The following is a 230,686-nucleotide window of genomic DNA, read 5'->3' as shown; positions in this document are numbered from 1 at the left end:
ACATGGGCGCCTATCTTGGCTTGTTCAACTGCACCATCTGTTTGCCTCAGATTGCGGCAGCCCTGTTGGGTGGTGTCATCCTCTCGCTGGTGGGCAGTCATCAGTACAACATGATGTTCATTGCAGGCGCTATGCTGGCAGTGGGTGCACTCTGTGTAACTATTATTAGGGGTAAATCTTCCGACTAATATTTGGTGTTGTGCAAACGTTTACGTGCAACAAAATTCGAAATATATCCATAGAAGCAAAATAGTAATCCATAAAATTGCTATTTTTGTAGCAATTATAACTAAATAAGCGTATGAAATTACTATTCAACCTTGATTATCAGACATCATTTGGCGAACAATTGGTGATGAATATCATTGTAGATAACAACCAGACGGAAGTTCATACCATGTCAACGAGCGACGGATTGCACTGGACGGCAGAGATCTCTTGCTCAGAGAAAGGTTGTTTTGACTACTACTATAGTGTATGTCGCGGAAACAAGGTGATGCGCCATGAGTGGCTTGTTGAGCCTCATAGACTGGAGTTGACGTCCGTGAAAGGCGCTTGCTACAGAGTCTTTGACCACTGGATTGATATCCCAGAGGATAGCTTCCTCTATTCATCAGCCTTTACAGACTGTGTGATGGCTCGTGAGTGCAAACCGAGCACCAACACCGAGTATGCGCATACGATACGCTTAAAGGTGCGTGCACCCCAGTTGCAAACCGGTTCTCAACTGGCCATTGTGGGCAATGCATCCTATCTGGGTTATTGGGATTGTGCCAAGGCACGTCCGATGACAGAGCATGCATACCACGAGTGGGTCATCAGTCTGGATGCCGACAGGCTGCCCGAGATGTTCGAGTTCAAGTTTATCATCATGGGCGAGCCCGTGGTTTGGGAGAATGGTAGCAATCGTGTGCTGTTGAATTCAGAAATGTCACATGGCGAAGTGGTGGTCTATGAGTTGAACCAAGCCTGGTTCTCTATTCCTTCGTGGAAGGGTGCCGGTACGGTTGTGCCCGTCTTCTCTTTGCGCTCAGAAGGCAGTTTTGGCGTGGGCGACTTCGGCGATCTGAAGCTGATGGTTGACTGGTGTGCCAAAACGCAGCAGCGCATCCTGCAGGTGCTGCCCATCAACGATACCACGATTACGCACACTTGGCAGGACTCCTATCCCTATAACTCCATCAGCATCTATGCGCTTCATCCGCAATACACCGATCTGCGACAGTTGCCAGCGCTGAAAGACGAGGCCCAGCGTGCTTCGTTCGAACAACTTCGTCAGGAGTTGAACGCACTGCCACAGATAGACTATGAGCGTGTGAACAAGTCGAAGATGGACTATCTGCAGGCTGTTTTTGCACAAGAGTGGACCGGCATCAAGCGCCGTGCCACCTATAAGACCTTCTTTGAAAACAATAAAGACTGGCTGGAACCCTATGCCCGGTTCTGCTATTTTCGTGATAAATACGCCACGGCCCAGTTCTCAGAGTGGCCTGCAAAGTTGCCTAAGGCCGACCAGAAAACCGTAGAGTTCTGGTATTTCGTTCAGTATAATCTCGACCAACAGATGCGTGCCGCTCACGATCATGCCCGCAAACAGGGCGTTATCCTGAAGGGTGACATCCCCATCGGCATCTCGCGCTATGGCGTTGAGGCTTGGGTAGAGCCACGCTATTTCAATCTGAACGGACAGGCTGGTGCTCCGCCCGATGCCTTCTCTGTCAACGGACAGAACTGGGGCTTCCCCACCTACAACTGGGACGAGATGCTCAGTGATGGTTGTCAGTGGTGGGTGCGCCGCTTCCGCAAGATGCAGGAGTATTTCGATGCTTATCGCATTGACCACGTGCTGGGCTTCTTCCGTATCTGGGAGATACCCATCGATGCCGTTCATGGCTTGTTGGGTCAGTTCTCGCCAGCGCTGGGCATGACTAAAGAAGAGATAGAAGCCTACGGCCTACACTTCCAGGAAGAGTTCTTCACACGCCCCTTCATTGCCGACTGGACACTGCAGCGCACCTTTGGCGAACGAGCTTCCTACGTGAAGGAACACTTCCTGAACCACCTGCACGATGACATCTGGGAGATGAAACCCGAATTTGACACCCAGCGCAAGGTGGAAGCATGGGCAAAGGATAAGAACGAGGATGCCCTGCGCGACGGACTGTATGCCCTCATTAGCGACGTACTCTTTGTGCGCGACCGCAAGGATGCGCATAAGTTCCATCCCCGCATTGGCGTTCAAAACGATTTTATCTACGAGGCCCTGTGGGACAACGACAAGGATGCTTTCAATCGTCTTTACAACGATTACTTCTATCGTCGCAACAACCAGTTCTGGTATACCGAGGCCATGAAGAAGTTGCCCCTGCTGACCCAAGCCACCCGCATGCTGGTTTGTGCCGAGGATCTGGGCATGGTGCCCGACTGCGTGCCCTGGGTGATGGACGAGTTGCGCATACTCTCGCTCGAGATACAGTCCATGCCAAAGAATCCCACCGTGCGTTTCGGTCATCTGCAGCATAATCCCTATCGCTCGGTGGCCACCATTTCCACACACGACATGGCCACACTGCGCCAGTGGTGGGACGAAGACTACGAGCAGACGCAGGCCTATTACAACCAGATGCTGCACCATGATGGTCCGGCACCACATCCCCTGACAGGCTATCTCGCCGAGGAGATTGTGTCCATGCACCTCATGTCGCCATCCATGCTTTGCCTGTTGTCACTTCAAGACTGGCTGAGCATCAACGAGCAGTTGCGCCTGCCCGATGCCGATGCCGAGCGTATCAACATCCCCGCTAATCCACGTCACTACTGGCGCTATCGCATGCATCTCACCATCGAACAGCTGATGCAGGCTGACGCCTTCAACCGCGAGGTGGCTATGTTGATACGCCGTGGAGGAAGATGAAATAACTCTTATAATAATATATCAAAAAGCTAGATTGTAAGTATGAAAATTAAAGCACTCTTCGCAGTGTTGGCTGTGCCCGTGATGGCGATGGCCGCTGAGGTAAAATCGCCTAACGGAAATGTGGTAGTAAACTTCTCTGTAGATGGCAATGGCCGTCCTGTCTATGAGATGAGCTACAAGGGGAAAACCGTTGTAGCCCCCTCGCACTTGGGACTCGAACTGGCCAAGGACAAGCATGCATCCAAAGGTATGGATGAGACCAACCTCTTGGATGGTTTCAAGATCAAGAAAGAGGAAACTTCAGAATTCAGCGAGACCTGGCGCCCTGTATGGGGCGAGACCAGTGCCATTCTGAACCATTATAATGAGTATGCCGCAACGTTGCAGCAGGAAAAGGAACAGCGCGAGATCGTGGTTCGCTTCCGCGTCTATAATGACGGTATCGGTTTCCGTTATGAGTTCCCGCAGCAAAAGAACTTGAACTATTTCCTGATTCAAGAAGAGAAGACCGAGTTTGCCATGACCGGCGACCACACCGCATGGTGGTTGGCTGGCGACTATGACACTCAGGAGACAGAGACTCAGGAGACCAAGCTCTCTGAGATCAGAGGTCGTCTGAAGCAGGCCGTGAACTGGGGCAACTCGTCGGTAGCAGTGTTCTCTGAGACTGGTGTGCAGACATCCCTGCAGATGAAGTCGGCCGATGGCTTGTATATCAACATCCACGAGGCTGCCTGTGTGAACTATGCCACTATGCATCTGGAACTGATTGATGAGCAGACCAAGGCCTTCTCTACCAAGCTCGAAGGCAACAGCAACGCATACACACCCTGGCCAAAGCCCTCTGTTTGTCCGTTGCCAAAGCCCTTCACCTTCGTCAGCCACCTCACACCCGATGCCACTGGCCTGAAGGGTTGCATGCAGACGCCTTGTCAGTCGCCCTGGCGCACGGTGATGGTCAGCGATGATGCCCGCGATATGCTGTCGTCAAACCTCATCCTGAACCTCAACGAGCCTTGCGCGCTTGATGATACCTCTTGGATTCACCCCACGAAATACTGCGGTGTGTGGTGGGAGATGATTGTGGGCAAGAGCTCATGGAACTACACTGACGACTATCCCTCTGTATATATAGATAAGGTGGATTGGAACAGCGTGAAGCCAAACGGTCGTCACGGTGCCAACAACGAGAAGGTGAAGCGCTATATCGACTTCGCTGCCGAGAACGGACTGGACCAGGTGCTGGTAGAAGGTTGGAACATCGGTTGGGAAGATTGGGCCAACATGTGGAAGCGTGATGTCTTCGACTTCGTGACCCCTTATCCCGACTTCGACATCAAGATGCTGAACGACTATGCGCATTCTAAGGGCGTGAAACTGATGATGCACCACGAGACCAGTTCTTCTACGCAGAACTACGAGCGCCACATGGAGAAGGCCTATAGCCTGATGAACAAGTACGGCTACGATGCCGTGAAGAGTGGTTATGTGGGCGACATCATCCCCCGCGGTGACCACCACTATAGCCAGTCTATGAACGACCACTACCTGTTGTGCATCAAGGAGGCCGCCAAGCATCATGTCATGGTCAATGCTCACGAGGCCGTACGTCCTACAGGTTTGTGTCGTACCTATCCCAACCTGGTGGGCAACGAGGCTGCTCGTGGTACCGAGTACGAGGCTTTCGGTGGCTCACGCCCCGACCATACCGTCATTCTGCCCTTCACCCGTCTGCAGGGTGGTCCGATGGACTACACCCCCGGTGTGCTCGAGACCCAGCTGAAGACCTGGAGCGACAACCCCAACTATGTTCACACCACGCTGGTAGGTCAGCTGGCACTCTACGTCACCTTCTACAGTCCGCTGCAGATGGCTGCCGACCTGCCCGAGAACTATGCCAAGTATATGGATGCCTTCCAGTTTATCAAGGACGTGGCCGTGGACTGGGACGAGTCAAAATATCTCGAGGCCGAGCCTGCCGACTATATCACAGTGGCTCGTAAGGCAAAAGGCACCAACAACTGGTTCGTTGGTGGCAAGTGCGATGAAAACGGTCATAAGTCGGTCATCAAGCTCGACTTCCTCGACAAGGGTCGCAAGTACGACTGTACCATCTATGCCGACGCCAAAGATGCTCACTACGAGAAGAATCCTAAAGCCTATGTAATCACAAAGAAAGTTGTTAAACAGGGTGATGTGCTGAAGCTCACCGAAGCTCCTGGAGGTGGCTTTGCCGTATCGCTCATAGCAAGATAAGCCTATGAAAAAAGCAGTATTAGCAGGAATGGCAGCGTTGATTGTTGCGTGTGAACCAGTGAAAGAGTGTTTCACGTTTGATGAGGTGACCTATACCCCCCGTCAGACGGTATTCAAACTTTTTGCACCTTCTAACGCCACCTGTCAGGTGGTGATAGGGGAGGATACCCTTCAGATGGAGCAATTGGCCGACACCATTTGGACTGCTACTGCTGTGGGCGACCAGAAAGGCAAGACCTACGAGTTCCTGGTCAACGGCCAGGCCTCGCCAGGTGTCTTTGCCAAGGCCGTCACTGTCAACGGCCAGAAGGGCGTTGTCGTGGATATGGCCGAAACCAATCCCAAAGACTGGGATGCGGATATTCCCGTGCGTCGTCCTTTCAAGGATATCATCGTTTATGAGATGCACCACCGCGACTTCTCGGTGGCCAACGAGTCGGCTAAATATCCCGGCAAATATCTGGCACTGACAGAGCTGTGGGCCATCGATTATCTCAAGGAGTTGGGCATCAATGCTGTGCATATCCTGCCTTCCTACGACTATGGTTCGGTGGACGAGACCCGTCTCGACGAGCCTCAGTACAACTGGGGCTACGACCCGGTGAACTACAACGTGCCCGAGGGCGGCTATTCCACCGACCCCTACACCCCCACCACACGCATCACCGAGTTTAAGCAGATGGTGCAGGCGCTCCATCAGGCCGGCATCGCCGTGATTCTGGATGTGGTGTATAACCATACGTACAACATCGACAACAGCAATTTCCAGAAGACCTATCCCGACTATTTCTATCGTAAGACCACCGACGGCCAGTATTCCAATGGCTCTGGTTGTGGCAACGAGACGGCCAGCGAGCGCCCCATGATGCGCCGGTTCATGATTGAGAGCGTGAAATACTGGGTCAACGAGTACCACATCGATGGTTTCCGTTTCGACCTGATGGGTGTTCACGACATCGAGACCATGAAGCAGATACGTGCTGCCCTCGACAAGATAGACCCTGCCATCTTCATGTATGGCGAAGGATGGAGTGCCGGTGCATGTGCCATCCCCAACGAGCAGTTGGGCATGAAGGCCAACATCCGTCAGTTGCCTGGCATTGCTGCTTTCTCCGACGACATGCGCGATGCATTGCGCGGCCCCTTCTCCGATGATAGTAAGGGTGCTTTCCTTGCCGGCATCCCTGGCATGGAGGAAAGCTTAAAGGCCGGCATTGCTGGCATGATCGTTCATCCACAGGTGGACTATACCAAGGTGAACTACTCTGACGCTCCTTATGCTCTTGAGCCTACACAGATGATGGCGTATGTGAGCTGTCATGACGACATGTGTCTCACCGACCGCTTGCGTTCCAGCATACCAGGCATCAAGGACGACGAACTGGTGCGTCTCGACCTGCTGGCACAGACTGCCGTGTTTACCTCTCAGGGCATCCCCTTTATGTTGAGCGGCGAAGAATTGTTGCGCGATAAGAAGGGCGTGCACAACTCCTTTGAGTCGCCCGACAGTGTCAACCAGATAGACTGGCACCGTAAGCAGCAATACCCGCAGGTGTTCAACTACTATAAGAACCTCATCGCACTCAGAAAGAATCATCCGGCTTTCCGTCTGGGCGATGCAGCGCTGGTCAACAAGCATCTCATGTTCCTCGATACCAACGACGACTGCGTGGTGGCTTATGCACTGAAAGGCCATGCCGGTGGCGACGAGTGGAACGACATCATCGTTGTCCTCAATGCCAACCGCGAGGCAAAAATGGTGGATATCCCCAAAGGCCGTTATCAGGTGGTGTGCTGCGATGGCCAGATCAGCGAGAAAGGACTGGGCGAGGTGCACAGCAACCGCGTGTTGGTAGATCCTCAATCTGCATTAATCATTCATAACTAAGCAAATGAAACGAATCATATTGATGCTGGCCCTTGTGGCACAGTTCACCGCCTCTCATGCGGCAAAGGTTTCTGTTGACCGTATCGAACCTACCGATTGGTACGTGGGATTAAAGAATCCACAGGTTCAGCTGATGGTCTATGGCAAGGGCATACGCGATGTTGCCTCTGTCACCACCGACTATCCTGGTGTGCGTATCGATAGCTTGGTGCGCCTCGACTCGCCCAACTACCTGTTGGTCTATATGAACGTGGGTGATGCCAAGCCTGGCATGCTGACGCTGAACTTCGACAAGAAGAAAGTACAGTATCAGTTGAAAGCCCGCAAGATGAAAGGTGAAGACCATCGTGGTTTCGATATCAGCGATGTGCTCTATCTGTTGATGCCCGACCGCTTTGCTCAGGGTGCTCACCATCAATCGCAGGTGAAAGGCCTGCGTCAGTATCGTGAAGACCGCCAGGCACCATCACTGCGTCATGGTGGCGACTTGGAAGGCTTGCGTGAACATCTGGACTATTTCAATGACCTGGGTGTCACAGCCCTTTGGTTTACGCCCATTCTGGAGAATGACTCACCCGACATGATGGAGACATGGTCCACCTATCATGGTTATGCCTGTACCAACTACTACCGTGTGGATCCTCGCTTTGGTACCAACGATGACTATTGTCGTCTGATTGCCGATTGCCATCAGCGCGGCTTGAAGGTAGTGATGGACATGATTTTCAATCACTGTGGTTTCGAACATCCGTGGGTCAGCGACATGCCTTCGAAAGATTGGTTCAACCAGTCAGAATGGTTGAAGGAGTCGGGAGGCACCAGCGATTCCCGTGGCACTAGTTTCCAGCAGACCAGTTATAAGCTGACACCCGTGGTCGATCCTTATGCTGCCGAGGTTGATAAGCAGGAGACGCAGAACGCATGGTTCGTCTCCACGATGCCCGACCTGAATCAGCACAACCCCCACCTAATGCGCTATCTCATCCAGAACTCCATCTGGTGGATAGAGACAGCCAACATCGACGGCATCCGCATGGATACCTATCCCTATGCCTTCCGTGAGCCCATGGCGCAGTGGATGAAAGAGCTCGACGAGGAATATCCTAATTTCAACACCGTCGGCGAGACGTGGGTCACTAAGCCAGCCTATACCGCCTCATGGCAAAAAGACTCAAAGTTGTCCGATACCAATAGCTATCTGAAAACCGTGATGGATTTCTCGTTCCAGGAGGCTATGGACTCTGCCAAGCGCGAGGAGACCGATGGCTGGTGGCGCGGCATGAACCGCCTTTACAACTCGTTTGCCTACGACTATCTGTATCCCAACCCTTCGTCGGTGATGGCTTTCCTTGACAACCACGACACCCATCGTTTCTTGGCTAATGGCGAAGACTCGTTGGCCTTGAAGCAAGCCCTGGCACTGTTGCTCACCGTGCGACGCATTCCGCAGTTGTACTATGGCACCGAGATCATGATGACGGGCACCATGGACCGCAGCGATGGGTATGTGCGCAAGGACTTCCCCGGTGGCTTCCCTGGCGACCAGCACAGCGCATTCACCAAGGAAGGGCGCACGGCCAAAGAGAATCAGATGTTCTCATGGTTGAGCAACCTGTTGCATTGGCGCAATGGCAACGAGACGATTATCCGTGGCATGCAGAAGCAGTTCATACCATATAATGGTATCTATGTCATCAGTCGCAGCTGGCATCGCAACACGGTGATGACCATCATGAACGGCACGTCTCGTCCTGCAGTGATGCCAGTGAAGCGCTATGCCGAGGTCATCGGTTCGGCCACCAAAGTGCAAGATGTACTCACAGGACGCACTTATGACTTGTCGCAAGACCTGAAGCTGCAGCCTCGGCAGACCCTCATTCTTGAATTCTTGGGCGATTGATATCCATCCCTATCATATACACAAAGCGCCGCTTCTCCATTCGAGAGGCGGCGCTTTGTGTGTATAAGTTAGTTTTCTATCCCATGGCATGATAATAGGGGCGGTTTTGCAACGTCATAGTTTAGCTTTTGATTTGCAATAGGGTTAGTTTTGACCTGCAAAAGCGTTAGTTTTGGTGTCATTCTAGCCCCTGGATGAGACGTTCCTAGCCCCTAGAACGACCACTTTTAGCCCCTAGAAGCAGCCCATCCAGGGGCTAGAAGTGACCATTCTAGGGGCTAGAACAGAAACTATTGTTTTGATTCTAGACTTTAAAAGTGGCGTTTCTAGACTTTAGAACTAGTGCTTCTAGACTTTAGAACTAGTGCTTCTAGACTTTAGAATGACTGATTCTAGACTCTAGATGGATACCAAAACAGTAACTATTGCAAGCTAAAAGTGGCACTCTTGGCTTGCAATAGTTACTGTATAAGCGTTTAAAAGCGTAACTTTTGCGTGCTAATAGCTGCTGAACGGGTGGGAGAGACGACCTTTATTCGTTCTTAAGAATGGCCGCACGCATGTCTTTCAGCAGGTCGCTGGCAAAGATAAAGTCGGTGAGCTTCTGGTTGGTGCTGTGCATGATGTCGCTGCTGACGCCCTGCCACTCCTTGTGGCCTTCGTAGATAAACACGATGTTTTCGCCAATGCCCATCACAGAGTTCATGTCGTGGGTGTTGATGATGGTGGTCATCTTAAACTCCTGAGTGATGCTGTGCAGCAGGTCGTCGATGACCAATGAAGTCTTAGGGTCAAGACCCGAGTTAGGTTCGTCGCAGAATAGATACTTAGGGTTCATCGAGATGGCACGGGCAATGGCCACGCGTTTCTGCATGCCACCACTGATCTCGCCCGGGTATTTGTTTTCGGCACCAATGAGGTTGACACGATCCAGACAGTCCATGGCGCGCTTCTTGCGCTCGCGCAGCGTCATCGACGAGAACATGTCCAGAGGGAACATCACATTCTCGAGCACGGTGAGCGAGTCGAAGAGGGCCGCACTCTGGAAGATCATGCCCATCTCGCGGCGCATCATCACCTTCTCTTCTTTCGACATGTGTACAAAGTCGCGCCCGTCGTAGAGGATCTGTCCGCTGGTAGGCTCAAGGAGTCCCACCAGATTCTTGATGAGCACGGTCTTACCACTGCCGCTCTGACCGATGATCAGGTTGGTCTTGCCATCCTCAAAGACGGTGCTGATGCCTTTCAATACTTGCTTTTCGTCGAAAGACTTATAGAGATTCTTGACTTCTATCATGACAGCAACTGGGTTAAGAATACATCACTGAACAGAATGAGCATGCTCGAGCTGACAACAGCATCGGTAGATGCCTTGCCCACATTCACCGAACCTCCCTCCACGGTGTAGCCGTAGTAGGCGGGCACACTGGAGATGATGAAGGCAAAGAACTGGCTCTTGATGATAGACATCCACAGGAACCAGGGGATGAAGTCGTGCTGCAGACCCAACGTCAGGTCGTCGGGTGTCATGATATGTCCGATGAAGGCTGTGCCATAAGCACCACCGATGCCCATGGCCGACGAGAAGATGACCAGGAATGGCATGATGGTGAGCATGCCCAGAATCTTTGGGAGAATGAGATAGCTGGCCGAGTTGATGCCCATGATGTCGAGTGCATCAATCTGCTGGGTGACGCGCATGGTGCCCAGCTCCGAGGCAATGTTAGACCCCACCTTGCCTGCCAGAATCAGACACATGATGGATGACGAGAACTCTAGCAGCATGATCTCGCGCGTGGTGAATCCCGCTACCCATCGAGGCATCCAAGGGCTCTCAATGTTCAGCTTCATCTGGATGCAGATCACGGCACCGATGAAGAACGAGATGAGCAGCACGATGCCAATGGAGTTGACACCCAACTGCTCCATTTCCTTGACGTATTGCTTCCAGAACATGCGGAAACGCTCGGGAACGGAGAATGTGCGTCCCATCAGCATCAGATAGCGTCCGAAGGTTGTCAGATATGAATGAATAATCATCGATTCAATATTTGTAGTTGGGTGCAAAGATACAAATTTTATTTAATATTGGAGCAATGTGAATTTAATTTCGTACCTTTGCATCAAAATTTTAGCACTATGGCAGAAGAAAGCATTGTCCTCAGAGCTGAAGGACTGGTGAAGAGATATGGCAAGCGCACCGTGGTGAACGGCGTGAACTTCGACGTGAAGCAAGGCGAGATTGTGGGCCTGCTGGGACCTAACGGTGCCGGAAAGACCACCTCGTTCTACATGACAACCGGTCTGGTGGTGCCCAACGACGGACATATCTTTCTGGGTGACCATGAGGTGACCAAGGACCCTGTCTATAAGCGTGCACAGGCAGGTATCGGCTATCTGGCTCAGGAGGCATCGGTGTTCCGCAAGATGTCGGTAGAGGACAATATCCTGTCGGTGCTGGAGATGACGGGCAAGCCCCGCGAGTACCAGTTGGAGAAGCTGGAGAGTCTGATCAAGGAGTTCCGCCTGCAGAAGGTGCGCAAGAACCTGGGCGACCAGCTCAGTGGCGGCGAGCGCCGCCGTTGCGAGATAGCCCGCTGTCTGGCCATCGAACCCAAGTTCATTATGCTCGACGAGCCTTTTGCCGGTGTGGACCCCATCGCAGTAGAGGATATCCAGTTCATCGTGTGGAAACTGAAAGACCGCAACATCGGCATCCTGATCACCGACCACAACGTGGAAGACACCCTGTGTATCACCGACCGCGCCTATCTGCTCTTCGAGGGACGCATCCTGTTTCACGGCACGCCCGAAGAACTGGCAGCCAACGAGATTGTGCGTAAGAACTACCTCACGGAATCGTTTGTGCTGCGCCAGAAAGACTTCCAGAAGATAGAGGCTGAGCGCATGAAAACAGAAGAAGATTGAGGTGCGTGCATTCGTTAAAAAATCGTAAACGTGATAGTTTTACGCCAAATATGAGTAATTTTGCACGCTCAAAACGATAGTATATAATTAATAAGGTATATAAAACAATGAATATTAAGTTTGAAAGTGCCGATAAAATCAATGGTTTGATGACCATCGCCATTGAGAAGGCAGACTACCAGGAGGCAGTAGACAAGAAGTTGAAGGACTACCGTAAGAAGGCTCAGGTGCCTGGTTTCCGTCCTGGTATGGTTCCTATGGGACTGATTAAGAAGCAGTATGGTACAGCCGTGAAGGTTGACGAGGTGAACCGCATCTTGGGCGAGAAGCTCTATGAGTACATCCGTGAGAATAAGATTCAGATGCTGGGTGAGCCCCTCCCCAACGAGGAGAAGCAGCAGCCCCAGGATCTCGAGGGCGACGGACCTTTCGAGTTTGTTTTTGATATCGCAGTAGCTCCCGAGTTTAAAGTAGCTCTGAACGGTAAGGATAAGATTGATTTCTACACCATCAAGGTTGACGATAAGCTGATCGACGATCAGATTCAGATGTATGCATCACAGGCTGGTGAGTTTGTTGAGGCTCAGGAGTGGAGCGGCAACGACACACTGAAGGGTGACCTGCGCCAGCTGGACGCTGAGGGCAACACACTCGAGGGTGGTATCACCACCGAAGGTGGCATGATTATGCCCAGCTACATCAAGGGTGAGGACGAGAAGAAGAAGTTCGAGGGTTGCAAACCCGGTGATATCATCGTCTTCAATCCTAAGAAGGCTTATCCCGACAACGATGCCGAGGTTGCAGCTCTGCTGAAGACCGACAAGGAGGCTATCAAGGACATGGATGCTGACTTCAGCTTCCAGGTGACCGAGATTCGTCACTTCCAGCCCGCTGCTGTTGACGCTAAGCTCTTCGAGCGCGTATTCGGTGAGGGTGTGAAGGACGAGGCTGACTTCCGTCAGCGCATCGCCGACAGCCTGAAGGGTCAGTTGGTGGCTAACAGCGACTACAAGTTCCTGCTCGACGTACGCAAGCACGCTGAGAAGAAGGTAGGCGACCTGCAGTTCCCCGAGGAGATTCTGAAGCGCGTGATGCTGAACAACAACAAGGACAAGGGCGCAGAGTTCGTAGAGAAGAACTTCAAGGCTTCTATCGACGAGCTGAAGTGGCACCTCATCAAGGAGCAGCTGGTAAGCGCAGCCGGTATCAAGGTTGAGGACGACGACCTGAAGAACGTAGCTAAGGACGCTATCCGTGCTCAGTTCGCTCAGTATGGTATGACCAATGTTCCTGAGGACGTGCTGGAGAACTATGCTGCCGAGCAGCTGAAGAAGCGCGAGAACATCGAGAACTTCGTTGACCGTGCCGTTGACGTGAAGCTGACAGCAGCTCTGAAGGACTCAGTGAAGCTGAACGAGAAGGAGGTAACACTTGACGAGTTCAACAAAATGATGCAGGAAGCATAAGAAAAGAATATTATAATTCTTTAACCAAAAAATAAAGTCGGGATGTATCACATCTCGACTTTTTTTCGTAATTTTGTATCAAGAAAGCACAAAAGATAAGAAAAACTATGAATGATTTTAGAAAATATGCAACCCAGCATTTGGGATTGAACGGACAGGTATTAGATGATGTTGTGAAGGCACAAGCCCAGTATTTGAATCCTTATATTTTGGAAGAGCGTCAGTTGAACGTGACGCAGATGGACGTCTTCTCGCGTCTGATGATGGACCGCATCATCTTCCTCGGCACACAGATTGACGACTATACAGCGAATACCCTGCAGGCACAGCTGCTCTATCTGGACTCAGTAGATCCAGGTAAGGATATCTCTATCTATATCAACTCGCCTGGCGGCAGTGTGTATGCAGGTCTTGGCATCTACGACACAATGCAGTTTATCTCAAGTGATGTGGCTACCATCTGTACTGGTATGGCTGCTTCGATGGCTGCTGTGCTGCTGGTGGCTGGTCAGGAAGGCAAGCGCTCGGCGCTGACCCACAGCCGTGTGATGATCCACCAGCCTCTGGGAGGCGTGCAGGGTCAGGCTTCCGATATCGAGATTGAGGCCCGCGAGATTCAGAAACTGAAGAAGGAACTCTATACCATCATTGCAGACCATTCGCACACTGACTATGACAAGGTGTGGAAAGACTCTGACCGCAACTACTGGATGACGGCAGAGGAAGCTAAGGAGTATGGTATGATTGATCAGGTATTGGTGAAGAAATGAAGAAGAAACAGTGTGATTTCTGTGGCCGTTCAGACAAGGAGGCCAGATTGCTGATATCTGGTATAGGAGGCGTTAATATCTGCGAGCACTGTGTGGAACAGGCCTACCAGATTATTCAGGAGGCAGGCATCATAGGTGGCGCATACGGTAAGAAAAGCGAATATACCCCCAAGGGATCTGTGCCAAAACCTGTAGAGATCAAGGCCTACCTGGACCAGTATATCATTGGTCAGGACGAGGCGAAGCGTTTCCTCTCGGTAGCGGTATATAACCATTATAAGCGTTTGCAGCAGCCCAAGGCTGATGATGACGGCGTAGAGATTGAGAAGTCGAACATCATCATGGTGGGCTCTACGGGTACTGGTAAGACACTGATGGCCCGTACGATTGCCCGTCTGCTGGATGTGCCCTTTACGATTGTGGATGCTACGGTGCTGACTGAAGCCGGTTATGTGGGCGAGGATGTAGAGAGCATCTTGAGCCGACTGCTGCAGGTGGCCAACTATGACGTGAGTGCGGCCGAGCGCGGTATCGTGTTTATCGACGAGATCGACAAGATTGCCCGCAAGAGCGACAATCCCAGCATCACACGCGACGTGAGCGGTGAGGGCGTACAGCAAGGATTGCTGAAGCTGCTGGAGGGTACGATGGTCAACGTGCCACCAAAGGGTGGACGCAAACATCCTGATCAGGACTATATCCACGTGGATACACGCAATATCCTGTTTATCTGCGGTGGCGCCTTCGACGGCATTGAGCGAAAGATTGCGCAGCGCATGAACACACACACCGTGGGATATAACTCGGTGCAGAATGTGAGGAAAATTGATAAGGACGACTTGATGCGCTATGTGCAGCCACAGGATTTGAAATCCTTCGGTCTGATACCAGAGATTATCGGCCGTCTGCCAGTGCTCACCTATCTGAACCCACTGGACCGCGATGCGCTGAGAAAAATCCTGGTAGAACCAAAGAACTCTATCGTCAAACAGTATATTAAACTGTTTAAGATGGATGATATCGAGTTGACTTTTGACGAGGAGGCTCTGGACTTTATCGTGGATAAAGCCGTAGAATTCAAACTGGGTGCCCGTGGCCTGCGTTCTATCGTAGAAGGCGTGATGACGGATGCTATGTTTGAAGTGCCCTCGACAGATGTTAAGAAATTTAATGTGACACGCGAATACGTGGAACAGCAACTTGCCAAATCGCATAGCCTTTGATAAAAGATATGAATAATCTGACAGATGCCTTAAAACGATATTTCGGCTTCGACACGTTCAAGGGTGATCAGGAAGCAATCATTCAGAACTTGTTGAGTGGACGCGATACGTTTGTGTTGATGCCTACAGGCGGAGGAAAATCCTTATGCTATCAGTTGCCGTCGTTGTTGATGGACGGCGTGGCCATTGTAATCTCGCCCCTGATAGCACTGATGAAGAACCAGGTGGATTTTATCTCGCACCTGAGTGAACATGAGGGAACCGCCCATTTTTTGAATTCTTCATTGAATAAGGCCGCTGTTGATCAGGTAAAGAACGATATCCGTGCCGGACGGACTAAGTTGCTCTATGTGGCCCCCGAGTCGCTGACAAAGGAAGACAATGTCGAGTTTCTGAAGACTTGCAAGATTTCGTTTTATGCAGTCGACGAGGCTCACTGTATTTCAGAGTGGGGACACGACTTCCGTCCTGAGTACCGACGCATACGGCCTATCGTCAACGAGATAGGCAAGGCACCAATCATTGCTCTGACGGCTACTGCCACAGACAAGGTGCGTACGGACATCAAGAAAAACCTGGGCATCATGGATGCCGATGAGTTTAAAAGCTCGTTTAACCGACCAAACCTTTACTATGAAGTAAGGCCTAAAACCAAGGATATCGATAAGGATATCGTGCGTTTTATCAAGCAACATCCCGGAAAGAGTGGCATCATCTACTGCCTGTCGCGTAAGAAGGTGGAGGACCTGGCTGAAGTGCTGCGTGCCAATGATATCAAGGCGCAGTGCTATCACGCGGGTCTCGACTCAGCCACGCGCTCGCAGACGCAGGACGACTTCCTGATGGAGAAGATAGATGTCATCGTGGCCACCATCGCCTTTGGAATGGGCATTGACAAGCCCGACGTGCGTTTCGTGATCCACTACGACATACCGAAATCGCTCGAGGGCTATTACCAAGAGACCGGTCGTGCCGGACGCGACGGCGGTGAGGGTATCTGTCTGGCTTTCTATAGCTATAAGGACCTGCAGAAGCTGGATAAGTTTATGGAGGGAAAGCCTGTGGCCGAGCAGGACATTGGCCGACAGCTGTTGCAAGAGACGGCTGCCTATGCCGAGACATCGGTGTGTCGCAGAAAGATGTTGCTTCACTATTTCGGCGAACAGTATGACAAGGACAACTGTCACAACTGTGATAACTGTCTGCACCCAGGCACCAAGATTGAAGCACAGAAGCAGCTCTGTATCGTGCTTGAGGCCGTGATAGCTGTCAAGGAAAACTTCCGTGCCGACTATGTCATCGACTTCATTCGCGGTCGCGGCACCGACGAGATCGTGGCCCATAAGCATCACGAGCTGGAGGCATTTGGCGCTGGCGAGGAGTTCGACTCGAAGATATGGAACCCCGTGATACGTCAGGCTTTGATTGCTGGCTATCTGAAGAAAGAGGTGGAGAACTATGGCCTCTTGAAGGTGACGGCTGCCGGCAAGAAGTTCCTGAAGAATCCTTCTCGCTTTATGGTGGTGGAGGATCATGAGTTCAACGAGGACGAGGAACTGATGAATGCTGAGGGTAATACCAGTGCGCTGGATCCCACGCTGAGCGCCATGCTGCACGATCTGCGCAAGGAGTGGTCGCGCAAGCTGGAGCGTCCGCCATATGTGATCTTCCAGGATGTGTCTTTGGAACAGATGGCTACCGACTATCCTGTGACGCTCGATGAACTGAAGAACATTCAGGGCGTGGGCGATGGAAAGACCCGACAGCCCTATGCCAAGGCTTTCGTGGATCTGATCAAGCGCTATTGTGAAGAGAACGAGATAGAACGACAGTCGGACCTGCGCGTCAGGACGAAACCGAAGGATTCGATGAAGAAGCTCAAGATTCTTCAGAATATCGACCGTCGTATTGCACTGGATGATATTGCGAATGCACTGGGTATTGAGTTTGACGAGTTGCTGGATGAACTCGAGGGCATCGTGCTGTATAGTGGCAACAAGGTGAACATCGACTATTTCCTCAACGACATCATGGATCCAGATGATATCAACGATATCTACGACTATTTCGCAGAACAGGAGAAAGACGATATCGAGGCCGCTTTCGACGAGTTTGGCAGCGATTTCTCCGAGGACGAGATTCGTCTGGTGCGTATCAAGTTCATTTCGGATATGGCCAACTAAGCGTGGCTTGCCCATGAGTGGAATGCGCGTTAAATCGTATTAATAAATAAGAGAAAATGCGTGAAAGATGTCTGCTAAGTGAGGAAAAATGAGTATCTTTGCACGCAATAAATTCAAAAGTACCATATTATGTCATCATTTATTGCAGATAAGATTGTGATGGACGGTCTCACTTTTGACGACGTCCTGTTGATTCCCGCTTATTCAGAAGTACTGCCTAAAACGGTAGAGTTGCAAACACGTTTCTCACGTAACATCGTGTTGAATGTGCCCTTTGTTACTGCAGCTATGGATACCGTTACGGAAAGTCAGATGGCTATCGCTATCGCACGTGAGGGAGGTATCGGTGTGATCCACAAGAACATGTCGATCGAAAACCAAGCACGCGAGGTGGCTATCGTTAAGCGCGCAGAGAATGGTATGATCTATGATCCTGTCACCATTCGTCGTGGTTCAACCGTTGCTCAGGCGCTTGCCATCATGTCGGAATATCGCATTGGTGGTATCCCTGTAGTAGATGAAGATAACCATCTGGTAGGTATCGTCACCAACCGTGACCTGCGCTTCGAGCGTCGTCTGGATCGTCCCGTAGATGATGTGATGTCTAAGGAGAACCTGGTGACCACTCATCAGCAGACCGACCTGGCTGCTGCTGCACAGATTCTGCAGGAGAACAAGATCGAGAAACTGCCCGTTGTGGATAAGGATAACCACTTGGTAGGCCTTATCACTTATAAGGATATCACAAAGGCTAAGGATAAACCCATGGCTTGTAAAGACGAGAAGGGTCGTCTGCGCGTGGCTGCCGGTGTGGGTGTGACAGTTGATACGCTGGACCGTATGCAGGCACTTGTAAATGCCGGCGCCGATGCCATTGTGATCGACACCGCTCATGGTCACTCAAAGGGCGTTGTGGAGAAGCTTCGTGAGGCAAAGAATGCATTTAAGAATATTGATATCGTGGTAGGTAACATCGCTACTGGCGCTGCTGCAAAGATGCTGGTTGACAATGGTGCAGACGCTGTGAAGGTGGGCATCGGTCCTGGTAGTATCTGTACAACACGTGTGGTAGCAGGTGTCGGCGTGCCTCAGTTGAGCGCTGTTTACGATGTATATAGCGCCCTGAAGGGTACTGGTGTGCCCTTGATCGCTGACGGTGGTCTCCGCTACTCTGGTGATATCGTGAAAGCACTGGCCGCTGGTGGTTCAAGTGTGATGATCGGTTCGCTGGTAGCAGGTACCGAGGAGAGCCCTGGTGATACCATTATCTACAACGGACGTAAGTTCAAGAGCTATCGTGGCATGGGTTCGCTGGAGGCTATGGAGCACGGTTCAAAGGACCGCTACTTCCAGGCTGACACCAAGGACGTGAAGAAGCTGGTGCCCGAGGGTATCGCTGGTCGTGTGCCTTACAAAGGAACTGTTCAGGAGGTGATCTATCAGCTGACTGGCGGTCTGCGTTCTGGCATGGGTTACTGCGGTGCTGCTGACATCGACCATCTGCACGATGCTAAGTTCACCCGCATCACCAATGCCGGCGTGATGGAGAGTCATCCTCATGATATCACAATCACGAGTGAGGCTCCCAACTATTCAAGACCTAATGATTAAAAAACTCATATGAAACTAAAAATGCTTTTGGCAGCATGCTTTATGAGCGCTGCTGCACTTGCTCAGACAACCGACGACCCCGTTGTGATGACTATCAATGGTGAGCCTGTGTTGCGTTCGGAGTTTGAGTACTCTTTTAATAAAAACAACTCAGAAGGTGTCATCGACAAGAAGACGGTAGAGGAATATGTGGATCTGTTTGTGAACTACAAACTGCAGATTGCTGCCGCTCTTGATGCAAAGATTGACACGCTGAAGTCTTATAAAGATGAGTTCCGTCAGTACCGTGACCAGCAGATCAGACCTCTGCTGGTGACGGATGCTGATATGGAACGTGAAGCACACAAGATTTATGATGATGCAGCCAAGCGCGTCGGACCTGACGGTCTGATTCGTACTGCTCATATCTTGATTCGTGCTAACCAACAGGCCCCTCAGGCTGAATGGGATGCTGCCAAGGTGCGTATAGACTCTATCTATAAGGCCTTGAAGGCTGGTGCCGACTTTGAAGAACTGGCTAAGAAGGTGTCGCAGGATCCTGGTTCTGCTCGTCAGGGCGGCTTGCTGCCTTTCGTTCAGCGCGGACAGCTGGTGAAGGAGTATGAGGATGCGGCCTTTGCACTGCAGCCTGGTGAGATGTCGGGCATCGTAACATCGCCCTTCGGCTATCACATCATCCTGATGAAGGAACGCAAGCAATTTGAACCTTTCGAGTATCATCGCAACAGCATCCTGCGCTTCATGGAACAGCGTAATATGCGCGATAATATTGCCAGCCAGAAGATTGACTCACTGGTAGCTGCCAATCCAAAGGGCTTGACGAAAGAGGAGATGATGGATCAGAAATCCGACGAGTTTGCTGCGAAGGATATGGAACTGAAATATCTGATTCGCGAATATCACGACGGTCTTCTGCTCTATGAGATCAAGAACATGAATGTGTGGGATAAGGGTGCTAAGGACGAAGAGGGTCTGGCACGCTATTTTAAGAAACATAAGAAGAACTACGCATGGGATGAGCCTCGCTACAAGGGTATGGCTTATCACGTGAAGGATGTGGCCGATATCAAGGCTGTTAAGGACTGCGTGAAAAAGCTCGACTTCGATAAGTGGGCCGATAAGTTGCGCACCACGTTCAATGCTGATTCAGTGATCCGCATCCGTGTGGAAAAAGGTATCTTTAAGAAGGGTGATAACGCCTTGGTAGATAGTCTGGTGTTCAAGAAGGATACCACGGTGGCCAAGGTGAAGGACTATCCTTATGATGCTGTATATGGAAAGATTCTGAAGAAGGGTCCTGAGACCTATCAGGACGTGCGCGGACAGGTGGTTTCTGACTATCAGGAACAGCTGGAGAAAGAGTGGATTGCTCAGCTGCGTCGCAAATATACGTTCAAGGTGAACGAGGAAGTTCTGAAGACCGTAAACAAACACTAATGAAACTGAAACGTCTTTTTTTGTCACTGATGGCCGTAACCCCTATGGCTATGATGGCCTCGACACTCGGTAACGACTCGATCGGTACCGTGGTTGACGAGGTTGTGTGGGTTGTTGGCGATGAGGCCATCCTGAAGAGTGATATCGAGGTGACCCGCATGCAGGCTGCCATGGAAGGTGTGCGCTGGAAGGGAGATCCTGATTGTGCTATTCCTGAACAGATTGCTGTCCAGAAGTTGTTTCTTCACCAGGCTGCAATAGACAGTATCGAGGTGACGGAGGCTGAAGTGGCTTCAGCCATTGAGCAGCGCATCGAATACATGATTCAGCAGATTGGCTCTCGCGAGAAGCTTGAGGAGTATAAGAAGCTGAGTATCTCGCAGATCCGTCAGTCTATGCACGACGACCTTCGTGACCAAATGATGATTCAGCGCATGAAGGAGCATCTGGTGAAAGAGATAGCAGTGACACCTGCAGAGGTGCGACGCTATTTCAAAGACCTGCCTTCTGATAGTCTTCCCTATGTACCTACCGAGGTTGAGGTGCAGATTATCACACAGACACCACGTATCTCTGCAGAGGAGATCAACCGCGTGAAGGATGAGCTTCGTGAATATACCGACCGTGTGAATAAGGGTGAGACCTCTTTCCAAACACTGGCCAGACTGTATTCAGAGGACCCCGGTTCACGTAGAAATGGTGGTGAACTGGACTACACCGGTCGTGGTATGCTCGACCCAGCCTTTGCTGCCGTGGCTTTCAATCTGACAGACCCAAAGAAGGTTTCTAAGATTGTGGAGTCGGAATTCGGTTTTCATATCATCCAATTGGTAGATAAGCGCGGCGAGAAAATCAAAGTGCGCCATATCTTGCGTAAGCCTATCGTCTCTGACTCGGCTATTGTGCAGGCTACCAACCGTTTGGATTCTATTGCAAAGGATATTCGTGCAGGGCTCTTCACCTTTGAAGAGGGTGCTAGCGTGATTTCCGATGATAAAGATACTCGCAACAATAAGGGTCTGATGGCCAACCGCTCGGAGCGCGGACAGACGTCAAAGTTCCAGTTGCAGGATCTGCCTTCAGAGGTGGCTAAGGTCGTTGACACCTTGAAGGTGGGACAGATATCGAAACCCTTTGTGATGATCAATAACAATGGTAAGACGGTTTGTGCCATTGCCAAGTTGAAGAGCAGAACGGAGGGTCACAAGGCTATCATCACTGAGGACTTCCAGGTGATGAAGGACGTGGTGACGGAGAAGCGCCGCGAGAAGAAGCTCCATGACTGGGTGGTCAAGAAGATTAAGGATACGTATGTCCATGTGGGCGATAGGTATCGTGACTGTCAGTTCGAATATCAAGGTTGGATTAAATGAGTGTTAAGACCATAATACAACATTTTATGCACAGAAGTATCATCATGATGCTTCTGTGTGTGCTCTGCATGCCCCTGGTGTTTGCGGCGTCTATGACTGGTGCTGTGAAACCCAAGACCAAGAAGAAAGCGGAGAAAAGGGTCTATCTGGTTCATGCCGACGAACTGCGCTACGACCGTTGGCAGAACAATGATGCTCAGGTGTTGCGCGGCCATGTGGAATTTGAACATGATGGCGCAAAACTCTATTGTGATAGTGCCAACTTCTTTGAGGGTAACAATTCGTTTGAGGCGTGGGGACATGTGAAAATGTTGCAAGGCGACACTCTGTCGTTGGTTAGTGACTTCGGTTACTATAATGGTGATGACCAGATGCTGGAAGCACTTGATAATGTGGTGCTGAAGCATCGCGGAACAACGCTTTATACGGATTCGCTCTATTTTGACAGAATCTGGAATCAGGGTTATTTCCAGAATGGCGGTCAACTGGTGGATAAAGAAACTACGCTGACAAGTGACTGGGGAGAATATCATACGGACACGAAAATGGCGGTGTTCTATTATCATGTCGTTATGGATGATAAGCGTTTTCACCTGACCACCGACTCGCTGTATTACAACACGCGTTCGAAACAAGCGCAAATCGTTGGACCATCCAACATCGTGTCGGGCGATAGTAAGATTTACTCGGAGTTGGGTTTTTATAACACCGATACAGAAGTGGCTGAATTGTTGGACCGCTCGGTGTTGAGAAACGAGGGTCGTGAGCTGACGGCCGATAGTCTGTGGCATAATGGAAAGACGGGCGTTAACGAGGGATTTGGCCATGTGGTCTATACAGACTCGGTGAACAAGAATCGCCTGCTCTGTAACTATGGTCATTATGAGGATAGCATCGGCTATGCCTTGTGTACGGATAGTGCCGTGGTGATAGACTTCTCGCAGCGCGATTCACTGTATATGCATGCCGACACCTTCAAGGTGTTCACATATAATATTAATACTGACTCGGTCTATCGCGTGATACACGCGTATAATAAGGTACGCGCATTTCGTGTTGACGTACAGGCTGTCTGCGATTCGCTGGTATATGAGTCGAAAGACTCTTGCATGACGCTTTATCATGATCCTATTGTCTGGAATCAGAACCAGCAGTTGTTGGGCGAACGTATTCAGGTCTTCATGAAAGACTCTGTGCTGGATCATGCCAATGTGTTGGGACAGGCGCTTTCCATCGAGAAGTTGCCCGAGGATAGGCTCTACAACCAGATATCCTCGAAGGATATGTTTGCTTTCTTTGAGAAAGGAGACATTCGTGAGGGTAGGGCTGTGGATAACGTGGAGGTGGTCTATTACCCCGTTGAGGAGTCGGACAGTTCGTATGTAGGACTTGTGAGTATGCAAACCAGCGAACTGAAGATGTTCATGGAGAAGCGCAAGTTACAGAAGATATGGGCGCCCAAGGCCGATGGTACCATGTACCCGATGTCGCAGATACCACCTAAGAAGCGTTTTCTTGAACGCTTTGCATGGTTCGATTATGTGCGCCCGTTGTCGAAGGATGATATTTTCAATTGGCGTCCTAAGAAGGCTGGCACCGAACTGAAAATACAGAAACGTAAGGAATCGAACCGTAAGGGGACTTCCAGAGCATTTAATGAATAGGAGAGAAAATATACTATGAGTGATGTTATTCAACTGTTGCCTGACTCCGTCGCTAACCAGATTGCTGCTGGCGAGGTGATTCAGCGTCCTGCTTCGGTCATTAAGGAACTGGTAGAGAATGCTGTCGATGCCGGTGCTAAGAATATCCGTGTGCTGGTGGTTGATGCAGGCAGAACATCCATACAGGTCATCGATGACGGATGTGGTATGTCGGAGACGGATGCCCGTTTGGCCTTCGAACGTCATGCTACTTCAAAGATCCGTCAGGCTGATGATCTCTTTGCACTTCACACCATGGGCTTTCGTGGTGAGGCACTGCCTTCTATTGCTGCAGTCTCACAGGTGGAACTGACCACACGTATGGAGGGAGAGGATATTGGCACCCGTCTGACCTTGAATGCTTCACGTGTAGTTGGACATGAGCCAGTGGCTTGTCCGGTGGGCTGCAACTTCAAGGTGGAGAACTTGTTCTTCAACGTGCCAGCTCGCAGAAAGTTTCTGAAGACTAATGCTACCGAACTTAATAACATCCTCACTGCTTTTGAACGCATCGTGCTGGTCTATCCTGACATCAACTTTGTGATGTATAGCAATGGTCAGGAGATTATGAACCTGAAGGCTGGCTCTCTGCGCCAGCGTATCACGGATGTCTTTGGCAAGAAACTGAATCATGATCTACTGCCAGTGTCTGTAGAGACGGCTTTGTGTAATATCACAGGTTTTGTGGGTAAGCCCGAGTCTGCTAAGAAAAAGGGAGGTAACGACTATTTCTTTGTGAATGGCCGCTTCATGAAGCATGCCTATTTCCATAAAGCCATCATCACTGCTTTCGAACGCCTGATTCCTGTTGGTATGCAGGTGCCTTACTTTATCTATTTTGAAGTAAGTCCTGCCGATATTGACGTGAATATCCATCCCACGAAGACTGAGATTAAGTTTGAAAACGAGCAGAGCATCTGGCAGATACTCGTAGCTGCTGTCAAGGACTCGATCGGTAAGTTCTGCGAGGTGCCTTCCATCGATTTTGATACCGAAGGTCGCCCGGAGATTCCTGTGTTCGACGCCCAGCGTGATGCTATCCAGATGCCCAAGGTCTCGTATAACTCTTCCTACAATCCGTTTAGTAGTACACCAGAGAAACCATCGGTGACCCCTGATTGGGAGAAACTGTATCAGGAAGCTATTTCGAAACCAATGCCCGAAGAGACAGACTTGTTTGTTGATAGCAAAGAGCCATTCTACTCGGAAGAGAGTAATGCTTTGCTGGTGGAAGAGAAGTCACCGGCTCACTATCAGTACAAGGGGCGTTACATCATGACTGCTGTGAAGTCGGGTTTGATGATTATTGATCAGCAGCGAGCAGATATACGCATTCGCTACGAGCGCTATATGGAGCAGTTGAAGAATCAGTCGGGCAAGAGCCAGCGCATCTTATTCCCAGAGGCTGTGGAATTCTCGCCTTCAAATGCCGTGGTTCTGCAAACCATGATTCCAGAGTTGGCATCTATGGGCTTTGAGATTAGCGATCTCGGTGGTGGCAGTTTTGCCATCAACGGTGTTCCTGCCGAACTCGATGATGTGGATCCTGTCAACCTGTTTCGTAGTGTTGTGTCTGACGCAATTGAACATGGCGTAAGTTCTACCGAACAGATGCATGCTTCGTTGGCCCTCAGCATGGCTCGCCATTCAGCAGTGTCGCAAGGTCAGGTGCTCTCGAACGACGAGATGGAGGGCATTGTCAATCAACTATTTGCCTGTAGTAATGTAAATTACACGCCCGATGGCCGCGCCATCCTTTGCATTTTGCCGCAACATGATATAGAACAAATGTTAGGGTAAAATGTTAAAATATTAGCGAAAAGGCTCGCATTTGCATCTTTTTTAAAGGAAATTAACATGTAAAATGCATTTTGTTATGCTTTTTTGTTGGAAGTTCTAATTATTTTATCTACTTTTGCAGCGAGTTTTGAATTAAATAATTATCGTTTCTAAAATAAAAATTGTATGAAAAAGATTTTAATGGTACTGGCCTTCGCCAGTGTTTCTGTAGCTGGTATGGCACAGGACGAGCCTACACAGAAGTTCAGTGTAGCAACCAATTCATTCTGGAGCAACTGGTTTGTACAGGCTAACCTCGTTGGAACATCTTTCTATAACGATGGTGAGTCTTATCGTGGTCTGCTGAAGGACTACCGCACAAACCTCGGCGCTTCTGTTGCTATTGGTAAGTGGTTCACTCCTGGTCTCGGTCTTCGTACCAAGGTGAATGGTATTTGGGGTCGCACCGTAATCTCTGAGGATGCTGAAACCAATGCAAATAAGTATTGGACTGCTAACGAGCAGGTTCTGTTCAACCTGAGCAACATGTTCTGCGGTTACAATCCCGATCGTATCTGGAACTTCATTCCTTACTTCGGTGGTAGCGTTTCTCGCAACATGAGCTACGATCAGTATGCTATGGGTCTGAACTTCGGTATCCTGAATACTTTCAAGGTAAGCAGAAAGTTGGCAGTCAACCTCGACCTCGCATTTGGTGGTCATGAGACTGACTTCGACGGTGCTCACTTCACACGTGATGGAAAGCGCTGGAACCTCGAGCAGAAGGACCGTACCGTTAGCGTTGAGGTTGGTTTGACCTACAACCTGGGTAAGGGTACATTTGATAAGGTTCCCGATGTTGACGCTATCAAGGCTCTCATGCAGAGCGAGATCGATGGTCTGAACGATCAGCTCCGTGCTGCTGGCGAGGAGAACGACCGTCTGAACAACATCATCAAGAACCACAAGTGCCCCGAGGCAAAGACTGTTACTGTTAAGGAGGTTGCTGTTGCTCCCGTATCAGTATTCTTCAACATCGGTAAGTCTAAGGTTGCTTCTAAGAAGGACCTCGTAAACGTTAAGAACCTCGCTGAGGCTGCTAAGGCTAACGACAAGACTATCGTCGTAACTGGTTACGCTGATGCTAAGACTGGTAGCGCTGCTTTCAACCAGAAGCTTTCTGAGAAGCGTGCTAACACCGTTAAGGCTGAGCTGGTTAAGATGGGTGTTGACGCATCTAAGATCGAAGTTGTTGCTAAGGGTGGTGTTAAGATCCTGAAGCCCGCTTCTTACGATCGTCGTGCTACTGTTGAGATTAAGTAATCTAATCGTAACATAGTATTCCTGAATCCCGTGTGGTTTTCCGCACGGGATTCTTTTTTTTGTCTTTTATTGAACTGTTTTTTTCTTTTATTGACTGTATTTTTGTCATTGTTTTGTTTCTTTGGTCGTAATTTTGTGGCGTGAAAACCATAACTTAAAACTGATGAAACAATTAATACTTCTTTTGATGGTGTTTGTTTATGGCACCCTAAATGCGCAGGAAACAGAACAGACCAAGTTGTTGTCAACGCTCATAGATGGACCATGGCTTTGCGCTTACTATCTCTTAAATAGTAATGATGAGTTAGCCGACTTGTCTTCCGATAAATGGGCAGGCCGCTGTGTGGATGAAGAAGAGTGGGTGCAAGGGGTAGGTCCGCTCAGTAACAGTCTCGATCAGTTTATGACGACAGAGTGGGGAAGTCAGCTACAACCAATATTGGTAAGGCGCCATTTTACGCTTACTAAGCAACAGGTGGAAGAACTTCAGGACAAAACGATTGTGTTGACTTGTAGTTACGATGAGAATCCCAGTGTCTATTTGAATGGTAGGCTCATCTGGAACGCCTCAGGGTGGAATGATAATGATTATGATAGTTTTGTACTGATACCTCGTCAGAAAAAGTTATTTGTTGAAGGCGATAATGTGTTGGCTGTATCCTTGAAGCAAGGCGGTGGTGGTGGCCATATTGATTATGGCTTGTATTTCAATGGCTCGTTTAGTACTTCTGGCATCTGCGATGTTGTTCCAGAACAGCAGTCGCGCCAATGTTTCAACCTCTCAGGACAACCTGTCGATGTTCCGGGGAAAGGCATCTCTATTGTCCGCGATGGTACTATAGCAAAGAAAATAATCAGATTCTAAAATAAAAACCTTACAAGAAATGAAAAAGAAATTAGCATTGTTCTATGTATTGTTGGCATCATTGCCGTTGGCCGCTCAGCAGAAAGTGTCTGTTGTTGATCGTCCGGCGATGGGAATGATGGTCAACTATTCATCCTATCGTGCACCCTTACATGGCGGCCGGTTGTTGAAGTTGCCTGTGGGAAAGGTGCAGCCACGCGGTTGGTTGCGCGAGATGTTGAACCGTCAGCGTGATGGTCTGAATGGCCAGTTGGGTACGGTGAGCGCCTGGTTGGACAAACGCAACAACCAATGGCTTTCAGACAAAGGCGACCATGGATGGGAGGAGGTGCCCTATTGGCTTCGTGGCTATTCCTCTTTGGCTTATATCCTGGATGATGAGACGTTGAAGGCTGAAGCACAGGTATGGTTCGATGCCGTGCTGTCTCACTTGAAGGCCAACGGTGAACTGGGACCAAGCGGCACCGATGGCGATCCTAACACACCCGACCTTTGGGCTAAGATGCCAATGCTATGGGCATTGCAGACCTATTATGAATATAGCGGTGACGAGCGTGTGCTGACAGCAATGACCAATTATTTCAAATGGGAACTGACCATTCCCGATGAGCATTTCCTGAAAGGTCTGTGGCAGTCAAAACGCGGCAGTGATAACGAATGGAGTGTGGTATGGCTTTATAATCATACCGGCGACAAGTCTATTCTTCCCCTTATTGATAAGTTGCACCGTTGTGGCGTTGACTGGACATTAAAGAACGACCTTCCCAACTGGCATGGCGTGAATGTGGCGCAAGGATTTCGTGAGCCTGCCACCTATTATATATATAATGGTGATGACCAGATGTTGCAGGCTGCTTACGAGAATCATCAAACCATGCGCCAACGCTATGGTCAGGTGCCTGGCGGAATGTTTGGTGCCGATGAGAATGCCCGCTTGGGTTATACTGATCCGCGTCAAGGCGCTGAGACCTGTGCTGTTGTTGAACAGATGGCAAGTGACGAGATGATGATGGGCATCACGGGCGATCCGTTCTGGGCAGACCATTGTGAGGAAGTGGCTTTCAATACCCTGCCCGCAGCCTTGACCAGCGATATGCGTGCACTGCGATATATCACCTCTCCTAATATGGCTATCAGTGATGGAAAGAATCATGCTCCAAGTATCGATAATAGTCTGCGCGGCATGCTGTCGATGAGTCCTTTCAGTAGTCGCTGCTGTCAGCATAATCATGGTATGGGCTGGCCTTATTTCACGGAACATCTGGTGATGGCCACAACCGATGGTGGACTTGCAACGATGTTGTATTCAGAGAGTGAGACCACTGCGCTCGTTTCTAATGGCCAGGAGATTCGACTTACTGAAACGACTAAGTACCCCTTCGAAGAACAAGTGGTACTGAAGATAGCGACTTCGAAAGCTGTAGACTTCCCGCTCTATCTCCGAATCCCTGCATGGTCAGACCAAACGGCAATCAGCGTCAACGGCACCCCGCTGAGCAATCTGACAGCTGCCAATGGACGTTTTGTCTGTATCGAACGCACCTGGAACGATGGCGACGAGGTTGTGCTGAAGATGCCCATGAGCATCACAACACGTACTTGGCAGAAGAACAAGTCGAGTGTCAGCGTGAACTATGGTCCACTCACGCTCTCGTTGAAGATTGCTGAGCGCTACCAACAACGAGACAGTCGTGATAAGGAGATTGTACAAGATGACTCTCATTGGCAGGAGGGCGTGGATGCCGGCTTGTGGCCTGCTTATGAAATCTATGCTGCTTCCGATTGGAACTATGCACTGCAGATGGACGGACAGTTGCCAAAGGATATCCAGGTGGAGCATCGTCCTTGGCCAACTGATAATTATCCTTTCACGCTCGAGAACGTTCCTCTTCAGTTCAGTGCCAAAGGACGCCAGATTCCTTCTTGGGGGATGGATGCTACAGGCATGACCGATTTGCTGCCCACCTGTTTCGCAAAACGCTCGGATGAAGTGAAACCATTGCAGCTGGTACCTATGGGCGCTGCACGTCTTCGTATCACTTCGTTCCCGAAAGCAGATGTGAAGACCCGCATTGAGGGATGCGAATAAAAAAGCGATAATACAAAGAGATTTTGGTCGCTCTCACCCCGAAAAACAGGGTGAGAGCACTTTTTTTAGGCATTTATTGAAAAAACTTTGGAATTTATTTGGTGGAATCAAAAAAACTCCTTACCTTTGCACCCGCTTACAAAAAGAAAGGGCGCTTAGCTCAGTTGGTTCAGAGCATCTGCCTTACAAGCAGAGGGTCGGGGGTTCGAATCCCTCAGCGCCCACTCGAATAAAAAACCTTTTTCTTTAAGTAAGTTAGGGCGCTTAGCTCAGTTGGTTCAGAGCATCTGCCTTACAAGCAGAGGGTCGGGGGTTCGAATCCCTCAGCGCCCACAAAAGAAGTTGCAATCGTGAGGTTGCAACTTTTTTTGTGTCCTCAAAACAAAAAAAATACTAAAACCGATGCATTTCTTAATTCTATCTTCTTCATTTTTAATAATTATGCTTACCTTTGCACGCTGAAAGATAATTATCTATAAGAGTATCATGGAATTTAATTTATTGACGGCCATCTCGCCTATAGATGGTCGCTATCGGGGTAAGACAGAGCCATTGAGCGAGTATTTCTCAGAATATGCGTTGATTCGCTATCGCATTCGTGTGGAAATAGAGTACTTTATTGCACTATGTGAACTGCCTTTACCAGGTCTTCAGGATTTCGATCATTCACTTTTTGAGACGTTGCGCGACATCTATCGCCAGTTTACACCAGCGGAAGCACAGCGTGTGAAAGAGATTGAATCGGTGACAAACCACGATGTGAAGGCCGTGGAGTATTTCATCAAAGAGAAACTAGACGCCATTGGAAATCTTGACCAGTACAAAGAGTTTATTCACTTTGGTCTCACCTCGCAGGACATCAACAACACGAGTGTGCCCCTCTCTATCAAGGAGGCACTCGAGAATGTTTACTGCCCTCTGCTCGAAGAACTGATCGAGCAGTTGAATGACTATGCCGAAGAGTGGAAGACGGTGCCCATGCTTGCAAAGACACACGGCCAGCCCGCATCTCCTACGCGTCTTGGCAAGGAGGTGATGGTTTATGTTTACCGTTTGGAAGAGCAGCTTCGCTCTTTGAAGGAAACGCCAATGACCGCAAAATTCGGTGGCGCTACAGGTAATTATAATGCGCATCATGTAGCCTATCCTCACTATGACTGGCGCGAGTTTGGCAACCGTTTCGTTAGCGAGAAGCTGGGTCTTGAGCGCGAGCAGTACACCACTCAGATTTCTAACTACGACTGGTTGGCAGCCATCTTCGATGCCATGCGCCGCATCAATACCATCATCATCGACCTTGATCGCGACTTCTGGATGTACATCTCTATGGAGTACTTCAAACAGAAGATCAAGGCTGGCGAGGTAGGTTCTAGCGCTATGCCCCATAAGGTCAATCCTATTGACTACGAGAACTCAGAGGGTAACCTCGGTATGGCCAATGCCGTGCTGGGCTTCTTGGCTCAGAAACTGCCAGTAAGCCGTCTGCAGCGCGACCTGACCGACTCTACCGTTCTTCGCAACGTAGGTGTCCCCATGGGTCATGCCCTGATTGCTTTCCAGAGCACACTGAAAGGTCTGCGCAAGCTGATCCTCAACGAAGAGAAGCTGCACGAGGACCTCGAGAACACATGGGCCGTCGTAGCAGAGGGTATTCAGACCATCCTTCGTCGCGAGGGCTATCCCAAACCCTACGAGGCTTTGAAGGCTCTGACGCGCACTAACCAGAAGATGACTGAAGAGACTATCCATGAGTTCATCCAGAACCTGAATGTCAGCGACAGCGTGAAGCAGGAACTGATGGAAATCACACCATGGACCTATACAGGTATTTAATATTCAACACAATAATTTTTATTTAACGGAGCCGTGAGGTTCCAATTATTAACATCATTAAAGATTCATTTATTATGGATTTCGAAAACGAAAAAAATCATGAAGGGCTGTCAGCAGAACAGCAGAACACAAGCCGTGAAGGCTTCCAGAAAGAATTCAGACCAGTAGGTCGCTCGCCACGTCCACGTATTCATGCACGTCCAGTAAGCAATAACTACGAGCGCCCTAGTTACAACAAGCATAGCCAGGATGAAGAAGGCGGTTTCCGTCCTGAAGGCTTCGGTGCTGGTTTGCAGAGTCAAGCTCCACAGCGAAGCTATCGTCCTCGTACCAATAATTATGGTAATAACGATTACCAGCAGCGCCCACAGGGTGGCTACGGTCAGCGTCCACAGGGTGGCTATGGTCAGCGTCCTCAGGGCGGTTATGGTCAGCGTCCTCAGGGTGGTGGTTACCAGCAGCGTGGCGGTTATGGCCAGCGTCCTCAGGGCGGTGGTTACCAGCAGCGTGGCGGTTATGGCCAGCGTCCTCAGGGTGGTGGTTACCAGCAGCGCGGCGGTTATGGTCAGCGTCCTCAGGGTGGTGGTTATCAGCAGCGTGGCGGTTATGGCCAGCGTCCTCAGGGAGGCTATCGTCCTCGCACAGCCGATTACGATCCCAATGCAAAGTATTCAATGAAGAAGCGCATTGAGTACAAGGAGATCAACTTCGACCCCAATGAGCCCGTACGTCTGAACAAGTTCCTGGCCAATGCCGGCGTTTGCAGCCGTCGTGAGGCCGACGACTTCATCCAGGCAGGTGTCGTTACCGTTAATGGCGAGGTAGTTACCGAGCTGGGAACAAAGGTAATGCGCACCGATCTCGTGAAGTTCCACGATAATCCCGTGACACTCGAGAAGAAGGTTTACGTGCTTCTGAACAAACCCAAGGACTACGTGACCACCAGCGATGATCCCCAGCAGCGTAAGACTGTGATGGATCTCGTGAAGGATGCATGTCCCGAGCGTATCTATCCCGTAGGTCGTCTCGACCGCAACACCACTGGTGTTCTTCTGCTCACCAACGATGGTGATATGGCTTCTAAGCTCACTCATCCTAAGTTCCTGAAGAAGAAGATCTACCACGTATATTTGGATCACAACGTAACTGCTCACGACATGCAGCGCATTGCCGAGGGTGTGATGCTCGACGACGGCGAGATCAAGGCCGACGCTATCGAGTATGCAGATCCCGTTGACAAGAAGCAGGTAGGCATCGAGATTCACTCGGGTAAGAACCGCATCGTGCGTCGTATCTTCGAGAGCCTGGGCTACAAGGTTACCAAGCTCGACCGCGTACAGTTCGCTGGTCTTACCAAGAAGAACCTGCGTCGTGGTGACTGGCGTTTCCTCACCGAGGAGGAGGTTGACCGCTTGCGCATGGGTGCTTACGAGTAATACAAGTCCCCTAAGCTAGGAGACAACAGGGGTCTGAACAGGCGCAGATCCCAACAATAAAGGAGCGTAATGGTCTGATTTCGCTTGTTCAGACCCCCAACCCCCTAATTTAGGGGGCTTAAAACAATGAAAAGAACTAAGATAATCGATGTGCTGAAGAGCACAGAATATGGCAAGGAAGTCTGCGTGAAGGGCTGGGTGCGCACGCACCGCAGTTCGAAGGCTGTTGACTTCATTGCCCTCAACGATGGCTCAACAATCAACAACGTTCAGATTGTGGTTGATCCCACCAAGTTCGATGAGCAGTTGCTGAAAGACATCACCACCGGCGCATGTATCTGCGCCGAGGGTACGCTCGTAGAGAGCCAGGGTGCCGGTCAGAGCAGCGAGATTCAGGCCACCAACCTGGTGGTTTATGGTCTCTGCGGCAACGACTATCCCATGCAGAAGAAAGGCCAGAGCTTCGAGGCTATGCGTAAGAATGCCCACATGCGTCTGCGCACCAATACCTTTGGAGCCGTGATGCGCATCCGCCACAACATGGCAATGGCCATCCATACCTATTTCCATGAGCACGGTTTCTTCTATTTCCACACTCCGCTGATCACAGCCAGCGACTGTGAGGGTGCAGGCAACATGTTCCAGGTCACCACCAAGAACCTCTACGACCTGAAGAAGGACGAGAACGGCAAGATTATCTACGACGATGATTTCTTCGGAGAGCAGACCTCTCTTACCGTTTCTGGTCAGTTGGAAGGCGAGCTGGGTGCCACAGCCCTGGGAGCCATCTACACCTTCGGTCCTACCTTCCGTGCAGAGAACTCTAACACGCCTCGTCACTTGGCCGAGTTCTGGATGGTAGAGCCCGAGGTTGCATTCATCGACCAGGAAGAGCTGATGGATCTGGAAGAGGACTTTATCAAGTACTGCGTTCGTTGGGCACTCGACCACTGTAAGGACGACCTGGAGTTCCTCAATAAGATGATCGACAAGACCCTCATCGAGCGTCTGGAAGGCGTTCTGAAAGAGTCCTTCGTTCGTCTGCCTTACACCGAGGGTATCAACATCCTGCAGGAGGCCATCAAGAATGGTAAGAAGTTTGAGTTCCCCTGTAACTGGGGCGATGACCTCGCTTCTGAGCACGAGCGCTACCTTGTAGAGGAGCATTTCAAGAAGCCAGTCATCATGACCGACTATCCACGTGCTTTCAAGTCGTTCTACATGAAGCAGAACGAGGATACTGCCGATGGCGGTTCTGTAGGTTACAAGGGTGCTGTTGCTCCTGGTCCCACCATGCAGGGTACCGATGTTCTGTTCCCACAGATTGGTGAGATCATTGGCGGTTCTGTTCGTGAGGAGAGCTACGATAAGTTGATGAGCGAGGTTAACCGTCGTGAGATGGATCAGACCCATCTCTGGTGGTATCTCGACACCCGCAAGTGGGGCTCTTGTCCTCATGCCGGTTTCGGTCTTGGCTTCGAGCGTCTCATCCTGTTCGTTACAGGCATGCAGAACATTCGCGACGTGATACCTTTCCCACGTACACCAAAATCAGCAGAATTCTAATTCCTAACGATAGGGGGTGTGTCATTATTGGCACGCCCCCTCTTTTTTTACAATTAATCAACCTTAAAGATGATAAATAACTATTTACTAAAGTTGTGGTTGCTTTTGGCATGTTTTCTTTTGGGAAGCCTTAAGGGTTTTGCCTCCTACAAACTTACCAAAGTAACGTCTGTACAGGCTGGTAGAAAATATGTATTTGAGCGAAATAACCGTGTGCTCAAAATATTTAACGACAATCCAGTCCTTAATACAACATCCAAGTATCTTACGAATGGTCTTACAGGTTATGAGCCATATGTATGGATTGTTGAAGGAACTTCAAATGCGTTCTATTTGAGGAGTATGGAGAAAGGTTACTATTTAAATAATCCATCGACTACATTGTTTTCTTATGGTGATAAGGAATCGACGTGGAAGTTCTCCTTTGAAGATGGTGTTGCACTAATTCAAAACGCAGTTAACGATAGATTCATCGGAGAAAGGAAAAATGATACGTATTCGGCCTATTCATATGAAGATGGTTATCTGAACACGTGTCCTCATGACTTTACAGTTTATGTGCTCGAAGACGAGATAGGGCCTGGCGATGTCTTCCATGAGACATTCGATGTTGTCAATTCACATAATACCAGTTCCTTTGATCATGCAGGATGGACATATTCAGGTGATATCTATCCTGTAGACTTTAAAGGTGGGGTACGTTTAGGAAAAGAAAGCGATGCAGGCTCAATAACCACCCCAGTTCTTTCTTCTTTAACCACGGATGCGGTGATGACAATCAGCGTGCATGGGTATGATGAAGATGAGACCACGCTTTCTGTTACAGGTACCAACTGCAGTGTTGAGCCTAACAAGATTACCGATATCCCAACGAAATATAAGACATATACTTTTCAGATAACGAATGTCGGTGCCAATCCCAAGATTACCCTCTCGGCAGCAGTAGGTTGCCGAATCTATATCGATGACGTACGAATCATGACGCATGCGGCCGTTACGCTGGCAGCCAGCGGCTACGCCACTTATTGCAGTCCTTACGCACTCGACCTGACGCCTACCGACGACTATGCTGCCTATGCAGTCTCGTCCGTTTCGGGTACCACGGTCTGCTTCGCAAAGATACAGGGTAGGGTAGCCCCACAAACTCCCATCGTCCTTTATCAACCTGAGAAGGCGGGCCAAACCGTTCTTCTTCCCATCGTCACTGATGGCGAAGCCGTAGCTCCAAACCTGTTGCGTGGCACGCTTGTTCCCACCCCCATCACAACCGTTGAAGGCGACTATACCAACTTCGGTCTCAGTGGTGGTAAGTTCGTTCGCATCAACGACGGCACCATCAAGGCCAACAAAGCCTTTCTGCCCCTTCTCACATCCAGTCTTCCCTCAACCTCAAATGCTCGTCTCAGTGTGACCTTTGTTGACGAGCCCGCCGAGGTCAACAAGACCAATGAGACCACTGGCATCCGTGCATCCGTTGCTTCGCCCAGTTGTGATGAGCTCTACGACCTGCACGGCCGTCGTGTCGTGCGTCCAGGCAAAGACCTCTATATCATGCGCCATGCCTCAGGAAACCAGCAAGGCAAGACCGTTAAAGTAATGATTAAGTAGTACATTTGACAATGAAGAAAACCTATCAGAAACCCACCATAACTGTGGTGTGCCTCCATACAAATACACAGATGCTCTACGCATCCAATCCCCAGACCACGGCCGATCCAGACGATACTCCCGTTGATGCAGAAGAAATAGAATCGCGTCAGTCCTCTTTCAGTATGTGGACCGACGAATAATCCCCCGTGTCTTATTCAACTATTATTTTGTGTATTCCAAAAAAAATGTGTAATTTTGCAGCATGAAACAGGCAATGGTATTTGCAGCAGGTCTTGGTACAAGACTGAAACCCCTCACCGACACAATGCCTAAGGCGTTGGTGAGAGTAGGAGAGCGCCCTCTGCTGTGGCATATCTTGACTAAGTTGACGGCTGCAGGCTATGAACGCGTGGTAGTCAACGTGCATCATTTTGCCGACCAGATTGTTGACTATCTCAAGACCAATGATTTCGGTATGGACATTCGCATCAGCGACGAGCGCAGCCAGTTGTTAGAGACTGGTGGTGGCATCAAGAAGGCCGGTCCGCTGTTCGACGATACCGCCCCCATTCTGATCCACAACGTAGATATTCTGAGCAATGTAGATTTCCAGTGGTTTGCTCAGCAGCACGAAGCCGACGAAGAAGCCGTTCTGCTGGTCAGCCGTCGCAAGACCAAGCGCTATCTGCTTTTCGACAATGCCATGCGTTTGATGGGATGGATTAACAAAGAAACCGGCGAGATCAAGTCGCCCTACGAGTATGTCCGTCGCACTGGCCTCTCGCAATATGGCGAGCCCCTCAACGAATATGCCTTCTCTGGCATCCATAGCTTCTCGCCCCGCCTGTTCACCCTGATGGATCGTTTTCCCGATCGTTTCCCCATTATCGACTTCTATCTCAGTATCTGTCACCGCTCCAAGGTTGTTGGCGTGGTTAAGGACGACCTGCGCCTTATGGATGTAGGCAAGTTGGATACGTTAGACGAAGCAGAGACATTTATCACATCATTATAAATCATATGCAACAGAAGATCATCATCTTAGACTTTGGCTCACAGACCACGCAGCTCATTGGCCGTCGTGTGCGTGAGCTAGACACCTTCTGCGAGATCTTGCCCTACAACAAGTTCCCCGTTGGCGACGAGTCGGTGATTGGTGTTATCCTGAGTGGTTCTCCCTACTCAGTCCACGATCCCGAGGCCTTCAAGGTTGACTTGAGCCAGTTCGTAGGCAAGGTGCCCGTGTTGGGCATCTGCTATGGCGCGCAGTTCATCTCGCACACACTGGGTGGTAAGGTAGAGAAGGCCGACTCTCGCGAGTACGGACGTGCCAACCTGGAGACTGTCGATACCACGAACCCCCTGTTCAAGGGCTTCGAGCAGCACTCTCAGGTATGGATGTCTCATGGCGACACCATCACTGCCATCCCCAGCGACTTCAAGGTTATTGGTTCTACCAAGGACGTCACCAATGCCGCCTTCGCTTCTACCCAGCAACCCATCTGGGCCGTACAGTTCCACCCCGAGGTGTTCCATTCACTTCAGGGCAAGCAGCTGCTCCAGAACTTCGTGGTTGACATCTGTGGCAGTAAGCAGGAGTGGAGTGCCGCTTCGTTTGTCGATTCTACCGTAGCCGAACTCAAGCAGCAGTTGGGCAACGACCGTGTCATCCTGGGTCTCTCAGGTGGCGTTGATTCTTCCGTTGCCGCTGTTCTGCTCAACAAGGCCATCGGTTCTCGCCTCACCTGTATCTTCGTAGATCACGGCATGCTCCGCAAGAACGAGTTCCAGCAGGTTATGGACGACTACAAGGTGCTGGGTCTGAATGTGATTGGCGTCGATGCCAGCGAGAAGTTCTTCTCAGACCTCGCAGGTGTTACTGATCCCGAGCAGAAGCGAAAGATTATCGGTCGCGACTTCGTCGAGGTGTTCAATGCCGAGGCTAAGAAGATCACCGATGCCAAGTGGCTGGCTCAGGGCACCATCTACCCCGACCGCATCGAGTCGCTGAACATCACTGGTAAGGTCATCAAGAGCCATCACAACGTGGGCGGTCTGCCAGAAGAGATGCACCTGCAGCTCTGCGAGCCACTGAAGTGGTTGTTCAAGGACGAGGTGCGCCGTGTAGGTCGCCAGATGGGTATGCCAGAGCATCTCATCACCCGTCATCCCTTCCCAGGTCCCGGCTTGGCCGTACGTATCCTGGGCGACATTACCCGCGAAAAAGTTCAGATTCTGCAGGATGCCGACGACATCTACATCCGTGGTCTGCGCGACTTCAAGGTTAAACTCAGTGGCGAAGAAGCCCGCAAGGTGCTGGCCGCAGGTATTCCTGCCGATATGAAAGACGGCGAGATTGAGGTTTCGCTCTACGACCAGATTTGGCAGGCCGGTGCCATCCTCCTCTCTACCGTTCGTTCGGTAGGTGTGATGGGCGACGAGCGCACCTACGAGCATCCCGTTGCTCTGCGTGCCGTTACCTCTACCGATGCCATGACAGCCGACTGGGCTCATCTGCCCTACGAGTTCATGGCTAAGGTCTCTAACGAGATTATCAACAAGGTGCGTGGTGTCAATCGCGTATGCTACGACATCTCGTCAAAGCCACCTGCAACCATCGAGTGGGAGTAAGATTGCTTTCCCCAGTTGCTAATTCCCGCGCTGTCGGGACAGAGCAATACCTACAATAGAGTATAATGAGACTGAGATAACATTATTTCAGTCTCATTTTTTTGTGCCTCCCTCCTTTTTTAGTACCTTTGACGCATGAATTTACAAAGCTTTTTTTCTTCACTATTGATGGTGGTGGCCGAGATGGCCCCCTACCTGTTGTTGGGCTTCTTCATTGCTGGTGTGCTGCATGTCTATGTGCCCCAGCGCTTCTATGCCCGCTATCTGTCGGCCAACAACCGTTGGTCGGTGCTTTGGGCAGCCCTGTTGGGCGTGCCCCTGCCACTCTGTTCGTGTGGCGTCATCCCTACAGCCATTGGCCTGCGCAATGAGAAAGCCTCCAAGGGCGCCATTGCCTCGTTCCTTATCGCCACGCCACAGACGGGCATCGACTCTATCCTAGCCACCTTCTCGCTCATGGGACTGGGCTTCGCCATTGTGCGTCCGGTAGCCGCCCTCATCACCGGTGTGTGTGGTGGCCTGCTGGTCAACCGTCTGATTCGCCACGATGACTTCTCCGACGATGCCACAGCCACCTGCGCCGTAGAGCAGGGCAGCAAGCCATGGCGCGTGCTGAAGTATGCCTACTACGACATGATTCGCGACATCGGGTTGCGTCTGCTTGTAGGTCTTGTTGTGGCCGCCCTTATCCAGGTGGCCGTGCCCGACGAGTTTTTCCTCAGCTTTGGCAGCGAGCCCTTGCTCCAGATGCTGGTCATCCTGGCCATTGCTGTGCCCATGTATATCTGTTCCACGGGCAGTATCCCCGTGGCTGCGGCTCTTATGATGAAAGGCCTCTCGCCCGGTGCCGCCCTGGTGATGCTGATGGCAGGTCCTGCTGTCAACCTCGCTTCCATACTCGTGGTCCACAAGTCTATGGGCCGTCGCTTCACAGCCATCTATCTGGCCACCATCGTTGGCTTCTCGGTCTTGTTTGGCTTGTTGCTCAACGCCAGTGGTCTGACCCTCTTCCGTCCCGTGGTCAGCGATGCCTGTTGTGCCAGCGATGTCGTGCTGCCCAGCCCCTTCAAGCTCGTCTGTGCAGTCGCCCTGACCCTCATGATTGCCTTTGCCCTCTTCATGAAGTGGCGCGATGGCAGGGGTGAAGCCAAACCTGCAGAGGCCGACGAGGTGATTTATCGTGTAGAAGATATGCACTGCAGTCATTGCGAGGCTGCTGTGGTTCGTGCCGTCGAGTCACTCCCCGGTGTCACATCGGCCAAGGCAAATGCTTCGGCCTGCACCCTCACTGTCAAGGGCGCTGCCACCGAGGCCGACGTCCAGCAGGCTGTCGAAGGCATTGGCTACACCTTCAAGGGTCGTCGTCAGCAGCAAGCCTGAGTCTGGTTACGGCAAGCCCCAGGTTTCCTTACGGCAAGCCATCCCTTTCGTTACGGCATACCCGAGCTTTCCTTACGGCAAAGTCAAGGTGCCCTTACGGCAAAGTAATTGTATGCTCGCAGCGCCTCATTTGTTTAGTGCCTCCAAACGGTCCGTTTGGGGCCTCCAATCCAACCCTTTGGCGCCTCCAAACCAGTCGTTTGGGGGCACCAAACGTTTTGTTTCCCTTAAAAACTCCCTGAAACGTTTGTAGGTGTCGAAAAGAATTACTACCTTTGCTGCAAACTTATAACTACAAGTAATTTACTAACAACATGTACTCATGATAATTCCTACAAACACCTATCGTGCTGTGCCCCATGGGGTGTGGCTGCGACTCGCATGGATGCTCCTGCTGTTTGTCTCTGTTGTCAGCACCATCCAGGCCAATCCCATCACCCGCCAGCAGGCTCTGAAGCGTGCTGCCGCGTTCATGACTCAGCAGAACGACCCGCGCCAGTTGGCCCCCGTTGCCGCCAAGAAGTTGGCCCCACGCCGTGCGGCTGCTGCCACGACGGCCGAGCCCTATTATGTATTCAACCGCGGCATGAATGGCGGCTTCGTCATCGTGTCGGGCGACGATAGTACCATTCCCGTGCTGGGCTATACCGACAGTGGCGAGTTCGACTACACCCAGGCGCCTCCCAACCTGCGCGAACTGCTCGACGACTATGCCCGCCAGATTGCGCAGATACAGATGGGCGCTCCCGTCATCAGCGCCACCATTCCCACGCACCCCAAGGTGGAGCCACTGCTCACCTGCCAGTGGAGCCAGGGTTACCCCTATAACATGACCTGCCCAGAGTACTTCACGCTGGGACGCTCCGTCACTGGCTGTGTGGCCACCGCCATGGCACAGATCATGTATTATCACCGCGACAAGTCTGTCAGCGAGGTGCAGCAGGACATCCCCGGCTACACCACGTGGACCTCGCACCCCACCTACGGCAATCTGAAGGTGGAAGGCATCGCCAAGGGTTCCCCCATTGACTGGGCCAACATGAAGGATACTTATGGCACTGCCAGCGACCTGCAGCGCCGGGCCGTGGCCGACCTGATGCACTATTGTGGCGTCAGCGTGAAGATGGACTATACCAACAGTTCCTCTGGTGCCCAGTCCTACGAGGTCTATAACGCCCTGAAGGCCTACTTCGGCTATGGCAGTTCGGTGCGCTATGTCGATTACACCACTGTCACCACCGATGCCGGTTGGGACGAGGTGGTCTATACCGACATTGCTGCTCGCCGTCCCGTCTATATCAGTGGTTCCAACGCCACGGTGGGCCATGCCTTCGTGGCCGATGGCTACGACGGCAACCTGCGCTACCACATCAACTGGGGTTGGGGCGGACAGAGCGATGGCTACTATTACCTCACCAACCTGACGCCCGGTCAGGGTCAGGGCATTGGCGGTAGTGAGGATGGCTATAACGGCTATCGACAAATCATCGTTGGCATCGAGCCCGAGAACTATGGTGAGAAGGTCATGACCTTCACCGATACCCATGTGAAGGCTATCTGCCTGGAACACTGGGATACCAACCACGATGACCAGCTGACCTACAACGAGGCCGCTGCCGTGACCGATCTGGGCACCGCCTTCCAGGGCCAGACCTCGATCACCAAGTTCCCCGAACTCTATTATTTCACTGGGTTACAGCACCTCGCAGACGATGCTTTCAGCGGATGCACCAAGCTCACCTCCGTTCGTCTGCCTCGCAAGTTGCAGACCATCGGTGCCCGCGCCTTCGCAGGTTGCCAGTCGCTCAGCGAGTTTGTACTGCCCGACTACCTCACCGCCATTGGTGCTGAGGCCTTCAGCGGTTGTGCAGCCCTAGCAGCCCTGTCGCTGCCCGAGACCATCACCGCCATCGAGGCCGGCACATTCCGTGGCTGCACCGCGCTCACCAGTTTCGACCTGCCCGTCAGCATTGTCCGTCTGGGCGATGGCGCCTTTGCCGGTTGCACCAAGTTGCAGACCTTCAAGGTGAACACCTACGACCCCGCCGCCATCACGATGGGGCAGGGCGTCTTTGCTGATAATGACCTCAGTGCTGCCACCCTCCACGTGCTGCAGGGCACCAAGGCCTACTTCGCCGCCACCAGCCAGTGGTCTGACTTCGGCACCATCTTCCAGGCCCGCGAACTCTCAGGTGGTCGTTTCACCACCATCGAGGCCGGTCAGGAATACTATCTCTACAACGTCGGTCTGGGGCGCTACCTCACCCGTGGCGAGGCCTACAACACCCAGGTCATCGTCGGTCGCCAGCCGTTGCGCTTCAAGCTCAACAGCATGTCGTCGGTAGGCACCGATGTCTATACCATCACCTGCGAGAACTCCGGTCTCGGCGGCAAGTACGTTTACCGCACCTCGTCCGATCCGAATGTGGGTAAGGGTGTTAAGGCCGTCTTTATCGACGGCAGTACGCTCGGCAACAGCGCCTACTGGACCATCAGTGCCGCTGGCGATGCCGTCTATACCATTCAGATACCCGCCAGTGTCACCGGCCATCAGGAGGGTCAGTACTTCGGTGTGCAGACCAGTCATGCCAGCAATGCCGCCATGCCTACCTATGGCGTCTATTACGACATCAGCTCTGCCGACTATCCCCAGAACTGCCTGTGGAAGTTTGTGGCCTACGATGCCGCCCAGACCGAAATCTATGACGAGGCAGCCACGCTGCTCAACCTCATTAATATGGCGCGCAAAAATAATCGCAACGTAGAGCAGGAGCAGGCCGTTTACGATGACCTCGACAGTAGTCTCGATGCCATCAAGGCTGCGCAGAGCAGTCTGCGCCAGAAGCTCAACCTCATCGAGTTCAGGGATAACACCATTGGCAGCTACTGCCGTCAGCAGTGGGATATGTCTTACGATGGCGAGCTGAGTTTCAACGAGGCTGCCCAGGTGAAAGATTTTGATGTGTCTTTCAAGGGCTTACCCATCGTCAGCTTCGATGAGTTCCAGTATTTCAAGGCCGTGCCCTATATCTACGACAACACCTTTGCCAACTGTACGAGCCTGACGTCCATCATCCTGCCCGACGGCATCGAGAAGATCTACTACTTCGCCTTCCGCGCTTGCAGCAGTCTGCAGCGCATCAACCTGCCCGCAGGCATCAATACGCTGGGCGCACAGTGCTTTGGCTATTGCACCGCTCTGCGCGAGGTCACCCTCTGGAATCCCGATCCCGATGTGATCAACATCGACCCAAGTGCCTTTATCGGAGTCGATCTGTCTCTCTGCACGCTCTACGTGCCCTATGGTTCGAAGGCCCTCTACGAGCAGTCCGATGTATGGCGCAACTTTGGTACCATTCGCGAGTTCCGTGGTAAGACACAGCCCCGTTTCTCTGACATCACGGCCGATGTGCCCGGCTACCTTTACAATGTGGGCAGTCGTAAGTATGTGGCCATGGGCGAGGCCTACGGCACCCAGTCGGTGGTTACTGGCGGTACGCCTATCAGTTATTGGTTCCAGCGCTCGGCCACCATGCCCGCCAATGTGTACTACATCCAGGAGTCAGGTAGCAGTAAGGTTATCTTCCGTGTGTCCACCGACAAGAAAGTGGGCGACGGCGTGAAGACCTGTTTCGGCGACGGCTCTCTCTCGACCAAGGCCTATTGGCAGATAGAGGAGGTCGGCGACCATTTGTTCCGTCTCAGCGTACCCACCGGCGACAATACCCGTGTGGAGGGCGAATATCTGGGCACCGACGAGAGTCACACCAGCGGTGCGGCCAGTCCTACCTACGGTCTCTACTGGGATCAGTTGCCTGTTGACAAGCGTACGCTCTGGGGCTTCGTCTCTGCTGCCGATATGCAGGAAGCCCGCCGCACCGACCTAATGCTGTCCAATATGCGCGCCATGCTCGACGAGTGTGTGGCACAGTCCATCGACGTCACTGCCGAGCAGGCCGTCTATGACAATCTGAGCAGCACCTACGACGACATCAACCAGGCCGTGCAGTCGCTGCGCCGAAAGTTGCGCTACATCGACTTTGCCGACAAGTATGTGCAGACTGTCTGTCTTGCCAACTGGGACTTCAACGAGGATGGCGAGCTCACCCAGGATGAGGCTGCGCTCGTCACCGACCTCGGCACGCTGTTCCAGAAGAACCTCAACATGCGCAGTTTCGAGGAACTGCAGTACTTTACCTCGCTGAAGCACATTGCCGATGGCGCCTTCACCGGCTGCTCATCCCTACAGATAGTCCATCTGCCCTCTAGCATCGAGTCGCTGGGCGAGAAAGCCTTTGGCAATTGTTTCAACCTGAAGTATCTGGTCATCCCTCATGAGCAGGCAGTCGTGGCCCGCGGTCAGAGCAGTGTGCAGTCTCAGGTCACGCTGTTTGTGCCCGCCGCCCTGTTGGATGCCTATGCCGACTCCGACTGGAAGAACAAATGCAAGTTACTGGCCTATACCGGCATCCCCGTTGTCACTGCCACCGGCTATCGCAGCTATGGTCGTTCTGTTGGATCGATCACCTTCGAACTGAGCGGTGCGCCCATCGATGGTGAGCCAGAGTACCTGTGCGACGTCATGGAGGTGACCACCACACCTGTGGGCGACTATCCGCTGACGGTGCTGCCCGGCACCATCACCACGCCAGGTCTGGTTTGTCAACCGGGCGTGTTCACCGTCAGGAAGTCGCCACTCACCATTACGGCGCTCAATGCCACCCGCGAGGTGGGACAGCCCAACCCCGTGTTTGAGCTGAAGTACAAGTCGTTCCGCAACGGCGAGACCTCCGATGTGTTCATCAAGCAGCCCGTCATCACTTGTGATGCCACACCCGAGAGTCCTGCTGGCGAGTATGAGATTCGTGTGGGTGGTGCTGAGGCCCAAAACTATGAGATGACCTACGTCTCGGGCACCCTCACCGTGGTCCAGGCCACCGGCATCGATGGCGTCCAGGCCGACAATAGCCGACAGCCTGTTTTCGACCTTACAGGTCGCCGTGTCACTGCTCCCCGACGCGGAATTTACATATCTGGAGGTCGCAAGAAGGTGGTTAAGTAGTGTTTTTGTCGTAAAAATTTGGCAGAATCGAAAATTCTATATACCTTTGTCCGCTGACATCAACGTATGTTGGCGGACTTTTTTATGAAAATACTTTTAATTAGGGAATAATAAATGAAGATAGAATTATTAGAGCCACATGCCATCTATGAGTTAGGTTCACGTCCTAACCAGGAGGATTGTATCTATCCTGCAAAGGGACAGGCTACCAGCGAGAACCGCGTGTTCTTGGTGTGCGACGGCATGGGTGGCTGCGACAAGGGCGAGGTGGCCAGCAAGATCGTCTGCGACACGATCAGTGCCTGCGTTGAAGAGGTGCTGCAAGCCGGCGAGCCACTCACAGACGAGGCTTTCAACAATGCTGTGACGCGTGCCTACGAAGCCCTCGATGCTGCCGACGTGAAGAACCAGGGCGAGATGGGCACCACGCTGACCTTCCTCTGTTTCCACCGTGGCGGTTGCTTGGCAGCCCATATCGGCGATAGCCGCATCTATCATCTTCGTCCCTCGTTAGGTCCCGACATGGGCATGCTCTATCGTTCGCGCGACCATTCGTTGGTGCAGCAGCTCTATGATATAGGACAATTGTCTTATCGACAGATGAGCACCGATCCCCGCAAGAATGTCATTCTGAAGGCACTGCAACCCCATCAGCCCGAGCTCACCATGGCCGAGCTCACCCATATCACCGACATCAAGGCTGGCGACTATTTCCTGATGTGCTCAGACGGTATGTTGGAGCACATGGACGATGCGCTGCTGCTCTCTATCATTGGTGCCAACTGCAGCGATGAGGAGAAGGAAGCCCGACTCATCGACGCTTCGCGCGACAGTCAGGACAACCACTCGGCCTATCTCATCAAGGTGAAGAGTGTGGAGCGTGAGCCCGGCGACAAGGATCTGCCCGAGGATGAGTTTGAGGCTCGTGTCAAGAACAAGGCCCTGAACGATCCTGCCCGCAAGGTCATTCTTCCGCCACCAGCATTCCCTGAAGGTCAGAACGCCGCACCGGCTGCGGCTCCTGTGCATGCCAACAGGCCTGCGGCCCCTCATCAGCATATTGCCGCCACCCCTGCCACCGAGCAGGATTTGGCGCAGTCGGGCAGTCCGATGTTGAAGGTGCTGTTGGGCATCGTTGTGGTGGCCCTTCTGGCCGTAGCAGGCTATTTCCTCTATCCTCGTCTTGTGGCTCCTGCGCAGCCAGAGGTGGTAGAACCAGTCGTCGAAGAGAAGCTTTCGATGGCCGATGCCTACCATCAGCTTGGCGCCGTCGATGTGACCTTCGACGTGGTGCGACAGATAGAACAGGACGTCGATCCAGATGGCACTGCCATGGAGGCTGAGAACTACTCCAACCGTCTCATCGCCATGAAACAAATCTTCGTGGATGGCTTCATGGCTAAGCAGCACAGTGTGGACTCGCTGACCAACATCTATCAGTTGCGTGCAGCCTACTTCTCGCCCGAGCAGCGCGAGGTGATGCAGTGGTTCATGGAGTTGCCTAAGCATCAGCAGGAGTTGTGGGAGACCTCGACCGACCGTGTTGTCAGCTTCCAGGACTTCAAGCAGTGTATGACCACTTTGATTTATTATTGAGCTGATTCCTGAGTGTTTAGCTCACAGACTCAATATAACGACAGAAAAAGTAAAAATAACAACGTATGAAAGCAATTAAGATTTTGATGTCGGCTGCTGTAGCAACAGCCCTCACATCGTGTGGCGGCAGTAGCGAAAGCAACTGGCAGCAGGAACGTGACTCTCTCATGGAGGTGAACGAACAACAACAGCAGGTGCTCGACGACCTGACGTCTTCACTGGTCGAGGTGTCGGCCAGCCTCGACTCTATAGCTCAGGGCGAAGGCATGTTGCGCCAGTCTAACGAGTCACCAATGATCACCAAAGAGCAGATGATGCAGAACTTGGAAGCCTTCAAGGCTACCCTGCAGGCAAACAAAGAGCGCATGGCCCAGTTGCAGAAGCAGTTGGCCACACGCAGCGACCAGCTGGGACAGCTGAGCAAGCTGGTGGACCACCTGAATGCAGAGATTGCTGCCAAAGAGGCTCGCATCGCCGAGCTCGAGGAGCAGTTGGCACAGGCCAACGCCGATATGGACTTGCTGCGTCTGGACATCAACTCACTGAGCAAGACGGTGTCTTCACTGCAAGACGAGAATGCTGAGCAGCGCCAGACCATGGAGGCTCAGACGGCCGAGGCCAACAAGGCTTACTATGTCATTGGCACCAGCCGCGACCTGAAAGAGAAGGGCCTCTTGACCGGTGGCTTGCTGAAGAAAAAGAAGGTGAACTACGAGTCGCTGAACCAGGCGCTCTTCACCAAGATTGACATTCGCAACACCACGCAGTTCAACATCCCCAGCAAGAAGGCTAAGGTGCTGACCGATGCGCCCTCCGACTCTTACTCCATCACTCAGAATGGCAACAGCTGTACGCTGCGCATCACCAACGTGCCCCGCTTCTGGAGCATCAGTCGCTATCTCATCATCCAGGCCGACTGAGTTCTTTGACAGAATAACTTTTTTGGGGTGTGTTTATGTTCTTTAGAATGTTCACTAGTGTCCAGCTTTAACTGGACACTAGTGATCGGTTACCAATATTACAAAATCAAGTCCGTTTTATTTTAAAAGCTTGCTTAATGGACTGTATTTCAATTATTTAAAAGAGTAATTAGTCCACTTTAACGGAGCAGTAGTGTTATGTAATATTAGGTTGTTGTTTAATCCAAATTTATCAAGTACCAAGTCTTTCTGCATGTCGTAGAAGTAATGCATGAGCTCGTTGCCCAGATGGTCAGCCTGCTCAATGGAGAGAGCCTCGCTATAGACACGCACCACGGGTTCGGTGTTGGACTTGCGCAGATAAACCCAGCGATCGGGAAAGTCTATCTTCAGTCCGTCGGTCTCACTGATTTGGGCGCTCTTGTCTTTAGAGAAGCGGTCTCTTACTTTCTTGAGAATGGCCTCTACATCAGTATCAGGCATGAGGTCGATGGAACTCTTTGCTATCTGATAGTCGGGGAAAGAGGCCCGCAACTGGCTGACAGTGCACTGCTGCTGAGACAGACTGCTCAGGAAGAGAGCAATGCCTACCAAAGCATCGCGACCATAGTGGCACTCAGGATAGATTACACCACCATTGCCATCGCCACCGATAATAGCACCCACCTCTTTCATCTTGGCGGTAATATTGACCTCGCCAACAGCAGAGGCGAAATACTGACCACCACGCTGCAGGGTGACATCGCGCAGAGCTCGCGTGTTGCTGAGGTCGCTAACAGCATTGCCAGAAGTATGGCTGAGCACATAGTCGGCTACACTGACAAGAGTGTATTCTTCGCCAAACATCGTGCCGTCTTCACAGATAAATGCTAAGCGGTCTACATCGGAGTCAACAACAATGCCGAGGTCGAAATGTTCTTGCTTCATGCGCCCGATAATGCCCAACAAGTTATTCTCTATGGGCTCTGGCTTATGAGCAAAGGCACCTGTGCACTCATCATTGAGTATCTCGAAGTCTACACCGAGAGCCTGAAACAATTGGGGAAGAATGATGCCACCAACGGAATTGATGGTATCAACACAGACACGGAAATGGCGCTTGCGAATGGCATCAACATCAACTAACTTTAGATTTAAGACAGCATCGATGTGGCGCTGGTTGAAGGTTTCGTCGATAGTTAACTGCCCTAAGTGTTGGATATTGGCGTAGCAGAAGTTTTCTGTCTCAGCAAGAGCCAATATCTCTTTACCATCATAGGGCGTCAGGAACTCGCCATTATGATTGAGTAGCTTCAGACCATTCCACTGGCTATGGTTGTGAGAGGCTGTAATGACAATACCGCCATCAGCACCAGCCATGCGCACAGCAAGCTCGGTGGTTGGGGTGCTGGCATAGCCTATATCAATAACATCGTAGCCCAAGCCCATGAGAGTGCCAACAACAATGTTACGCACCATCAGTCCTGACATACGACCATCACGACCTACGACCATCTTCCTGCCATGAATATAGTGGGCAAAGGCTGAGGTGAGCTTGACGATGTCAAGGGGATTCAGCGAATCGCCAGGACGCCCACCGATGGTGCCGTAGATTCCTGATATGGATTTGATGAGTGTCATATAGGTTATAAGTGTGTATTATATATGGTCGATATGGTTGGTTGTGTATTTATTCTTCTTCGTTGTTGTTTTGATACTTGATACGAAACTCCATAGGTGTCATGCCTGAGTGTTCCTTAAAGTATTTGCCAAAGAAAGAGGCATTGGGAAATTGCAGGTCATCGGCAATCTGCTGCATGGTCATATCAGTGAAGCGCAAACGGTTCTCGATAGCTTGGAGTGTGAAGAAATGAACCATCTCGCTGGGGCGCCTATTCATGGTTTCCATCAACAGCTTGGAGAGGTATTTAGGAGTGACGTTCAGCATCTTGGCATACTCATCGACACGACGGATGCGACCATCACTTTGCTCTGCCAACTGCATAAAGCGGTCGGCAAGTTTCTTGCCATGCAGACCAGTATTGCCAAAAGCATTATCACCCTTGGTTCGCTGTTCTCCCCTACGCAGCACAGAGAGTACCTCTAAGAGGAAGGTGCTGACAATAGAGCGCACTATGTCGGGATAGAGCGCCAAAGAACTGTTGCGCATGTGATGGCTAAGTTGCTGGTAGTAAGAATCGAACAGAGCAACATCAGTATCGGATAGTGACGCCTTGGGATGCTGCTTCAATAGCACCACATCGGAAAGACTGCTTTTAGTAAACGTGTTCATGTTCCACATTTCGCCACGAGAGAACCATACTTGGCGACAATTAAAGTCGGGAGTAGACATAAACTTCTCCACAACAGAACGTACCATGTAGAGAAAGAGGTCATTCTTATTCAGTTGAATGGTCTGACCGTCATACTCGAACTGGGCAGCTCCTGCCGTGCAGATAATAATGATACCATGGTCCATCGGTTTTATTCTGCCAGCAGGCATACCGTCAAAGCAATCCACCAGTACCAACTCATCGCTATCACCCATACGAAGAGTACCTGCCCCCTTTCTTGGTTTGAACTCAAAAATATCCATAATGTTCTGTTCTTCTCATTTTCGGATGCAAAAGTAGATATAAAAAACGAAAAGGCAATGTTTGATAAGTAACAATATATGTTCGACATGTATCATCGGTATTTTTATTTCAAAAACATTATGTACCTTTGCAGCCAGAAATAAATAAGTAATCTATTTGTATTATATAATGAAACCATTTATCTACCTATCTCTTGCAGCAATGCTGCTAACTGGAACAGCCTCTATGCAGGCACAAAACAAGACCAAAGCTAAGACACAGGCAAAGGCTAAGAGTCAGAAAACAAGTACAAAAACAAGTACTAAAGCAACCACAAAGTCGACAGCAAAGATACTATATGTGGAGCCAGAAGACCGTAACTATGCACAGAATCTGGGTGGACACATGTTTTGGGACTATACAGCCAGAGAAGGTAATGCCTTGCTAACAGACTGGAAGATAAGCAAAGAGGATTATAAAAAGATGGTAGAAAAGTACACTTATAAGACTTTTGAAGAGGCCTATCAGAATCTGCCTGTGCTGCCCGATCCATCGCAAGTTGATACACGTGAAAAGATGACAGAATACTCAGTAGGCGAATTAAGGGCACGCGTTGAAGCCGTTGCTAACTATGAGCCAGAACCTGAGTTGAAAACGGAAAATGACAGATTTAGTAAAATCATGATGGATAATGCCAAGAAGGCACGCAAAGGACAGCCTTTCGACACCCTCTTTGTAGACAAGAAGTGGCCACAATATAATAAGGTGTTGGATAAAATGAAGGCTGCATGCACAAAGTTTTACGATCAAAATGCAGACATTGTACATTATAACGAGACGCCAGATCATGACAGAGGATGCTGGCTGCTCGAGAAGCAAGGTGGTGCGCCTCGTTTCTACTTTAACATCTATTCGCCACTGGTAAAGCAGATAATTAAGGAGTGGTTTGGCTCTGACGAGTGTAAGCGTGTGCAGGTCATAGAGGACGAATTGCGTGCACGTGTGGCCGCAGAAAATCCCAAGAAGACGCCTGACTGGTTTGTGGAGGGTCGCAAGCGTGAGGCAGAGATTGTGGCCGAATACAACCGTAAGCTTTTACAGCGCTGGATGCAGAAATCGCCAGCATCACTCTTGGCAGAATATAAGGCTGCTATGGTCAAGCTGATAGCATGGAACAAAGAGGTAGAGGCCATCCGTGGTAATGATCCTATAACAAAAGAATACATTTCTGCACGCTGGTCGGTAAGAGAAGGTATAAAATCGCTGTTCCATCAATATCTTTACCTGATGGATCTCTCAGACTTACCACTTGTACGCACACCAAAGACACAGGAGGGCGCCAAGAAGTTTAAGCTGGAAGATTCGCCCTGGAAACTGTCATATCCATATAATATAAGAAGAGAATAATAATCACAACTAATAATACACAATTAACAATTTAAACTTTATGAAAACAGTGTTCAATCACACAAAAATCATGTTCGTTGCCATGGCTGCCATGGTAGTATTCACCGCCTGCACTACAAACGAGGACGACTATATCGCCTCAAGTCTGCGTAGCAGCGACTGGGAAGGTAAGATTACAGAATATTATCAGAATCGCTGGGGCATTAATGGCTCAGAATATTCTACCGTGATGGGCTTTGAGTCAAAAGATTATCACTATACCAGTGGAAGAGGCTATGAGCTGGACTACAAGACTTCTTCACCCAAAGAGAACTATGCCTTCTGTACCTTTAAGTGGTTTATCGTAGATGGCGACATCACCATCATCTATGACGACGACAAGTGGAATCCCACATATATCGTAGACTACCAGTTGAGAGGCGATAGCTTCTATGGCTTTTTCTACAATGGTTCTGACCGTAAAATTCAGTTCGATTTGGGGAAGACCAAATTTACAGAATGGGACTACTACAGAAAGAATGGTTCACGCTATCTAAACACAGACTATCGCGCTGTCAGACTAAAGAATAAGGATGGCGTAAGCGTAGCCAACGGTATCTTCGCAGAAATACTGAATAATAGTGTTCACTAAAAATCGCCCGTTTTTACGGTTGTATTTCGATTATTTCAAAGAGCGATTAGTCCACTTTAACGGGGCAGTAGTGAAGTATGTTCTTAAAAAAAGTATGTTCTTCTGTTCTTTTATTCGGCTGCGCCTCGGTAAAAGCGGCAGAGCCGAGCGATTCTGTCTTTAAACCACTGGTTTGGTGGTCCTATTTCTGCGCTTTGTAGATGCAATACTTTCGGTATTGTTTCTGGTCTAGGGGCTGGCGGACTCAATTCTAGGGGCTAGATTCACTTCATCTAGGGGCTGTATATGAGCTGTCTAGCCCCTGGATTGAACGGATCTAGCCCCTAGATTCAGGTCAAAAGTGCCACTATTGCATGTCAATAGTGGCACTTTAACGTGACAATACCTCCACTCTTGCTATGCAAAACCTACTGAATGACATACTAACTTATTTAGTCCCGAGTACTACTCGGGAGAAACGGGAGAGAAAAGATTAAAAAAATAGTGGGCTGGACGTGAGGGCTGTTCGCTATTTTTTGTATCTTTGCAGCGCAAAAATCTTAACCAATAACAATAATTGATTATATATGATGCGAAAACTATTAGTAACTATTTCAATTTTTATGCTGACTGCTGTTGGCAGTGTCTATGCACAACATTTTAATGAGTGGGATGACCCAGCTGTGTTTCAGTTGAATCGTGAGCGTGCTCACGCCATAGCCTTGCCACAACAGACAGTGGCTTCACGTGGCGAGAGCGACTACTGGGACTCGCCCTATGTTATGTCGCTCAACGGCACGTGGAAGTTTTATTGGGCACCCAATCCCGATAAGGCTCCTACTGGCTTTATTGGTACGCCGCACTTTAGTGATGGCTCCGATTGGGACGATATAGAGGTACCATGCCCTTGGCAGATTTATGCGCTGCGTCATAATAAGTCGTGGGATAAACCACTGTATGTGAATACCCGTTATCCTTTTACCTACGACCGCAATACATGGAGTGTAATGGCCGAACGACCAGCCGATTGGACCTACACGGGGGACATGAAGAATCCCGTTGGAACCTATTACCGCACGTTTAAGTTGCCTGCCAACTGGAAAGGACGCGAGGTGTTTGTGCGTTTCAATGGTGTGGGACATGGCTACTATGTGTGGGTCAATGGTCAGTTTGTGGGCTATGCGGAAGATTCGTTCCTACCCTCAGAGTGGAACATCACCCCGTACTTGCTCGGCAAGGGTGAACAAAGTATCACCGTCAGGGCCTACCGTTTTACCAGTGGTTCGTTTCTGGAGTGTCAGGACTATTGGCGTCTAACGGGTATCGAGCGTGATGTGCTTCTGTGGTCGGTACCGAAAACGCATATCCGTGACTTTTCGTTCAGCACAGACCGCCTGACGGATCATAATACCTGTGCTGCCGCCACACTCGAAGTGGATGTGACAGGTGGGGGCACCATAGAGGCCGAGGTGCGCGATGGAAACCACCTCGTTGGCACCGTTAGTCAGGTGGCTTCTGCCGCTGGTCTTTGTACGCTATCATTTAATGATCTCGCCGTGGAGCCATGGAGTGCTGAGACCCCAAAGCTCTATGACCTCAGTATTAAGTTGATGAAGGGACGTAAGGTACAGGATCTTCGTACTCTGAAAGTGGGCTTCCGCACTGTTTCTGTGCGTAAGGATGGGGCACTGCTCATCAATGGGCAACGTGTGTTGTTCCATGGGGTGGACCGTCACGACCATAGTCAGTGGAATGGACGTACCATCACTCGCGAGGAGACTGAGGCAGACATTCGCAATATGAAGCGACTCAATATCAATGCTGTGCGTACATCGCACTATCCTGATAATCCTTATTTCTACGATTTGTGCGACCAGTATGGTCTCTATGTGTTGGCTGAAGCCGACGTGGAGTGTCATGGCAACACAGGACTCAGTCATGAGCAGACCTTCCGTGCCCCAATGGTGGAACGCAACGTACGCCAGGTGCTGACCCTGCGCAATCATGCCTGTATCTTCGGATGGTCTGCTGGTAACGAGAGTGGCAACGGTGATAACTTCCAGGCTGTGGCCGATAGTATCGTGGCCCTCGACAAAACCCGCATAACTCATTATGAGGGCAACTCACAGTGGAGTCTCACAACTAGCAGAATGTATGCCGGATTGGACGATGTGGAGCGTATCGGTCGTGAGAATTTGGAGCGCTACCAGCGTGGCGAGACGGGCATTCGCCCCTTTATCATGTGCGAAAACACCCATGCCATGGGCAACTCGATGGGCAACCAGCGTGAATATTTCGACCTCTATGAGCGATATCCCTCGCTAACAGGTGAGTTTATTTGGGACTTCAAGGATCAGGGACTCCGCTTAGGAAACGACCAAATGTATGGTGGTGACTTTGCTGATCAACCCAACGATAACAATTTCTGCTGCAACGGAGTGGTGCTGGCTGATGGATCGTGGACCTCAAAGAGCTATAACGTGAAGAAAATATATCAGCCAGTGGACTTCGTGATGACCAATGGCTGCGTATCACTGAAGAATAAACGCCAGTTCCGTACGCCACAGCAGGACTATGATATCTGCTATGCTTATTTTGATAATGGCTTGCAACAAGGCTCATGGCAGCCTTTGAACGGCACCGAATTGCAGGTGGATCAGCACCACGATGCCATTCGTTTCTCAGTAAGACAACGTGAGGCCACACTTTGGGCTGAACAGGGCTACGAGGTGGCCAGCGAGCAGTTCCAGTTGGCGGGTGCCGACTATGTGACACCAACTCCTGACGACGAGTGTGTGGCGTTGAACGTGAAAGAAACCCCCGATGGCTATCAGGTGCGTGTGGGGCTTTTTACGTTCTCTTTTCATAATGGACAGTTGGTCGATGAGAACGGAAAGGTGCTTTTTGAGCTGAATGCTTTCCGTGCTCCCCATGACAACGATAAAGAACAGACAGAACGCTGGGATAAGCAAGGACTGCGTGACTTGACATGTCATAACCAGAAAGCCTCTTATCAGCAGACCTCTGACAGTGTGATGCTGCACTTCACTAACGTTTATAGCAGTACCCATGGCACCATGCATTTTACCACAGAGGAGACCATCACCATATATAATAATGGTGCCATTTGTTTTGACAGCGATATCATGCCAAGCGAACTGGGTTGCGAACTGCCTCGTCTGGGCTATCGAGCAGTGCTTCCAGGCGAGCTTGAGCAGTTGCGCTGGTTGGGTCGTGGCCCTCACGACAGTTATCGCGACCGTAAGGAGAGTGCCTTTATTGGTTTGTGGCAAAGCACTGTCAGCAACCAGTGGGAGAACCATGTGCTGCCTCAGGAAATGGGCAACAAAGAAGATGTGGCTTGGATGGCACTCACAAACACCAATGGCGTGGGCGTACTGTTTGTTGCTCCTGATACAATGGCAGCCTCGGCAGGTCATTGGGACGATCGCGCAATCTATACCGATCGTCACCACCGTCTGCGTCATCCTAGTGAGGTGAAATTTGAAAATAAAACCTATGTCAACCTGGATGTTTACAACCGTGCGCTGGGCAACAGCAGTTGTGGTCGCGACGTGATTGAGAAGTACAGAATTCCTGCCGATAAGACTCACTTTTCCGTTATCGGAAAACTGCTATTTTCACCCATCACCAACGAGGAACTAGCAGTATTAGCTCGTCAAACAGCCATTTGTGGCAGATGATATCTTTTTTAACAACATAAGTGTAATAAACAAAAAGATTGCTTCTTAAAAAAGGAGCAATCTTTTTGTTTGTTGGCTGATTCATGTTGCTGTGACTGCAGGAATATCTTAATTTAAATGAGGTTTTATTTGGAGATGTTTTTTTTGTATTAGAATATTGTATTTTGAAATTTAATTCTTACCTTTGCAGCGTCAGAAAGTCTAATCTGCTGGATAATAATTATAACAACAATATTGTAGTACAAATAAAAACCAAAAAATCTAATGAAACTATTAACTCAGATTAAGATGCTGGCCCTAATGGCTGGCGCAATGATGACCACCGATGCTGGTGCTGTCATCACACCAAACAAGGTTAGTTCAGGAGACCTCTTGATTAGTAAAGTGTTCTATGCTGCTTCTAAGAAAGCAGCTGGCTCTGGCAACTATGTGGCTGGTCAGTACGTAGAGTTATACAACAACCGTGACGAGGCTGTTGAGGTGCAGGGCCTGTATCTGGCACTCTTGGAAAGCGAATCAGCTGCTTCGGCCTATACGCAGGCTGCCATTGAGGAGAATGCAGACCTGAAGGCTGCGTTGGGCGGAAAGATTGTGGTGAAGCAGATCTTCCAGATTCCTGACGATCAGACTTACACCATCGAGGCAGGAAAGTCGATGATTATCTGCAACAGTGCCACAGACCACACTGCAGGTGCCGTGACTGGTCACGACCTCTCTGGCGCCGACTTCGAGGTGAAAACAACCAACACGAACTATCCTCACAATGATGCAGTGCCAGCCATGAAGCTCATCTACACCATGACACCAACGCTCGACTTCATGAACCTTTCTTATACAGGCACGGGTTCGGCAAGTGTGATGCTACTGAAAAACAATGCTGCTGCTGTTGTGACGGCAGAAGAGAGCCTCGTGTATGGTAGGGGAAAGACCACGGGCAACAAGTTTGCACTGGTGAACCCATACTACGCCATTGATGCCGTAGAGATTCTGGGCAACGTGAAGAACAAGGGCGTTGACGCCACCATGAAGCGACTGGGCGACACCTACGACCAGGGTTATGCTTCGACAACGGCAGAAGGTGGCTACAACGGCGAGACGGTGTATCGTAAGACGGCATTCGTGACTCCCGCCGGACGCAGGGTGCTCTATGATACCAACAACTCTACAGTTGACTTTCAGTCATCGACCACCATTCAGCCACGTGCTTACGATGAAGAGCTGGCCGGGGTTACAGAGCAGGAGGTGACTATTCCTGAGAGCGGATTCCTGGTGTTCTGCCCCGAGAAGAGCTGCTTTGGCGAAAGTGCTATCTCCTTTAACTATATCACTACGAACGCCAAGAACACGAACCTCACCTATAATATATATGGTGGAACGGACGAGCTGCTGGCTAAGTCAGTGTTTATCCTGACAGGACAGCCCGGCACTTACAAGGTTTACTACAGCGAGGCACAGCCATCCAAGAAGATTCCAAGCAATGCGCTCACATGGTCAGAGGTTGATGCGCTAGAGTTCAGCGGCGGCCAGAAGTCACGTGTCATCTATAAGTGGGTGTGCACCCCAGAGAAGGTGGGCTTTGAACGTGTAGCTAAGACAACAGAAGGACTGTATAACAAGGCCACATTCAGTGGCGATGACCGTCTGTATCTTTATCTCACAACAGCAATGGTCGACGCTTTCTCAGCAGAAAATGGTGCAGCGTCAGCTGAAGAGTTTACCTTCATCAAGTGGTGCGGACCAATGCCTGAACCAACCGCTGTACAGACGGTGAAGACTGCTGCCAACAGTCAGTCGGCTACTTTCTACACCCTGGACGGCCAGCAGGTACGCATGCTGATGCCTGGCAAGATCTATATCAGTCGTCAGGCTGATGGCACGGCCACAAAGTTCTACAGCAAATAACGAAAAACTACCAACTGTATTCATCGTTCATTGTCTCAGAAATGAGGCAATGAACGATGATTTTTTTATAAAAATGGAGCTTTTTGATAGCGCGAATATAAATTTTTTGTATATTTGCAACTGATAATCTACCTTTACGCTAACGCGTGCTAATGAAATAACGTTTATAGATATGATCATGAAGAGACTTTTTAACACCATGATTGGGCTGCTGCTTTGTGGCAGTCCGATGACCGCATGGGCTCAGATGACAGCCGACGAGGTGAGAGTGATCCACGAGATCGACACGGTGTGGAACTTTGGACTGCAGGGCATCAACCTGTATAGCAGGTCTATGCACCGCATAGACATTGTATATCCTTCTACAGACCCCAAGGGTAATCCCACAGAAATGAGTGGCTATTTGGCAATACCTAACGACATCTATAAGGATCATCAGCCCGTAGATGGCATCTTGTTGTACAGCCACTACACGCAGATGGGCTACGATGGCGCACCTACGAGGGGCTATGCTCAGGGCGAAGATTATGTGATGGCTAGTCCGCTGAAGCCCAACTATATAGTGGTGACCAGCGATCAGTATGGCTATGGTGTGACCGAGGGCAAGGGCTACTACTACTGCTATGGCGACGCCAATGCACAGGCAGGCATAGACTGTCTGCTGGCGGCCAGGCTGCTGCTCGATGCGCGCGGTATCAGTCAGGGAAAACTGCTGGTCAATGCGGGCTATTCGTCGGGTGGCTATGAGGCGATAGCCATCCAGAAGTTGCGCGACATGAAATATCGCGACGTAATCTCGTTTGATAAGACCGTTGTGGGCGGTCTGCCTTTCGATATGGTTGAGGCTTATAATGAGATGATAGACAAGAAGGATGACACCGACTTGAAACTGTTTGGACTGCTGATGATACTGGACAGCTACAACACACATGGCGGCCTGGAACTGGATATTCCCAGCATGCTGAATGAGCCTGCGGCGTCGATGTTTGACGAGTGGTTCCATACTGGAAAATACTCCACCCAGCATGTGAAGGACGCACTCGATGGTCTGCCCATCACAGAGGTGCTGAAGGACACCCTGCTGAAGTCCAGTTCGCCCGTGGTGAAAAAGCTGAAGCAAGCCATGAAGGACGTGGCCTTGGAGAACGACTGGGAGCCCGACACTACACAGAACTATTTCGTGCTGAATGTGCTGCACGATTGCGTGGTGCCTACTGGCAGCTGTAGGTCTCTGATTAACTTCCTGTCCACATATCGTTATGATGGAGAGACGAGCCCGCTGTTCAAGAAGAGCATTGTGCCCGAACAGACGCACCTGCAAACGAACTTTGTGATACCATCGAAAGACCATGTGTATGTGGGTGGTCTCACTTACTATCTGCAACTTGCTATCATGTTGAGCACCCTGCCTGTTTTATACTATGACGGTGAGCTAAACACGCATTATGCCGATCTGATCAAGGATGCAACGCCGATGAACATCATCCATAAACTGGAGGATGCAGGCATCGACCTGAAAAAGATTGTGCAGGAACGAATGGGAGGCGAAGGTTCGGGCAATATCTTCTCGCTGATGGCTGAGTTGGACGAGAAACTGCAACCGCTGGGCTTGACATCTCTGGACGTGCTGCAAATGGCAGACGACAGTGGCCTGTCGCTGTTGGACATCTTTGAGATCTACACCTATCTGACGACGGAGGAAAGTCGTGGTAGTGACTATCGAGAGATACCGGCACTGCGGCAGACCAATCGCGTAGCCGACGTGAAGGAAGAGGACGGCACATTCAGCGTGATGACACTCAACGTGGACGGACTGCCCAACAAGTGGTTGGTGCTGGACGTGAACAAAGACGGCCCCAAGTCAGACGGCAGTATGGCCATCAGTAGCTATCTGGCGCAGAAAAACTGCGACATCATCGCTATGCAAGAGGACTTTAACTACCGCTGGGAGATATGGTCGCAGCTGTTTGCCAACTACCAGCATGATGAGTGGACGGGTGGCATCATCTACGAGGATATGCTGGACTGTGACTTCCTGCATCCGCAGAACATCAAGTTGCCATGCGACGGTCTGAACATGTCGTGGAAGAATGGCAGCCAGTCTGGTGCCTACCAGCGCGTGGCATGGGAGCGCAGCTTTGGAAAGTTCAGTCACGACTTCGACGACATGGTGACAAAGGGCTTCCGCCGCCATGATATGGTGCTGGGCGACGGCACAGAGGTGGTGGTGTATAACATGCATATGGATGCCAGCAGCTATCGTGACGAGACGATGGGCAACGATGCGAAAGATCGCGAGGTCAGACTAGCGCAGTGGATCCAGTTGCGCGAGCATATCATGGCCCACTTGGATGCGCGCCCCGTGATCGTGATGGGCGACATGAACACGCTGTATCACAGGGATGATGTGAAGAAGGTGTTCTTCGACGAGATAGCAGCCACGGGCCTGGCTACTGCTGCCGATGTATGGGTTGAGCTGCAGCAAAATGGCATCTTCCCCCAACTGGGTGGCGAGCCCCAGCAGGGCGAACTGCTCGACAAGGTTATCTATATCAATCCCGCGAATGCGTCAACCACCATCGCTCCGCTGAGCTACGAGGTGGATAAGGCGGGCTATGAGGCGGATGGCCAACCGCTGGGCGACCATTATCCCGTGATTGTGCGCTTTGCGACGCAGACTGCCAGGGATGCCGCAGGCGTGAAGGCTGTGGAGCAGCATGCTGAAAGCCAGGAATGGTTCTCGGTTCAGGGCGTTCGCAAGGATGCGCAGAGAAAGGGCATCGGCATCAACCGTCAAGGACATAAGGTGCTGTTCTAATCAAGCCGAATAGCCAGGCTATTCAGGCCGTTTTGCAGAGCAAGAGTTAAGCTTTTACGTTCCAAAAGCTTAACTTTTGCTCTTGTTCTAGACTCTAGTATGTTCATTTCCAGACTCTAGAACGTGCGCATCTAGACTTTAGATTATCTTGTGCTAGACTCTAGAATGCACATTTCTAGAGTCTGGATTTTGTATGGTACTTATCGTTTTACATCAGTAAAGTGCCAATATCACTTCCTTGAACAAAGACTATTGACCATCTATTGTGCCACTTTTACTCCACTGATCATTTCGTTCTATAGTGGCGTATATACTGATGGCACGATGGTAAAGATCATGAGATAAGTTGCGCTTATACCTAATTCTAAATATAAGGACCACCATACGTCTTTTGGTATTTTTGTTTCATTTGAGAGAAATAATGATATGTTGAACGTTTTTTCTTATTGGATGTATCATTTTTTATTGTGAAGATGCCTTTTTTAATATACATTTGCGCCAGAATTAAGAATTTTACCAAATGTATTATTAATTTAAAACACTAATCTTTATGAAAAAAGTATTTTTACTCACAGCATGGTTTGTAACAACGGTTTGTAGTGCACAGGTCGTGATCTGGAATGGCGATGGCAAGGAACTGGGAAGTGACGGTGGCTTCTGGAATCGGGCAGAACCTGTTGTCGTAGAGGAGCAGGGCAACAACGTGATGAAGTTCACGATGAAAGCTAATCCTGGTGGCTGGGGAGATGAGCATCATAATGGCGCAATTCCTCTGGAAGGTGTTGACTTCAAGGGGCTGCGCCGACTGACCATGCGACTGAAGATGACAGACAGTCACAATGTGATGGTTAGACTCGAGGGCAAGGAAGGTGCCTTCAATACGCCACGCTGGGCATGGCAGGATGGTGGCAACGAATGGAGAATTCTGACTTATGAGTTTGCAGAGGGACCTGATGCTGAAAAGATTACCGAAGACAATAACCTGGTGCTTTCCATCTGGCCTTACGAGGAGACAAGTGAGGGCGATGGAAAGACTTTCTATGTTGACGACATCAAACTGGAAGGCCCGATGGTTAATGATAAGGGAATCCTTGCGTGTGCAGACAATTCACTCGATGGTGAGGTGACGATCACAGGTGTTATAGGCAAGGGCACCTATCAGTGCACATGGGATGGCGACTGGCATTCGATGGATTATGATGACTATGCCCTTATTGCAAAGAAGCTGGCTCCTACGGCAACTAAGCTCATCGTCAAAGATGCCGCCCGTTGGGATGAAGACTGGAGCGCTATCGAGGCAAAGTGTAATGGTATTGAAATCGTTAAAACGGATGACGTCAACCATATTGACACAGCCGTTTTGAAACATAGCGCTGATAAGATGTTTGACCTTCAGGGACGTCAGGTCGTGAAACCTGTTAAAGGTATTTATATCGTAAACGGTAAGAAGTTTGTAAGATAACAAGTGCGTGAGATATTCGCAAAAAAGTCGTTCACTGCCCAAAGGGTAGTGAACGATCTTTTTATGTATAGTCTATGAAGGGAACCACTTTTACTCCACTGACCATTTCGTTCTATAGTGGCGTATATACTGATGTTTTGATGTGTCATTGAAACAATTTTTGTGGTTTTTTGTTTCAATGACTCTTATATGCGGTTGATTTTTTAGGATATGACTGAATAAATGATTTTCTTTGCAATTGTAGATTGCCAATGATGTTTACAATACCTAAATATTAACCCTAAAACAGTGTAATTATGGCTTTAATAACATGCCCTGAATGTGGTAAGCAGGTGTCTGATCGTGCTGCTACGTGTCCACAATGTGGCTGCCCATTGCAATCGGCAGCCCCCACCGGACCTGTTCCTCCCCCAATGCCCGGGGGGTATCAACCTTCTAATGCAATGCCATCAAACGCAATGCCCTCTAATCCGCAACCCTCAAACCCACAGCCTTTCCCACCGAAACCTCAAGCTGCTGGCAATCAAGAGATGAGCGCCTCGAAGATGGCGTGCCCTCATTGTGGTGCTGATCTTGGACCAAAAGACTTGTTGAGCAAGGACTGGGCTAAGTGTCACCAGTGTGGTAAGGCTATTCTGTTGGGTGGCGGTGGTAATGCTTTCGACGATAACCTGATTATTGAGCTGCTTGCGAAGTTTACCATTACAAAAGACGAGTATCACAAATTCTTCATGCAGTTCCTCATGGAAAATGCGCCTGTGGACGTGTTCGACAATATGAAGATTGTGGATATTAAAAGAAAATATTTCTGGGCTCGTGAGTACGGACAGGCCACCGAGCGTGCTATCTTCCCGCTGTGTAAGTATGGTAAAGAGTTCTTCGAGAAACTGTGCGGCACGCCCTATATGCTGATTGCTGACTATGAGGAACACTTCAATACGAAAGAGATGGTGCCATTCGCAAGCGATTATATTCGCGACACGGAAGTAATTCCTAAGGAACAGTCGGCCTCGGAGAACCGTTTTGAGTTCTCGCACACAGACATCGGCTCGTATATCCCAACACCAGCCTACTACTGTCTGCCGGTGGTCGAGGAGGTCGTGGAGTATAACGGACAGCAGTACACCTTCATCGGCACAGCAAGTGGCGATCGCTGGTGGTACGAGTTTGATAATTTCCCGAATGCTGAGTTCTTGAAGCAGAGTCCCGACTATACCAGCATGAAGCCGGTGACGTGGATTGTGACTGCCATCCTCATATTGATACTGTTGCTGATCGTCTTTGCACTGTTTAAGGCCGGCTTCTGGACTGGTGTTATTGGTGTGGCAATCCTGGGCGCGATAGGCTACTTCCTCGGACTGATTGTCTATGGACTGATAGCTCTTGTCACTGGCGGTATTGATGCCATCATCCGTGCCATTGTCAATCGTATTATCCGTAAGAAGTTCCGTGCACGCTGGCAGGAGTTCCAGGAACATAAGCGTCAGTCTGCTCAGCGTAATTTTAAACTGGATTTGAAATACGACGTTCCTGAGTTCCCAATACCTTAATGTATCACTAATAAACAGAATTATACGACTATGGGATTTTTTAAGAGAGATCCAAAAGAGGCCAACTATGTGGGTGGCGAGAAGCACTGGGCTGAGTCTATAGAGAATGTTGGCTTTGGAGGCGATATGATTTCGCTCCATCCTGATCAAGACTTCAACACCAATTCTACGCTGACAGTACACCCCGGAGAACAGGCTATCTTCGAGAAAAACGGACAAATATACCAGATGTTCACTGAGGGACGCTACCAGCTGAAAACGGAGAACTATCCCTTTATCAGCCGTCTGCGCAATGCTTTTACGGGTGGCGTGAGTACCTTCAACTGTAGGGTGTTCTTTATCCGAACGGCAACAAGTATGGAGGTGAACTGGGGAGCTGGCGATATTCAGGTGCGCGATAAGAAACTGCGCGTGGCTTCGAAAGTGTTTGCACGTGGTGCCTATCGCGTGAGTGTGGAGGACGGTGGAAAATTCCTCTTCAAACTGATAGGCAACGGCATCAGTTCGTTTGGTGCTGAGGAGTTGCAAGACTACTTCCGCAATGAGTTTTTGGAACATATCAAGACGGAAATAGCCACCGTCTTGGTGGAACTGGAAGGCGAGATACTGGGCATTCAGGCTCGACAGCGCGAGATTAGTCAGAAGATTTCACCGCTGGTAGCTGAGGTGCTGTCTGACTATGGCGTGAAACTGGAACGCTTTTCGATTTCTGCTCTGGAAGTTGATCTGGACGACGAGGTGCGTAAAGCCTATGAGGCTAAGCTCGGTAATGCTTCTGCCGACTCGGAAGTGATGGATATCCTTGGCGATAAGTGGGCTGCCCAGCAGCAGGTGGACATCATGAAGACTATGGCCGCCAACCAGGGCACGGCATCAATAGGTGCTGGAATCGGTATGGGAATGGCTGCGGCAGGTTCTTTCTTCGGTATGGGACAGCAAATGATGGGACAACCGATGGGACAGCAACAACCTATGCAGCAGGCTGCTCCGCCTCCCATGGCGCAGTTCTGGCTCTTTGTGAACAACCAGCAAGTGGGACCGGTGCCCATGCAACAGCTTGCTCAGTATGTGCAGACTGGACAGCTGACTCCTGATACGATGGTGTGGAAAGAGGGCATGCCTCAGTGGGCTGCCGCTAAAACGGTGCCCGAGCTGCAGCAGTTCTTTGCAGCAGCTGGTGCGACTCCTCCACCCATGCCTCCGACACCTCCAACCCTTTAAACGTAATTAGAAGATTATGAGAATCAATCAAATGACTTTTGTGGCACTGATGGTGTTGGTGCTCATTGTGCTGAATGTGTTGTTCTTTGTCTGGACTGATGTCGAGACACGAGGCATTGTAGAGTGGATGTCGTATGGATTTGCCATGTTTTCTTTTGTGGTGGCGTCTATAGCGGTGTTGCGCGTGAGCAAGGATAGCGATGAGGTGTATCACCTGACCACAACATTCCTGCCTCTCTCTTACTTCTGTGTGCAGACCGTGCTGAGTGCCGTGGCTATTGGCTATGGCATGGTGCTTCGCAGGACACAGGAAACGGTGCAGGGTTTGACAAGCAACATGCAGGATACGGTGAATAAGGTGGTGGAGAGTCTGCCTGACAGCGTGGCTGGCATTGCTACCGACAGCATAGGCTCTGCGATAGGAAATACGGTAAATACGACGACTGAGACGGTTGTCGGAAGGTCGATGTTCCTGGCGGAGAACTATACGGTGATTGTCCTGTCTGTATATCTGCTGGTGCTGCTGTTCTATGCTTTCAATTTGGGCATTCACAAAACTGCTAATGATGCCACAAGGGAATCATTGGCCGAACAGGCTGCTGAACAAGACTCGAAGATGCAGTTGAGTCAACGCTTGCAACTGTTGGAGGTCAAGGTGAAGGATGCTGCTGCGAAGAAAGAAGTGAGCAGGCTCTATGAAACCATTCGCTATGGAGCCAACCATACGACGCCACAGGGAAAACAGATAGAAGGCGCGATCACTGCTGGCCTGGACGAACTTTCTGCGCTTATTGACCGTGCAGACTGGGAGAGAGTGAGGGAATTGGCCCAGGAACTGACCGTCAGGGCAAAGATGCGTTAAATTATTAATATTATTAAGGTAGATAATTATGAAAAGTGGATTTGCAAAATTCTTAACCTCTGGCTTCTATACTGAGGTTACAGCACTAAAGGCGCTGGGATGGACGATATTTATCTTCTTGCTGGGATTCTTTATCGTATATTGGATTATCAAAGGTATTATCCGCCTGTTCTCTAAGAAAGATAAAACGCCTGACGAGTAATAAACCGATATTGGATTAGCTTCTAAAGTCGCCGTTTATGGCGCAAGAAGAGAAAAAAGAAAGTACACAAGCAGACCAGTGCTGTTTGTGTACTTTTCTTATGGCATTTATACGGCCTGATTTAGGTCGTTACTTCGACACAATTTCATTAGCTCTTGACAGAGCCAGGTCGATGTGGTTGCAGATGTTTTCTTCGCCAAGCAACTGAACGAATCCGTTGCGACGCAGCACAGAATCGACTTTTTCGTTGACGCCCGACAGGACGATGGCGATGCCCTCACGCTGACTCATCAAGCACATGTTCTCCAAGTTGTGGAGACCGGTAGAGTCGATGAAGGGAACCTTACGCATGCGGATGATACGTACCATAGGACGGTCGCCGAAATTGCCCATCAACTCCTCGAACTTATTACCTGCACCAAAGAAGTAGGGACCGTTGATCTCGTAAACCTCAACGCCCTGAGGAATGGTGAGGTGCTCAAGATTGCCGCTCTCCATATCGGCATCTTCGTTTAGGTCAATCTCGTCGTTGATAGCCTTGACATCGGTGGTCTCGCTCATGCGGCGCATGAACAGCAGACATGCACAGATGAGACCTACCTCGATAGCTACGGTGAGGTCGAAGATGATGGTGAGGAAGAAGGTGAGCAACAGTACGGTGACGTCGCTCTTAGGATTGCGCATCAGGGCAGAGAACGAGCGCCAACCGCTCATGCCGTAGCTCACAACGACGAGTACGCCGGCCAGGCAGGCCATGGGGATGTACTTGGCCAAAGGCATGAGGAACAGGAAGATGAGCAGCAGCACAACAGCATGGATGATGCCAGCGATAGGTGTGCGACCGCCATTGTTGATGTTGGTCATCGTGCGGGCAATGGCACCTGTGGCAGGGATACCGCCAAAGAGAGGCGATACGATGTTGGCCACACCCTGACCGATAAGCTCGGTGTTGGAATTATGATGATCGCCTATGACACCATCGGCCACGGTGGCTGAGAGCAAGCTCTCGATGGCACCAAGGATGGCAATGGTCATGGCTGGGGCAACCAGGCCTTTGAGGGTGTCCCATGACAGTTCGGGAACCACTGCGTCGGGCAACTGCGAGTTGATGCTGAAACGGTCACCGATGGTCTCGATGCTGGTGATGCCTGCATACTGCTTCAGCAGCAATACGGCCACGGTCATGATGATGATGGCAATGAGCGAACCGGGGATGCGCTTGCTGAAACGTGGAGCGGTGGCAATGATGGCCACGCTGATGAGACCTACGGCAGTGCTCCAGGGATCGATGTCCTTGAGATGCTGGAAATAAGCACCCCAACGAAGCAGGAAATCGCTAGGCACAGGTCCGTCAATCTGCATGCCCAGCAGGTCTTTTACCTGCGTGGTGAAGATGGTGACGGCAATACCGCTGGTGAAGCCCACAATGATGGGGTAGGGAATGTATTTGATGATGGTACCCAGGCGCAACAGGCCGAAGCCGATGAGGAAGACACCAGCCATGAGTGTGGCAATGGTGAGCCCCTGCATGCCATATTGATTGATGATGCCAGCCACGATGACGATGAACGCACCGGTGGGACCGCCAATCTGTACCTTACTTCCGCCCAGGGCAGAGATGATGAGACCTGCAACGATGGCAGTGATAATACCTTTCTCGGGTGAAACACCTGATGCAATACCAAAGGCGATGGCCAGTGGCAGTGCCACAATGCCGACGATGACTCCCGCCATCACATCGGCCATAAAGGTCTGTCGGTTGTACTTTCTAAGAGCCGAAAAAAGCTTCGGCTGGAAATCTAAAGTTTTCATCTTTTGTCTTATTATCCTTGAAAAACGGGTGCAAAGGTACAAAAAATATATAAGGTGGCAAAGAATTGCCACCTTATATTATATCTTTACATAAATATTTCTTGATTTACTTCTGCTTCAACAGGTCGCGAATCTCGGTCAGAAGCTCTTCCTGAGTGGGACCCTTCGGGGGCTCGGGAGCTGCTGCAGCCTCTTCTTTCTTTCGAAGGTTCGTCAGTTTGTTAATGGCCTTGATAAGCAGGAAGATACAGAATGCAACAATAAGGAAGTCGATGATGTTTTGCAGGAACTGTCCGTAGGCAAATACTGAAGCACCTGCCTTTTGAGCTTCTTCTAGAGTATTATACTTGTTGTCATCGCTCAGGTTTATATACAAATTAGTAAAGTCGATACCACCAGTAGCCAGACTGATAACAGGCATTAGCACATCTCCTACCATAGAGGTCACAATCTTGCCAAAAGCACCACCGATGATCACACCGACTGCCATGTCGAGCACGTTGCCACGCATGGCGAACTCTTTGAATTCTTTAATAAATCCCATAGTTTTACTGTTTAATAGTTTAACGATATTGAGAATATTGTTATAGTTTCCTTTTTGTCAAGTGAACGTTGCAATCTCGACTTTTCCGTCTTGATATACCTCACTTTTCACTTTGTGATTTTCACTTTTATCTTAAAAAACTTTTATTTCGTTGCAAATATAGGAAAATAATTCGTAACTTTGCGCTCGAAACATCGAAAAAATGATTTTTGAACGCAAAATTGGTTGAATTTTATTATTAAACCCTTTAAATAATTAAAGCAAAATGACAAAAGTAGCTATTAACGGTTTCGGCCGTATCGGTCGCCTCGCATTCCGTCAGATGTTCGAGGCTGAAGGTTATGAAGTAGTAGCAATCAACGACTTGACAAGCCCCAAGATGCTTGCACACCTGCTGAAGTATGACACCGCTCAGGGTGGTTTCTGCGGCAAGTTCGGTGAGAACAAGCACACTGTAGAGGCTGGTGAGGACTTCATCGTTGTTGATGGTAAGAAGATCACTATCTATGCTATTCCTAACGCTGCTGAGCTCCCCTGGGGTAAGCTGGACGTAGACGTTGTTCTGGAGTGCACAGGTTTCTACACATCTAAGGAGAAGGCTTCTGCTCACCTGACCGCTGGTGCTAAGAAGGTTGTTATCTCAGCTCCTGCTGGTAACGATCTGCCCACCATCGTTTACAACGTAAACCACAAGACTCTGACTCCTGCTGACACTGTTATCTCAGCTGCTTCTTGCACCACCAACTGCTTGGCTCCTATGACCAAGGCTCTGAACGACCTGGCTCCTATCCAGAGCGGTATCATGACAACTGTACACGCTTACACTGGCGACCAGATGATCCTCGACGGTCCTCAGCGCAAGGGTGATGTTCAGCGCGCTCGTGCTGGTGCTCAGAACATCGTTCCTAACTCAACTGGTGCTGCTAAGGCTATCGGTCTCGTTATCCCCGAGCTGAACGGTAAGCTGATCGGTGCTGCTCAGCGCGTTCCAACTCCTACAGGTTCTACCACTATCCTGCACGCTGTTGTTAAGGGTGATGTAACTGTAGAGAGCATCAACGCTGCTATGAAGGCTGCTCAGAACGAGAGCTTCGGTTACACTGAGGAGAAGCTGGTTTCTAGCGACATCATCGGTATGAAGTTCGGTTCACTCTTCGACGCTAACCAGACCATGGTAAGCAAGATGGAGGATGGCAACTCACTCGTACAGGTTGTTTCTTGGTACGACAATGAGAACTCTTACACTTCTCAGATGGTTCGTACTATCAAGTACCTCGCTGAGCTGAAATAAGATTTTTCAAAATCAGTTATAAATTAAGCCGTTCGATTTTGTCGGACGGCTTTTTTTGTGTACCTTTGTCACTGTTTTATTGATAAGAGCTATGGAAAAAGAAGAAAGATATCAGTTGTTAGTTAATCAGGTTCGTGCTCTGGTGGAGGGCGAGAAAGACCAGATCGCGATTATGAGTAATGTGGCAGCCGTGCTTCATCAGGAGATGAAGTTCTGGTGGACGGGCTTCTATCGTGTGAAGAATGATGAGTTGATACTTGGTCCGTTTCAGGGACCAGTGGCCTGCATGCATATCGGTTTTGGAAAAGGTGTCTGCGGCACGGCGTGGAAACAACGTCAAACAATTGTAGTGCCCGACGTAGAGGAGTTTCCTGGACATATTGCTTGTAGCAGTGCTTCGCGTTCGGAGATTGTGGTGCCCATCTTCTCTAAGGATGATTCAGAACGCGTGATCGCTGTGCTCGACATTGATAGCGAACACTTGAACACCTTTGACAGCATCGATCAGAAATACCTGGAGGAGATTTGTCTTCTCTGCCGTGAAGAAGCCTAAGCGATAAGCTATTTGGCTTCTATGTCGTGGCGACTCTTTGACTTGGTTACCAGTGTGACACCGCTGAACACCAGGATGATGGCGAGCGCATGGCTCCACTTCATGATGCCGATGCCAGTCATGACACTGACAGCCACGGCAACGATGGGTTGCACGTAGTTATAGACGGAGACCACTGTGGGACGTAACACCTTCTGGGCCTTGATAATCAAGATGTAGCCGACGAAGGTGCCAAAGAAAACAACATAGGCAGTCTCAAGAAGTGTCTTGGTGGACAGACTGCCGCTGACCATCGTGAATGTGTGTGGCCCAACCAAGGGCATCAGGATGATGGTGGCCCAAAGGAACATCCATTTGTTGACGGTGAAGACGCTATACTGTTTGATGAACTTATTGAAAAGCGACAGATAGAGTGCGTAGGAGAACTGGGCGCCGAGGCAACAAAGGTCGCCGCGAATATCGCCTACCTTGTCGCTGGCGTGAGTAGCCGACGTGAGGATAAGCATCAGAGCGCCACTGCATCCCATGAAGACACCCAGCACCTTTTTGCTGGTGAGTGGCTCTTTCAGGATAAGCGCAGCCAGCAGCATGGCGAAAATAGGCATCGAGGTGGTGACGATACTGGCATTGATGGGCGAGGTGAACGACAAGCCAATGGTGAAGCCACACTGGTTGCACACAATGCCAAAGACAGCAGCGCCAGCAAAGGTGAACACGTGCTTCAAAGGAACATGCTCGTGCTGGGTGAAAAGCGAAGCTATCCAGAACAGAATGGCACCGCCCATCACGCGAATCATCACCATCGACGGACCGTCAAGTCCGTTGTTCATGGCATCTTTTCCCAATGGTGCCATCAGTCCCCAGATGGCACAAGCAGCAAACATCGACAGATGTGCATAAAGTGGTTGCTTGTTATCCATAACGCGTACAAAGGTACAAACTTTTTTTCGTTTAAAGTGCTCAGATTAGATAATATTTCGTACTTTTGCAATGGATATGAAACAGATGATAACCATACTTGGTCCTACAGCCAGCGGAAAGACGCCTTTGGCCGTGGCCGTGGCAAAGCGGGTGGACGGCGAGATTATCTCGGCCGACTCGCGTCAGGTGTATCGCAGAATGGACATCGGTACCGGTAAGGACCTGGTGGAATATGATGGCGTGCCTTTTCATCTGATTGATATCTGCGAACCAGGTACGAAATATAACCTCTTTCAATATCAACAGGATTTTCATCGGGCTTATCAGGATATCCTAGAGCGAGGACGAACACCAATTCTATGTGGTGGCACGGGCCTCTATATCGAGGCGGTGCTGAAAAACTATCAGTTGTCGCCTGTGCCTCAGAATCCTGAGTTGCGTGCAAGTCTTGAAGGGAAAAGTCTTGAAGAACTGACACAGATGCTCAAGGAACTGAAAGCCAAGAATGGTTCTGTGATGCATAACACCACCGATGTCGATACGGCTCAACGAGCCATCCGAGCCATCGAGATAGAATACGGCAGTCAGCAGCTGCAGTCTTCACAGGAGGCTGAAGCCATGAAAGCATCTGATGGAATAGGAGAGGGCGCACTGCTTATTGGCGTCAACATTGACCGTGAACTGCGTCGTGAGAAGATCACCAGGCGACTGAAGGCCCGACTGGACGAGGGTATGGTTGACGAGGTGCGTGGGCTGATGGCAGAAGGTATTTCCGCAGAAGACCTTATTTATTACGGGCTGGAGTATAAGTACCTGACGGAGTATGTCATTGGTAAACTGACCTACGAGGAGATGTTCCGACAGTTGGAGATTGCTATCCATCAGTTTGCCAAGCGTCAGATGACCTGGTTCCGTGGCATGGAAAGACGTGGTATGCATATCCATTGGATTGATGCAACGCTACCGATGGAAGAGAAAGTTAATAAGATAATCGAGATATGGCAGAAGTAGAGAGATGGGGTATTCTTTATTGTCCTAAAAAGGGTCTAGGACGTCACCGTAAGCATTGGATGCGCATTCAGCAGGAGCTGGACAGTCGTGGTGTGCTTTATGATATGGTTCAAAGCGAATCTGTTGACAGTGTCGAGCGCCTGATGACGATGTTGATTCGCAATGGCTATAAGACCATCATCATCGTGGGTGGCGACTCGGCCTTGAACGATGCTGTGAACTGCCTGATGCGCGAAGAGGAAGAAGTGCGAAACCGCATCTCTCTGGGTGTGATTCCCAATGGCTTGTTGAACGACTTTGCCCGCTTTTGGGGCTTCACCGAGCGTGAAGATGCTCAGTCTATCGAGTGGTTGCTGAAGCAACGCGTGAGAAAGGTGGACCTGGGTTGCATCACTTATAAGGATGACGAGGGGCATGACGTGAAGCGCTATTTCCTGAATTGCATCAACATGGGACTGATAGCCGATATCATGAACTTGCGTCGTCAGGCCCGTCAGAAGTTAGGCTCCGTCAAGTTGGCCTTCCTGTCTTCCCTGGTGGTGATGATATTCCATCGCCACGATTACAAGATGCGTATTGATATCAACTATGAGGTTATCGATCGTAAGGTGATGACCGTTTGTGTCGGAAATGCTCTTGGTTATGGACAAACGCCTAATGCTGTGCCTTATAGTGGCATGCTGGATGTGTCGGTGGTGTATAATTCCAGCATCAAACAATTGTTGAACGGCCTTTGGCTGCTAGTCACAGGACGATTGCTGAACCATCGCAGCGTGCATCCTTATCGTACCAGGAAGTTGAATATCGAAGAGGCTAAAAAGATCCGAATAGGCATAGATGGCCGACTGTGGGAATCGCCTGCCGATTCTTTTTCTATTCATGTACTTCCTGAGCAGATTAATTTCCTGATACCCGATTAATAAGAGGGATTTTGCAGCATGAAATCATAGGAAGATTATTCCTTCTGCGAAATCCACAAGAGTTTCTTTTCGTCGAGGATGGTGTAGCGCCTTCCGTCTAAAGCAATGACACCCTCGTTGGCAAATGCTGACAGAGTGCGGATGGCATTGCTGATGTCCATATAGGCCGCATTGGCAATCTCTTTGCGGCTTGGGTGGGCATTGAGGGTCTTGCCATCGGCCTCGTATCCGCATTTGTCCCTAAGAAACAGTAGCATGTCTGCCATCTTGCCGCGTATGTGTTTTCTCTGAAGATTTTGGATTCTGCGTATCAGCGTGTCGATACGTTCTGAGAAGGTGCGAATATACATCAAGGCTATCTGGGAGTTGGTCTCCACCAGGTGATAAACGATGTCGTTGGGCAGTTTAGCAACAATAGAGTTTTCGGTTGCAATAGCAGTAAACTTATACACACCTTTATCGAAGGGTGGCTGACTGGCAAAGATATGTCCCGCAGGCACCATGTTGATGATGTGCTGCTTGTTGTCAAGACCTACTATTTCGTTCTTTACGCGACCTTTATAAACAAAGTAGGTATGTGTGGCTGTATCGCCTTCGTTGAATATGACTTCAGCCTCTGTGTGATGTTCTATTTCCAAATGTTCCAAGAACGTGTTGCGTTGCTCTTCTGTCATGACATGCCAAATGTTTGATATTGATTTGGCAATTTCAATCTTGTCGTTTATCATTCGTTTCCTAAATAGAATCCTAGTTGTACATAATGGTTTACCGTGGACAAAGTTACGTATTTTTTATATAAATGTCAAGAAAAAGATGATGAAAAAGGCATTTTTTCCATAAAAAGCAAAATAATCAGGCTTTTTTTTTGTTGTGACACAAAAAATGTGTACTTTTGGGAAATCAAAATCTAAAACTGAAGATACGAAAAGAAGAAACCTTTAAATAAATAGGAACTATGAGTTATTTACGATTTGAGAAGGCCGTGATGACAAACTTGGAGGAGAGTCTTCGTCGCGAATTACTCCGTACAAACCGTTCTGGTGCCTATAGCAGTTCTACACTGGTGGACTGTAATACGCGAAAATACCATGGACTGCTGGTTGTTCCAGTACCCGAGCTTGATGATGAAAACCATGTACTTTTGTCATCGCTCGATTGTACGGTGATACAACATGGCGCGGAGTTTAACTTGGGACTCCACAAGTATCAGGGCAACAACTACAGTCCTAAAGGACACAAGTACATACGTGAGTTCGATGCTAGCGTAATTCCTACGACGACCTACCGTGTGGGTGGTGTGATCTTGAAGCGCGAAAGCATTTTTCAGGCTTACGAGGACCGCATCCTGATTCGATATACGCTCGAAGATGCTCACTCGGCTACCACGTTGCGCTTCCGCCCCTTCTTGGCATTCCGTTCCGTTCGACAGTTCACCCACGAGAATTCTGTGGCCAGTCGCGAGTATCACGACGTGGAGAATGGTATCAGGACATGTATGTATGCAGGTTATCCTGACCTGTATATGCAGTTCAACAAGAAGTGCGAGTTTGTGTTCCAGCCCGACTGGTATCGTGGCATTGAGTATCCAAAAGAGCAGGAGCGTGGCTATGCGTCTAACGAAGACCTCTACGTACCTGGCTATTTTGAGTTGCCCATCAAGAAGGGCGAGAGCATTATCTTTGCCGCTTCTACCTCAAGTAGTAAAACCGGTAGTTTGAAAAAACTGTTCCAGGACGAGTTGAATTTGCGTACACCGCGCGACAACTTCTATCACTGTCTGGTAACAGCTGCTCATCAGTTCCATAACCGCAAACCCAACGACGACCGCTATCTGCTTGCAGGCTATCCTTGGTTCAAGGCACGTGGCCGCGACACGTTTATTGCTCTGCCAGGTCTGACGCTTTCTATTGGCGAGAACGACTATTTTGAATTGGTGATGAAGACGGCTGAACGCGGACTGTACGAGTTTATGGAGGGTAAGCCTCTCTCCGTACAGATTTACGAGATTGATCAGCCTGATGTCATGCTGTGGGCCGTGTGGGCCATTCAGCAATATGCCAAATACGAGGGCCGAGACCGTTGTTTCGAACTCTATGGCAAATTGCTGAACGATATTGTGAAGTATATTAAGAACGACAAGCATCCCAACCTGCGTTTGGATGACAATGGGCTTGTTTATTCTAATGGTCGCGATAAGGCTGTGACTTGGATGAACTCTACGGCCAACGGCCGTCCTGTAGTGCCTCGTTCTGGCTATATTGTGGAGTTCAATGCATTGTGGTATAACGCCTTGAAATTCTGCGCATCGATGGCTGGTGAACATAACGACCCCAATGGCGCCGCTATGCTTGAGGATATTGCAGCAAAGTGTAAGCAGTCGTTCGTAGATACTTTTGTCAATGAGTATGGTTATCTGCTCGACTATGTAGACGGCACCAACATGGACTGGAGTGTTCGTCCTAATCAGATCTTTGCCGTGGCGCTCGACTATTCGCCCCTTTCTCAGCAGCAGATGAAGAGCGTTGTCGATATCTGTACCCGCGAGTTGCTCACCCCCAAGGGACTGCGTTCGCTGTCGCCAAAGAGTGGAGGCTATAATCCTATGTATGTAGGACCGCAGACACAGCGCGACTATGCCTACCACCAGGGAACGGCATGGCCATGGCTCGGCGGTTTCTATATGGAGGCCAGCCTGAAGCTCTACAAGCGCACCCGTCTGTCGTTTATCGAGCGCATGATGGTGGGCTATGAGGATGAAATGGACTATCATGCCATAGGCACTATCTCAGAACTCTTCGATGGTAATCCTCCATTCCATGGGCGTGGCGCCATGTCGTTTGCCATTAATGTGGCAGAGATTCTGCGCACCATGAAATTGTTGGAGAAATACACATATCAAAAATAAATAAGGAGGAACGACAATGAAAGTATTAATGTTTGGATGGGAGTATCCTCCTCATGTGTTTGGCGGACTCGCCACTGCAAATTATGGTATATCTGAAGGTCTGAAGGCTCAGGGCGATATCGAGACCGTGCTCTGTCTGCCACATCCCTTTGGAGATGAGAGTCAACATGCTTGTCGCATCGTGGCGATGAATGCGGTGCCCATAGCTTATCGCGACGTGAACTACGACTATGTGAAGAGTCGCGTGGGCAACATTATGGATCCTGACTATTATTTCCGTCTTCGTGAGCATATCTATGCTGACTTCAACTATATGCATGTCAACGACCTCGGAGCAATGGAGTTTGCCGGTGGCTATCCAGGCAATCTGCACGAGGAAATCAATAACTATTCTATCATTGCTGGCGTGGTGGCCCGAACAGAGGAGTTCGATATCATCCACGCTCACGACTGGCTGACGTTTCCTGCTGGCATTCATGCCAAGCAGGTCAGTGGCAAACCGCTCTGTATCCATGTGCATGCCACCGACTTTGACCGCAGCCGAGGCAAGGTGAACCCCACGGTCTATTCTATCGAAAAGAACGGTATGGACAATGCCGACTGCATCATGTGTGTGTCGGAACTGACCCGTCAGACTGTCATTAACCAGTATCATCAGGACCCGCGCAAGTGCTTCACCGTGCATAATGCTGTTTATCCTTTGCCACAGGAGTATCAGGATATTCCTCGCGAGGATCATACGGGCAAGGAGAAGGTGGTTACGTTCCTTGGACGTATCACCATGCAGAAGGGTCCAGAGTATTTTGTTGAGGCTGCCAACATGGTGCTGCATCGCACCCGCAACGTGCGTTTCTGTATGGCGGGCTCAGGAGATATGATGGATGCCATGATTTATCTGGCTGCCGAACGTGGTATAGCAGACCGTTTCCACTTCCCCGGCTTTATGCGTGGCAAACAGGTTTACGAATGCTTGAAAGCTTCAGATGTCTATGTGATGCCTTCGGTCAGCGAGCCTTTTGGTATCTCACCGCTTGAAGCGATGCAGTGCGGTACGCCTTCTATCATTTCGAAGCAGTCTGGCTGTGCTGAGATTCTGGACAACTGTATCAAGGTGGACTACTGGGACGTGCACGCATTGGCCGATGCCATCTACTCTATCTGTGTCAACGAGTCGCTGTTCAACTACCTGAAGGAAGAGGGCAAGCGCGAGGTCGATCAGATTACGTGGGAGAAGGTAGGCCGCTGGATACGCACCCTCTATCTGCGCACCCTTGGCTGGGAATAGTAATAAAATTGATAATAAATAAATGTAATTGATAATTATGAAGACGATTTGTTTATATTTCGAGATACATCAGATTATTCATCTAAAGCGTTATCGTTTCTTCGATATCGGTACCGATCATTACTATTACGATGACTACGAGAATGAGCGTAGCATCAGTGATATTGCGGAGCGTAGCTATATGCCGGCTCTCAATGCGTTGTTGCAGATGATCAAGGACAACGGCAAGTACTTCAAGGTGGCTTTCTCACTCTCTGGAACGGGTATCGAGCAGTTGGAGTTCCATGCTCCCCAGGTTATTGAGAAGTTGCAGGAACTGAACGACACTGGTTGTGTGGAGTTCCTGGCCGAGCCTTATAGCCACGGTCTGTCGTCGTTGGCCAATACCGAAGCCTTTATCCGCGACGTGCAGAAGCAGTGCAAGAAGATTGAGGAACTCTTTGGCAAGAAGCCTACCGTGTTCCGCAACTCTTCACTCATCTATAGCGACGAGATTGGTGCTCAGGTAGCAAGCATGGGCTTCAAGGGTATGTTGACCGAGGGCGCTAAGCATGTGTTGGGATGGAAGTCACCACACTACATCTATAATTGTAATATGGCTCCATCGCTGAAGTTGCTGTTGCGCGATGTGGAGTTCAGTGATGATATCTCTTTGCGTTTCAACAATGCCGAGTGGGAGGGGTATCCACTTTTTGCCGATGCCTATATCGATCGCATTGCTCGTCTGTCTGAAGATGAACAGTTCATCAATATCTTCATGGAATTATCGGCTCTGGGCATTGCTCAGCCGCTGAGTTCAAACATCCTGGAGTTTATGAAGGCACTGCCTGCATGTGCTAAGACCAAGGGCATCACCTTCTCTACACCTACAGAGATTTGCTTAAAGACCAAGAGCGTAGGCGCCCTTGATGTGCCTGATACGTTGTCATGGGTTGACGAAGAGCGTGATGTCAGCTGTTGGTTGGGTAATGCTATGCAGCATGAGGCCTTCAACAAACTGTATAGTGTGGCTGATCGTCTGCTCATTGCGAATGATCCACGACTCAACCAGGACTGGGACTATCTGCAGGCAAGCAATAACTTCCGCTTCATGACCACCAAACCTTCTAATGTAGGACTGGATCGTGGTATCTATAGCGGCCCATTTGATGCGTTTACCAATTATATGAATATCCTGGGCGACTTTATCAATCGTGTGAATGCACTCTATCCCGAGGAGATTGACAATGAGCAACTCAACTCTCTGCTCACCACCATCAAGAACCAGGGTGATGAGATTGAGATGAAGGATATTGAGATTGAACGCCTGAAGGCTAAGTTGGCTAAGCTGCAACCCAGTGAGACAGAAAAGCCCGCAGCCAAGAAGTCTGCTCCAGCTAAAAAGGCACCTGCTGCCAAGAAACCTGCTCCAGCTAAGAAGGCTGCACCGAAGAAGGCTGCTAAGAAAGCGACTTCTGAAGCAAAGGCTGAAGAAAAGAAATAGAAACTATCATTTTAACCATAGAAAAAGAGGGCGTTTCTTTATTTGAAACGCCCTCTTTTATTGTGTAATAGTGGCACTTTCGCATCGTGAAAGTGCCACTATTGATTTTATCTTACCACGTACTTACGTCCACGAATGACGTAGATGCCGGGTTTCAGTCCTTCCAGTGTGGTAGCCTGCTGACGTACCATACGACCGAAGCTGTCGTAGATGTCCTGAGGATTCTGCACAGAGATCTTTGGTCTGATGGCAGTGTCCACGTCTTTCACGATGAGGATACCCTCGCTGATGCGGCTGGTGTCCCATGTGATACCATTGGTGTTCTGCACTTTTGGAGTACCGCTGAAACTGTTGGCCTTCCACAGGCGGATAGAGTCGCCAGGGGCCAGTGTGTTCGTCTTCGAAGGTGTCACGATGATCGTACCGTTCATGGTCAGCGTGTTAATGCCACCAATGAACGAACATCCATTGTAAGTGCTAGTAGCACAAGCTGCTGCGTTGATAACGAGTGTGCTGGTAGCGCTCATGTTGACGTTCTTCGAACCAAAGTAGAGTGTGCCAGTGGTAGAACCATTAAACGCACCAGGCTTCACCATTCCGTGGATGGTGTATGAAGAGTTCTTCAACGATTTGTCTGCAGAGTTGTTGCCAGAGAGTGTGCCTGCCTCCTTCACGGTGAGGGCACCCGTTCCCAGACTTGTACCATCCTTGATACACATCTCGCCTTCGTTGACATAGGTAGCACCCGTGTGATTGCAGGCTGCACTCCATGTCACCTTACCAGTACCCACCTTGATCAGTTGTGCGTTGGCGGTCACCACTACGTTGGTGGTCCAGTTCTCATCGTTACCAACCTCCCAGGTGTTTGTACCGCTGACACCGCTGCCGAAGTCACTGTTACCACCCAGTGATCCGTTGCCGACCACCTTACCGATGCGTAATGTTCTTCCAGAGTTCAGCACCACAACACCGCTGGGGATATTCAGCGTGCCGTTAGGCATACCGTTGCTGGTGTCCAGTGTGAATCGTCCGCCTGGGTCGCCATTGCTGGTAACCGTCAGTATGCCAGCAAAATTATTCAGTCTCAATGCCATGTGAGTACGTGTGGCATACCAGTAGTTTGGATTAGTACCACCCTTGCGCACAGGACATGATACCGTCAGTGTACCTTCACCTGAAATGGTATTGGAATAGGTAGCATCATTCACTGTGTTCCAAGTGCCCGACTTGCCTTTAGGAATATAGATGTTATAGCTGGTACCGGTGTTTTCGTCCAGTCGTCCACCTTGGAATTCTACTGTTTTGGCAGGTGTGGGGGCATTGATACACTGCACCGCACCGCCAGCGATAACCAGACGTTCCAGTGATGAGTTGCTGGTGTTCAGCTTCATCCAGCCGTTGCCCTTCTTAGTCAGTTTCGTACCGGTCATGTAAGACGCAGCGATGAAGTCATTGGCGTTGTTGATCACACCACCTTCTTCTCCCATGAACTTGATTGGAGAACCATTGTTCACAGCTGCTGTGGTGTTCAGTTCTGCGCCATTCTCAATGATGAACAGGTCGCTGTTGCTCGTGACGGCACCCAGGTTACCCTTAGCCTGATTAGCGTTGGCCAGCGAAGAGACGACGACCACACCTTCCGAGATGCGATTGCCGCCCTTATAGCTATTCTCGGTGTTGATGGTCAGCTTACCAGAGCCCTGCTTCACCAGTCGGCTGTTGCCCACGATACTTCCTGTTCCCATCAAGGTTATGTCCTTCGTTCTGTTGACCACGATGTCGCTGGTCTCCACATCGTCACTAATGTTGATAGAGCTAAACTTACCCTCGTCGTTGAATGTCACCTGGTCGCCCGTTACGAAGATCATGCTTTCGCCTTCGCCATCGGCAAAGTTCTCGCTGATGCCGAGGTCCCAAGTGCTTGATTGAGCACCTGTCCAAATTACCTGGCTGGCATCGCGTTGATTCTCGATGATGAGGTAGAGCTTGTCTTCCTCTAATGCCAGGTAGCTCTTCTGCTTGTTGCTCAGTCCTTCAAGTTTGATGTTCTCCAATTTGCCCTTCAGGGTCTTTACCTGTCCCAGCAAGTATTTGCCCTCGGCCAGTTCCTCGTTCGTGTTCAGTTTGTTAAACTGGAACACAGGCATCTGGTACTTTGGTCCATACTGCCAGATTTTCTTCTCTATCGTCAGCAGTTCGGCGTTGATCTGGTCAGCCTTAAATTCACTGTTCAAGTCGAAGACCATGCGTGAGCCAAAGCCCATCAATAGTGAATCGGTAGTAATTGAACCAATGTTGTCCTTGCGGCCAGGATACAGCTTAGAGTCATAGTCCATCTTGATGCTGCGGAACTTACCACCATCGCTGTAGAGCTCGGCAAAGCGGTTCATCCACACCGAAGTGTTGAGCATCGAACCGTCGAAGTTCACCTTACCTGCCCAGATGTTGGTTTCGCCCGTATAGGTCATATCCACCTTAGGCAGGTTCAGCGTACCGTCACCCTGCTTCACGAGTCGCATATCGCCCGTGAAGGCAGCACCCTTCACGTCGCAGGTGTAATACGTATAGTTGATGCGTCCAGTGCCATTTGTTGAAGTAGAACCGGTGCCTTGAACCCAAGAGGGCGTGTTGAAGGTCACCATATAGGGCTTAGCACCCTCGGCCACATTGACCGTCATGTCGTTGGTCTCACATACGATGACATGCTTGTCGTTCAAAGCAGCAGAGATCGTTCCGTTGTTGGCCACCTCCGTGCGATCGGTCATCGTGAGTGGGGGAGGTGCCATGGTGATGCCTTCCATCTCGCCGAGATAGTAGCTGGCGTGAGGAGGCTGGTTGTAGCCGATAGACTCCCACACCATGCCCTGGCGATACTGGTGGTCGTGCCACAAGCTGTAGTTGCGCCAAGCTGTAGCGATGTTAGTAGTGTATACGCGTACATATTTATTATCTGCTGTACGTGCAATGATCTCTTCGCGCCAGTCGCCCAGCACATCGCCTGTTGCCGAAGGCGTATTCTTCGTCCAGTTACAGTTGGCTGTGCCGTCGGCTGTGAAGATACGTGTGCCGTCGGCCTTTACCACCATGGCAGCACCCTCGCGCGATGAGGCACCGTCGAGTCCCTCTTCCAGCAAGTCACCATCCCAGTAGATGCGGAAGTTCAGTGTAAATCCGGCAGGACCATTGGGCAGCACCTTGTCTGAAACGCATGATACAACGCCCGACTGACTCGATTTACCGATAGCGCCAGGGAAGTCGTTAGAGAAGTTACCACACAGTGCACGGCCGTCATCGCTGGTCGATTGCAGACGATAGTAGATCTTACCAGTCGTACCATCTCGATAGTTCATAGCAGGCTGATCTTCATTACAGGTGAAGATCTCCTGACCATGACGATAGGGGTCAAAGTCTGAGCAGTGCTGAGCATCACCATGTCCAAAGCCAGTGGTGTGGAGTCCCTGACCATTATCGTCGATCACCATAGAACCGAAGCAGATCTCATCACGTCCGTCCCAGTCCACGTCGGCAATACCGAAGTTGTGGAAGCCCTGACCATGGTAGGGCCACGATTCGCCGCGAAATTCCCAATACTGTGTCAGCTTGTGGGTTGCGGGGTCCACTTGGAATGCTTTCATGTGGTGCTTCGTGTAGCAGCCACGTCCTAAGAAGATGAATGGATGGCGTCCGTCCAGGAAGGGTGCACCGAAGTAGTGCTTCGTAGAGCGGTGACCATAGCCGTCGCCCCAGTCATTGACGCTGCCACGGGGTAGGGGATAGTCCATCCATAGCGCACCGTCATTGCCGATGGCATAAGGCTTGCCGCTTGCACCCTCCAGATAGAGCAGGTATTCAGCACCCGTATTGGTGTAGGTCATGTTGGCCGTTTGGTTCACGGTGTTACGTGTGTTCACGTTCATATTGCCGATTTCGGTGGTTGTACCGTCGTTATGATGGATAATCATGTTGTCGGCACCGCGCAACAGGATTTCAGCCTTGCCGTCGCCGTCCCAGTCGTAGCCCACAGCATCATACTGCTCGTCGGGGCCCGACACCATGTTTGGACCCAGGTCGATGTACCACAGACGATCGCCCTTGATGTTGTAGCACTCCAGCAGGTTGTAGGCGGGTGCGTTCACCGAGCTGCCATCTATGTAGTTGCGCTTCATGATGAATTCGCTCACGCCGTCGCCGTCAACGTCGGCCAGCGCGATGTCGTTGATACTGTAGTCTGACGTGATGTCGTTGCCTTGGCGGTCTGTCACATTCTTCACAGCAAACTGAATGTACTGCTGTTTCAGGCGGGTCACAGCTTCGCATTTAGTCTGTTCCTTGCCGCGAACCACAGCAGCCACCTGGTATGTGGCACCGTCCTTGCCGTCCTTGTCCACATAGTTAGAAACCTTCAGCGGTCCTGCAATCTTGGTACCGTCGCGATAGAGGTTGTACTCCGTATCGTAGTACTCCTCGGCAAAGATGCGCCAGCTAACAAACGAGCCAGCCCCCGATGGAACGGCCACAAGACCACGATCTAGCTTGTCTGTGGTTCTTTGAGCCCATACGTTGCCCATCATCGTGAAAACCGTCATGAAAAGTAGTAGTAATACCTTCTTCATAGAGTTTTAATTGATTAATGTTAGTAATTTATTTTTGGTTTGGGTGCAAAGTTACGAAGAATGTATCTAACTACCAAACAATTTGTTAGAAAAGTGTATTTTTTACCCTTAATTGGCATTTTGAAGTACAATTAGTTACTAAAACGCTCAAATTGATAACTATTTGAAAATATTTTAGGCACTACCGTTTGCAGTTTAATATTTTATTATTAACTTTGCGCCCGAATTTTTAAACCATGAGAATATGAGTCAAGTCATCAAGCCCATCGCCTATCAGCCGTTGCTCGACATGAGACAGACTGAACAAGGTATCAAGTTGATAAAAGAGTTTTTTCAGGCTAACCTCTCTACCGAGTTGCGTTTGCGTCGTGTCACCGCCCCTTTGTTTGTATTGAAGGGACTGGGTATTAATGATGACCTGAACGGCGTGGAGCGTGCTGTGACGTTCCCCATCAAAGACTTAGGCGATGCCAAGGCCGAGGTGGTACATTCTTTGGCTAAGTGGAAGCGCCTTACGCTGGCAGAATACAACATCGAACCTGGCTATGGCATCTATACCGACATGAATGCCATCCGTGCCGACGAGGAGCTCGACAACCTGCATTCTCTCTATGTTGACCAGTGGGACTGGGAGGCTTCTATCCGTCGCGAGGACCGCACTTTGGCCTTCCTGAAAAATATCGTGGAGCGTATCTATGCAGCCATTCGTCGCACCGAGTATTTGACCTGCGAGACTTATCCCCAGCTGAAGCCTTTCCTTCCCGAAAAGATCCACTTTATCCATGCCGAAGAGCTGCTGCAGATGTATCCCGACAAGACGCCAAAGGAGCGCGAGGATGCCATCTGTCAGAAATATGGTGCCGTGTTTATCATCGGTATCGGCAGCAAGTTGAGTAATGGCGAGAAGCACGACGGACGTGCCCCCGACTACGACGACTGGAGCACCATCGCCGAGGACGGTCGTGAGGGCCTCAATGGCGACATCCTCATCTGGTATCCCGTGCTGGGTCGTTCGTTCGAACTGTCGTCAATGGGTATCCGCGTGGACAAGGAGTCGTTGCTGCGCCAGCTAAAGATTGAAAACAAAGAAGAGCGCATGCAGCTCTATTTCCACCAGCAGTTGCTCAACGATAAGTTGCCACTCTCCATCGGCGGTGGTATCGGTCAGAGTCGTCTCTGCATGGTGCTACTGCACAAAGGCCACATCGGCGAGATTCAGGCCAGCATCTGGCCCGACGACATGCGCCAGCAGTGCAAGGAGATGGGTATGACACTTATTTAATAACAGACAAGCATAAGAATCAGTGGAGGCAGGAAGCATCATTTTCCTGCCTCCTTTTTTTGTTAATTAATGTTTGCAACGAGACCTTTTTTCGTGAAATAATTGTGCTACTGACAATTATTTCTTATTTTTGCACCACCTAACCATAACTACTTTTTTACTAACTATAAACTATTTTAAAACTATCTAACTCATTAAAAACAATGAAACACTTATCAAAGTACCTATGCAGGTATGGAAGCATAGCTCTGTTGGCTATCCTTTCGTTTCTTTTCGTGACTAATGTTTCAGCACAGCGCAAGACCGATCAGCTGGATCGTGGCCTGGTGGCCGTCAAGGTGTCGCAGGGCGTGTTTGTCAGTTGGCGCGTACAGGCAGACGAGTACTATGGCGTGACGTACAAGCTCTATCGCAACGGTGCGCTGATAGCTCAGAACCTCTATGCTTCCAACTATGCCGATACCAGCGGCAGCACATCCAGTCAATATACCGTGGCTGCTGTGCGCAATGGGGTAGAGGAGGCACAGTGTGCCGCCGTCACTCCCTGGCAGAATCAGTATTTCGAATTTCCCGTTTCCAACGTGCAGGCTCGTAGTGGCGTGACCGTGTGGAAACAGAATAATCCCTCTACGGCGATGGCCAACTATGTGATCAACGACATTTCGCTGGGCGACGTTGATGGCGATGGAAAGATAGACTTCATCGTGAAGCGCAAGAACCAGACCGATCAGGATAATCTCTTCCCCGCCAACAACTACCAGATGTTCTGTCAGATCGAAGTTTATGCTTCCAGCATCAACTATGGACGTCTGTGGTGGATTGATTGCGGACCCAATATATGCTACGGTGCTGATGAGCAGTGGGATGCCGTAGCTTTCGACTGGAATGAGGATGGTGCCTGCGAGGTGCTCTATCGTGGTGGCGCCAACACCGTTATCCACCATGCTGACGGCACCACCGAGACCATTGGCAATGTCAACGAGAACATCCGCAATGGCATCACGCACACCGCCAATATGACCTTCTCTAATGCTGGTGAAGAGTGGCTCATGTATATCAATGGCCGCACAGGTCGCACCTACGACGTTATCTCTTATCCACTGCCTCGCGGCAACGCTTCCGACTGGGGTGATTCCTATGGTCACCGCTCCAGCAAGTATTTCATGGGCGCCCCCTACATGGATGGTGTCAATCCCTATATCTTCCTGGGTCGTGGCATCTATACCAAGATAGATGCCTGTACTTATCGCGTGAACAAGAGCACTAATAAATTATATAAGGTGGGCAACACCTGGCACAGCTACAACAACAGCGGTTGGAACGGTCAGGGCAACCACAACTTCTCTATTGCCGATGTCGATGAGGATGGCAGCGACGAGATTATCTATGGCTCCATGGTGCTCGACTTCCACACGGCCGACAACTCGCTGCATGGCTGTTCTTCTACAGGTCTCGGTCATGGCGATGCTGCCCATACTGGCGACCTGGATCCCTACCGTCGTGGTCTGGAGACCTTTGCATGCAACGAAGACCGTCCTTGCAACAACTTCCGCAATGCCACCACCTGCGAGATCTATGCCCGCACACCCGGCAGTGGCGACGACGGACGTGCCATGGCTGGCAATTTCACCAACCAGTATCCTGGTGGTATCGGTGCTTCGACAGGCTCGGGCATCATTCCTCTGAGCTATGTGCAGCCCAACCCCACATCGCCTGTTTACATCAGTGGCATGGCCAACAACTGGAATGCGCAGACGCCTTACCCCATGGCGCTGAACTTCCGTATCTATTGGGACGGCGACCTGCTGTCTGAGACCATCAATGGCCCTGGCTCTAACGAGAGCTATCTCTATATCGACAAGTTGGGACAACGCATCTTTGACACGGGCCACGGCTCGTATGCCACCTCGTGCATCAACGGCACCAAGAAGAACCCTTGTGCCACAGGCGATATCCTGGGCGACTGGCGCGAAGAACTGGTGGTACGCTCTTCAGATAACCGTTTCATCCGTGTCTATACCACCGTCACACCTACCGAGCATCGCATGCAGTCGCTGTGGTACGACCATCAGTATCGTCAGGCCATGGTATGGCAGACCGAGGGCTACAACCAACCTCCTCATCCCAGCTTCTTCGTGGGCGAGCTAGAAGGACTCACGCAGGCTCCCCCCGCACTGACATGGACAGGTCGCACGGGCATTGGCAACAACGGTTCCATTACTACCGCCCTCAATGGTCGCGACGTGTTTGTATGGCCCGACGGCAATGGCTCTCAGTACACGGTCAATATCAATGCTGGTGCCAAGCCCTCGACGCTCTTCCTGAACTCACGTACCACCATCGAGGGTGGTGATCGCGTGCAGTATCTCGAGACGAAGCATACCTGGGACCGCATCCGTCTCACTGGCAATGGCCTTTCTGGCACCACCAACCTCTGTAAGCAGGGCTCTTCTGCCGCTCATCTGCCCTTTACCACACATACCCACACGGGTAAGACCGATGTTTGGCAGGGCGCGCTGATCTGTAATGGTAGCATCACCAACAGCGACGTATGGGCCAACCGCTTCACCGAACTGTTCTTTGGTTCTGACTTGGCTGCAGTCGAAAGTCAGTACAAGTCTGTTAGCATGGAGTATGGCTCTGCGCTCTATATCACCAGCCACCAGAAGACCACTCCTTATGTCAACGATAACGGCTATGCCCACCTCACCATTGGCAACCTCATCATCAAGGAGGGCTCACGTCTGGTGTTCGATATCAAGGGCAGCGGCAATGCCAATGGCGACCGCCTGAACATTGGCACCCTTTTCGTACGCACGCAGAACTGGCAGTATGGTCCTCAGTACTTGATGCCTGTCATCGACATCCGCTCTGCCGGTGCTTTGGCCGATGGCGACTACCTGTTGGGCACGCTCCAGGGCATGGCTACTGGTTCGGCCAGTCTGCTCGACGTGAAGGTGGAGTGTAGCGCGCAGGTTAATGGACACTTCGGCACGGTGTTCTTCAACCAGGCCAACAAGAGCTATTACCTGCACGTGGGTACGGCCATCGATGCCACTTATCAGATTGATGGTGCTACCTATCTCGACGTGCTGGTACAGAACTTTGAAGGTTCCAACTGGCAGGACAACTGGACCATCGCCCTGCCCGGACGCCTCACCGCTGTTCAACAGTCGAATGGCGCCAGCGGTTCTAAGTGCATTTGGCTGAAGAGTGTGCTCGATGCCAACAACGGCACCTCGGCTACCTATACCATTCCCGCCATCAGCGAGTATGCCACCACCACCTCATACGAGTTCAACTTCGACTTCGCCCAGACATCCATCATCGGCAGCAATGCCGACCGTGCTGGCGAAATCATCCTGCGCGACCAGAGCAATGGCGCCATCGTTACCTTCCGTGCGTTCACCGGTGCTACCACAGGCGACATCGTGGTCAATGGTACCGTCTTGGGTCACTATGGTGTCACCAAGGGCACTTACTTCAAGTCCGAAACAGCTCCCACCATCAATCACCACGTATCACTGCGCTCTTCGCAGGCCGGCACCTTCCTCTATGTCGATGGTACCAAGTACACCGTTGGCGCATCGTTCGTCAAGGTGGGCAGCATCCTCTACAACACCAACCGCTATGCCGGTCAGGCACAGTTCGACAATATCCTGTTGAACTGTCGTGTGGAGAACAACTACGCTTCGCGTATGTCGCCAGAAGAAACCACCAGCGTTGCACCTGCAACCCGTCAGGCAGTGCCCGTGGCTTATTACACCCTCGATGGCCGTCGCATCCAGCATCTTGAGAGTGGCAAGGTTTACATCGTAAAACTGTCGGATGGCACTGCAAAAAAGGTAAGATTATAAGTCAATAATGCCACTTTGCGTATGGCAAAGTGACGGTATCAGAATCATTCTAGACTCTAGAAAAGCTATTTCTAAAGTCTAGAATGATTGTTTCTAGACTCTAGATGTTACATTTCTAAAGTCTAGAAATGTGCTTTCTAGACTCTAGAATGATATCAATAGTTACCCTTTTGCATGGCAAAAGTGGCACTATAACAACAGAAAAGTGGCACTTTACGATGTGTAAAGTGCCACTTTTCTGTTGTTAAAATACGCATGCCCAGCCGAATCTCTTAACAATTTCCTGTAGTAGGTTTCGATCACTACTTGGAATGGTGACTGTGACTGTCTCTTGTTGCGGATTGCTTCTCGGAATATCAGCGCTTGCCGTTTCTAGCTCATACTGTGCCTGTGCGGAGAGAAGAATTTTGGCTGGGAGACCGATAGTGGACTCTATCTTCATGGCCAGTTCTGCCGTGAGTGCTCGTTTGCCATTGAGTACTTCGCTCAAATGTGAGGGCTGTGTGCCAAGCATCTGTGCAAAAGCTTTCTGACTGATGCCCCTCTCTTCGAGCTCGGGCTTAATCATCATTCCTGGGTGTACCGCCATAAATGGCGTCGGATTATCATTTCTTGTTGCCATAATGAGTGTTGTCTAAATCTAAAATCGTAATTCTAATTCCGCCTTCGAATTCACGGAAGATGATTCGCTCCACCATTCCGTTGACAACTCGGATGGAACTTTTGCCATTAGTCCCAGAGAGCTGTTCGTAGTGGAGAAAAGAGATGGAACGGAGATCGCTAGCACGTTCAGAAAGTCGCAGATAGTTATATGCAGTAGCGAGGGCATGCATAAATTTCTTATTGCGCATGTACTTCTTATACTTGCTATTACGCCCCGTCGTGATGAGTTCTTCCAAATCCTTGTCGTCAAAGATTATTTGCATCTTAATATATAATTTTGTGGCAAAGATATTAATTAATTCCCAATAATGGGAATTTTTCTACGCTTTTCTATGTCATTTTAACATTTGTCCTGTTTTAAACTGGTCAGTTAAGTCATTTCTTGAGATAAATAACAAGAGTGTTCCAATGCAGCACAATCATTAAAAAATGTGTTTTTTGTGTCACTTCGTTTTTAATCTCAGAAAATAATTGTAACAAATAACGTGACCTCCATCGCCTTTACTTAAACTATCCGATAAGTTTCATGTATTCTTCGTAGGAGATGTGCCGTCCGCCCATGGAACGGAGATGAGTCGTTTCAAACTGACAGTCGATGAGGCTCCCGCCGTTTTCTCGCAACACCTGAGCCAGGTGGATCAGTGCCAGTTTCGAGGCACTCGGCACCAACGAGAACATGCTCTCGCCAAAGAAGGCCGCACCGATGGTGATGCCATACAGTCCACCCACCAGCTGACCATTGTCCCACACCTCGACGCTGGCTGCAAAGCCCTGGTGGTGCATCTCGGTGTAAGCACGAATCATATCGGGTCCCAGCCATGCTCCCTCGGTGGTGTCGCGGTCTTGTGCCATGGCACAACCATGAATCACGCCGTCGAAGTCCTTGTTGATGGTCACCTGATAGCGCTGACTGCGTATGAGCTGGCGCATGGAGTGGCTGATGTGTATCTCGTCGGGGAAGATGACGAAGCGCTGCTGCGGACAGTACCACATCGGCTCCGGGCTGTCGCGATACGAGAACCAGGGGAAGAACCCGTTGGAGTAGGCCAGCAGCAGACGGTCGATGCTGAGGTCGCCACCCACGGCTATCAGCCCGTCGTCTTCTGCCAGACTCGGATGTGGAAACCACAATCGTTTATCTAATTGAAAGATGGCCATGGTCTGTTGTTATATTGATGTTGCCGCCCTGTTTCATGCTGCCAAACAGAATCTCGTGCGTCAGCAGGGGTTTCAGACGACGGGCGATGACGCGATCCATCTCGCGTGCACCATAGTCTTTGGTGTATCCTTCCTTCAGCAGCAGGTCGAAGGCTTCGTCGCTGAGCGTCATCGTGACGTGCTTCTGACTGAGCTTCTCGCGCAGTTCGTCGAGCTTCTTGTTGAGGATGAGGCGTGCCATCTTCTCGTCCATGTCGTTGAACACCACGGTGCCCGACAGGCGGTTGATGAACTCAGGCTTGAAGGTCTTCTTGACCTGTCGCAGCATCGCCTCGCCGCGCGAGGCACCACCTGTGAAACCGATGGACGCCTGGGCCGCATATTGTGCGCCGGCGTTCGACGTCATGATTAGAATCACGTTGCGGAAGTCGGCCTTGCGCCCTTTGTTGTCGGTCAGGCGTGCATAGTCCATCACCTGCAATAAGATGTTATAGATGTCCTGATGCGCCTTCTCTATCTCGTCGAGCAGCAATACGCAGTTGGGCGTCTTGCGGATGGCATCGGTCAGCAGACCACCATCCTCATAGCCCACGTAGCCTGCTGGCGAGCCAATCAGTTTGGCCACCGTGTGCTTCTCGGTATATTCACTCATGTCGAAGCGTATCAGTTCGATGCCCAACACCTTGGCCAATACGCGAGCCACTTCCGTCTTTCCCACGCCGGTGGGTCCCACAAACAGCAGCGACGCCATGGGCTTGTTGTCGTCCAGCAGTCCGGCGTGCGACATCTGCACGGCTTCCACCACCTGTCGGATTGCTTCGTCCTGTCCGTAAATCTTTGCCAGCATCTGTGGTGCCATCTGCTCCAGCTGCTGATGCTCGTCGGTTGCGTTGACTGCCAGGGCATCCACCTTGCAGGTCTTTGCCAGCACCTCGGCAATGTCGGCCTTGGTCACCGTTGCCGTCTCGGCATTCTCATTGTTCTCTTCAGCCTGTTTACTCTCGTAGGCAGCTCCCGCCTCGTCTATCAGGTCGATGGCCTTGTCGGGCAGAAAGCGGTCGTTCACGTATTTTGCGCTGGCATCCACCGCAAAGTCGATGGCATCGCTGTCGTACTTTACGTGGTGGAACGCCTCGTAGCCTTGTTGCAACTGTCGCAGGATATGCTTGGTCTCTTCGGTCGAGGGCTCGGGGATGTCAATCTGTTGAAAACGACGTACCAGTCCTTTCGAGCGCGAGAAGTGGCTGTTGTACTCCTCGTAGGTGGTGCTGCCGATGAAGCGGATGCTGCCCGCCTCGAGATAGGGCTTCAGCATGTTAGAGGCATCCATGGCCCCTTCGCCCGTGGCACCGGCTCCCACCAGTGTGTGTATCTCGTCGATATACACGATGTTAGCCTCGCTTTCGGCTTCGATGCCGTCCATGATCATCTTGATGCGGTTCTCAAAGTCGCCGCGATACTGGGTGCCTGCCAGCAGCGTGCCGATGTCCAACTGGTAGATACGTGCGTCCTTCAGGCGTTCAGGCACACGGCCTTCAGCAATCATGCGTGCCAGTCCCCACACCAGTGCCGTCTTTCCGACACCCGGTTCGCCCACGTGCAGCGGGTTGTTCTTGTCGCGTCGGCACAGCACCTGGATGGTGCGAGCCAGCTCTGCTTCGCGTCCTATCAGTGGGTTGTGTTTCTCGTACAGCTCGTTCATGCAGGTCACCAGTTGGCGCCAGGCCACCTCGTGCTTCTTGTCGTAGTCGCCAAACAGGTCGTCTTCCTCGTTGTCTTCCTCGTACGAGTCGCTTAGGAAATCCTCCATCTCATAACTGTCTATCAGCCGACTCATGAAGTTGCTCACCTTATTGCCGAGCGCACTTTTCAGTATATAGGCGGCCCACGACTCTTCCAACTGCAACAGGGCGTCCACCATGTGGGGCACGTCAACCTCTTCGGCGCTGCTGGCCTTTACCTGCTGCCATGCCATGTTGATGACCTGTGTCAGCTGTTCCGATATATCCGGTGCGTAGTCGCGGTCGGTGGGCACGATCTCCAACTCTAGCAGTTTCTCTCTGACACTCTTTCTCAGTTGTTCCGGATGGTAGAAAATATGTAGTGTCTGATAGAACTCGAAGTCGTTGGTGAGTGTCAGCAGTAGATGCTCGGGCATTACAAACTCGTGTCTCAATGCCTGGCAGCAAGCCACGGCTTCTTCCATCACGCGACTAGCCCTTTTGGTTCGTTTTATCTCTGCCATAATTGTTTACTGTTCTGGTTCAACCGACAGGCGTAGCGGATGGCCCGCCTCTCGTGAAATGTTGGTTGCCTTGCGCACCTTTGAGAGGGCCACGTCATAGCTGTAGATGCCTACCACCGCTTTGTCGGAGTGATGCACTTGCAGCATTAGCGTCTCGGCTTCGGTGTCGCTTTTGAAAAAAATCTCTACGAGTATCCTCACCACGAAGTCCATGGGTGTGAAGTCATCGTTGTATATCAACACCTTGAAGCGCCGCGGTTCGCGCAGGTCGATGTTTTGTCTTTCTCTGACTGAAGTTTGTTCTTTTGCCATTGTTTGATAACTTATTGGGTGCAAAGTTACTGAAAGTCGAGAGAAATACAAAGGGAAAACATGTTTTTCTTCTTAATTCCGAGCCCCTGTAGCCTTAGTGTTTTCTGTATCAATGTTGCTGAAAAAAAAGTTATTTTTAAGAGAAAAAGAAGAACAATTCAATAAATTATAGTAATACAGCCATAGCATCGCTTTCGATGCCCAATAGTGGCGCTATTGATATGCAATAGTGCCACTATTAACATGCAATAGTGCCACTTTTGGGTCGGTTCTAGGGGCTAGAATCCTTCCGTCCAGCCCCTGGATCCGCTTCATCTAGCCCCTAGATGCCCCCCATCTAGCCGCTGGAATGTTCATTTCTAGCCCCTGGAGCAGAAACAATACCTAAAGAATAGCATCTCCAAAGTCTTCGTCTTCCTCCATAATACCGCCCGAATTGCTTGGCAACAGTGGCAGGAAGACATAATAACGGGAGTAAAGACATAATCGCTCGGCTATGCCGCTTTCACCCGCTCGGCATCCCGAAGGGTGACGCTTGCAAGGCAAGAATGCGAAGCGACTGAAAGAACAAACTAACATACTTTTTTTCTGTTGGGGAAGTGCTATTCTAAATATTATTTGTACCTTTGTGAAATATGTTATAAGCTCGGTGTAATTGATATTAAAATGATACCAAAGAAATGGCACAGACGATAGATGAAGAGAAGAGAAACTGGAGACCGGTAGATCCCACACGGCACCATCGGGAGAAGAAATGGGACTACCGAGGGCGTGCCATCTATCACTTTACACTGCCTGTAGAGGGGCGCTACCCATTGTTTGGGGCGCTTAGTGGCGAAAGTGCAGAAACGGCTTTTGTCAGGCTAAATCCTTTCGGGCAGCGGGTATGCCAAATGCTCGGAGGGCTTGCGCAGTTCTATAAAGACAAGGGCTACGCCCTGAAAGTCCTGGCACAGATGGTGATGCCCGACCATGTGCATCTGGTGATTCAGGTGCTGGAGCCGCTTCCGCATAGTATCGGGGCGGTGGTGCGCGGCTTCAAGAGCGGGTGCACCAAGGTCTATAGGGAGGAATTCTATTGCAGCGGCGAGAACGCCGCTGAAGTGCACAGGGAAGCACGCAGCGCGGCACCAGCTGCCTCCGTGCCTGCCGCCCCTGCTCCTGCCTCCTCCGTGCCTGCCGCCCCCGCTGAAGGAAAGCACAGCGCCCCCGTGCAGTTTGCCCGCATTTTTGCGGGCAGAGGCAGCATCTGGCAGGCAGACGCCGCCTATTATCACGAGCGCATCCTCCATGCACCAGGGCAGTTGCGCAGGATGATTGACTATGTGAAAGATAATCCGCGCCGCCTTTGGCTCAAGAGCCGCAACCCCGACTACTTTCGGATGCATAGAGACACGATGCTTTGTGGATTGCCATTTACCTCATTAGGCAATCATTTCCTTCTGGATTGGCCCGACCGTCAGCTGGTGGAGATGTCGCGGAGTGCCGACGGCGCAACAATCGATAGGCGACTGCAAGAGGTGCTGACCGCTGCCCAAAATGGTGCGGTGACCTATACGGCAGCTATCAGCAGTGGTGAGAAGCTCATAGCTAGAACGGTTCGTGAGCAGGGCTTCCCCTTGGTGGTGCTGCTGGCCGACGGCTTCCCTGCCGAGGGTTCTCCCCACGAGCGTTACTACAAACCTGGAGGCGTCTATTTCGAAGCCTGTTCCAAAGGCAGCCTGCTGTTGTTGGAACCTAGAGAGCGTGCCTACGAGCATCCCACCATTATTAATATAGTAGAGGAGACTCTCCGCAGAAAAGCAGAGGCTAAGCATTACGCCTATACTTCATTGCCCCACGATTCTAAGCGCTACCATTTCGTAGCCCTGAATGCGATAGGACAGCTGCTTGTTGGCCGCTGAGGCATATCGCTATTTAGGGAAATAATCTTTTGAATCCACTAAAACTGATCACTATAAATAAAGTGACTAGCTAGCAGACCTACTGACTTCTCTATAAGGCAGGAAAGAGTTATGTAAAGGCCACTGTTAAGTATGGAAGATATATTTATAGGATATATCTCAATCAAAGAAATCCGCTGAGAGCTTTATAATGCTTTCAGCGGATTTTTGTGCACCAGGATTTTTCTTATTCAGCATCTACCTGACTGACACCGCCCTCGTCCAAGGGGATGTTGCCGCCGGTGATCTCGATGGTGACAGAAGCTGTCACAGAGGGATCATCCTTCGATGTGCAGGTGATAGTCACCGTGCCGTTCTTCAGCGGAGTGAGCACACCGTTAGCATCAATGGTGGCGAGTGTAGGATCGTCCACGCTCCAAGTCACATCAGTCTCGGTGATGTAGGCGGGAGTGAACACAGCGCTCAGCTGATAGCTGGCACCTACAGCATACTTACCGCCGGAGGTGGCAGGGATATTGATAGCCATGCTGCCGGCTGTAGGATGCGTGATCACCTTTACGGGCGTATATGCCGTCTGGTAGGAACGACCGTCCTCGCTGTAGAGTAGTGACAGACTGTAGGTTTTACTGCCATCAAAGCCGCTGGGTGTAGCGGTGATGGTCAGTGTGCCCTTGGAGGCATCAGCCACAGCATTTGTGACAGCCATCGCAGCATCGTGCTGTGACAGGAAGCTCAGACGGGTGATGTCAGCAGCCAGCACGACAGCCAGTGCCTTTGGCTCCACCTCATAGACGATGGTGGTAGCGGTGGGCTGGTCCACGGTAATGTTCACCACGCCAGCCTCGGTCTGGAACACCACGGAGTTCAACTGCGAGATGGTCTGGTTGTTGTAACTACGCAGGGCATCGTTCTCGGCACCCAGCTTGTCGATGTCGTCCTGATAGTCTGTGCAGGACACTGCGCCCAGCAACAGTGCGGGCATCATCAATGCATAAAATATATTCTTTTTCATATCGTTTTTTACTTTATTTGTTTTTGTTTTTTTTTTTTCAACCACGAATTATTTTTCAATGGTGACTGCTACAGCAGCACGACTCTCCTTACGACTTCCCAGGTTAGCCTCACCCTTGGCAACAATCTTGATGCGGGCTGCACTGATGCCTTTGGCAACAAGCGCTTTCTTCACCGCATTGGCACGCCAACGAGAAAGTTTCAGGTTGTACTTCCACTTACCGTCGCGACTTGCATAGCCCGTGAGCGTCAGTTTCTTATCGTCGTGAGATTTCAAGTATTCCATGATCTCATCAATCTTAGACCTCTCAGAAGACTGGATACGCGAAGAACTGAAGCCGAAGTATATTTTCACCTCCTTGAATTCTGGCTCTTTCTCAACCACAGGCACTTCCACCACCTGAAGTTCAGGTTCGGGCTCCACGACAACAGGAGCAGGTTCCTCAACTACTGGCTCCGGTTTGGGCTCTACTATGGGCAGAGGTTCCTCAATCAGAATGTGTCTACGGGTATTGCCGAGCGCGATCTTCACGCCCACCAGCAGGTTCTGCTGCCAGTCCAAGTTGTCGCCCTTGCCCTTCTTCGAGTTCCACTTGTCGGGCAGCACGTTGGCGTTGTACTCCAAGCCGAGAGCCACGCGCTCAGAGAGGGCGTACTCGATGCCTGCACCCAGACGACCGGCAGGGAACAGCTTCGTGCCGTCCCACAGCTTCTCGAAGCCGCCGTTCTTCAGTGCAGGTATGCCCGCACTCTTGTTTTGTGCAGCCAGGCAGTTGGCATCATCGTTTTTGAAAGCGATGTTCAAGCTTACGCCAGCCAGTCCATAGACGTTCCACTTACGGTAAGCATCCCAGCCCCAGATCAGGTTGGTCAGCGACACGGTGGCGTCGAGGTTAGCCTGCACGTAGTTCCATTTATACTCTGCCACGGGGTGCGTCTGCCAGTTGCGAGCCTGCCAGCCCGATGCGCCGAGGCGCAGACCGAACACAGGCGAGAACTGACGTCCCACGCTCAGCTGGGCAGCAGGCGACAGCAGCTTCGAGAACTTGGCCTCGCCCACGTGGTAGCCCACGCCCACCTGGGGCTGGACGAACCAGTGAGGCGCAAAGGCCACCGAGTCCCGAGTCTGTGCCTGCACGCCTGTCTGCGTCATGCAGAACAGTGCGAGCAGTGCAAATATTTTCTTTCTCATAATATATATCGTTTTATGTTTCTAACTCACTCTCACTTTACCACGACTTTACGTCCGTTCTGGATGTAGAGTCCCTTCTGAGCGTTGAGAACGCGACGGCCCTGCAGGTCGAAGAAGCTATCGTCTTTAACTTCCATAACTCCTTTAACTCCATTAACTCCTGTCACGTCACCACTGATTGTCAGCACACGGGCATTGGCGCCAGCCTGTTCGTTGTCTAAGTGCAGCACGGCCTTGCCGGCGGGCACCTTCACCTCGTCACCCTCGACGAGGATGCTGTGGAACTCATTGTTCTGCAGCACGAAGTAATGACCGCTCTCGTAGTGCTTCTTCTCTACCACGGGCTCCAGACAGTTGCTGCGTCCGTAGTCCTTATTGTCAGAAGATGCTACAGGCATGCCGCTGGCAAGTCGTCCACTGTAAGCCACCAGGTTATAGGTCTTGCCGGCTTCGCCCAACAGCAACACACCATTATTGGCTTTAATAACACGCTCAGAACCAATCATCAGCAGTTCGTCGGGTACTATCTCAGTAGCTACCTCGGCAGAGTTCTTCACCTTCACGGCATAGACATCAATGCCATCAGGTACTACGACGTCACAGCCTATACCCAAAGTCCAGAACTTATTGGCGGGTGTCACAGTGGTCACCACCTTAGCTGCCTCGTAATTCTCTTTCAGTGACGCCATCAGGGCGTAGTCATCGAGTAATGCCAGCGGTGTGTGGATAGTAGCTGTTGCAGGTACTGCCTTACCACTGATAAAGATAGGCTTCTCCGTTTCTGGCATATAGATATCCGTCACGTTATCCATACCACTCATAGCATCATCATTGATACTTACCACAGCCCAACCATCAATCTTGGAAGGAATCACTACGCTAATCTTTTCATCACAAACAGTAGTAGGCTCAGTAATTTTGTCGATGCTCAGCGTCTGATTCTCACGATCCACCACGCTCACAGTCATCATCACATCCTCAACCTCATCACCAGTCTCGGTCTCCTCGGCATTACCTGCAACAATCTGTTCTGTGATAGTGAATTCAGCCTTTACTTCACCTATAAAATTAGTCTTTCCCGTTACAGTCACTGTATAAGTTCCTGGTTCTGTTTGGGTGTTACCCTCCACTTCATACTGGTTTGCAGGAACCACGAGATTGCCAGCCTTCACCTCAGCGATGCCGACGTTCTGTTCTACCGGCTCAAACAGGTTGTACTGGAACTCCGTTTGGCTCAGTGTTACACTTGTCAGCGTGGCGGGCTTGATGGTAAAGGTAGCCGTCTTCGTGCCACTGTAGTTACCGATACCTGTTGCGGTCACAGTAGCTGTGCCAGCGTTCACGTTGGCGGTGTAAGCCAGCGTATAGTCCGTTCCTTCCACCAGAACGGCATCACCATCTTTCACGGTAACGGTAGGCGTCTTCTCTGTACCGTCATAGATGTACTCGGCAGTACCCAGCGTCAGGTTGAACAGGTTGGCGTTGGCAGCCACGATGCTGAAATTAGCAGTCACGCTACCCTTGTAGTTGCCCTTACCAGTGATGGTAGCAGTGTAGTTGCCCACGTTCGTTGCCTTGTTGTCCGCAATCTCATAGCCCTCAGAAGGTACGGTGATAGCACCGGCGCTTATGATGGCAACCAGAGCGGTCTGCTCCTTCTGGTTATAGATGAAAGTGGTCTCTGTCAGTGTAGCAGCAGTCAGTTTGGCCTGTTCGATGGTCACCTTGAAACTCTGGGCAGCCACATCATTGTGGTTTGCGTCTGCCTCCACTCTGTAATAGACGGTGTATTCCTTGGCATCGGTACCCGTTGGAATGTTCGTGTTCCAGCTCGTACCGTCCAGCGAGTACTGCATCTCGCCGCCCTGTGCATTTCCGACAGCAATCAGCGCCTGAGGCTGAGTAGTATATATGAGTTCTGTGTTGGCAGTAGGAGCAGTCAGGATGATATCAGCCTTAGTAATCGTAAACTGGGCAGTCTTCGTACCGCTATAGTTTCCCTTACCAGTAGCCGTAACAGTAGCAGTGCCTACATTCACATTATTGGTATAAGCCAGCGTGTAGTCCTTTCCTTCTACCAAAACGGCATCACCGTCCTTAACTATAACGGTGGGCTTCTTCTCCTCACCATTGTAAACGAAAGAGCTGTTTCCAAGAGTCAGTGCAAAGAGGTTAGCATCAGCAGCCACGATACTGTACTGTGCCGTAGTCTGACCTGTGAAGTTCTGGGCTTTATCCTTAGCCGTAGCAGTGATGGTGTAAGTACCCACGTTAGTAGCAGAGCCACTTAAGGTATAGTCGGCAGTAGAGACTTCAAGCGTACCAGCCTTCACGCCGCTGATGACAGGCGATTGCTCCAGTTTGTTGTACACCAGGTTCGACTCGCTGAGCAGCACGGTAGTCAATGCAGCCTTGTAGATAGGCACATTGATGAACTTGGCATCTGCGTTATTGTGGTTGGCATCAGCCACCACCTTATAGAATACGGTATATGAACCTGCGTTAGTACCCTTGGGCAGAGCAGGAGCATAGGTCTGTCCGTCCAGTGAGTATTGTATCTCGCCACCTTCGGCAGCACCTGCGTTTATCAGCGTCTGTGCGGTGCCGTCATAGGTTAGTTTCTTTGCAGTAGGTGCTGTTGGTGTTATGTCAGCCTTATTAATGGTGAAGTTCTTTTCTACCTGTCCGGCATAGTCACCCTTACCAACAAAAGTAACAGTAGCCTGTCCAGCATTCAAGTTATCAGTATAGTTCACGCTGTAGTCAACATCCTTGGTAAGGATGGTAGAACCGTCTTTTACGGTGACGGCAGGTGTCTGAGCCAGACCGTTATAGGTTACGGCACTGATACTGTTGATGGTGATATCCGTATTTGTCAGCAACTTACGGTAGTTAGCTGAAACCTCTGCATTGGCACGCTTCATGGTGAAGGTATAGGTGTTCTCTTCGTTCTTCACGGGTGTCAACTCAAAATCCTTCAGCAGGTCAAGGTTCTGAGCACGACGGGGAGCCTTTGCGCCTTCCCAAGCCATCGACCATTCTCCTTTGAGCATACCCACGGCCCAACCCTCATCGGGAGTAATCGTCAGGGTTACCATATCGCCCTCATTGGCTGTGGTCACCACGTTACCATTCACCTTGAATGTCAAAGTGCCGTGTTCCGATGTTCCTGCTTCCAGTTTGTAATCGCCTGCACTCATTGTGACAGCAACCATCAGCAGCAGAAACAGTGAAAATATCTTCTTTCTCATATTCTATTCTTACTTTAATGTCCGTTTTTTCTTTTACTTCACAACTTTCTTGCCGTTTTGGATATAGACACCCTTGGTAGGCTTGCTGACCTTTCGACCATTCAGATCGTAGAAAGCATTCTCACCTTTTGAGAGGGGTGATACGAGTTTTACTCCCGTAGCTTCACCTTCGAGCACTATCTGTCGGGAATTCAGGGGGACATCCTCAACGACCTCCAGCCAGCACTTGTTGGCAGCTATCGTACCTGCATTCTTCACATAGACGAAGGCCGTGCCGTTCAGGACATAGTAATCAACAGCTGAGCTGGCAGGCATGCTCTTGGCTACGAGCGTACCCTTGAACTCAGGTGCTGTCAGGACTGATGAGCCCGTCAACTGCGAGTAGTTCAGCAGGACATCCTTCTTAGCGCTTCCGCCATTATAGACAAGCATAGGCGTCTGGGCGGGAATCACACCATCAATCTCACTCAGCACAACCTCACTGTCGGTCACGCTGCTCACGGTATACACCTTCGCGTCTGTCTCTTCTTCATTGAGAATCAAGGCTCTGCTACCATAATAAGAAACAAACTCGCCAGCAGGCACCTCTACGAAGATACCGTTAGCATCGAAGTTGGCCTGAACCGTCATCTCATCATTCAGCGTGAAAGTTATCTGACTGGTAGCGGGGAAATTTCCTTCTGGGGTGACGATGCCAGTAGTGTAGGCCTCACTATTCGCATTGGTCCAGTTCACGAAATGATTATCCTGAGTGGCACTGGCGCTAACTGTCAGTTCGGTGCCAGGACGTACGCTGTAGGTTCCTGTGCCTATCAGGGTGACACCGGCAGGCAGTTTTTTACCATTGATAGCAACAGTACCCATCATCTCATCGTTGCTGGCAATTGTCAGTATTGGATAGGCGGCGAAGTCGGCCGTGATGGTCATATCATCATTAACGGTGATGGTCTGGATAGTTTCAAGGTTATTGGTAATATTAGCCTCGTTGCTCCAGTTCTTGATGTAATAGCCCTTACTGGCAACAGCTTTTACATAGACCTCTGTACCTGTAGCCACGGTATAGGTGCCGTCGCCATTATTGGTCACGTTAGCATTGTTCACAGGGTCATTTGACTCTGCACCGTTTACCAGTTTCACCTGTCCCCACTCGCTATTGTTCGTAGCGATGGTTAGTACAGAAGGATAGTACTCCACAGCCAGCAAACGCTTAGCGCTGGGCATTTTGAAAGTCCAAGAGCCGTCAGCCTGCTTTACGGGGATGGTGGGATCGGGCTCCTCAGAGTCGGGAGTTGCAGAAATAGCCGTCGTGCTGACAAACAGCAGCATCAGCAGCATTGTATATTTTAAAATGTATCTCATTTTCTTGAAAATTATAATGTATATATATTATACTATTCGCACAGGAAAGTTATGGTTGGCATAAAAAAACTGCCTGTGCCGCTGTATAGTTCTGTGTTGCAGCACTTGTAAAATACACTCCATAGTTGCCTGGAAGACCAGAAGCTTTTGTAATGGTAGCAGAACAAGAAGTAGAAGTAGCATTAAAGATACTAGCAGACATCATATCAGCTGTAACCGGTCGGCACGTCACTGTACCACCAGGGTGATGGGTGATCGTAATTGTCTGATATTTAGAGCTCCATGTATCCCATCCCGTAGTATAAGAAGGACTGAGAGTTATCCAGCCTTTAGCTTTAGCGATAGAGGCTTGACCTATCAATGTAGGTTCTACGCCAAGGTAATGACCTTCGGGCACTACTTTATAGTAGATGTTATAATCACCAGCATTGGTAGCTGTAGGCACTTTGTTGCTCCAGGTTGTACCATTTGTAGAATAGAGCATGGTTCCGTGATCTACTTCACCAGCGGTAATCAACGCCTGTGTTTGACCATTATAGACCAGATCAGTTCGCAATGTGGGAGCAGTTATTTGCGGCATGAAGTCTTCCAGTGTTACGCTCTTCACCTTATTTATTATAGCAGTGGCGGGCGTCAGCTTTACGTTTGCGCCTTCAGGGATTTCTGCCTCACCGTTGGTTACGGTCACAGAACGTCCGTTGGCAGTCAATGTCCAGCCCTCAGGAATATTAATAAGGGTGTACTTAGTAGTATTATCATCCAAGTCGCCCACAAAAGTAACCTTAATAATATCATAGAACTTTTCCTGATACTTACTTAGATCTTCACTTAGCACATGAACCTTGGTGCCACGATCAGGCATGAAAGCATCTGTATTTTCCCAACTTAATTTCTCTGGGTCACCATAGCAAAATATATCAGCGAGATTAGTACATCCCGTAAATGTATAACTTTTTATCAACTTTATACTGGCAGGTATTGTTATTGATACCAGACTTGAACAACCACCGAAGGCCCAATTTTCAATACTCTCAACACTGTCAGGCAAAGTGATTGTAGTCAGAGCTGTACAATCCGCAAAAGCATCATTCTCGATGAATTTCAATTTAGATCCTTTTTCAAAATCAACAGTTTCCAGTTGATCACAGTCGTAGAAGCAATTATTTATTTTCGTTACCCCCTTCCCAATGACGGCATGCTTGATAGAACTTCTAACGTCATACCAGGGTATTGAGGGTATACGTTCGTAATTTTTCGTTCGACCGTCTCCACTGATATACAGAGTATCATTACTAAGTGTAACGGTACAGTCTCTACTGGTCCATGATTCAGCCTTTACGGACCCTGTGGCCGCAAATGCTATCGCAAGTACGGCCATCAATAATTTAAATCGTTTTTGTATCATGATTAAAAAAAATAGTTTTGGCATCCTAATTTAGTGTTCTTTTCACCTTAATGTTCTAAACGTCACATTTTTGGGTGCAAAAGTACACATAAGAATCGAAACATTTCTGTTGGATTTTTCACTTAATATGTTTGGTAAGTAACTTCTTGGTTAAATTTCCAATCATTTAGTTGCCTTTATCATAAACCTTATGTATATATACACGCCAAAAACCACGGCAGTTGGCATAATAGACAAAAGTATGCTATTAGTGGATGCCATTATGAAGCGATAAAATTATATCTATTTTCTTTTTGTTCTTCTCTCGTTTTTTCGTAACTTTGCGACAAAAGTCGCGAAGTTACTACGTCTCGGCATAAAAAAATAAATGGATTTATTTTGTTCTGCGCTCGACTTTTCTTAACTTTGTAAGAATTCTCAACTTTACTTTAGATAAAGGCAGTCTGGGGGATTGAGAAAAAATAGGGTTACGAATTGGCAACCGTTCTCAATTCCGCATTCTGCTATGAAATGCGCCAAAGAACCCATGACGCTGAGCTACCAGCCAAATTAACGGCCCATCATCGGGAGCAAATGTAATCATTTCTGTCGAACGAGCTAAATCTATTCACATCTTTTTCATCAGAGCTTGCTCAACGCTCTTGAACTGATTGTGGCATCTTTTGTGGCACCAGCCAGGAAAGTGCGTATTAGGCTACGTCCTTCTATTGAAATAATATGCAGATTATTCTTATGTTTTGAATTATTTTACTACCTTTGCACACAGAACTTAATATTGTAGAGACCATCTATGGCAAAGAAGAGTGAGATAATCGTTAAAGACATAGCCATTAAGACTATGACTAAAGACGGGATAGATTATATCTGCATTACTGACATAGCTCGTCAGAAAAATGTCGTTGACCCCAATGGCGTAATAGCCAATTGGATGCGCAACCGTAATACCATAGAGTTCCTTGGTATTTGGGAGACCATTCACAATCCCAGTTTTAACCCCCTCGAATTCGAGGGGTTTAGAAAGGAGGCTGGTTTGAATGCCTTCACACTTTCACCTACTCGCTGGATTGAAGCTACGAACGCTATTGGAATCATATCACAAGCTGGACGATATGGTGGAACCTTTGCCCAAACAGATATTGCGTTCGAGTTTGCATCGTGGATATCTGTTGAGTTCCGTCTTTACCTCGTCATGGAGTTCCAACGGCTAAAGGCAAAAGAGCAAGAACTACTGGGCTGGTCTGCCAAGCGTGAATTGTCGAAGATTAATTACCGCATCCATACCGATGCCATCAAGAGCCACCTTATTCCAGAAGAGGTGACACCTGCACAGGCAAGCATCATCTATGCTGAGGAAGCCGATGTCTTGAATGTTGCGATGTTTGGTATGACAGCCAAGCAATGGCGCGAGGCTAATCCCGAATTGAAAGGCAATATCCGTGACTATGCCACCATCAACGAACTGATATGCCTGTCGAATATGGAGAATATCAATGCTGTGCTTATCAATGATGGAGTATCACAAGGTGAGAGGCTAATAAAGCTCAACCAGATTGCCATTCAACAAATGCAAGTGCTAGAAGGAAATAGCAGTAGGAATCTTCTCAAGTGATAAACTCATCCTATTTGTTAACAAATCCAATCCTCTTTTATAGCGAGTATATGATTTGTGCTTTAACCCATGAAGAGTGTGAATTAAAAAAATCACATATCTATCCCAAGTTTATTTGGGATTTCTTAAAAGACAAGGGGGGTAGTAGATTCCGTTCTGTAAATGCGCCAACGAAAGTAATGCAAGATGGAGAAAAAGATTATTTGCTGGGCAATCGTGCTGAACAGATGTTTTCATTGCGTGAGAAGTGGTTTGCAGAGCATATCTTTATGCCCTTTTGTAATAATACAATACTGAAAACGAAAGCAAACTATGATAACAATCTATATTATTTTATCGTATCTGTTTTATGGCGCAGATTCTATACTTTGAGGGATTACATCAAAGTTGAGTTAAGAGAGCAGTGTATGTTAGCTTTGGAGGAATGGCGAGAATATTTACTGAATGGAGTAACACCTCCTAATTTCAATCAAATCTATATGATGCCTATTACACCAGAATTATTCTTTTCGCCATATTTCTCATTTAACAAGGACTTCTATGTCACAATAGAAGATTATAAAAACAACAGAACAGATTTTTATCCTGTAACCTCTTATCTACTTACGGACTTTGATTCGGAAATCTATTGTGCACCAAATAATTATGCATTCTTTTGCAAAATTCCACGTTTTTTCTTTTGGGCTGTGATTGAACGTAATGACACAGAACTTAACTTCGGAATACATGTGAAACCAAAAGGTGGAACAATTGATTTTAAGCGGTACAACATTGGAAATGGTGAGATTAAACGGTTTATATTCAAACGTAGTTATGATGCTGAACAGTTGTATAGAGAGGCTGCCAGCAAATTGTCTGACAAGACCATAGATAAGATGCTAGAACACATGAAAAGGAAGGAGAATATTGAACATCTCAAAAATTCAGAAATGGGAGAATTGTTATTTGAAAGAGTTGAATATCAGTCGCAGTTAACAGATTGAATAATTGGGATTCATTTTATACGAACACATGTATGATCTGTTAGATACACTCTATCATACACCGTCTCTATTGTTATTTCTTCAAATCCATGTAGTGTGCGATAAGTTCCCATTGGTATATTGACGCAGAGCCAAAAGTCCTTAATACCAGGATTCTCTTTCTGATAGGAAGTTATCTTTGCCTCTTTCTCTGTTATTGCTTTCAGGACAAATTCATGCTCTATTGTAGTGGCACATCTTGCTGGATAGGAATATGTTACTATTGACTTTTCCAGTGGCTTGTCAATTACTATGTCCCTTATATAATGATAAGGCTTGGCCCATTCTGTGAGAAATTCCTGGGTGTCATCTCCAATATCGATATAATCGCCATTGTCAATACGCTTTTGCATCTCTGCGTAGACTTCTTTTTGAATACTTTCTTTTTCTGGCCTCTTTAAATTACTTTTCTGCAAATCAAATAAGAGTGCGAAATTGAATCCAATTCTATAGTTTACTACTTCGCCTTTGGCATCTTGTGATTCTTCTATATACTTACAAATCTCCCTTGTTATTGTCTCTGCAGCCAAGGGGTTCTTAGCACCTTTCCCCCTTGATATTTCTGGATGACACTCTATTACTTCTATACCCACTGTTTTGTCTCCAAACTTGAAAAGAAAGTCTGGACTTTCAGAATCGGTTATGAGATTCTTAGCCTCTTGTTCATCATAGCCGAGTTCCTTCATTATGGGTAGAATGCTTTGAAACTCCCTTTCCTTTTTTATATCGTCTCTAGTCATTGGGGAAAATAAAAGGCTTACTACGTTTGTTTCTATTGATTGTCTTGTTCATCAATGGTAAAACTATTTCCAAAACGTTTACGCCCCTCAGCTTCTGCATTACGACGAACATTCTCTTTTTCTTTTTCACTAGCCATCCATTCAGAGATTTCATTCTTGTCATAACGTTTTAACCATGCAGAAGATAAACGTGGAAAATCTTTCGTATCCTTGTCAATGACTATTTTTTCATGTGATTTCGGATTCTCGATAACAATACGATAGCTAGTGGCATGAACAAATGGAATGAGCCAGCGCATATTTTTGTTCCATGCACTTACACCTTCAGCGACCTCGTCAATCTTTGGAGTGGGAGAAGGTTTTGAATTTCTTGCCATGTAGGAGGCGGCAAAATATCGGGCAAGACCTCGAATATAAAATGATGGCATAATTTTAAAAAATGGTGAATAATAAGTTAGACGATTTTTGCAATTGTTTTGCCTTCTGAATCTGTGATTGTGAAATGGCAACCTGTGAGACGGAAAGCATTATTTATTTTGTAAAAGGGACGGTCTAATGTATAGCGACTGCTGTCTTTTATCATCTGATTGGCAACCCTCTGGCAGTTCTGCAGGTCGGATAGCTTTGACGGATCTGTAGTCGTGTCAATAGCATTTTTAATAACTTTCTGAAACTCCCTGTCCCATACTTCTCCATACTCATCTCTTACTATTTCTGGGATATTATACTTCTTACGCACAGCTTCTTGACGTTTTTTGTGTGGTATGACAATGAAATAGTTGACAATAAGACTGCATATGAGGATTGTTATTGGTATAAAGAAAAAGATAGCCATACCGATTTCTCCCTTCTGTAGCGCCTGAATGCCACATAAGGGGAATACGATGAATAAAAAGAATAATACGAAAATCTGCATAGGAACGAAATATTGTAAGTTGTTGTCGTAAATTTTGAAAGATTATGAGATAATAAACTATTTCTGGAGTGTGAGGATCTTCCCCTTTGCTTTTTGCTTGTTTATATAGGCTTTGTTGCAGAACGAAGTGTAAAAAATCATAGAGCAAGGGTCACCCATAAACGGGAACCTAATACTAAGGGACGGAGTTATACCTTCAGTATAGATTGAAAATTCTTCATTTCCATATTCTTTCTTACACTTTGCCAATGTGTAATCTGGGAAGAATAGTTTCTTGTATCTATAAACAAAATCAAATATTTCTTTTTTATTCATTTTAATGTCTTGTTTATGTTTATCCCAGCAATTTAGCTTTCTGAGCCAGGAATTCTTCTTCTGTAAGGATTCCATCTGCCTTGAGTTTGGCCAGTTTCGCCAACTCATCAGCTACACTTGACGGTTGTGTCGTGACAGGCTGTGACAGAACATGTGCAACAGGAGGTAATGCTTGCTTCGCGTCATCAATAATTACGGATAAGAGGTCTTTTGCCTCATTAGCATTTTTCAGGAATTCTTCATATAGCGTCTTATCACTCGCTTCCTTTGTTTTGAGGGGATTTGAAGAATCCATAAAGTGAAGAATGCAGGTGGTCTCTTCGGTACTGCGAAGTAAAATCTTTATATCCATATTATTCACCACTTTATTTTGCTTTGTATTACCAGAAAGGCCACCGACAACAGCACCTGCACCCCCCATTAGAACACCACCTACGATGGCACCACCTACAGTCCTTCCTGTCGATTTGGTGAACAATTGATCACCATTCTCTACATAAGAAACTTCAATTATATCAGAATAGTTAAGAGTCTTGTGCATCATGTCCCTGCCGATTATGACAAGTACCTTGAAAAAGGAATCCATAACGAACATATAGTTGCCTGCATTCTTAACTGATATAGTTGATTTCAAACCAACTTTCTCTTGAAGTTTTTCTACATGAATATAGTTGAACGCATATAGTTTCCCTTTTTCAACCACTGCCATCAGGCCATGATACTCGTCTGCTAAAACGTGAATATCCCTTGAATCAACAGTCATAGTTGAATGATAAGTAGTTTTAAGAAGGTTTAATGAGGGAGCTATTGGGTCTTTTGTAGTCAGACCGCTTTTATCAACACCCTGAAGGTTTTCAATCTCATTAATAAAATAAGTAACATAATTGCCAGATAACAATCTGCGAGTGTTAGGCTCATAAACAAGGTAAAAGCCATCATAATAGCGTGCAAGGTTTTTGCCAGGAAACTCAAAATCATCAACATATTTTTTTATAATTTCTTCCGTTGTTACCTGCATAATCATTACTCTTTTCTTGGCATTATCGAAGTATAACTTACACCTGTCATCGCCAATCGAAACGCTCCTGTCGAAATCAGATGAGCCTTGCTCGTCTTTTTCAATCATCTGGAGTCTCTTCTTTTTATTCCTGCTGTGAACGGTTGATATTATTCCAACTATTATTGCGACTACAAGAGCAATCACGATAATATAAACAAGAAAGAAGCTGAAAAAGTCTTTATCAACAGAGCCACCAGCTAATAATGAGAAAAACAGCAAAACTAAGGATGACAGAATAATCTTAGATTTCATAGCCTTATCATTTTAAAAGTTTAATAATCAGAAATAAAGTAATTGCCAACATATAACTGGCCATATCCATCCAGTCGAACACGCCTGGCAGCAAGCCGAAATGTTGTAAACACTCAGAGAGTACTGCCGCTATCGGTAATCCCCAGAGAAATATCATTGATACGACATTTTTCTCTCTGTCCCATATTGCGTCAACAATGAACATATACGAGAAAATCCACAACCCGTCTGGTAAACTATATTTCACCCATCCATAGATGCCTTCTCCTTGAAATAATCTTCTAAGCCCGTCAACCTCATTGCTAATCCCAATTGTATTAAACCAATCGAACATCAGCAATGACTTGCCCCTAAATATGACATAGATTAAGCCCCCAAGTAATAGTATCACAAGTGATAGCATTACTTTTGCGGCACGATACTTTATGGAGTGTTGCCTATAGTAGTTATTCAAATTAAGAATATAGTCCATCTAAATTTGACACACACTTATTTTATCGTTATTACTCCGTTCTTGGTTATACAGAAAAAGCGTGAACTTACTTTATCTGGTTCGAAGGCTGTAGGAGATGCCCATATCATAGATAAGTAACGCCCACGCCTATCGCGTGAACATTCACTTTATCTCTCTTATGACATGTTTCTCAAACTCCTACATTCTCGAAACCATAGATTGATAGCTGAACGCTAAATCTTAACCAATATGTCTCGCTCTCCATACGGATTGCCCTGCAAAAATACAAAAAGATTTCGATATTAAGTCGATTTTTCCTTTTTTTATTAGAATGTGTCAAAGGACAGGTGACTGACATCTCGGGATAAGTGTTGAATATAGGGGCTTAGAAGAACGTCATGCTAAACTAGCTTTTGGAAGTGCAATAGCATTAGTTGTTTTTATGGACTTCTCATAAACTTTCGAGATAAGAATTGAATATAAAACATGAAATATGTAAAGGACGAAAATGACCGTATCTGGAGAAAATATGACACGGCAATTAAAAAGAGTAAGGCATCTGTCATAGAAGTATATAATAATGGCAAGTGCGAGAAAGTTATGAGGCTCGAACTTCCTATCAAAACATGCATTGCAGTTTTGAATGGGCTATACCAGAGTGGAGTCAATTTGAGAAGATTCTATAAGGATTTGGGGCCTGTTTTTGGGGAAGTCTATGTGTTTTCTTCTTCCGATCTCTTTATTGAGGCTATTACAAACAAAGCACGCTATTTGTTCTTTACTGAACAAGGTGAGAAGAAGGAAATAAAATGCTTATGTCTGGCTTCTGTCGTCATCTGCATACTGAGCAAAGCCTTTGCTGACGGAAGGATAAAGCAAGGATACTATAATTCCGTATTGAAGAAATACAGCAAATATGACTTTTCGCATCTTTCACCAGAGAAGAGGGCTAAAGAAAAAGAACGTGCAAAGAAGAAATTGGAGCGAGAACGGGCAAGAAAAGAATGGGAGATGCGTCCACATATTATATACACCCCTATGGGTAATGAAAAAAGAAGATAATATACGGAGCAATGGAAATTCCCACGTTACACAACTGTAGCGTGGGAGATTTCTTTAGGTTTTAATCGTGGGGATAGAACATTGGGATACCCTTTATATTACCAGTCAGAGTTAGATAACTCGATTTCAAATACTTTTTACTCGTATTTCAACAAAAAATCTTCAGAATTGTTTGTAGATTCAAGAAAATGCACTATCTTTGCATCGACAAATCCCGCCCGCTTCCCATAAGAACAGCGTACCCAGCGGGACATTTTTTGTATATAGACATTCCTCCCAAAATTGCATTCAGCCCAAAACTGAACATCCTCATATTTCCCCATCTTGCTTTTTATTTACGCGCTTTCTGCGTAAATATTCCGAAAAGCGTTGATATATTCAACCTTTTTTCGTAACTCTGCAACAATAGTTGCGAAATTACTCCGTCTCGGCATAAAAAAATAAATGGATTTATTTTGTTCTGCGCTCGACTTTTCGTAACTTTTCCTTTGGAGAAGTTACTTCGTCTCGGAAATAAAAAGAAAAAACGAGTTTTCCTTTTGTATTTCTCTCGACTTTTCGTAACTTTGGCTTCGCCGAACTTACTTGGCACTCGGAAATGAAAAGAAAAAACAATTTTTCCTTTTGCATTTCTCTCGTTTTTTCGTAACTTTGCCACGTGAAACTAAAAACAAGGTAATTGTATATATGGAATATATCGTTTCGGCACGTAAGTACCGCCCGATGTCCTTTGATACAGTGGTGGGACAGAGCGCTCTGACGACGACATTGAAAAATGCCGTGAAGAGCGGGAAACTGGCACATGCCTATCTGTTCTGCGGACCACGAGGCGTGGGAAAAACGACCTGTGCCCGCATCTTTGCAAAGGCGATCAACTGCCAGAATCCTACGGCAGATGGAGAGGCCTGCAACGAGTGCGAGAGCTGCCAGTCGTTCAACGAGCAGCGCTCGCTGAACATCTTTGAGCTGGACGCTGCATCAAACAACTCGGTGGAACATATCAAGACTCTGATGGAGCAAACCCGCATCCCACCGCAGTTGGGCAAGTACAAGGTGTTTATCATTGACGAGGTGCACATGCTTTCTACTGCTGCCTTCAATGCGTTCCTGAAGACCTTGGAGGAACCACCTGCACATGTGATATTTATCCTGGCTACAACCGAGAAACATAAGATCCTGCCCACCATCCTGAGCCGTTGTCAGATCTATGACTTCGAGCGCATGACGGTGCAGAACACCATTGCTCACCTGAAGAGCGTGGCCGAGAAGGAAGGCATCAAATATGAGGAACAGGCGCTGGCGGTGATTGCCGAGAAGGCTGATGGCGGTATGCGTGACGCCCTCTCAATCTTTGATCAGGCTGCCTCGTTCTGTCAGGGTGATATCACCTATCAGAAGGTGATAGAAGACCTGAACGTGCTGGACTCGGAGTATTACTTCCGCATCGTGGATATGGCTGTGGAAAACAAGGTGAGCGACATCATGGTGCTCCTGAACGATGTGATCAATAAGGGATTTGACGGTGGACTGCTCATACAGGGACTGGCCAAGCATGTGCGCAACGTGATGATGGCTAAAAATGCTGAGACACTGTCGCTTCTGGAGGTTAGCGAGCAGCAGCGCCAGCGCTATGTCGATCAGGCTCAGCGCGTGCAGTTACCTTTCCTCTATAGTGCACTGAAACTGATGAACCAGTGTGACGTGAACTATCGCCAGTCAAGCAACAAGCGCCTCTTGGTGGAACTGACACTCATCGAGGTGGCACAGCTGACTCAGCCCGATGAGGGGGCTGCCAGTGGGCGTAAGCCCAGAAGACTAAAATCCCTGTTTAAGCAACTGATTCAGCAGACAAGGCCTCAGCAAGCGGTTCAACAGGTGACCGCGGCTGCGTCAAGGAATCATGAGAAGAAAGCGGAAGAAGTAAAGATCTCACAGCCTGCTCAGCCAGAGAATAGTGTGCCAAAGCCCACTATCAAGGTGTCGAACCTGGGCATGTCTTGGAAAAACCTGCGACAGCAGAATAGCAAGATGAAGATACTGCCAGGTACGCCGGGCGTGGAGTCAAAACAGGTCGATGAGCAGAACCAGTTCTCGCAGGCCGACCTGGAATTGCAGTGGTTGTCCATGTGCAACCGCATGCCACAGAAATACAGTGGTATTGCCATGCGCATGAAGAATATGAATCCGGTTGTCACCGAGATGCCTATCGTTGAGGTGGAGGTGCCTAACGAGATTATGAAGACGGAGATGGAGCAGATAAAAGGTAGCATCATCAGCACCTTGAAACTGCATCTGCGAAATAATGGTATCGACTTAGTGCTGCGTGTGGCAGAGACACAGGAGGCGGTAAAGCCACTGACACGCCGCGAGCAGTTTGAAGAACTGGCTAAGGAGAATCCATCGGTTGAGAAATTGCGAGTGGCCTTTGATCTGGTGCTCGCCTGACAACGTAAAGCAGTGAAGATATGAAAAAAATAAAAGAAACCCTTCTGCGCATCGCGCACTTGCCCTACATGAAGTACATCGTGGTGCTCGTGATAGGTGTGCTATTCATTGGTTTTCTCGATGAGAACAGCGTGTGGAACCATTTCCGCTATAAGCAGCGCGTGAGCGAACTGAAGGAGGAAATAGCTGTCTATGAGAAAAACTTTGAACGCGACCAGAAGACCATCCATGAGTTGCAACACAACCCCAAAGCGATGGAACGCATTGCGCGCGAACGTTATTTTATGAAGGCGGCCGATGAAGACATCTTCGTGCTGAGCGATGATGAGGTTAAACAAGAAGAAAAGACTTTAGACGATGAAAGAACTGAATAAATGGCAGGCTATCACCTTTCAGATGGGTGCTGTGCTGTTGCTGGCGGGTGCTATAGGCACCATTTTTGAGTGGCATTTATCACCCTATGTGTTTAGCGCGGGAGCCATCTTTTACTCCGTTGTCCAGATGCTGCAAACCTATGATGGACGCAACATTACCATCCGACGCCTGCGCCGCATCATGCTGTTCAGCGACCTGCTGCTTTTGTTGACAGCCGTCATGCTTTTTGCCACATATGGGAAAGTGCCCTTTATCGATCAGATAACTTATGCACAATATATTCACAATAATTGGGTGGTGACGCTGCTGTTGGCAGCCGTCTTGCAACTGTACACAACGGTCAGAATAGACAATGAACTGATTAAATAAGCAAAAAATCCCTAAAAGTTTGCGCATTTGTTTTAAAATGCGCAAACTTTTTTTTTTAGTTCAAGATATCGTTGTACTTTTGCAGAAATCGAAATTCAATTTATGAAAAAAATTCTTTATATACTAACCATAGTAGCAGCCTTAACCTCGTGTGCAGAGTCATACAATATCAAAGGTAGTTCATCACTGTCGCTTTTGGACGGAAGCAAGCTTTACCTGAAAGTGGTGAAAGATGAGAAGTTGACAAATCTAGATTCATGCGAGGTGGTGCATGGCGATTTTAAGTTCTGCGGCGTGCTGGACAGCACTTGCATGGCAGGTCTTTTCATGGATGACCAGAGCATCATGCCGGTGGTCATAGAGAAAGGCGAAATCATTATCACAATTGACGATACAAAGCAGAAGGTGAGTGGCACGCCACTGAACGACTGCCTCTATGCTTTCTTGGAACAAATGAACCAGTTGACCGGACGTATGGTGGAACTGGGACACCGCGATGCCCAGATGTTGCTGGACGGCGTTGATGAGTCGGTGGTAGCTCAGGAGATTGGTCGTGAGCGCATGAAGATTATCAGCGAAGAGGATAGCCTGGTGACGGATTTCGTGGTGAACAACTTCGATAATATCCTGGGCCCTTATGTCTTTGTCAGAAACTGCTCGTCGGTTCCTCAGGTGGAGCACATCATGAGCAAGGCCACCGAGCGCTTCAAGAACGACCCTCAGGTGAAGGCTTTCTACGAGGCTGTGACAAAGTCGGATATGCCAGAGAACGCGGACAATACACTGTCTGAACCAACCGATGAAGAGGTGAACAAAATACTGGAGGGCGAATGAAAACACTGATTAAAGGTGCTACCATCGTCAATGAGGGACGTCAGTTCAAGGGATGTGTGGTCGTGGAAGACGAACGCATCGCCGAGATTTTGGAAAATGCGGAGCCTCAGAACTTTGAAGGTGATGTGATCGATGCTTCGGGCTGCTATCTGCTGCCTGGCGTGATTGATGACCACGTGCATTTTCGTGAACCCGGCCTGACGGACAAGGCCGACATGGAAAGTGAAAGTCGTGCTGCCGCTGCTGGTGGCGTCACGTCTTTTTTTGATATGCCCAACTGTGTGCCTCAGACCACAACCCTTGAGGCGCTGCAAGAGAAATTTCAGTTGGCTGCCGAGAAGAGCCACGTGAACTATTCGTTCTTCTTCGGTGCTACCAATGATAATACCAACCTGTTTCCCCAACTGGATATTCATCGTATTCCCGGCATTAAGCTCTTTATGGGAAGCTCTACCGGCAATATGCTCGTAGATCGCGATGAAGCCCTGGAACGTATCTTCAAGAGCACGCCACTCCCATTGATGGCGCATTGTGAAGATACGGCTATCATCAATAAGAATATGGAGGAGGCCAAGAAAGGCTATGGCGAGGATCCCGATGTGCGCCTGCACTCGTTGATACGTAGTGAGGAGGCATGTCTGGTTTCTACGACCAAGGCTGTCAACCTGGCCAAGAAATACAAGGCGCGTCTGCACGTGGCACACGTGACGACGGCCGAAGAGCTGGAGCTCTTTACACCCAACCAGACCGATATCACGGCTGAGGTGTGCGTGGGACATCTGTTCTTCTCGATGCTCGACTATGCCCAGTTGGGCACCCGCATCAAGGTGAACCCCTCTATCAAGAGTCCCGTGGATCAGTTCATGCTGCGCCAGTCGCTCAGCGATGGACGTATCGCAGTAGTAGGCACCGACCATGCTCCACATCTGTTGAAGCAGAAAGAGGGCGGCTGCGCAAAGGCTGCCAGCGGTATGCCTATGATACAGTTCTCGCTGGTGGCCATGCTGGAACTGGTGGATCAGCACGTGCTGACGATAGAGCGGATGGTAGAGCTGATGGCGCATAACCCCGCACGCCTGTTTGAGGTGCGCAACCGCGGATTTATTCGCAAGGGGGCGCAGGCCGACTTGGTCCTTGTGCGTCCTAACAGTCCGTGGACGGTGACGACCGATGTTATTGAGAGTAAGTGTGGATGGAGTCCGCTGGAGGGCCACACCTTCCAATGGCGGGTAGAGAAAACCCTGTGTAACGGACACCTTATATATAATAATGGGCAAGTGGACCGCAGCTATATAGGTCAGCCCATAGCATTCCGATGAAGCTGACCTACGACATTAGTACGCTTGTTCCCTATATCAACTGGGTTTACTTCTACCATGCGTGGCAGTTGAAACAACCCGTTGAACAGCAGAAGATTAAAGCTGAGGCCGAACAGTTTCTCATGTCGCTAGAGCATCGCTATCATGCCTATGCGCTCTTTCATATTCTTGATGCGCATAGTGCTGGTGATGATATCGTGCTGCTTCCTTCCAATAAGCATATCCCTTGTCTGCGTCAGCAGGGTGTGGCGCCCTGTTACTCGTTGGCCGACTTTATCCATCCCGACCAGGATAAGGTAGGCATTTTTGTGACCAGCGTGGATAAGGGTATGGAAACAGATTTCGATGCCGACCCCTATCAAAAGATGATGGCGCAACTGTTGGCCGACCGCTTGGCTGAGGCTGCTGCCGAACTGATGCACCTGCAGGTGCGCACCCACTACTGGGGATATGCAGCTGATGAACATCTTTCTATGGCAGAGTTGCATCTCGAACAATTTCAAGGCATTCGCCCAGCCGTGGGCTATCCCTCGCTGCCGGATGCCAGCATCAACTTCTTGTTAGACGAACTGCTCGACATGCAGCAGATAGGCGTCTCGCTCACAGAGAGTGGCGCCATGCGTCCTCATGCCAGCGTCTCGGGGTTGATGATTAGTCATCCGCAGGCTCGCTACTTCTCCATTGGCCGCATCGGAAATGATCAGTTGTGCGATTATGCTGCTCGTCGTGGCATGAGCGTAGAAAATATACGTAAATTTTTGTCGGCTAATCTATGAACACACAATTTATGCTTCTCCTGATATTGCTTGATCCAGACACCTACAGCCTGATAGGGTGGGTGGTGCTGATGATGCTGAGCGCCTTTGCAGGCGTGATGCTCTATATGAAACCACGTAGCAAGATGCGCTGGAGTGCTGCCGCGCTGCTGCTGACAATGTGGGCAGCATTCATCTATGGCTTCTATGTAGGAAACGATGAACTTCGTGTAGTGGAGGTGGAATATGCAAGTGCCGACCTGCCTGCTGCTTTCGATGGCTACCGCATCGTGCAGTTTGGCGACACACACCTCGAGGCTTTCGAAGGCAAGCGACGTGACTTGTTAGAGCGTGTGGTGGACAGCATCAAAGCGCAGCATGCCGACATGATTGTGTTTGTAGGCGATCTGCAGAATCGCCATCCCGACGAGGTGAAGCCATTCATCGATCTGCTGGGCAGTGTGAAGGCACCCGATGGCGTTTACTCGGTGTTGGGCAACCACGACTATCCCGACTATCTGGGAACCGACGATCCATTTGAGATATCAGGCTTGACAGGCCGTTCTGTCGAGAATCATCAGTTGCTGGGCTGGCATCTGCTATGCAACAGTCATCACCTGGTTCACCGCGGCAACGACAGCATCGTCATTGCTGGCATGGATAACGACGGCGATGGGCGCTTCCCGGCGAATGGCGATATCTCTCAGGCGTTGAGTCACATCCGCAGAAATCAGTTTGTGGTCATGCTTGAGCACGATCCCTCTTCCTGGCGCAGAAAGATACTGCCTCATTGTCACGCCCAACTGACCCTCAGTGGGCACACCCACGGCGGACAACTCAATCTATTTGGGTGGTCGCCGGCTTCGCTTCGCTACCATGAATATGGCGGTATGTACTATATGGGCGATCGCGCCCTTTGCGTGACACAGGGTGTCGGTGCTGCCATCCCTTTCCGTCTGGGCGTGCCGTCAGAGATCGTGGTCATCACACTGAAAAAGAAATAATACCATTATGAAATACTTTTATCGCATCTATCAACTATTCATCGCACTCCCCATCGTTCTGGTGGCTACGGTGCTGGTGGTCCTTTTCATTTCTGTAGGCTGTGCCTTGGGCAACGGTCATTTCTGGGGTTATTACCCCGCTCATATCTGGGCCCGCGTGATTCTTTGGGCTCTGCTACTTCCTGTCAAAGTGGAAGGACGTGCTCAACTGGAGAAAGACCAGTCGTATGTGTTTGTGGCTAATCACCAGGGTGCCTTCGACATCTTCTTGATTTATGGCTACTTGAACCGTAACTTCAAATGGATGATGAAGCACCAGCTTCGTAACATGCCACTTGTGGGTTACGCCTGCGAGAAGTCTCACCAGATATTTGTGGATAAACGTGGTCCGAAGAAGATTAAGGCTACCTATGACAAGGCTCGTGCCACGCTCCAGGGTGGCACCAGCGTGACGGTGTTCCCCGAGGGCTCACGCTCGTTTACCGGACATATGGGCTTGTTCAGACGTGGCGCCTTTGCCCTGGCCGACGAACTGCAGTTGCCCGTGGTGCCCCTCACCATCAATGGCTCTTTCAACGTGATGCCTCGCATGCGCGACATGAAGTTTGTGCTTTGGCATCCGCTGACACTCACCATCCATCAGCCTATCTATCCCGTGGGACAAGGTGCCGACAATATCGAGGCTACCAAGAACCAGGCCTACGACAGCGTGATGTCGGCGCTGGTGCCAGAATACCAAGGTTTCGTGGAGAACCCAGACCAATAAAAAAATAAAGGAATAGTGAAAAGCACTATTCCTTTATTTTTGGATATTTCCTTGTCCATCCATCCCAGCGCAATCGCATCACACCAAAGAATGCTTCGCCAAAGATGCCGCCCGACATTTTGCTGGTGCCCTCTTTGCGATTGACAAAGATGACGGGCACCTCCTTGATCTTGAAACCAATCTTATAGGCGGTGAACTTCATCTCTATCTGGAAACCGTAGCCCTTGAAGCGAATCTTGTCGAGCTCGATGGTCTCCAGCACGCGACGTTTGTAGCACTTGAATCCGGCAGTGGTGTCGTGGATAGGGAAGCCAGTCATCATCTTCACATACTTAGAAGCAAAGTAGCTCATCAGCACACGACTCATGGGCCAGTTGACCACGTTCACACCACTGACATAGCGCGAGCCGATGGCCACGTCGTAGCCTTCGTCGTGACAGGCACTGTACAGGCGAGGCAGGTCGTTAGGATCGTGACTGAAGTCGGCATCCATCTCGAACACATAGTCGTAGTCGTGCTGCAGGGCCCACTTGAAACCAGCAATGTAGGCCGTGCCAAGACCCAGCTTACCTTTGCGCTCAACCAGGAACAAACGATCGCCGAACTCGTTGGCCATCAGGTCCTTCACAATCTGGGCAGTGCCATCGGGCGAACCATCGTCGATGATCAGAATATGGAAACACTTCTCCAATCCAAAAACGGCTCGGATGATTTTTTCGATGTTCTCTTTCTCGTTGTAGGTAGGAATGATGACAATGCAGTCGCTCTTGTTCATAGTTTATATGGTTTGATAGTGCAAAGGTACAAATTATTTATGAATACGTCATCATGTATTATGATTTTTTTTGTTACCTTTGCACCAGGTATTTATAATGAACATTCAGGAACTGCAGACATTGTATGCCATGAAGCCTCAGGTGGCGGCATTGGCAAAGCTGATGGGGAAATCTTCGGAGAAGACGATTTCTCTGGATGGCCTGTTGGCCTCGTCAGCACCTATGTTGTTCAGCGCATTAGCACTGAAGACATCACAGAAACTTTTGTTTATCCTCAACGATGCCGATGAGGCTGGTTATTTCTACCACGACCTCTGTCAGGTGATGGGCGAGGGGAGCGTGCTCTTCTTCCCGTCCAGCTATCGTCGCGCCATCAAGTATGGACAGAAAGATCCCGCCAGCGAGATACTCCGCACGGAGGTGCTGACGCGACTGACAGAACAAGAAGAGCCGGTCGTGGTTGGCGAAGGTGCTGCTCACCCCTCATCTTACCTGTATGTGGTCACCTATCCAGAGGCGCTTGCCGAGATGGTGGTGACGCGAAAGCAGTTGGATGCCCGTCGTCTGACGTTGCAGCAGGGACAGTCCATCCGTGTGGATGATGTCTGTGTCACGCTTCGTGACTTCGGCTTCCGTGAGGTGGATTATGTCTATGAACCAGGCCAGTTTGCACTGCGTGGCTCTATTCTGGATGTCTATTCCTACAGTCATGAGTTTCCATTCCGCCTGGACTTCTTTGGCGACGAGATCGACTCTATCCGCACGTTTCAGGTGGAAGACCAGCTCTCGAAAGAGCGCTGCGAACTGGTGGATGTGGTGCCCGAACTGACGGCTGTCGAGGAAAAAGAGTCGATACTGAAGTTCTTGCCCAAGAACACCATGCTGGCCATGAAGGACTTCCAGTTCGTGCGCGAATGTATTGAGCGAGCCTATCAAGAAGGCTTTTCGGCTCAGGCCATGCAGGAACGCATGGAGGGCGCTACAGAACTGGAACAGCGCCAGATAGAGAAGGAGATGCAGCGCGACAGTCAGATCATCACCGGTAGTCAGTTTGCACGCGATGCCGAACCCTTCCGCAAGCTGTTGCTCGCTCGTGCTCATGCCGTTGAGGGGGCGTGTGTCTCTTTCAACATCAAGCCCCAACCGCTGTTTCATAAGAACTTCGAACTGTTGACGCAGACCTTAGAGGACTTCCTGTTGCAAGGCTTCAAACTCTATATCCTGGCCGACAGCGAGAAACAGCAGGAGCGCCTGAAGGATATCTTTGCCGAGATGAAACAGGGCATCACGTTTGTGCCCGTCGATAAGACGCTGCATGAGGGCTTCGTGGATATGGATGCACGTCTGTGTCTGTTCACCGACCACCAGATCTTCGATCGCTTCCATAAGTACAACTTGAAGAGCGACAAGGCCCGTGGTGGTAAGGTGGCGCTGACGCTGAAGGAGATACAGCAATTTGAGGTGGGTGACTACGTGGTGCATGTGGACCACGGCATTGGTAAGTTTGGCGGACTGGTCAGGATGCCTCTGCAGGATGGTGGTTTCCAGGAGATGATCAAAATCGTGTATCAGCGCGGCGATGCAATCTATGTGAGCATCCACTCACTCTATAAGGTGTCGAAGTATAAGTCGCAGGACGATGGCCAACAGCCACGCATGTCGACGCTAGGCACTGGACAGTGGGAGCGACTGAAGGAGCGCACCAAGAAACATATCAAGGATATTGCTCGTGACCTGATCAAGCTCTATGCGGCACGTAAACGCCAGAAGGGTTTCGCGTTCAGTCACGATACCTATCTGCAACACGAGCTGGAGGCTTCGTTCCTTTATGAAGATACACCCGACCAGCTGAAGGCAACACAGGAGGTGAAGGCAGATATGGAACTGCCCAAACCGATGGACCGACTGGTGTGTGGCGATGTGGGCTTTGGCAAGACCGAGGTGGCCGTGCGTGCTGCCTTTAAGGCTGCCGTCGATGGTAAACAGGTGGCTGTGATGGTGCCCACCACAGTGCTGGCCTACCAGCACTATCGCACGTTCCTCGGACGACTGAAGGATATGCCTGTGCGAGTGGATTATCTGACACGTGCTCGTTCTACCAAACATACCACGGCGCTATTGAAGGACCTGGCCGAGGGTAAGGTGGACATCTTGATCGGTACGCAGAAGCTGATCAGTAAGAGCGTGAAGTTCAAGGACCTGGGACTGCTGATCATCGACGAGGAACAGAAGTTTGGCGTCTCTACAAAAGAGAAACTGCGCCAGATGAAAACCAACGTGGACACGCTCACCATGAGTGCCACGCCTATCCCTCGTACGCTGCAGTTCTCGCTGGTGGGCGCTCGCGATATGAGCGTCATCCAGACGCCACCACCCAACCGCTATCCCATCCAGACAGAGATACACACATTCTCGGCAGAGATTGTCACTGATGCTATCAACTTCGAGATGAGCCGCAACGGACAGGTCTATATCGTGAACAACCGCATCAGCGACCTGACGCACATCGCTGAGATGATACATAAGTACATTCCCGACTGTCGTATAGCCATCGGTCATGGACAGATGAAACCCGACGAGCTGGAGAAGATCATCCTCGACTTCTCTAACTACGACTACGACGTGCTGCTCTCTACCACGATTGTGGAGAATGGTATCGACATTCCCAATGCTAATACCATTATTATTAATAGTGCACACTACTTCGGACTGTCTGACCTACACCAGATGCGTGGACGCGTGGGACGCGGCAACCGCAAGGGCTTCTGCTACTTGCTGGCACCGCCTTTGGCAGCACTGCCGGTAGATAGTCGTCGCCGTCTGGAGGCTCTAGAGAACTTCTCTGACTTGGGTAGTGGCATCAACATTGCGATGCAGGACCTCGACATCCGTGGTGCAGGCAACCTGTTGGGCGCCGAACAGAGCGGTTTTATCTCGGACTTGGGTTACGAGACGTACCAGAAGATTCTGAATGAGGCTATGGCAGAACTGAGAAATGAGGAGCCAGAGATGGAAGAGAGCGAGGCACGGAGCGCAGTACAGGGTGGCAACGCGCGTGGTGAAAGGACTCAAAGCCAGGCCTCGAAAGGGGATATGGACTCGTCGCAGTTCTCATCGCTCGGCAGTCAGGTGGACTTTGTGGCCGATTGCAACCTGGAATCAGACCTGGAGATGTACTTTCCCGACCAGTATGTGCCCAGCGACTCAGAGCGTATGCTGCTCTATCGCGAACTGGACAATACGCGCAACGACCAGGAGGTGGAGGCCTACCGTACGCGTCTCGTGGACCGTTTCGGACCGTTGCCACCACAGGCCGAGGAACTGTTGCAGGTAGTTGGCTTGCGCAGAAGTGGCAAGCATCTGGGCTGCGAGAAGATCATGCTGAAGCAGGGACGTATGTTCCTCTACTTCGTCAGCAATCCAAGAAGCCCGTTCTATCAGAGTCAGGCGTTCAGCCAAATTCTTGATTATATCGGAAGAAATGTGCGCCGCTGCAACCTTCGCGAACAGAATGGCAAGCGCTCGATGGTGGTGACCGATGTGCCTACCGTTGGCGAAGCAGTCAAGGTGCTGAACGATATTTCTAAAAAGTAAGCTTAAATAAGCGTTGGCTGCCATTTTGTCTTGTATTTAAGACAAAATGGCAGCCTTTTTTACATTGGCATTTATCTTGCGTTATAAGTAGTGAGCAGCGACATGAAGTCGGATGCTCAGACAACAAGTTAAACCAAAATAAAACATAATAAGGAGGACAATATTATGACACCAATGATGAGACGTAACGCAGCTTGGCTGCCCAGTGTATTCAACGATTTCTTTGATACAGAGTTTATGCCACGTGCCAACTGCACGGCACCGGCTATCAATGTGAAGGAGAGCGACAAAGCTTACACCGTTGAACTGGCTGCTCCAGGCATGCAGAAAAACGATTTCAACGTACATATCAATGATGAGGGCAACCTGATCATCAAGATGGAAAAGAAACAGGAACAGAAGGAGGAGGACAAGAGCACTCGCTATCTGCGTCGCGAGTTCTCATATTCTAAGTTTGAACAGACGCTGCTGTTGCCCGACGATGTAGAGCGTGACCAGATCAAAGCTCACGTAGAAAACGGTGTGCTGACGGTAGAACTGCCTAAGCATGCTGAGGAAAAGGTCAAGGTGAGCCGCCAGATTGAGATTGGATAAAACAGCATAAAGGATTGACTTATGGAGGAAATGGCATTCTGACGAAGGGTGCTGTTTCCTCTTTTTTTTGATGTGTGTCGTTTTTGATGTATATTTTTCGTACCTTTGCACCTGGATAATAAAGAAGAAATCTATGATTATTAAAGTATTGCGCAGCTGGATGACAGCTATGGCTTGTGTCGTTGTTATGGGTGTTCAGGCACAAGATGAGATAAACACCGTTGCTAAAGCAGACATTCTGAGCCAGTATATGTGGCGTGGACAAGAAATGGGTGCCACCAGTTTTCAACCTGCATTGGGCATCGAGTGGAAGGGATTCAGTTTGGTGGGCGGTGCCAATATCGGTATCTCGGACAAGACAGACCCTAAAGAACTGGACATCACGGCACAATATACCCTGGGAAACTTCAGATTTGGACTTGTTGACTACTGGAGCGATTCACCCAATACTCGTTATCTCTATTACGATGCACACAGCACCAGTCATGTGTTTGAGGCTTTTGTGGGCTATGATTTCGGCATCGTGGATGCTTCGTGGCAAACCAACTTTGCCGGTCAGGATTATCAGACGGCGGATGGCAAGCGCGCCTATTCTTCATATGTAGAGCTGACTGCGCCCTTCAAACTGGCTAACTTCCAATGGGAGGCACAGCTGGCTTTCGTTCCATGGAAGTCAGACTATTACCACACGACGGGCTTCGCCGTGACGAATGTCAATCTGAAGGCTATCAAAAATATAAGACTGACAGAACATTTCGCCCTGCCAGTCTTTGCACAAGTGGTGGCCAATCCTTGTTCGCAGAAGACTTATATCGTCTTCGGACTGACCATCGAATAAATCTCTTTCTCTGTTAGATAATCTGATCCAGCTCTGCAACGTTCTTCTCGATAGTCTCATCGCTGACGCTGAAGTTCTGCAGGTCGCCATTGATGTACGACTCGTAAGAAGGCATGTCAATCAGACCGTGGCCTGAGAGGTTGAAGAGGATGACTTTCTCTTCGCCTGTCTCAATGCACTTCTTGGCCTCGCGGATGGTGGCGGCAATGGCATGACAACTCTCGGGCGCAGGGATGATACCCTCGGTGCGGGCGAAGAGCATGCCGGCCTCGAATGACTCGAGCTGTGGGATATCAACGCCATACATCAGACCGTCTTTGATCAACTGACTGACAATCATGCCTGCACCATGATAGCGCAGACCGCCAGCATGGATGTTTGAGGGCTTGAACTGATGCCCCAGTGTGAACATGGGGAGCAGAGGGGTATAGCCTGCCTCGTCGCCGAAGTCGTACTGGAACTTACCGCGTGTCAGTTTAGGACAACTCTCTGGTTCGGCAGCGATGAACTGGGTGTTCTTGCCGTCCTTCAGGTTGTGACGCATGAAGGGGAAGGCAATACCGCCAAAGTTACTACCTCCACCGAAGCAGGCAATCACCATGTCGGGATACTCACCGGCCATCTCCATCTGTTTTTCGGCTTCCAGACCAATGATACTCTGATGGATAGCTACGTGGTTCAGCACTGAGCCCAGTGTGTATTTACAGTTGGGCGTGGTGGTGGCCAGCTCGACAGCCTCGCTGATGGCTGTTCCCAGCGAACCGGGATGGGTGGGGTCCTTGGTGATGATGTCCTTACCGGCACGTGTCGACATAGAAGGTGAACCTGTAACGGCTGCACCAAAGGTGCGCATAATGCTGGAGCGATAGGGCTTCTGCTGCATCGTGATCTTCACCTGATAGACAGCGGCATCCAGACCGTAGATCTTCGCTGCGTATGACAGAGCGGCGCCCCACTGTCCGGCACCGGTCTCTGTGGTGACGTTGGTGGTGCCTTCCTGCTTGGCATAGTAGCACTGGGGAATGGCTGAGTTGATCTTATGTGAACCAAGTGGATTGGTAGATTCGTTCTTGAAATAGATATGGGCGGGTGTACCTAGGGCCTCTTCAAGGGCGTAGGCACGTACCAATGGTGTTGAACGATAGTATTTGTATTTCTCTAATACTTCTTCTGGAATGTCTATCCATGCGTGTTCTGTGTCCAGTTCTTGTACGCAGCATTCGCGGGGGAAGATGTGTGCCAGGTCGTCAACGCCGAGTGGCTGGTGGGTTTTAGGATGAATAGGGGGCAATGGCTTGTTGGGCATGTCTGCCTGGATATTATACCATTGCGTGGGAATCTCACTCTCTGGGAGAATAAATTTCTTTTGTTTGCTCATACGTTTCTATTATTGGTTTAGTATTTGCGCTGCAAAGATAATATAATTAATTAAGAATGAAGAATGAAGGGGTAAGAATTTTGTGACACTGTGGGGGCTGACTTGGGAAAAATGTGTAACTTTGCAGGCTGTATGTGGATTATTGTAACAATATTGGCTTATTTCTTCGTACTGATGGGCATCAGTCGCCTGGCAGTACGGCGTGCCGATAATCAGGCTTTCTTTCGTGCAGGACGCCGCTCGCCTTGGTATATGGTGGCCTTTGGCATGGTGGGCGCTTCCATTTCCGGCGTCACGTTTGTCAGCGTGCCAGGCATGGTGCTGACTTCGCAGATGACCTATCTGCAGGTGTGTCTGGGCTTTATTGTGGGCTATCTGGCCATCGCCTTTTTATTGCTGCCGGTGTACTATAAGCTGAATCTCACGTCTATCTATACTTATCTAGGACAGCGTTTGGGCGCTACTTCGTATCAGACGGGAGCCTGGTTCTTCCTCATTTCCAAGATGGTGGGAGCTGCGGTAAAGTTCTATGTGGTATGCCTTATTCTGCAGCAGTTTGTGTTCGAGGCGCTGGGCGTACCCTTCTTCATCAACGTGCTGTTGATGGTGTCGTTGATATGGTTCTATACGCGAAAGGGTGGGGTGCGCACGCTGGTCTTCACCGATACGTTCCAGACGGTTTGTCTCTTCATGGCGCTCCTTCTCATTATATTTATGGTGGTTCAGTCGCTCCACTTCTCCATGGGTGATGCCGTACGGGCCATTGCCAGCGATGCCCATAGTCATATCTTTGAGTTCAGCGACTGGCGGTCGCCTTTCTTCTTTTGGAAAGAGTTTCTGAGTGGTGCTTTTATCGTGATCGTGATGACAGGACTCGATCAGGATATGATGCAGAAGAATCTGACGTGCCGCACTTTGCGCGAGGCACAGAAAGATATGTGTAGTTATGGTGTTGCTTTTGTACCGGCCAATCTGTTGTTTCTGTCGTTGGGCGTATTGTTGGTGCAGCTTTTTCAGCAACAAGGGGTTGAAATTCCTGCTCAGGGCGACCAACTGCTGCCCATGTTTGTGAAGGGTGAAGTGATTCCTCTGACTTCTCAGCTTCTCCCATTGCTCTTTGTTCTTGGCATTGTGGCGGCATCGTTCTCAAGTGCCGATTCGGCCCTGACGTCGCTAACCACCAGCTATTGCGTTGATATCCGACAAAAACACGACGACGAGAAACTGCGTAAACGCGTACATCTAGCTGTCTGCTTGCTTTTTGTGGCTTTCATCGTGATGTTCCATACGCTCAATAGCAAGTCGCTGATAGATGCCATCTATACCATCGTTTCCTATACGTATGGTCCTCTGTTGGGACTCTTCGCTTTTGGGTTGTTTACCAAACTGTATGTTAGCCAGCGGTGGGTGCCTGTGGTTTGTGTGACGTCGCCATTCATTTGCTATGGCATCGCTTGTGCAGCCGAACTGCTGTTGAACTATCATTTTGGCTACGAACTGCTGATGCTCAACGGCCTGCTGACGTTTGTTGGCTTGTGGCTATGCCGTTGCTCTGTGCCTCCATATACTCGCTAGGCTGTACGCCAAACTCTTTTTTGAAACAGGTTGCGAAGTATTTCGGGTCCTTGAATCCTACGCGATAAGCCAGGTCGCTGACGCGCATGTTGGAATGGCTCTCGGCCAGTCGTTTGGCTTCTTTCATGCGTATGTCGCGAATATAGGTGGTGATGTTCATGCCCGTCAGCACGCGCAACTTGTTGTAGAGCGTAGAGCCTGAAGCTCCCATCGCCTTGGCAAAGGCATCTCGGTCAAAATCGCTGTCGTCAAGATGATCCAGTACGCATTTGTAGGCTCGCTGCATAAACTCGTCATCGGGCGATATCTGCTGATTTTCGGTGATGGGTTCTTTGCCTGCAGCTTCCATAATACGCTTTCGGTTCGAGATCAGATTGTCTATGCGCAATTCTAGGTCGCCCAAGCGGAAGGGTTTGGCGATGTAGTCATCGGCACCGATAATCATTGATTCTTTGCGGTCTTCTTCGTTGGTCTTGGCTGTCAGCAGGATGATGGGCAGGTGGTTCCATTCTGGTTTTGACTTGATCTTCTGTGTCAGTTCGTTACCATCCATCTCAGGCATCATCACGTCAGAGACGATGAGGTCCAGATGTTTGCTTTTCACAATGTCGAGCGCTTCTTTTCCGTTAGAGGCGGTGTAGATATGATAACGCTTGCTCAGCAGTGTTCTCATCAGCATCAGCAGCTCTTCGTTGTCTTCTACGAGCAGCAGCCTGTAGGCATTCTCGTCTGTTGGTTGGATGGCGGCCGACATTGGTGGCTCGTCATCTTCTGGATAGAGTGCCTTCAGGTCGATGATGTTTGATTGTGTCTTGCTGAGGTCGAAGGCGTTGTTTTCATCGACTTGCTCTGGCAGGAATGCTTCCTTGGTGATAGGAATCGTGACAGTAAAGGTGGTTCCTATGTTTTCCTTGCTCTCACAGTTGATGGTTCCTCCGTGCAGCATCACCAGGTCGTGCGTCAGTGCGAGTCCTAGTCCGTTGCCCTTCGCTTGCATCCTGCGGTATTCTCCGTCGTGAAAGCGATGATACAGGTTCTTCATCTTGTTTGCCGAGATGCCGATACCATCATCTGTTACTTGTATAATAATATGGTCATACAGATTGTTTGTCATCACGCGGAGCGAGATGTTTCCACCCGCCTTGGTGTATTTAGCAGCATTCGACAGCAGGTTATAGATAATCTTGTCCAACTTGTCGGTATCTATCCACCCCATCATAGAGTTGGGCTTCGTCTCTATGGTGAACGTCTGACCATGTTTGTGCATCAGTGGTTCAATACAGAGAGCTGTCTGACGGATGTACTGCATGACGTCGCCTTGCGATACCAGAAGCTTCAGTTCGCCAGAATGCGATTTGCTGGTTTCCAGTATCTGTTGCAGTAGGCGCACCATGCGTTCAATATTTAATTGCATGAGTGCATAGTCTGATGCATGATTGGGTTCTTGTTCGCGTAGATGATCTACCGAGGCCGAGATGACGGTGAGTGGTGTTAGCAGTTCATGGCTGATGTTCGTGAACACCTCTTCCATCTTTCTGCGATTCCGCCGACCGATGCTTTGCTGGTAGAGCATGCGTCCATGAATGATTAATATGGCAATAATTGCTATGCCGAGTGCTATGTTATACGCGATATTCATTCTTTTAAGGTTTAGATTTCCGTCTGCGAAGATAGATATTTTTATCGAAAGTTCCAACAAAATCGTCGAAAAAGTGCACTAATTGGTTTAAAAATTGTGATTTTTGGTAGAAATAACGTTAATTCACGATTATTAAACCTTAAATAACAAAAGTTAAACGTCGTTTTGGAAAGCATTTCTTATCTTTGCATTATCTAAAGAGATTTTTAATGGTTAAGGTTTATGGTTGATTAATTTAGTTAATCGAAAGAGCTACGCTGGGAAGCGTGGCTCTTTTTTTTCTTTTTATATTCTTCTAGCCTTAATTATTGTTGAAATCTCCTACAGTATTTATTCTGCCTGTAGTTGTGCTCCAGGAAAAGCTGTTATCATTTGATGGCTTTTCTATAATAATCGGTGTTGGTTACTTTGATGGAAATAGTCGCCCATGGCTCAGGTTCTGGTTGGACGACATGATTTGATCAGTTTAGGTGTTTTGCTGGGCCGTTAGTTGTTGCATGCCAGAATACTTTCTCTGCCATTTATTTTCTATTTTTAAGCGATTTTTTCACTTATTAAGTAAATTAGGGGCTGAAATAGTTTTCAAAATGGTTGAAATATTGTGATTTTAGGTAGAAAATATGATAATTGTTATTTTTTAAACCTTAAATAACAATAGTTGAACCTCATCATTAAAACTATTATATATCTTTGCAATATCAAAAGAGATTTTTAATGGTTAAGGTTTATGGTTGATTAATTTAGTTAATTGAAAAAGCCTCGCTGTGAAGCGGGGCTTTTTTGTTTTTTGTTCTTTTTTGTTGTTTTGTCGTTAACTCTTTTTGTCGTTATCTCGATATCTCGATATTTCGATATCTCGGTAAAACGATGCTTCGATAAAACGATGTTTCGATTTCGGTTCATCTTAATTCTTTGCCAGCAAGTAGCGCTCGGCCTCGATGGCTGCCTGGCAACCTGTTCCTGCGGCGCTGATGGCCTGTCGGTAGGTTGGGTCGGCGCAGTCGCCTGCCACGAAGACGCCTGGAACCTTTGTCTTTGGTGTTCCGTCGATCTTCTTCAGGTAACCTACTTCGTCGGTGTCCAGCCATTCTTTAAAGATAGCTGTGTTGGGCTTGTGACCAATGGCCAGGAAGAATCCGTCAATCTGGATGTCAACCTTCTCTTCATCGGCCTCTCCCATACGCTTCACCAGGTGGGCACCTTCTACAGCACCGTCGCCAAACAGTCCTATGGTGTTGTGTTCAAATAGGATCTCAATGTTCTCGCGATCCATCACGCGCTGCTGCATTACCTTGGATGCGCGCAGGTAGTTCTTGCGAACAATCAGATAGACTTTCTTGCAGAGACCGCTCAGGTAGAGTGCATCTTCGCAGGCAGTGTCGCCGCCACCTACCACTGCTACGGTCTTCTTGCGGTAGAAGAAACCATCGCAGGTGGCACAGGCGCTCACACCCATACCGTTATATTTCGTTTCGTCGGGCAGTCCTAAATACTTTGCAGAAGCACCAGTAGCTACAATCACGGTGTCGGCTTCAATCTCTTCGCCAGCATCGTCCCATGCTTTGTAGGGCGCTTTTGAGAAATCCACTTTGACAATCTCGCCGTCGCGGATGTCAGTACCGAATCGCTCAGCCTGCTGGCGCAGGTCCATCATCATCTGGTTGCCGTCAACACCTTGTGGATAGCCGGGGAAGTTTTCTACCTCCGTTGTTTGGGTCAGCTGTCCACCGGGCTGAAGTCCGCAGTATTCAATGGGCGATAGATTAGCTCTTGAAGCGTAGATCGCTGCTGTATAACCAGCAGGGCCGCTACCTATAATTAAGCATTTTGTCTTCATAACTGTGAACTTTGAATGATTAACTTTGATTTGTAATGATGTGTTGTGAATTACTTCAGCAACTCTTCAATCTGCTCTTCGATGACTTCCATCTTCTCGGTGGGCTCAAAACGTGCTACCACCTGTCCCTTCTTGTTGATCAAGAACTTAGTGAAGTTCCATTTGATGTCGGGCTTCTCTTTGTAGTTGGCGTCAGTCTTTGTCAGCATGTCGTCCAGAATGTGGGCAATGGGGTGCTCCATGTTCCAACCCTGGAAGCCTTTCTGCTCTACCAGGAAATTGAACAAGGGTTCTGCATCGTCGCCCTTCACCTTTACTTTCTTGAAACGTGGGAATTCGGTGCCAAAGTTTGCTTTGCAGAATTCGTGAATAGATTCATCGGTGCCAGGTGCCTGCTGTCCAAACTGGTTGCAGGGGAAATCCAAGACTGTGAATCCCTGGCTGTGGTATTTCTCGTAGAGTTTTTCCAGTTCTTCATACTGTGGGGTAAAGCCACACTTCGTTGCTGTATTCACGATAAGAATTACCTCGTTGGCATACTCTTTCAGTGATACATCCTTTCCTTTCCTGTCCTTGACAGAGAAATCGTAAATAGTTCTCATTGTTGTGTTATGTAAAAATTCAATGTTATTCAGAAATCTTTTGTTGCAAAGTTACACAAAAAGTTCTGTTTTGCCAAACAATTTACGTAATTTTAATCAATCGTCGTCAATTGCCATTCTTCTGAATAGTCAGGTTGGGCGCAACCATTGGCCCCCATACACTTCTTAGGAAGTCAGCAGACTTTCCTTCTACCAGTTCCTCGATGTCGTCAGGCAGATTGCAGAAGAAATCCAGACCTGTCAGTCTTTCCAGTTCGTTGATGTTGACCACATGCGGACTGAGGTCATATTTCGTATCTTCTGATGTTCTTGCATAGTTGTCAACCTTCCGTTGTTCTATGAAAAAGCCCAGCGCCCCCACGTTGCTCCAGTCCTTAGAACGTTTCAGCAGGGCCGCCATGAAGAAGTATTTCGGTACGATAAGACCGTTGCTGCGGTGCATCAGTATCTGGCTCTCGTTGTCGATGGTGCCACCCTTACATATAAATAAGGTGTCTTCGCTACTCTTCGTAATCTTGCTGCGCATGTAGTCTTCCATGTGTGCCCATACGCCTGCGTTAAACGCATTGTATTGCGGCTGCATGTTGGTCAGGAAGAATGTCTGATAGTTTGCCTCGGCAGAGTTCAGACGGTCTGCCGACGGACAGATATGTCCATGGTCAAAACCACTTCCTTTGAAGGGATCGTCACCTCCAAAGTAAGGAATCTCTGAACTAAGTTCCGGATCGAAAGGATATTGTGGGTTTCCATAATATCTCGATGTGTTCGAACTGCGGTTGCCCGCATAAATCTGGTAGCAAGACCAGCGCTGCGACTGCTTCTCCACATCCCATTCCACCGAGTAGTTGATTTCGCCATTGCTCGTGTAGTGTACAATGACAATGTTGTTGCCGTTGTCTTTCAGTTTTGGAAACTCCTTCCTGGCGGCTTCCGGATAGGTGCTCACGTCGTTGCGGTTGTTGTTGACGATGTTGACGGTGTCGTCGTTGTCATCGCCACAGGCACTCAGTAATGATGCGCAAAGAATCAGAAGGAGTAGGGCAGTCTTATTACTTAATAAGTGATACTGATAAACCATTCTTGTTTTTGTGTGTGTTCCTGTAATCTGTTTTCTTTTCCATAAGAAAAAGGTGCAGTCATGGGCATATGCAACTACCCAGAATGCACCTTTTATTCCTTCAAGTGTAAGCTATCTTATTTCTTCGCAGCCTTACCGTAGCGGCTCATGAACTTATCAACACGACCAGCCGTGTCAACGAGCTTGCTCTTACCAGTATAGAAGGGGTGAGAGCTACTTGAAATTTCGACTTTTACCACTGGGTAAGTTTCGCCTTCGAACTCCACTGTCTCATTGCTCTTTGCAGTAGACTTCGTAAGGAACATATCGCCGTTGGACATGTCCTTGAACACGACGGGGCGATAGTTTTCTGGATGAATACCTTGTTTCATTTCTTTATAAATTGTTGTTTATGAATAATTTCGGGCTGCAAAGGTACGAACTTTTTTTGATTCTCGCAAACTTTTAAGCCTTTTTTTACTTTCCGGGAGTGGTCTCGCCGTTCAGCATGTAGAGGTAAGCTTTGCCCGAGACGGTCTCAGGGGTATTGCCTTTGTAATACACCACCTTACCATAGACCACCACTTCGTCGCCTACCTTCAGCACAGGACCTGCGCCCTCTGACCATTTGGTGTTGTTGAAGTAGTTGGCGCGGTAAACCTCGAAGGTGTTGGCATCTTCGCCATCGTCCGAGATAAAGAAGGTGGCATTACCAAAACCGCTATTGTAGTTCTGCTCCACATTCTTGCTCACGTCAATCTTAGACACGATACCCTTGATGTAAACATCCTCTGTAGAGTTGACATCCTTGCCCAGTTTCTTGGTGAACTTCAGTGCACCCGAAACGTTGAATGGGTTCTCCAGGCTGCCATCGCCTACTGCAGGTGCCAGTGGTTTTGGAGCACCGCCGCGGTTTTCGCCATTCAGCTCGTAGATGAATCCCAGGTTCTGAGCGGTCTCAATCGTGCCGTTGTAGTTGGTCACAATGGCGCATATGGTCACCTCGTCGCCTACTTCCAGAGGCTGGTCGGTGGCGGTCCATTTCTTGTTGCCCAGGTAGTAGGCGCGGTAAACGTAGAACTGGTTGGTCTTTGTACCGTCAACAGAGATATAGAATGTGCCTGTACCGTACTGTGCAGTGAACTGGTCTGTGACCGACACCACCTTACCTTTGATAAAGCAGTAGTCGTCGGTGTTGTCGCCTGCCTCCAGATTGCTGGCCACGTTCAGGATGCTGATCACGTTATAAGGATCTGCCACCGTTCCGCTGCCGGTGCCACCCTTGATGTGCGTACCCAGAGGGTTAGCATCAGTTCCAGGGATGCCGTAAGGCGCTTCGACATCTTTATCGCAGGCGGCCAGTGCTACGGCAGCCAGTGCGAAGAATGTCAGATTTCTAAATAGCCTTTTCATATTGTTGTTCTTTTTAAAAGGTTCTTATTACTTGTATTATTCCTCGGGGAAGTTGATATCACTTTCCTTACGGATCATAATCTGCCAGGTGTCGGTAGAACCGCTGACGAAGCGTGTAGCCATACCAACGATGGTGCCCTTGGTCTTGGGCAGTTTCCAGGCAGCAAACTTAGCATAGGTGCTGGTGCGTACCACGATCTGGTTGGCGGTGTAGCCCTTCAGCTCGCGCGACACACATCCACCTTTGATGGTCACGGTGTGGTCCTTCGTCGAGTCGGGTGCAAAGGTGCCCAGACCTTCCACGTCCTTGAACTCTATGCCGCCGATCTGTACCAGCTGACCGCAGTTCTTGTTCTTGTCCAGCTTCATGAAGTCGGCAACAGATGCAAACTTCAGCGTATCGATCTTTGTCACGTCGGGTGTGCCCACATACTTAAAGTGCTGTTGGAACACCTCTTTGTTCATACGTCCCACGCCGCTGCCATATTTTGAACCGATCTGTGGTTCCTTGCGATAACCACCAATCCAGAGGTTCTTCAGGTCCACGATAATCTCCTGTCCTTCGGCCAGAAAAGCATGCATACCACTCTGGTTTACAGAAATGATGATGCTGCCGGTCTCGTCCTGAAGGAAGAACTGCTTGTAGATATTACTGCCAATATCGTTACCGCTGACGCGACCTTTGATCTTGATATCTTCCTCAATCTTTACGGCCTTGTCCGTAGAGGCAAACACGTTGGGATATTTATCTTTCAGTTGTGCAATGGTGATGATGTTCTCGTCCGTGATGTTGTTGTTGCCATTCAAGTCACCATAGGCTAACGTCGGCTCATCCCAGTCACCCTGACAAGCTACTGCCAACAGGGCAACAAGTGTCATTGCAAGATATTTTATTGTTTTCATAATGCGTCCGTTTTGTTTAGAAGTAATAGTTAAGCATCAGCATACCGTTGATGCCGTTAGCATAGAACTTGTAAGGACTGTTCTTGAAGGGGTCCTTCTTGGGGTTCACGGGCTCGCCGTCCTCATACTTCACACGGCTCTGCTCGCGTCCACCAGTGACAATCTTCAGGTTGTTCAGCAGGTTGGTCACCATCAAGTTCACACCCAGACGGTGTCCGTTCTTCAGGTAGAACTGACGACCGATAGAGGCGTCAACCATGAAGCCACCCTTACCCTTGTCCTGTGCAGGAACGTCGTTATACTCCGTCTCGCCAGTAATCATGTTGATGCTGTTTGGCTGGTTGCTGGCATAACGTGTCACGGGTGTGTAGTACAGGTAGATGCGGTCGTAGTAGTTGCCAATCAGGTCCACGTACCAGCCGTTGGCATGGTAGCTCAGGTCCAGGCTGGCAGCAGTGAGTGGTGTGTTGCCCTCGCGCATACCTTTATTAAGTACCACGTCACTGCGTGTCAAACCATCCTCCGACAGCATGTAGCTCACGTTGGCGTTGTTCATGTACTTAGCCTCGCTGATAGTACCCAGTGCCTTGATGTTCAACCAGTCGGTCACTTTGACGTTGGCACCCAGCTCCAGTCCGTAGTAGCTCTTGGCAATGCCGGTCAGCGATACGTATGAGAATGAGTGGTCACTGTCAGAGTAGTACATGCTCTGTTCTGTGACGTCGTCCAGGTGGCTATAGAAGGCGTTGAAGTTCAGGCCCAACCATGAGGTCTTCAGCTGGTAGCCCAGCTCGGCAGTCATCATCTTCTCGTCTTTCAGGTCGGCCACAAACTCGTTGCTCACCTGTGCAGCCTGAAAGGCCGTCTTGGCATCAGGAGCCTTTGAGTCGTAGCTCAGACCCAGCAGCAGGGCGTGACCCTTGCCTAGATCCAAGTGTGCGCCAGCCTTGAAGCCAGCGTCGAAGAAGCTCTTGGTGCTGCTCTTGCCGTAAGAGTTGTTTGGAGCCAGACCGTTGCGCATCTTACCGTCGCGCTGCATGCTGGTTCCAGCCACACGTCCGTTCAGGAAGAGGTGAGCGCTCTCAATATCCTTAGAGATGCCGGCCCATGCCTGAGCACGGTTCACCAGCAGGTTGTAGTCGTAGCCAAAGCGGTCGTCCTTGCCAATCAACTTGTTGGGGTTGTTCAGGTCATACTGTGCCTGCTGACTGTCCTTGCCATAGTTCTTGATCACGTAGGTGTTCACGTTGGTAAACTTCGTAGCACCCAGCAGGTCGTCCATGGTCTGGTAGTGCATACCCTTGTTGGCCGACAGCAGCAGTCCACCGTGCAGAATGGTGCTGGGGTTCAACACCTTCTCCAGGTAAGACGACAGGTTCATCGTCAGCTGGTCGTCGTGGAAACGCTTCAGGTAGTACATCGCCTCGCCACCCTGCAGTGCCACGGTGCGGTTGGCAAAGTACATCTGATCCCAGTGCACCTGACGGTTAGCCTTGCTGGCCGACAGATAGTCGTAGCTGGCCTGCCAGTTGGCCAGGGCAGCAGCGTCGCGGTCCTCGGTAGCCTCCTGGTCCCACACTTTGAAGTGGTAGCTGGGCAGCACCGAGTAGTAGTCGGGCTGAGGGTTAGTGGTGTTGTTATAGTCTAGACGACTGTTGCTGAACATGGTGTATTTGCCCAGCAGCGAGGTGGTCAACTTGGTGTCGTCGTCAATCTTCCAGTCCCATATCAGCATGGCAGCAGGCTGGAAATCCTTGATCACACGCGAGTTGCGCTTCTTGCCGTTCTGGTATCCCCATACAGAGTTGTACTGATAGTCATTGGCAATCCAGTACATCTCATCCACAGAGGCTGCCTGCGTGCCGCGCTCGGTGGGGTTACCCCATGTCACCAGCGATAGTGAGTGCTGGTCGTTGATCATCTTCTCTGCCCCCAGGAAGTAAGAGAGCGAGTTGTAGAATGTACCATCTACAAAGCCCGTACCGTTACCCCAGCGGTATGTCAGACTACCGGTGAAAGCCCATCCGTTGTCCATCATGCCTGTGTTGTAGGTGTACATGGCACGCACGTTGTAGTTGCGGTTGGCACCGGCCAGCGAGAAGCGCTGTCCTGTAGCGAAGCTGCTTGGACGGAAATTGTAGTTGGCCGAACCAGCCATGCCCGACATAGAGAACTGGTTGTCCTCGAAGGGCAGCGTGGTCTCTTGCGAGCGTGTCTGGTTGTTCAGACCGCCTACGAACGAATAGCGGAAGGTACCAGTTTCTATATCGTTCACGGGGTTGCCGTTGATATAGATGTCGTTGTACTTTGAATTATAGCCACGGAACTTGAAACGGGCGGGGCTAAAGCGGTAGCCCACTTCGCTGGCATACACATTACGGCTAGACGAGAAGATGATGACGTTCTTAGGAATGTTTTCGTCTTCGTCCAGCTGGCTCTCGGTGAAGGTGAATGCATGCTCGTTCTGGAGGTCTGTGGTCAGGGGGTCTGACTCAGACTGGGCCATCACAGCAGGAGCGATGCAAAGCATCAGCACCATTGTTTTCAGCTTTCTGTTCATAAATAAATGTTTTTTATAGAGATTTAATTAGTTTTATTTGGTGCAAAGATATATAAAAATGGTGTAAGCGCAAAACTTTTCTAAAAAAAAATAATGTTTCTGTTGTCGTACCAGAATTTTTATTTATCTTTGCAGAAACATTACTGGCTAAATTATGAAAAAGACAATGATCCTGATGGCATTGCTGCTCCTTGTCGGAGTGGGCAGTGCAACAGCACAAGAGCGTAAGTTTAATCTCTATGGTGTTGGCTTCTATAACCTTGAGAACCTTTTCGACACTTGCCATGACGAGGGAAAAAACGACTACGAGTATCTGCCCGATGGCAAGAACAAGTGGAACGGCCTGAAGTATTCGCACAAGTTGAAAAACATGGCACGCGTGCTTTCTGAACTGGGCACCGACAAGTTGCCTGGCATTGGCTGTGCCGTGATTGGTGTCTCTGAGGTAGAGAATGCCCGTGCACTGACCGACCTTTGTAACCAGGAGCCGCTGAAGGCTCGCAACTTCCAGTTCGTACACGTGGAGGGTCCCGATAAGCGTGGCGTTGATTGTGCCTTGTTGTACAACCCCAAACTTTTCAAGGTCGACAACGTGAAGCTGGTGCCCTATGTCTATGTGCTGCCTGCTGATGCCGACCGTGCCACTCGTGGCTTCCTAACCGTCAGCGGCCAGATGGCTGGCGAGCATGTCGTGGTCATTGTCAACCACCTGCCTTCGCGCTTCGCCGGCTCTTTCTATCGTGAGGAGGGCGGACGCCAGATTCGTCTGGTCAAAGACTCGCTGATGAAGGAAGATCCCAACGTGAAGCTCTTTGTGATGGGCGATATGAACGACGACCCACAGGATAAGTCTATGGCCGAGGCACTGGGTGCCAAACGTAAGATGAACAAGGTTGAGGAGGGTGGACTCTGGAACCCCTTCTGGGACACGCTGGCCAGTGGTCGCGGCACGTTGCAGTATGACGGACGCTGGAACCTCTTCGACCAAATCATCCTTTCGCGCTCGCTGCTCGACGTGAAGGGCAAGAAGGACTTTAGCACGCTGACCTACTGGAGTCACCAGATTTTCATGCGCGACTACCTCTTCCAGAAAGAGGGAAAATATAAAGGCAACCCCCTGCGTACGCATGCCGGCGGTTCATGGCTCGATGGTTATAGCGATCACCTGCCATCCGTGGTCTATGTCATCAAAGAGGTTAAGTAGTAAAATATCTGACAAATCATTATGACAATCATCGGAATAGCAGGCGGCACAGGTTCTGGCAAAACTACCGTCGTTAAGAAAATTGCCAATGCACTGCCTGCTCATTGCGTGGCTGTGGTACCACTCGATTCATACTATAATGACACCACAGGGCTGACGCTCGAAGAGCGCAAGGCTATCAACTTCGACCATCCTGATGCCTTCGACTGGAAGTTACTCACCGAACACATCAGATGCTTGAAGAATGGCGAGGCCATCGAGCAACCCACTTATTCCTACATAGAGAGCAACCGACAGAAAGAGACCATCCATGTGGAACCCAAGCCGGTGATCATCATCGAGGGTATCATGACGCTGCACTACAAGAAGTTGCGCGACATGATGGACCTGAAGATTTTTGTGGATACCGACAGCGACGTCCGTCTGATACGCAACATCCGTCGCGATGTGGTGGAGCGTGGACGTACCGTCGAGATGGTGCTCGACCGCTACGAGAAGGTACTGAAACCCATGCACGAACAGTTTATCGAGCCTACCAAACAGTTTGCCGACCTGATCGTGCCCTGGGGCGGAGAGAATAAGACGGGCATCCACATCCTGAAGACTTACATCGAGGGTATTGTTACCGGCGTATGACGATACTGTTATTGGTGCGCCACGGCGAGACCGTGGATAATGCACGACAGATCATGCAGGGACAGACACCCGGACAACTGAACGAAACGGGCATCGTGCAGGCTCGACAGTTGCGCGACGCGCTGACCAATCATCCTATAGATGTCTTTATGGCAAGCGATCTGCATCGCGCTGTTCAGACGGCTGAGATTGTTGCCGAACCGCATCATCTTGAGGTGCAGACCACTCCTTTGTTGCGTGAGCGCGACTGGGGTGGCTTCACGGGGCGCTTCATTCCTGAGTTGAAAAACGAGGTGTGGCCCGACAATATCGAGACGCTCGACCACATGATGCAGCGGGCACAACAGTTTCTCGACATGTTGAAACAACAATATGCGGGAAAGACCATTCTGGCCGTTGGCCACGGCATCATGAATAAAGCTATACAGGCTGTCTATCACCATAAGGCCATGAACGAGATTCCTCGCATGGCTAATGCCGAGGTCCGCCGCCTCGAATTATAGCTCGCTGATTTTGTTTCCGCAATCCCTTGTCGAATAACAAAAACCGTAGAAAACCCCTTTCTGAGACAGAAGCCTCTTTTCGAGGCTTTAATACATATAGCGGAAGACTCGCTCGTGAGTAAACTCACGGCCCGTCTTCCGCTAAATGTATTACCCCATTCTGGGGCTCTCTGTCTCAGAAAGGAAAAACCCCGGACCTTCGGTCCTGAAAACCGAACCCCACCCCAACCCTCCCGAGGGAGGGAGACATCCTGTCCTTTCCGATTTGATATCTGTTCTGTTGATTTCAATGCTAAAGAATACCTCATGGCCGTAGGCGGTTTTCTCGGTTTTTCGCTTCTGTTGTTACAGACGTCAGGCGGTTTGGGGGTAATGCGGCGGCGAAGGCAAGCTTGCTTGGCTTCGATGAAGCATTGGCAACAAACGGATGGGACGAAGGACCATCAACAACAGAAGCGGGTCTTCTCGGTTTTGGTTTAAAAGAAGAAGCGCACAATCAACATGTATCATGCAAGTTAATCTAAAATGCAGAGATTGTCTTGCTTTTAACGTCGTAATAATATTTCTCACATTGATCTTTTACTGGCGCAAAGTTATAAAGAATGCCTATGGGTTTGTTGGCCAGCCTCATGTAGTTCCACAACTGTTGACGTTGCTCATTTCCTATCGAAGCGATGGCTTTACATTCCACCACAACATTATCCTTACACAGAAAGTCCATATAGTGTTTGTGCGGCAAAGGGTGTCCATGAAACGAAACCTGGAAATAATACTCTTTGATAAATGGAATATTCTTTTCTTGCAGCAATACCATTAGGGCTTCTTGGTAAACATATTCGTTGAGCCAAGGTCCCAACTCTCTATGTACCTCCTGGCAACAACCTACAATGTCATAAACATGTGCCTTTAATTTTGCAATGGTCTCAGCGTCTATACTCGTATTTTCAGTAATCTTCATATCCTCATTTTTGTAAGAAACGAGCTCATCACATCATTTATTGTACAAAGCCATTCCTATCCTATCATAATGTTATTATTATCTCAGATAAAGTCAGCATTTCCTCCCCATGGGGAGGTTAGGAGGGGGTCGAGGGAGTGTGTGAGCACCTGATCCGGTTTTTAGGACCGAAGGTCCGCGGTTTTTCCTTTTTGAGACAGAGCCCCAGAATGGGGTAATGGTGTTAGTGGAAGACGAACTGTGAGCTTGCTCACAAGTAAGTCTTCCACTAACACCGTTAAAGCCTCGACAGAGGCTTCTGTCTCAAGAAGGGGTTTTCTACGGTTTTTGTTATAAAACAAGGGCACTTATCTGCGTGATCCGCGTGACCCACCGCTCGTGCTGCGAGTACTGCTGCCTGCACTTCTGGTGCTGCTGCCCATACTTCTGGTGCTACCAGCACTGCGCGAGATGCTGCCAGAGCTATGACTGCGACTGCCCTCACTTCGCGAGATGCTGCCAGAGCTATGACTGCGACTGCCTTCACTGCGTGAGAAGCTGCCGGTGCTACGGCTGCGTGTGTCATTGCTATTCGTAGTGATGCTACTACGACTGCCAACGTGCAGATCGCGAGTGGCTGGGGTCGTGTTCTCCGTGCGACGGCTGCCATCAGTAGTTGCCGAATGACGGGTAGAACTGCTGTTGTGTGTGGTCACACGATAGTCGCCACGGTCCCAGTTGGTGCGCATGCCAACGTGCTGTTCACGAGAGTGGTGAGGACGGTAGTGGTCGTGACGTCCCTCGTAGTAGCTGCGACCACCATTGTGGCGCCAGCTGTGCCCGCCGCGATACGATGCGTAGAAGTGTGGACGACCGAAGTAGAAGTAGTCACGGTGCGGATAGTGCGTATAGATTCTGAAGTGCCAATAACCTGCATTCCAGTACAACGGACGGTAGAAGTAGGTGGCTGCACGATACAGGTCCCACTGCCATCTGTAGAGGATATACTCCAAGTCTATGTTGCGGCGCTCCCAACAGGTGCCAAACACGTCGTAGCGACTGCTCACGCCCATCAGATAGTCCAGGTTTATCTCGTAGGCGGCCTCGTACTGTGCGTCGGTGAGGTTCAGCTCGTATGCCATTTTATCGGTCAGGAAAAGAGCCTCGTTGCGTGCACGTTCGTATGACATGGCGTTAGCCGATACTGCTATCGTCAGCATGCTAACCAGGATAAACAACATCTTTTTCATAATCGTATTCTTTAAATGGTTCTACATTCTTTTTCTTGTTCTCTGATGCAAAAGTAGTGGAAAAGTGTCACCCTTCCAAAGGTTTTTCCCTAAACGCTGGGGGAATTTCCCTAATATTTATTATCTTTGACATCAAAGATGTCGAACTTACTCCGTCTCGGAAATAAAAAGAAAAAACAAGTTTTCCTTTTGTATTTCTCTCGACTTTTCGTAACTTTGCGCCAGAAACCTTTTGACCAATGAATAAGAGAATCACGATCGTTTGTATGCTTTTGGGGGTGGTGATGACTACCACGGCCCAGACAGAGCTACGCACCGAGACGCAGGTCACGGCATCGGCTGGCGACCACTCACCGTTGTGGCTCAATGCCAACCACTACGGACTGAGTTCTATAGAGCGTAATAGTGGCTATCTGCGTGCCGGCATCTTTCACGAGGCCGACAGCAACCGCACCCGCGAGTGGCGCTGGGGCTATGGTGCCGACGTGGCTGTAGCGGCCAATTTCACCAGTACGCTGGTGGTGCAACAGGCCTATGCTGACCTGCATTGGAAGAAGATACGCATGACGGTGGGCAGCAAGCAGCAGCCGATGGTGCACAAGAACCAGGAGCTGAGCTCGGGCAGTCAGACCTTCGGCATCAACGCGCGTCCCATCCCGCAGGTGCGCTTCGAGCTGGATTGGTGGACCGTCCCTTACACCCGTGGGTGGGTGGCATTCCGTGGCTATGGCTCCTATGGCATGACCACCGATGACCGTTGGCAGAAGGACTTCACACAGGGACACGACCGTCGCACGGAGCACACGTTCTTCCACACCAAGGGTGGCTATCTGCGCTTCGGTCCAAAGAACATCACCTTCGAACTGGGACTGGAGATGGGATGCCAGTTTGGTGGCACCATCTACGACCATGTGTCGGCACCAAAGATAGAGAACGACAAGGGCTTCAAGGCTTTCCTCAATGCGCTGACAGCACAGGGCACCGACAAGACAGATGGTAACTACCTGAACAGTGAGGGCAACCACGTGGGCAGCTGGGTGGCAAAGCTTAATATCGACCAGGAGAAATGGAACCTGGGACTCTATGCCGACCAGTTCTTCGAGGACAACTCGATGATGGTGCACATCGCCTATAATGGCTATGGCAGTGGCGATGAGGCATTCCTGCGCAAGCAGTCGCGCTACTTCTGTTATGACTTCCGCGATGCGCTGCTGGGTGCCGAGCTGAAGCTGAAGGCGTTTCCCTGGGCCAACGACTTCGTGGTGGAGTATCTCTACACCAAGTACCAGGGCGGTCCTGTGTACCACGACATCACCAAGACCGATGGCGAGCATATCACAGGACTCGACGATTACTACAACCACCACCTCTTCACCGGCTGGCAACACTGGGGCATGGTGATGGGCAACCCGCTCTATCTTTCACCTATATATAATACAGACCACACCATCCAGGTGAAGGACAACCGTTTCTGGGCGTGGCACTTCGGCATCAGTGGCGACCCGCTGCCCGGGCTTCACTACCGTCTTCTGACTTCAGTTCAAAAGGGCTTCGGCACCTATTTCGCCATCTACCCCGAGCCGCGCAACAATGTCAGTATGTTGGCTGAGGCTGCCTACCACTTCCCTGCCACCTCGCGCTGGGCGGGCTGGCACGTCAAGGGAGCGCTGGGCATGGATCGTGGCGAACTGATGGGCGATAACTTTGGCCTGCAACTCACCGTGGGCCGTTCGATGTGGTTAAACAAGAAAGGAAAGGAGAACAGACAATGAAGAGATATGCATGGCTGATAGCCATAGGCTGTATGCTGCTGACGTTGGCAGCTTGCGATTGGGAGTCGTCGGACAATGGCAACCTGGATGGCTTCTGGCAGATGACCGACGTAGATACGTTGGCCACTGGCGGACATGAGAATGTGAAAGAGCAGGCGCTCACCTGGAGTTTCCAAGGTTGCATCCTCGAGGTGCGCCAGGCTACTCATAAAGGAACACCCATCTATATTTTTAAGTTCTCGCACGAGGGTGATGTACTGAAGACGTTCAATCCTTATCTCAACAATCGTGACATGGAGGACCCTTTGGTCGAGGATGTGAAAGACATCGAGCCCTTTGGCTTCAGCGCCCTGTCCCAACAGTTCAAAGTGCTAAAGCTCACAGGCAGTCGCCTGATTCTCCAATCCCCCACGCTACGCCTCACCTTCCGCAAGTATTAACCCCCTCCCGACCTCCCCAAGGGGGAGGGGTTAGGATTGGATCAGAATGGGGTAAGGAGTGGGTAAGTAGAGAATCAATGGGTAAAAATCTAACCCAGGTTTTTAGGACCGAAGGTCCGCGGTTTTTCCTTTGTGAGACAGAACCCCAGAATGGGGTAACGTTGTTAGTGGAAGACGGGCTGTGAGCTTGCTCACAAGCAAGTTTTCCACTAACAACGTTAAAGCCTCGCAAGAGGCGTTCTGTCTCATAAAGGGGTTTTCTCTGTTTTTTTTAAAGAACTAGGAACCCTTTTAAAAAGTCTGTTCGTTTGTTCTTTCAGTCGCTTCGCTTGGTGAAAGCGGCATAGCCGAGCGATTATGTCTTTAGAACTTCTTTCCAAAGACAATGTTGATGAACGTCTTAAACAGAATTTTGAAGTCGAACCACCACGAGCGGTGCTCCAGGTAATAAAGATCCAACTCCAGTCGACGTAACATCTTCTCCATGGTGTCCGTATAACCGTTATATAAGGTGGCATACGACGTGACACCCGGACGAATCTGATAGAGGTAAGAATAGCGCGGGTCGTGCTCTACGATCTGGTCGATATAGAACTTACGTTCCGGACGCGGACCAATAAACGCCATGTCACCCTTGAACACGTTCCACAACTGTGGCAGCTCGTCCAAGTGGTGAGCACGCAGAAATTTTCCAATCTTCGTCATGCGCGTCTCGTTCTCGTGCTGATAGAGTGCTGGACCGTTTTTCTCAGCATCCACACGCATAGAGCGAAACTTATAGATGTTGAACGGACGACCAAAGCGTCCTATGCGCTCCTGCTTGAAGATAGCGGGACCGCCATCCTCGCGTTTCACCAAGAAATAGCATATTACAAACAGTGGGGAAAATATGATTAATGCAACAGCGGCAATCAAGAAATCTACGATGCGTTTGATGTTACGCTCAATTTCGTTCATGCCATCCAGCACGTATCCGTTTTCAAGTTTAGTCATATATGGATGTGGTCTTCTCTTTATTTATATAATAGTAACGTGCAATTGCACCTATTATTATATATTCCCTGCAGATATTACATCTTTTTTTCGCAAGTACCTAAGACTGTCTATCTTACTTTTCAGCACCTTGGCAACGTGGGTGGGCATGAACAGCAGGTAGAAGTACACCACCGACTTCCATTTACTGAACCCTAGCACCTTCTGGTAGATAAGTATGTTGTATTTGATCAGTCCCAGTTTGTTACGCGACACCGACCCCTTGCGCATGCGGTAGTAGGCCAGCGGTGCCTGTATGCCAGCAGCCCTCTTGCAGTCGCGTATGATAGTGAGAAACAATCCCCAGTCCTGGCGCTTGCGGATGGCAGGCATATAGTATTTCTTGCCCAGCATCTCCACGTCGTAAACAGCCGTCAGACAACCAATCTTGTTGTCGCGCTTCAGCTGTCCGAAGGTCAACTCGCGCGGTGCAATCACCACCCCGCGCTCGCAGTTGTTGTCGTCGCAGGTCACAAACGAGGTGTAGCTCAGAGCCAGTTGTTCCTTCTGCATAAAGGCAATCTGCTGCTCCAACTTCTCTGCCATCCAGCGGTCGTCGCTGTCGCAGAAAGCGATGTAGCGCCCCTTTGCACGCTCTATCGATTTGTTGCGGGCATAGCCAGGACCATGGTTGCTGTCCAGAAACAACACCTTCACGCGCTGGTCATTCTGCTCATAGCTGTGCAGAATTTGCAGCGTGTTGTCATCGTCCGAGTGATCATCCGTGATCAGCAGTTCGATGTTGCGGTATGTCTGATTCAGTATGCTGTCAATGCTTGCCTTCAGGTGTTGTCCCGAATTGTAGGTAGGCATGATGACAGATACAAGATCTTGGCTCATTATTCTTTGTTTAGTTACTTCGGCGTGCAAAGTTACGAAAAGTCGAGAGAAATGCAAAAGGAAAAACTTGTTTTTTCTTTTCATTTTCGAGTGCCAAGTAAGTTCGGCGAAGCCAAAGTTACGAAAAGTCGAGCGCAGAACAAAATAAATTTATTTATTTTTTATGCCGAGACGGAGTAACTAAGCGACTTTTGTCGCAAAGTTACGAAAAAACGAGAGAAATACAAAAGGAAAAACTTGTTTTTTCTATTTATTTCCGAGACGAAGTAACTTCTCCAAAGGAAAAGTTACATTTTTTTTTTGTAACACGAAAGGTATTACCCCTTAATAGTTACTTATTTAAGGTGATAAACCTACGCAATGGCTCGCCAATAGCGGTCGGATGGATGTGCATCTAGAGTCTAGATGATCCGTTTCTAGACTCTAGAATAGATGAATCTAAAGTCTAGAACAGGCAGTTTTAGACTCTAGAAATGCTACTTCTAGAGTCTAGAATGGACACAATTCAGCCACTATTGCTACACTATTGTTTCGGTTCTAGCGGCTAGAACAGTCACTTCTAGGGGCTAGAATGGCCACTTCTAGCCCCTGGATAGACTCAATCTAGCCCATAGAAACAACCATTCTAGGGGCTAGACCGGGTGTAATAGTGGCAGTATTGGAAGTTAAAAGTGCCACTTTTGCATCGTAATAGTACCACTTTCAGCGCGTAAAAGTAGTGCTTTTCCCCTTTTAATAGAATGTTTTGATGAGATAGTCTAATCCCTCATAATTATATCTGTAGTACAATCTGCGTCTCATCTTACTCGTTGACACGCTTTCTTGGTCTAAGATTTTGATGTCAGGCCGATACACCACCTTTAGGTGCAGTTTTCTACATGTCTCTGCTAAGTATAGCTCTTCGCCATAGAGAAACAGCGGATAGTCTATGGTGGGGCTTTTCTCAAAGAAGGTATGTGTCAAGATGATGAAAGCGCCATGTCCGGAATAAATGATTCCAGGCTGATGCTCTTTTTGAAGTCGTTTACGTTTCAGCAGAGTCTTGGTATAAACATAATGAATGAAAGGATATTTGAATGCGAAGCGTAGGATTCGCAACTTGGTCAATGGGTATCTGTTCACCGCCTGTGGATTGCGATCATAGTGTCGCTTTTCGGAATAGATGCTTGGTGCAATCCATGCGATATCATCGTTCAGAGTGGTTGTAGATAACTTTTGAAAACAGTCTTCTGGCAGCGTTAAATCTACGTTGCTGATGATGACAAAGTCATAGTCGGAGACGATGGATTCTGCCATCATCTTTTTGATGGCTCCAAAGTATCCAAGGTTCTGATGGTATGGAAAAAGACGGATAGATATATGCTGAGGCTGATAGTCAATATCTTGTGTATTCTGTTCGGTATTGTCTGCTACATACACATCAATATGAGCATCGTTGGCAGCCTTGCTGGCAGCCTGATCAATGGAACAGAGGTAGGCCGTCAGCGACGCATACGAGTGATAGTTGACACAGTATAGTGCAATTTTCTTCATGCTTATTATTTCAAATTGTTGAGGTGAATGCTCAACATGTATTTCAACTTGATCGTCAGGAAAGTCAGGAACGACATACTGTGCAGACATCGTGTACTCCAGAACTGGCGTTTCGTTTTTACGAATAGCTTGTTGAAAATAAAAAGTTGAGAGGTGATGCTTGGCACTTTCTTGGCCCCAACCGTGTTTCCTTCGTGAATGCGATAGCGGATTTGAGGCTCATCAACAGTCAGGATGCGGCCATTGTGCCATAGCACCGAAGCGGCAATCCACGCGTCGTGCATCTCTATGTCTGGTGAATAGGGCAGGCTGCACTGCTTTGCTGCATTGTTGATCAGCATCGAACAACCAGGGATATTGTTATACACCAGATGAAAATACTTGTCGTTGAGCAAAGCTTTCGAGAAGTGCCTCTGTTGCCAGAAAGAAGAAGCAGTAGGGTGACTAGCAGCATCGATGATCGTCAGGTCTGAACAAACGATGGCTGGTGTCGCACTCTCTATCTGTTCCATCAGCGCTATAGATGCAGCTATCTTGGTGGGTTCCCAGATATCATCGTGGTCGCAAAACAGATAATAGTCGGCTTCAACATGACTCAGCAACCACATAAAGCCGTTTTTTGCACCGCGTTTCTCGTGATCATCCATCATAATGATACGTTGGTCGTTGGCAGCATAGCCTTGGACGATGGCTACGGTGTCATCCTCCGACTGGTCGTCTCTGACATAAAGCTTCCAGTCTTGGTATGTCTGTCTTAGCAACGAGTCCATTTGTTCTTGAAGGAATCTGCTGCTATTATATGTACATAGGAGAATAGCCGTTTCTTTCATGCGTTCGTGCAATCGTTGATAATTTGCTGATACAGCTTGAAGACTTCCTCAGCGCATCGTTCTTGGGTGTACAGACTATTCACGGTGTTGAATGCTCTGTCTGTATAGGTTTTATAATAGTCGATGGGATGTCTGTGAACATCTTGCAACAGGGCAGTCAGCTCTTTCGTGGTCTTGTAACGCAGAGCGATGTCTTGTCCTGTCAAATGCAGTCCGTTGTCTAACTGTTCTTTGGTTCCTCCCGTGTTTCTGGCAATCACCAGGCAACCATTAAACATGGCTTCTGGCATGCAGAATCCGAAACCTTCTGCAGGTGATGGTATGACGAGTACCTTGGCTTTTCTCATCCAGCATGTCACCTCGTCAGACTGTCCTTCAAAGTGTACAAGCGCACTCAGGTTGTTGTCTGCTACAAATGTTTCCATCTTCTCTCGGAAAGCTGGTTTCGGAGCGTCGCCTACAATATGAAGGGGGAGTGGGGAAGGCTCTTGTCGCACATAGTCAGCATAGGATTCTAACAGTTGGTCAACGCCTTTGGTAGCTTCCACTCTCCCTACAAAGAGTATGAAGGGCTCTCTTTCGCCAGAAGGGATGCAGACCTGTTGGGGATAGACGCCATCATAGATGACCCTCGAAGAACTGATGTCAGACCCAAGGAAATAATTCTGTATGTCTTTTGTGATGCAGATGTTGTGTGACAGTGGCGCATGCAGGCCATTGACGAATGACTGTTTTGATGGAAAATAGTGCATACCAATTCTATCGCCATATTCCCTGATGTGGTAGATGTGGGGGATACCCAGCTTTTTCGCTGCAGAATAGCCAATGTTCACCACACTGACGTTTGTGTGGACGAGGTCCACTTTTTTCTTCTTTAGAAAACTTGCCAATCTCATCGCTCCCCACTTGTTGACCAAGTATCTGGCCACGAGCTTGGGGATAAACAACAGGTAGTCTTTCTTGGTATGCAGGTAGGGATAGATGTTAAATCTAAAGGGTACCACAAATGTCTCAAGATGAAGAGGCTGAAGGTCGTCAAGCAACTCTTGTGTGCCTTTATAGCGAGGGATAACGACGATTGGATCAACACCTCTTTGTGTCAATCCTTTCAGCATGTTCTTAAAGGCTATGTGTGAACCTGTAAGCGCCTTTGTGGTACACAGTACGTATGCAACTCTCATCATTCGGTATCAGTTTGTAACCACGTCAGTCCGGTCTCTTTCTCTTTCGATCTGGAACGTCTTATACGCGACATGTTGCCGGCACACCACAGCAACTCTTTTAAGAATCCACCTGGTCGATATGCTTTAGCGGGCATGTCGTAGGCATAGGCTCTCACAATGGCTCTTGCTGTTTCAAACAGTCGTTTGGTAAACGACAGGTTGATATCGCACACGATGTTGAGCATGTCGCGATGGACACGCTTGTGTTGATGGGCCACCGGATTGCCATAAAATAATCTGTCGTGATACATGCGCGCTTTTGGCACAAGCAACATGGGGATATGATGATATACCATGCGCTGATAGTAGTTGTTGTCTTCGCCATAGTGGAAATACAGGGGGTTGAAGCCTCCTATCATTCGAATCACACTAACGGGCAACATCCAGCAGGCGGCACATATCTCACCAGTCTGGTAGTATTCTTTCAGTCCCTTACCTATAAGTAGGTCGCTCAACAGTTGACCATCGGCATGGTTCAGGGAGATGCGAAACATCTCATCGAGCTTCTCGCCGGTGGCATTCAGATGCAGGGGGGATAGCACCGACTTGCCGTCGCTGACGCTTACCATTTCTTCTATGGCAGATGGGTGGAGTGTAGCGTCTTGGTTCAACAGGATAACAAAGTCTGCCTTTTGCTGTATGGCATAGACGATACCTTTGTTGTTTGCCTGTCCGAAACCGAGATTCTTGTCTTGTGGCATACAGACCACTTCTGGATGATGCTTGGCGATATAGGATACTGTGTCATCACTCGAACAGTTGTCAACAACAACTGCGGTTGCGGGCATGCTACTGTTCTTGATGCTTGTCAGGCATTTGTCTATCCAGTCATGCTGCATGCCGTTGTATGTTACGATGACAACAAATATATTCATGTGCTATAGTTCTATTTTGTATTTATCTGTAAAGTACATAAGGGCTACAATGGCCATCATAAATGTGTATGGAAAAGCCATGTATCTGTAGTAGAAAATGCCGAAGATTGGAATCACGGATAGGGCAAAGAAAGCCATATACTCGCCTACGGACAACTCTTCCCGATGGGGACGCTTAATGACTATCATGGTGATCAAAAAGAAAAGAAAACACCATATAATCATGCCGATGGGTGACAGGTCGAGCATGATGTCGCCAATATAACTGGCGAAAACACTCATGAAGAATCCTTGCTTGCCAGAGCGTGCGCTGCGGCGATAGTCGTCGTTGTCTATGTGGAAGGCGTAGTGATAGGTCATGGGCAATTCTCTCTCGGCTGTCACCTGGTCGAAATGGGCTTTCTCCCAGAAGAAACAGAAGTTCAGATAGTTCTGACCGGCATACTGCACGATATTGCCGGTGGCACCGGTGTCGTTCTTGCCAAAACGCGACACGGTCACGGCGGTGACATAGGTCACCATGCCGATGGCTACGGGCAACATGGCCCAGCGCATCACACGTTTGGCTTTTGGCGACATGAACCGATGGAAGAAAATGACGCACGGGATGAACATGATGCCATAGAACACCATCTCTGTGCGGTCGGCACTCTGAATACCGGCCAGTGGCATACTTAGCGAGGCAAACATCAGCAGCGTGTTGAACCACCATGGCTTCTTCTCGAAACAAATATAATAGAAGAACAGGGGCAGTGCCAACAGGGTCGAGATGTTGAAATAGTACATGAACCTGAGAATGAAGGGCATGCTCTCTGCCTTCACCATGGCAGGCGACTCAATGCCGTCATAGTGGTTGCCACGAATGGTGGAGAGGTCGCCTGAGAGAATCTCAATGGTGGAGTCGGCCACCAAATAGAAATTGAGGAATGCAATGGCTATCAGAAACCAACTGACACCTGAAATGATAGCGGGGTTGGGAGTGGAGATGGTTTTAACATCGTTCTTATAGACCATAGAGAAGGGCAACATGCCTAAAAACAGAAATGTACAGTAGAGTACGGTGGGAATGAACGACAGTTCCAAGTCGTAGCGGTCAAAGAGGATACCACCTTCGTCAAGCATGTCTTGGGTGACGCATATCACGCAGAGCAGCGAGGTGAAGGTGTACATGGCCGACATATACACGCAGACGTCAACCCCTTGATGTTTCTTCCACCAATAGGCTGTCAGCAGCGTAAAGAATATGAACGGCACAAATACCATCTATATCAGTTGTTTTTATTTAAATAGTCTTCTTATATGTATCAGGTCTTTCCAGCCTACCAGCAGGGTCTTGGTCTGACACACAAACAGGTGGCGGTAGGCGGGAATCAGGGCGTCAGCCAGATAGCCTGCTATCACATTGCTGGCAATAGCTATAAATGCAGCGGCAATGATACCATACTTAGGCAACAGCCAGAGGTTCAAACCGATGCAGGCCACACAACCTAATCCGTCGCGAATGATGGCCCAGCGCTGAAGACCTTCGGTGACGAGCATCGCACCGGCGGTGTTCGACAGGGCAACACTGGCTGTCTTGAATGCCATCACCTGGAGCACTATGGCGGCAGGCATATATACTTCGCCAAAGGTGTAGCGTATCAGTAGGGTGGCTGACAAAGAGAAGACGATGGATATCAGCATCGACAACCAGAAGGAGAAGTTCATAAACTGCCTGGCTTTCTCTATGTATTCTTCCTGACTTTTCTCGCGGGCTCTGACCAATAGGGGGGTGATGGTTTGTGACAATATCATGGGAACAAACACCAGCACTTCTACAAAACGGGAGGCTACCGAAAAATAGCCCACGGCTTCGCTGTCTATCATCTGTCCTATCATGACCTGGTCAATGCGCTGATAGATGATGACAGCGGCATTGGTGAGCAGCAGGGGGAACGACTCTTTCAACAGGTATTTCGCACAATGAACATCAAACTGCCAGTCGCCCAGCTTCCCAATCCTTGATCGGTAGGCTATGCTATAGCCTATAGCTAGCACGACAAAGTCCAGCATGTAGGCACATACAAACCATGTCAGCGGGGCATTCATCAGGAGCAGAACGGTCTTGATGGCCAGACTAAGTAGCGTTCTGCTAATCTCTGCCTTGATAGCGGCCTTGTTCTGTACGATGGCGGTAAAGTGGTTGCGGATTACCACAAAGGCATTGAAGACAATGGATAGGGAATAGATGGCCACCAGCAGGGTGGTGTGGTGGTCGGCTTCCATGAACCAAGAGGTCATGATGGATATCGCCATGAAGATAAAACCGAAAAGCACTTTCAGTCCGAAAGCGGTACCGATAATCACTTCTTTTGGACGTTCGTTGCGCGATTCCTCTCGCATCTCTATGGCATCGAGGCCGAACAGGGCAAAAACCTGAAACAGGAATACGTAGCTGATCACGTAACTCATCAGCCCATATTGCGTTGGACCTAAATAGCGGGCAACGATGATACCAACCAGCAAACTACCTACCAGGCTGACTGTCTTGCCAAGTATTGCCCAGAACAAATTCTGTACGATGACTTCTTTTGTCTTGGAAATGTGAAAATGGTTTAGCAACAGTGATTGGAAAGAAATCAAGGCGATTTAGAATTTTAGATGGATTGTTTTCCTAGACAGATAGATGGATGTGCCGACAAAGGTCAGTAATACCATACCTATGACGAACAACATGCGCTTGGGACCTGTGGCCTTGAGGGGAACGGTGGCTCCTTGCAATACGGTGAAGGCTGGTGTGCGCTCTTGCACTTTGGCACGTGCAGCTTGCAACTGGGTGTTCAGCACGTTATAGGTGTTGTACTTCAGCTGCATGTCGTTCTCCATGTCTGCTATCTTCGACTGTACGCTCTTGAGGATGATGTCGTTGTTGGCATCAGACATGCTCACATATTGTCTGCGCACCTTTTCGTAGTCAGCCTTGGCTTCTGCTGTTAGCCGCTTGTAGTATTCCAGGTCTATGCGGGCTTTGTTGGTACGATAGTCGGTTATGAAGTCTTGCAGACGCGTACGAACAGAGTCGGCCAAGGTGGCACAGATGAGGGGGTCTTGATCGTTCACCATGATGGTTATAACGTCTGTCTTTTTATCTACACTACAGGTGATATTACTTCTCATGGCCTTCGCAATCTTTTCTTGCTGGCGTGTCAGTCTGAAAGGATTAATCTTTTCTTCTCCCCCTTCTTCCTTGTCTTCAAACATGCTGTTGATGAGGTTCTTCGTCCATATCAGGGGCATACTCCAGGGCGATGCCTTTTGGTGGTTCGAGATGTAGTCATAATAGCTGGTGGTCAGCTCTCCGTCTTCGGTAGTGACTTGTACGGGAAACAAACTAACTACAAAATCGTTGGACTCCATCAGGTCGGGATATAGGATGGGGGATATTGCATCTTGGTTGGCTAATGAGCCTATGTCAAAGCCAAATGATGAGGCTAAGGAACCTAGCATGCCACTTGTGTTGGGGGCTTCCGTTTCTGGTGCAAGCATCACACTGCAGGTGTAGTAGCGTGGCACAAAGACGATATAGATGCATGATATGAGGAAGACGGCAGGCAGCGTCTTATAGAAGGTCTTTCTGCCTTTCCATAGTACCTTCAATATTTGACGTATATTGATGACTTCAAGTTCTTTATTCTCAGCCATAGTGTTTGATGCTTAATGATTATTTCAACAAGTTAGCAATGGTGGCTACCATGGTGCCGATAGAGGCCATCGAGGTACCGATGCTGAACCACTGGCTCAGGGCTGCGGGGTCTCTCTTGGGCTTGCTGGGCACTACAATCTCTGAACCGGGCAGTACCTTGGCACCGCTCTTGGCCTTGGCCACCTTACCATTCATGTAGATGATGATGGTGTGGCGTTTCTTGGCGCGCTGGCCATAGCCGCCGGCTTGTTTGATATAGTATTTGGCATTCTTGCCTTTCACGTAGCCCACGGTGTTGGGATACATCACCTCACCGTTGATCTTCACGGTCTCGGTGTACTGTGGCACGATAATCTTGTCGCCATTGCGCAACAGCAGGTCGTGCTCGCCACCGGGGTTCTCGAGGGCTTTCTCCAACTCCAGTCCTACATAGTAGGAGGTGGCGGTGTCCAGAGCCTTACGGGCTGACACGGTGTCGCTGAACACTTGACTCTGTTTCGAGAGGGCGGTGATGGCGGCTTCCATGCGCAGACGCTCTTCTGGGGTCATGCGTCTTTCCAGTCGTGCACCCTTGATGTAGGCACGGTCGTTCGCACCTCCGGCAGCCTTGATGATGTCGCTCAGGCGGGTCTTGCGCATGGGGAGGGTATAGATGCCGGCAAAGGCAACCTCTCCCTCTACAGTTACGTTCTGCAATCCTGAGGCTACGGGGCTGCGCCTTACGAACACGCGATCGTGGGGGCGCAGGATGAATCCTGGTTCGCCATCCACCACGAAGCCGTCTTTCAGCGCAAAGGTGAATGTCTGGGCGATGGTGCTGTCTGAGGTCGTCGCCTTGGTGTCGATAATCTGTCGTGATACGTCAACCTTGACCATCGAGGCCGTCTCTTTCAGACCGCCAGCCTGAAGCACCAGGTCTTCAAGGGTCATATTGTCGGCATATTTATAGGTGCCCTGGCGATAGACCTCGCCCGAGATGGTCACCACGCGGTTCTGTACCATGTCTTGCTTGGTGGGGATGAACAGCACGTCGTTGGGTTTCAGGGCGATGTCTGAGACGGTGTTGTTCATGATGCCGTCTACATCCACCTGGATGACCTCCAGCGAACGGTCTTCTTTCATGCGGTGCAGGATGGCATGAGCGGTGAAGGCTTCTTCGCGCAGACCTTCTGCAGCCTCGAGCAGGGTCTTCACGCTGTTGATATTTCCACCCACCTGATACTGTCCGGGGCGGAACACGGCTCCGCGCAACTCTACCATGTTAGAGAAGCGGGGCAGCACTTGATCCACGATGACGGAGTCGGCATCTGACATCAGGAATGCGTTGCGGTCAAACTCTTCTACGTTGTAGATAGAGAGCTCCTTGCCCTGTTTACGATATACTTTCACGTATTTCGTGTAGGCATCGCCAGTGAATCCGCCTGCATAGTTGATCAGGGTGTTCAGGCTCTCACTCTTCTTCATCTCATAGTACATGGGGCGCTTCACCTTTCCTTTGATATCTACCAGACAGTCGTAGGCGCCCACGGTAATCACGTCGTTGTCGGCCAACAGCACGTTGCCTTTCAGTTGTCCGTTCAGGATATAGTCGTAGATGTCGATGGTAGAAACCAGGCGGTTGTTGCGATACACCTTGATGTCGCGCAGCGTACCGATATCGTTCACGCCACCAGCCATATACAGGGCGTGGAAGACCGAGGCAAAGGCGCTCAGCGTGTAGGTGCCAGGGAAGTTGACCTCGCCCATCACGTTGACCATGATGGTGCGTGTCTGTCCTACGGTCAGGTTGATGCGACTGCTGGCATAGCGCTGACCCAGAGTACTGCGCAACTTGGCGTTGGCCTGACTGACGGTCAGTCCGTTCAATTGTATGGGACCGTAGCCCTCGATGGTGATCTCTCCGTCGGGCGATACGGTACCTTCTATCGTGCGCTGTGAAGCACCATAAACCTCTATAAACACAGCATCGCCAGGCCCTAAGCGATAATCTTTGGGCGTGGCGATGTTCATATTGGGTTCAAAGGTCATCTCTTCGTTGTTGAAGATGTCGCGACCAAACACTTTCTTCTCGTTCTGCGCTTGAAGCATGACGCGCAGCATGGCAAGTGAGTCGGGCTCGAAGTCGTCGAGCATGTTACCATACATGCTCATGTCAAACATGTTCATGGGTGAAACCATATCCAAACCGGAGGAGCCAACCATCGTCACCTGGTCGGATGTCATGCCTTCGGGCAGGTTTAAGTTGCTGTCGGTCTTCTTGCTGCCAGTCTTACCTGTACCGTTGTTCATGCGTGAGCGATCCACGTTGATGCTTCCTACGACGTTGCCTGCCGAACCACCTTTACCTTGGTATTTCTCCTTAACACGACGAATCTGAGCGATATCCACACCGTTCTGTATCAGCTTGGTCACAATCTTGGTTTGCTCGGTACCGGCTTGACGCTCTTTAATCACAAAGGCAAGCACCTCTTCGTCGGTCATGCTCTTGCTGCTGGTCTGTGCACTCAAACCCAACGTCAGCAAGGCGAGTGTTAATAGTAATATGGTCTTTTTCATATTTATCTTAACGTGGTTTTTACGAATTTCGTGCAAAGTTAGTGCTTTTTTTTCGTAAAATATTGCAGATTAAGGAAAAATATGTAATTTTGCAACGAAATTACGCATTTCTACTTGGGGTTGACTGGATTTGACGGCAAGATGAGATGGTACGTAAGCACGCGGAGCTGGACTACGGGAGGCTCCATAATCTCTTCTGTAGAAAAATTAATTGGCAACAATGAGTATGCTCTCGCTGCCTAATCGAAGTATAGTAGATTACTGGCTTTATTCCTTTACAAGGTAGAGGAACGAGACGTCGCTCCGAGGATCTGGTTCCGAATCCAAAGACTTAGCGGCGCAGGTTAAATCGGAAATAGTCTGGCGGGCGCTCCGACTGTCAGATGAAAATTTAGGAGATAAGGCTATGATTGGTGGCTTGGGTCTTGTCATAGCTCGAAAATGAAGGCCAAGATAAGCGTGTAGAAAGCGTATGGTTTCCTTGTGCGGACGAGGGTTCGACTCCCTCCAACTCCACTAACGTTACGCTGAAGTGATCCTCACCCTCGTGAGGGTTCTTTGCTGTCGCAAAGCGGCAGAGCCGAGCGCGACTCCCTCCAGCTCCACAAATGGTTCATGTTTCATGGTTCATGGTTCATGTTCCAGGTTCCATGTTCTTTGCTTATGCAAAGCGGCATAGCCGAGCGCCAGGTTTCAAGTTCCAGGTTCCATGTTTCAGGTTCCAGGTTCCTTGTTCCAAGTTCTTGGCATAGCCAAGCGGCAAAGCCGAGCGTCAAGTTTCATGTTTCAAGTTCTTGGACGAGCCAAGCGGCGAAGACGAGCGCAACTGCTCTAGCTCCACAATAAACCAAAACCAATAAACTACCATGCCTCTAACTTCTCACTTCTCACTTCTCAGTTTGCGCCAAAGGCGCACGACTCCCTCCAGCTCCACTAAAAATACTAGTGTTAAGCTGGGGTTTCCCCCCAGCTTTCCCATAAACCATATAAAAAACCAATAAACTACCATGCCTCTAACTTCTCATTTCTCATCTCTCATCTTGCGGCTCTGCCGCACCATCTCTCAGTTCTCATCTCTCATCTCTCACCTTGCGCCAAAGGCGCACCTCCTCTCACTTGTGTTGCTTGCTTCATCCTGCGAAAAACCAATCTACGACGAAGTCGGTGCTGGTCAAGATCCTAATGGCAACCTCGTCCTGCATATCGCCTTTGATGACACACGTGCCAGTCAGACGGTCTGTGACTATTTCGGAACCATCAACTTCGTTATCTATCAAGAAGGTAGTAAGGTGAGCGCCTTTACTCAGCATCCCTCCAGCGGAGACTATGGCAACCTCTCCGTCTATCTCGAACCCGGCGAGTATCAGGTCATGGCGTTGGCTCACAGTGCGAAGGCTAACCCCACGTTGGCGCATGCCAACGAGATCTATTTCGCTAATAAGGATGGCTTCTCGGACACCTTTTGTTATTATGGAGATGTGACGGTGACCAGCGAGCCTAAGCAATACACACTCCAACTTGCGCGCGTCTCTTCGTGCGTGCGCTTCATCATTGAAGACGAGATACCAGCGTCGGTGAACACGATGCTCTTCCAATATACAGGTGGTAGTGGTACCCTCAATGCTGAGACCGGCTATGGCTGTAAGAACTCCCAGCAGTATATGGAGTTCACCGTTGACCACAACGCTAAACCACCTTACGTCTTCGATATCTACACGATGCTGAAAGGCGAGGAGGGTGAACTGAACTTCACCGTCTTTGGTGTAAAGAAGAATGGCACAACGCGTGTCAACGGCCGCCAGACCGACTTCACGGTAGCCATTCACCGCCAGGAAATGGTAGAACTCAGTGGTAACTTCTTCACCGAAGAGGCGCCCAATGGAGGTGACGACCACCCCAACGACGATCCCATCGAGACCCCATCCGACAGCACCTCCTTCGTCATGGTCGTCGACACCGTCTGGCACCAAGTCACCCACCTAACCTACTAATAATAACCCCAAAACCTGACACTCGCCTTCGCCGCTTGGCTATGCCAAGAACTTGGAACCCTGAACCCTGCGCTCGGCTTCGCCGCTTTGCGACAGCAAAGAACCTGGAACTTGGAACTTGGAACTTGAAACATGAACCCTGAACCCTGCGCTCGGCTTTGCCGCTTGGCTATGCCAAGAACCCAAATTCCTGACGCTTGCCTTCGTCGCCGCATTACCCCCAAACCGCCTGACGGCTGCAACAACAGAAGCGAAAAACCAAGAAAACCGCCTACGGCCATGTAAATATATACTGTGGAGTGAGGCTTTAGGAGTCAGATTGAAAAGGACAAAATTACACCCTCCCTTGGGAGGGCCGGGGTGGGGTTCCTTTTGGAGGGCCGGGGTGGAGTCTGTATCTCCATTGGCAGTTAGAACAACACTGACCCCACCCCCAATCCCTCCCCTTGAAGGGAGGGGAGTGGCTACGGAGTCCTTGGATTTTCAACCGCATAGTACGAAAGATTCCTTATGGGGTATGTTCTATATATTACATATATCATCCGCTGAACTCCCCTCCCATGTAGGGGAGGGGCAGGGGTGGGGTCTGTATCTCCATTGGCAGCTAGAACAACACTGACCCCACCCCCAACCCCTCCCCTACATGGGAGGGGAGGGGCTGCGCAAGGTTCAAGCTAAGGAAACAACTGCACAGGTTGAAAAATTTGACTTCCCCCTGTCGGCCGTCGAGCTATACCTTCCACCGTAGGCGTTCCAACCAATGAAAACTTTATTTTACCGTAGGCCTTTAAAAACAAACGATTAACCGAATAATACTATGAAGAAACTAGAAACAGGAATCCAATCGAGAATATCTCCCTCCCTCGGGAGGGCCGGGGTGGGGTTAAAAACCAAAACCAAGAAAACCGCCTACGGCCATGTAAATATATACTGTGGAGTGAGAGGCTTTAGAATCCAGATAGGAAAGAGCAGAATGTCTCCCTCCCTCGGGAGGGCCGGGGTGGGGTTCCTTCTGGAGGGTTGGGGTGGGGTTCGGTTTTCAGGACCGAAGGTCCGTGGTTTTTCCTTTGTGAGACAGAAGCCCCGAAGGGGTCATGGTGTCAGTGGGAAGCCTGATGTGAACTTGTTCACAAGAAGGATTACCACTGACACCATGAAAATCTCGACAGAGATTTCTGTCTCACAAAGGGGTTTTCTCGGTTTTTGTTCAATAAACACAAGCTGAAAATACGAAAGGTCTCAGAAAGGGGTCTTTCTGGTTTTTGTTCAATATGTACTTGGAAACAACTTGTCAAACTCTTCGATGAATCGCCGCTGCGCCTCACTGTATTTCCCATCCCAAGAACCAATGATCAATCTTAACTTGTCTCCTGCCTCACTGTCGTGAGTGAAGTAAGCATGATAGAGCATCAAGAATAACCGCAGGATGCTCGTTTCTTTAATCTTCTTGATAGCAGCGAGAAGCCTTTCTGTAGCGTAATCTTCGTCTTCTTTTAGCGCTTTCGAGGCGAGGTAGAGAGCCAACGCGATGCGACCTTCCAGTTCAGCGATGACACCCTTCATCGGCTTCAGTCGGTGGTAGATGCGCTGCATCTCGTTTTTGGTGATGTTATATTCATCCTCCACACAGTATTTGTCTGGCATGGAAAAAAGCAGACGTTTTGAGAGCTCCGTCAGTCGCTTGGTGTCTCCCACCACATCCTTCGAGCGTAGGTTGTCCTTATCGTTTTCTTTCCGCTCTTTCAGCTCAATCATTTCAGGACTTAGCGTCACCGCAGCAATCGTTACCTCGGGTATCGACACCACCAACTGCTTGTTACGTTTGCCAGCAATGCGCATCACGTAACCCTCCACACCGTCGAACATGCCACCTTTGACAATAATCTTGTCACCTTCGCGCAACTGAATCTCATCTGGTTTGAAGAACTTCACCTCCTCCTCTGCTCGTTCCATCACACGCATAAAGTCGTGCATGGCACGGTCCGTCACGGTGAGGTAGTCTTGCTTGCGCGAGAAGGTCGATTTACGCAGGAACAACTGGTATTTACTGCTCTGGAGATAGTCTTTTAGCTCGTCTTGCGTTCCCCTGACAAAGATCAGTCCGTTTATGGCGGGCACCAGCATGCGCTGCTTTTGTTTTTTCACAACCTTGATGGTGTATCGCAGCGGTACGTAGCAACACACGTTGTCGGTTGTCAAAGCATCTCTGATGACAATCTCTTTGTTCTTGGTCAGCGTGCCGACCACAAACCATTGCTCCTTTTGGCTAGCTGGTGATTCCATATTCATTCATTTCATGCAAAGTTAGAAAAAAATATGAATAAAACAAAGGGAATGAACGATTTTTATCCTGTTTTGTCGATTTTTTTGTGATTTATTTGGTGTTTCCGATATTTGGGGCTATCTTTGCATGGAATTTCATGAGATTCAATAACGTAAAAAAAGTTTATTTGAGTCCCGTTTTTATTTTAAACCTATACTAACGTGCTGAATATCAACCACTTTTTCACTGCGCGTTGGAAAAGAAGTTTTGTTTCTAGTCGAATTTTAACCCTTTTTTATCTATGAATATAGCAATTGTCGGTACCGGCTATGTCGGTTTGGTTAGTGGCACGTGCTTCGCCGAGATGGGAGCCCATGTAACGTGTGTTGATGTGGATGCCCAGAAGATCCAAAAACTCAAGGATGGCATCATGCCTATCTACGAGCCTGGGCTCGAGGAGTTGGTGAAGCGTAATGTGGAGTATGGACGATTGCAGTTCACCACCGACCTCACCCAGGTGCTTGACGATGTCGAAGTGGTGTTCTCTGCCGTAGGCACGCCGCCAGACGAGGATGGCTCTGCCGACCTGAAATATGTGTTGGCTGTGGCTCGTCAGTTTGGTCAGCATATCAACAAGTACACCATCCTTGTCACCAAGTCAACCGTCCCTGTGGGTACTGCCAAGAAGGTGAAGGCCGCTATCCAGGAGGAGCTAGACAAGCGCGGTGTCAACGTGCCTTTCGATGTGGCCAGCAACCCTGAGTTCCTGAAAGAGGGTGCTGCCATCAAGGACTTTATGAGTCCCGACCGTGTGGTCGTAGGTACCGAGAGCGACAAGGCGAAGGAGGTGATGACCCACCTCTACAAACCATTCCTGATCAACAACTTCCGTGTGATCTTCATGGATATCCCCTCTGCTGAGATGACCAAATATGCTGCCAACGCCATGTTGGCCACGCGTATCTCGTTCATGAACGACATCGCTAACCTCTGTGAGCGTGTCGGTGCCAACGTCGATAGCGTGCGCAAGGGTATCGGCACCGATAGCCGTATAGGTTCTAAGTTCCTCTATGCTGGTTGCGGCTATGGTGGCTCCTGCTTCCCCAAGGATGTGAAGGCACTGGTTCATACCGGTCTCGACAATGGCTACCACATGGAGGTCATCGAGGCTGTCGAGCGTGTCAACGAGAAGCAGAAGTCCATTGTCTACGACAAGATTGTCAATGCTGTGGGCGATGTCAAGGGAAAGACCGTCGCCATCCTTGGTCTCGCCTTCAAACCCGAGACCGACGATATGCGCGAGGCCCCAGCACTGGTTGTCATCGACAAGCTGTTGAGAGACGGTGCCACCGTCCGCGTCTTCGACCCCATCGCCATGGACGAGTGCAAGCGTCGTATCGGCGATGTTGTCACCTACTGCAAGAACATGTACGATGCAGCCGACGGTGCCGATGTCTTCGCCCTGATGACCGAGTGGCGTCAGTTCCGTCTTCCCTCGTGGAATGTCGTCAAGAAGGTCATGACCGGCAATGTCGTCGTCGATGGCCGCAACATCTTCGACCGCCAGGAACTCGAAGCCCTCGGCTTCATCTACACCCGCATCGGTGAAAAGTGATTAATGGTTTCAGGTTTCAGGTTCCAAGTTCCAAGTTTCTGGTTCCAAGTTTCAGGTACGTGAAACCCAGAAAAACGAGGGGAAATGCCAAAGACAACAAATTTTGAGGATTTAAAGATCTTCCAAATGGCTCGCGTGCTCTGTCAGGAGGTCTATGCAATCACCAAGGAAGGTGAGTTCAGCAGGGACTCTCGTTTTGTACAACAGATCCGTGCTGCCGCAGGCTCCATTATGGACAATATTGCTGAGGGTTTTGAACGTGACGGAAACAAGGAATTTGTGAACTTTCTATACTTTGCCAAAGGTTCCTGCGGTGAAGTTCGCAGTCAGATTATCAGAGCCACAGATGTAGGCTTCATTGATAATGAGACTGCTACCAAACTTTACAACGATTGTATAAACATTAATAAATCAATATCCAAGTTTATCACGTCCATCAAGTCCAGTTCATACTCAGGATTGAAAAACAAACCCCAGTACCCCGAACCCTGAACCTGGAACTTGACGCTCAGGTTTCATGTTCCAAGTTTCATGTTCCAAGTTTCATGTACGTGAAACCTGAAACCAGTTTCTTGAACCCTGAACCCTGAACCCAGAAACCAGTTTCTTGAAACCTGAACCCTGAACCCTGAAACCAATTTCTTGAAACCAATTTCTTGACCCCTGAAACCAGGACTTGAAACCTGAACCCTGAAACTTGAAACCAGTTTCCTGAAACCTGAACCCTGAAACTTGAAACCAATTTCTTGAACCCAAATTCTTGAAACTCGATGACGAAATTTAAATTTAATCTCTTCATATTATTACTGATCACCATCCTGGTATCCTCCTGCTCCCACTACAAGGACATCCCCTATTTCCAGAATGCAGATACCTTTGACGGAAGCAAAGGAGCCATGCTCTATGATATGAAGATCAAGAAGAAGGACAACCTCTCGATTTTTGTGTCCTGTCCAACTAACCAAGAGGCAGCAATGCAATTCCGAGTTAGTAATCCTCCAGCTATTGATTATACCAAACTTCCTATCCGTGCTTATGGTACTGAAGGTACGTCTCGATTCTACATCGTAGAAAACGATGGTGAGATAGAGTTCCCTATTGTCGGCAAGATACATCTGGAGGGTATGACGATAGAACAGGCGAATGCGCATATCAAAGAGTTGATAGCGCCTTATTTTCAAGAAGGGCAGGACTTCTTCGTAAACGTATATATACATAATTACGATATCACTGTGATGGGAGAGGTGAAGTATCCAAATACGTTTAATGTCTCTCGCAACAAGGTAACTGTGCTTGAAGCACTCGCTATGGCGGGTGACATGACCATTTATGGAAAGCGAGACAACGTAAAAATCCTCAGGGAACTATCTGATGGCACCTACGAAGTCCACGAGCTCGATATGCGTGATGCCAACATCCTGAACTCACCATATTATTATCTACAGCAGCGCGACATCGTCTATGTAGAACCCAACAAGGCCATGGTCGAGAATGCCAAGATAGGTCAAACCACCCACCTGTGGGTCCGTGGCGCATCAATCACCATCTCCCTAGGCTCCTTACTCTACCGTGTCATCCAATAGCCCCCAAACATGGAACCTGACGCTCGGCTTCGCCGCTTGGCTATGCCAAGAACCTGGAACCTGGAACCTGAAACCTGGAACCTGAAACATGAAACTTGAAACGAGATTTTTGAAACTTGAAACCTGAAACCTGAACCCAGGAACCAAGACCCCTGACGCTCGGCTTCGCCGCTTGGCTATGCCAAGAACATGAAACGGCCGCAAGGCCTATGAAACTTGAAACTAAAGTCATTCGTGCAATCCGTGTTCGAAAAGAAAATTCTCTAATTGACTTTCCCCTATGGGCCGTCGAGCTAAACCTTCTCCAATTCTTGATATGAGTAAAGACTACGCATCAATTGACAAGGAGCAACTCATCTCCATGATTCACTTTCTTGAGGAACGTGATGAGGAGCGCAAAAAAGAGAACGAGGAGCTTAAGGAACTCATTAAGGAACTGAGAGATACCCATAAACAGGACATGAAGACTCAGACAAACCTGCTGAAGTCTATCGACAGACTGACCAATCAGGTGGCAGACCTCACCACTCAGAACCGAACGATCAGCGAGAGAATAGCTGAGCTTGCTCAGGCTCTTCCGAGTCGAGATTGAGGAAGATGAACATCAACAAGAGTCTTCAGCAGAAGGTTAGCGACCTGCTGTCACAGATATCTGTAGGTAACAAAGTCCGCTGAGATGCAGTTAATAGATACAAGTTTATAGATAATAGTTCAGATGGCACGCGAAAGCATTGTTGGAGAGAAGAGTTTGGCTTTTGGGAAGCGGATAGCGAAGTGCTACCGCTATCTGCGGGACAAGAAGAGGGAAACCGTGATGTCCAAGCAACTCTTGAGATGTGGTACAAGTATTGGCGCCAACGTGCGTGAAGGGCTATATGCCCAAAGCCGTAAAGACTTTGTTAGCAAACTAAACATTGCTCTTAAAGAGGCAGGCGAAACTGACTACTGGCTCGATGTCATTCATTCAGCGGAGTACTTCACAGACGATGAGTTTAATTCGCTAAAAGTAGATAATGATGAGCTGTTACGATTACTCACTTCGATTATAAAATCAACAAAAAGCAAAGAAGAATAACTATCAGCTTTCCCATTATCTATAAACTATAACTGTAACTATTATCTGTTATCTATTATCTTTAAACTACAATATTGACCATCGGTATTAAAAAATAATAAAGTTTAATACGATTTAGACGCTTCAGGTAGCGATAGCTGCCCTAAAAGGCTGTTTTTAAGCTTGGACGTCAAAATTGACAGTTTACAATTAGGTGACATGCAAATAGAAATTGATGCTGCGTTTTTGGAGGCTCTGACTAAACTTGTTAAATGGATAGTCATTCTTACGTTGGTCTTGAATTGACACAACTACTTAAGTATGGAGTGAAAGCTTCAGTTGATACGAAAGTGTCAGGGGAGGAAAATGTTTGAAATGACCTCCCCCGTTAAGAACAACCAGTAATTGTTCCACTTGGGTGGGCTCTTTTATCTAGGAACACAAGGATAAGAACCTGTTTTATAAGTAAGAATCACAAAGTAGATTAAAGAAGCTGTCCTCTGATTCTGTCTTTCTTTTCTTTGTGACAAAGCATTGTTTTTGTCAGTCGTTTGATATAACTAAACCGTATTTTCATTATGAAATCAATCCAGTTGAAAAATTATAAGTGTTTCGAGAATACTGGCGAAATGGAACTTCGTCCTCTGAACTTCCTTGTTGGCTCCAATAGTAGTGGAAAGAGTTCGTTTCTTGAATTCTTCCCTCTATTGCAGCAGAGTATGAAAATCAATAGAGATGGCGCATTCCTATGGGTTGGTAGTAATGTTGATCTTAATAATTTCCATACGGTGGTAAGAAACGGCGAGGGAATGATAAGTATAGAATTCAATATAGATCGGATTCCATTGCTTTCAAATTCCTTTGTTAATAAAGACCTAGCACTTAAGAATGTAAAGGTAGGGATAGACGTTACTGGAATAGAATATGGTGATGCAATATCTGAGATTAGATTGTTTTTTAATCAACAGAAAGTAATATTAAAACTAAATGAACGTGAAAGTGATGATGTTATAATTAATGATGAAAGAATGACTTATGATGGTGAGCATATTGCTCATTCATATACAAACAGTTTATTACCTAAATTTTTATTTGAGGCCGCATTCTTCGAAATGGAATCACAAAAGGGTAATAAAGAATTATATACCTGGACCAGGCAGCACTTTAAGAACAAAGAAAGGATGATGCCAGGTTCAATAATATATAGATTAAGAAACCTAATTGATAAAAAACAATTTGAAAGACGTCTTCACAATTATTTGAATGAAGATGTGGAGGCTGGATCTGTAAACTTTGAGCATATTTATAATTTGGCATTGTTTACAAATCTAAATGATATTATAGATTTAGTAAATTATTATATGCTCGAACTATCAGAAAATATAGAATATCTACAACCTTTAAGAGCACCTGCAGAACGTTATTATCGCAAACGTAATATTTCTGTCAACAAAATTACTCCTAGTGGTGATAATGTAGTTATGTTTTTGCTTAGGCTCCAGCGAGAAGCTAAGCTTGACTTATTTAATGAGTGGCTTAGAGATAATGACATGAAATTTAAGGTCGATTTAAATGAAGAAGGTGGTTTTATAGAATTGAAGATTATTGAAGATGGTAAAGATGGTAAAAATATGGTCGATGTTGGCTTTGGCTACTCTCAAATATTGCCTATATTAACAACAATATGGAAAGATATATACTATCGTGATGTTTTTGCAAATAGAGTATCATATTGTAATACTTCCATTATACTGATTGAGCAACCGGAGCTTCACTTGCATCCGCGCTTCCAGCGTAAGTTTGCTAATTTGCTCACCAAGTGTGTGAAGCAGATTGCAGGAAACAAGCAGGATATTCGAATCATCATTGAAACGCATAGCCAAGATATTCTCAATAGCGTTGGCCTTTCTGTTGCATACGGTGATTTTGACGCATCTCTGGTTAATATCTATATGTTCAATGCACAGAATGAGAATATGAAAAACTATATCGAGAAAGCCAGTTATACAAAAGAAGGATTCTTAGTAAACTGGCCAATAGGATTCTTTGAATAATTATGTATATCGAGATAAGCCGCGAGCTAGTGACATCTGCAGAAAGAGGAAACCGTCAGGCTATAGAGATGTTGATACGTCTCTCTCTTGCTATCAAGTATGGGAAGCATGTAGTGTTTGCAGGTGTAAAACTGCTTGACCGTATTATTCGACTTAACGCGTTAGATGCGCATGAAGTATTACAGTATCGCAAGGTACGAACTCATTATGTTGTGATAGGTGCTCTCTGTCGTAGGGTTGAATTTAAGGCTGTTGTGCTGATGCGAGGCGAGAACTGCCGCACACGCAACAGAATACTGATAAATGCAACTAAAGCAGACAAATTGGAGGTTTATGAAGAATGTCATCTTCTCACAGAGAACCTACAAGATGGTGAATTCTTTGAATATCTAGTTAGGGAATACGTCAAAACGCTTGGAGTCCAGTCACCAATTACGTATGTGCCTCAGATGGGAGGTGGCAACACCATTGCTAAGGTGTATAAAATGGAGATAGACCGCGGACAACATTTTTGCGTGGCAATTCTTGATAGTGATAAGAAATTCCCTACCGCAAGTAATGGTGAGACTTGCAAGGCACTTCAGAAAGAAGATAAGGACAAGTATCTAGGTCAACCTGGAGAAGACGGGCAACACGCATTTAATTGTTCCTATTATGTGATGAAAGATCTTCGTGAACTGGAAAACCTTATTCCGCTTGATGTGCTGAGGAGTATGCCACAAGTTAAAATCCAACCATTAATGAAGATGAACTTTGATATGTCTTATCATGATATGAAGGATGGCTTGTTGGCATGCAAAATTAAAGTAGGCGCATACCAAACCTATCTAGATAAGATTTACTCTTTCGATCCCGCCATCGTTAGTATGATAGATTATTGTGCTGATTATTGTCAGCTTTGTGCTAATAAAGATGAATATGAGAAGGACTGTGGCCGTACAAAAATAGTTGGAGGTTTGGGAAGTAAAATTATGGAACAAGTACTAATGACAGCGCAATCAGTTTTGGCCTCAAACCCATTTGCGGGAATGAGTCAGTCTCAACAGAGCGAATGGCTAGGAATCGGAAAGAAGGTGTTTGAATGGTGCTGTTGTATGAATGTAGGAGCAAGAACTTAAATATATATAGCGCAAAATTAATCTTAGAACGGTTTATGTCAAAGACCTGTTAGAGAGAATCTCATAACGAAGCAATATATATAAACCTCGGACCTCAGATTTCTTGAATTCCCTGTCCCTGTGTTCTCTTTTTGCTCGATTTGGTTTCAATTTTGTAGAATTTCTCGCGTAGCGACCCGAATAGAATAAATCTGTGTTTTCCTATTGCCGACTTTGTTTCACAATTTGAATAAGACGATTTTCCTATGAATGATATGGATTCCTTTTCAAAATATCAGCTTGAATTAGAAAAATTCTTGTTGAGTAAAGGTGAACGAAAGTATACACATGATGTGTGTTTGAATGTTATCTATGAAGGAGAAGGAATAGAGACCCTTTCCTTCACTAACACCAATGTGCTATTTGATTTCAATGACAATAATTCCAATAGAATTTTTGTTTGGGAATTAGCTCATGCACCAAATGAGTATTACGAAGATTTCAGAACACTGTATCAATCTTTCGAATTTGATCGTTCAAAGGGACAGTTAATTATAAAAGGCACGGGAAGCTACGGGACGTATAAAGTAACTATGTTCTGAGGAAATAGCAGGTTAAGTACATTTTAATAAATAAAACAGAACCTATCTCAGTGTTTCAGAAAATTACAAGAATGACGGAGACTTGGCTCCTGATACAATTGAGTAAAATTTATTTCTAAAATATAATAACAATGATTAACGTTGGAATTATTGGATGTGGCTTCGTAGGTGGAGCCCTCAAAGATTGGTTGGAGCACAACAACCCTGAGTGTAAACTGTTCATCAGTGACCCTTACAAGGGTTACAATGATGACCTGAGTGGTATCGATATTGCCTTCCTGCAGATTCACGTACCTACCGAGGATGATGGTACGCAGGACCTCACGCTGATGAAGGAACTCATCACCAACCTGCCGGACGTGCCCGTGTTCGTGCGCACCACCATCCTTCCCGGCACCAGTGAACGACTCTCCAAGGAGACCGGCCATCAGGTGTGCTATATGCCTGAGTTCCTCACCGAGCGCACCTTCATTGAAGACTTCCGCAAGCAGACCATGGTCTTTACCGGAGCGCAGGAACTGCTAACCAAGATCTTTGTTGGTAAGAAGTTCACCGTGATGACTCCGTTGGAGGCAGAACTCACCAAGTATATGCACAATGTCTTTGGCGCCTATAAGGTCACTTACTTCAATGCCTGCCGTGAATACTGCGAGCAGATGGGTGCTGACTGGCGCAAGGTTCATACAGGCGTTTTACTGTCTGGCTATATCAACGATACCCACACTTATGTCCCAGGCCCTGATGGCAAGTTCGGTTATGGTGGCAAGTGTTTCCCCAAGGATGTCAACGCTTTTGCCAAGATGACAGAGGGCACACCTCTAGGAACCCTTCTGGAGCACCTCCATGAACTGAATGTTCATTTCCGTGGGGTAGAGGAGCATATTTAAAAATAAGGATTTCTGGCAGCACAGGTGGAACAAAAGTTCGCAGTTCAATACTGCCTGCCAGAACGAATAACGATATGAATTATCGTGCAAGTTGAGAGAAGAGTAGGAATGTTGCAATAGTATTCATCCATGTTCGCATGAAGATGTGATGATTGCAATATGCGATGACAAAGTCATTAAAGCTTGCTTACACTTCCGAGACGCAGCCGATGATGCATAAATTAACAAAGTGAATTTATGAAAGGAATCGTACTCGCTGGGGGTTCCGGCACCAGACTTTACCCTATTACAAAGGGTGTGAGCAAGCAATTGCTCCCAATCTACGATAAACCGATGGTGTATTATCCTATTAGTGTGCTGATGCTGGCGGGGATTAGGGACATTCTTATTATTTCAACTCCTTACGACCTTCCTGGCTTCAAGCGACTGCTGGGTGATGGCTCTGATTATGGAGTTCACTTCGAGTATGCAGAGCAGCCATCCCCTGATGGACTCGCTCAGGCCTTTATCATTGGTGAGAAGTTTATTGGTGATGACAGTGCTTGTTTGGTGCTTGGAGATAACATCTTCTATGGCGTAGGCTTCACCAAGTTGTTGCGTAATGCTGTGAACGATGCCGATAACAATGGCAAAGCTACTGTCTTTGGTTACTGGGTATCAGACCCTGAGCGTTATGGCGTTGCAGAGTTTGATAAGGAGGGTAATTGCCTCTCAATTGAAGAGAAACCCAAGGACCCCAAGAGTAACTATGCTGTAGTGGGCTTGTATTTCTATCCCAATAAGGTTGTTGATGTAGCTAAGCACATTAAGCCCTCTGCCCGTGGCGAATTGGAAATCACTACCGTGAATCAGGAGTTCTTGAAAGATGGAGAACTGAAAGTTCAGGTCTTTGGTCGTGGCTTCGCATGGTTAGACACTGGTACTCACGACAGTTTGGCAGAGGCTTCTACCTTCGTTGAAGTTATTGAAAAGAGGCAGGGGTTAAAGGTTGCCTGTTTGGAGGGTATAGCCTATCGTAATGGCTGGATTTCTGAAGAGCGTATGCGAGAAATCGCTAAACCTATGCTCAAAAATCAGTATGGTCAATACCTTTTGAAGGTTATTGACGAGATGAAAGAAAAAGTCAATTCACGAACACTAACACTAACACAGGATTAATAACGACCACGAGTCTAACGAATATTCGTGTCATTCGAGCAATTCGTGTTCTAAATATAAAAGAAAATGGAAGTAATAAAGACAGCTATAGCTGACGTTTTGATTATTGAGCCCAAAGTATTTGGCGATAAACGAGGTTATTTCTTTGAGAGCTTTTCACAACGAGAGTTTGATGAAAAGGTGGCTCCCATTTTGGGTCATAGCATTAATTTCGTACAAGATAACGAAAGCATGTCAACTTATGGCGTGATGAGAGGTCTACACTTTCAACGCCCTCCATTTACACAAAGTAAGCTAGTTCGTTGTGTGAAAGGTTCCGTATTGGATGTGGCAGTTGACATCCGAAAGGGTAGCTCTACATACGGCCAGCATGTGGCCGTAGAACTGACTGAGGATAACCACCGCCAGTTCTTTGTTCCCCGTGGTTTCGCTCATGGTTTTGCTGTTCTGAGTGATACAGCTGTGTTCCAGTACAAATGCGATGAGTTTTATCATCCTGAAGCTGATGGTGGCATTAGCATCATAGATGAGAGCCTAGGGATTGATTGGAAGATACCAACAGACCAAGCCAATCTAAGTGATAAAGATACCAAACATGCCTTGCTTAAAGATTTTGATTCTCCATTTGATATTAACGTAAACCTCTATTAAACTATGACAATACTTGTAACTGGAGCCAATGGCCAGCTTGGCAACGAGATGCAGATTGTCGCAAAACAAAGTAGTGATAAGTATATCTTTACAGATGTTTGCGATGGTTTTGAAAAGTTGGATATAAGCGACTTGGAGTCTATCCGCAAAGTCGTTAAGGAGAATGATGTAAAATGCATTGTCAATTGTGCTGCTTGGACAAATGTTGATGCTGCTGAGACTGCTGGTGACATTGTAGAAACATTGAATGCAATAGCTCCTGAGAATCTGGCTAAAGCCATGAAGGAAGTTGGTGGGCTTTTGGTTCACGTCTCTACAGATTATGTTTTTGGTGGAGATCCATATAACACGCCTTGCAAAGAAGACCAGAAAGGAACTCCTACAGGAGTTTATGGCATAACCAAACTGCATGGCGAACAAAAGATACAGGCAACGGGCTGTAATTATGTAATCTTGCGTACTGCATGGCTTTATAGCGAGTTTGGAAAAAACTTCGTAAAGACTATGTTGAACTTGACGGCAACTAAGCCACAATTGAAAGTAGTCTTTGATCAAGTAGGAACACCTACGTATGCTCTTGATTTGGCCAAAGCCATTTCAAAAATCATAGAGAACTATAAAACTGAAAAAGCTGATTCATACAGCAAAACTGGAATCTATCATTTTAGCAATGAAGGAGTATGTTCTTGGTTTGATTTCACTAAGATGATAGCAGAATACGCAGGTAACAATAATTGCGACATCCAGCCGTGTCATTCAGATGAGTTTCCTTCTCCAGTAAAACGTCCTGCATATTCTGTGCTAGATAAAACTAAAGTGAAAGAAACATTCGGAGTGGATGTACCATATTGGACAGATTCACTGAAGAAATGTCTTAATAATATGCAATAGGAATAAATTAAAGTCGAAGGTATTTGATGATTCATATTACAAATAAAGTAGATTGCTGCGGATGTAATGCCTGTGGTGATGTGTGCGCTCATAAGGCGATTACTTTCAAAACAGACAACGAAGGATTCTGGTATCCTGAAGTGGACAAAGAAAAGTGTGTTGATTGCGGACTATGTGAGAAAGTTTGCCCAATAATTAACAAAGATACCTTAAAGAAAAACGATTATCAGGAACCGATATGCTATGCGGCGGAACATAAGAATATTGAGGTAATATTTGATAGTACCTCTGGTGGATTGTTCTCTGCTTTAGCTGAGATAATGTATCGCTCAAAAGGATATGTGGGTGGTGCTGTCTATAATGATGATTTTACTGTTCGTCAGTATGTTTCCAATGATAAAGAAGACTTACCCAAATTAAGAAGCTCAAAATACTTGCAAAGTAATTTGGAAGGATTCTATAAACAAGTTAAACAACTTGTGATAGCGGGTGAGCAGGTTCTTGTATGTGGAACACCTTGCCAGATGGCCGCTTTAAGGGCGTTTTTGCGAAAGGATTATGACAATCTTATTATTGCGGACTTTATTTGCCGTGGCATTAATTCGCCCAAGGTGTGGCTGAAGTATATAGCTTCTTTTGAGGAACGCTATGGATCGCCAGTTGTATATTCCAAAGCTAAATCAAAAGAGTATGGTTGGCGTAATCTGACACAAAAAGTTATACTTGCTGATGGTCGCCATATTTATGAAACAAAAGACCAAAATGATTACACCAAAGGATATTTAGGAACGAACGCATATTGCCGTCCATCTTGCTATGACTGTAAATTCAAGGGCTTCCCTCGAATGGCAGATATATCACTGGCAGACTTTTGGGGTATAGAGAAGGTTGATAAGTCAATGGATAAAAACCTTGGTACATCGTTAGTAATGGTTAATTCTAAGAAGGGCGAGGCTTTCTTTGAGAAAGCGAAAGCACGTGCTAAGGCTATTCAGGTTCCTTTTGAAACAATACTTCCTGGCAATTTTGCTTTAACACAATCATTACCCCCGTCAAAGGTTAATAGAGAAGAATTTTTTGCTGATCTTGACAAGATGACTTTCACAGAATTGGCAAAAAAATACATTAAGGAAACTCCTATAACAAGAAAACAGAAAATAAAGCAGTTTGTTAGAACTTGCATTAGGTTGGTAAAAATGCCGTTTGGTGACATTTCGCTGTGTAAGACATTAAAGTATAACACGTTAAGACAAATCTTTAACGAAAAATACTTTGCTCCTTATAAGAATTCTGTCATCCAGATTGATAAACAGGCAAATCTCAATATAAACGGTTTGTTTTCTTTTGGTTATAAGCGAATAAAGGGTTCAAAGTTAGAATCTCGCTTACTGGTAGAAAAGGGAGCAACATTGGAGGTTAATGGTAGGTGTAATGTATATTACGGGGCTGATATTGAGGTTTTCAATAATGCTAAACTTGTTATACAAGGGGGTGGCGGTCCCAATATAAACTTCACCTGTATTTGTGGTGAATACATAGAAATAGGTAAGAACGTTCAGATTGGACGTGGTGTGACTATTAGGGATAATAATGGTAATCATTATATTAATCGTACAGGTTATAAGAATACACGTCCTGTCATTATCGGTGATAAGGCATGGCTTTGTGAAGGCTGTACCATTATGCCTGGTGTAAAAATAGGTGAGGGTGCCATTGTTGGAGCGCATGCGTTTGTGACGCAGAATGTGCCTGCACATTCTATTGTATCTGGTAATCCTGCACAGGTTGTTGACACCGATGTTTTATGGAAATATTAATTTTAAACGTTTATAATTATGGAATTGAAAGATTTTATTGAGAAATTCAGAGAACAGTTTGATGAGACAGAACCCGAGGAAATTAACGCTGATACCTACTTCAAGGAACTGGATGAATGGGGTTCACTCAAAGGACTTCTAGTTATGGCTATGGTGTCTGACGAGTATGGAAAGCAGATTAAGGCTGAAGATATTCGTAAGGCAGATACAGTGGAAGATTTATTCAACATTGTTAATGCTTTGTAATGTATAATCCTTTTACATTAGAAAACAAAACCATCCTTGTCACAGGAGCTTCCTCTGGTATAGGCAAGGCCACAGCCATAGGGTGCTCCAAATTAGGAGCAAATGTGGTTGTAACGGGTCGAAATGAGGAACGTTTGAACCAGACATTGTCTGAACTTGAAGGGAATGGGCATTTGGCAATTGTTGCAGACCTTACTTCAGACGATGGAGTAAATGAACTAGTTGAGCAGTGTCCAAGAATCGATGGTCTCGTGAACAATGCGGGTGCGACAGTGACTGTACCTGTGCAATTCATTAGCCGCGAAAATTTGGAAGGCCTGCTGCAGGTGAATACTATTGCTCCCATCCTGCTTTTTCAGCGTTTGATGAAGGCAAAAAAGCTTGGCAAAGGGGCTTCGGTAGTATTCACTGCCTCGATTTCAGGGCTGTGCTGTGCTGTGCTGGGCAATAGTCTTTACAGTACATCAAAGGCGGCTATTGGCGGCTTTGTGAAGAACGCAGCCCTTGAACTGGCAGGGAAGAATATCCGTGTGAATGCTGTGTGTCCCGGAATGATAGATACGCACATTCTTGATGCTGGTGTTGTTGGTGCTGATGACTTGGAACGCGAGCGTCAGAAGTACCCGATGAAACGCTTTGGAAAGCCCGAAGAGGTGGCATGGTCTATCATTTATTTATTGAGCGATGCTTCAAGTTTCACAACAGGTTCTACTCTTGTGATGGACGGAGGTTTTACTTTACTATAAGAAAGAATGCATACAATAATAAACAATGTGCAGATTAAGGCTGTCAATGCCTGGCTGCCGGAAGAAGTGCTGGAAATGAAACAGCTTTCTTCACTGTATGGAGAGGCAGAGGTTGCTAGTATCATGAAGACTACTGGTGTTGAGCGAGTACGTATAGCACCTAAAAATATGACCTCTTCTGATATGTGCCTGAAATCAGCAGAACATTTGTTTGAACAGGAAGGTTTTGATAAGGCAGAGATTGACGGCCTGGTATTTGTTTCACAGACAACAGACTGGTTGCTTCCTGCTACGTCTATATCCTTACAACATCGTTTAGGACTCTCTCAGGAATTGGTTTGTATGGATGTTCACTATGGCTGTTCAGGTTATATTTATGGCTTGTTCCAAGCTGCTACATGGATTGCTTCAGGTGCTTGTAAGAATGTGCTTGTACTAGCAGGTGATACTACTTCACAAATGATTAATTCAAACGACAAGTCGTTGAAGATGGTGTTTGGCGATTGCGGTACCGCAACGATTGTCAGCGAGGGTAATACCAGTATGGGCTTTCGCATTAATAGTGACGGAAGTGGTGCTGACAGACTGATAGTTCCGGCAGGTGGATTCAGATTGCCTATTAGCGAAGAGACATCAGTGTTGGAATGGGATGAAGATAAAAACGGCCGTACAAAAAACGACCTGTTTATGGATGGCATGGCAATTTTCAACTTTGCAATCACCAAGGTAAAGAAACAAGTTAAGGCTTTGATGGAAGATATGGGTTGGATCAAGGATGATGTAGGCTTCTACGGTCTGCATCAAGCCAATGAGTTCATGGTGAACTATGTTCGCAAAAGCCTGAAAGCAGATGAAACTCTGACTCCCATTAATGTTAGGAACTATGGCAATACAGGTCCTGCTACATTACCCTTACTGTTATCTGATGTATGCTCTGGTGAGCATACCTATGATTTGAGTAAGACGATTATGTGCGGTTTTGGTGTAGGCCTTTCATGGGGAAGCGTTGCTACAGATTTGACCAATACACATTTTTATTCACCTGTAAATAAATGATTTAAGATATGGAAGAAAAAGTATTATCTATTATTAATGAGATACGTGCAGCCAAGGAAATGGCTCCTGTAGAAACTATTAATGCAGATACTAAACTGCGCGAAGATTTGAATCTAACTTCTTTTGATTTGGCTGAGTTGACAGTCAAAATAGAGGACGAGTTTGATATTGACATCTTTGAGGATGGTTTGGTATCAACCATAGGAGAAATCTACGCTAAGCTTTCCAAGTAATGGTATTTTTATACGACTCCGAAACATACACTTATGATGACCTTCTTAAGGCCATCAGTGGTAGCGGCATATACTATCCTCTTTACCGGACCAAGGAATTGTTCCCGTACTTTGCCAATCTTGTGAAGGCTTTGGCAGCAGGAATGCCTTTGACACTTGTTGATTCAGATATCAACGCTTCTGAGATTGATGGTGTGAATGAGAGTGATATTAATATTGAACGCTCTTTTACACCTAAATACTATCAGAATATGGATGAGGTTGTAGCTGCTTTGCAACAATCTAAATCTCAGATTACCATCTTTACTTCTGGCACAACAGGACAGCCTAAAAAAGTAGTGCATAGTGTAGCCACACTGACACGTGCTGTTAGATTAGGAGAGAAGTATTCTGGCCAAACATGGGCATATGCTTACAATCCTACCCATATGGCTGGTCTTCAGGTGTTCTTCCAGGCATTTGAGAACCTGAATACATTAGTGAATGTGTTTGGAAAAACTCGTGAAGTGGTATATCAGCAGATTGCAGACAAGCAAATAACGCATATCTCTGCTACACCTACTTTTTATCGCTTGCTCCTTCCGTTTGAGAAGAGTTATGACAGTGTAATTCGCGTTACGTTAGGTGGCGAAAAGTCTGACCAACATCTTTATGATGCAATCCGCCAGATCTTCCCTAATGCAAAGATTAACAATGTTTATGCTTCTACTGAAGCAGGTTCATTGTTCGCCGCAAAGGGTGATTGCTTCCAGATTCCCGAGACTATTCGTGATAAGTTCAAAGTGGTAGATGATGAATTGCTGATTCACAAGTCGCTGCTAGGCTCTTCAGAAAGTTTCAAGTTTACGGATGATTTCTATCATTCCGGAGACTTGATTGAGTGGGTTGACAAGGAGAGCGGCTTGTTTCGCTTCAAGAGCCGTAAGAACGAGCTGATTAACGTGGGAGGCTATAAGGTTAATCCAGGTGAGGTAGAGGAAGCTATTATGGCTATGGAAGGTGTGCGACAGGCATTGGTGTATGGTAAGGCGAACTCCATTCTTGGCAATGTACTTTGTGCAGACGTGCAGTTGGAAGAAGGTTTTACGTTGACTGAACTTGATATTAAGAAACAGTTGGCATCAAAGCTACAGGACTTTAAGATTCCTCGCAGAATCAGGTTTGTGGAGGAGATGTCATTAACTAGAACAGGTAAATTAAAGAGAACATGAACATTTTAGTAACAGGCTGCTCCCGTGGTGTAGGATTGGAGATCTGTAGTGTACTGCTTCGTGAAGGCCATATGGTTTATGGCGTTGCCCGCAGTTATACAGACGAGTTCAAGGCCTTGGAGCAGCAATACAGCGGCAGGCTCTTTTTCAAGAGCATTGACCTTTCTGATTCAGAGGGCGTTAGAAAGAGCGTGTTCAAGGAGTTTATTACGAACGACATTGTGTTGCACGGCTATGTGAATAATGCAGCTGTAGCATATGATGATATTGTGACCAACTTAAACTTGGATAGGCTGAAGGCTATGTATGAGGTGAATGTATTCACACCAATGATGATTACGAAGTATGCTATCCGCAATATGCTCCTGCATAAGACAAAAGGTAGTATCATTCACATTTCATCCATCAGTGTACACACCGGATATAAAGGGCTTGCAATGTATGCATCCAGCAAGGGAGCTTTGGAAGCTTTCTCCAAGGATACTGCTCGAGAGTGGGGTGTGATGGGCATCCGCAGCAATGTTGTCGTTCCTGGTTTTATGGCTACAGCAATGAGTTCTTCGCTTACAGAGGAACAGCGTGATAAAATATATGCTCGTACATCTTTAAAGGCTGCAACAAGCATTAATTCTGTTGCAGAGACTGTTGCCTTTCTTCTTTCTGATAAGGCATGCAGTATAACAGGACAAAACATTCATGTTGATAACGGAACGATATGATTACGTTAGGCGAACTCTCCAATAGAAGTATTCCTTTAATAGGTTTTGGACCAGGTATTGCTGGATATAGTTCCAAGATGCAGAAGAAGCATGCAGGAATATGGCGTTACTACTATGGTATTATCAACAGAATAAAAATACGCGTTGTTCGGAAGAATTATATTGATGCTGTAACCCATGCACTGAATATAGGTTACCGTTTGATAGACTATTCTTCAGCCTATGGTGATGGAACATTGCTTCAGTTAGCAATTCAAAGGAGTGGAGTTAAACGTGAAGATTTGTTTATTACCACGCGTGTAAGCAACTGGGCTCAACGAGAAGGTAAGGTCCGAGAGGAGTTTATGAAGTTCCTTAAGAATATGAATCTTGAATATGTGGACTTATTGCAGTTTCATTGGCCAGTGACCGACTTATATCTAGACGCATGGCGTGAGATGGAAAAGTTATATGAAGAAGGATATGTGAAGCACCTAGGTGTGGCCAACTGTCATCAACATCATCTAGAAGAAATATTCAAGATTTGCAAGCATCGTCCTGAGGTCGGTCAGTTTGAGATACATCCACTGTTTACGCAGAAGCCCTTGATCCAATATTACAAGGATAATGATATTGTTGTGGAGGCATATACCCCTATTGCTCGTTATGATGATAGGCTTGTGCGATTGCCTTTATTAAAGAAACTAGAGAAGAAGTACAATAAGACGTTTGTTCAGATTATTCTTCGTTGGCATATTCAGAATGGGGTGATTCCTCTTGTGCGTTCAATGAGCAAAGAGCACCTGTTGGAGAATTTCTCGATATTTGATTTTGAGTTGACCCAGGAAGATATGGCTGCTATAGATGCTATCAACATCAATAGCAGGTTACGATATGATCCAGACAACTGTGATTTTTCTATACTTTAAATGAAAATATTGGAAATGCAGCAACGCCCTAATCATATAGATTATGCTAAGGTTTTTATGATATACCTTGTAGTACTTGGTCACTATACTTATGCAATCGGATTGGATTTTAAACCACAACCAGTTTGGAATCTAATGAAGATAATAACACTATTTCATATGCCATTCTTTTTTGTTGTCAGTGGTTTTTTTGTTCAAAACTATTTCTGTAAAAGAGACAATTAAAAAAGGGTGGGGCCAGTTGATTAAGCCATATATACTTATGTGTATGCTTAGTTGTATCATTATGTTGACTATTGACCTATTGAATGCCGAATTCAATATTAAGCATTGCATTTTTCTTGGTATTGGAGTCATTCCTGGAAATGATAGTTTGTATAGTGTAGCTAACTGGAGTAGTTCTCTTTGGTTTTGTTATGCCTTGTTCATTATAAAATTAATGCTTTCATCCATACAGCAAGTTAGAAATAAGAAAGTTGCTGGGGGGGGCTTTTACTGATTATCTTCACAATTGTTGTGTTATACGAAGGAAATTTTTTACCATTTAGACTTGACTCTTCACTTGTTGGTATGTTTTTTTCAGTATAGGATATATTACGAAAGATTATATAATGAGGTTGTTTCATACACAATTTCTTATAAGAGTAACATGTCTAACTTTAACGTTGTTGTTACTCATTCTTTCTGGTTATTTTAATTTAGACTTTGAAATAAGACAGGGCTTAAGCATTAATGTTTGCAGTTTTGGGGAATTACCGTTACTATTCCTTATAAGTGGATTAAGTGGAACCATATCTATTCTAATATTATCATCTTTTGTTGCAATCAATAATGAAAAGACCAAAAGCATTGTGTTGCAAATTAGCAATGGAACTATAGTTGTTCTTGGATTTCATTGGGTTATATATAAGTTGATTTTTAGTTGGTGGCTGACATCCTATAGCATTTATGCGGCAGTAGGTGTAGCACTTGTTGATTTGTTGGTTTTTTATTACATTATACTCTTGGCAAACAAATATTGCCCAGCACTTCTTGGTAATCGTAAACTAAACAACAATGGCTACAGATAATAAGACCATAGCCAAGAATACCATGGCCCTTTATTTCAGAATGGGTATCACTATGCTGGTGGGCCTATTCACGTCGCGTGTCATCTTGCAGGTGCTTGGTGTCACGGATATGGGCATCAATGCCACAGTCGGTGGTGTAGTGGCTTTTGCTGGTTTTTTGAACGCAGCTCTTTCCAATGGTACTTCACGCTTTCTGACAGTAGCTCTTGGTAAAGGTGATAGGGAAGAAATGAAAGCTACATTCTCTACATGCTTTTGGGTGCACTTTGGACTGGCATTAATATTAGTGCTTTTAGTTGAAACAGTTGGACTTTGGTTCCTCTATAATAAACTGATTATTCCTGCAGATCGTATGGATGCTGCAGTATGGGTATTCCATTTGTCTGTGATATCTATGGTTGTGACAATGACCCAGGTGCCCTATGGGGCATGTCTTATTGCCCATGAGCGAATGGATATGTATGCCTATACCAGTTTGGTTGATGTCTTTCTCAAATTGGTTATTGTATATGCACTGACTTTATTTGATGTGGACAAGTTGAAACTGTACTCTACGTTGTTCTTTTGTACTAGTATGGGTATGCTCTTGTTTTATCGATGGTTTTGTGCCACTCGCTTTGAAGAATGTCGGGTTGACTTTAAGTTTGACAAAAAAAAATTCAAGCCTATTCTCGTGTTCTCAGGTTGGCAACTCTTTGCAAATATAGCTATTTCACTTAATAGTAATGGTATTTTGATGCTTCTTAATATGTTTTTTGCACCAGCAGTAGTTGCAGCACGAACCATATCGTTACAGGTTAACACTTATGCTACTCAGTTTATGACTAACTTCCGAACTGCTGCTAATCCTCAGATAATAAAGAAGTATGCGGCAGGGGATTATGATGGAAGTAAACACTTGTTGTTGGAATCGACCAAGTATTGCTATTACATGATGCTCATGTTATCTCTTCCCATATACTTGTTGTCTTATCAGTTGCTGTATGTATGGTTAGGTCAAGTGCCGGAGTATTGTGACATTTTCCTTAAATTGGTTGTCATTCAATCTTTGTTTCAAGTTTTTGATATAGGTCTTTATACGGCTATTTATGCTAATGGAAATATCAAATGGAATGCTTTAACCTCCCCAACAATAGGTTTTATCGCTTTCCCAGTCGTATATGTTCTGTTTAAGTTTGGAGCATCCCCCATAGCCTTGTCATGGGTCTTTATTGTGGTTTCCGCCATTTTAGGATGCATTCAAAAACCATTTATGCTTATAAAAATCTGTGGATATAGGCTTGAAGATTTTATTCCTCTGTATTGGAATTGCTTGAAAGTTACTATTCTATCTTCGATAATTCCAGTTGCTTTTGACTATTGGATAAGGACTCAGACTGATAATCAATATGCGATTTTCTTATCCGTAGCCGTTATTTCTGTGCTCTCGGTATGTGCCAGTTCTTGGTCCTTTGGTATTGATGCTTCTGTGAGAGAAAAAGTTTTGCAAATTGTAAAGACAAAATTAAGGAAATGAAAATAGCATTGTTAAATTTAAAATATGATAATAACTATGGGGGGAATCTTCAGCGGTATGCACTGATGAAGGTTCTTCAGGACATGGGACACGATGTAACCCACTTAAATCTTAGGTTTAATTATCATCGTCCATGGTATAAGTTGCTTCTTTCACTATTAAAAATAATAGTTAAGAAGTATTTCCTTGGTAAGGATGTGATAATTCCCCAATGGCAGCAAGCACAACATACATACGAAGATTTATGTTCTATCACAGAGCCTTTCTATAAGAAATATGTTAAACATACGGAGCAGATTACCGATTTGCGCAAACTTAGCGAGTTTAATGAATTTGATGCATACGTTGTGGGTAGTGATCAGGTGTGGAGGAAAAGAATAGCAGGCGGCTATATCAAGACAATGTTTCTTGACTTCCTGCCAGAGAACACAAAGTCTAAAAGAATAGCATATGGAGTGTCGTTAGGTGTTGCAGAAAATGAACTTTGTAATGAAGAGATAAAACAACTGTCAGACTTGTACCAACGTTTTGATGCTGTGTCTGTGCGTGAAGATTCTGCCTTAGACATGTTTAAGCAGTATGGATGGAACAAACCTCAGGCCATTCAGGTTCTGGATCCAACATTGCTTCTGTGTAAGGAAGACTATATGAAGCTGATAGAAAACGGAAAAACTACGCAATCTGATGGTAATCTGTTTTGCTATATTTTAGACAAGACTCACGAGAAGTGTACTCTAATTAGCGAGAAAGCAGAAGTACTACACTTGAAGCCATTTGAAGTTGGTTTGAACAAACCTGTAAGTATTGAGCAATGGCTCCGCTCTTTTTCAGATTCAGAGTATGTAATTACTGATTCTTATCATGGATTGGTGTTTTCTATTATATTCAATAAACCATTCTTTTTGATAAGAAATGAGTTTAGGGGAAATGCCAGGTTTGATAGTGTTATACGTATGTTTGGTATACAAGATGACTGTAGTGACAATTTGAATTGGAATTTAGTTAATAAGATTATAGCGGATAATAGGAAGAAATCGTTCAGATTCTTGGCTAATGCCCTAAATATTCAAGATAATTAGTCAAATGTTGTGCTGCATTATAAAAACAATTAAAACAATTCTTTAAAAATTCGTCGTGAATATGAAAAATAATATTTTAATCATATTAAAAAGACCACCTTTCCCACTTTCAAGTGGTGGAGATCAAGCCATGTTTAATGGTTTAGAAGCAATTTCAGATGTTGCAAATGTATATTTAACGTATTATGACCCCGCTGGATATCTTGATGAAAGGAGAAAGGGACTTGAAAATAAACTGCCCCAAATAACGGTAATTCCATATAAAAATAAGGAGAAAAAAAATATATTTAAGAGGATAGTCGGAAAATTCCTACGTATAGTGGGAAACAAAAGCGTAGATGATATGGTTTTTAAACCATTGTATACATGTGAGAGCTTTCCACTTGGATATCACAAACATATTAATCGCATTGTAGAAGATTATAATATTAACATAGTTCAAGTAGAGATGATATGGCTAGCATCTTTAGTAACTAGCTTACCTGGTCATGTGAAGAAAGTTTTTGTTCATCATGAATTGGGATTTGTGCGTCATCAGTTGGAATTATCAAGCTACGGCGAAAATCTATATCGTAAATGTGCTGTTGAAGTAAATAAAATTATTGAAATTGGCTTATTAAATTTGTATGATGCAATCATAACTCTTTCGTCCATAGATTCTCAAAAATTAAGAGACAATGGAGTGATAAAACCTATCTATGATTCATTTGCAGTTGTACAAAAAGCAGACAAGACACACTCAAGAGAGTACAATGCTCATAAGCTAGTTTTTGTTGGTCCTCAGAGTTCTTCCCCAAATGTTTTAGCATTGGAATTTTTCTTGGATAATTGTTGGCTAGATTTATTAAAAATGGATGATGAGTATAATTTTAATGTAATTGGTAATTGGAGTCAAGAAAAAATAACAAAAATCACAAAAAGTTATAGGAACGTGAACTTCCTTGGGTTTGTCAATAAACTATCTGATGCTATATCTGATTCTATCATGATAGTTCCTATTACTGTAGGTAGTGGTATCAGAATGAAAATATTGGAGGCTGCTCAAATAGGGGTACCTGTTGTTACAACAACAGTGGGTGTTGAAGGTATTCCATTTAGGGATAAAAAGGAATGCCTTATTAGCGATACACCTCAAGGCTTTGTCAACGCGATTCTTGAGTTAAAAGATAACCAATTGCGAGAAACTATTGTAAATAATGCTAAAGTTGGTGTGGAAAAGAACTATTCTATGGACGCATTAAAAGAAAATAGAAAAAGTATCTATAAGCAGATTTGTAAATAAATGAAAGTTAGATGGACCGTGACCAGACGCTTGACATACTGAAAGGTTTTGGAATAATACTGATTTATGACCTTACACATTCCTAATGTTCAAACTAGAGTTGCTGTTGAAAAACATCTCTTCTCGAAATGGATTGGTGGATGATAGACAGTCACCCTGTCATCCCCCCAAAAAAGGTGATAATTAGTACTTGATGGAGTATTCTATAATCTCAATAATTCTTTCAATAGTATTGGCTGAGATAGTGGAGCGAAATCCATCACCCATATTAAATTTAAATCTAAAGATAAAATGAAGATACTTGTAATTATAGTAACCTACAACGCTATGCAATGGGCAGAGCGTTGTTTCGACAGTCTGCGGAGATCTACGGCGAAACCCGATATGTTCGTGGTAGATAATGGTTCAACTGATGGAACACAGGCATACATACAGGAACATTACCCAGAAGTGATGTTCCAGCAGAGTGAATTGAATCTAGGCTTTGGAAAGGCCAATAATCTTGGCTTACAATATGCTTTGGACAATGATTATGACTATGTCTATCTTTTGAATCAAGATGCTTGGGTAATGCCAGACACTTTTGAAAAACTAATTGCGATAAGCCGGAAACATCCGGAATATGGTATTCTAAGTCCTTTCCAGATGGAAGCCAATATGAAGCATATAGATATCAATTTCATTAGAAATACATGTTGCTGGGCTTCATCTCCAGAATTGTTGGATGATATTTATTTGCAAAAAAATAAGGAAATCATTCAGGTTTCAAAGGTAATGGCTGCTCATTGGTTTATGACACGAGATTGTCTTAATATAGTAGGGGGGTTCTCTCCAACGTTTGCTCATTATGGCGAGGATGATAATTACCTCCAACGAGTGAATTTCTGGGGGTTAAAAGTTGGAGTTACTCCTGATATGAAAGTTGTTCATGATCGAGAAAACCGCCAGATGACAGTAAAACAAATTATCTTTAGATTCTATATTTATACTTTAACATTGCTTAGCGAAAAAAAAATCTCTTTAAAGGATTTTATAGTTCAGTCGTTAAAGGCATTGTTAATGATTCTAAGATTTAAATCTCTCCGACCGCTTTGGGATATGATGCGTATATTGGTACAAATGCCTGCTATCTTCCGCAATCGGCGGATTAGCTTCAAGGTGAAGCGAGCTTTCCTTGAGGGTTGAGATAATAATAAAAAAATGGAAATTAGATGAAGGGATTATTTTTAGCGACACAACCAATCCTTAGTCAAGGGAGTGGTATATCAGAGAAGATACGCTCGCAGGTAGAGAGTCTTAAAAAAGCAGGGCTTGATATGAGGTTTTGCTATCAGCGAGTAGAGAATGGTATATTCAATTATTATATTGATAACACTATATTATATTCATTAGGGAGTGGGATAAAAGCTCATTTGGGGTTGTATCATAATTATAGACCTATTTTGGAGTATGTGAAAAAAGAAAAGATAGAGTTTGTATACATAAGATATATTCAGATTGCAAATCCTTTCTATAACAAATTCCTACATGATGTTAAAAACGCAGGTGCTGTAGTTTACCTTGAAATACCAACATACCCTTATGACGGAGAATACACTGTAGGGGTGATGAAAAAGATTCAGAAGAAGATAGAAAAGGTCTATAGGCAACGGTTTTATAAGTATGTTGATCGTATAGTGACATTTGTAGAAAAGGATACCATCTTCGACATTCCTACGGTAAGGATATCTAACGGAGTGAATATGGATAAAATACCAGAGAGAAAGGTTAAGGAACACAAGGGAATCAATCTGGTAGGTGTTGCTATGTTAAGCAAGTGGCATGGGTATGATAGGTTGATAGAAGGTATTCATGACTATTACAAGAATGGTGGTACTGTTGACGTCCAATTTTTTATTGTGGGCGATGGTGGTACGGTGTTAAGTGATTACCAAGAGAGGATTGAAAGATATGAATTGAGCAGCCATGTTCACTTTGAAGGTGTAAAGTCTGGTAGTGAACTTGATGATTATTTTGATAATGCTGATATGGCTATTGGCTGCCTAGCTTGCCATAGGAAAAATGTGAAGAGTGTTAAGTCTCTGAAAAATGTGGAATATGCAGCTCGAGGTATAGTGTTCTGTTATTCGGAAGAGAATAGTGACTTCGACAATGCCTCATACGTTTTAAAAATACCTGCAGATGAGACTCCGATAGATGTGCCAAAACTGATAGATTTTATCACTAATAATAAAGAAACACCTTGCGAAATTCGCAAGACTGTAGTAAATAGCTTATCTTGGGATGCGCAGATGAAGGTCGTTGAAGAATCTATACATTAGTTGAGATGACAATTATAGTTGTTTTTATCATTGTAACCATTCTTTTCTTGTCGAAGAAGAGGTGGGCTTTGCATTTGGGGATACTCATTCTTGCATTGTTATTTGCATCGAGGACAGACCTTATTCCTGACGCACAGGCTTATAGGTTTTATTATGAGCAGTATGAAATTCCAAATCTTGAAAAAGGTTATTTGAGCTTTTCTAAGTTTTTTTCTAAAAATCTGCAATTTTCATTTGGAGCTTTCCTTTTTATCCTCTCGTTTACATTGCTTGAATTATGGTTGTGGACTACCAAAAGGCTCTCGAACCTAAAGGACGTGGGTATACAATTTGCCTTGATGCTTTCATATTTCGGCTTTTATTATTATGGTATAGTATTGAGGTCTTCTATTGCTATTTCCATAGTTTATGCTTTCTTTCCGATATTACTGCATTCTACAAAGTTATATAAATATCTAGTATTTGTTTTTGGAGTTCTATTTGCAATACAGTTCCATCAGACTGCTATAATTTACTTGCTCGTCCCTATTTTCTTGTTTAAGATCAATGACAAATACCTATACATGGTTAATGTGGTATCACTAGCACTACTTCTATCGTCAGAAGTGATACCGATACAGACTTATATGGAAAGTGCTATAGATCAGCTTGGCTATTATCGATTTAATACATATTTATCAAAGGATTTGGAAACGGAGAGGGCAAATCTCATAGCATTTTTGTTTGTTGCAATATCTTTCGTTGCGGTATTCTATAAGGATAAAATAAATTATTACAGTAAAGAGGAAGTGACTAGATATAGTTTTATAACGAACATGACAGTATTTGGAACATTATTAAATAGTCTCGTTTGGCAGATACCAGCAATGTCCAGACTATCCTCTCAATGGCTTTTTTTTGAAGGATATATTTTATATATGATCTTATTTAGAAACAAATCAAAGGCGGTGTATAATTATAGGTATCCCATAAGTATAGCTATCTGTTTTATACAGTTCTTTGCCTTATTGCATTATTATCCTCTAATAATGAATTACTAATATTACCATGTTTATGAATAAAAAGATACTATTTATAACTCCCCAATTCTATGGCTACTGGTCTTTAATCAAGAAAGGCATAGAAAGAGAGAATTGTAATGTTGACGTTATACTCTATCCTTCTTCATGGCTTTATAAAGTGTTCTCAATGGTGGGCATTTTTGAAGCTTTGAAAGAAGAGTATGTAAATTTATATTTTGCACGTAAGTTAAAAAGGCTTGGAGATGCTTATGATATTGTATTCATAATAAAGCCATCTTCTATACCAGAAGATTATATGAATGCGATTAAGGTAAGATATGGTAAAGCGAAATTTGTGGCATATTATTGGGATGACGTTAAATTTGATCTCAAATCGAAAGAAATTGCCAGTTTGTTTGATAAAGTCTTATCATATTCATTGGAGGATTGTAAGCAATATGGTTATATATATCGCCCTATGTTCTACAATGATATGATAGATTATCAAATAAAGGATAAACCAATTGATTTATATTACGTTGGAAGTTACAAAAAATCTCGCTTTCAATTTTTAGTTAAACTAAAAGAAAAAATAGATAAAAAAGATATAAATTGCAGATTTATTCTAAGATGTGGATGGTTTTTACGTTTGTCAATCCCTAAACATTTTATGTATTGGTCGTTGTTCAGAAATAAGAATGTTCCTTATGAGGAGATGATGAAAACTCTTTGTTTGTCAAAGTGTAGCATAGAGATACCGCATCCTGGGCAGAATGGTCTAACGACTAGACCTATAGAATCCTTGGCTACACATACAAAAATTATTACCACGAACGAAAGAATAGTTACTGATCCGATTTATAAACCATCAAATTGTTGGGTGATTGATATAGATAATCCTTCTATTGATATTGAGTGGTTGCGCATTCCTTTTCAGGAATTGGATGGAGATAATATGCATTTTTATTCTCTTAAGCAATTCGTAATTGATATTCTTAAATAATTAGGTGTTTGTGAACATGCTTCGTTTTATTTGCTTGTTTTTTTACCGATTCCTTCTTAAACAACTCCCTTCGTCTGAGAATGGCGCTGCTATCTTTCTTTTAATTAGAAAGATACGTACTTGTATCGGAGGACAATTATTGGACTATTGCGGAAAAGGATGCAATATAGAAAAAGGCGCCGATTTTGGTACGGGAAAAGGTATAAAACTAGGGGACAATTCAGGTTTAGGTATTAATTGTAAAGTAAGAGGACCGCTAACTATTGGATCTAATGTAATGATGGGACCTGATGTACTTATATTAACACACACACACAAGTATGACAGAACAGATATTCCGATGCAGTTACAAGGAGGAGAAGTGAAAGGCGTAAGTATAGGCAATGATGTCTGGATTGGCACGAAATCTATTATCATGGGGGGGTGTAGAATAGGTAACGGTGTGATAATTGGGGCTGCTGCTGTTGTTACTAAGGACGTACCTGATTATGCTGTGGTTGCAGGTGTACCAGCTAAAGTTATTAGATATAGAAAATGAGCATATCCATTTGTGTTTTAGGGGCATTTAGCTTTCGTTCCCCATCTTTTGATGGTCAAACTATAAAAACCCGAAATCTATTATCTCTTTTACAGGAGAAGAAGAAAGACGTAGATTACTTCGATACACAAGATTTTAAGTATAATAGATTTTCAATTGCTAAGATGTTTTGGAAAATAATGAGGTGTAAGAAACTTTATTATTTACCCGCCCAGAACAATTTAGCATATTTGTTTCCCATTATCTATTGGGTGTGTAAGCTATTTCGTGTTCAGATACATTATTTTGTAGTTGGAGGATGGTTGGCGGAGTTCCTCAAAGACAAACCGCGCCATCGCCTAAAGCTAGCAAAGATAGCCGGTATACATTGTGAAACAGTATTTTTAAAAGGGGCGTTACAATCGGAATATGGGTTAAAAAATGTGGATGTTTTCCCTAATTTCAGAATTACGGACTTCAAGCCAACTGCTTATCATGAAGATGATAAATTGCACCTTGTATTCATGGCAAGGGTAATTAAAATGAAAGGTCTGGATTTGATTTTTGAGTTAGGGAGAAGAATTAATGAGGCATCGTTACAAAATTCTATCTCAATAGATTTTTATGGCCCCCAACAAAATGATGATAATGATATAGAGTATTTCGACACTAACGTAAAGAAGTTTCCTTTCATGAGATATCATGGCCCACTGAAGCCGGAAGAGATCTATGGCGTTTTGGAGAAATTTGACGTCATGTTACTCCCCACCCATTTCTTTACGGAGGGATTACCGGGGTCGGTAGTGGATGCTTATATTTCCGGAATACCGGTTATTGTCACAAAGTGGAAACACGCTACTGAGTTTGTAGAAGATGGTAAAACTGGTGTCATTATTCCATTTGAAGATGATGGTACGGCTTTGTTTGAAGCCGTGATGGTGTTCTTTAATGAAAATGATTTGTTGAATCGTATGAAACAACAAGCAAATAAGAAAGCATACGACTTCTCAACTGAAAAAGCATGGAACTTAATACAAAGTTATAATTAGTTTTATATATGTTAACTGTTATCTGTCCTATATATAACGAGGAAAAATACATAGCACAATTCCTCGATTCACTCCTAGAGCAGGATTATCCAAAGGATGACTTGGAGATTCTGCTAGTAGATGGTATGAGTAAAGACAAAACTAGAGATGTAGTGGCGAACTATACTGCACAATACCCCTTTATACGTCTGATTGATAATCCTGATAAGATTGTGCCTTATGCTATGAATAGGGGCATAGAGGGAGCAAAAGGTGATGTTATCATCCGTCTGGATGCACATGCCTCGTACCAGCCGGATTACTTTTCTGTGCTGGTTAATGGGTTGAAACGACTTCATGCAGACAATGTGGGTACTGTTTGTAAGACAGACGTCCTGAATAAAACACCCAAGACGCTCGCTATACGCGAGGTGTTGGGAAATAAGTTCGGTGTAGGAAACTCTACATTCCGAACAGGAATTGACCATGAACAGGAGGCAGAAACTGTGCCTTTCGGATGTTGGCCTAAAGAGGTCTTTGACAAGTATGGGAAATATGACGTAAGATTAGTACGCAATCAGGATATTGAACTGAATAAACGTATCCTCCGTGGTGGTGGTAAGATCTATATTCTTCCAGATACCTATTGCACCTATCTTGCTCGCGAAACATGGAAGGCATTGGCAAAGAATAACTATGGTAACGGTAAGTGGAACATTCTGACGGTTTATTATACCAAGATGGTCTCGTCGTTGTCTATAAGGCATTTTATACCCCTGTTGTTCTTGCTGTCTTTGATTGTACCATTACTATTAGGATTGGTATGGTGGCCATTCGCTTTGGTGTCTGCTGCATCTTTGTTGGCATACACAGGACTGCTATCTGCAGTTAGTTTGAAGTTGGCTATCACCAAGAAACTGAATTTTTTCTATCTGCTTATCACGTTCTTTGTGTTGCATCTTTCATACGGATGGGGAAGCCTGATGGGAATTGTAAAGTTGCTCTTTTTAAGAGGTTAAATGATAATGTCAAAAGGAACAAGCGTCTTTTTCTCTTTGCTTAATGCAGGACTGTGGGACGTAAACTCGGATATGCGGGTAGACGGAACCACGGAATGGAATTATATATATCGTTTGGCGCAAGATCAGTCGGTTCAGGGGCTTTTACTACAAGGCATTGAAAAACTAAAAGCAAAGGGCATAGAGCTAAGTGTGCCCCAGGTTCTGTTACTACAGTGGATTGGTGAGGTGCAGATGATTGAGCAGCGGAATAAGGCAATGAATGCTTTTGTTGTTGAGCTGATTGAGAAGTTGCGGAAAAATGATGCAGATGCGTTACTCGTGAAAGGGCAAGGGGTTGCGCAGTGTTATGAGAAGCCGCTATGGAGATGCTCCGGTGATGTTGACCTGTTCTTGAGCGATAGCAATTATGAGATCGCGAAGAGAGTTTTGGTGCCATTGGCTTCTGAGGTAGAAACGGAGTATGTAGGTTCTAAGCATTTGGGAATGACCATCGATGGATGGGGGGTGGAGTTACATGGGCATTTGTATAGTGGATTGTCATCCAGAGTAGAAAGAGAATTGGATTCGTTGCTATATGAAACTTTCTATAGTGGACAGGTACGTTTTTGGATGAACGGGCAGACGCAGATATTCCTTCTAAAAGCAGAGAATGATGCATTCTATGTATTTACGCATATACTTCAGCATTTCTACAAAGAGGGCGTGGGCTTGCGGCAGATTTGTGACTGGTGCAGGTTATTGTGGACTTATAAGGATTCATTGAACAGTGAGTTGCTCGAGAAACGAATTAGACGAGCAGGTCTGATGTCGGAGTGGAAGGCTTTCGGGGCTCTGGCGATAGAATACCTTGGATTTCCGAAGGATGCTATGCCGCTCCTCGATGTAAGAAGTAAGAAGGAAGATGTAAGATGGAGGAAGAAGGCGGATAGGATAATGGAGTTTATACTGAAGTCTGGCAATATGGGGCACAATCGAGATATGAGTCATTTCAGCAAGTATCCTTATCTCATAAGAAAGTGTGTCTCCATGGGTAGGCGAATCGGTGACTTGATAAATCACGCAAGGATATTCCCGCTGGACTCATTAAGGTTCTTCCCAAGGATTATGTGGAATGGAATGAGGAGTGCAGTGAGAGGCGAAGGGTGACTTGCGATGGAAGATGTCAGATAGATGAAGTAAGATGAAGATAATCGACCAATCATTATTGAATAAGGTGTCTTCTGAGGCGAAGGAATCACCTCGGTTGCGGATGAATTACAACTTCCATCAATCACTGGATGATAAGTGCCATCGGTTCCTCAATGCTGTGGAGCCAGGAACTAACAGATGGCAGGGGGACAGGTCATTGACATCAGATAGATAAAGGGTACAAGTTTAATGTTATCAAAATCACAAATACAAATATATGCCAAGGCAGTCGCGTAAAGTCTCTGGAACAGGTATCCACCATGTGATGATGCGAGGGATAAATCATCAGAATATTTTTGAAGATCCAGAGGACGAACGAGGAACGGGGGGACGGGTACCTGTTCTACGAGAACGAGAAATTTGAGTCTTCAATAATCTATATTAGGTAATGCCAAGACAGGCTAGGGAATCATCAGGAACAGGGATTTATCACGTGATGATGCGTGGTATAAATCACCAGAATATTTTTGAGGATCAAGAGGACTATTACCAGTTTCTCAAGACCTTGGACATGATGGCTCTGTCGTATGAGCCTGATGGTACCCCCTCTGGAAGGAACTATATCCTTTATGCTTACTGTCTGATGACGAATCATATCCATCTGCTTATTCGTGAACGTGAGGATACAATAGGTATGGCAATCAAAAGAATAGCTTCCTCTTATGTGTACTATTATAACCATAAGTATTCAAGAGACGGGCATCTCTTCCGTGAGCGGTTTAAGAGTGAACCTGTGAATGATATTGCTTATTTTGTAACGCTTCTCAGGTATATACACCAAAACCCTGTGCTATGAGTTCAGTAGTTGGGATGAGTACATTGATAAGAATAGTACGTTGTTCCCTTTATGTGACACTCGCACTGTTTTGAACCGAATACCCTTTGAGGAGTTGAATGAACTTGTAAATGAGCCTTTGTCTGATGATATTGTTTGCCTTGATATAGAGGATGCTTCGAAAGGACGTCCTTCGGATGATCAGGTTATGATGCTGATCAAAGAAAAGACTGGCGCAACGAATAGCAGCGCATTTCAACAATTGCCTGCAGATATAAAGAAGTCTGTATTAATAGAATTGAAGGGTAAAAGGGCTTCTCTGCGTCAATTGGAGAGATTGACAGGAATCAGTAAAACCATGATTTATCGCATGTGATGAAACAGGAACCCGTCCCGGTGGTTCTTGAAACTCTATCCGGATGCAGACAATCGACCAGACCAGGCATATTACTTGACAGAAAAAGGGTTGCAATTGTGGTTGGAACTAAAATAATTGAAAACTATGATATTGAAATTTTTGTTTGACAGGGTGGTAGCCCTGATAGGATTGCTGTTCCTGTGGCCGGTGCTGCTGATAGTGGCCATTATGGTGAAGATGAAAATGCCGGGCGGACCTGCATTCTTTGTGCAGAAACGTGTGGGTAAGGATGGCAAGCTATTCAAGTGCCATAAGTTCAGAACTATGACCGTTAAGCATAATGGTTCGACGGTTTCTGTAGCTGGTGATTCTAGAATTACACCTCTTGGAGCTAAATTAAGACACTGGAAGCTAGATGAACTTCCGGGGCTATGGGATGTGTTGATTGGCAACATGAGCTTTGTGGGTCCTCGTCCTGATGTACCAGGATATGCAGATAAGCTGCAAGGTGATGACCGTGACGTGCTGAAACTTCGCCCCGGCATCACTGGGCCAGCTACACTGAAGTATAGATTGGAAGACGAGATGCTGGCTGATGTAAGAAAGCTGATGTCTGAGGGCAGATGTCTTCCACAAGAGCAGATTGACAAAATGCCCGATCAGGAATTGGCGGTGTGGTATAATGACAATGTGATATACCCCGACAAGGTGCGTCTGAACTGTTATTACTACAGGCATTATTCTTTCATCAAGGATATACAGATGATTCTGTGTACGGTGCTTGGGAAGAATATGAAGTATGCTGGGGAAGAAATATGATAGTTTAGAGATTAGAGTGTAGAGTTTAGAGGCAGTTAAAAGCTAATGGTTATTACAAAGGAGATATTAGATGAATTGACGGCCAAGGCCAAGGAGAACCCGAGGTTGCGTTGTAATCTGGATATGCGCAATAGTGCAGACGACCAGTCGCAACGGATGCTGAATGCGTTGGAGCTAGGGACGGTGATGCCTATACACAGACATAAGGGCTCTTCTGAGACATGTATCTGCATTCGTGGGCATTTTGAGGAGTATTTCTATGATGAGCAAGGCAACCTCACTGATACCATTGATATGGTGCCGGGAGGAGTGGTGCTGAATATCGAGAAAGGGCAGTGGCATAGCTTGAAGTGCTTGGAATCAGGAACAATACTATTCGAGGCGAAGGATGGTCCTTATCATCCGCTGGAGGAGGATGAGGTGATGAATGTGCCGAAGGATGTGCTACGCTAAATTAACGAAAAGAAAAAAATAATACAGGTTATTCTAAATAATTAGGCATGCAGATATACTATTGGTTTTTGTTTGTCATAGTCATTATTATAGTGTCAATTCCGACATTAATTGTCATTGCTCAGGTTAGTGATGAAAAAGATGAAGCTGGTTCTTCCAGCTACTTAACCCTTATCACATGTGTTTTATCTGGTCTGATACCTATTGTAGGAAATCAAGTTGTAACTTCTTCTACCACTTCCTTAATATGGAAAATTGTATTACTCCTAAATTTAATAGTTGGTTTTGCATGTTGTATTAGATTCGGGAAAAGAAACAAACATTTCTGGGCTGGTTTTATATTGACATTGGCATTAACTATATTGCCATATGTGATTTATGGCGAAATAGTACCTACAGAGAAGAGTGTTATACCGCAGTATTTTGACTCACATTTCCCTATGATCTTTTTGACTTTTTGGGGGCCTCTGTTCTTGTTCGGTATCTTATTCGGATATGTCATTGCACCAAAATACAAGAATTATGTTAGTCCATGGAGGAACCATGTGATGAATGATTTCGCCATAAACAACTATAGCGTATCAGAATCATTTACTCGTATGCTGAAAGAGCAGGAAGTGAACATGAGAAATCAGATGAAAGCAATTAATGCTCTTGTAGAACAAATCCAAATGCAGGCGCTACTAGCTAAGTATCCTAAGGGTGAGTATAAAGTTGATTCGAAAGTTGGTGCTCTTCTTTCTCGTCTAATAGATGATGTTGCAATTTTAAAAAGTCATGCAAGTCAATATGAAGTCAATGAAATAAATATTGATCAAGAAATGTTAGTCCGGGAGTTAACCCATTTTATTGCGACCCCTCTGGCTACGATTGATGCATCATGCAAGGCTTTACAGAGCTTACCATTGAAAGGGAAAGAACATGCTAAACTGGTTGATAATTTCGATCGTATTGTATCTGCTGTAAATATTTGTAACGGTATATTATCTACATATAGGGAAATCTTTGCAGGTGGAAAGATTGAGGAAGGTCAACGGTTATCGGAATTGATTAGGTCTTCGTTTGATGTGTATACGTCTAATGTGGGAAAAAATCTTAAATTAAACATGAAGGTAAATGACAGTCATAAGAAGGTTTCAAATTATTATATTATGTCGATGATTTTACCTCTCGTTTCAAATGCTGTGGTCGCAGCAAAGCCTAATAGCTCGATAGAAATTATGGAGACTGATGGATTGATACGTATTTCAAATACATATATCGGTGAATTAAATGTGTCGAATTTTGAAAAAGATGGTTATTCTTCGAAAGGGGACAATCATCGAGGAATGGGGCTTTTTACTGTTCGCCATTTGTTGGCAAGAAGAAAGCTTGGTAATTTGAATTATTATTTGAAAGAGAATAGGATTTATTTTGAAGTTCCAATAACAACATCTAGTAATGAGCAAGTTAGAGAATCCTGAAATTTTGGTGGTAGATGATGATTTAGAGGCTGCGCAGGCTTTTGCAGACTTGTTGATGGCTAAAATCAAAATTGGCGCCATCGCTGAGTGTGATCCTAAAAAGGTGTTGCAACATGTAAGACAAAACGAGATAAAAGTCGTAGTGCTTGATCAGCGTATGCCTCAAATAAGTGGTACTGATTTGTATAGGGATATTCGGAAGGAAAATCCGTATATTAAGGCTGTGATGTTGACAGGTGAGGCTGATCGTGAGGAGGTGGCTGAAGCCATGGGACAACTGCATTATGCAGCATATTTGGAAAAGCGCGATTTAGATAGCCTTCATAAGAAGGTGGTTCTAGCATATTCTAAGTATGAGGAGGCGATGGAACTTCAAAAAGAAAACAGATGTCATAAGCGGCTATGGATATTCAATCCTCTCAAAAATCGTTTCTTTACGCAAAAGATGGATATTTTGTCGATAGAATGTGTAAACGATAATCTTACATTTCCTAATAACTGGAGAACTAACTTTATTCTGGATGCGGATGAACGCGAACAAGAGGATACATATGAATTTGAGGATGAAATAATTGTCACAGCTGGTTCTGATATTAAGATGACATCAAAATTCACGGGTGCCTTAAGTATTCTACCAACTTTCAAGTCCGAAATAGATGCTGCAATAACAGAATCATATAACTTGAACCGTCGATTGAAAAAGCGCGCAACAAAGAAAGTCAAGAATACGTATCGCCTTCAAGACCATGCAGAGACTGGTAAAATAGTTGTTAAGAAGATATTCGAATCATGTCCAGTATATTCTCAGTATCATATCCTTCTAAGAAAGATATGTAGGTTTTGCAAGTCGGTTCAAATTATGCCAATGACGGTATATAAGAGGCTGCATAAGGAGGCTACAAAGGTAACAATCTACTATACCGATGGCACTTCCGATGTAATTGATACAGGTTTTGTGTCTTTGTAAGTTACCTAAAGTGACAGAAACATCACCATTTCCAGAAGTGGGGAAGACTGTACAAGCATGTGAACCAATGGAAAAATGGCAAATAGCAATTATTCCATTGGAGAATTGATGGAGGCGGTGAAGGCCTTGAGTGACAGGGGGGCAGGTTCCTCGTCACGCGGATAAACCTTTCCCAAGGACAATCATCATGAAGGATGAGGCTGCCTTGTTGATGCCTCGCCTGTTGTCGGAGGGTATTCATACGCAGATATATGAGCAGTACAAGCAGATCTGTGAGGTGACTAAGAAGCTCAATGAGTTTCTTGACAATTTGGACAATAACAACGAGAAACTTTTGGATTTGTGATGGTGTGACTGTGTTAGAGGGTGTAAATTATACCTTTTCGGGTATAATTTTGATAAAAATATTTAAAAATATACCCGATATGATATAATTTCATGTGATATTATGTATTTTTGTACCCGAAAAGGTATAATAGAGTATGGCTTTATCGGAATATTTAAAGGAAAAACGTAAGAAAAACGGGCTCTCGCAGGTGGAAATGGCTGAGAGGGCCGGTGTGGGGCTCAGGTTCGTCCGGGACCTGGAACAAGGTAAGCAGACATTACGAATGGACAAGGTTAACGATGTGCTGGCTTTGTTTGGAGAGTGTTTGGGACCTGTAAAGACTAAATAAAGTATGAAGCAGGCTGGTATCTATGTGAATGATGTTTTCTGTGGCATCCTGAGAGAAGACGAAGAGGGATTCCACTTTGCTTATGATGAGGACTATCTTACACGTAAGGATGCTGTTGCAGTGAGTCCTACAATGCCATTGACGGAACATCGGTATGACAAGGAGATGATGTTCCCAGTATTTGATGGACTGATTCCAGAAGGATGGCTGCTGGATATTGCATCGGAATCATGGAAAATTGATCGGCGTGACAGGATGTCGCTATTGATGGCTTGTTGCAAGGATTGTATTGGAAACATCAGCGTAAAACCATTAAGTGATGAGTAAGTGTTTGTTTTGTTACCAGGAACTAGAAGAGGGACTGACAGACTTTCACCCAGAATGTGCGCGAAAAGTGTTCGGTAGCGACAAAGTTCCTGTGCTGCCATACACGCGAGATAATATGTCGGAATTGGCTAGAAGGGTAATTCGCTCCAGTGCATCAGTTACGGGCGTACAGGCGAAAATGTCACTGGACGTAAATCGTGGCGGTAAGCATGAACCGTCAAAATTTACTATCGTAGGACTTTGGGGTAAGTATATCTTTAAGCCGCAAAGTGTGAAGTATCCCTTTTTGCCGGAATTGGAAGACCTGACAATGAAGATGGCTGAGGCTGCTCGCATTCGTACTGCTAAGCATTCTCTCATCAGACTGGCTGATGGTGAGTTGGGGTATCTGACCTTAAGGATGGATCGCGGACGGAAGGGGGAGAAGATCTCGATGCTGGATATGTGTCAGTTAACTAATAGACTTACAGAGCATAAGTATTATGGTACCTATCCTCAGTTGGCTGATGTCGTCAAGAAGTATTCATCGGTTCCAATGCTGGATGTACAGCGATTCTGGGAGGTTGTGCTGTTCTCATGGATAACTGGCAATTCGGATATGCACTGCAAGAATTTCTCGTTGATAGATACGGGAAATGGTGAGTATGCCCTGGCTCATGCGTATGACTTATTGGCGGTATTGTTAGCCGACCCCAAAGATGAAGAAGAGATGGCAATGAGTTTTTCGGTAGGTGGCAAAAAGAATGGATTCAACCGTGAAACTTTTATAACTGCTTTTACTCAGAGTGGCATTCCTGCTTCGGTAGCGGAGAAAATAATTGAGCGAATGAAGGGATATCTGCCCAAGTGGGAAGAACTTATCAACCTGTCGTTCCTGCCAGAGAAAATGAAGGAGGAGTATATGCTTTTACTTCGCAGGAGAATAGAACGGCTATAGGGTGAAAAGATAGTTGAAAAACAAATAAATAAAATATATTATGTCTGAAAGAAAAAGAATCTATTTGTGCTTGGCACACATGAGTGACGAAGGTATAGAACAAAAGTATATTAAGGAAGCATTTGATACAAACTGGGTGGTGCCCTTAGGACCGAATGTGAATGGGTTTGAGAAAGACTTGGAGGAGTTTGTAAACTCCGGTTCAGGGTTCACGGTTCAGGGTTCACGGTTGGAAAAGCGCGTTGTCGCTTTATCGGCTGGTACGGCTGCGGTGCATTTGGGATTGCTGAACTGTGGTGTGAAGCCTGGCGATGAGGTGTTGGTGCAGAGCTTTACATTCTGTGCAAGTTCTCACCCAATTACATATCTAGGTGCTACACCTGTGTTCATTGACTCGGAGCGCGAGACATGGAACATGGATCCAGAGCTTTTGGAAGAAGCAATTAAGGACCGTATCGCTAAGACGGGTAAGAAACCGAAGGCTATCGTGCCGGTGGCTCTCTATGGTATGCCTTACAAGATTGACCAGATTATGGCTATCGCCAACAAGTATGGCATTCCTGTAGTAGAAGATGCTGCTGAGGGTTTCGGTTCTAAGTTTAAAGGTCAGGTGCTTGGTACGTTTGGTAAGTATGGTGTGCTGTCGTTCAACGGTAACAAGATGATTACCACCTCTGGTGGTGGTGCTTTGATTACTGAGAACGAGGACGAGTGGCGTGAGATAATGATGTACGCCACGCAGTATCGCGAGAGCTATCCGTATTATCAGCATGAGAAGATTGGTTACAATTACCGCATGAGTAATATCTGCGCTGGTATTGGTCGCGGCCAGATGACTGTGGTGAATGATCACATTGCGCACCACAAGCATGTGCAGGCTCTGTACGAGGAGCTGCTGAAGGATGTGAAGGGCATAACTGTTCACAGCCAGCCAACATCGGGTGAGTATGATTCGAACTATTGGTTGTGCACCATTACCCTTGACCCCTCATTGAAAATCAAGGGTCAAGAGAATGCGTATAAGACTATTGTTACGGGTGCTGTTGGTGGTGCCGCCGGCGTGATACATGCAGCATCGTCAGCCACAACGGATTGTCAGCCTAATGACAACGTGGAGGCATTGCGCGTATTCATGGATCAGGCTCAGATTGAGGCACGTCCCGTATGGAAGCCCATGCACAAGCAGCCCGTTTACAAGAATGCACCAGCATACGTGAATGGCGTAAGTGAGGAGATATTCAAGATCGGCATGTGTCTGCCTGCTGGTCCGTATGTAAGCGATGATGACGTGAAGTACATCGTGGAGAGTATTAAGGAAGCGATAGTTGGATGAAGGTGCTGAAAGCTTTGTGGCAGTTTTGCTCATTCTTGTTTGTACCTCAATGGGGTCACAAGAGATGTAATAGGTAAAATGTCTGATAGAAGACACATAGATAAGTCGGTCATGGAACTATTGGTTTGAAAGAGAATTCGAGCTTTCTTGCGCTCCTTTCTGTGCTCAGGCGCTACGCAGAGGTCTCGCTTCGCTAGTCGAAGTAATCGACTAAGTCGCTTGGTTAACCCAAGAACTTCCAATGGTGATATGGCCGCTTGTCATTTATGGTTCATGGTTCATGGTTCATGGTTAAGGGTCCACTTTTGGTTCATGGTTCAGGGTTCTTTGCAGAGCAAAGCGGCAGAGCCGAGCGAATAGGAACGGGGGGACAGGTACATGTTCCGCAACAATAGGAGTTGGCTAAAATATTGGTAAAGTAATGTCAAGACAGGCGAGACAAACATCAGGCACTGGTATATATCACGTAATGATGCGTGGTATTAATCATCAAAATATCTTTGAGGATCAAGAGGACTATTACCAGTTTCTCAAGACCTTGGACATGATGGCTCTGTCGTATGAGCCTGATGGTACCCCCTCTGGAAGAAACTATATCCTTTATGCTTACTGTCTGATGACGAATCATATCCACCTGCTCATCCGTGAACGAGATGATAAGATAGGTATGGCCATAAAAAGAATAGCTTCCTCCTATGTATACTATTATAATCACAAGTATTCAAGAGACGGCCATTTATTCCGCGAGCGTTATAAAAGTGAGCCAGTGAATGATATGGCTTATTTCGTGACGCTCCTGAGATATATTCACCAAAACCCTGTTAAGGCAGGTATGGTGGCAGAGGTGAAGGATTATGAGTTCAGTAGTTGGGATGAGTACATTGATAAGAATAGTACGTTGTTCCCTTTATGTGACACTCGCACTGTTTTGAGCCGGATACAATTTGATAAGTTGAATGAACTTGTGAATGAGCCTTTGTCTGCTGATATTGTTTGCCTTGATATAGAGGATGCTTCGAAAGGACGTCCTTCGGATGATCAGGTTATGATGCTGATCAAAGAAAAGACTGGTGCAACGAATAGCAGCGCTTTTCAACATTTGCCTGCAGATATAAAGAAGTCTCTGTTAATAGAATTGAAGGGTAAAAGAGCATCATTGCGTCAATTGGAGAGATTGACAGGAATCAGTAAAAGCATGATTTATCGCATGTGATGAAACAGGAACCCGTCCCGGTGGTTCCCCGGTGGTTCCGAAAGCCCAAAGTAATATGAGAAATATGCATTTTACAAGAAACTACCAAGATTTTGTTGATGGTTGTGGAGAACTGAATTATCATGAAATCTACGAAATGTCACAGGTGGCGCAAGGGCATGACATGATTAGTGGTTTCTTTAAACGACAGGAAGCTAACGGAGATACTGATGACATTATTATTGGCTATGAGCCAACAGATACTTATATCAGATTAACCCCTAAACAGGCGGCATATTTCCCCAAATGGATTGAAGAACACTTGATGAATGATATGGATGCGGACTCGTGGTATGGGTTCCAATATGCCATTGACCATGATAGATAATGTAAAATAATAAAGAAATGAAGGCAGAGCAGGCAATTCAAGATATAAGAATTTATTTGAGTAGCATTATCCCTGACACAGATGGAGAAGCTACCTCGGTGGATTTGGCACAACGCTTAATAGAGGTGTTCTTTGTTGAAGACCCCACGATTCATGTGAAACACGACATTGAAGTGCTGTTTTGCTTTTCGTTTTATTTGAGCAAAGACAGCGAATTCAAATTTACGAGGACCTATTTGAATGAGAAGTCGGGAGCTTATTTTAAATGCGTTACAGAGGCAAGGGAGGCGTTCCGAGTGATGATGATACACCTTAATAGAATGATTAAAAACATGGGAATGGACCTGATTGGCTACCGTCTGGTGTATAATGACTTGTTTTCATTCAAATACGAGAAAGACAAGGATAGATGGGTAGCAAGGTTGTTGTACGGAAATCTGGAGAATCTCATTTCTATGAAAAAAAAGGTGTTTCAGGTTTATAAAGATACTTCTCGTAATCTATCTACACTTATCTATACAAGTGAGTTTACTGAGAAGACAAAGGGTGACAGAGAAAACTTAAAGTACATCCTATAAAACAGTGTAGAAATGAATAAAATAGGGCTGAAGGATTTAATATTATCTCCGAGGAACATATATAATGCCATATATGCCTTGAGGTCGTATGTTTTTGAAAAAGGGCTGATGACGGAAAGCGATGTGGTTCTATATCGGGCTATGTCGGACAGGTTTGACTTTGACACGATTAGTAAGGAAATAGTAATTTGTCAAAATAGGATAAATGAACTGCTTACTTCTGACAGACTCTTTGATGTACAGGTTTTCTTTAAGCTTAAGAAGTATAAGGAAGATACTGATAAATATGAGTTCCGCCCTATACACACAGCTTCGTTGACGGATCAGATTTGCATGGTGAGCATGTTGATGCCGCTGATGTTTAACGATACGAGTGGCGAAAGGAAGCTATCTGAAATATCGAAACTGATACCGCATAATTTCTATGGAAATCTGCCATCGCTGAAAGTTGAAGAGATATTTGAGAGGTGGCAGCGGAAGTATAAGTGCTATTCTGATGAGATAGTGAAGAAAAGCCGCGAGTTCAAGGAAACGAAGCAGTATCAATATGACGTAAACCTTGATTTGAAAGACTTCTTTCCAAGTATAGACCCTGCATACATATTCAACCTTGTCAAGAAGGAATTGAAACTTGTAATCGAAGAAAGTGATTATGAGATGCTGGGGAAAGTGCTTACCAAATTGCTATATTTCCATATTGACAAAGAGAACTTAAAAGGATGGGAACTGGATTACTACAAAAAAGACATAGAGCCTGAAAAGTATGACCAGTTGATGAACAGGGGTATTGCTCAAGGCCTGCCACAAGCCTACTTCTTTGGAAATCTCATGATGCTGGACATTTCGCAGGAAGTAAGTAAGGTGTTCCCTGGTGAGGCTTACTACTATGTGGATGACTCTGTAGTATTCACAAATGACGTAAAAAGTGAGACAGACTTCAACAGTAAAATAAGAAGACTGAACAAAAGGCTCGCAGAACTACATGAAGAGATTCCAAGGAATGAGGTGTTGTGTCATTTGAATGACAATGACCGTAAAATTCAGGAATCACTTTTATACAGACCACAATACCATGAAGCAGGGAAGAGTTTCTATGTGGAAGTGGAAGATTCGTACAGTGGCTCAGGTGGACTTCAATATATTGCAAGACAAGTTTCGCTGGCTGCAGTTTTTTCAAATAATACTGATGAAATTGACGACCAAATATCGAAGGACAAACTCCGAGCTATACTCGAAGTGATAGATAACGAACTGGAAAAGGAAAGGAAGAAAGTTGAGAAAGGAACTGATGAGAGTAAATTGAAATTGATAAAGCGCCATCGACGTTTCTTCCTATATCGTTATCGCCTTTTACAATTAAGAGAAAACGGTGAGGTAAGTGACGATTATCTCAATTCTTTTATAGGAAGATACCAGTTTAATGCTGAAAAAATCAACGGTGGGAAGCTGACAGAAACCCTTGACGAAGAAATATTCCAAGCCGAGAGCAGATTGATTGTGAATTGGGCAAATGAAAAACTGGCACAAAACTTTATTGAAAGCGTGACAATGTTTGAACTTAAAATAGCAGTTCAGAATGGCCGAGCCACCAATCACATGTACTACAATAAAGATTTACGTGGTGCACTTTTGATAAAACGGAGTGACGCAAATGCCTATGCAAGCCTTGATAGATGGTGCAAGAAAACTTATGCCAGTTACAGATATTCAAAGCCAGAAAACCAGCAGCGTGAGATAGAAAATTTTCTAAAAGGATGGAAGAATCGTTGGATACTTAGAGAACCATTTTTCCCCCTGTATACTGAATTCGCCATGAGGAACTCTGAGGAGTTTGTTAGAATGGTGATGAATGCATTTTTCTCCACATTGTTTGTGGTTGACATAACCGACCGCCATCATTTCAGCAAGAATAACAACCGCACCATCAAATATGAAGAACTCAGGATTTTAGCATATTTGCGTAACCATCAATTCAACAAGGTAGAGTTTGAGCGTTTTGTATATGACGTGCAGAAATCGGACAACAGAATGGAAAAGTCGGATATTGACATGGCTTTGATGGATGTGTTGCATGTGCTTATCACAACAGTAAAAAAGCCGCAATATGTTGACCATCTGATTCAGACCCACCGTTTGGTGAATGGTTTATGGAAAAACGGTAGTAAGTTCCTGAATGCTTATACACTACACAATGAGGAACATGCTATCACACTGATGAAGCAGAGTATAAAGCTGATGAAAGTGATAGACTACATCGGTATTAAGCAAGATGACTATTACATACTTTTCTTGGCCTGTTACCTGCATGACATCAGTATGGTGATACATCCTAATATTATGGATTTTAACCATGGAGATGTCGCATCTGAGAAGATAGTCAGTAAGACAATGGCCAACTTCCTTCGACTTGATAAAAGATATGCGAAGTCCTATCACGACAAATTTAGGAATCTGTTGATAGATGTGTTTACCGATGTATATGACTATTTTGAGAACGAGAAACGAAGCAAACATCCAAAGGATAGCGCTATGTATATCAGACAACAACACAGCGGCTTCCTGCGTTATATAGAAAAGTCAATTCTTGAGATTGTTGCTAGTGTATCAGAGAGTCACGGTTATGACTCGGTAGAAGTGTATGGATTGAAGTCGGCTGCCAAGGATGAACTATACAGTGTGAAGTATATGATGATTCTTATCCGATTGGCAGATTTGATGGATATGACAAGTGCCAGGGTGAACTATTACCGTCTGAGACAGAATTTAGATAATTTGTCTAAGGTCTCCAAATTCCATTGGATTTCGCATCTGATAACCGATGAAGCCTATATTACAGCCCAGTATGAAGTAGACAAGAATAAGAGGCTGAATCAACAGCCTATTACAGAGACTATTCAAATAGTGATTAAACTCAACGTAGACTATTCGGCAGTGATAAAACCTAAAGATGTCTGTAAAGGTTGTCAAGCTAGTCATCAGATTGCGCTTGCTAGTAAGAATATGCGAGGCTACCGTCAGACAATATTGGAAATAGGTGAAAAAGACCAGGAATGTAGTTGCTATACTGGAGGTAACTGCCCTATTATCTGCGCATGGATGGCTAACAAGAACTATTACCTGCGTAATGAATTGGTGGAATTAAAAAGGTATTTGAATCAAGCCAACTCAAAGATGTTCAATACGAAAGTGGAATTGGTATTGCAATATCAAGATACTGGCAATTTGCTTGATAATGATATGTTTGATGCGGTGTATAGCTATTTGACGGATAAATAAGTATAGAAGTAGATATGGAAGGGTGGGCGCAAGTAAATAAAGACATATCAGCGAGAGTTCGCATATTCCTTGATGATGTAGTTGCTGGAAATGTAAACGAAGAGGTTTTGCGAAAGCACAAGATACCGCAAGTGTACCTTGATGTATGCAGAAACCCCAACCACCCTTCGTGTCAGAAATTTCAAAGTAGACTTTTTGAATACCTTATGCGGCACATAGGGTATTATGCGAATATCAATAAACCTGAGAAGCTTAAAGATATTTGGGATAATTTAGAAGAATTGTTGTCTTTGCCAAAGGATGACGATGACCAGGAGGAATTGTATATGCCAAGAATTGTTTTGGGGCTGACAAATGTTTTGAACAGAATTGAGAGGCTTAACGGTGCTCATGCGATAGATTTTGCAGAAAAAACATTAGTTCAAAACGTTCAATTCGGCAAAGGAGAGCGCTGTTTCCAATTGAGTTATGAAAAAGACCCTCGAATAAGTGTTTCTTTTGAAGACTTCTCAACACCAGCTTCGAAGTTACAGATAGATGGAGAGGATTTTGAAGTTCCTGAGAATGGCGGTCATCTGAGTTCGCATACGATGCGTGTTATACAACCTGACGAGGTGACCATTCAGTTTGATAAATTCCATCATAGCTGTTTAAATCCAGATAAGCCATATTATTTCAGATATATCACTGAGGTTAATACAAAAGATGATTTGTTGAGGACGTTTGAGGGCAGTTACATTGATATTGACGGTAAAGACATTTTTGCTATTGATACCATGGTAGATGGTGTACAATTGCTTCTTTACTATTATCAATACAAAGACAAACGCTATCTGATAATAGAGTACGAAAAATCCATTACGGCCAAGGGAATGAGTGACTTGTGTTTCTCTGCACTTGTTGCATTTGGGATGATTACAACCACTGTTCACTTGAAAGAATGCTGGATGGCTGCGTATGAAGGTGATGACAAGCTGGAGAATACTGGGATGTTCTATCAGTCGTTGGCTCCGACTGTAAAATGCGACTATTGGATATTTACCACAAATGTTTATCCTTCTCTGGTGCATATTGCAAAGAATATAGACCCAGCGAAGGGCGAAAATAGAGCATGTGAGTTAATTGGCAAACTGGGACTGTCGAACGCATTGCCAAGCTTTCCAAGCGATGTGTTTGGAAGGTTGGTAGAGAATATGCGGAAGTATGAAGAGTTGCAACGAGGTATATTCATTATTTTGATGGGATCGAAGCTACATTTGGAGATTCAGGCAGCAACTTATTGTGTGGCATTAGAGGCAATATCGAACTTGGCACCCAAGATTATAAGTCAGAAAGAAGAGCATATCATAAACGATAAGAAGGCGTGGAAAAATGTAAAAAAGCGTTTGAACGCTCTGATAGCTGAACTCTGCGAACAAGAAGTAATCACAGAAAAAGAAAAGGCAGACATCAAGAAAAAGGTAGAGAGTATGAACAAGGCTTTTAATTCGGAGAAACTAAGAGCTTTGTTGGAGTATTATCATTATCCCTTGCGTCAGTTTGATGATTTGACGCTTTTTCTCAGAAATCTTTTGTTACATGGATCAATCAAATTTAAAGTCTTGAAGGGGAGGGAACCTGAGGACTATTTATTCGAATTGAGCATGAATCTTCATAAACTGTGCTGCGCCATAGCCCTGTTGATTTCAGGTTACAAAGGTTATATAGTCAATAACAGGAAACTGTATGATTATGCCAATAGCTATAAAGTGTTTATTAGGATTGGTGACAATGTGAAAGAAGATTATCCTGAATATAAGGAGCAGAAGACTTGGTGGGTAAGAGTATGTGATACCATGCTGTATTTGTGGCGGATGTGCTTTAAAATGAGAAGCCAGGAGTGATGGAGTTTTACTATTTACCCGAAGAACATAGGGCGATACATACTGCCTGCTTTGAGCTTGTTAGGCAAATCGAGGAGTTCATTGTGGGTGAAGATTATAAATTCCTGCAAATCACTAGAGCTGAATTTTCATTAGAAGATAAAGCTCGTCTGGATGAATGCGGAGACCTTTGGGACTTCTTGAAGAAATATAAGGAAGAACAGTTTTATACACTACTTAATAAACATCTGATATTGGGGTTGCTGAAAGATTTCTGTTACTTTATGCAGGAGTCAATGGATTGCTCTAATAAGATGAGGCTTGTTATTTCTTACGCATTACAGAGAAGACCTATTGTTGACAATCTGAAGATACTACTTAGGATTTTAATGGACGAGGCATTCTATGATAATTTTATCGAGAAGGATGTTTATGATCCTACCTATATGAAGGATGATGAGTTAAAGAGCCTGTTGAATAAGACTGATGAAATGCGGTTTTCTAAACCAATCACGGGTTCATTTATCTACGATTGTATTTTTGAGAAGACAAATCCAGGGTCAGTGATTAATCTTTCCAATAGGGCTATTCATCCAGTCACTACGAAACCTTGGAATAAAACGGGTGCGATGAACTGCAACTTTATGTTCACAACACCAGTGGACACGGCAGAATTGTGGAAGCATTATTACACTTATCTGCCAGCGATTCTCATGTTCTATTCGGAGTTGTTCAATTGTGCATTTTTTGGCTTGTTTAAGGCTGAGGTCAATATGGATCTGTATCCGAAAAGAATGGAGAAGTTGGCTAAGATAATGGAAATGGCTTTTTAAAAAAAGAGGTAAGACCTTTGTATAGGGCGTAATGAAAATAAATAATTCTATATGCTTCAATCTAGAATACAGAAACAAATACCGGAAAGGTTGTCTCATTATACAAATAAGGAGGCACTGAAAAATATTCTTTCTGACCAAGATGGGAACGGTATTTGCATGCGGGCTTTTTCCAACAAATGCAAGAATGATGATCAGGAGATTCGAATGGGCGAGTATATGCTCAATCGCATCTTAGAAGTTTTTTCTGGTGCTTCAATGCTGCAAAGATTTGGTGGATATGAGAATACGGCTTCTGTATCTTTCATGGAGGGTGACGTGAATCAACATATGCTTGATGAATATGGATATTATCGTTTGGAGTTTGATTTGAGAAATATAGGTGTAGGCGTTCTTACAGATGGCCTCATAGATTGTGAATATGTGGCAGAAAAGGAACTGGAGGAGTATGCAGATGAATATTGCAAGATGATTTGTGCAACGTACCAATCTATTCCTGATTTGCAAAAGAAATATGGAAAGATGTCGGCACCCCCTATTAATAATCTGATAGGGTTCATTATGATGGAACTTGACATCATGCAGAAAGTGTTTTGTTTGAAAGAGCAGAAATGGAGCGATGAAAGTGAGTGGAGGAAAGTGTTTTCGCTAAAACCTGATGATGCTAATGTTCAAGATTGCAATGGGAAACCTTATTTGAATTACTATCTTGATAAGAACCTGCTGACAGGTGTTACCGTATTCTATATGAATGGCGGTTTTGAGAGGGCACAAAAGGATGCTGATGAGATAAGGTGCTATATATCAGAGAGAGGCTATAAAGCAGATGTCATGGTTGAGCGGTTTGAGAAAGACATAAAGGTGAAAGTTAAGAAATAATAATAATCTAAAAGAAATGCAATGAAGTTGCGGTAAAATCGTTAATTTTGCATGTTGTCTTGTTCGCATTATTTGCTAATATTAAGCGAGAAGGCATATTTGTAAAAAGAAGTGGTCATGGATGCTAGAATATTGAGTTTAATACAACAGCAAGGTATGTTAAGTGTTCCGTTGTTGCATAGGCAAACTGCGGATAGGGAGCATTATGCCTTGTTGAACGGAGCAAGGAATAACCTATGTCTTGATGGTAATCTGTCGGAACAAAGTGAGTGGTATAGAAAGATGGCATGGTCATCTGGAAACAACATTTACATTGCATTTGATGGAGGCAAGTGCCATATTTTTCGTTTCGACCGACCTCAAATAGAAAGTTATGAAGAAAACTTGATATTCGACCATGCAAACAAATTCTTTGATTACTTGGGCAAAGGCACTGGTAATATCGAAAATAGTATTGTACCTTACGTTCTGAGGGCATACCGGCAGATACGTAATGAGATACGAACGGAAAATAGCGGGTTGGATTCTCTGAAAGCGTTACTCTATCTATTGGCGTTAAGTAGGGATGGCGAAAATTTGAATTTTGATGCTTGGGGAATGACTGCGCAAGATGGTAATATTGTCCAGATCATAGAGCGAAACAAATGGGATATGATAGCGGAGAATTTTATGAATGGTATAGTTTTTACAGATAAGAGACTAAAGCCAGACATTGATTTGATACTCCGCCATACCGCCGGAAAGCTTTTTGAAGAAGCCAACTATATTGCTTATTTGCCACCGCAGTTGAACTTGTTCCCAGATGAAAAAATTAAGTATAGCTATGAAACGACTCAGGATGGTGCCTATTTCACCCCAGCATTTGTGGCTCGATCGATTGTGGAGGAAGTTTTGATAAATCTGGATTTGGAAGGAAAAGAAAGCCTAACCATATTCGACCCAGCATGTGGAGCAAGCGGTTTCCTTACAGAGGTCTTGAGGCAACTTAAGAAAATTGGCTTTAACAAACCTATTAGGATTATTGGATGGGATAAAGCTGAAACGGCAGTGATGATGTCGCGCTTCGTGCTTAATTTCGAGAAACAGGAGTGGGGAGACAATTTGACTATAGATATACAGCAATGTGATTCACTTTCTGCCGAGAATGCTTGGCCTCGTGATGTGGATGTGTTACTGATGAACCCGCCATTCCTTTCATGGGATAGAATGAAAGATGTACCTCAATTGAGAGAACAAGTTCTTCAAATCCTGCCAGGAATAGGAAGGGCAAATTTGTCTGCTGCTTTCCTTGCTAAAGCTGTTGATTCTGTGGGAGAAAACGGTGTTCTTGGTGTTGTTGTACCCACACGTCTGCTCAACGACGAGAGCTATGTTATGCTAAGAAGGATTCTTAGTGAAAGTATGACATTGAAATTGGTAGGAGGATTAGGAAGCTATGTTTTCGAAAATGTTATGACCTACACAAGCATGTTGGTCGCAAAAAGGGAAAGAAACTCAGTAGGAATGACGACAGTATTGTGGACCAACAATGTGGCTGGAACTGCAAGTTTAGGTCTGAGAGCATTGCGAAAGCATCGTTATACTAATGCCGTAGTGGCAGAGAAGGACTATTCTGTTTATGAAACTCATATAGGCGAAGACCAAAGCTCTTGGAGGACGGACAATTACAGGAATTTGGAGTTGAAGCACAATATTGATTCAGCTATGCGCAGAGGTTCTCTAAAGAAATCATCAAAATTGTTTGATATATATTTGGGGGCCAGAACAGGTTTGAATAAGGTGTTTGTGGTGCCAGAAGAAATAGTTATGTCTTTACCAGAATCGGAACGCCTATATTTCAGACCGTCAATAGACAATTTGGCAATTGATACCGGACATTTATATAAGGCGAATTACTTGTTCTATCCACATACTAAAGGGCTGGAGCCGATACCTACAGAGGAAAGATTGCAGGAATTATTGCCAGAGACATATAGGAGAATTCTATTCCCCGCAAGAGAGAATCTAATGGCACGTACATCATTAAGGGGTAATCCACGTTGGTGGGAATTGTCTGAGCATCGCAGTTGGCAAGAGGAAAAAAAGCCAAAGTTCGTTTCAACAGAGTTCGGTCATGCAGGAAGTTTCGCAATAGATTATGAAGGTGACTACGTGGTGGAACGTGGCACGATGTGGGATTTGGGGAAGAAAGGCTGGAATCCAAGGATGAAGTATTTCGAAGCTTATCTTGCTATATTGAACTCGCCATATTTTAATGTTATATTAGGAATTTATGGTGAACAATTGGCAGGTGGCGATGTCTTTAAACTTGGAAAATCGTATGTAGGTAACTTGCCTTTGCCAGACCTGTCTATGCCTGTGTATGAGCGTTATATTCCAGAGCTGAGACGTTTTGCCCAATTAATGAAAGAGGATTTGTACTGGGATGCCGAGAGACTTGAGTCCTTGGTAAGAGAAATCTACTCTTATGGCGAATAACAAGATAAAACCAGACGCTCTTTTTAAGCAGCTCATTGCCATTGCATCAAAATTCGTTGAGAGCCATGATGTGTTAACAAAAGAACTTGTTGACAGGAATAAAGGTGTTTACGCATTGCGGAATACCGAGCATCCAATTATTATGGACGACAAACCTCAATTCTACTTAATGCAAGTTAAGAATAGTAATGGCCTATTCATTCATATTAGTGTGACTTTAAAACCTCCGTATGACAGAGCGTCATTGGAACAGAATCATGAATTTGAGGGTGTTAGCATACAGTTCCTCCAAGGCACTAAAAAATTGTTCTGTAGGGCAGAATGGGATGTGAAGAAAGAAAAGGAGAAGTTAGAACATCCACAACCTCATTGGCATTGGGGGTATGCAGAAGAAAAAGATTCAGAACGCTTTGTAGCACCAAATACAGCTCCTTTTATAGATGAGGGGACTGGGACGCAGGAATTACCCTCTGTTGATTTCAAAGAACTACATTATGCTATGTCAGCTAAATGGATTACGGAGGATACCATAGTAGAGGATTTTACTCCACAGCATTTGTTTGAGTGGATAAAGCGTTGTATAGGGAGCGTCGTTGACCAGTATAACTATCAGGTTAATAAGGCAAGTTTCGTGACTTCTCGATGGTGGTAGACGGATGGCCATAGGGGAGCTTATCTTTTCTGGTTGTTAAAAGTTTACGTAGGGGCAAGCCCCTGCGCTAAGATATATAGCCCCGATGGGGCATTCTAAAACTCGAAAAATAAAAAAACGATGATAGGAACATATTTGATTATTGCAGTGCTGCTGTTGGCAGCAGAGTTGATTTACTTTCGCATTGCGGATAAGTGCAATATCATCGACAAACCGAATGAGAGGAGTAGCCACTCGACGATTGTGTTAAGAGGGGGAGGCATTATATTTGCCATAAGTATGCTCGTATGGTACTTATGGCAAACGTTTCAAGTTCCAGGTTTCATGTTTCAGGAGTATTTGCCGTTCCTTGTGGGCTTGTTGATGGTGGCTGGGATCAGCTTTGTGGATGATATACACTCGTTGCCTGACTCATTGCGAATGGCGGTGCAGATTGTATCGATACTGCTGATGTTCTGGAGCATTAATCTCGGTTCAGGGGGCATGGTTCAAGGTGCATGGTTCTGGCAGGTGGTGATTGCGCTGGTGGCGCTGTTCTTCTGCGTGGGGGCTACCAATATCATTAACTTTATGGATGGTATCAATGGTATTACAGCAGGGTATGCGCTGGCGATGCTGGTTCCGCTGATGCTGTTAAATTCAGGTTCTTGCGTCCCGTTGGTAGCAAGCGAGCAGAGCTCGAGCGCAAGTGTTCAAGGCTTTATTGAGTCGAGCTATCTGATTGTGGCGATTATTGGGGTGCTGGTGTTTAGTCTGTTTAACTTCAGACCGAAGGGTAAGGCGAAGTGCTTTGCAGGTGATGTAGGTTCAATCGGTATTGCATTCATCATTCTGTTCGCTCTGGGCAAGCTGATGTTGGCGACGCAGGATGTGACATGGATTGTGTTCTTCCTGGTATATGGTATCGATGGAAGTATGACGATATTCCATCGCATTATGCTGCATGAGAACCTTGGGCAGGCACATCGTAAACATGCGTACCAACTGATGGCGAATGAGCTGAAGATGAGCCATGTGGTGGTTTCTTTACTGTATATGGCAATGCAGCTAGTGGTGAGTCTGGGATTTATCTATCTGTGTCCCAATACCATATTGGCGCATTGGATATATCTCGTTGCAGCTGCTTTGATTTTGGCAGTAGCATATGTTTTATTCAAGATGAAGTATTATCATTTGCATGTAGAATATTTGGCTTCGCTGAAGAAGTAATCTTAAATTTATAAATTGAGGGATATGAAGATTACACAAACAGTACTTGATGAACTTACAGCTAAGGCAAAGGAATCGCCAAGGCTTCGCATGAATCTTGACCTGCGCGATTCTGCGGAGGACACTTCTCAGAGGATGTTGAATGCGATAGAACCAGGTTCTCCATTACCAATTCATAGACATCAGAAGACCTCGGAAACTGTTGTTTGTTTACGAGGGAGGTTAGTGGAAGAGTTCTATGATGACTTAGAGAGGACTTGCACTGAGCGCATAGAACTATCGCCTAATGGCCCTGTCGTGGCTCTCAATATTCCAGCTGGGCAATGGCATACCGTACATGCATTGGAATCTGGTACTGTAATCCTGGAAATGAAGAACGGAAAGTATGAACCATTGTCAGATGTGGACATACTGAAATAAGATGACTATGGATGACATCGTATTACGTATTCGTGATCTGATAGAGAACGAAACAAGGTCATGCTCTATGGACTTCGGCTGCATTACTCCTCTTTATGTCTACAGGATGTTGGGAGGTGCAGTGAGCATGAAGGAAATATCCACAGCTATGGATGAGATAAAAAAGAATCAGTAATAGTTAAGGAAGATGGATTACCAATATCATATTTTTGCACCATATCGGGTTTGTCCATTGGGCGCACACGTTGATCATCAACATGGACTGGTTACAGGTTTTGCTATAGACAAAGGTGTTGACCTGTGGTTGGAATGGCAGGGGGACAGGTCATTGACATCAGATAGATAAAGGGTACAAGTTTAGTGTTATCAAAATCACAAATACAAATATATGCCAAGGCAGTCGCGTAAAGTCTCTGGAACAGGTATCCACCATGTGATGATGCGAGGGATAAATCATCAGAATATTTTTGAAGATCCAGAGGACTATTATCAATTTATTGCGACTCTTGATAGGATGCGTGTCCGTTATGATTATGAGGGCTCTCCTGTAGGAAGCAATTGCACCTATTACGCATACTGTCTAATGTCTAATCACTTCCATTTACTGATTCGTGAGCGAGAAGAAAGCGTAGGTGAAACCATCAAACGTATTGCTAGCTCTTACGTGTACTATTATAATAGGAAGTATGGTCGCGATGGTCATCTGTTTAAAGAGCGCTTCAAGTCAGAGCCAGTAAATGATATGTCTTACTTCACCACCTTGCTGCGCTATATCCATCAAAATCCAGTGAAGGCAGGTGTCGTTGAACACGTCAAAGACTATGAATACAGTAGCTGGGGTGAGTATGATGGGACTGTTGAACCAGTCTTTCAGATTTGCCATACGCAGGTGGTCTTGAATCGTATTCCCTTCACTGAGCTTGATGCCTGGGTAAATGAACCTTTGTCTGATGACGTTCATTGTTTGGATATTGAGGATGCCTCCCGAAAAAGACCTTCTGATGACCAGGTGTGGCAAATGATTATAGAGAAATCTGGCGTAACGAATGCCTCTGCTTTTCAGCAGTTGAACGAAGAGGTAAAGAGAGGTGTGCTGAGAGTCTTGAAGGAACAAGGCGCATCTCATCGACAGTTAGAACGATTGACGGGAATAGGACGCGGAATAATACAGAAGTTATAAAATGGTGTCGATGACCTGTCCCTGTGGCATGAATACGCATTGTCCTATCAAATACACCAATATTGAGTCGCTCTTCACCGTTGAATGTGCGAACCTCATAATGGTCGTAGAGATAAGACGCTATTCTTTCCAAATCGGTAGATTGGAGAGGAACCTTATCTATCTCAGCTAGCTGTTTCGTATATAGATAGATTTGAATGCGGTCTTCAATGCGTCCTGGTAGGAATAGAAAGTGCTGTCCTGTGGGGATGTCATAGAAGAATTCCTTCAACTTTTAGACTCGTTCACCGATGGCATCAAGCAGATGGAGCCTGTCCTTCAATTCCTGAGAGACTGTTTGCAGGTATTTAACAGTGTCTGCTTCAGGATTGCCGTTGATGAGCTCAGCAAACAGCCGGGTAGTGGCTTTGTTGCCAATATCCAGATATAGCACAGAGCTTGTAGTGTTTGCTATGACGGTGAAGTGGTTCATAGTGGTCTTGAATATGGATTATTCGTATTTCAAGTCCACATGAATGCCGAGGAGCTTGCCGCTATCTGATGCATCATTGAGTTCAAGGACTTCAGTGTCCTGAACCAGCCGTTTGTATTCTTCATCGGACATTTCCTGACGGAGAAGGTCAAGGGAGCACTCGTTGATGGTGAGGATATACTGGAAGCCATTGGTTTGACAGATACGGTCGGCATTGCGGAACATGGTGGCAATCTGTCGCGGATCGGTTTCGGACAGGATGCGGTTGTCGTGAACCAGAAACTCTATGCTGTTGTTTTGTTTAGCAGATAAGAGCGTCCAGTCGAAGCAATAAATCTTGGTTTCGTTAACACCGTCGCCGCTGTCGTCGGAGATGCGGGCCTCGATATTGTAGCGCTGTTTATTGAATCCCTTATTGTTGAGAACTTGCAAACCAGCCCGTTTATCGCTGTAGAAACTCTTGACCAAATCGTGGAAGAACTCCATGTGATGGTGTATAAGATCCTCAATACTATCCAGATATTTCTGAGTCCCCAGATTTTCGTCAGCTGAAGATAGTTGTATTTCCTCTCTTCGCTTTTTATAGTCTTTCTGAAGATTCTTATATTGCTCCATCTTTTCCTTCTTTGCTTTCAAGTCGGAAAGCAACTCCGTCAACTTGGTGTAGTCGCCAAGAGCACCATGTGAGTTGAGGTATTGAAGTTTTTCGTTCTCCTCAGCCTCTAATTCCTTTATCTTCTGTTCTGCCTCTTTCAACTGACGTGTGTATTCTTCCTGCTGTTTCAACAGGATGCGTGAACGGTCGTTCAGCAGTTGTTCGTTGAAAGCCTCGACCTCCTCCAGTTTCTTGATTACCATATCGCCAAGGGAAATATTGGCTTCCTCGAAGAAATTGACGAGATTCTGTTTCTTGATGTCAGGTTTGCGTTCCAAACTCTTGGAAATGTTTTCTAACGAGATACGGCATTTTGTGACCGTGTTGCGCCATGTGTGCAGACTACGGGAAATTTCGTCGGCCTGTTGCTTGATCTCACCATAGTCTTCAGCAATGACGAACTCCCGGATGTCTTGTTGCAGTTTGTCTATCTGTTGTCTAATGTCGATGAGACGCAGTTCAATATCTTCGATACGCTCTGAGCCGAGAAGCAATGAGTGCATGACGGGGTCTTTCGATAGGTTAGCCTCTTGCTGCTTGAGAAGGTCATCTTCCTCTTTGAGGGCTACCTTGCGAAGGATGCGGTTGATATCGAGACCTAACAGGTAGGCAGTGTTGATTTCGTCGGTAGGTGTCTGCTCTTTGGCCTTGAACTGATTGAAGGTGGTGTAGCCGCTCTTGCCCTCGCGTATGAAACGGGCAATGAGTGAACGGAAAGAAAGATACTTGTCGTCTTCTTTGAGACCGAAGACTTTCTCGCCCATCATCTTATTGAACGCCTTGACTTTCATCTCCTTATCGTCGAAGATGATGATGTTTTCGTTCTCGGTAGTACGATAGCTATAGTGCTGTGTACCATCATTGAACATGAAATCGAGACGGAAGCCCCAACCAGGGAGTTTCTCCTTGAAATCAGGCGTGGCCTTGGCTCCAAGACAGAAATGTATGAGATAGATGGCCAATGACTTGCCTACGCTGTTGTAGGTGCGATTGGTCTGATGAGTCCTGCGGTGGGCAGAGATCAGACTGATGCCTGCCGGATTGAACTTGATGGTATGGAACGTTGCAACGTTGGCCGAAAGTGAAATCAGTTTCATGTCAAGGCAATTTTTCCGGTGGTATCAATAGAAACTTTTCCAATGAGATAAAGCAGGTCAATGGCTAGCACCACATTGTCGAAGGTGTGGTTGCGGTATAGCAAACTGCCATTTGCCCTGTCCTCTTCCAAACGCTCCCATAGCGCATCGATGCTACAAGGCTGGGCTTTCAGGAAGGTAAGGAGATAGCCAGAGAGACCGAGCAATGACTCTGAAAGGTTGGTATGCTTAGTGGGTAGTATCATTGCTCTGGTGATTTAAAGATGTCACAACACTCGAAATAGTAGGCCATCAGCGTCATTACGGCATCGGCATGGGCCTTTGTCGGCGACTTGGGTAATGCCTTGTTGTAGATGGCCGTGAAAATTTCATCAGGGTTGTCGAGTTCGTGTGCGGCTTCGACATAGTATGTGTTGAACCTGTCGCGAAGTTCATCACGGAGGAAGTTGTTGTTATTGTTGAAATAGTCGTCAATGGCGTTGACATTAATGAGGGCAACAAGCATTCTATCGCTAATTGCCTCTGAAAGACCATTGAACTCTATCTTTCTCATCATGTCAGGCTTCTTCGGAATGATGGCGTCTAAGGGTGCAGGTGCACTGTTCATGATGTGTTGAATGACATCATGCAGAACATTGAGCGACAATTGCGAAATGTCGGCAGGAGGTACAAACCCCACGACATTCATTACCTGCACTTCGTTGAGGCTTTGGAAAACTGCTTGCAAGTCGGCAGCGGTGAAGACATTGACTTCAATGTCAGGATTGTTGTTGTCCACAGCCTTGACGTTCTTCAAGACTGCAGGAGGTACGCCCTTGAAACGGTCGTTGAGAACGTAGAAGAAGTGCTGGACGTTATAACCAACCTGCGGCCAGAATGCCTTGAGGCCAGTAAAGTCTTCATTGAGCTTGTTGATGGCATTGTCCTCGGTTGAAGAGAGGTCTTCCGGTGCATAAACCTGATAGAAGGTGCCAGTGGTTGGGTCGAAACCATCGTTTTTCTTGTCGCCCCATCTGCCTTGAGGCTTTACCTGAATTAAATTAGGGTTGGATTGCTGCATGACACAAGTGAACAGCTCCTCGTAGGAGTTGCCGCTTGACTGCAATACCTTGCAGCGGAACTGGAGAATAGATATGTAACGTTCTTCTTTAGTCATGCCGATATCACCCTTAATTTGGCGCAAAAGTACGAATTTTAGCCTAAATTGCCAAAGAAATATAGGAAAATAAGTTGTTTGAGGGGTGAAATGATGTGGTTTTTGTTGAAAAGCATTCGAAAAAGAAGAAAATATTGAGAAAAATGTAATTCATAGTCAAAGTTTAATAGTATGCGGGTATATTGTATGTAGAGGGGGAGAAATCGCCTCTGCTGATAAAACCATAAACGGAGCGACGTTTTGGAGGAGAGCATAATTTGAACTTGATAAATAGCGAATATCAAAATAATAGCTGATTTCTGAGTGAAATAGGCCTTTTTAGATAGAAATACGTTAAAAAGGTTGTAACGTTACAACCATTTAGGGATTTTTTTGTATCTTAGCAGCCGAAATTACAATGATTCGCACCGTATGAAGCATCTAAATATTAAAAAGGCACTGGCGGCATGGCAGGAGTTACAACCTCTATCGGAGAAAGATAGGGAGAGACTAAGTCGTAGATTCACCGTAGACTTTAACTACAACAGCAACCATATTGAGGGTAATACGCTGACGTATGGGCAGACGGAGATCCTGTTGCTGTTTGGAAAGGTGATAGGTGAGGCTGATGTGCATGCAGTACAGGAGATGACGGCGAGCAATGTGGGGCTGAAGATGATGACTGAGGAGGCTCGCGTGAAGGAGATGCCGCTGACGCAGAGCTTTATCCGAACATTGCATAAAACATTGTTGAGGGAGGATTATACGGTGTATCGCAATCTGCCCGGAGGACAGCAAACTAGCTATGTTATCCATGCTGGGCAGTATAAAACTCGACCGAACAGCGTGATTACCCGCTATGGTGACCGTTTTGAGTATGCTTCGCCAGATGAGACACCAGGGCTGATGACGGATTTGGTGGATTGGTACAATGAGGCTGAAAAGGAAGGGAAGTTGTCACCTATAGAACTGGCGGCGTTGTTTCACTACCGCTACATCCGCATTCACCCGTTTGAGGATGGTAATGGACGTATTGCCCGCCTGATGGTGAACTTTATATTGATGCGTCATGATTATCCGATGATAGTGGTGAGAAGCCGCAAGAAGAGCAAGTATCTGGAGGCCCTGCATCAGGCTGATATGGAAGTAGGGCCTGTGCCTGCAGACGGTGCTCATGCTGAGATAAAGGACATCAGGCCTTTCATGAAGTACTTCAACGAGTTGGTGGCTACGGAGGTGTACAACGATGTGCTGTTTGTGAGCGAGAAGGATGAGAACGTTTGGTGGTATGACGGGGAGAGGATAGCTTTCCGTACGCCGAACTACACGAAGATTCTGAACGCCATGCGCACGCTGCCTACGCTGACGCTGGCAGACATGATGGAAGAAACGGGCATCAGCATGGCTGCCATACAGAAACTGCTGGACAGGCTGATTGAGAAGAAGTATGTGGAGCGGGGCGAGAAGGATGGCAGCTGGCGGGTGTTTGTGACACAGTGAGTAATTTTTTTTAAAATACAAAATAACAATGAAGATATCAAGTTTATTTGTCAACGCATACAAGAATATTCTGCAGGGGAGTCTGTTCTTTTCTGAAGAAGGTTATACGGCTCTCGTAGGTGAGAATGGTTCCGGAAAGAGTAATTGGGTGGAGGCCGTTGCTGAACTTTGTGAAGCATAATAGGAGACTATATCAAGCCGGTCAATTGAAAGAGGAACGGATTGAGGCTTTCAAGAAGTTAATGGCGATAATGGAGAATATAAGAAGGAAAAATCAGTACGAATAATGGTTTCATAAAGTAAGAGTATGTCAAACATTAGTTTCTATATACCGTATCTTTCAAAAACAGGGGTTGACAAACAGGCTCTTGTGGCAGAAGTGTTGTCTAAATTTGAGTACAAAGACCTGCTCAGATTTAAACAGATGATGCCAAGGGTGTTTCATGGATTGCTAAAAATACCTAGCCTGAGAAGAAAAAAATTTGGAGACATCATAAAACGAGGAAAGACGATATGGACTGATGTGGTGGATATCTATGGTGCTTTGACTTTCATCATCCAGCAGAATGCGGACATCATAAACCGTTATATTGAGCTAAAAGAAAAACTTGATACAGCTACAGCAGTTAAGCAATATGATGAGGCATACAATATACTGAAACAGATTGAGGAGGAAATATCGGTGTCGATGACAGGCACTTACTATAGGCTGAAACTGACCAGACTGGATAAGGGTATCAATGCGAGTTCGCAGTTGTATAACAAATTATGTAAAGAGAATGATGCCTTAACATATATCAGTCAGATGGCACTGAAAAGTGCATCGGTGGATATGCCTTTTGAGGCAGAGATAGAACTTGCCTATAAGAACCTGAAAGCCCCGGAGGATGTAAGAGGGCTTTTTGTGGCTTTTTCGTTTCCGTATATGGCCATAGAGGGGAGTAAATGGATGAGGCTATTATCTCTGACCTCTATTATTGACTTGTACGAGGGTTTCATCCTGCAACTGAACAAACTGGAACCAGAGAAATTACAGGAAGATCATCTTAAAGAACTGATAGGGATATTGGCCACTGAAATACATGACGAAAAACTGGGAAGGCTGAATGCCTTGTTGCATTATGGCGAAAACAATGATGAAGGATGTCAGAACGAAGATGCGAAAGAAATCATAGAGCACTATTACAAAGGCGAATATGACACAGTGATTCAGAAGGGTGGTGAGTATCTGAAGAAGAGCCCCCTGAATTCAACAGTCTTAGACCTGTATAACAAGAGTTGCATCAAGTTGGACCAGTTTGAAATGGACTTGTATCCAGACGAATCGCTTGCTTCCAGACTCGCGGGACTGAGCCTGATGGGAGCTGTGAACGAAGAGTTCTCTGAGATGTCAAGGTCACAACTGAGGAACTTGTGTATGGCATGGTACACCATTCCATGTATGAGACACCTCTATAACCTATTTGTGGATATTGAGACAACGAGAACGGGCAGTATGTATCACCGTTTTTGGTCCTATTCACCAGTGGCAGAAGTTAGAGATGCCTGTTTCTATGAGACTTCGGAAGAAGCTGTGGTTTATTTGAAAGCATCAGGCTATAAGGAGGGGACCAGTGCGCAGATTGGCATAGTTGAGCAAAGAATAGAGGACAAATATAATCAGACCTTTAGGCTCCTGAAAGGAATAGAAATATCTGATGTGGAGCCTCTGAGGGAAGTTGTTGAAAATGGAGATATGGCACCCGTGCTGACGGATGCGGTTGTGTCGCAGCTATTTGACAGATTGACAGCAGAGGCGAGATACGACGAAGCTATCTCCATGTATGTTGCCTATAAGTTAAGATACCCCCATGCTAAGATTTATCTGGACAGAGAACGCATTGGCAACGAACTGACAGACGAAACAGATAAGAATATACGCAATCAGCAGGAATTGGCCGCGTTTTATACGATGATAAGCGGCGATACCTATAAAAGGTACTTGGCTTACAAGCGATATTTGAAGGTGCAGAAGGTGAAAAAAGCGTCTGATATAGAAGACGGTGAAGGAGAAATGTACTTGTACTTTATCGGCAAAGTGGCAGACAGAAGTGTGCTTATGCTGCATGTGAGAGCCTTTGATACAGATGATGACGTGAACACGGAAAGAATAGAGCTCTGCAAGAAAGCATTTGCACTAAGTGAAGACAAGGCGTATGCAGACGAAATAACCTCGCTGATCAAAGAACAAGAAATAAAAACGCTGGCGCAACAAGTGAATGACAGTAAGATTCACGTTGATGTACAGCCGTTAATCAGTAGTGAACTTGACACCGAGAAACTCATGTTTGACACCTACAAAGAGGTGGATGACAATATTGAGGTGTTTGAGCAGAAAAACATTGAGTGGCTGTTGAACTACATACAGGAGCAACGACAAGGCACAATGAGATTCTACAAATATGAACCTTCGGCAGTGAAATACAAGATAGTGATGTTCCGGCAGATGGTGCTGAATATAAGGGATAAGTTCCTGTTTGACCCAAGGTTTGGACTGGACAAATATCTGAGTGCACGAATACGACACGGAACACTCATAACACAGCTGCGCAATCACTTCCTGACATATGGACTGGTAACAAACAAAAAAGAAGGGGGTGAATATGTGCGTGAAACCATTTGGACCCAACAAAGAGGAGCTTATTTGCCTTATCATATAAAAGAACAGGTTAATGACCGTTTACTGCAATTTACTGAGTGGCTTGACGAACAACTTCGCATTATCAAGGAAGAAAAGATACAGATATGTACTGAGCGTAATGATGATAAAAAAGATGGTCTGTTTGACTACTCTGAGGAATTGATGGCAAGATACATTGACTTGCTTGGTGAAAGCAGTTATGAATCTTTTGACGCTTTTGTACATACAACAATCACATTGCTCTGGCAATGGACTAACGCCATACTGAAGCAAGTGAGAGAATACTTTACGGCTTATCAGGAATCGGTGCTTACAGAGATGGATAAGCTACAGAACGACATCTTGCCCAAGATATCGCAATCTACACAATTATCCAACTCGTTTAGGGATGCCATCACGACTTGTCGTACGGAATTCCAGGCTGATATCAATATCGTTTTAAGCTGGTTTAAACCGGAGCGTTCAAAAGTTAGGTTCTTTGCAGTGCGGCAGGCGGTTGACACAAGCCTTTCGGTGATTAACAGGATTAACCAGAACGCGTTGTCGTTTAGCAATATAACGATAGATGACAACACCAATTACAAGGGTGACTATTTCAATGCTGTTCATGACATCTTCCACGATATGATGAACAACATATTGAGATATGAAACCAAAAGGCCGCAATATAAAGGTAAGGGTGAAATACATATAACAAGAGAAGGATATATGCTGAACATAGAGGTAAGCAACCCTGTTGATGATGCTGATATACTTGAGATCGAGGATATCCTGCTGGAGCAACAAGATTTCCCGTCTTTGATAGCTGGTGGTAAAACAAGAAGGGACAAAAACTCCGGTTGCGTGAAGATATACAGTACCGTAATGTACACGCTTGGAGGCGAAAGCCAGTACGAGAATCAACTGGAGAATAACTGTTTCTTGGCAAAGATTCAAATAGACACTAAAAAAATGATATACAATGAGGATATTGTTGGTTGAAGATGATGGCTACAAATCGACAGCCATCAAACAATGGATAGAGGCTACGTATGATGATATGGATGTGACACTGGCCGTCTCGTATAAGGATGGCTGCGTGGCTGCTCTTGATGAAACGTTTGACCTTCTGATATTGGATATGTCGCTGCCTGCTCGTACGCAAAGTGCAGGGGCCAGTAAGGATACTATCGTAAATGGGGGGGAACTGATTATCCGTGAACTTTTGGACGAGGATGTGGATTTTCAGGCTGTTATCCTGACACAGTATGAAACATTCCATGGTGAGACCATAGAGGCAATAGAGGACAGGCTGAAACAGATGTGCGGCGACAAGTTTGCAGGCTGTATCAGCTACAATTCGCAAGATGACAGTTGGAAGAATAACCTAAAAACAGTACTTGACGATGTTAAAGGTATTAATAGTTGATGACACGCAGGAGAAAATCATAGAAATACGAAGGGTGCTGACAGGTTTTGTTGATGAACCTGACGATGTGCCTATATGCGGGAGTATAAGAGACGCATTAAAAGCCTGCTCGAACACTCGCTATGATTTGGTAATACTCGACCTGTTTATTCCATATAAGGCAGGTGAAGATCCCAATCCGACAAATGCACAGAGTTTCCTGAAACTCATCAAGGAGGATGATGATTATATCTGTCCAGTGTTTGTGATAGGCATTACCAGAGCGCAAGACCTTACGGAGTATAAATCATTCTTTGAGGCAGAGACCATGCAGGTGCTCTACTATGCAGACAATGATGATACGTGGAAGGGGCAGCTGAATAACAGGCTGAACTACCTGACAGGTGTAAAACGCAAACTTGGAATCACCTACGAATACGACTATGATGTTGCCATTATCAATGCGCTACAGACTCCAGAGCATGAAATTATGAAGGAAACCTTGGGGACTGAGTGGAAGGAGGTGAATCTGGATGATGACAAAACAACTACGTATTATGCAACAGTGTTGAAGGGCGATGGGGGCGAAAATATCAAATGTGTTAGCTGCTATGCATCACAGATGGCAAGTATCGCCTCGGCTGCATTGACCACCAAGATGATACTGAGATTTCATCCTAGATATCTGTTTATGACGGGAATATGTGCTGGATTGAAAGGTAATAACATCGGTTTCGGTGATGTGTTGGTAGCTAGTCAGGTTTGGGATGGCATGAGTGGAAAGTTTAAGGAACTCAACAAGGAGGATGCTGACCCTGAGATGATATTTGAGCCGGATTACAGGCAGATAACGCTGGATGCGGATATGCAGAATATCATCAACCGCCTAAAGGACAAGAAAGAACTACTGGCACAGATTAAAGATGGTTTTTCTGGTGCGAAGCCAGATACGCCCTTGAATATACATGTCGGTCCGATGACCTCTGTACCAGCCGTTATAGCCAGTGAGAAGAAGATTGCAGACTTGAAGGCACATGCCAGAAAGCTTATAGGGATAGAAATGGAAAGCTATGGCGTGTTCTATGCTGCTGAGCAGGCTCATCGTTTGAGACCGAAGTACACTATCTCTATCAAATCTGCTTCAGATTTGGCAGATAAAGACAAGACAGACATATACCAGCCTTATGCTTCGTACACTTCTGCAGCAATCATGAAATATATCATAGAAAACGAGTTGGAGTTTGATAATCATTAAGTATGGCAGATATGTTACAGTATACCAATTGTTCCTATAATGTAGAACTTGTAAAATCAGTCTTCAGGGCATTGTACTCTTTGTTGGATAAAATTACTTTTCTTGGATGTGGCTCTGAAACGTACATGTTTGATCCAATGGGGGACTTGCTGGAGCTGAGTGAGAGGTATAGGAGGGTGAATCAGTGGGAGTAGGGGCCTGCGGAGAAGCGCAGGGACATCGGATTGAGTCATAGGGGCGGCGGGTGATGGAGTTGAGACATGAAATGCGAAAATGAGGGTCCAACGCCCTCATTTTCGCATTTCTTTCTGAAACCACTCTTCTTCAGGAGCCCAGCCCCAGAAGCACTTTCCATCACCACCAAGATTCCATTGACTTGTAATCTCGTATTGTAGCATGGGAAGATTCTCAAAATGTTGGTTGTGCACCATTACATGTTCTCGTCGGCGGAATTTGCGATGACTAATCTGTTTTCCGCGCTTCTGCGACTTACAGCAGCAACATGTGCCTGCTGGAAATCTTTTTCTACTTTTACTCATATTACCTGTAATGTTGTGAGCGGTCGCAAACTCTCGTTGCGCCACTCGGTTAAACATTACGAGGCAATATCGCTTAACTGTTGTTTCATATCTATTTTATATTAATAGTATCGCTGCAAACTATACCATGATTATCATGGCTTTGCTTAATTGGGGGCAAAGATAGGTGTTTTTATGATATTAATGTAACTTTTGTGGCGAAAATCTTAGATTTTTCAAAGAAAAATTGGTAAAACTACGGCTAATTCGGAAAAAACCGAGGAATTTGAGCTCTGTTCCCTGGTCTGCTTTGCTGTGCATATTGAATTATACCTTAACGGGTATAATTTTGGCAAGAATGCTTAAAAATATACCCGATATGATATAATTTTATGTAGTATTATATATATTTGTACCCAAAAGGTATAATTGAGTATGACTTTATCGGAATATTTAAAGGAGAAACGTAAGAAAAACGGGCTCTCGCAGGTGGAAATGGCTGAGAGGGCCGGTGTGGGGGAAACATAGGGTTCATGGTTAAGGGTTAATGGTTCAGGGTAAGCAGACATTGCGAATGGACAAGGTTAACGATGTGCTAGCTTTGTTTGGAGAGTGTTTGGGACCTGTGAAGACTGATAACTTGTAATCAAAACGATGACGAAAAGTGACAGTGGGGCAGGTTCCTCGTCACGTTAGAGCCCCTAACGAGGGGCGGGAATTAAAAACAATGACCATAGACACAGGGGCAAGCCCCTGCGCTAAGATATAAAACCCCTACGGGGCATTAAAAACAACATATGCCACAATCATTATCTAAGATATACGTTCATTTGGTATTCTCGACCAAGGGCCGAACCGAAACCATACCCAAAACGCATTTGGCCGAGGTACACGCCTATGTGGCGGAGATATTCAACAACCACGGATGTCCCGCGATACAGGTGGGTGGTACCGCTAACCATATACACATCCTATTCCTGTTGGGTAAACAAGCGAATTTGTCCGAAATCGTGCGAACCGTAAAATCGAGCACCACACGATGGATCAACGAGAAGAACAATAACCCGTTCCATAAGTTTTTCTGGCAGGAGGGTTATGGTGCATTTAGCGTTAGCAACAGTCATGTGGATGCGGTAGTCGCGTATATCAAAGGTCAGGAGGAGCATCACAAGAAGGTGTCGTTCCAGGATGAGTTTCGCAAGAAATGGATCATATTTACAACTGGAGAAGAAATGGGAGAAGATAGACAACATAGATTATGGCGGGCTGGTTGATGCAGCGAAGGAAGCTGTTAAGGAGCATGAGTATTGCTATAATATGGCTAATTATGATGTGTTGGCAATGATTTCGGCAGCAGATGTCTTGGAAGAGAAGGATGCGGAACGAAGCAGGAAGTTGTTGGAAGAGGCATTGAAACTAAACGACTGGCTGATAGAGAACGACCCAAAGCCAGAGATGAAGAATGTGAACTTGGTAAACAAGATACAGATAGTCAAACGGCAGAGAGGGCTGAGCGGTGATGATGTGGTGGAACTGGAAAGGATGCTAAATGAAGAAGGAATTGAGGATTCGCTCAGGGTGGGCGTGAACTTGCTACTGGATAGACAGGATGAGGCTGAGGCTATATTTGAGACTCTGCCTGAAGAAGAGAAAAAGAGGCTGCGGGAGTTCCCGATTTGGAGGTATTGGAGGACTTCTATAAAATAGCAGAGCAAGGAACGAAGACGGGATTCGGCGGGGAAACCAGTGAGCAGAGGAGAAGGAAGGTCGTTATGGCATTCTTGGACTAGCCAAGCGATCATAGATCGAGCGGACGATGGGGGGGGAGGGGAGTGAGGAACGAGCGGGGAAGAATGAAAAAATGCAATATAAATGAAGATTTTTGCATGGAAATCACAAAATATCAGAAATAATTATTATCTTTGCGTGCAAAGATATGACAAATGAAGAAAGATTATGTGTAAGTTGGAAGATATATTGAAGACGGAGCTTAGGATGCCGTTGACGGATATTCAGACAGAGAAGGGCATTAGTAGTGAGCGCATAGCGTTTAACACTGATGTGATGTTTGCAGTGGCTAAAAAGATGGAAATGCCCCTGGACAAGACTGCTGACCTGATGAGGCAGAAGGGCATGTTTAAGACACTGCACAGAGCTTATGCTATTCGTCATAAGGAGGGAGTAGTAGGCGTATCGAAAGTGATATCAAAATCGCTACAAGAGGCATGAAACTGTTTCATGGAACAACCAAGGAATTTACTATTCCTGATCCAATGAAAGGAAGGAAGGGTACAGACTTTGGAGTAGGATTCTACTTGACCGACAACGAAAGAATGGCAGACGACTGGCTGAAGGGTGAGGAGAACAAACATGTGAATGAATATGAGTTGACGCTGTCTGAAATTCCGTCGTGTAAATTGCATATACGCCGATATGAGAAGGCTACCATAGAATGGGCTAAGTTTGTGTATAACAACCGACGCGTGAAGAAGACTAGCGGCAATTATGATATTATTATAGGTCCGCTAGCTGACAATGCTCTGAACAAATGGTTTGCAAAGATTGATAAGAACCAGATAACCTGGGAGGAACTGGCGGATAAGATTGAGTTTAAGAAATATAGGTCGATGCAATTTTGCTTTAAGACTGCTAAATCAGTAAAATTATTAGAGTATGCCAACCGAAAGTAACAAGGAAATATTGCTGAAGATACAGATGAACAGTATGCTTGAGTATCTGACGAAGACACTGAAGTATAGCTATGGGGATGCGTTTAATACGGTGGTTGGCTCGAAAACATATCACCGCCTGTTAAACAGTACGCTTTACTTAAATCAGGGTACTCTTTATGTGCTGGATGACTTTAGGAAGGAATTAGAGAGTTATTAATTAAGACGTGATAATGATAATGCTGGTTGGCGAGAGCTGACCAGCATTTTTTGTGTTTTGGGCAGTGAGGCTTAATAGCTTGCGCACCCTGCATTCTTTTAGTCGCTACACTTTGTAAAAGCGGCAAAGCCGAGCGACAAGAAAATCGATTTGGAAAATTTTAAGGACCTAAAGGTCCAGAAATTAAGGGAGTCACCTAAAGCGAGTAACCGAGTTCTACTCGCTTCGCTCGTCGAAGAAATCAAGCAGAATCGTTTCAAAATCGAGCAAAATTTTGGGGTTGAAAAAACAGTAAAAACCCTTTCAGATGTTTGTAGCTCTTATCAGAGCCTGTGTGCTAAGTGGTTTTGGCGTGTCTTTAAGAACGAGTTCTTACGCCATGCCATACCACTTATCACGACAACTGCGTTATTACAAACATCTGAAAGAAAAAACAACGGCTTTGCAAGCCTGAAAAATCATTGTAGAGTAAAATATACCTGTGATCCGTTTGGGATCCAACCCCAAGACCCCAAAATTTAAAAAGGTAACCGCTAACTAAGTTGAAGTACTTGGTTAGCGGTTATTTGCTATCGGAAATGAATAAAAAGGTTATAGGGTTATTACTATTTGCAGATGTTTTCGTATATTTGTCAGGGAAAATATACGATTAATCTAAAAAAAAATAATTATGAGAAAGAGTATAAGAGAACGATTCGCAGAAATGACACGTCTGTATCATTTTACGACTTTTGAATCTGCGTGTATGATTATCGAGAGCAAACGGTTGAGATTTGGTAAATTGCCACGGATGAACGATTTGATTGAAAGTAATAAAATAGTTTTTCAGCGAGTGATTTTTAATAGTTTAGAAGATGACAAAGACAACGGCTTGTTTGCAGAGGAAGAAATGCGAAGATACCAACAGATTAGCTTCGCCCAAGATCGGTCTGTTGACGATAAAATATATGAAGGTTTTAATTTGCATACCATGTGGGGGCTATATGCTGATAAGGGGTATGGGGCCTGTTTAGTATTTGAAAAAAATAAACTGAAACTTGCTGAAGGAGATTATGCAAGAGATGTTGAATACATGGATTATGTGCTCCCTGATTATGCTTTTCGTAACAAAAGTAAGAAAGGGCTGAAATCTGAGATTTGGCGTAATAGAGATGAGATATTCTTTTGTAAGAGAAAAGAATGGGAGTATGAACAAGAATATCGTGTTATCCGTAGAGCAAAGCACGAATGGGATGATGAGTATTTGGATGTTTCTGATGCCTTGTCTTTTGTTATTCTTTGTAGGGACGAATCTCTTTGGGAAGGATCCCATTATATGGACATCAAAAGCATAGATAGGAAGCTGCCAGTATTGTCTTATGAATTCGGATTAGACTGGTATGAACTATGGAGGGATGTGCCTGATGACCCTATTTGGACTGAAATGAGTGGGTTCTATATTTGACACTTGGTATATTCATTCCAAAGTGGGGGGACAAGTAGGTTTTTTATGAAAAAAGATGGGGTGGGGGTGTAACATTTCTGTTTTTTGACTACTTATAGGTAGAAAGTTGAATCAATAAAAACGGAAATGTTATGGAGTACAGAATTACACAACCGATTATCTGCAGCGTGATGAGAGGGACGCTGGGAGACGATGTTTATGTGGACGGGATTTGTCGGCTATCATTGGTGCGGCGGAAGGGTGACCCCCTCTAAATCTCCCCAAGGGGAGACTTGCTTTGGTGCAAGATGAGAGGTGGTGCGGTGGGGTCTGTATCTCCATTGGCAGTTAGAACAACACTGACCCCACCCCGACCCCTCCCCTACATGGGAGGGGAGTGGCTACGCAAGGTTCAAGCTAAGAAAACAATCGCACAGGT

At 46.8% G+C, this 230,686-nt stretch carries 192 protein-coding genes, 2 tRNA genes, 1 other RNA gene and 4 pseudogenes (1 of these 199 cut by a window edge); 144 read left to right on the top strand and 55 right to left on the bottom strand.

What is annotated here, in order from left to right:
• The 5 genes from T496_RS0112750 to T496_RS0112730 all read left to right on the top strand — a co-directional run.
• Nucleotides 1–188 carry the 3' end of an MFS transporter gene (locus T496_RS0112750; protein WP_027451096.1) on the top strand. 1,120 nt of this gene lie to the left of the window's left edge, so 188 of the gene's 1,308 nt are visible here — the last part of the coding sequence; the start codon falls outside the window, past its left edge; the stop codon is at nt 186–188.
• Nucleotides 189–301: 113 nt separating this feature from the next.
• Nucleotides 302–2,914 carry a 4-alpha-glucanotransferase gene (locus T496_RS0112745; RefSeq protein WP_027451095.1) on the top strand — a complete coding sequence of 871 codons (2,613 nt, stop codon included), beginning with the start codon at nt 302–304 and terminating at the stop codon, nt 2,912–2,914.
• A gap of 42 nt (nt 2,915–2,956) precedes the next feature.
• Complete coding sequence (locus T496_RS0112740; RefSeq protein WP_027451094.1) at nt 2,957–5,173, top strand: glycoside hydrolase family 97 protein; 2,217 nt, start codon at nt 2,957–2,959, stop codon at nt 5,171–5,173.
• 4 nt (nt 5,174–5,177) lie between these two features.
• Nucleotides 5,178–7,061, top strand: coding sequence for a type I pullulanase (pulA, locus tag T496_RS0112735; protein WP_027451093.1), 1,884 nt, complete (start codon nt 5,178–5,180; stop codon nt 7,059–7,061).
• A 4-nt stretch (nt 7,062–7,065) separates the two neighbouring features.
• Nucleotides 7,066–8,961: an alpha-amylase family glycosyl hydrolase gene (locus T496_RS0112730; protein WP_027451092.1), complete on the top strand. Its 1,896-nt coding sequence runs from the start codon at nt 7,066–7,068 to the stop codon at nt 8,959–8,961.
• A 532-nt stretch (nt 8,962–9,493) separates the two neighbouring features.
• Here the strand turns inward: T496_RS0112730 and T496_RS0112725 are convergent.
• A complete protein-coding gene (locus tag T496_RS0112725) occupies nt 9,494–10,258 on the bottom strand; it encodes an ABC transporter ATP-binding protein (RefSeq protein ID WP_027451091.1) in 765 nt (254 codons plus the stop codon).
• A complete protein-coding gene (locus T496_RS0112720) occupies nt 10,255–11,001 on the bottom strand; it encodes an MlaE family ABC transporter permease (protein ID WP_027451090.1) in 747 nt (248 codons plus the stop codon). Before T496_RS0112720 ends, T496_RS0112725 begins: the two co-directional genes overlap by 4 nt.
• A 99-nt stretch (nt 11,002–11,100) precedes the next feature.
• Here T496_RS0112720 and lptB point away from each other — a divergent pair, with 99 nt between their 5' ends.
• From lptB to T496_RS0112590, 26 genes are all read left to right on the top strand, one after another.
• On the top strand, nt 11,101–11,889 hold the full coding sequence (lptB, locus tag T496_RS0112715; protein WP_027451089.1) for an LPS export ABC transporter ATP-binding protein: 789 nt from the start codon (nt 11,101–11,103) through the stop codon (nt 11,887–11,889).
• Between the two features lie 107 nt (nt 11,890–11,996).
• Nucleotides 11,997–13,355, top strand: coding sequence for a trigger factor (gene tig / locus T496_RS0112710; protein WP_027451088.1), 1,359 nt, complete (start codon nt 11,997–11,999; stop codon nt 13,353–13,355).
• A 107-nt stretch (nt 13,356–13,462) separates the two neighbouring features.
• Nucleotides 13,463–14,125, top strand: coding sequence for an ATP-dependent Clp endopeptidase proteolytic subunit ClpP (gene clpP, locus T496_RS0112705; protein WP_027451087.1), 663 nt, complete (start codon nt 13,463–13,465; stop codon nt 14,123–14,125).
• The gene (gene clpX / locus T496_RS0112700; protein ID WP_027451086.1) at nt 14,122–15,348 is read left to right on the top strand and encodes an ATP-dependent Clp protease ATP-binding subunit ClpX; all 1,227 of its coding nucleotides are present in this window, start codon (nt 14,122–14,124) and stop codon (nt 15,346–15,348) included. The genes clpP and clpX overlap by 4 nt, the downstream gene beginning before the upstream one ends.
• On the top strand, nt 15,345–17,531 hold the full coding sequence (gene recQ / locus T496_RS0112695) for a DNA helicase RecQ (RefSeq protein WP_027451085.1): 2,187 nt from the start codon (nt 15,345–15,347) through the stop codon (nt 17,529–17,531). The genes clpX and recQ overlap by 4 nt, the downstream gene beginning before the upstream one ends.
• 129 nt (nt 17,532–17,660) lie before the next feature.
• Entirely contained in the window at nt 17,661–19,142 is a 1,482-nt protein-coding gene (guaB, locus tag T496_RS0112690) for an IMP dehydrogenase (RefSeq protein WP_027451084.1), read from the top strand.
• 9 nt (nt 19,143–19,151) lie between these two features.
• Nucleotides 19,152–20,579, top strand: a complete 1,428-nt coding sequence (locus T496_RS0112685) for a peptidylprolyl isomerase (protein WP_027451083.1) — start codon at nt 19,152–19,154, stop codon at nt 20,577–20,579.
• A gap of 29 nt (nt 20,580–20,608) precedes the next feature.
• A complete protein-coding gene (locus T496_RS0112680; RefSeq protein ID WP_044111329.1) occupies nt 20,609–21,952 on the top strand; it encodes a peptidylprolyl isomerase in 1,344 nt (447 codons plus the stop codon).
• Nucleotides 21,953–21,978: 26 nt separating this feature from the next.
• Nucleotides 21,979–23,616 carry an OstA-like protein gene (locus T496_RS0112675; RefSeq protein WP_231478055.1) on the top strand — a complete coding sequence of 546 codons (1,638 nt, stop codon included), beginning with the start codon at nt 21,979–21,981 and terminating at the stop codon, nt 23,614–23,616.
• Between the two features lie 15 nt (nt 23,617–23,631).
• Nucleotides 23,632–25,455: a DNA mismatch repair endonuclease MutL gene (gene mutL / locus T496_RS0112670; protein WP_027451080.1), complete on the top strand. Its 1,824-nt coding sequence runs from the start codon at nt 23,632–23,634 to the stop codon at nt 25,453–25,455.
• Between the two features lie 165 nt (nt 25,456–25,620).
• A complete protein-coding gene (locus T496_RS0112665) occupies nt 25,621–26,757 on the top strand; it encodes an OmpA family protein (protein WP_027451079.1) in 1,137 nt (378 codons plus the stop codon).
• 163 nt (nt 26,758–26,920) lie between these two features.
• Nucleotides 26,921–27,622, top strand: a complete 702-nt coding sequence (locus tag T496_RS0112660) for a hypothetical protein (RefSeq protein ID WP_027451078.1) — start codon at nt 26,921–26,923, stop codon at nt 27,620–27,622.
• A 19-nt stretch (nt 27,623–27,641) separates the two neighbouring features.
• Nucleotides 27,642–29,711 (top strand): beta-L-arabinofuranosidase domain-containing protein, encoded by a 2,070-nt coding sequence (locus T496_RS14260; protein ID WP_044111280.1) that lies wholly within the window; start codon nt 27,642–27,644, stop codon nt 29,709–29,711.
• Between the two features lie 149 nt (nt 29,712–29,860).
• Nucleotides 29,861–29,935: transfer RNA gene (locus T496_RS0112650), tRNA-Val, on the top strand.
• A 34-nt stretch (nt 29,936–29,969) separates the two neighbouring features.
• Nucleotides 29,970–30,044, top strand: a tRNA-Val gene (locus T496_RS0112645).
• Between the two features lie 153 nt (nt 30,045–30,197).
• On the top strand, nt 30,198–31,544 hold the full coding sequence (gene purB, locus T496_RS0112640; protein WP_027451077.1) for an adenylosuccinate lyase: 1,347 nt from the start codon (nt 30,198–30,200) through the stop codon (nt 31,542–31,544).
• 74 nt (nt 31,545–31,618) lie between these two features.
• Nucleotides 31,619–32,980 (top strand): pseudouridine synthase, encoded by a 1,362-nt coding sequence (locus T496_RS0112635; protein WP_027451076.1) that lies wholly within the window; start codon nt 31,619–31,621, stop codon nt 32,978–32,980.
• 126 nt (nt 32,981–33,106) lie between these two features.
• Nucleotides 33,107–34,546, top strand: a complete 1,440-nt coding sequence (gene asnS, locus T496_RS0112630; RefSeq protein ID WP_027451075.1) for an asparagine--tRNA ligase — start codon at nt 33,107–33,109, stop codon at nt 34,544–34,546.
• A gap of 342 nt (nt 34,547–34,888) precedes the next feature.
• On the top strand, nt 34,889–36,154 hold the full coding sequence (locus T496_RS0112625) for a hypothetical protein (RefSeq protein ID WP_027451074.1): 1,266 nt from the start codon (nt 34,889–34,891) through the stop codon (nt 36,152–36,154).
• 11 nt (nt 36,155–36,165) lie between these two features.
• Nucleotides 36,166–36,336 (top strand): hypothetical protein, encoded by a 171-nt coding sequence (locus T496_RS15065; protein ID WP_155808907.1) that lies wholly within the window; start codon nt 36,166–36,168, stop codon nt 36,334–36,336.
• Between the two features lie 62 nt (nt 36,337–36,398).
• Complete coding sequence (locus T496_RS0112615) at nt 36,399–37,151, top strand: nucleotidyltransferase family protein (protein ID WP_027451073.1); 753 nt, start codon at nt 36,399–36,401, stop codon at nt 37,149–37,151.
• Between the two features lie 5 nt (nt 37,152–37,156).
• Nucleotides 37,157–38,767, top strand: a complete 1,611-nt coding sequence (gene guaA / locus T496_RS0112610; protein ID WP_027451072.1) for a glutamine-hydrolyzing GMP synthase — start codon at nt 37,157–37,159, stop codon at nt 38,765–38,767.
• Nucleotides 38,768–38,902: 135 nt separating this feature from the next.
• Entirely contained in the window at nt 38,903–40,147 is a 1,245-nt protein-coding gene (locus T496_RS0112605) for a permease (protein ID WP_027451071.1), read from the top strand.
• Nucleotides 40,148–40,469: 322 nt separating this feature from the next.
• Entirely contained in the window at nt 40,470–45,209 is a 4,740-nt protein-coding gene (locus tag T496_RS14585; protein ID WP_027451070.1) for a leucine-rich repeat protein, read from the top strand.
• Between the two features lie 114 nt (nt 45,210–45,323).
• Nucleotides 45,324–46,805, top strand: a complete 1,482-nt coding sequence (locus T496_RS0112595) for a PP2C family protein-serine/threonine phosphatase (RefSeq protein ID WP_027451069.1) — start codon at nt 45,324–45,326, stop codon at nt 46,803–46,805.
• 65 nt (nt 46,806–46,870) lie between these two features.
• Entirely contained in the window at nt 46,871–47,725 is an 855-nt protein-coding gene (locus T496_RS0112590) for a Cbp1 family collagen-binding glycoprotein adhesin (RefSeq protein WP_155808906.1), read from the top strand.
• A gap of 153 nt (nt 47,726–47,878) precedes the next feature.
• On the opposite strand, the gene glmM is transcribed toward T496_RS0112590, so the two are convergent.
• Both glmM and T496_RS0112580 read right to left on the bottom strand, forming a co-directional pair.
• On the bottom strand, nt 47,879–49,345 hold the full coding sequence (gene glmM / locus T496_RS14250; protein ID WP_081783668.1) for a phosphoglucosamine mutase: 1,467 nt from the start codon (nt 49,343–49,345) through the stop codon (nt 47,879–47,881).
• 49 nt (nt 49,346–49,394) lie between these two features.
• Nucleotides 49,395–50,300: an AraC family transcriptional regulator gene (locus tag T496_RS0112580; RefSeq protein ID WP_027451067.1), complete on the bottom strand. Its 906-nt coding sequence runs from the start codon at nt 50,298–50,300 to the stop codon at nt 49,395–49,397.
• 169 nt (nt 50,301–50,469) lie between these two features.
• Between T496_RS0112580 and T496_RS0112575 the strand changes: the two genes are divergently transcribed.
• The 11 genes and pseudogenes from T496_RS0112575 to T496_RS15055 all read left to right on the top strand — a co-directional run bounded on the left by T496_RS0112575 (nt 50,470) and on the right by T496_RS15055 (nt 66,018).
• Nucleotides 50,470–51,687 (top strand): hypothetical protein, encoded by a 1,218-nt coding sequence (locus T496_RS0112575; protein ID WP_155808905.1) that lies wholly within the window; start codon nt 50,470–50,472, stop codon nt 51,685–51,687.
• Nucleotides 51,688–51,727: 40 nt separating this feature from the next.
• Complete coding sequence (locus tag T496_RS0112570; protein ID WP_155808904.1) at nt 51,728–52,318, top strand: hypothetical protein; 591 nt, start codon at nt 51,728–51,730, stop codon at nt 52,316–52,318.
• Nucleotides 52,319–52,884: 566 nt separating this feature from the next.
• On the top strand, nt 52,885–56,001 hold the full coding sequence (locus T496_RS14245; RefSeq protein WP_081783667.1) for a glycoside hydrolase family 2 TIM barrel-domain containing protein: 3,117 nt from the start codon (nt 52,885–52,887) through the stop codon (nt 55,999–56,001).
• A 264-nt stretch (nt 56,002–56,265) separates the two neighbouring features.
• Nucleotides 56,266–57,903, top strand: coding sequence for a DUF4876 domain-containing protein (locus T496_RS14580; protein ID WP_052342239.1), 1,638 nt, complete (start codon nt 56,266–56,268; stop codon nt 57,901–57,903).
• Nucleotides 57,904–58,081: 178 nt separating this feature from the next.
• Complete coding sequence (locus T496_RS0112555; protein ID WP_155808903.1) at nt 58,082–60,721, top strand: endonuclease/exonuclease/phosphatase family protein; 2,640 nt, start codon at nt 58,082–58,084, stop codon at nt 60,719–60,721.
• Nucleotides 60,722–61,271: 550 nt separating this feature from the next.
• A complete protein-coding gene (locus T496_RS0112550) occupies nt 61,272–62,183 on the top strand; it encodes a hypothetical protein (RefSeq protein WP_027451063.1) in 912 nt (303 codons plus the stop codon).
• A gap of 296 nt (nt 62,184–62,479) precedes the next feature.
• A pseudogene (locus T496_RS15420) lies at nt 62,480–62,554 on the top strand (zinc-ribbon domain-containing protein); the annotation flags it as partial.
• 72 nt (nt 62,555–62,626) lie between these two features.
• Nucleotides 62,627–63,733 carry a hypothetical protein gene (locus T496_RS15060; RefSeq protein ID WP_231478054.1) on the top strand — a complete coding sequence of 369 codons (1,107 nt, stop codon included), beginning with the start codon at nt 62,627–62,629 and terminating at the stop codon, nt 63,731–63,733.
• A gap of 30 nt (nt 63,734–63,763) precedes the next feature.
• A complete protein-coding gene (locus T496_RS14235; RefSeq protein ID WP_052342238.1) occupies nt 63,764–64,954 on the top strand; it encodes an SPFH domain-containing protein in 1,191 nt (396 codons plus the stop codon).
• Between the two features lie 16 nt (nt 64,955–64,970).
• Entirely contained in the window at nt 64,971–65,816 is an 846-nt protein-coding gene (locus T496_RS0112535; RefSeq protein WP_155808901.1) for a hypothetical protein, read from the top strand.
• A 28-nt stretch (nt 65,817–65,844) separates the two neighbouring features.
• Complete coding sequence (locus T496_RS15055) at nt 65,845–66,018, top strand: hypothetical protein (RefSeq protein ID WP_155808398.1); 174 nt, start codon at nt 65,845–65,847, stop codon at nt 66,016–66,018.
• 129 nt (nt 66,019–66,147) lie between these two features.
• Here T496_RS15055 and T496_RS0112525 read toward each other — a convergent pair whose 3' ends face one another.
• Entirely contained in the window at nt 66,148–67,830 is a 1,683-nt protein-coding gene (locus T496_RS0112525; RefSeq protein WP_027451060.1) for a SulP family inorganic anion transporter, read from the bottom strand.
• A gap of 106 nt (nt 67,831–67,936) precedes the next feature.
• On the bottom strand, nt 67,937–68,374 hold the full coding sequence (gene mscL / locus T496_RS0112520; RefSeq protein ID WP_027451059.1) for a large conductance mechanosensitive channel protein MscL: 438 nt from the start codon (nt 68,372–68,374) through the stop codon (nt 67,937–67,939).
• Nucleotides 68,375–68,639: 265 nt separating this feature from the next.
• On the opposite strand from mscL, the gene gap reads away from it, so the two are divergent.
• A complete protein-coding gene (gap, locus tag T496_RS0112515) occupies nt 68,640–69,665 on the top strand; it encodes a type I glyceraldehyde-3-phosphate dehydrogenase (RefSeq protein ID WP_027451058.1) in 1,026 nt (341 codons plus the stop codon).
• A gap of 91 nt (nt 69,666–69,756) precedes the next feature.
• A complete protein-coding gene (locus tag T496_RS0112510; protein WP_027451057.1) occupies nt 69,757–70,218 on the top strand; it encodes a GAF domain-containing protein in 462 nt (153 codons plus the stop codon).
• A gap of 8 nt (nt 70,219–70,226) precedes the next feature.
• On the opposite strand, the gene T496_RS0112505 is transcribed toward T496_RS0112510, so the two are convergent.
• Entirely contained in the window at nt 70,227–71,138 is a 912-nt protein-coding gene (locus T496_RS0112505) for a DMT family transporter (protein WP_027451056.1), read from the bottom strand.
• A gap of 70 nt (nt 71,139–71,208) precedes the next feature.
• Between T496_RS0112505 and miaA the strand changes: the two genes are divergently transcribed.
• Both miaA and T496_RS0112495 read left to right on the top strand, forming a co-directional pair.
• Entirely contained in the window at nt 71,209–72,150 is a 942-nt protein-coding gene (gene miaA / locus T496_RS0112500; protein WP_044111277.1) for a tRNA (adenosine(37)-N6)-dimethylallyltransferase MiaA, read from the top strand.
• Entirely contained in the window at nt 72,138–73,070 is a 933-nt protein-coding gene (locus T496_RS0112495) for a diacylglycerol/lipid kinase family protein (RefSeq protein ID WP_027451054.1), read from the top strand. Before miaA ends, T496_RS0112495 begins: the two co-directional genes overlap by 13 nt.
• A gap of 35 nt (nt 73,071–73,105) precedes the next feature.
• Here T496_RS0112495 and T496_RS0112490 read toward each other — a convergent pair whose 3' ends face one another.
• Nucleotides 73,106–73,744 (bottom strand): Crp/Fnr family transcriptional regulator, encoded by a 639-nt coding sequence (locus T496_RS0112490; RefSeq protein ID WP_027451053.1) that lies wholly within the window; start codon nt 73,742–73,744, stop codon nt 73,106–73,108.
• 281 nt (nt 73,745–74,025) lie between these two features.
• Between T496_RS0112490 and T496_RS0112480 the strand changes: the two genes are divergently transcribed.
• The 3 genes from T496_RS0112480 to T496_RS0112470 are packed head-to-tail and all read left to right on the top strand — an operon-like array spanning nt 74,026 to nt 78,743.
• Entirely contained in the window at nt 74,026–75,975 is a 1,950-nt protein-coding gene (locus T496_RS0112480; RefSeq protein WP_197018967.1) for a glycogen debranching enzyme N-terminal domain-containing protein, read from the top strand.
• Between the two features lie 16 nt (nt 75,976–75,991).
• Entirely contained in the window at nt 75,992–77,260 is a 1,269-nt protein-coding gene (locus T496_RS0112475; RefSeq protein WP_027451051.1) for a glycosyltransferase family 4 protein, read from the top strand.
• A 37-nt stretch (nt 77,261–77,297) separates the two neighbouring features.
• Nucleotides 77,298–78,743, top strand: coding sequence for a glycoside hydrolase family 57 protein (locus T496_RS0112470; protein ID WP_027451050.1), 1,446 nt, complete (start codon nt 77,298–77,300; stop codon nt 78,741–78,743).
• A gap of 107 nt (nt 78,744–78,850) precedes the next feature.
• Here T496_RS0112470 and T496_RS0112465 read toward each other — a convergent pair whose 3' ends face one another.
• Nucleotides 78,851–83,356 (bottom strand): rhamnogalacturonan lyase family protein, encoded by a 4,506-nt coding sequence (locus T496_RS0112465; RefSeq protein ID WP_027451049.1) that lies wholly within the window; start codon nt 83,354–83,356, stop codon nt 78,851–78,853.
• Nucleotides 83,357–83,600: 244 nt separating this feature from the next.
• Here T496_RS0112465 and asnA point away from each other — a divergent pair, with 244 nt between their 5' ends.
• Nucleotides 83,601–84,638: an aspartate--ammonia ligase gene (asnA, locus tag T496_RS0112460; protein ID WP_027451048.1), complete on the top strand. Its 1,038-nt coding sequence runs from the start codon at nt 83,601–83,603 to the stop codon at nt 84,636–84,638.
• A gap of 203 nt (nt 84,639–84,841) precedes the next feature.
• Nucleotides 84,842–88,495: a rhamnogalacturonan lyase family protein gene (locus tag T496_RS14230; protein WP_155808900.1), complete on the top strand. Its 3,654-nt coding sequence runs from the start codon at nt 84,842–84,844 to the stop codon at nt 88,493–88,495.
• A 244-nt stretch (nt 88,496–88,739) separates the two neighbouring features.
• Here the strand turns inward: T496_RS14230 and T496_RS14225 are convergent, their stop codons facing one another.
• The 5 genes from T496_RS14225 to T496_RS0112430 all read right to left on the bottom strand — a co-directional run bounded on the left by T496_RS14225 (nt 88,740) and on the right by T496_RS0112430 (nt 92,873).
• The gene (locus tag T496_RS14225; protein WP_081783665.1) at nt 88,740–89,117 is read right to left on the bottom strand and encodes a HigA family addiction module antitoxin; all 378 of its coding nucleotides are present in this window, start codon (nt 89,115–89,117) and stop codon (nt 88,740–88,742) included.
• A complete protein-coding gene (locus tag T496_RS0112445; protein ID WP_231478053.1) occupies nt 89,101–89,394 on the bottom strand; it encodes a hypothetical protein in 294 nt (97 codons plus the stop codon). The genes T496_RS14225 and T496_RS0112445 overlap by 17 nt, the downstream gene beginning before the upstream one ends.
• Before the next feature lie 274 nt (nt 89,395–89,668).
• Nucleotides 89,669–90,316 carry a leucyl/phenylalanyl-tRNA--protein transferase gene (gene aat / locus T496_RS0112440; protein WP_027451046.1) on the bottom strand — a complete coding sequence of 216 codons (648 nt, stop codon included), beginning with the start codon at nt 90,314–90,316 and terminating at the stop codon, nt 89,669–89,671.
• Nucleotides 90,294–92,561, bottom strand: coding sequence for an ATP-dependent Clp protease ATP-binding subunit ClpA (clpA, locus tag T496_RS0112435; protein ID WP_081783664.1), 2,268 nt, complete (start codon nt 92,559–92,561; stop codon nt 90,294–90,296). The genes aat and clpA overlap by 23 nt, the downstream gene beginning before the upstream one ends.
• Before the next feature lie 6 nt (nt 92,562–92,567).
• Nucleotides 92,568–92,873: an ATP-dependent Clp protease adaptor ClpS gene (locus tag T496_RS0112430; RefSeq protein WP_027451044.1), complete on the bottom strand. Its 306-nt coding sequence runs from the start codon at nt 92,871–92,873 to the stop codon at nt 92,568–92,570.
• Nucleotides 92,874–93,553: 680 nt separating this feature from the next.
• Between T496_RS0112430 and T496_RS0112425 the strand changes: the two genes are divergently transcribed.
• On the top strand, nt 93,554–94,777 hold the full coding sequence (locus tag T496_RS0112425) for a transposase (RefSeq protein WP_155808899.1): 1,224 nt from the start codon (nt 93,554–93,556) through the stop codon (nt 94,775–94,777).
• Nucleotides 94,778–95,003: 226 nt separating this feature from the next.
• Here T496_RS0112425 and T496_RS0112420 read toward each other — a convergent pair whose 3' ends face one another.
• The 6 genes and pseudogenes from T496_RS0112420 to T496_RS15415 form a co-directional block, all read right to left on the bottom strand.
• Nucleotides 95,004–95,789 carry an Ig-like domain-containing protein gene (locus T496_RS0112420; protein WP_155808898.1) on the bottom strand — a complete coding sequence of 262 codons (786 nt, stop codon included), beginning with the start codon at nt 95,787–95,789 and terminating at the stop codon, nt 95,004–95,006.
• Between the two features lie 48 nt (nt 95,790–95,837).
• A complete protein-coding gene (locus tag T496_RS14220; protein WP_081783662.1) occupies nt 95,838–96,980 on the bottom strand; it encodes an OmpA family protein in 1,143 nt (380 codons plus the stop codon).
• 32 nt (nt 96,981–97,012) lie between these two features.
• The gene (locus T496_RS0112410; protein WP_027451041.1) at nt 97,013–100,231 is read right to left on the bottom strand and encodes a hypothetical protein; all 3,219 of its coding nucleotides are present in this window, start codon (nt 100,229–100,231) and stop codon (nt 97,013–97,015) included.
• A 33-nt stretch (nt 100,232–100,264) separates the two neighbouring features.
• Nucleotides 100,265–101,590 carry an InlB B-repeat-containing protein gene (locus T496_RS0112405; protein ID WP_155808897.1) on the bottom strand — a complete coding sequence of 442 codons (1,326 nt, stop codon included), beginning with the start codon at nt 101,588–101,590 and terminating at the stop codon, nt 100,265–100,267.
• A gap of 49 nt (nt 101,591–101,639) precedes the next feature.
• Nucleotides 101,640–102,425: a hypothetical protein gene (locus T496_RS15275; protein WP_231478052.1), complete on the bottom strand. Its 786-nt coding sequence runs from the start codon at nt 102,423–102,425 to the stop codon at nt 101,640–101,642.
• An 81-nt stretch (nt 102,426–102,506) separates the two neighbouring features.
• Nucleotides 102,507–102,968, bottom strand: a pseudogene (locus tag T496_RS15415) (leucine-rich repeat domain-containing protein); the annotation flags it as partial.
• Between the two features lie 817 nt (nt 102,969–103,785).
• Between T496_RS15415 and T496_RS0112395 the strand changes: the two are divergent.
• Together T496_RS0112395 and T496_RS14575 are read left to right on the top strand one after the other, a co-directional pair.
• A complete protein-coding gene (locus T496_RS0112395) occupies nt 103,786–104,604 on the top strand; it encodes a KilA-N domain-containing protein (protein ID WP_027451038.1) in 819 nt (272 codons plus the stop codon).
• Between the two features lie 14 nt (nt 104,605–104,618).
• A complete protein-coding gene (locus T496_RS14575) occupies nt 104,619–105,587 on the top strand; it encodes a hypothetical protein (RefSeq protein ID WP_231478051.1) in 969 nt (322 codons plus the stop codon).
• An 11-nt stretch (nt 105,588–105,598) separates the two neighbouring features.
• On the opposite strand, the gene T496_RS0112385 is transcribed toward T496_RS14575, so the two are convergent.
• From T496_RS0112385 to T496_RS14205, 6 genes are read right to left on the bottom strand one after another with little or no spacing between them, the layout of a single operon-like run.
• A complete protein-coding gene (locus T496_RS0112385) occupies nt 105,599–106,366 on the bottom strand; it encodes a hypothetical protein (protein ID WP_027451036.1) in 768 nt (255 codons plus the stop codon).
• A 32-nt stretch (nt 106,367–106,398) separates the two neighbouring features.
• Nucleotides 106,399–106,794 carry a hypothetical protein gene (locus T496_RS0112380; RefSeq protein WP_155808896.1) on the bottom strand — a complete coding sequence of 132 codons (396 nt, stop codon included), beginning with the start codon at nt 106,792–106,794 and terminating at the stop codon, nt 106,399–106,401.
• A 26-nt stretch (nt 106,795–106,820) separates the two neighbouring features.
• A complete protein-coding gene (locus T496_RS0112375; RefSeq protein ID WP_027451034.1) occupies nt 106,821–107,282 on the bottom strand; it encodes a hypothetical protein in 462 nt (153 codons plus the stop codon).
• A 57-nt stretch (nt 107,283–107,339) separates the two neighbouring features.
• Nucleotides 107,340–107,597 (bottom strand): hypothetical protein, encoded by a 258-nt coding sequence (locus T496_RS0112370; RefSeq protein ID WP_027451033.1) that lies wholly within the window; start codon nt 107,595–107,597, stop codon nt 107,340–107,342.
• A 19-nt stretch (nt 107,598–107,616) separates the two neighbouring features.
• Entirely contained in the window at nt 107,617–108,909 is a 1,293-nt protein-coding gene (locus tag T496_RS14570; RefSeq protein WP_027451032.1) for an SHOCT domain-containing protein, read from the bottom strand.
• Between the two features lie 7 nt (nt 108,910–108,916).
• Complete coding sequence (locus T496_RS14205) at nt 108,917–109,312, bottom strand: hypothetical protein (protein WP_044111311.1); 396 nt, start codon at nt 109,310–109,312, stop codon at nt 108,917–108,919.
• A 537-nt stretch (nt 109,313–109,849) separates the two neighbouring features.
• On the opposite strand from T496_RS14205, the gene T496_RS0112355 reads away from it, so the two are divergent.
• The 9 genes from T496_RS0112355 to T496_RS0112310 all read left to right on the top strand — a co-directional run bounded on the left by T496_RS0112355 (nt 109,850) and on the right by T496_RS0112310 (nt 118,292).
• A complete protein-coding gene (locus tag T496_RS0112355; protein WP_027451031.1) occupies nt 109,850–110,425 on the top strand; it encodes a hypothetical protein in 576 nt (191 codons plus the stop codon).
• A gap of 687 nt (nt 110,426–111,112) precedes the next feature.
• The gene (locus T496_RS0112345) at nt 111,113–112,870 is read left to right on the top strand and encodes a DNA polymerase III subunit gamma/tau (RefSeq protein ID WP_027451029.1); all 1,758 of its coding nucleotides are present in this window, start codon (nt 111,113–111,115) and stop codon (nt 112,868–112,870) included.
• A 20-nt stretch (nt 112,871–112,890) separates the two neighbouring features.
• The gene (locus tag T496_RS0112340; protein ID WP_044109728.1) at nt 112,891–113,244 is read left to right on the top strand and encodes an FtsB family cell division protein; all 354 of its coding nucleotides are present in this window, start codon (nt 112,891–112,893) and stop codon (nt 113,242–113,244) included.
• Nucleotides 113,228–113,614, top strand: a complete 387-nt coding sequence (locus T496_RS0112335) for a hypothetical protein (protein WP_027451027.1) — start codon at nt 113,228–113,230, stop codon at nt 113,612–113,614. The genes T496_RS0112340 and T496_RS0112335 overlap by 17 nt, the downstream gene beginning before the upstream one ends.
• 102 nt (nt 113,615–113,716) lie before the next feature.
• Entirely contained in the window at nt 113,717–114,448 is a 732-nt protein-coding gene (locus T496_RS14200) for a DUF4369 domain-containing protein (protein WP_052342233.1), read from the top strand.
• Nucleotides 114,445–115,767, top strand: coding sequence for a dihydroorotase (locus T496_RS0112325; RefSeq protein WP_027451026.1), 1,323 nt, complete (start codon nt 114,445–114,447; stop codon nt 115,765–115,767). The genes T496_RS14200 and T496_RS0112325 overlap by 4 nt, the downstream gene beginning before the upstream one ends.
• Nucleotides 115,764–116,543 (top strand): vitamin B12 dependent-methionine synthase activation domain-containing protein, encoded by a 780-nt coding sequence (locus tag T496_RS0112320; protein WP_027451025.1) that lies wholly within the window; start codon nt 115,764–115,766, stop codon nt 116,541–116,543. Before T496_RS0112325 ends, T496_RS0112320 begins: the two co-directional genes overlap by 4 nt.
• Before the next feature lie 11 nt (nt 116,544–116,554).
• Entirely contained in the window at nt 116,555–117,526 is a 972-nt protein-coding gene (locus T496_RS0112315; protein WP_197018966.1) for a metallophosphoesterase, read from the top strand.
• A gap of 7 nt (nt 117,527–117,533) precedes the next feature.
• Nucleotides 117,534–118,292, top strand: coding sequence for a lysophospholipid acyltransferase family protein (locus T496_RS0112310; RefSeq protein ID WP_027451023.1), 759 nt, complete (start codon nt 117,534–117,536; stop codon nt 118,290–118,292).
• Nucleotides 118,293–118,317: 25 nt separating this feature from the next.
• Here the strand turns inward: T496_RS0112310 and T496_RS0112305 are convergent, their stop codons facing one another.
• A complete protein-coding gene (locus tag T496_RS0112305; protein ID WP_027451022.1) occupies nt 118,318–119,067 on the bottom strand; it encodes a polyprenol monophosphomannose synthase in 750 nt (249 codons plus the stop codon).
• Between the two features lie 97 nt (nt 119,068–119,164).
• On the opposite strand from T496_RS0112305, the gene mfd reads away from it, so the two are divergent.
• From mfd to T496_RS0112290, 3 genes are all read left to right on the top strand, one after another.
• Entirely contained in the window at nt 119,165–122,662 is a 3,498-nt protein-coding gene (mfd, locus tag T496_RS0112300) for a transcription-repair coupling factor (RefSeq protein ID WP_027451021.1), read from the top strand.
• 174 nt (nt 122,663–122,836) lie between these two features.
• Complete coding sequence (locus T496_RS0112295; protein WP_394331353.1) at nt 122,837–123,256, top strand: Hsp20/alpha crystallin family protein; 420 nt, start codon at nt 122,837–122,839, stop codon at nt 123,254–123,256.
• Between the two features lie 133 nt (nt 123,257–123,389).
• A complete protein-coding gene (locus tag T496_RS0112290; RefSeq protein ID WP_027451019.1) occupies nt 123,390–124,094 on the top strand; it encodes a hypothetical protein in 705 nt (234 codons plus the stop codon).
• 13 nt (nt 124,095–124,107) lie between these two features.
• Here the strand turns inward: T496_RS0112290 and T496_RS0112285 are convergent, their stop codons facing one another.
• Nucleotides 124,108–125,472: a TrpB-like pyridoxal phosphate-dependent enzyme gene (locus T496_RS0112285; RefSeq protein WP_027451018.1), complete on the bottom strand. Its 1,365-nt coding sequence runs from the start codon at nt 125,470–125,472 to the stop codon at nt 124,108–124,110.
• 132 nt (nt 125,473–125,604) lie between these two features.
• Between T496_RS0112285 and T496_RS0112280 the strand changes: the two genes are divergently transcribed.
• Complete coding sequence (locus tag T496_RS0112280; RefSeq protein ID WP_027451017.1) at nt 125,605–127,047, top strand: sodium:solute symporter; 1,443 nt, start codon at nt 125,605–125,607, stop codon at nt 127,045–127,047.
• Here T496_RS0112280 and T496_RS0112275 read toward each other — a convergent pair.
• The 8 genes from T496_RS0112275 to T496_RS0112235 all read right to left on the bottom strand — a co-directional run bounded on the left by T496_RS0112275 (nt 126,980) and on the right by T496_RS0112235 (nt 137,058).
• Nucleotides 126,980–128,686 (bottom strand): hybrid sensor histidine kinase/response regulator transcription factor, encoded by a 1,707-nt coding sequence (locus T496_RS0112275; RefSeq protein ID WP_081783660.1) that lies wholly within the window; start codon nt 128,684–128,686, stop codon nt 126,980–126,982. The two genes, T496_RS0112280 and T496_RS0112275, sit on opposite strands and share 68 nt — an antisense overlap.
• Before the next feature lie 904 nt (nt 128,687–129,590).
• Nucleotides 129,591–130,523: a thioredoxin-disulfide reductase gene (trxB, locus tag T496_RS0112265; RefSeq protein WP_027451015.1), complete on the bottom strand. Its 933-nt coding sequence runs from the start codon at nt 130,521–130,523 to the stop codon at nt 129,591–129,593.
• Nucleotides 130,524–130,573: 50 nt separating this feature from the next.
• Nucleotides 130,574–131,125 (bottom strand): glutathione peroxidase, encoded by a 552-nt coding sequence (locus tag T496_RS0112260; RefSeq protein WP_027451014.1) that lies wholly within the window; start codon nt 131,123–131,125, stop codon nt 130,574–130,576.
• A gap of 106 nt (nt 131,126–131,231) precedes the next feature.
• Complete coding sequence (locus T496_RS14195; RefSeq protein ID WP_044111269.1) at nt 131,232–132,203, bottom strand: DNA/RNA non-specific endonuclease; 972 nt, start codon at nt 132,201–132,203, stop codon at nt 131,232–131,234.
• Nucleotides 132,204–132,319: 116 nt separating this feature from the next.
• A complete protein-coding gene (locus T496_RS0112250; RefSeq protein ID WP_027451013.1) occupies nt 132,320–132,574 on the bottom strand; it encodes a type B 50S ribosomal protein L31 in 255 nt (84 codons plus the stop codon).
• An 85-nt stretch (nt 132,575–132,659) separates the two neighbouring features.
• Complete coding sequence (locus tag T496_RS14565) at nt 132,660–133,595, bottom strand: hypothetical protein (RefSeq protein WP_052342232.1); 936 nt, start codon at nt 133,593–133,595, stop codon at nt 132,660–132,662.
• 36 nt (nt 133,596–133,631) lie between these two features.
• Entirely contained in the window at nt 133,632–134,498 is an 867-nt protein-coding gene (locus T496_RS0112240) for a DUF5689 domain-containing protein (RefSeq protein WP_027451012.1), read from the bottom strand.
• Between the two features lie 16 nt (nt 134,499–134,514).
• Complete coding sequence (locus tag T496_RS0112235; RefSeq protein WP_027451011.1) at nt 134,515–137,058, bottom strand: TonB-dependent receptor; 2,544 nt, start codon at nt 137,056–137,058, stop codon at nt 134,515–134,517.
• 154 nt (nt 137,059–137,212) lie between these two features.
• On the opposite strand from T496_RS0112235, the gene T496_RS0112230 reads away from it, so the two are divergent.
• Genes T496_RS0112230 through T496_RS0112220 form a run of 3 tightly spaced genes read left to right on the top strand, consistent with a single transcriptional unit; the run spans nt 137,213 to nt 139,401 of the window.
• The gene (locus T496_RS0112230) at nt 137,213–138,262 is read left to right on the top strand and encodes an endonuclease/exonuclease/phosphatase family protein (protein WP_027451010.1); all 1,050 of its coding nucleotides are present in this window, start codon (nt 137,213–137,215) and stop codon (nt 138,260–138,262) included.
• A 21-nt stretch (nt 138,263–138,283) separates the two neighbouring features.
• Complete coding sequence (udk, locus tag T496_RS0112225) at nt 138,284–138,898, top strand: uridine kinase (RefSeq protein WP_027451009.1); 615 nt, start codon at nt 138,284–138,286, stop codon at nt 138,896–138,898.
• Complete coding sequence (locus T496_RS0112220) at nt 138,895–139,401, top strand: histidine phosphatase family protein (protein ID WP_027451008.1); 507 nt, start codon at nt 138,895–138,897, stop codon at nt 139,399–139,401. The genes udk and T496_RS0112220 overlap by 4 nt, the downstream gene beginning before the upstream one ends.
• Before the next feature lie 520 nt (nt 139,402–139,921).
• On the opposite strand, the gene T496_RS14185 is transcribed toward T496_RS0112220, so the two are convergent.
• Together T496_RS14185 and T496_RS0112210 are read right to left on the bottom strand one after the other, a co-directional pair.
• Complete coding sequence (locus tag T496_RS14185; RefSeq protein WP_044111266.1) at nt 139,922–140,359, bottom strand: GxxExxY protein; 438 nt, start codon at nt 140,357–140,359, stop codon at nt 139,922–139,924.
• Nucleotides 140,360–140,706: 347 nt separating this feature from the next.
• Nucleotides 140,707–141,588 (bottom strand): hypothetical protein, encoded by an 882-nt coding sequence (locus T496_RS0112210; RefSeq protein WP_044111263.1) that lies wholly within the window; start codon nt 141,586–141,588, stop codon nt 140,707–140,709.
• Between the two features lie 239 nt (nt 141,589–141,827).
• Between T496_RS0112210 and T496_RS14180 the strand changes: the two genes are divergently transcribed.
• Both T496_RS14180 and T496_RS0112200 read left to right on the top strand, forming a co-directional pair.
• Complete coding sequence (locus T496_RS14180) at nt 141,828–143,360, top strand: capsule assembly Wzi family protein (RefSeq protein WP_052342230.1); 1,533 nt, start codon at nt 141,828–141,830, stop codon at nt 143,358–143,360.
• The gene (locus T496_RS0112200; protein ID WP_027451006.1) at nt 143,357–143,800 is read left to right on the top strand and encodes a lipocalin-like domain-containing protein; all 444 of its coding nucleotides are present in this window, start codon (nt 143,357–143,359) and stop codon (nt 143,798–143,800) included. Before T496_RS14180 ends, T496_RS0112200 begins: the two co-directional genes overlap by 4 nt.
• Before the next feature lie 363 nt (nt 143,801–144,163).
• On the opposite strand, the gene T496_RS0112195 is transcribed toward T496_RS0112200, so the two are convergent.
• From T496_RS0112195 to T496_RS0112145, 10 genes are all read right to left on the bottom strand, one after another.
• A complete protein-coding gene (locus tag T496_RS0112195; protein WP_027451005.1) occupies nt 144,164–144,793 on the bottom strand; it encodes a sugar transferase in 630 nt (209 codons plus the stop codon).
• A gap of 57 nt (nt 144,794–144,850) precedes the next feature.
• The gene (locus T496_RS14175) at nt 144,851–145,672 is read right to left on the bottom strand and encodes a glycosyltransferase family 2 protein (protein ID WP_044111261.1); all 822 of its coding nucleotides are present in this window, start codon (nt 145,670–145,672) and stop codon (nt 144,851–144,853) included.
• A gap of 732 nt (nt 145,673–146,404) precedes the next feature.
• Nucleotides 146,405–147,205, bottom strand: a complete 801-nt coding sequence (locus T496_RS0112180) for a glycosyltransferase family 2 protein (RefSeq protein ID WP_027451004.1) — start codon at nt 147,203–147,205, stop codon at nt 146,405–146,407.
• A 5-nt stretch (nt 147,206–147,210) separates the two neighbouring features.
• Nucleotides 147,211–148,035: a glycosyltransferase family 2 protein gene (locus T496_RS0112175; RefSeq protein WP_081783659.1), complete on the bottom strand. Its 825-nt coding sequence runs from the start codon at nt 148,033–148,035 to the stop codon at nt 147,211–147,213.
• Complete coding sequence (locus tag T496_RS0112170; RefSeq protein ID WP_081783658.1) at nt 148,032–149,219, bottom strand: glycosyltransferase; 1,188 nt, start codon at nt 149,217–149,219, stop codon at nt 148,032–148,034. Before T496_RS0112170 ends, T496_RS0112175 begins: the two co-directional genes overlap by 4 nt.
• Complete coding sequence (locus T496_RS14560) at nt 149,216–150,133, bottom strand: glycosyltransferase family 2 protein (RefSeq protein ID WP_052342229.1); 918 nt, start codon at nt 150,131–150,133, stop codon at nt 149,216–149,218. Before T496_RS14560 ends, T496_RS0112170 begins: the two co-directional genes overlap by 4 nt.
• A 3-nt stretch (nt 150,134–150,136) precedes the next feature.
• Nucleotides 150,137–151,387: a hypothetical protein gene (locus T496_RS0112160; protein WP_155808895.1), complete on the bottom strand. Its 1,251-nt coding sequence runs from the start codon at nt 151,385–151,387 to the stop codon at nt 150,137–150,139.
• 24 nt (nt 151,388–151,411) lie between these two features.
• Nucleotides 151,412–152,683, bottom strand: coding sequence for a flippase (locus T496_RS0112155; protein WP_231478050.1), 1,272 nt, complete (start codon nt 152,681–152,683; stop codon nt 151,412–151,414).
• A 78-nt stretch (nt 152,684–152,761) separates the two neighbouring features.
• Nucleotides 152,762–153,814 (bottom strand): hypothetical protein, encoded by a 1,053-nt coding sequence (locus T496_RS0112150; RefSeq protein ID WP_027450999.1) that lies wholly within the window; start codon nt 153,812–153,814, stop codon nt 152,762–152,764.
• Nucleotides 153,815–153,833: 19 nt separating this feature from the next.
• Entirely contained in the window at nt 153,834–156,371 is a 2,538-nt protein-coding gene (locus T496_RS0112145) for an SLBB domain-containing protein (protein WP_027450998.1), read from the bottom strand.
• Between the two features lie 116 nt (nt 156,372–156,487).
• Between T496_RS0112145 and ssrA the strand changes: the two genes are divergently transcribed.
• The 3 genes from ssrA (at nt 156,488) to T496_RS0112135 (ending at nt 159,587) form a co-directional block, all read left to right on the top strand.
• Nucleotides 156,488–156,890, top strand: a transfer-messenger RNA (tmRNA) gene (gene ssrA / locus T496_RS14780).
• A gap of 488 nt (nt 156,891–157,378) precedes the next feature.
• On the top strand, nt 157,379–158,362 hold the full coding sequence (locus tag T496_RS0112140) for a FimB/Mfa2 family fimbrial subunit (RefSeq protein WP_081783657.1): 984 nt from the start codon (nt 157,379–157,381) through the stop codon (nt 158,360–158,362).
• Between the two features lie 817 nt (nt 158,363–159,179).
• Entirely contained in the window at nt 159,180–159,587 is a 408-nt protein-coding gene (locus T496_RS0112135; protein ID WP_027450996.1) for a hypothetical protein, read from the top strand.
• 41 nt (nt 159,588–159,628) lie between these two features.
• Here the strand turns inward: T496_RS0112135 and T496_RS0112130 are convergent, their stop codons facing one another.
• Nucleotides 159,629–160,645, bottom strand: a complete 1,017-nt coding sequence (locus T496_RS0112130) for a UpxY family transcription antiterminator (protein ID WP_197018965.1) — start codon at nt 160,643–160,645, stop codon at nt 159,629–159,631.
• 281 nt (nt 160,646–160,926) lie between these two features.
• Here T496_RS0112130 and T496_RS0112125 point away from each other — a divergent pair, with 281 nt between their 5' ends.
• Nucleotides 160,927–162,240, top strand: a complete 1,314-nt coding sequence (locus T496_RS0112125; protein WP_027450994.1) for a UDP-glucose dehydrogenase family protein — start codon at nt 160,927–160,929, stop codon at nt 162,238–162,240.
• 84 nt (nt 162,241–162,324) lie between these two features.
• On the top strand, nt 162,325–162,732 hold the full coding sequence (locus tag T496_RS0112120) for a four helix bundle protein (RefSeq protein ID WP_027450993.1): 408 nt from the start codon (nt 162,325–162,327) through the stop codon (nt 162,730–162,732).
• 37 nt (nt 162,733–162,769) lie between these two features.
• Here the strand turns inward: T496_RS0112120 and T496_RS15050 are convergent, their stop codons facing one another.
• Complete coding sequence (locus T496_RS15050) at nt 162,770–163,039, bottom strand: hypothetical protein (protein ID WP_155808894.1); 270 nt, start codon at nt 163,037–163,039, stop codon at nt 162,770–162,772.
• Between T496_RS15050 and T496_RS0112115 the strand changes: the two genes are divergently transcribed.
• From T496_RS0112115 to T496_RS0111840, 55 genes and pseudogenes are all read left to right on the top strand, one after another.
• The gene (locus tag T496_RS0112115; RefSeq protein ID WP_027450992.1) at nt 163,011–163,823 is read left to right on the top strand and encodes a polysaccharide biosynthesis/export family protein; all 813 of its coding nucleotides are present in this window, start codon (nt 163,011–163,013) and stop codon (nt 163,821–163,823) included. The two genes, T496_RS15050 and T496_RS0112115, sit on opposite strands and share 29 nt — an antisense overlap.
• A 316-nt stretch (nt 163,824–164,139) precedes the next feature.
• A complete protein-coding gene (locus tag T496_RS0112105; RefSeq protein WP_027450991.1) occupies nt 164,140–164,415 on the top strand; it encodes a hypothetical protein in 276 nt (91 codons plus the stop codon).
• Nucleotides 164,416–164,538: 123 nt separating this feature from the next.
• On the top strand, nt 164,539–164,898 hold the full coding sequence (locus tag T496_RS0112100) for a four helix bundle protein (protein WP_027450990.1): 360 nt from the start codon (nt 164,539–164,541) through the stop codon (nt 164,896–164,898).
• Nucleotides 164,899–165,455: 557 nt separating this feature from the next.
• Nucleotides 165,456–166,931, top strand: a complete 1,476-nt coding sequence (locus tag T496_RS0112090) for an AAA family ATPase (RefSeq protein ID WP_027450989.1) — start codon at nt 165,456–165,458, stop codon at nt 166,929–166,931.
• A 2-nt stretch (nt 166,932–166,933) separates the two neighbouring features.
• Nucleotides 166,934–168,049, top strand: a complete 1,116-nt coding sequence (locus tag T496_RS0112085; RefSeq protein ID WP_027450988.1) for a hypothetical protein — start codon at nt 166,934–166,936, stop codon at nt 168,047–168,049.
• 245 nt (nt 168,050–168,294) lie between these two features.
• A complete protein-coding gene (locus T496_RS0112080; protein WP_027450987.1) occupies nt 168,295–168,630 on the top strand; it encodes a hypothetical protein in 336 nt (111 codons plus the stop codon).
• Nucleotides 168,631–168,761: 131 nt separating this feature from the next.
• Nucleotides 168,762–169,517, top strand: a complete 756-nt coding sequence (locus tag T496_RS0112075) for a Rossmann-fold NAD(P)-binding domain-containing protein (protein ID WP_027450986.1) — start codon at nt 168,762–168,764, stop codon at nt 169,515–169,517.
• Between the two features lie 237 nt (nt 169,518–169,754).
• A complete protein-coding gene (rfbA, locus tag T496_RS0112070; protein ID WP_027450985.1) occupies nt 169,755–170,675 on the top strand; it encodes a glucose-1-phosphate thymidylyltransferase RfbA in 921 nt (306 codons plus the stop codon).
• 66 nt (nt 170,676–170,741) lie between these two features.
• The gene (gene rfbC, locus T496_RS0112065) at nt 170,742–171,326 is read left to right on the top strand and encodes a dTDP-4-dehydrorhamnose 3,5-epimerase (protein ID WP_027450984.1); all 585 of its coding nucleotides are present in this window, start codon (nt 170,742–170,744) and stop codon (nt 171,324–171,326) included.
• 3 nt (nt 171,327–171,329) lie between these two features.
• The gene (rfbD, locus tag T496_RS0112060; protein ID WP_027450983.1) at nt 171,330–172,217 is read left to right on the top strand and encodes a dTDP-4-dehydrorhamnose reductase; all 888 of its coding nucleotides are present in this window, start codon (nt 171,330–171,332) and stop codon (nt 172,215–172,217) included.
• Nucleotides 172,218–172,243: 26 nt separating this feature from the next.
• Entirely contained in the window at nt 172,244–174,034 is a 1,791-nt protein-coding gene (locus T496_RS0112055) for a Coenzyme F420 hydrogenase/dehydrogenase, beta subunit C-terminal domain (protein ID WP_027450982.1), read from the top strand.
• Nucleotides 174,035–174,052: 18 nt separating this feature from the next.
• The gene (locus tag T496_RS0112050; RefSeq protein WP_027450981.1) at nt 174,053–174,280 is read left to right on the top strand and encodes an acyl carrier protein; all 228 of its coding nucleotides are present in this window, start codon (nt 174,053–174,055) and stop codon (nt 174,278–174,280) included.
• A complete protein-coding gene (locus T496_RS0112045) occupies nt 174,280–175,026 on the top strand; it encodes an SDR family NAD(P)-dependent oxidoreductase (RefSeq protein WP_027450980.1) in 747 nt (248 codons plus the stop codon). The genes T496_RS0112050 and T496_RS0112045 overlap by 1 nt, the downstream gene beginning before the upstream one ends.
• Before the next feature lie 6 nt (nt 175,027–175,032).
• Nucleotides 175,033–176,082, top strand: coding sequence for a 3-oxoacyl-ACP synthase III family protein (locus T496_RS0112040; protein ID WP_027450979.1), 1,050 nt, complete (start codon nt 175,033–175,035; stop codon nt 176,080–176,082).
• Between the two features lie 8 nt (nt 176,083–176,090).
• Nucleotides 176,091–176,315, top strand: a complete 225-nt coding sequence (locus tag T496_RS0112035; protein ID WP_027450978.1) for an acyl carrier protein — start codon at nt 176,091–176,093, stop codon at nt 176,313–176,315.
• On the top strand, nt 176,315–177,526 hold the full coding sequence (locus T496_RS0112030; protein WP_027450977.1) for an ANL family adenylate-forming protein: 1,212 nt from the start codon (nt 176,315–176,317) through the stop codon (nt 177,524–177,526). The genes T496_RS0112035 and T496_RS0112030 overlap by 1 nt, the downstream gene beginning before the upstream one ends.
• Nucleotides 177,523–178,245, top strand: coding sequence for an SDR family oxidoreductase (locus T496_RS0112025; RefSeq protein ID WP_027450976.1), 723 nt, complete (start codon nt 177,523–177,525; stop codon nt 178,243–178,245). Before T496_RS0112030 ends, T496_RS0112025 begins: the two co-directional genes overlap by 4 nt.
• Nucleotides 178,242–179,153 carry an aldo/keto reductase gene (locus T496_RS0112020; RefSeq protein WP_027450975.1) on the top strand — a complete coding sequence of 304 codons (912 nt, stop codon included), beginning with the start codon at nt 178,242–178,244 and terminating at the stop codon, nt 179,151–179,153. Before T496_RS0112025 ends, T496_RS0112020 begins: the two co-directional genes overlap by 4 nt.
• Nucleotides 179,154–179,378: an acyltransferase family protein gene (locus tag T496_RS15410; RefSeq protein ID WP_027450974.1), complete on the top strand. Its 225-nt coding sequence runs from the start codon at nt 179,154–179,156 to the stop codon at nt 179,376–179,378.
• An 831-nt stretch (nt 179,379–180,209) separates the two neighbouring features.
• A complete protein-coding gene (locus tag T496_RS0112005) occupies nt 180,210–181,739 on the top strand; it encodes a lipopolysaccharide biosynthesis protein (protein ID WP_027450972.1) in 1,530 nt (509 codons plus the stop codon).
• Nucleotides 181,736–182,818 carry a polysaccharide pyruvyl transferase family protein gene (locus T496_RS0112000; protein WP_027450971.1) on the top strand — a complete coding sequence of 361 codons (1,083 nt, stop codon included), beginning with the start codon at nt 181,736–181,738 and terminating at the stop codon, nt 182,816–182,818. Before T496_RS0112005 ends, T496_RS0112000 begins: the two co-directional genes overlap by 4 nt.
• Before the next feature lie 61 nt (nt 182,819–182,879).
• Nucleotides 182,880–184,100, top strand: coding sequence for a glycosyltransferase (locus tag T496_RS0111995; RefSeq protein WP_052342226.1), 1,221 nt, complete (start codon nt 182,880–182,882; stop codon nt 184,098–184,100).
• 291 nt (nt 184,101–184,391) lie between these two features.
• Nucleotides 184,392–185,285: a glycosyltransferase family 2 protein gene (locus T496_RS0111990; protein WP_027450969.1), complete on the top strand. Its 894-nt coding sequence runs from the start codon at nt 184,392–184,394 to the stop codon at nt 185,283–185,285.
• A 26-nt stretch (nt 185,286–185,311) separates the two neighbouring features.
• A complete protein-coding gene (locus tag T496_RS0111985; RefSeq protein ID WP_027450968.1) occupies nt 185,312–186,421 on the top strand; it encodes a glycosyltransferase in 1,110 nt (369 codons plus the stop codon).
• A 5-nt stretch (nt 186,422–186,426) separates the two neighbouring features.
• Nucleotides 186,427–187,461 (top strand): EpsG family protein, encoded by a 1,035-nt coding sequence (locus T496_RS15405; RefSeq protein WP_027450967.1) that lies wholly within the window; start codon nt 186,427–186,429, stop codon nt 187,459–187,461.
• Between the two features lie 13 nt (nt 187,462–187,474).
• The gene (locus T496_RS0111975) at nt 187,475–188,425 is read left to right on the top strand and encodes a hypothetical protein (protein ID WP_155808893.1); all 951 of its coding nucleotides are present in this window, start codon (nt 187,475–187,477) and stop codon (nt 188,423–188,425) included.
• A gap of 16 nt (nt 188,426–188,441) precedes the next feature.
• Nucleotides 188,442–188,963: an acyltransferase gene (locus T496_RS0111970; RefSeq protein WP_027450965.1), complete on the top strand. Its 522-nt coding sequence runs from the start codon at nt 188,442–188,444 to the stop codon at nt 188,961–188,963.
• Nucleotides 188,960–189,991 carry a glycosyltransferase family 4 protein gene (locus T496_RS0111965; protein WP_027450964.1) on the top strand — a complete coding sequence of 344 codons (1,032 nt, stop codon included), beginning with the start codon at nt 188,960–188,962 and terminating at the stop codon, nt 189,989–189,991. The genes T496_RS0111970 and T496_RS0111965 overlap by 4 nt, the downstream gene beginning before the upstream one ends.
• A gap of 8 nt (nt 189,992–189,999) precedes the next feature.
• The gene (locus T496_RS0111960; RefSeq protein WP_027450963.1) at nt 190,000–190,989 is read left to right on the top strand and encodes a glycosyltransferase family 2 protein; all 990 of its coding nucleotides are present in this window, start codon (nt 190,000–190,002) and stop codon (nt 190,987–190,989) included.
• Nucleotides 190,990–190,995: 6 nt separating this feature from the next.
• Nucleotides 190,996–192,138 (top strand): nucleotidyltransferase domain-containing protein, encoded by a 1,143-nt coding sequence (locus T496_RS0111955; protein ID WP_197018964.1) that lies wholly within the window; start codon nt 190,996–190,998, stop codon nt 192,136–192,138.
• A 34-nt stretch (nt 192,139–192,172) separates the two neighbouring features.
• Nucleotides 192,173–192,313, top strand: a pseudogene (locus T496_RS14775) (WbuC family cupin fold metalloprotein); the annotation flags it as partial.
• Nucleotides 192,314–192,568: 255 nt separating this feature from the next.
• Entirely contained in the window at nt 192,569–192,976 is a 408-nt protein-coding gene (locus T496_RS15400) for a transposase (RefSeq protein WP_052342225.1), read from the top strand.
• Nucleotides 192,977–193,070: 94 nt separating this feature from the next.
• Nucleotides 193,071–193,331, top strand: a complete 261-nt coding sequence (locus T496_RS14160; RefSeq protein WP_044111254.1) for a hypothetical protein — start codon at nt 193,071–193,073, stop codon at nt 193,329–193,331.
• Between the two features lie 126 nt (nt 193,332–193,457).
• On the top strand, nt 193,458–194,132 hold the full coding sequence (locus tag T496_RS0111945) for a sugar transferase (protein ID WP_027450961.1): 675 nt from the start codon (nt 193,458–193,460) through the stop codon (nt 194,130–194,132).
• Nucleotides 194,133–194,177: 45 nt separating this feature from the next.
• Nucleotides 194,178–194,585 (top strand): WbuC family cupin fold metalloprotein, encoded by a 408-nt coding sequence (locus T496_RS0111940; RefSeq protein ID WP_027450960.1) that lies wholly within the window; start codon nt 194,178–194,180, stop codon nt 194,583–194,585.
• Nucleotides 194,586–194,632: 47 nt separating this feature from the next.
• On the top strand, nt 194,633–196,048 hold the full coding sequence (locus T496_RS0111935) for an ATP-binding protein (RefSeq protein WP_027450959.1): 1,416 nt from the start codon (nt 194,633–194,635) through the stop codon (nt 196,046–196,048).
• The gene (locus tag T496_RS0111930) at nt 196,026–197,015 is read left to right on the top strand and encodes a response regulator (protein ID WP_027450958.1); all 990 of its coding nucleotides are present in this window, start codon (nt 196,026–196,028) and stop codon (nt 197,013–197,015) included. Before T496_RS0111935 ends, T496_RS0111930 begins: the two co-directional genes overlap by 23 nt.
• 187 nt (nt 197,016–197,202) lie before the next feature.
• On the top strand, nt 197,203–197,361 hold the full coding sequence (locus tag T496_RS15045; protein WP_155808511.1) for a hypothetical protein: 159 nt from the start codon (nt 197,203–197,205) through the stop codon (nt 197,359–197,361).
• A 136-nt stretch (nt 197,362–197,497) separates the two neighbouring features.
• Complete coding sequence (locus T496_RS0111920) at nt 197,498–197,692, top strand: type II toxin-antitoxin system Y4mF family antitoxin (RefSeq protein ID WP_027450957.1); 195 nt, start codon at nt 197,498–197,500, stop codon at nt 197,690–197,692.
• Between the two features lie 3 nt (nt 197,693–197,695).
• Nucleotides 197,696–198,019: a HipA N-terminal domain-containing protein gene (locus T496_RS0111915; RefSeq protein WP_027450956.1), complete on the top strand. Its 324-nt coding sequence runs from the start codon at nt 197,696–197,698 to the stop codon at nt 198,017–198,019.
• The gene (locus tag T496_RS0111910; RefSeq protein ID WP_027450955.1) at nt 198,012–198,956 is read left to right on the top strand and encodes a HipA domain-containing protein; all 945 of its coding nucleotides are present in this window, start codon (nt 198,012–198,014) and stop codon (nt 198,954–198,956) included. Before T496_RS0111915 ends, T496_RS0111910 begins: the two co-directional genes overlap by 8 nt.
• 40 nt (nt 198,957–198,996) lie before the next feature.
• Complete coding sequence (locus T496_RS0111905; protein WP_027450954.1) at nt 198,997–200,289, top strand: DegT/DnrJ/EryC1/StrS family aminotransferase; 1,293 nt, start codon at nt 198,997–198,999, stop codon at nt 200,287–200,289.
• Nucleotides 200,290–200,710: 421 nt separating this feature from the next.
• A complete protein-coding gene (locus T496_RS0111900; protein WP_027450953.1) occupies nt 200,711–201,502 on the top strand; it encodes a transposase in 792 nt (263 codons plus the stop codon).
• A gap of 55 nt (nt 201,503–201,557) precedes the next feature.
• Nucleotides 201,558–201,869, top strand: a complete 312-nt coding sequence (locus T496_RS0111895) for a hypothetical protein (RefSeq protein ID WP_027450952.1) — start codon at nt 201,558–201,560, stop codon at nt 201,867–201,869.
• A gap of 17 nt (nt 201,870–201,886) precedes the next feature.
• Nucleotides 201,887–202,447 (top strand): hypothetical protein, encoded by a 561-nt coding sequence (locus tag T496_RS0111890; protein ID WP_027450951.1) that lies wholly within the window; start codon nt 201,887–201,889, stop codon nt 202,445–202,447.
• Nucleotides 202,448–202,555: 108 nt separating this feature from the next.
• Nucleotides 202,556–205,723: an HD domain-containing protein gene (locus T496_RS0111885; protein WP_044111252.1), complete on the top strand. Its 3,168-nt coding sequence runs from the start codon at nt 202,556–202,558 to the stop codon at nt 205,721–205,723.
• A 14-nt stretch (nt 205,724–205,737) separates the two neighbouring features.
• Nucleotides 205,738–207,606 carry a hypothetical protein gene (locus T496_RS0111880; protein WP_027450949.1) on the top strand — a complete coding sequence of 623 codons (1,869 nt, stop codon included), beginning with the start codon at nt 205,738–205,740 and terminating at the stop codon, nt 207,604–207,606.
• Complete coding sequence (locus T496_RS0111875; RefSeq protein ID WP_027450948.1) at nt 207,606–208,418, top strand: hypothetical protein; 813 nt, start codon at nt 207,606–207,608, stop codon at nt 208,416–208,418. The genes T496_RS0111880 and T496_RS0111875 overlap by 1 nt, the downstream gene beginning before the upstream one ends.
• 51 nt (nt 208,419–208,469) lie before the next feature.
• Nucleotides 208,470–209,297 (top strand): hypothetical protein, encoded by an 828-nt coding sequence (locus T496_RS0111870; RefSeq protein ID WP_027450947.1) that lies wholly within the window; start codon nt 208,470–208,472, stop codon nt 209,295–209,297.
• Between the two features lie 117 nt (nt 209,298–209,414).
• Nucleotides 209,415–211,775: an HsdM family class I SAM-dependent methyltransferase gene (locus T496_RS0111865; protein WP_027450946.1), complete on the top strand. Its 2,361-nt coding sequence runs from the start codon at nt 209,415–209,417 to the stop codon at nt 211,773–211,775.
• Nucleotides 211,765–212,427, top strand: coding sequence for a hypothetical protein (locus T496_RS0111860; protein WP_027450945.1), 663 nt, complete (start codon nt 211,765–211,767; stop codon nt 212,425–212,427). Before T496_RS0111865 ends, T496_RS0111860 begins: the two co-directional genes overlap by 11 nt.
• 120 nt (nt 212,428–212,547) lie before the next feature.
• Nucleotides 212,548–213,636 carry an MraY family glycosyltransferase gene (locus T496_RS0111855; protein ID WP_027450944.1) on the top strand — a complete coding sequence of 363 codons (1,089 nt, stop codon included), beginning with the start codon at nt 212,548–212,550 and terminating at the stop codon, nt 213,634–213,636.
• Nucleotides 213,637–213,660: 24 nt separating this feature from the next.
• Nucleotides 213,661–214,056 carry a WbuC family cupin fold metalloprotein gene (locus T496_RS0111850; protein ID WP_027450943.1) on the top strand — a complete coding sequence of 132 codons (396 nt, stop codon included), beginning with the start codon at nt 213,661–213,663 and terminating at the stop codon, nt 214,054–214,056.
• A 187-nt stretch (nt 214,057–214,243) separates the two neighbouring features.
• Nucleotides 214,244–214,402, top strand: a complete 159-nt coding sequence (locus tag T496_RS15040; protein ID WP_231478049.1) for a galactokinase family protein — start codon at nt 214,244–214,246, stop codon at nt 214,400–214,402.
• A gap of 42 nt (nt 214,403–214,444) precedes the next feature.
• Nucleotides 214,445–215,236 (top strand): transposase, encoded by a 792-nt coding sequence (locus T496_RS0111840; protein WP_027450942.1) that lies wholly within the window; start codon nt 214,445–214,447, stop codon nt 215,234–215,236.
• Nucleotides 215,237–215,510: 274 nt separating this feature from the next.
• On the opposite strand, the gene T496_RS15035 is transcribed toward T496_RS0111840, so the two are convergent.
• From T496_RS15035 to T496_RS0111820, 4 genes are read right to left on the bottom strand one after another with little or no spacing between them, the layout of a single operon-like run.
• Nucleotides 215,511–215,708 carry a hypothetical protein gene (locus T496_RS15035; protein ID WP_155808892.1) on the bottom strand — a complete coding sequence of 66 codons (198 nt, stop codon included), beginning with the start codon at nt 215,706–215,708 and terminating at the stop codon, nt 215,511–215,513.
• Nucleotides 215,709–215,726: 18 nt separating this feature from the next.
• Nucleotides 215,727–217,460 carry a DUF2326 domain-containing protein gene (locus tag T496_RS0111830; RefSeq protein ID WP_027450940.1) on the bottom strand — a complete coding sequence of 578 codons (1,734 nt, stop codon included), beginning with the start codon at nt 217,458–217,460 and terminating at the stop codon, nt 215,727–215,729.
• Complete coding sequence (locus T496_RS0111825) at nt 217,457–217,705, bottom strand: ABC-three component system middle component 6 (RefSeq protein ID WP_027450939.1); 249 nt, start codon at nt 217,703–217,705, stop codon at nt 217,457–217,459. Before T496_RS0111825 ends, T496_RS0111830 begins: the two co-directional genes overlap by 4 nt.
• Nucleotides 217,702–218,616, bottom strand: coding sequence for an ABC-three component system protein (locus T496_RS0111820; RefSeq protein ID WP_027450938.1), 915 nt, complete (start codon nt 218,614–218,616; stop codon nt 217,702–217,704). Before T496_RS0111820 ends, T496_RS0111825 begins: the two co-directional genes overlap by 4 nt.
• A gap of 411 nt (nt 218,617–219,027) precedes the next feature.
• Between T496_RS0111820 and T496_RS0111815 the strand changes: the two genes are divergently transcribed.
• From T496_RS0111815 to T496_RS0111795, 5 genes are all read left to right on the top strand, one after another.
• Nucleotides 219,028–220,095 carry a Fic family protein gene (locus tag T496_RS0111815; RefSeq protein ID WP_027450937.1) on the top strand — a complete coding sequence of 356 codons (1,068 nt, stop codon included), beginning with the start codon at nt 219,028–219,030 and terminating at the stop codon, nt 220,093–220,095.
• A 28-nt stretch (nt 220,096–220,123) separates the two neighbouring features.
• On the top strand, nt 220,124–220,276 hold the full coding sequence (locus T496_RS15030) for a hypothetical protein (RefSeq protein ID WP_155808891.1): 153 nt from the start codon (nt 220,124–220,126) through the stop codon (nt 220,274–220,276).
• A 126-nt stretch (nt 220,277–220,402) separates the two neighbouring features.
• Nucleotides 220,403–223,756, top strand: coding sequence for a hypothetical protein (locus T496_RS0111805; RefSeq protein ID WP_027450936.1), 3,354 nt, complete (start codon nt 220,403–220,405; stop codon nt 223,754–223,756).
• Nucleotides 223,737–224,183: a DNA-binding transcriptional response regulator gene (locus T496_RS0111800; RefSeq protein ID WP_027450935.1), complete on the top strand. Its 447-nt coding sequence runs from the start codon at nt 223,737–223,739 to the stop codon at nt 224,181–224,183. The genes T496_RS0111805 and T496_RS0111800 overlap by 20 nt, the downstream gene beginning before the upstream one ends.
• Nucleotides 224,161–225,417, top strand: coding sequence for a phosphorylase family protein (locus T496_RS0111795; RefSeq protein WP_081783652.1), 1,257 nt, complete (start codon nt 224,161–224,163; stop codon nt 225,415–225,417). Before T496_RS0111800 ends, T496_RS0111795 begins: the two co-directional genes overlap by 23 nt.
• Before the next feature lie 290 nt (nt 225,418–225,707).
• On the opposite strand, the gene T496_RS0111790 is transcribed toward T496_RS0111795, so the two are convergent.
• Nucleotides 225,708–225,956, bottom strand: a complete 249-nt coding sequence (locus T496_RS0111790; protein ID WP_027450933.1) for a hypothetical protein — start codon at nt 225,954–225,956, stop codon at nt 225,708–225,710.
• Between the two features lie 414 nt (nt 225,957–226,370).
• On the opposite strand from T496_RS0111790, the pseudogene T496_RS14760 reads away from it, so the two are divergent.
• From T496_RS14760 to T496_RS0111755, 7 genes and pseudogenes are all read left to right on the top strand, one after another.
• A pseudogene (locus T496_RS14760) lies at nt 226,371–226,581 on the top strand (transcriptional regulator).
• A 151-nt stretch (nt 226,582–226,732) separates the two neighbouring features.
• Nucleotides 226,733–227,209, top strand: coding sequence for an IS200/IS605 family transposase (gene tnpA, locus T496_RS0111785; RefSeq protein WP_027450932.1), 477 nt, complete (start codon nt 226,733–226,735; stop codon nt 227,207–227,209).
• Nucleotides 227,124–227,642: a hypothetical protein gene (locus T496_RS0111780; RefSeq protein ID WP_197018963.1), complete on the top strand. Its 519-nt coding sequence runs from the start codon at nt 227,124–227,126 to the stop codon at nt 227,640–227,642. Before tnpA ends, T496_RS0111780 begins: the two co-directional genes overlap by 86 nt.
• A 249-nt stretch (nt 227,643–227,891) precedes the next feature.
• Complete coding sequence (locus tag T496_RS0111775; RefSeq protein ID WP_027450930.1) at nt 227,892–228,164, top strand: hypothetical protein; 273 nt, start codon at nt 227,892–227,894, stop codon at nt 228,162–228,164.
• Nucleotides 228,161–228,625 (top strand): DUF3990 domain-containing protein, encoded by a 465-nt coding sequence (locus T496_RS14150; protein WP_052342223.1) that lies wholly within the window; start codon nt 228,161–228,163, stop codon nt 228,623–228,625. The genes T496_RS0111775 and T496_RS14150 overlap by 4 nt, the downstream gene beginning before the upstream one ends.
• Nucleotides 228,609–228,824 carry a hypothetical protein gene (locus tag T496_RS0111765; RefSeq protein WP_027450929.1) on the top strand — a complete coding sequence of 72 codons (216 nt, stop codon included), beginning with the start codon at nt 228,609–228,611 and terminating at the stop codon, nt 228,822–228,824. Before T496_RS14150 ends, T496_RS0111765 begins: the two co-directional genes overlap by 17 nt.
• A gap of 670 nt (nt 228,825–229,494) precedes the next feature.
• Nucleotides 229,495–230,268 carry a DUF2971 domain-containing protein gene (locus tag T496_RS0111755; protein ID WP_081783651.1) on the top strand — a complete coding sequence of 258 codons (774 nt, stop codon included), beginning with the start codon at nt 229,495–229,497 and terminating at the stop codon, nt 230,266–230,268.
• Nucleotides 230,269–230,686: the final 418 nt, after the last annotated feature.

The sequence above is a fragment of the Xylanibacter brevis P6B11 genome (genome assembly GCF_000621825.1).
In the GTDB taxonomy this organism is placed as follows: Bacteria; Bacteroidota; Bacteroidia; order Bacteroidales; family Bacteroidaceae; genus Prevotella; species Prevotella brevis.
The sequence above is the reverse complement of the archived record's forward strand: the minus strand, read 5'-3'. Positions and strand labels throughout refer to the sequence as shown.

Excerpts from the sequence above, each read along its gene's own strand:
- T496_RS0112745 (WP_027451095.1), top strand. The coding sequence starts at position 302 with ATGAAATTACTATTCAACCTTGATTATCAGACATCATTTGGCGAACAA.
- T496_RS0112740 (WP_027451094.1), top strand. The coding sequence starts at position 2,957 with ATGAAAATTAAAGCACTCTTCGCAGTGTTGGCTGTGCCCGTGATGGCG.
- pulA (WP_027451093.1), top strand. The coding sequence starts at position 5,178 with ATGAAAAAAGCAGTATTAGCAGGAATGGCAGCGTTGATTGTTGCGTGT.
- T496_RS0112730 (WP_027451092.1), top strand. The coding sequence starts at position 7,066 with ATGAAACGAATCATATTGATGCTGGCCCTTGTGGCACAGTTCACCGCC.
- T496_RS0112725 (WP_027451091.1), bottom strand. The coding sequence starts at position 10,258 with ATGATAGAAGTCAAGAATCTCTATAAGTCTTTCGACGAAAAGCAAGTA.
- T496_RS0112720 (WP_027451090.1), bottom strand. The coding sequence starts at position 11,001 with ATGATTATTCATTCATATCTGACAACCTTCGGACGCTATCTGATGCTG.
- lptB (WP_027451089.1), top strand. The coding sequence starts at position 11,101 with ATGGCAGAAGAAAGCATTGTCCTCAGAGCTGAAGGACTGGTGAAGAGA.
- tig (WP_027451088.1), top strand. The coding sequence starts at position 11,997 with ATGAATATTAAGTTTGAAAGTGCCGATAAAATCAATGGTTTGATGACC.
- clpP (WP_027451087.1), top strand. The coding sequence starts at position 13,463 with ATGAATGATTTTAGAAAATATGCAACCCAGCATTTGGGATTGAACGGA.
- clpX (WP_027451086.1), top strand. The coding sequence starts at position 14,122 with ATGAAGAAGAAACAGTGTGATTTCTGTGGCCGTTCAGACAAGGAGGCC.
- guaB (WP_027451084.1), top strand. The coding sequence starts at position 17,661 with ATGTCATCATTTATTGCAGATAAGATTGTGATGGACGGTCTCACTTTT.
- T496_RS0112685 (WP_027451083.1), top strand. The coding sequence starts at position 19,152 with ATGAAACTAAAAATGCTTTTGGCAGCATGCTTTATGAGCGCTGCTGCA.
- T496_RS0112680 (WP_044111329.1), top strand. The coding sequence starts at position 20,609 with ATGGCCGTAACCCCTATGGCTATGATGGCCTCGACACTCGGTAACGAC.
- T496_RS0112675 (WP_231478055.1), top strand. The coding sequence starts at position 21,979 with ATGCACAGAAGTATCATCATGATGCTTCTGTGTGTGCTCTGCATGCCC.
- mutL (WP_027451080.1), top strand. The coding sequence starts at position 23,632 with ATGAGTGATGTTATTCAACTGTTGCCTGACTCCGTCGCTAACCAGATT.
- T496_RS0112665 (WP_027451079.1), top strand. The coding sequence starts at position 25,621 with ATGAAAAAGATTTTAATGGTACTGGCCTTCGCCAGTGTTTCTGTAGCT.
- T496_RS0112660 (WP_027451078.1), top strand. The coding sequence starts at position 26,921 with ATGAAACAATTAATACTTCTTTTGATGGTGTTTGTTTATGGCACCCTA.
- T496_RS14260 (WP_044111280.1), top strand. The coding sequence starts at position 27,642 with ATGAAAAAGAAATTAGCATTGTTCTATGTATTGTTGGCATCATTGCCG.
- purB (WP_027451077.1), top strand. The coding sequence starts at position 30,198 with ATGGAATTTAATTTATTGACGGCCATCTCGCCTATAGATGGTCGCTAT.
- T496_RS0112635 (WP_027451076.1), top strand. The coding sequence starts at position 31,619 with ATGGATTTCGAAAACGAAAAAAATCATGAAGGGCTGTCAGCAGAACAG.
- asnS (WP_027451075.1), top strand. The coding sequence starts at position 33,107 with ATGAAAAGAACTAAGATAATCGATGTGCTGAAGAGCACAGAATATGGC.
- T496_RS0112625 (WP_027451074.1), top strand. The coding sequence starts at position 34,889 with ATGGAGAAAGGTTACTATTTAAATAATCCATCGACTACATTGTTTTCT.
- T496_RS15065 (WP_155808907.1), top strand. The coding sequence starts at position 36,166 with ATGAAGAAAACCTATCAGAAACCCACCATAACTGTGGTGTGCCTCCAT.
- T496_RS0112615 (WP_027451073.1), top strand. The coding sequence starts at position 36,399 with ATGAAACAGGCAATGGTATTTGCAGCAGGTCTTGGTACAAGACTGAAA.
- guaA (WP_027451072.1), top strand. The coding sequence starts at position 37,157 with ATGCAACAGAAGATCATCATCTTAGACTTTGGCTCACAGACCACGCAG.
- T496_RS0112605 (WP_027451071.1), top strand. The coding sequence starts at position 38,903 with ATGAATTTACAAAGCTTTTTTTCTTCACTATTGATGGTGGTGGCCGAG.
- T496_RS14585 (WP_027451070.1), top strand. The coding sequence starts at position 40,470 with ATGATAATTCCTACAAACACCTATCGTGCTGTGCCCCATGGGGTGTGG.
- T496_RS0112595 (WP_027451069.1), top strand. The coding sequence starts at position 45,324 with ATGAAGATAGAATTATTAGAGCCACATGCCATCTATGAGTTAGGTTCA.
- T496_RS0112590 (WP_155808906.1), top strand. The coding sequence starts at position 46,871 with ATGAAAGCAATTAAGATTTTGATGTCGGCTGCTGTAGCAACAGCCCTC.
- glmM (WP_081783668.1), bottom strand. The coding sequence starts at position 49,345 with ATGACACTCATCAAATCCATATCAGGAATCTACGGCACCATCGGTGGG.
- T496_RS0112580 (WP_027451067.1), bottom strand. The coding sequence starts at position 50,300 with ATGGATATTTTTGAGTTCAAACCAAGAAAGGGGGCAGGTACTCTTCGT.
- T496_RS0112575 (WP_155808905.1), top strand. The coding sequence starts at position 50,470 with ATGAAACCATTTATCTACCTATCTCTTGCAGCAATGCTGCTAACTGGA.
- T496_RS0112570 (WP_155808904.1), top strand. The coding sequence starts at position 51,728 with ATGAAAACAGTGTTCAATCACACAAAAATCATGTTCGTTGCCATGGCT.
- T496_RS14245 (WP_081783667.1), top strand. The coding sequence starts at position 52,885 with ATGATGCGAAAACTATTAGTAACTATTTCAATTTTTATGCTGACTGCT.
- T496_RS14580 (WP_052342239.1), top strand. The coding sequence starts at position 56,266 with ATGAAACTATTAACTCAGATTAAGATGCTGGCCCTAATGGCTGGCGCA.
- T496_RS0112555 (WP_155808903.1), top strand. The coding sequence starts at position 58,082 with ATGAAGAGACTTTTTAACACCATGATTGGGCTGCTGCTTTGTGGCAGT.
- T496_RS0112550 (WP_027451063.1), top strand. The coding sequence starts at position 61,272 with ATGAAAAAAGTATTTTTACTCACAGCATGGTTTGTAACAACGGTTTGT.
- T496_RS15060 (WP_231478054.1), top strand. The coding sequence starts at position 62,627 with ATGCCATCAAACGCAATGCCCTCTAATCCGCAACCCTCAAACCCACAG.
- T496_RS14235 (WP_052342238.1), top strand. The coding sequence starts at position 63,764 with ATGGGATTTTTTAAGAGAGATCCAAAAGAGGCCAACTATGTGGGTGGC.
- T496_RS0112535 (WP_155808901.1), top strand. The coding sequence starts at position 64,971 with ATGAGAATCAATCAAATGACTTTTGTGGCACTGATGGTGTTGGTGCTC.
- T496_RS15055 (WP_155808398.1), top strand. The coding sequence starts at position 65,845 with ATGAAAAGTGGATTTGCAAAATTCTTAACCTCTGGCTTCTATACTGAG.
- T496_RS0112525 (WP_027451060.1), bottom strand. The coding sequence starts at position 67,830 with ATGAAAACTTTAGATTTCCAGCCGAAGCTTTTTTCGGCTCTTAGAAAG.
- mscL (WP_027451059.1), bottom strand. The coding sequence starts at position 68,374 with ATGGGATTTATTAAAGAATTCAAAGAGTTCGCCATGCGTGGCAACGTG.
- gap (WP_027451058.1), top strand. The coding sequence starts at position 68,640 with ATGACAAAAGTAGCTATTAACGGTTTCGGCCGTATCGGTCGCCTCGCA.
- T496_RS0112510 (WP_027451057.1), top strand. The coding sequence starts at position 69,757 with ATGGAAAAAGAAGAAAGATATCAGTTGTTAGTTAATCAGGTTCGTGCT.
- T496_RS0112505 (WP_027451056.1), bottom strand. The coding sequence starts at position 71,138 with ATGGATAACAAGCAACCACTTTATGCACATCTGTCGATGTTTGCTGCT.
- miaA (WP_044111277.1), top strand. The coding sequence starts at position 71,209 with ATGGATATGAAACAGATGATAACCATACTTGGTCCTACAGCCAGCGGA.
- T496_RS0112495 (WP_027451054.1), top strand. The coding sequence starts at position 72,138 with ATGGCAGAAGTAGAGAGATGGGGTATTCTTTATTGTCCTAAAAAGGGT.
- T496_RS0112490 (WP_027451053.1), bottom strand. The coding sequence starts at position 73,744 with ATGACAGAAGAGCAACGCAACACGTTCTTGGAACATTTGGAAATAGAA.
- T496_RS0112480 (WP_197018967.1), top strand. The coding sequence starts at position 74,026 with ATGAGTTATTTACGATTTGAGAAGGCCGTGATGACAAACTTGGAGGAG.
- T496_RS0112475 (WP_027451051.1), top strand. The coding sequence starts at position 75,992 with ATGAAAGTATTAATGTTTGGATGGGAGTATCCTCCTCATGTGTTTGGC.
- T496_RS0112470 (WP_027451050.1), top strand. The coding sequence starts at position 77,298 with ATGAAGACGATTTGTTTATATTTCGAGATACATCAGATTATTCATCTA.
- T496_RS0112465 (WP_027451049.1), bottom strand. The coding sequence starts at position 83,356 with ATGAAGAAGGTATTACTACTACTTTTCATGACGGTTTTCACGATGATG.
- asnA (WP_027451048.1), top strand. The coding sequence starts at position 83,601 with ATGAGTCAAGTCATCAAGCCCATCGCCTATCAGCCGTTGCTCGACATG.
- T496_RS14230 (WP_155808900.1), top strand. The coding sequence starts at position 84,842 with ATGAAACACTTATCAAAGTACCTATGCAGGTATGGAAGCATAGCTCTG.
- T496_RS14225 (WP_081783665.1), bottom strand. The coding sequence starts at position 89,117 with ATGGCAACAAGAAATGATAATCCGACGCCATTTATGGCGGTACACCCA.
- aat (WP_027451046.1), bottom strand. The coding sequence starts at position 90,316 with ATGGCCATCTTTCAATTAGATAAACGATTGTGGTTTCCACATCCGAGT.
- clpA (WP_081783664.1), bottom strand. The coding sequence starts at position 92,561 with ATGGCAGAGATAAAACGAACCAAAAGGGCTAGTCGCGTGATGGAAGAA.
- T496_RS0112430 (WP_027451044.1), bottom strand. The coding sequence starts at position 92,873 with ATGGCAAAAGAACAAACTTCAGTCAGAGAAAGACAAAACATCGACCTG.
- T496_RS0112425 (WP_155808899.1), top strand. The coding sequence starts at position 93,554 with ATGGCACAGACGATAGATGAAGAGAAGAGAAACTGGAGACCGGTAGAT.
- T496_RS0112420 (WP_155808898.1), bottom strand. The coding sequence starts at position 95,789 with ATGAAAAAGAATATATTTTATGCATTGATGATGCCCGCACTGTTGCTG.
- T496_RS14220 (WP_081783662.1), bottom strand. The coding sequence starts at position 96,980 with ATGAGAAAGAAAATATTTGCACTGCTCGCACTGTTCTGCATGACGCAG.
- T496_RS0112410 (WP_027451041.1), bottom strand. The coding sequence starts at position 100,231 with ATGAGAAAGAAGATATTTTCACTGTTTCTGCTGCTGATGGTTGCTGTC.
- T496_RS0112405 (WP_155808897.1), bottom strand. The coding sequence starts at position 101,590 with ATGAGATACATTTTAAAATATACAATGCTGCTGATGCTGCTGTTTGTC.
- T496_RS0112395 (WP_027451038.1), top strand. The coding sequence starts at position 103,786 with ATGGCAAAGAAGAGTGAGATAATCGTTAAAGACATAGCCATTAAGACT.
- T496_RS0112385 (WP_027451036.1), bottom strand. The coding sequence starts at position 106,366 with ATGACTAGAGACGATATAAAAAAGGAAAGGGAGTTTCAAAGCATTCTA.
- T496_RS0112380 (WP_155808896.1), bottom strand. The coding sequence starts at position 106,794 with ATGCCATCATTTTATATTCGAGGTCTTGCCCGATATTTTGCCGCCTCC.
- T496_RS0112375 (WP_027451034.1), bottom strand. The coding sequence starts at position 107,282 with ATGCAGATTTTCGTATTATTCTTTTTATTCATCGTATTCCCCTTATGT.
- T496_RS0112370 (WP_027451033.1), bottom strand. The coding sequence starts at position 107,597 with ATGAATAAAAAAGAAATATTTGATTTTGTTTATAGATACAAGAAACTA.
- T496_RS14570 (WP_027451032.1), bottom strand. The coding sequence starts at position 108,909 with ATGAAATCTAAGATTATTCTGTCATCCTTAGTTTTGCTGTTTTTCTCA.
- T496_RS14205 (WP_044111311.1), bottom strand. The coding sequence starts at position 109,312 with ATGCTATCACTTGTGATACTATTACTTGGGGGCTTAATCTATGTCATA.
- T496_RS0112355 (WP_027451031.1), top strand. The coding sequence starts at position 109,850 with ATGAAATATGTAAAGGACGAAAATGACCGTATCTGGAGAAAATATGAC.
- T496_RS0112345 (WP_027451029.1), top strand. The coding sequence starts at position 111,113 with ATGGAATATATCGTTTCGGCACGTAAGTACCGCCCGATGTCCTTTGAT.
- T496_RS0112340 (WP_044109728.1), top strand. The coding sequence starts at position 112,891 with ATGAAAAAAATAAAAGAAACCCTTCTGCGCATCGCGCACTTGCCCTAC.
- T496_RS0112335 (WP_027451027.1), top strand. The coding sequence starts at position 113,228 with ATGAAAGAACTGAATAAATGGCAGGCTATCACCTTTCAGATGGGTGCT.
- T496_RS14200 (WP_052342233.1), top strand. The coding sequence starts at position 113,717 with ATGAAAAAAATTCTTTATATACTAACCATAGTAGCAGCCTTAACCTCG.
- T496_RS0112325 (WP_027451026.1), top strand. The coding sequence starts at position 114,445 with ATGAAAACACTGATTAAAGGTGCTACCATCGTCAATGAGGGACGTCAG.
- T496_RS0112320 (WP_027451025.1), top strand. The coding sequence starts at position 115,764 with ATGAAGCTGACCTACGACATTAGTACGCTTGTTCCCTATATCAACTGG.
- T496_RS0112315 (WP_197018966.1), top strand. The coding sequence starts at position 116,555 with ATGCTTCTCCTGATATTGCTTGATCCAGACACCTACAGCCTGATAGGG.
- T496_RS0112310 (WP_027451023.1), top strand. The coding sequence starts at position 117,534 with ATGAAATACTTTTATCGCATCTATCAACTATTCATCGCACTCCCCATC.
- T496_RS0112305 (WP_027451022.1), bottom strand. The coding sequence starts at position 119,067 with ATGAACAAGAGCGACTGCATTGTCATCATTCCTACCTACAACGAGAAA.
- mfd (WP_027451021.1), top strand. The coding sequence starts at position 119,165 with ATGAACATTCAGGAACTGCAGACATTGTATGCCATGAAGCCTCAGGTG.
- T496_RS0112295 (WP_394331353.1), top strand. The coding sequence starts at position 122,837 with ATGATGAGACGTAACGCAGCTTGGCTGCCCAGTGTATTCAACGATTTC.
- T496_RS0112290 (WP_027451019.1), top strand. The coding sequence starts at position 123,390 with ATGATTATTAAAGTATTGCGCAGCTGGATGACAGCTATGGCTTGTGTC.
- T496_RS0112285 (WP_027451018.1), bottom strand. The coding sequence starts at position 125,472 with ATGAGCAAACAAAAGAAATTTATTCTCCCAGAGAGTGAGATTCCCACG.
- T496_RS0112280 (WP_027451017.1), top strand. The coding sequence starts at position 125,605 with ATGTGGATTATTGTAACAATATTGGCTTATTTCTTCGTACTGATGGGC.
- T496_RS0112275 (WP_081783660.1), bottom strand. The coding sequence starts at position 128,686 with ATGAATATCGCGTATAACATAGCACTCGGCATAGCAATTATTGCCATA.
- trxB (WP_027451015.1), bottom strand. The coding sequence starts at position 130,523 with ATGAAGACAAAATGCTTAATTATAGGTAGCGGCCCTGCTGGTTATACA.
- T496_RS0112260 (WP_027451014.1), bottom strand. The coding sequence starts at position 131,125 with ATGAGAACTATTTACGATTTCTCTGTCAAGGACAGGAAAGGAAAGGAT.
- T496_RS14195 (WP_044111269.1), bottom strand. The coding sequence starts at position 132,203 with ATGGTTTATCAGTATCACTTATTAAGTAATAAGACTGCCCTACTCCTT.
- T496_RS0112250 (WP_027451013.1), bottom strand. The coding sequence starts at position 132,574 with ATGAAACAAGGTATTCATCCAGAAAACTATCGCCCCGTCGTGTTCAAG.
- T496_RS14565 (WP_052342232.1), bottom strand. The coding sequence starts at position 133,595 with ATGAAAAGGCTATTTAGAAATCTGACATTCTTCGCACTGGCTGCCGTA.
- T496_RS0112240 (WP_027451012.1), bottom strand. The coding sequence starts at position 134,498 with ATGAAAACAATAAAATATCTTGCAATGACACTTGTTGCCCTGTTGGCA.
- T496_RS0112235 (WP_027451011.1), bottom strand. The coding sequence starts at position 137,058 with ATGAACAGAAAGCTGAAAACAATGGTGCTGATGCTTTGCATCGCTCCT.
- T496_RS0112230 (WP_027451010.1), top strand. The coding sequence starts at position 137,213 with ATGAAAAAGACAATGATCCTGATGGCATTGCTGCTCCTTGTCGGAGTG.
- udk (WP_027451009.1), top strand. The coding sequence starts at position 138,284 with ATGACAATCATCGGAATAGCAGGCGGCACAGGTTCTGGCAAAACTACC.
- T496_RS0112220 (WP_027451008.1), top strand. The coding sequence starts at position 138,895 with ATGACGATACTGTTATTGGTGCGCCACGGCGAGACCGTGGATAATGCA.
- T496_RS14185 (WP_044111266.1), bottom strand. The coding sequence starts at position 140,359 with ATGAAGATTACTGAAAATACGAGTATAGACGCTGAGACCATTGCAAAA.
- T496_RS0112210 (WP_044111263.1), bottom strand. The coding sequence starts at position 141,588 with ATGAAAAAGATGTTGTTTATCCTGGTTAGCATGCTGACGATAGCAGTA.
- T496_RS14180 (WP_052342230.1), top strand. The coding sequence starts at position 141,828 with ATGAATAAGAGAATCACGATCGTTTGTATGCTTTTGGGGGTGGTGATG.
- T496_RS0112200 (WP_027451006.1), top strand. The coding sequence starts at position 143,357 with ATGAAGAGATATGCATGGCTGATAGCCATAGGCTGTATGCTGCTGACG.
- T496_RS0112195 (WP_027451005.1), bottom strand. The coding sequence starts at position 144,793 with ATGACTAAACTTGAAAACGGATACGTGCTGGATGGCATGAACGAAATT.
- T496_RS14175 (WP_044111261.1), bottom strand. The coding sequence starts at position 145,672 with ATGAGCCAAGATCTTGTATCTGTCATCATGCCTACCTACAATTCGGGA.
- T496_RS0112180 (WP_027451004.1), bottom strand. The coding sequence starts at position 147,205 with ATGAAGAAAATTGCACTATACTGTGTCAACTATCACTCGTATGCGTCG.
- T496_RS0112175 (WP_081783659.1), bottom strand. The coding sequence starts at position 148,035 with ATGAAAGAAACGGCTATTCTCCTATGTACATATAATAGCAGCAGATTC.
- T496_RS0112170 (WP_081783658.1), bottom strand. The coding sequence starts at position 149,219 with ATGATGAGAGTTGCATACGTACTGTGTACCACAAAGGCGCTTACAGGT.
- T496_RS14560 (WP_052342229.1), bottom strand. The coding sequence starts at position 150,133 with ATGAATATATTTGTTGTCATCGTAACATACAACGGCATGCAGCATGAC.
- T496_RS0112150 (WP_027450999.1), bottom strand. The coding sequence starts at position 153,814 with ATGGCTGAGAATAAAGAACTTGAAGTCATCAATATACGTCAAATATTG.
- T496_RS0112145 (WP_027450998.1), bottom strand. The coding sequence starts at position 156,371 with ATGAAAAAGACCATATTACTATTAACACTCGCCTTGCTGACGTTGGGT.
- T496_RS0112140 (WP_081783657.1), top strand. The coding sequence starts at position 157,379 with ATGCCTCTAACTTCTCATTTCTCATCTCTCATCTTGCGGCTCTGCCGC.
- T496_RS0112135 (WP_027450996.1), top strand. The coding sequence starts at position 159,180 with ATGAAGAAACTAGAAACAGGAATCCAATCGAGAATATCTCCCTCCCTC.
- T496_RS0112130 (WP_197018965.1), bottom strand. The coding sequence starts at position 160,645 with ATGGAATCACCAGCTAGCCAAAAGGAGCAATGGTTTGTGGTCGGCACG.
- T496_RS0112125 (WP_027450994.1), top strand. The coding sequence starts at position 160,927 with ATGAATATAGCAATTGTCGGTACCGGCTATGTCGGTTTGGTTAGTGGC.
- T496_RS0112120 (WP_027450993.1), top strand. The coding sequence starts at position 162,325 with ATGCCAAAGACAACAAATTTTGAGGATTTAAAGATCTTCCAAATGGCT.
- T496_RS0112115 (WP_027450992.1), top strand. The coding sequence starts at position 163,011 with ATGACGAAATTTAAATTTAATCTCTTCATATTATTACTGATCACCATC.
- T496_RS15050 (WP_155808894.1), bottom strand. The coding sequence starts at position 163,039 with ATGAAGAGATTAAATTTAAATTTCGTCATCGAGTTTCAAGAATTTGGG.
- T496_RS0112105 (WP_027450991.1), top strand. The coding sequence starts at position 164,140 with ATGAGTAAAGACTACGCATCAATTGACAAGGAGCAACTCATCTCCATG.
- T496_RS0112100 (WP_027450990.1), top strand. The coding sequence starts at position 164,539 with ATGGCACGCGAAAGCATTGTTGGAGAGAAGAGTTTGGCTTTTGGGAAG.
- T496_RS0112090 (WP_027450989.1), top strand. The coding sequence starts at position 165,456 with ATGAAATCAATCCAGTTGAAAAATTATAAGTGTTTCGAGAATACTGGC.
- T496_RS0112085 (WP_027450988.1), top strand. The coding sequence starts at position 166,934 with ATGTATATCGAGATAAGCCGCGAGCTAGTGACATCTGCAGAAAGAGGA.
- T496_RS0112080 (WP_027450987.1), top strand. The coding sequence starts at position 168,295 with ATGAATGATATGGATTCCTTTTCAAAATATCAGCTTGAATTAGAAAAA.
- T496_RS0112075 (WP_027450986.1), top strand. The coding sequence starts at position 168,762 with ATGATTAACGTTGGAATTATTGGATGTGGCTTCGTAGGTGGAGCCCTC.
- rfbA (WP_027450985.1), top strand. The coding sequence starts at position 169,755 with ATGAAAGGAATCGTACTCGCTGGGGGTTCCGGCACCAGACTTTACCCT.
- rfbC (WP_027450984.1), top strand. The coding sequence starts at position 170,742 with ATGGAAGTAATAAAGACAGCTATAGCTGACGTTTTGATTATTGAGCCC.
- rfbD (WP_027450983.1), top strand. The coding sequence starts at position 171,330 with ATGACAATACTTGTAACTGGAGCCAATGGCCAGCTTGGCAACGAGATG.
- T496_RS0112055 (WP_027450982.1), top strand. The coding sequence starts at position 172,244 with ATGATTCATATTACAAATAAAGTAGATTGCTGCGGATGTAATGCCTGT.
- T496_RS0112050 (WP_027450981.1), top strand. The coding sequence starts at position 174,053 with ATGGAATTGAAAGATTTTATTGAGAAATTCAGAGAACAGTTTGATGAG.
- T496_RS0112045 (WP_027450980.1), top strand. The coding sequence starts at position 174,280 with ATGTATAATCCTTTTACATTAGAAAACAAAACCATCCTTGTCACAGGA.
- T496_RS0112040 (WP_027450979.1), top strand. The coding sequence starts at position 175,033 with ATGCATACAATAATAAACAATGTGCAGATTAAGGCTGTCAATGCCTGG.
- T496_RS0112035 (WP_027450978.1), top strand. The coding sequence starts at position 176,091 with ATGGAAGAAAAAGTATTATCTATTATTAATGAGATACGTGCAGCCAAG.
- T496_RS0112030 (WP_027450977.1), top strand. The coding sequence starts at position 176,315 with ATGGTATTTTTATACGACTCCGAAACATACACTTATGATGACCTTCTT.
- T496_RS0112025 (WP_027450976.1), top strand. The coding sequence starts at position 177,523 with ATGAACATTTTAGTAACAGGCTGCTCCCGTGGTGTAGGATTGGAGATC.
- T496_RS0112020 (WP_027450975.1), top strand. The coding sequence starts at position 178,242 with ATGATTACGTTAGGCGAACTCTCCAATAGAAGTATTCCTTTAATAGGT.
- T496_RS15410 (WP_027450974.1), top strand. The coding sequence starts at position 179,154 with ATGAAAATATTGGAAATGCAGCAACGCCCTAATCATATAGATTATGCT.
- T496_RS0112005 (WP_027450972.1), top strand. The coding sequence starts at position 180,210 with ATGGCTACAGATAATAAGACCATAGCCAAGAATACCATGGCCCTTTAT.
- T496_RS0112000 (WP_027450971.1), top strand. The coding sequence starts at position 181,736 with ATGAAAATAGCATTGTTAAATTTAAAATATGATAATAACTATGGGGGG.
- T496_RS0111995 (WP_052342226.1), top strand. The coding sequence starts at position 182,880 with ATGAAAAATAATATTTTAATCATATTAAAAAGACCACCTTTCCCACTT.
- T496_RS0111990 (WP_027450969.1), top strand. The coding sequence starts at position 184,392 with ATGAAGATACTTGTAATTATAGTAACCTACAACGCTATGCAATGGGCA.
- T496_RS0111985 (WP_027450968.1), top strand. The coding sequence starts at position 185,312 with ATGAAGGGATTATTTTTAGCGACACAACCAATCCTTAGTCAAGGGAGT.
- T496_RS15405 (WP_027450967.1), top strand. The coding sequence starts at position 186,427 with ATGACAATTATAGTTGTTTTTATCATTGTAACCATTCTTTTCTTGTCG.
- T496_RS0111975 (WP_155808893.1), top strand. The coding sequence starts at position 187,475 with ATGAATAAAAAGATACTATTTATAACTCCCCAATTCTATGGCTACTGG.
- T496_RS0111970 (WP_027450965.1), top strand. The coding sequence starts at position 188,442 with ATGCTTCGTTTTATTTGCTTGTTTTTTTACCGATTCCTTCTTAAACAA.
- T496_RS0111965 (WP_027450964.1), top strand. The coding sequence starts at position 188,960 with ATGAGCATATCCATTTGTGTTTTAGGGGCATTTAGCTTTCGTTCCCCA.
- T496_RS0111960 (WP_027450963.1), top strand. The coding sequence starts at position 190,000 with ATGTTAACTGTTATCTGTCCTATATATAACGAGGAAAAATACATAGCA.
- T496_RS0111955 (WP_197018964.1), top strand. The coding sequence starts at position 190,996 with ATGTCAAAAGGAACAAGCGTCTTTTTCTCTTTGCTTAATGCAGGACTG.
- T496_RS15400 (WP_052342225.1), top strand. The coding sequence starts at position 192,569 with ATGCCAAGACAGGCTAGGGAATCATCAGGAACAGGGATTTATCACGTG.
- T496_RS0111945 (WP_027450961.1), top strand. The coding sequence starts at position 193,458 with ATGATATTGAAATTTTTGTTTGACAGGGTGGTAGCCCTGATAGGATTG.
- T496_RS0111940 (WP_027450960.1), top strand. The coding sequence starts at position 194,178 with ATGGTTATTACAAAGGAGATATTAGATGAATTGACGGCCAAGGCCAAG.
- T496_RS0111935 (WP_027450959.1), top strand. The coding sequence starts at position 194,633 with ATGCAGATATACTATTGGTTTTTGTTTGTCATAGTCATTATTATAGTG.
- T496_RS0111930 (WP_027450958.1), top strand. The coding sequence starts at position 196,026 with ATGAGCAAGTTAGAGAATCCTGAAATTTTGGTGGTAGATGATGATTTA.
- T496_RS15045 (WP_155808511.1), top strand. The coding sequence starts at position 197,203 with ATGAAGGATGAGGCTGCCTTGTTGATGCCTCGCCTGTTGTCGGAGGGT.
- T496_RS0111920 (WP_027450957.1), top strand. The coding sequence starts at position 197,498 with ATGGCTTTATCGGAATATTTAAAGGAAAAACGTAAGAAAAACGGGCTC.
- T496_RS0111915 (WP_027450956.1), top strand. The coding sequence starts at position 197,696 with ATGAAGCAGGCTGGTATCTATGTGAATGATGTTTTCTGTGGCATCCTG.
- T496_RS0111910 (WP_027450955.1), top strand. The coding sequence starts at position 198,012 with ATGAGTAAGTGTTTGTTTTGTTACCAGGAACTAGAAGAGGGACTGACA.
- T496_RS0111905 (WP_027450954.1), top strand. The coding sequence starts at position 198,997 with ATGTCTGAAAGAAAAAGAATCTATTTGTGCTTGGCACACATGAGTGAC.
- T496_RS0111900 (WP_027450953.1), top strand. The coding sequence starts at position 200,711 with ATGTCAAGACAGGCGAGACAAACATCAGGCACTGGTATATATCACGTA.
- T496_RS0111895 (WP_027450952.1), top strand. The coding sequence starts at position 201,558 with ATGAGAAATATGCATTTTACAAGAAACTACCAAGATTTTGTTGATGGT.
- T496_RS0111890 (WP_027450951.1), top strand. The coding sequence starts at position 201,887 with ATGAAGGCAGAGCAGGCAATTCAAGATATAAGAATTTATTTGAGTAGC.
- T496_RS0111885 (WP_044111252.1), top strand. The coding sequence starts at position 202,556 with ATGACGGAAAGCGATGTGGTTCTATATCGGGCTATGTCGGACAGGTTT.
- T496_RS0111880 (WP_027450949.1), top strand. The coding sequence starts at position 205,738 with ATGGAAGGGTGGGCGCAAGTAAATAAAGACATATCAGCGAGAGTTCGC.
- T496_RS0111875 (WP_027450948.1), top strand. The coding sequence starts at position 207,606 with ATGGAGTTTTACTATTTACCCGAAGAACATAGGGCGATACATACTGCC.
- T496_RS0111870 (WP_027450947.1), top strand. The coding sequence starts at position 208,470 with ATGCTTCAATCTAGAATACAGAAACAAATACCGGAAAGGTTGTCTCAT.
- T496_RS0111865 (WP_027450946.1), top strand. The coding sequence starts at position 209,415 with ATGGATGCTAGAATATTGAGTTTAATACAACAGCAAGGTATGTTAAGT.
- T496_RS0111860 (WP_027450945.1), top strand. The coding sequence starts at position 211,765 with ATGGCGAATAACAAGATAAAACCAGACGCTCTTTTTAAGCAGCTCATT.
- T496_RS0111855 (WP_027450944.1), top strand. The coding sequence starts at position 212,548 with ATGATAGGAACATATTTGATTATTGCAGTGCTGCTGTTGGCAGCAGAG.
- T496_RS0111850 (WP_027450943.1), top strand. The coding sequence starts at position 213,661 with ATGAAGATTACACAAACAGTACTTGATGAACTTACAGCTAAGGCAAAG.
- T496_RS15040 (WP_231478049.1), top strand. The coding sequence starts at position 214,244 with ATGGATTACCAATATCATATTTTTGCACCATATCGGGTTTGTCCATTG.
- T496_RS0111840 (WP_027450942.1), top strand. The coding sequence starts at position 214,445 with ATGCCAAGGCAGTCGCGTAAAGTCTCTGGAACAGGTATCCACCATGTG.
- T496_RS15035 (WP_155808892.1), bottom strand. The coding sequence starts at position 215,708 with ATGAACCACTTCACCGTCATAGCAAACACTACAAGCTCTGTGCTATAT.
- T496_RS0111830 (WP_027450940.1), bottom strand. The coding sequence starts at position 217,460 with ATGAAACTGATTTCACTTTCGGCCAACGTTGCAACGTTCCATACCATC.
- T496_RS0111825 (WP_027450939.1), bottom strand. The coding sequence starts at position 217,705 with ATGATACTACCCACTAAGCATACCAACCTTTCAGAGTCATTGCTCGGT.
- T496_RS0111820 (WP_027450938.1), bottom strand. The coding sequence starts at position 218,616 with ATGACTAAAGAAGAACGTTACATATCTATTCTCCAGTTCCGCTGCAAG.
- T496_RS0111815 (WP_027450937.1), top strand. The coding sequence starts at position 219,028 with ATGAAGCATCTAAATATTAAAAAGGCACTGGCGGCATGGCAGGAGTTA.
- T496_RS15030 (WP_155808891.1), top strand. The coding sequence starts at position 220,124 with ATGAAGATATCAAGTTTATTTGTCAACGCATACAAGAATATTCTGCAG.
- T496_RS0111805 (WP_027450936.1), top strand. The coding sequence starts at position 220,403 with ATGTCAAACATTAGTTTCTATATACCGTATCTTTCAAAAACAGGGGTT.
- T496_RS0111800 (WP_027450935.1), top strand. The coding sequence starts at position 223,737 with ATGAGGATATTGTTGGTTGAAGATGATGGCTACAAATCGACAGCCATC.
- T496_RS0111795 (WP_081783652.1), top strand. The coding sequence starts at position 224,161 with ATGTTAAAGGTATTAATAGTTGATGACACGCAGGAGAAAATCATAGAA.
- T496_RS0111790 (WP_027450933.1), bottom strand. The coding sequence starts at position 225,956 with ATGAGTAAAAGTAGAAAAAGATTTCCAGCAGGCACATGTTGCTGCTGT.
- tnpA (WP_027450932.1), top strand. The coding sequence starts at position 226,733 with ATGCCACAATCATTATCTAAGATATACGTTCATTTGGTATTCTCGACC.
- T496_RS0111780 (WP_197018963.1), top strand. The coding sequence starts at position 227,124 with ATGAGTTTCGCAAGAAATGGATCATATTTACAACTGGAGAAGAAATGG.
- T496_RS0111775 (WP_027450930.1), top strand. The coding sequence starts at position 227,892 with ATGTGTAAGTTGGAAGATATATTGAAGACGGAGCTTAGGATGCCGTTG.
- T496_RS14150 (WP_052342223.1), top strand. The coding sequence starts at position 228,161 with ATGAAACTGTTTCATGGAACAACCAAGGAATTTACTATTCCTGATCCA.
- T496_RS0111765 (WP_027450929.1), top strand. The coding sequence starts at position 228,609 with ATGCCAACCGAAAGTAACAAGGAAATATTGCTGAAGATACAGATGAAC.
- T496_RS0111755 (WP_081783651.1), top strand. The coding sequence starts at position 229,495 with ATGAGAAAGAGTATAAGAGAACGATTCGCAGAAATGACACGTCTGTAT.